Genomic DNA, 162641 nt, shown 5'->3' on the forward strand with positions numbered 1-162641 from the left:
GGTGGGCTGACGCTCACCAGGTAAGGCGAGGGCAGCGGCGTCGGCATCAAGCGGGTGTAAAAAGCAGGCGGCAGGGACGCGAAGGAATTGTCCAGCGGCAGTTTAGCGGCAGTGATGATGTGCTCCAGGTTAGCTCAGTTCCGGATTTTACCGCAGCCACGGAATGCGGCGGTGCAGCAATGAAAAGCGGAACGCCGGCCTGGTAATGCCGCAAAGCATGAAAGTAGGTTAACTTCACAAATAAATAGTTTGACTCCTAACTGTTTTGCTATTACATTATTGCTCTAAGGCACTATTTAGGCCACTCCGGCCACCCAGGCGCGCACCCCGGCAAAGTAATCGTCCCGGCGATAGTTATCTATTCGACACGCCCCCGGTCCATCCTACAGAACGAGAAAACGATATGTTTCATAGCATAACTATACGCACGCGCCTGATCATCACCATGACTGTGCTGGGCGTCCTCATGCTGGTCCTGGGCGGTCTCAGCATCTTCGGCCTGAACACCGTCAATTACGCACTGAAAGACGTGTACTCCAATCAGATGGCATCGACCGTCGCGCTGGGCAATGCCAAGAACTTCCTCAACCGCGCCCGTTTCGTCATCGACCGCGGCGTATTTCACCCGGAAGCATCTGACCTGGAGAAAACGCTGGGCCGCGCGGAAGGCTTCCTGCAGGACGGCGAAAAGGCCTGGAAGGGCTACCTGGCACTGCCGCTGGGCGGCGAGGAAAAAGTGCTGGCCTCCGACCTGGACGCCAAGCGCACCGTCTATCTGGCCGAACTGCGTGGCCTGATCACCGCGCTGCGCAATCATGACGAAGCCAAGATCGAAGAAATGTCGATGAAAACCCTGTCGGCGCAATTCGGCATCTTTGACGCCGCTTCGAACAAGCTGGAACAGTACCAGCTGACCACCGCCAAGGATCACTACGACGAAAGCCAGTCCTTCTTCAGCAGCTTCACCACCGGTTTCACCATCGCGCTGGTGCTCGGCGCCATCCTGATTGTCTACTCGGCCATGCGCCTGCTGGCAGCCATCCTGCGTCCGCTGGAACATGCGCTGGGCCACTTCGATCAGATCGCCGCCGGCAACCTGGCCAACCAGATCAAGATCGAGCGTGAAGACGAGATGGGCAAGCTGATGAAGGGCCTGATCAAGATGCAGGACCAGATGTCCGGCACCGTCAGCAGCATCCGCACTGGCAGCAGTGCGATCGCCACCGCCAGCGCGGAAATCGCCTCGGGCAATCTGGACCTGTCGCGCCGCACCGAGAACCAGGCCGCAGCACTGGAAGAAACCGCTTCCTCGCTGGAAGAGCTGACCTCGACCGTGCGCCAGAACGCCGATAATGCCCGCCAGGCCAATCAGCTGGCGCTGAGTGCGCAAGAGGTGGCAGGCAAGGGCGGCATGCTGGTGTCGCAGGTGGTGGACACCATGGGCAACATCAACACCTCGTCGCGCAAGATTGCCGACATTATCGGCGTGATCGATGGTATCGCTTTCCAGACCAATATCCTGGCGCTGAACGCCGCCGTGGAAGCCGCCCGTGCCGGTGAACAGGGCCGTGGCTTCGCCGTGGTGGCGACCGAAGTGCGCAATCTGGCGCAACGCTCGGCTGCCGCCGCCAAGGAAATCAAGGAACTGATTACCGAGTCGGTCGAGCAGGTAGACGCCGGCAACCAGCTGGTCGACAAGGCTGGCGCTACCATGGACGAGATCGTCAGCAGCGTCGAGCGCGTCACCAGCATCATGACGGAAATCATGATCGCCGGCGAAGAGCAGAGCGAAGGCATCAACCAGATCAACCAGGCCATCGTGTCGATGGACGAAGTGACCCAGCAGAACGCCGCGCTGGTGGAAGAGGCCGCCGCTGCCGCCAACGCCATGCAGGAGCAGGCCGCGCAGCTGGAAGAAATGGTCAGTACCTTCAAGCTGGACAGCAGCACCGGTAACCGCCCGGGCGACCGTCCGGCCTTGCGCCGGCCGGTCCTGGCACTGGGCCAGTAACAGCAGAGGGGCGCTACGGCGCCCTTTTTTATTACCTGTCGACGTGGCTTGGTCAGCAGCACTTCAGGCGCCTGTGTTTGCCGCCAGCATCCCGTCGCTACAGGATTTACTTGAGGGCGCCGAACACTTTGCCGATCAGCTTGCTGCCAGTGCCGATCGGATCGGCGCGGATGGCTTTTTCTTCCTCGGCGATCATAGTGTACAGCCCGTCCAGCGCGCGCTGGGTGACATAGCCTTCCACCGTGGACTGGTCCTTGGCCAGCACGCCCAGCCTGGGCGCCAGGCTCATCGCAGTGTTATACCTGGTGGCCAGACCGGACTTGTCGGTGACTTTTTTCACCACCGGCTGGAACTGCACGGCCAGCTTGTCCTGGGTTTTGGAACGGAAGAAATCGGTCACCGACGTGTCGCCGCCGGTCAGGATGTTCTTGGCGTCGGTGATGGTCATCGACCTGACCGCATCCAGCAGCAGCGGTTTGGCCATCGGCACGGCGGATTCGGCGGCGCGGTTCATCTGCACCACCAGCTCGTCCAGCTGCTGGCTCTTGCCGGTCATCTTCAGCAGCGGACGGGCCTGTTCCAGGATCTTCGGCAGCGGAATCCGTACCTTGTCGTTGTTGAGGAAGCCGCCTTCGGCGCCAAGCTTGCTGACTGCCGCGTTGGAGCCGGTTTCCAGCGCCGCTTTCAGGCCGCCGGACGCATCCTTGTTGCTCAGGTCGTCCAGGGAAATGGCACAGGCGCTGGCGGCCAGCAGACTCAGCGGGAGCAGCAGGGCGATGGTGCGGCGGGAAATCGGCATGGTGTGGCGTCCTTGATGGTCAATGACGCTACTGTACTCCAGCAGCGCTTACGCCGCCAGCGCCGGGATTTCCTGGCCTAGCCGTTCCAGCAGACGATCGCACTGGAATACGCTCAGTGTGCGGCGCGACTCGCCTTCGCCGACGTCGATCACCTCGTCCATCTCGGTGCGCGGATCGCCCTGGGCGCTGGGATTGCGCATCATCTTCGGTGCGCCGTAGCGCTTGCTGTCTTCGATGGTCATGATGTTTTCCACCGCGTCCACCATCAGCCCATAGCATTCATCGCCACGATCGACCACCAGGATCTTGGACTTGCCGGTGTCTTCCAGCGGCGCCATGCCGTACAGGCCGCGCAGGTCGATCACGGTAATCATCTGCTGGCGCAGGTTCAGCATGCCGCGCATGAAGGCGGGCAGGCCGGGCGGGCGGGTAATCTCGCCGACGCTGAAGTCGATGATTTCACGCACCTGCTTGATCTCCACCGCGTAGCTGTTTTCCAGCCAGAAGCTGATGTAGACCTGGCGCTGGCTGCGCCGCGCGTCGCGCCGTTCGTTGCTGGCGATCAGTTCGGCGTCCTTGGGATACAGCGCCGCGTGGCCGGTGCGCATGTCCTTGATTTCGGTGCTGGAAAAAATCTGCTGGTGATCGAGGAAGAAGATGTCTCCCAGCTCCGGCTTGGACAGGCAACCGGCAAACATGCCGGCGCGCGCCTTGCTCAGCATCGGGATCGGCATCACTTCTTCGCTGTAGAAATTGACGATATTGTCGACCGAGTCGACGCGGAAACCGATGGTGGCGTCGTCGATGCGCGCCACGATGATGCGCTGGTCCGCCCCCTCGACGCGTTCGCCGGCAGCGCTGGCATTCAGCAGCGTGGCAAAGTCGACTACCGCCACCGGCGCCCCGCGGAAATTGATGCGGCCCAGGCACAGCGCGCTGTTCAGCACCGACGCCTGCAATTCGGGCACGCGGATAATCTCCTGGATCGCGCCCATCTCGAAGGCAAGCGACGATACACCAACGCGGAAGCTGACGCATTGACGGCGCTCGCCCTGGCGGCGGCGCGTCTGCCGGTCGTTGCATTGCAGCGCCAGCACTTGCGGCACGTTTTCGATATGAATCAGCGCGTTCGGGTCCAGCACCTGCACCAGCCGCGCGCCCTGGTCGAGCAGAATGGTGCCGGCCACCACGCCGCGTTGTTCGCCTTCCGCATAGGCCAGCGTGCTGCGCTGCTCAGGCCGCACGCGCAGGATTTCGCCGGTGGCGTCGAACAGGATGCCGACCAGCACGCCTTCATAATCAAGGATGGCGATCTTGTCGGTGGGCAGGGCGCCACGCGCGCCGGCGTCAAACACACGGCCCAGGTTCACCACCGGTATCACGCTGCCGCGCAAGGTAAACACGCCCGCCAGGAATTTGGGCGACAGCGGCAGCGCAGTCACTTTTTCTGGATAGTTGACCACCTCGCGGAAGCAGCTGGCAGGCAGGGCGAATTCATCGTCGCCCAGTACGAACGAGCCGAACAGCTCGGTGCAGGAGACGGCGGAAGCATCAGGCATGGGCAGTCCCCGCGCAAGTGGTGACGATTTCCTGCACCGAGTAGGTGCAAGTGGCGCAATCAATGGTCATGGTGCGGCCGCACTTGCCGCCGATGCGGCAATAGCTGACGTTCAGACCGAACTTGCGCAGGTGCTTGCGCGCCGCGTCGGCATTTTGCTGGCCGATCTGCAGGCGGCTGGAGCAGCTGTTCAGCATGGTGGCGCCGCCAGCGACGATGACTTCGATATCGGCGCAGTCGTCCTCGGTGGCGCCGATCAGGCGTAACAAGGACGGCACGGCCTGGTTGACATAGCGCGCGCCGAATTCATCGGCCATCTGCGCGCATTCTGGCAACAGGCAGTGCGCCAGCGCGCAGCGGCCGCGCTTTTTCCAGATCAGGCCGATGCCGACGCAGGAGCCGAGCAGGGCGCTCAACTGGTCGGTACGGGCGCCGGCTTTCAGCTGGCCCATGGCCACTTGCAGCGGCGCGCGTGGTTCGTCGGCAAGCGGTGTTGCCCACGGCATCGGCAAGACTTGAGGAAAGTTGAAGAGTGCTTGCATGTTGACCGCCTATTCCATTCGATAAATCATCGGCCGGTCGAACTGATAGGCGGTGTTGAGGCCAGAGATCGATTCGGATTCCCCCACAATCATGACAGCGTGGGGCGCCATGCTCGGGCGGGCCTGGTTCAGTATCGCCTGCTGCTGCTCCTGATCGAAATAGATCAGCACATTGCGCAGGAATACCAGATCAAACTGCCTGGCTGGCTTTAACGGAGTCAGCAAATTATGTTGGGCCAACTCCACGTTTTTCTTCAGTGCATCCACCACCCGCAGGCCATTGGCGCTGGGACGGAAATACTTCCTGACCCAATCCGGATGCGTGGACTGGATGCGCTCCACCGAACGTCCGGTGTACTGGCCGTCGCGCGCCAGCGCCAGGATCTGCTGCGATATATCGGTCGCATGGATCTGGTAGCTGAAGCCTGGATGGGCTGCGGCAAATTCTTCGCACAGCATCGCCATCGAATACAGTTCCTCGCCGCTGGAGGCGGCCGCCGACCATACTTTCAGGCGCTTGCCCTGATGCGCCTGCCACCACTGCGGCAGGAATTCCTTCTCGACATAATCCCACACCTGTGGCGTGCGGAAAAACAGTGTGTCGTTGGTGGTGACCAGGTCGATAAAATGCGGAATCTCTGCCCGGTCCTGTTCCACCTTGTCCAGGTAAGCCTGGTAGCTGCCCAGGTTCAGCGCCTGCACGCGCGGGCGGATGCGCCGTTCCAGCAGCACGCTTTTGCGCTCCGTCATGGCGATGCCGGTGTGCTTGCGCACCAGCGCGATCAGCGCCGACAGCGTAGCGGGAGTAAAGCCGCCGGTTTCCATGATTACACCGTGAAGCCGGATACCGTTTTGTTCAAATCGCCTGCGCGCTGGTTCAAGCCTTCAGTCGAGCGGGCGATGCTGTCGCAGGCGGCGGCTGATTTCTCAGCCTCCTCGGCGATGTATTGCACTGCGGTGCTGACTTCGCGCGCGGTCAGCAACTGCTCGTTGGTGGCCTTGGAAATGTCGGAGATCGCCTCGGTGGTGCGCAGCACGCCGGCCAGGATCTTGTCGAACGCATCGCTGGCCTGGCGCGAAATCTCGCTGCCGGCGGAAACGCGCTTGACCGACTCGTTAATCAGCTTGGAAATCTCCTTGGTGGCCTGCGACGAGCGCTCGGCCAGCTTGCGCACCTCGTCCGCCACCACCGAAAAGCCGAGACCGTGCTCGCCGGCGCGCGCCGCTTCGATGGCGGCGTTGAAGGCCAGCATATTGGTCTGGTTGGCGATATCGCTGATGACCTTGACGATTTCGCCGATGTCTTCGGACGAGCGGTTGATCAGATCCATCGCCTCGATCGACTTGGCGACTGCCTTGGCGCCGATTTCCGCCTCGTGCTGGGTGGATTTGGCCATGGCATCGGCGTCGGAGGTATTGCCGGCGATGATGTTGATCGAGCTGGTCAGGCCGTCGATCGAGGCATTCATTTCCTCCACGGTGGCGCCCAGCGCCTGCGTGCCAACCGCCACGCCATTGCTGCGCTCGGCGATGGTGGTAGAGGCGTCGGCCAGGCCGCTGGCGGACATCACCACGTCGCTGATGACCTTACGCAGGTCGGCGATCATTTTGCTGATGCCTTCGGCCAGCTGGTCCAGCGGTTCGTCCCCTTCGACCAGCACTTTGCTGGTCAGGTCGCCGTTGGCGGCGTGCTCGACCGAGTCCAGCAGACGGGCGATTTTCTCGCCATCGACCTTGGCCTTGGCGGCCACTGATTCCTCCAGTTGCACCTGGGAGGTAATATCGCTTGCGTATTTAACTATTTTGTATGGTTTACCATTTAAATCCAGGATGGGATTATAAGTAGCCTGTATCCATATCGTTTTTTTATTATTTCCTAAACGTTTATAACGACCGCTATCGAATTCACCACGATTTAATTTTTGCCAGAAACGTTTATATTCTGCACTCGCCGTATAATCGGCATCGCAAAAGATCCGGTGATGCTCGCCTTTAATGTCGTCAAGGTAATAACCCATAACGTCGAGGAAGTTTTCATTGGCAACCAGCACGTGCCCCTGCATGTCGAACTCGATCACCGCCTGGGCTTTGCCGATGGCGCTGACTTTGCCTTCATACTCGGCGTTGCGCATGCGGTTTTCGGTGATGTCGGTGGCGAACTTGATCACCTTGTACGGCTTGCCATCGGCATCCATGATCGGGTTGTACGAGGCGTTGATCCAGATTTCGCGACCACCCTTGGCCAGCCGCTTGTACTCGCCCTGGTCGAACTCGCCGGCAGCGAGGTGGGTCCAGAACTGCTTGTACGCTGGCGAGGCGGCAAATTCCGGTTCGCAGAACATCGCATGGTGGCGGCCCTGGACCTCGTCCAGCGTGTAGCCGACAGCGCGCAGGAAGTTGTCGTTGGCATGCAAGATTTTGCCTTCCAGGTCAAACTCGATGACTGCCTGCACGCGGTTCAATGCCGCATGAATGGCTTGCAATTCTATATCTTGTGTCTGGATTGCCTGGCTTGGGGCATTCATTAGAGTTTCCCTGTCAAATATAGTTGGCTATTCAATTGATATTCGTGGCTTGGGAATATGCGTTGCTTTCGATTATTTCCGGTATTCAAATCCAAAGCAAGCTGAGCAATAAAGAATTCTTCCTTTAGTGTACTCTGCAAGCGACACTGTGATAGCAGTTTCACGCCATTGCGAAGTTCAACGTCCTGATTCAAAAGCATGGTGTCCAAGACAAAAAAATAACACGATCGTTCTATTTGTGCGGTATAGTGAGTGAGCCTGGCATTCCCACCAAAAACCATAAGGAAGAGACATGACTGCTGAATATCAAGTGCACGGCGCGGTCGCCGTCATCACGCTGAACAATCCGCCGGTCAACGGCATGGGCCTGGAGACGCGCACCGCTGCAGTACTGGGCTTGCAACGTGCGGCGGCCGACGATGCGGTCAAGGCCATCATCATTACCGGCGCCGGCAAGGCTTTCTCGGGCGGCGCCGACATCAAGGAATTCAATACGCCGAAAGCGCTGGCCGAGCCCAGCCTGCACACCTTCATCGCCACGGCGGAAGGTTCGAGCAAGCCGGTGGTGGCGGCCATCCACACCGTCTGCATGGGCGGCGGCCTTGAGTTGTCGCTGGGCTGCCATTACCGCGTGGCGCTGCCAGGCGCGCAGATCGCGCTGCCGGAGGTCAAGCTGGGCCTGCTGCCGGGCGCCGGCGGCACGCAGCGCCTGCCGCGCGTGCTGGGTCTGGAGCCGGCGCTGAACATGATCGTGTCCGGCAACCCGGTGCCGTCGGAAAAGCTGCCGGCGCTGTTTGACGAAATCTTTGCCGCTGATGCCGACCTGCTGCAATCGGCGATCGCCTTTGCCGAAAAAATCGCCGCTGTGCGTCCGCTGCCGAAAGTGCGCGACCGCAAGGTCGACTACCCGAATCACGAAGCCTTCCTGCAATTCTCGCGCAACACTGTCAAGGCCATGGCCGGCCCGTTCCCGGCGCCGCTGGAGTGCGTGGAAACGGTCGCCGCCTCGGTGACGATGAAGTTTGACGACGGCATGAAATTCGAGCGCGAACGCTTCCTGCACCTGATCCAGACCACCGAGTCGAAAGCTCTGCGCCACGCCTTCTTTGCCGAGCGCGTTGCCAGCAAGGTGCCGGATGTGCCGGCGGATACGCCGGTACGCGCGATCAAGTCGGCCGCCATCATTGGCGCTGGCACCATGGGCGGCGGCATTGCCATGAACTTCCTCAACGCCGGCATTCCGGTCACGCTGCTGGAGCAAAAGCAGGAAGCGCTGGACAAGGGCATCGCCACCATCCGCAAGAACTACGAAAACACGCTGAAAAAAGGCAAGCTGACGCAGGAAAAACTGGATCAGCGTATGGGGCTGCTGAGCAGCACGCTGTCCTATGAGGAGATCGGCCAGGCCGACATCGTGGTGGAAGCGGTGTTTGAGGAACTGGGTGTCAAGGAAGCCGTGTTCCGCAAGCTGGATGACGTGATGAAGCCGGGTGCCATCCTGGCCACTAATACCTCGACGCTGGATGTCGACAAGATTGCCGCCTTCACCCGGCGTCCGCAGGACGTGATCGGCACGCACTTCTTCTCGCCGGCGAATGTGATGAAGCTGCTGGAAATCGTCCGTGGCAAGGAAACCGCCAAAGACGTGCTGGCCACCGCGCTGGCGCTGTCGAAAAAGCTGAAGAAAACCGGCGTGGTGTCGGGCGTGTGCGACGGCTTCATCGGCAACCGCATGATCGAGCAGTACAGCCGCCAGGCCGGCTTCCTGCTGGAAGAGGGCGCATTGCCGGAGCAGGTCGACAAGGCGGCCGAGAAATTCGGCTTCGCCATGGGACCGTTCCGCATGGGCGACCTGGCCGGCAATGACATCGGCTGGGCGATCCGCAAGCGCCGCTATGTCGAAAAACCGGAGATCAGCTACTCGAAAACCGCCGACCTGCTGTGCGAAATGGGCCGTTACGGCCAGAAAACCGGCGCCGGCTGGTATGACTACAAGGCGGGCGACCGCAAGGCCTATGCCAACGACGAGGTCAACGCCATGATCGTCCAGCACTCGGCGGACCTGGGCATTACGCGCCGCAAGATCAGCGACGAAGAAATCGTCGAGCGCCTGGTGTATGCGCTGGTCAACGAAGGCGCGCTGATCCTGGAGGAGGGCATTGCCTTGCGCGCCTCGGACATCGACATGGTCTACCTGACCGGCTACGGTTTCCCGCTGTATCGTGGCGGCCCGATGTTCTACGCCGACACCGTCGGCCTGCCGAATGTGCTGGCAGCGATCAACAAATACGCCCAGGGCCACCAAGGCAAGGCGTGGAAACCGGCGCCGCTGCTGCAACAACTGGCGGCGGAAGGGAAAACCTTCAACAGCTGATTGCTGTTGCCGAATGCTCACATGCCATAAAGAAATTTTAATGGCCTGTGAGCATTTCGGCAAAAACGGCGCTATAATTCTCACCAACGGTAACACCTTCTTCGACGCCCCAAACAACGGTTCGAAGCTGAATACCAGCATCCGCGATGATGCTGGCAGACACCTTCAACCAATTGAGGCTCGACATGAAACGCATTCTTCGCGCTGGCGCCATCGCGCTGGCAACCTTCGGCAGCGCGCACGCAGCCAGCATCACCGGCCTGAAAAATACTGGCCTGGGCGACGGCGGCAGTGGCGACACCAACTACACGCTCACCGCCGCCAGCAGCGACACATACATCGACAGCACGGTACCGGTCATCAGTCACGACGGCCAATGGCCGATCAACCCATGGCTGGCCAACAGCGACGTCTCCAAGTGGATCACGCCGACCAGCCACCAGGACCAGACGTTTGACGCCTGGGGCACCGGCACCTACACCTACTCGTTGACGTTCGACCTGACTGGCTACAACGCCACGACAGCCGCATTCACCGGCCGTTTCGCGGCGGACAACGTGGTCACGGTCAAGCTGAATGACGTGGTGATCGGCACGGCGAACGGCTTCACCGACTGGACCGCGTTCAGTGCCAACAGCGGCTTCGTCTCGGGCGCCAACTCGCTGGATTTCATCGTCACCAACTGGGCGCAAAGCAGCGGCAACCCGACCGGCCTGCGGGTAGAGTTCGCCTCATCGAGCATCATGGCAGCGGTCCCGGAACCGGAGACCTACGCCATGCTGCTGGCCGGCCTGGGCCTGATGGGCTTTGTCGCCCGCCGCCGCCAACAGAAGTAAGCAGCAAGCAGTAAAACTCCTAGACTTCGCCGCCCTCGGGCGGTTTTTTTTCCGGGGTCAGTTCTGCCAAACGTACACGGGCTCAGCGCTAAAACCATTTGCTGATCTGGATCATGGCAGATTCTGTTGGCTGGTGTACGGTGGCTTATTATGAGCCGACCATTGCGATTAGAATTTTCTGGAGCCTTGTATCACGTCACCTCGCGAGGGGATCGACAGCAAGCCATTTATCGAGACGATACTGATCGCCATGCATGGCTGGAAGTGCTTGCTCAGGCTTGTGCCCGCTTCAACTTTACCGTGCACAGCTTTTGCCAGATGACCAATCATTATCATTTGCTGATTGAAACCGGCGAGGCCAATCTTTCCGACGGAATGCGCCAGCTGAATGGTCAGTATTCCCAATATTTCAATCGCCGGCATCAGGTGGTGGGCCATGTTTTTCAGGGGCGCTATACATCGGTTCTCGTGCAGAAGGAAAATCATTTGCGCGAGCTGGCGCGCTACGTTGTATTGAATCCGGTGCGAGCGCAGATGGTAACGAATGTCGAGGACTGGCCGTGGAGCAGCTATAAGCTCACTATCCAAACGGCGCAGCCGCCAACCTGGCTCGAAATCGATTGGATGCTAAGCCAGTTTGGCTCAAGCCGAGCTGATGCGATTGACGCTTACAAGCGCTTTGTCATTGCCGGCATCGGAGTTTCCAGCCCGCTTAAAAATGTGCAGCATCAGCTCTTGTTGGGAGATGACGACTTTATGGCTCGCTATCGTGATGAGCCGTCATCAGAGTTGCTTGGCGACGTCACACGCGAGCATCGTCGTGCATTGGCGTTGCCTTTGGCGGAATACCAGCATCGATACACGAATCGTGACGAGGCAATCGCCGCAGCCTATCTCTCAACCGCCTATACCATGAAGCAGATAGCCGATCATTTCGGCGTGTCAGATCGCACAGTGAGCAGGATAATGCAGAAGATGGAGCACCTACCGACCAGCTCATGTACGTTTGGCAGAACTGACCCCGGATGAAAAAAGCCGCCCGGAGGCGGCTTTGCTGAGGCGGCGGGGCTTAGTCGGCCGCGTAGATGTTGTTGTCCTTGGTTTCGCCGACGAACAGGGCGCCGATCACCAGCGTGATCAGGGCGATGATGATCGGGTACCACAGGCCGTAGTAGATGTCGCCCTTGAACGCCACCAGCGCGAACGAGATCGTCGGCAGCAGGCCACCGAACCAGCCGTTGCCGATGTGGTACGGCAGCGACATCGAGGTGTAGCGGATGCGGGTCGGGAACATTTCAACCAGCATCGCGGCAATCGGGCCGTACACCATCGTCACGTACAGCACCAGGATGAACAGGATCAGTACCACCATCGGCTTGTTGATCTGCGCGTCATCCGCCTTGGCTGGATAGCCGGCAGCTTTCACGGCGCCGGCAACCTCTTTCTTCAGCGCGGCGTCAGCATCTTTCGATGCTTTGTCGAAGTTCAGGCCGTCTGCGGTCAGCACGGCGTTGAAGGCGTTGATTTCCTTGTCGCCCACCTTGATCTTGGCCACGCTGCCCGCCGGCGCGTCCTGCTTGGTGTAGTTCACCGAGGCGTTCGACAGGATGCTGGTGGCAATGTCGCACGAGGAAGTGAATTTCTTCTGGCCAGTCGGGTTGAACTGGAAGTTGCACGAGGCTGGATCGGCATACACCACTACCGGCGAGTTCTTCAGCGCGGCTTCCAGCTGCGGATTGCCGTAGTGGGTCAGCGCGCCGAACAGCGGGAAGTAGGTGACCGCAGCAATCAGGCAGCCACCGAGGATGATCCATTTGCGGCCGATCTTGTCCGACAAAATGCCGAAGAAGATGAAGAACGGCGTCGCCAGAGCCAGCGACAGCGCAGTCATGATGTTGGCGCTGGCGCCGTCGATCTTCAGCACCTGGGTCATGAAGAACAACGCGTAGAACTGGCCGGTGTACCACACCACCGCCTGGCCCATGGTCAGGCCGACCAGCGCCAGGATCACGATCTTCAGGTTCTTCCACTGGCCGAAGGCTTCGGTCAGCGGGGCTTTCGAGGTCTTGCCCTCGGCTTTCATTTTCGCGAAGGCCGGCGATTCATTCATCGACAGGCGTATCCATACCGAAATGCCCAGCAGCAGCACCGATACCAGGAACGGCACGCGCCAGCCCCAGGCATTGAAGGCTTCTTCGCCGATGGCGGTGCGGGTGCCGAGGATCACCAGCAGCGACAGGAACAGGCCCAGCGTCGCCGTGGTCTGTATCCATGCGGTGAACGAGCCACGCTTGCCCTGCGGCGCGTGCTCGGCCACGTAGGTTGCCGCGCCGCCATACTCGCCGCCCAGCGCCAGGCCCTGCAAGATCCTTAGCCCGACCAGGATGATCGGCGCCGCGATGCCGATCGCCGCATAGCCGGGTAACAAGCCGACAATGAAGGTGGAGGCGCCCATGATCAGGATGGTCACCAGGAAGGTGTATTTACGGCCGACCATGTCGCCCAGGCGGCCGAACACGATGGCGCCAAACGGACGCACGATGAAGCCGGCAGCAAACGCCAGCAGCGCGAAGATGAAGGTGGTGGTCGGTTCGCCGATGAAGAATTGCTTGGCGATGATAGGCGCCAGCGAGCCGTACAGATAAAAGTCGTACCATTCGAATACGGTGCCCAGCGATGACGCAAAAATCACCTTGCGCTCTTCAGCGGTGATCGGTGCGGCTTGCTTGGGTAGGTTGCGGGTGTCCGCAGTACCGCTATTTGCCATGATGTGTCTCCTTTGATTTTTTAGGATATTTTTCCCCGGCTGAGATAGTTAGCACTTCGTCAGCTTGATCCGAGTTTGGGCGCGTAACCTTACGTCATGCTTTCATGAAACTTACGCGAAACTTACAATAATATTTGCGAACGACCGTTCTAAAACTATGCTATTCTGGATTGAATAACACATTCCTATAGGAGACTCTCATGATTGATGCCGTCATTGTTTCTACCGCCCGTACCGGCCTGGCCAAGTCGTGGAAAGGTGCGTTTAACATGACGCACGGCGCCACACTCGGTGGCCACGTGTTGCAGGCAGCCATCCAGCGCGCCAATCTGGAAGCGGGCGAAATCGAGGATGTGCTGGTCGGCTGCGCCAACCCTGAAGGTGCCACCGGGGGCAACATCGCGCGCCAGATCGCCATTCGCGGCGGCTGCCCGGTGACCACGGCCGGCATGACCATCAATCGTTTCTGCTCGTCCGGCTTGCAGACCATTGCCACCGCCGCCCAGCGCGTCATCGCTGGCGAGGGCGATATCTATGCGGCCGGCGGCGTCGAGTCGATCTCCTGCGTGCAGCAGGAAATGAATATGCATATGTATAAGGAAGTCTGGCTGTCGAAGAACAAGCCGGAAATCTATTGGCCTATGCTGCAAACTGCGGAAACCGTGGCCAAGCGCTACAACATCGGCCGCGAGCGCCAGGATGAGTATGGCGTGCAGAGCCAGCAGCGCGCCGCCGCCGCCCAGGCCGCCGGCCTGTTCGATGCCGAGATCGTGCCGATGACCACGGTGATGGGCGTGGCCGACAAGGCGTCGGGCCAGCTGCTGTCGCGCGAGGTGACGATTGCCGCCGACGAGGGCATCCGCGCCGATACCACGTATGAGGGCGTGGCGAAGATCCGCAGCGCGATACCCGGCGGCGTCATCAGCGCCGGCAATGCCAGCCAGTTCTCCGACGGTGCGTCGATGGCTGTCGTCATGAACGCGCAAACCGCTGCCGCCAAGGGCTTGCAGCCGCTAGGCGTGTTCCGTGGCTTCGCGGTGGCCGGCTGCGAGCCGGACGAGATGGGCATCGGCCCGGTCTTCGCCGTGCCCAAGCTGCTGAAGAAAACCGGCCTGAAAGTCGAGGACATCGGCCTGTGGGAGCTGAACGAGGCCTTCGCCGTGCAGGTGCTGTACTGCGCCGACAAGCTGGGCATCCCGATGGATCGCCTGAACGTCAACGGCGGCGCCATCGCCGTGGGCCACCCTTACGGCGTGTCGGGCGCGCGCCTGGTCGGTCATGCGCTGATCGAGGGCAAGCGCCGTGGCGTCAAATATGTGGTGGTCACCATGTGTATTGGTGGTGGCCAGGGAGCGGCAGGCCTGTTCGAAGTGGTGTAAGCACCATGCGCTCGACCATCCTGTCGCGCCGCGACCTGTCTTTCATGCTGTATGAATGGCTGGACGCGGAGGCCTTGACGCGCCGCGCCCGCTTCGAGGACCACAACCGTGAGACGTTCGATGCGGCGCTGGATACCGCCGAACGGCTGGCCAGCGAGCTGTTCGCTCCCCACAACAAGAAGGCCGACAGCGACGAGCCGCACGTTGTCGACGGCAAGGTGCAGATCATCCCTGAGGTGAAAACCGCGCTGGAAGCCTTCTCGCTGGCCGGCCTGATGGCGGCCGGCCAGGATTACGATCGCGGCGGCATGCAGCTGCCGGTGGTGGTCGAGAAGGCGCTGGCAGCGTATTTCACCGCTGCCAACGTCAGTACCTCGGCCTACACTTTCTTGACCATGAGCAACGCCAACACCTTGCTCAAATGCGCGACGCCGGAGCAGATTGAAACCTACGTCAATCCGATGTTGGCCGGGCGCTTCTTCGGCACGATGTGCCTGTCCGAGCCGCAGGCCGGCTCCAGCCTGTCGGACATCACCACCCGCGCGGTGCCGGACGGCGACGGCCAGTATCGCCTGACTGGCAACAAGATGTGGATCTCGGGCGGCGAACACGAACTGGCCGAGAACATCATCCACCTGGTGCTGGCCAAGATTCCCGGCGAAGACGGCAAGCTGATTCCGGGCGTAAAAGGCATCTCGCTGTTCATCGTGCCGAAATACCTGGTCAATGCGGATGGCAGTCTTGGCGCCCGCAACGATATCGCGCTGGCCGGCCTGAACCACAAGATGGGCAATCGCGGCACCACCAACTGCCTGCTGAATTTCGGCGAGAACGGCGGCGCCATCGGCTATCTGGTCGGCAAGCCGCATCACGGCCTCGCCAATATGTTCCACATGATGAACGAGGCACGCATCGGCGTCGGCCTTGGCGCGGCGGTGCTGGGCTACACCGCTTATCTGCACGCGCTGGAATATGCGCGCAACCGGCCGCAAGGCCGCCATCCGGCGCAGAAGGACGCGTCGCAGCCGCAGTTGGCGATCATCCAGCACACCGATGTGCGGCGCATGCTGCTGGCGCAGAAGGCGTATGTCGAAGGCGGACTCGGGCTGGTGCTGTACAGCGCCCGCCTGGTCGATGAGCAGCACACCGCCGAAACGCCGGAAGCGCGCGAACATGCGGGTCGCCTGCTGGATTTCCTGACACCGATTACCAAATCGTGGCCGTCGCAATGGTGTGTCGAAGCCAACAGCCTCGCGATACAGGTGCATGGTGGTTACGGCTACACGCGCGAGTACAACGTCGAACAGTTTTACCGCGACAATCGCCTGAACGCCATCCACGAAGGCACGCATGGCATCCACGGCCTGGACCTGCTGGGCCGCAAGGTCGCTTTGCAGGATGGCGCACTGTTCCGCGCCTTCGGCACCGAGTTGCGCAAGACGGTACGCAAGGTGCGCGGCAGCGTCGGCGCGCCGGATGCGGTGGGGCCGGGCCTGGCCACCATCAGCGTCGAATTGCTGGCGCACGCGGATGCGCTGGAGCAGGCGTGGCAGGCCGTGGAAGAAGTGACGCAGAAGCTGTATGCTGTCGGCGATTTGAACAAGACGCTGGCCAACGCCAGCCTGTATCTGGAAGTGGTCGGCCATGTCGTCGTTGCGTGGATCTGGCTGCAGCAGGCGTTGCTGGCGGCGGCCTCGCTGGCCAGCGGCGATACGGATTTCTATCGCGGCAAGCTGCAAGCCTGCCTGTATTTCTTCCAGTGGGAGTTGCCGAAAGTGGGACCGCAACTGGATCTGCTGGCCAGCATAGACACCACCACGCTCGACATGAAGGATGCGTGGTTCTAACAAGGAGACAAAACGATGCGTACTACCCAAGAATTGTTTTCGCTGGCCGGCAAGACCGCGCTGGTCACCGGCGGCTCGCGCGGCCTGGGCTTGCAGATGGCGCTGGCACTGGGCGAACAGGGCGCCAAGCTTGTGATCTCGGCCCGCAAGCAGGCGGAACTCGATGAGGCCGTCAGCTTCCTGACCCAGCGCGGCATCAGCGCGCACGCGGTCTCGGCCGACCTGTCGCAGGACGAGGAAGCCGGCAAGCTGGTCGATGCGGCGCTGGCGCAGCTCGGCCATATCGACATCCTCATCAACAACGCTGGCGCCAGCTGGGGCTCGCCGGCTGAAGACCATCCGGTCGAAGCCTGGGACAAGGTGATGGACCTGAACATCCGCAGCATCTTCGTGGTGTCGCAACTGGTCGGCAAGCGCTCGATGATACCGCGCCAGTCCGGCCGCATCATCAACATCGCCTCGATTGCCGGCCTGGCTGGCAACCCGCCTGGCACCATGCAGACCATCGCCTACAACACCTCGAAAGGCGCGTTGGTCAACTTCACCCGCACGCTGGCCGGCGAATGGGGCCGCTATGGCATCACCGTCAATGCACTGGCGCCGGGCTTCTTCCCATCGAAGATGACCAAGGGGCTGTTGTCCGCCATGGGCGACCAGCTCGCCGGCCACGCACCACTGAACCGCCTCGGCGATGACGAAGACTTGAAAGGCGCCACCGTGCTGTTCGCCTCCGACGCCGGCAAGCACATCACCGGCCAGATCCTGGCGGTGGACGGAGGCGTTTCGGCAGTATGACGATTCCAGAAACCTACCAGCGCATCGTGCTGGCGGCAAGGCCGCGCGGCCCGGTGGCGCCGGAAAACTTCCGGCTTGAGACGGTCCCCGTGCCCAAGCTGGCCAACGGCGAGGTGCTGATCCGCAATCACTATCTGTCGCTGGACCCGTATATGCGCGGCCGCATGAGCAAGGCCGCCAGCTACGCCACCTCGCAGGCGCTGGACGACACCATGATCGGCGGCACCGTCGGCCAGGTGATTGCCTCGCGCAACGACTTCTTCCCGGTCGGCGATTACGTCAACGGCATGCTGGGCTGGGCCGAGATGGGCGTCTCGGACGGCGTGTTGCTGCGCAAACTGGATACCACGCGTATTCCATTGTCCGCCTACCTGGGCGTGGTTGGCATGCCGGGCATGGCGGCGTGGTACGGCTTCAACCAGATCATGGAAGCGGCGGCCGGCGAAACCGTAGTGGTGTCGGCCGCCAGCGGTGCGGTCGGCAGCGTGGTCGGCCAGCTGGCGCGGCTGCGCGGTTGCCGCGTGGTCGGCATCGCAGGCGGCCCGGAGAAGTGCGATTACGTGGTCAACGAACTGGGCTTCGATGTCTGCGTCGACTACAAGGCCGGCAAGCTGGAGGCCGACCTGGCCGCCGCCACGCCGGATGGTGTCGACGCCATCTTTGAAAATGTCGGCGGCGAATGCCTGGACGCGGCACTGGCGCGCACCAACGCCTTCGCCCGCATCGCGCTATGCGGGCTGATCGCCGGCTACAACGGTGCCGACATGCCGATCAAGAATTCACGCCTGCTGCTGATTAACCGCCTGAGCTTGCGCGGCTTCATCATCACCGAGCACATGGAATATTGGCAGCAGGGCTTGCAGGAACTGGCCGTGCTGGTCGCCAATCGCCAGATCAAATACCGCGAAACGGTGGCGCACGGCCTGGCCGCCGCACCGCAAGCGTTCATGGGCCTGCTGCAAGGGCATAACTTTGGCAAACAACTGGTGAAGCTCATATGAAAACATTCCGGGACAAAGTCGTTGTTATCACGGGCGGTGCAAGTGGTCTGGGCCGTCAATTCGCTCAGGTTGCGGCGCGCGAGGGCATGAAGCTGGTACTGGCCGATGTGCAGGCCGATGCGCTGGAACAGTCCAGCGCCGAACTGCGCGCGCAAGGCGTCAGCGTCGTCTCGCAGCTGTGCGATGTGCGCAAGGGCGAGCAGGTGCAGGCGCTGGCCGATGCGGCGGTGGCCGAGTTCGGCGCCGTGCATCTGGTGTTTAATAACGCCGGCGTTGGCTCGGCCGGGCTGATCTGGGAAAACACCGAGGCGGACTGGGAATGGGTGATGGGCGTCAACGTCTGGGGCGTGATCCATGGCGTGCGCATCTTCACCAAACTGATGCTGGATGCGGCGGCCAAAGACCCGTCGTTCGAGGGCCATATCGTCAACACTGCGTCGATGGCCGGGCTGCTGAATGCACCGGCGATGGGCGTCTACAACGTCTCCAAGCACGCTGTGGTGTCCTTGTCTGAAACGCTGTATCACGATTTGCAGCTGGTCGGTGCGCCGATCGGCGCCTCGGTGCTGTGCCCGTACTTTGTGCCAACCGGCATCAGCCAGTCGCACCGCAACCGTCCGGACGATGTGCGCATGACGACCGGCCCGACCGCCAGCCAGGTCGCCGCGCAGTTCATGACCGACAAGGCGGTTTCGTCGGGCAAGGTATCGGCCGAGGAGGTGGCCGAGCTGACCTTCAAGGCGATTGCCGATGGCAAGTTCTATATCTACTCACACCCGGACGCGCTGGCCGGCGTGCGCGTCAATCTGGAAAGCGTGGTGGCCGGGAGCAATCCGCCGGACCCGTATGCCGCCACGCCGCAAATCCGCGAACTGTTGCGTTCCAAGATCCAGGGTGCTTCCAAGCTAGCGGGTTGACGTGCGACAATCGTATTTTGGGCAAAGGAAAAATACGATGAGCACCTACCAAATCAAACTGGGAGACTGGGGCACCTTGAATGCCGATGCGAAGGCCATTCGTACCGAAGTATTTGTCGAGGAGCAGGGCGTTCCCGCCGATCTGGAAATGGACAATATGGATGTCGTCTGCCTTCATGCGGTGGCTTATGACACCGACGGTACGCCGGTCGGCACCGGCCGCCTGCTGCCCGATGGCCATATCGGCCGCATGGCGGTGCGCAAGATCGCGCGTGGCAGCGGCGTCGGCGGTGCCTTGTTGCAGGCATTGATGCAACAGGCCAAGGTGCGCGGCGACCACCATGTCGCGCTAAGCGCGCAGACGCATGCGGCGCCGTTCTACGAGCGCCACGGCTTTGCCATCGACGGGGAAGAGTTTTTCGAAGCGGGCATCGCCCACATCAATATGCAGCGGCACTTCTAAAAGACGCATCAGGCCTCGCTGTCGATCAGCAGGCCTTTCGTTGTCAGATTCTTGCCGATTTCCAGCGATTGCTCGGAGGGGAATTGGCGCAGCACTTTCTTTGTTTCAGTATCGATAACTTTAATGACCGACACACCGCTGTCGTCGTCGATGCTGAAATGCACCTCGCTATTGTTTTCCAGGAAACGGTTGATCGCGTCGACCGACTTTTTTAACTCAGTTTTACTCGGTACGCGGCTCTCGGATGCGTCGTTCGCGGCGACAATAGCCTTTGCGGAATCTGTGCCCGCATTTTTTCCAGAGGCGGGCACGGACACCGCCGCCGCCGAGGCGGCGGTTGCGGGTAGCACAGCGAAACCGTAAATGCTGCTCGTGTCCATGATGGTCGTTTTCCTTCTTGTCATTGGGGTATCTCGTTTGGTGGATTACCCCGCTACTGGAAATAACGGCAGGTCTGAGAAAAAATTGAGTCAAATGGCAAAGAAAACGCAAGAAAATTTCGCCGGCCCTCTGGACCCGGCGGATTGGCAGCAATTCCGCATGCAAGGCCACCGCATGCTGGACGATATGTTCAACTATCTTCAGAATATCCGTCAGCGCCCGGTGTGGCAGCCGATTCCCGAGGTCGCCCGCGCCGCGTTCAGCAACGGCATGCCAGCGCAGGGCAGCGACCTCGCCGACGTTCATCAGCACTTCATGCAACACATCCTGCCGCATACGGTAGGCAACACACATCCCGGCTTCTTCGGCTGGGTGCATGGCGGCGGCACGCCGGTGGGCATGCTGGCCGAGATGCTGGCGGCCGGTCTCAATGCCAACTGCGGCGGTCGCGACCATGTCCCGATTGAGGTCGAGCGCCAGGTGGTGCGCTGGATGGCCGAACTGTTCGATTTTCCACCCGAGGCATCGGGCCTGTTCGTCACCGGTAGCTCAATGGCGAACATGATCGCTGTGCTGGTGGCGCGCTACCGTGCGCTGGGCCGCGAAGTGCGCAGCCACGGCATTCCGCCGAATCGGCAATTGGTGGCCTATGCGTCGGCTGGCGCGCACGGCTGCATCGCACAGGCGATGGACCTGGCCGGCATCGGCAGCGCCAATCTGCGCAAGATTCCGATGAACGCAAGCTTCCAGATGGATACGATGGCGCTGGAAACCGCCATCACTGCCGACCGCCAGGCTGGCCTGCAGCCATTTTTTGTGGCCGGCACCGCTGGCACGGTGGATGTCGGCGCGATCGACGAACTGCCGGTACTGGCCGCCATCGCCGAACGCAACGGCTTATGGTTCCACGTTGACGGCGCATACGGCGCGCTGGCCGCGCTATCGCCGGCGTTGCGCCCGCTGCTGGAAGGCATTGAGCTGGCCGATTCGATTGCCTGTGATTTCCACAAGTGGGGCCAGGTGCCATACGACGCCGGCTTCATCCTGATGCGCGACGGCGCAGTACATCTGGATACCTTCGCCAGCCCGGAAACCTATCTGCGCCGCGATACGCGCGGCATGGCGGCCAACTCGCCGTGGCCCTGCGACTTTGGCCCGGACCTGTCGCGCGGTTTCCGCGCCCTGAAAACCTGGTTCACGTTCCAGGTGTTTGGCGCCAGGCGCATCGGGCAGGTGATTTATGAAACCTGCTTGCTGGCGCAGTATCTTGAGGAGCGCGTGCGTGCGCAACCGCAGCTGGAGTTGCTGGCCCCGGTGGCGCTGAACATCGTTTGCTTCCGCTACCGCGCCGATGACGCATTCAATGCCGCGCTGGTGGCGGACTTGCAGGAGTCCGGCATTGCCGCGCCCTCCGCAACCACTATCAAAGGGCAACTGGCGATCCGCGTGGCCATCGTCAACCATCGTACCGGCCAGCAGGATATCGACGCCTTGCTCGACGCGGTTCTCAAACTCGGCACCTCACGAATGGAGTCCGCATGACTTTTGATGTTCAACTGATCGGCGCGCATAACGCGCCATTGATCGGCGTGGCGCCGCTGATGCGCCGCGCGTTTGCCGGTGAAGACCTGGCGCCGGTCGGCCAGGTGCTGCTGGAGCGCGCCCAGGCGTATCCGAATGACGCGCATGCCTACATGGACTTTTCCACCGTGCTGCAACTGACGGGGAATCGCGAAGATGCGCTGGCGGTGCAGGCGGAAGCCATCATGCTGCAGCCACACTACACGATTCCCGCCAGACGCGATGGTGGCCTGACGCTGCTGGTGTTGATGGGGCCGGGCGACCTGATGTCGAACACGCCGGTCGAATTCCTGGTCGAAAACAGCGATGTGACGCTGGAGCTGCTGTACTTGCGTGCTGACGAAGACTTTCCCGATGACGTGCCCGGTCATGACGTGATGCTGGTCGCCGTGGCGGAATCCGAGGCCAATCAGGTGTTGCTGAAGCGGTTGACGGAGTACACCAGCGAGTGGCCACGCCCGGTCATCAACCGGCCGGAGCAGATCCGCTCGCTGTCGCGTGATGGCGTGTGCGCCGCGCTGCGTGGCGTGCAGGGTGTGGAAATGCCCGTGTCGGTGCGCACAGGGCTGGGCGCGCTGAACGCGATTGCTTCCGGTGCGCTGCCGATTGAAACGCTGTTGCCGGATGGTGGTTTTCCGATCATCGTGCGGCCGCTGGGTTCGCACGCCGGCACCAATCTGCAGAAAATCGATACGCCGGCGGCGCTGGGCACGTACCTGAAAGAGGTGGAGGGGCCGCAGTTCTATGTATCGCGTTTTGTTGATTACCGCAGCGAGGACAAGCTGTTCCGCAAGTATCGCGTGGCGCTGATCGAAGGCAAGCCGTTCATCTGCCACTACGCCATTTCGCAGAACTGGATGATCCACTACCTGAACGCCGGCATGACCGAAAGCGCCGACAAGCGCGCAGAGGAAGCTGCTGCCATGGCATCGTTTGATGCGGATTTCGCGCAGCGTCACCACGCTGCGTTGCAGGCCATCGATCAACGCATGGGCTTGCCGTATCTGGGCATCGATTGCGCGGAGATGCCGAATGGCGATTTGCTGATCTTCGAGGTCGACAACGCCATGATCGTGCACGCCATGGACCCGGAGCAGATGTTCCCGTACAAGCTGCCGGCGATGCAGAAGGTGTTTGGCGCCTTCCGTGAGCTGCTGGAGCGATCACGCGCCTAACAGGCGCTTGAAGAAGGCCAGTTTGCTGGCGTAGCGCTCGCTGCGCCAGTCCACCTGCCAGTGCATGATGAGCTCTTCGTGCTGGCGGATGCTGATGGACAGCGGCTTGTGCATCAGCTGCATGTGGACGTAGCAGGCGAAGGATTCGGCGAAATCTTCGTGCACGCTGGTGGCCGAGTACAGCGTCAGGAAATTGGTGCGCCTGAGGGCACGATAGATATCGGTAATGTAGCCGGCCGGCAGACGCGTGTCGCCGTCGTAGTGCGAGATACTGGCGCGTAGCGGGAAGTCGTTGCCGGGCAGCGGCACGATGCGGCGCTGGTCGTCGATCTGCCAGGAGATCGGCAGGTAGGAGTAATCGTTGGCGCCGAGGTTGTCTGGCAGACCGCTCCACCAGTCGGGATGAACGTTACGGCCGGCGCTGAGTGCGTGGCCCAGCTCGTGCAGCAGCAGGAACTGGATGGCGTGCAGCAGATTGTCATCGTCGGCGATCCGCATGTCCAGCGTGACGGAAGCGGACTGATCGAACGGCGAGCGCTCGCGCCAACTGGCCCAGGCGTTGGCGTTCGCGTGCTGCAAAGCCTCGATGTCCAACACCACGATCAGGCCCAGAAACTCGCTGTGCGGCGAGACGACGATATCCGTGACCGCCGATGAGCCCACGCCGTTGGCGAAATACACGCCGAGGAAATTCTCCTTAAGCCGCGCGGTGACAGCGGCCGGCAGCAGCTGAAGCGCCTCGCATATCAGCGCCAGCAGCGGCGCATCCGGCATCGCTGAGCGGGTCTCGCCAGTAACGCGGCCAGCATTAACCAGCGCAATATGCTGAACCGCCTCGCACGGCGCCGGGCCGTAACGTTCACTGAGAGGGCGATCAAATACATCAATCCAGGTGCTATCCGCGCTGGCAATAATCATGAAAATAAAACGGTTGTACTGCCAAGGGCAAGAACAACCATCTTATTCAATGCACGTGTTAATCCGTGTTAAGCGAGGTAAAGTTGTGACTGATCCCCCCGGTCAGCGTTGTGGCGCAGTAATCGAACTTTGAGCTGGTCTACTTGCATTCAAGTCTGCGCAAGGAATTGCAATGGACATCATTACCAACGAAGCGGAAGACGGCCGAGCAAAGGAAGCGACTGAGTTGCGAGCGACACAGTTGTTGACCGAAGCTCGCGCCAGACGCTTGGCCGCACTGAAGTCTGCTGAAGGACTTTGGAAGGATCGCACAGATACTCCAAAGGATGGCGTTCAAGTCCAAGAGCAACTGAGGGCTGAATGGCGTTGATATTGTTCGATACGAACATCTTCATCGACATGCCTCGAATCAAGTAATGCTTAGTGAACCAGCATTTCCTGCAGCGTCGCGGGGGCGTTGGCGTAGAGTTTGACGACGGTGGAGGTCCGGGTGCCGTAGTTGGGGCTTTCGATGCGGACTGCGGACAGCACGCGCTCCAGGTCCAGCGAGACGCCGGTTTCCGGCAGGCGCAGGTCGGGGGCCAGGGCGGTGTCGGAGAGCATTTCGAAGAAGGCATCATCCGGTGCGCCGAGGCACAACAGGCTGGCGAATTGGGCCTTTGTTTTGACGACTTTCGGCCAGGGCGCGTCCAGCAGCGCATTCGACAGGCCATAGACGCCGGGCTCCAGCGGCTTGCCGTTGCGCGCGTCATTGTCGCCCTTGTTTGAATACCAGATCAGGGTGTTGCCATCGCCCAGCACCAGATTGAAACCGTTGTATTGATCGGCGCTCGGGCGGATCGCGGCGACGTATGCTTCCGGCGTCATGCTGCCGGCGAGATAATCCGCTACCAGTTGGCCGCGCGATGGCGCATCGTCCTTGTGCTCGGCCGGCGCGCGGATGTTGGTGATGGCGGCAAAGCGCGACGGCCCGCCGTCTTCGCCCGGTTGCGTGATGCCCATCCAGCTGCCGCCTGCCTGCAAATCGCGGCCGGCGTAGATTTGTGGATGTTCGGGCCACGGGCCGGCTGGCGCGGTGGCCCGCTGGTAGTATTCGTCGCGATTGGCGGCGGCGATCAGCGGCACCGCAGGAACCACCTGCCAGGCAAAAACGATCAGGCACATGGTGTGACATCCATAAAGACTTCGGTGTGGCGCAGGCCGGTGGTGTACTGGTCCACGCCAGCATCGGCGACGGCTTGCTGCAATGCCGCAGCGAATCCTTCAGACGTGCCGGCGTACACTTCCATCCAGGTTTGCAAGCCTTCCTTGGTTTCCGGACGGCGCTTGAGCTGGCACGCTACGCCGTGACACTGCGCCAGCGATGCCTGCATGGCGGCGACCGCTGCCAGCAAGGAGGCCACATCCGCCTCCTTGACCCTGTAGTAGATGTACAGGTCCATGCTAGAGATCGAGCGGTTCCAGCACATACGGCATGTCGAGGAAGACCAGCGCCGCACCTTGCGCCGAACCCAGCCGCACCGAAGCAGCCTCGATGGCGGCGAGCTTCATTTCCACCAGTGCGTCGACGCCGCCATTACCATTGGGCGCAGCGTTGACGATCATGCCGCACGGCTGTTCGGGATCGGCCGTGGCAAACACTTCCTGGCCGGCGGCCGCCACTTCGGGAATGCTGACCAGCGTGGTACGCCGCTTCAGCTTGCCCAGATACTGGCTGCGCGCGACGATCTCCTGGCCCGGATAGCAGCCTTTCTTGAAGTTGACGCCGCCCAGCAGCTCATAGTTGACCATCTGCGGCACGAATTGTTCCTGCGTTGCCTTGGCAATCACCGGGATGCCGGCGTGGATTTCCGACAGATGCCAGGCATCGTTGCTGCCGACATTCAGTTTGTCGGCCAGCTCTTCGACCACGTTCTGCGCGGTTTCGGCCGACAGTAGCCACTGGTAGCGCGCTGCGCCGAATACGTCGGCCACGCGGATCAGCGTGCCCAGCGGATGATCCAGCTTGGCGAACGGCTTGGCGGGCAGGGCGTCGAACCAGGTTTGCAGCGCGGTTTGCGCCATGCCGCCGCCCAGGCCCAGCACGACCGCGTTGGCCGGCAGTTCGCTGGCGTCGCTCAGCTTGGTCTTGGTGCGCAGCACGAACATCGACAAACGCTTTTGCACCGTCGCTTGTATGTCGCGCGGCAATTGCAGGAAGATAGTCGTCTCGTTGCGCCACATCAGGAACGAAGCCAGCAGACGGCCTTTCGGCGAACAGTAGCCGGCCAGGCGCGCGTCGCCCTGGCCCAGGTGTTCGACGTCATTGGTCAGCTGGTTGTGCAGGAAGCTGGCCGACTCTTCGCCGTCGAGGGCGATCAGGCCCAGGTCGGTAATCTGGGCGACAAAGCCGGTGGCCAGTTGGGTGGCGTTCAGTGGCGCGGCGCGCTGCGCTAAAAGTTCATTCCAGGAAGGCATAATTTTCAATCTTTTGACGGTGAAAGCATTATCATTACGGGCTCATTATAGTGATGTCGCGAAGATCGCGTCAGATGGCGCACAAAACGCGGCACTAGCGGACCCAGTCAAGAACTGGCAAGCTGTGCGACTTGATCCAACAATACGGCTTTTATCATGGCTTTTATCAAAAAAATAATAGGACTAGGTGTGGTGCTGGCAATCGCCGGCGGCGGTTATTTCATGTACTGGTCGCAAAATCCGATCATTCCGGCGGAGGCCGAAGCGATCGAGTTCACCATCGTTCCCGGCAGCGGCGCTCATGCGGCCGGCCAGCAGATTGCCGAAGCCGGCGTGCCGATTCAGCCGCTGCTGTTCAACCTGCTGGCACGCGTCACGAATAAAAGCGCCAAGCTGAAAGCCGGTTCTTACGAGCTGAAGCCGGGCTCGACGCCGCTGCGCCTGATCGACCAGCTGGCGCGCGGCGAGTTTGCCCAGGAACAGCTGACCATCATCGAAGGCTGGAGCTTCCGCCAGATGCGGGCCGCCATCGCCGCCCACAAGGGGCTGAAGCATGACACCGTGGCGCTGTCCGACCAGGATGTGCTGGGCGCGATCGGCTCGGACTACAAGCAGGCCGAGGGCCTGTTCTTCCCCGATACCTATCTGTTCGCCAAAGGCGCCAGCGATCTGCAAATCTACAAGCAGGCGCATGTGATGATGTTGACCCGCCTCAATGATGCGTGGGCCAAGCGCGATTCGTCGCTGCCATACAAGAATCCGTATGAGGCGCTGACCATGGCCTCGATCGTCGAAAAGGAAACCGGCCAGAAGTCCGAGCGCGCGATGATCGCCGGCGTGTTCGTCAACCGCCTGCGCCTGGGCATGCTGTTGCAGACCGATCCGACCGTGATTTACGGCATGGGCCTGAAGTACGACGGCAAGATCCGCAAAAAGGATCTGGAAACCGACACCCCTTACAATACCTACACGCGCACCGGCTTGCCGCCGACGCCGATCGCCTTGCCGGGCGTGCAGTCGCTGACGGCGGCGATGTCGCCGGCCAAGACGGCGGCGCTGTACTTCGTCTCGCGCGGCAATGGCACCAGCCAGTTCTCGGACAACCTGAACGATCACAATCGCGCAGTCAACCAGTATCAACGTTAAGAATCAATGAGCAAATTCATCACCTTTGAAGGCATCGACGGCGCCGGCAAGTCCACGCACATCGCCTTCGTCAGCGATTACATCAAGCAGCGCGGCATCGCGCTGGTCAGTTCACGTGAACCGGGCGGCACGCCGCTGGGCGAAAAGCTGCGCGAAATCGTGCTGCACGAAAAAATGCACCTGGAAACCGAGGCGCTGCTGGTGTTCGCCAGCCGCCGCGAGCATCTCGCCCAAGTCATCCAGCCGGCGCTGGCGCGTGGCGACTGGGTGATTTCCGATCGTTTCACCGATTCCACCTTCGCCTACCAGGGCGGTGGCCGTGGTACCAGCCTGGCCAAGCTGGAAGCGCTGGAGCAGTGGGTGCATCCCGACCTGCAACCTGACCTGACCTTCCTGTTCGATGTGCCACTGGAAGTGGCGCGTGCGCGCCTCGACGCCACCCGCGAGCTGGACAAGTTTGAGCAAGAGAAGGCCGACTTCTTTGCCGCCACCCGCAACGAATACCTGCGCCGCGCGGCCCAGTATCCGCAACGCTTCCGCGTGATCGACTCGACGCAGAGTATTGCCGACATCCAGCAGCAGCTGGCCGCCATCCTGGATGCCTTCTTTTGAAATAGAATACTGAATAATGAGTCATTCCATCTACCCGTGGCAGGAATCGTCGTGGCAGCAGCTGCAAACGCTGCGTCAGCGCATGCCGCACGCCATCTTGTTCCATGGCGCCGCCGGGATAGGCAAGTCCGATTTTATCGAGCAATTTGCGCAAGGTTTGCTGTGCGAAGCGGTGCTGCCGGATGGCCATGCCTGCGGCGTCTGCGCTTCCTGCGGCTGGTTCTCGCAGCAGAATCACCCGGATTACCGGCGCGTGCGGCCGGAGTCCATGGAAGACGAGCTGGTCGACGAGGAGGGCGAAGGCGAATCCAAGAAGGCGGCCAAGTCGAAAACGCCTTCCAGGGAAATCAAGATCGAACAGATCCGCGCGCTGGCGGATTTCATGAATATTTCCACCCACCGCCAGGGCTTGCGCGTGGTGGTACTGTATCCAGCCGAAGCGCTGAACATGCCGGCCTCGAACGCTTTGCTGAAAACGCTGGAAGAGCCGCCACCGGGCACCGTCTTCCTGCTGGCATCCAACAGCCTGGACCGCCTGCTGCCGACCATCTTGTCGCGCTGCCGCAAGTTCGCCTTGCCGATGCCGAGCCACGATGAAGCGCTGACCTGGCTCAAGGCGCAAGGCGTGCCAGACGCCGACAGCTGGCTGCGCGAGCAGGGCGGCGCACCGCTGGCTGCCATGCAGCAAGCCGAGGCGGGCAGCCGTGACGACCTGGAAACCTTGCTGCAACTGCTCGCCCATCCAAGCGTGGAAGGCGCCTTGAAAGTCGCGGACAAGCTACAGAAAGTGCCGCTGTCCGGCCCGGTTTCGTGGTTGCAGCGCTGGCTTTATGATGTGTTTTCCTACAAACTGGCAGGTAACATCCGGTATTATCCACGTTACCAGAAAGAGCTTGCCAGCCTGGCGGACAAGATTCACACCGCTCGGCTGCTGGCTGCGATCAAGGGCGCCAACGAACGTCGTGCGACCTCGGATCACCCTTTGTCGCCGAAGCTGTTCCTGGAAGAGATGCTGCTAGACTATGCCAACTGCTGCACCTGAAAGGTAAGTTAATGTCCGCTGCCAGCCCACTCATCCCGAACACCGCGCCGCGGCCGACGGTGTTGTCGCTGGCAATCAAGGAAAAGGCGGCGCTGTATGCCGCCTACATGCCTTTCCTCAAGAACGGCGGCATGTTCGTGCCGACGCAAAAGCCCTACAAGCTGGGCGATGAAATCTACCTGATCCTGGCGCTGATGGACGATCCGAATAAATATCCGATCGCTGGCAAGGTCGCCTGGATTACGCCACCCGGCGCGCATCACAACAAGGCGCAGGGCATCGGCGTGCATTTTCCGGATGATGAAAGCGGCCAGCGTGCACGGCTGCGCATCGAGGAAATCCTCGGCGCCGCCTTGCGCTCGTCGCGCGCCACCCACACCTTATAAGTTCACATCAGGCGCGGCGTCAGCTGGATTTGCGGGCTGTCGAAGTCGATGGTGGCCGAACGGCCGCCGGAGAGGATGATGTTGAAAGCGGTGTCGTCACGCTGTCCGCCGCGCGAACTGGCAAACAGATTGCTGAAGTCGCCGAAGCCGCCTTCGTGCTGCAGCTCGCCGTGGGTTTCCAGCTCGTCGATACGGGCTGACAGGCGCTCGACGGTGTCGCGCAGTTCGGCCAGCTCGCGTTCCTTGGCTTGCAAGGCTTGTTCGTGGCTGGCGCACAGTTCGCGGAAACGTCGATCTGCATCGTCGTGCAGACGGCCGGCGAGTTGCTCAACCAGCGCGTTGAGGCTGCGCTCGGTGTCGTCGCGCCTGATGCCGCCGGCCTGGCTGTTGTCTTCCTGCAGTTCTTTCAGGTGCTTGTGGATGGTCGACTTGGAGCCGGTGCCCAGGTCATGGCGCACCGCGTCAACGGAAGGGTAGCGTCCTTCGGCCAGCAGCCGCTCGCGGCTGGCTTTGACTTCTGCTTTCGTTAATCCGGTACGCGCCATGACTCATCCTTTTTGGTTTGTTAGCTGGCTTGTCCCACCAGCCCGCGATTCTGTGCACGGTTGAGTTTAGGGTGCACCATCGGAATCGTCAACATGGTACTGCCCACCGCCATCAGCAGTAACGCGGTGAAGGTCTCGCTGGTGATGATTTGCTTGTCCAGCAGGATGTTGGCAAACACGATTTCGATCAGGCCCTTGGATTGCAGCAGCCAGCCGATGATCGACGCTTCGCCGTCCTTCCATTTGAGGATTTTGCCGGCGATATGCGCCGCCGCCACCTTGCCGCCCACCGACGCCAGCATCAGCAGTCCGGCAACGAAGAACACCGAGTAGCCGCCCACGTCCCACTTGGTGCGCAGGCCGGTGCTGAGGAAGAATACCGGCATCATCACCAGCAGCACGTTCTTGAACAGCGCGTCGAGCGCTTCCTGGTCGAACCATTCTGCATCCATAACCACGCCGGCCAGGAAGGCGCCGACCATGTAGTGCAGGCCGGCCCAGTCGGCGCCAAACGCGCACAGGATCAGCCAGATCAGCGCAATCGCCCAGCGGTCATTGGTTTCCAGGCGTACCATCAGGCGGCGGAACAAATAGGTCAGCACAGCGAAGCCGACCAGGAAGGTGGCTTGGCGGCCGACCCGGTCCCAATCCAGCATCAGCAGCGCCAGCACGCCCCAGATGGCGACGTCATCCAGGCTGGCGTAACGCAACAGCCGCTGGCCCATTGGCTGGCGCAGGATTTCCAGCTTTTCCATCAGCATTACCAGTACCGGCAGCGCAGTGACGGCGCAGGCCATGCCGGTGCCGACCATGAATTGCCAGTCGGCGGCTTTCGGGCCTTTCCAGCCTTCGTAATTGAGCAGCAGCAGGGCGGCGATGCAGCCGCAGATCAGCGGCACTGTCAGCGACAGGCCGGCGGTGGTGAAGCTTTCGCGGCGATGCAGCCAGGTTTTGCGCAGGTCCAGCTCCACGCCGGCCAGCATGACGAACAGCATCACGCCCCACAGGGCGATACCGTTGATGGTCTTGACCACGTCCGGCTGGAACACGAATTTATGGTAGTCAGGGAAGGCGGCGCCCATGATGCCGGGCCCCATGATGAGGCCCATGACGATCTGTACCACCACCAGCGGCGCAAAGTAGTCGGTCCGGCCGAGACGCCACACCAGATAGGGCACGGCGAAGATCAGCAGCATCGCCAGCAGGAAGATTTCGGTCGTACTCATAGGTCTCCTTGTTTTTGTAACGTAATTACATAACGTGCTGCGATACTAAAATGGAATTATTAATTTTGAAAGCGATTTCTTGATGTCAGTGGTATCGCTCCCACAGAATCGGGTGTATGGCGGGATCGGTTACAATCGCCGCATGTATATCGACTCTCACTGCCACATCAACTTTCCAGAGCTGGCCGCTCGCATGCCTGAAATTCTCGCCAAAATGGCGGAGAACCAGGTGACGCACGCCCTGTGCGTGTCGGTCGACCTGCCGGACTTCCCGCAGGTGCTGGCGCTGGCGCATGAATATCCGCACATTTACGCATCGGTCGGCGTGCATCCGGATTATGAAGATACGCCGGAACCATCGGTGGAACAGCTGGTGCGACTGGCGGACGATCCGAAAATCATCGCCATCGGTGAAACCGGGCTGGATTACTACCGTCTGGAAGGCGACCTGGAGTGGCAGCGCGAGCGCTTCCGCACCCACATCAAGGCCTCGCGCATCACGCGCAAGCCGTTGATTATCCATACCCGCAGCGCCAGCGAGGACACCATCCGCATCATGCGCGAAGAGGGCGCCGGCACCGAGGCGGGCGGCGTGGCGGGCGTCATGCATTGCTTTACCGAATCGCTGGAAGTGGCCAAGGCGGCGATCGAGATGGGCTTTTACATCTCCTTCTCCGGCATTGTGACCTTCAAGAGCGCCAAGGAATTGCAGGCGGTGGCATTGGAAGTGCCGCTGGAGCGCATGCTGATCGAAACAGACTCGCCTTACCTGGCGCCGGTGCCGTATCGCGGCAGGATGAACGAGCCTGGCTTTGTGGCCCACGTTGGCGAATACATCGCCAAGCTGAAGGGTGTGACGGTGGAAGAAGTCGCGGCGCAGACCACGGCAAACTTCCGCAAACTGTTCAGCGTGCCGGCATGATCGGGCGCCGGCGGGTGCTGCTGGCCATTGCGGCAGCGGTGACGCTGCCAGCGCTGGCGGCTGATCAGACCGAGGCAGAAGTCGACTTTATCCGGGCCGCGCAGCTGGATGCGGTGACCAGGGTGAAGGCGGCGCTGGCGCGCGGCGTCAACCCGAACACGCGCGACTCGAGCGGTGAAACCGGACTGATCCTCGCCATGCGTTACGAGGCGCTGAAGGTCGCGAGTCTGCTGATGAATACGCCTGGCATCGATCTTGAAGCCAAGGCGCCGAATGGCAATACCGCGCTGATGATGGCAGCCTTCCGCAAGAATCGGGCGGCGGTGATGGAGTTGCTGAATCACGGCGCGCAAGTCAATCAGAAAGGCTGGACGGCATTACATTACGCCGCAGCCGCCGGCAGCATCGAAATCACCTCGCTGCTGCTGGAAAAACACGCCTACATCGACGCCGAAACGCCGACCGGTATGACGCCGCTGATGATTGCCGCCCGCGAAGGCCAGGAAGACGTCGTCGGACTGCTGCTAGTCGAAGGCGCCGACGCCACACTGAAAGATAGCGGCTTCCACCTCACCGCCGCCGAGTTCGCGCTCAAAGCCGACAAACCCTGGATCGCCAAGTCCATCAACGCCTTCCTCGCAAAGAACAAGCGCTGATTCAACGGTTCAGCTTAGCGGAAGCGTTTTCAGATAGTCGTTGATAACCTCCGAGCTGGCGGAGGGGGCGCTCAGGTGGGGGCAGTGGCCGATGTTGTTGATGACGGCCAGCCGGCTGTTGGCCAGGTGGGTATGCAAATAGTCGCCGACTTCGCGTGGCGCGATCAGGTCGTCGCTGCATTGCAGAATCAGTGCCGGCACGGTGGACTTGTCGACGTCCGCACGGTGGTCGGCGGTAAAGGTGGCACGGGCGAAATGGCGCGCGATCTCCGGATCGTTGCGCTCGAAGCGGCTCAGTAGTTCTTTCGATAGCGCTGGATGCGGTGCACCCATGATGGCTGGCGCCATGCGCTTGATCCAGTCGTCGTAGTCGATTTCCATCAGCTTCAGCAAGCCATCGATGTCTTCCGGGTTGTAGCCGCCGACGTAGTCGCCGTCATTGATATAGCTAGCCGACGGCCCGACCATGATTTGCGCGGTAAACTTCTCGGGCGCGATGATCGAAGCCAACATGCCGATCATGGCGCTCACCGAATGGCCGACAAACACGATCGGCGCTTTCGCGTACAGGTCAATCACATCCAGGATGTCTTCCGCATGGCCGTGCAGCGTGCTGTACTTGTCGCGGTCATACGCGCTCAGGTCCGAATTGCCGCTGCCCACCAGGTCCAGCAATACCACCCGGTAGCGCCCCAGGAAAGACGGATAGATGAAACGCCACATGGTCTGGTCGCAGCCATAGCCATGCACAAACATGATGGTGGCCGGGCCGTCGCCATGGCAGCGGACGTTATTGCGGTACTGAACAGACATAGCTTCTCCGAAGACGAACGGCGCTAGTATAAATGCAATAGTATTCAAGGCATAACTACCGAGAATTAAAGGGTAATTGCCGTCCAGTTCGCCGCATAGTTCATCGACAATCTTAACGATAATGGCCCCAGTGCATCAACCAAGGACCGCCATGCTGAACGAACGCGAAATCGAGAGCTGCTATCTGGGGCAGTTTATTCCTCTCCACTACCATCACAATATGCTGATGGATCAGAACCGCATGCACGGGTTCAAATCGGCCATCGATTACGCCGTCAAGCCGGGTGCGAAAGTGCTGGAACTGGGCGGTGGCACCGGCGTGCTGTCGTGGTTTGCAGCAGCCAAGGCATCCAAGGTGTATTGCGTCGAGTTTAATCCGGATATGGTCAAGGAGGCGCGCAAATTCCTGTCGATGAATCCGAACGGCGAAAAAGTCGAAGTGGTCCATGCCGACGCCTTTGAATATCTGCCGCCGGAGCCGGTGGATGTGGTCATCTGTGAAATGATCCACGTCGCGATGCTGCGTGAAAAGCAGGTGGAAGTGATCGAATCGTTCAAGCGCCGCTACCTGGAACGCTTTGGCGGTCCGTTGCCGGTGTTCCTGCCGGAGGCCGTCATCATGGCGGTGCAGCCGCTGCAGCAGGAGTACGATTTCGAAGGCTTTTACGCGCCGATCGTGCAGTTTCAGGAAACCACGGTGATCTATCCAGGCACGGTGGAGATGGCGCAGCCGGCCGTCTACAGCATCATCGATTTCAACCAGCCGAATGAGCTGGCGTATTGCTGGCAGGGCAAGTTCGTCGTCGAACGTAACGGCGAGATCAACGCCATGCGCTTTGTCACCAAGAATATCCTGGCGGTGGTGCAGGAGCGTTCCAGTACCATCGACTGGCTCAATCACTATATGACGCTGCCGCTGGCCACGCCGGTCAAGGCGCGCGAGGGCGACGTGCTGCAAGTAAGCTTCCAGTACCGCGCAGGTGGTGCGATTGCCTCGTTGCAGGCATCGCTGAAGGCCGAAGTACTGTACGAGGCAGTCCTGCAAGCGGCGCCTCCGGTTCCCGCATTCGCATAAAAAGTCCCCACGGAGGTCGTTCCGGCGCGTATATTTCGTCTTTTACGAAAGAGAAATGTATGAGCCAGATCGACCAACGCTACCTCGTCCAGCAAAACAAGATCGCCGACGGCGATAGCAAACCGCCCGTGTTTGCCAAAGTCATGCGCAGCAAGGAAGGCGTGTTTGAGGGCGTGTCCTTCATCAAATCCAAGGAAAAGGCCTCGGTGCTGACCATCGAACAGGCCAATGAGGCAATCGCCTGGGCGACCAAGAAAAAGCCCAACGCCCAAGAGTACGTCACCAAGATTATTTGCCTGGGGCAGTAATTCGCCGCAAACTCCAAGCTGCTACGCCGCTCCTGGGCAAGAGCGGCAAAGTTCTGCCGAGCTTAAAGACCAGGTCGCGGCGCCAACCCCAGATGCAAAAAATAGCCAACGGAGACACGACCAAGTCATGCCAGTTATCCGCTCCGCACAGAGAAAAGTCGAGATCTTAGAAACATCAGACCCGCATATTAAGAATCGCGAGGAGTGGATCAGCGAGCCTGCTGGGCTGACGCAGCTTGGAGCGTTCATCCACCTTCTGGCCCCCGGTACAAGGTCATCGATCAAGCATTGGCATGAATCAGAAGATGAGCTTGTGTATGTGCTTGATGGCGAACTCACGGTGATCGAAGGAGAAGAGGAACACTTGCTACAACAGGGAGATGCCGTAGCCTTTCCGAAGGGGCGCCCTGTTGGTCACTATCTTTGGAACAGAAGTGCAGCGATTGTCCGTTGCATGATCGTCGGTACGCGAGCAGAGGTTGATCGCATCGCGTATCCAGATCATGATCGTTTGCTTCACCGCGACCGGGCCTTACCGGACGACGTATGGACCGACTCATCGGGCAACGCGGCCGATAGCCCCTACAAACACTGGCTGCCATAACATAGTTGAGTACCTCTCGGCTTGCGGTAGCTTTCCTTTCATCAGACAGTAAGCAGCCAATAACGGACCTTCAACAAGTTTCGGAATTTGAATGCGAGAATTTTCTTGGGAACCGCTAGATTTTCTTGATACCTTGAGTGCTGAGTGAGTATTCTCCTCAATCCGGACAGTGATTCTCACGTCAAACCGGACACCGAATGGCAGGTCAAAGCGGACACCTGTTCTCCTGCCCGGACAGCCGTGTCAATCATGATATGAAAGAACGGCCACCGATTCTTGCTCCGATACGAACCCTGGTTCCTGCGTGAGCTACCAATTCTGCTCCTGCCACGAATTCTTGTTCCAAACCACCCTTTCTTGTTGCAAGCGGCGGCAAATAGCATCGGTCAACTTGAAAAACCACTGTTTTGCACCACTGCTATTCGGTTCTCCCGCGCTCACGCTGGCGAAGCCCCTTTACATATATTGAATCCACCAACTCATCAGGGCCGAGGTCCAGCGCGCAATTTACAATAGTAGCGAGCGTGGCATCGGTCAGCCGGAGGTCGTTGGGCAATTGGCCGTAGTTGCGCGCGCTGTTCTCTGTGATCGCAACGAAAAGCGCTTTAAAGAAATCAGCCAAAGAGGAACGCAACGCCGACGTGGCCACCTCCGTTAAAGGATCCGAGGCTTGCGGGGCTGCCTCATCGGCATCCGAACCGAGTTCGTGTAAGAAGTCACTTAATGTTGGCCAGTACTTCAGGTCAAACTGGTTATGCAATTCTTCGAAGCGCTTTTGAACGCGTGACGTGAATAGGTGGTTATCGCGCCCTGCTGCCTTGAGCACGTCGCAAACGTGGTAATGAGTATCACTGGTGAAGCCGGAAGTGTTGTGAAGATTCTCTCGTCGCTGAAGCAGGTTGGCCAACTCAGCAGCTTTGGTCGCGATCTTGCGATTAGTTTCTTCGAGGTCGTTGCGTGCGGTGCGTGCCTCCCTGATCTTCTCAGGATTCCAGAACGCAGCGGTGGTGAGGACTTGCCCGAGAAAAGTCTGCAGCGCACCAGGGCGATGCGCTAGTTTTCCATGCAGCTCTTGGTAGGCATTCTTCAGCTCCAACCCGCGCCCAAGCAATCGGTCCACGATGACGGTTTCGCTGGGCAAGATGTGTTTGCTGATGTTGTACCGTTTTTCGTCGAGAAGGATCTGTTCGCAAATCTGTTTCGAATTGTCGGGCTGATGAGAGGTCATAGCGAGTCTGAAGTAATGAAGTGCTCCCAGTCTAGCCAAACGTTTTGAGTCTGTCGGTATCTGAACCGCAGAAAAATGGCAGGGGTCCACATACTTGAGGTCATCGTTATTACTATATGGTTGTTGTTGACAACTAAATTTCAAAAATGCATTATAGGGCTGTCTTCGACAACCCACCGGATGGAACTATGACTGCTCTTGGCGCTGACGCACTTCTGCGTGAAGTCGTCCGCTTCTACGTACGCGGTCAGCGTACGCACGCAAAATGCGGCGACGAAACCTCGACGGTGAGGTGCCATGTGCTGACGGAGTTGCTGCGGGCAGAAGGGATGCCGCAGCAGGCCTTGGTGGAAAGGCTGGGCCTCGACAAAGGCTGGATAAGCCGCGCGGTCGATATGTTGGTTAAGGAGAGCTGCATATCAAAGCTCCCCAGTGAGCAGGACCGCAGAAGCGTCGTGTTATTCCTAACCCCAGAGGGCCGTGCCCGTGCCCGAGAGCTGGAGCAGGAACTGAACAATCACGCGGCACAATTGCTGGAGCATGTTCCGCAGGATAGACACGTGCAAGTACAAGAGTCGCTGCAGTTGTTGCTGAACGCATTGTCCGCAGCGACATCGAGCCGAGCCCAATGCAGCACACTGGCGGTGCGGCTGGCGACCAGCCAGGACTGGCCGGCAATCAAGCGCATGCTGCTGGCTGAGGAACTGCCATTGGACGGCGCGCAAGAACACCTGGCGCACTTTGTTGTCGGCGAGGCGGCTGGCAAAGTCGTGTGCGCAGGGGGGCTGGAGGTGTATGGCGCCGATGCCTTGCTGCGCTCCATCGTCGTAGACGCCGAATCGCGGGGCAAGCAATGGGCCGAACAAATCCTGGCACGGTTGACGGAACAGGCATTGCATTTAAATGTATCCACGCTGTATTTGTTGACGACCACTGCTGAATCCTACTTTTCGAGACTGGGATTCTTGGTAGTGAGCCGGGATCGCATCCCCGAGCAACTGATCCAGTCCCGCGAGTTTCAAGGCGCATGCCCCGCCAGTGCGATCGCCATGAAAATGCGCATCTTTCGTTCCCCATCCTAATAGCCGAAGCCACATTCATGATACGAACCGCCACAGCCGCCGACGCCGGCGCCATCGCTGCAATCTATAACCACTATGTCACGAGCACGACCATTACCTTCGAAGAAGAAGCGGTCACTCAGGCCGACATGGCGTCCCGCATAGCGAGCGTCAGTGCGCAGTTACCCTGGTATGTCTATGAGCACGACGGCGCAGTCACCGGATATGCGTATGCGACGCCATGGCGAGTACGTAGCGCTTATCGCTTTTCGGTGGAAACCACGGTGTACGTCGCGCCGGGCTGCGCGCGACAGGGCATTGGCCTTCAACTGTATTCAGCATTAATCGACGCGTTGCGCTGCAGGGGGATTCAAGTGGTACTGGGCGGCATTGCCCAACCCAACCCTGCCAGCGTCGCACTGCATGAAACTCTGGGGTTTGAGAAGGTGGCCCACTTCAAACGCGTGGGGCGCAAGTTTGAACAATGGATTGACGTCGGCTACTGGGAACTTCAACTGCATTCCGTGTAGAGGCCAAACAGGTAGCCGGGAAAATTTGAGTTTGGCTCTATCATAGTCCGCGTGGTCAAATCTTCTGGATCGTTGCGCTGATAGCTTTCATCTGCCGCTCGTTACGTTCGCTGTAGCGGTCAGTGAGATAGTCTGTGCGACCGCGCAGCAGCAGTGTCATCTTGAACAGCTCCTCCATGACATCCACTACGCGCTCGTAGTAGCCGGACTGGCGCATGCGCCCAGCCTCATCGAATTCCTTGTAGGCCATCGGTACCGAGGATTGGTTTGGGATGGTGAACATGCGCATCCACCGGCCTAGCAGACGCAGCGTGTTGACGACATTGAAGGACTGCGAACCACCGCAGACCTGCATGACGGCAAGCGTGCGGCCCTGGCTCGGGCGGACAGCCCCCATCTCCAGCGGTATCCAGTCGATCTGGTTTTTCATCACGGCGGTGATGGCGCCATGGCGCTCCGGGCTGCACCAGACCTGCCCCTCGGACCACAGGCACAGCTCGCGCAGCTCGACCACCTTGGGATGGTTCTCCGATACGCTGCCGGCCATCGGTAGTTCCATCGGGTCGAAGATTTTCACCTCGGCGCCGAAGTGCTCCAGGATGCGTGCCGCTTCCTCGGTCAAGAAACGGCTGAACGAGCGCTCACGCAGCGAACCGTAGAGCATCAAAATCCGCGGCGGGTGGCTGAGGTCGCCAGCCTGGACAAGCTTGTCCATGTTCGGCAGGTCAAGTTGCTCGGGATTGATGTTGGGTAGGTTCGCAATCTTATCCATGTTTGACGCGCCGTCCGTTCTCGTCGATCACACGTTCACCGTCTTCTTTAATGAAGGGGCCGCGTTGCGGCTCCGGGAGAATGTCGAGTACCAGCTCCGACGGCCGGCACAGCCGCACGCCAAGCGGCGTGACGACGAACGGCCGGTTGATCAGGATCGGATACGTAAGCATCATATCTAGCAATTCATCGTCGGATATCGCCGGATTATCCAGGCCCAATTCGAGGAAAGGCGTCCCCTTTTGCCTTATGGCCTCACGCACAGTCAGGCCGGCTCGTCCAATGAGATCGATTAGTGTTGTGCGGTCAGGCGGGTGTTTTAGATACTCAATCACGACTGGTTCAATACCGGCGTTCAGGATCATCCCCAGCGTATTGTTCGATGTGCCGCAGTCGGGGTTATGGTAGATCGTGACAGTCATCAGCTTTTCCTCCATTAAAAATTAAGCCAGGCGCAGCGCGAGCGCGACCAGCGTGATCAACAACACCGGCAAAGTCAATACGATGCCGACGCGGAAATAGTAGCCCCAGGAGATCTGGATATCCTTACTGGCAAGGACGTGCAGCCACAGCAGCGTGGCCAGGCTGCCGATCGGCGTGATCTTGGGACCGAGATCGCTGCCGATGACGTTGGCGTAAATCATGGCCTCACGCACCACGCCTTGCGATGTCGTCGCATCGATGGACAACGCACCGATCAGCACAGTCGGCATGTTGTTCATGATGGACGACAGGATCGCGGTGATGAAGCCTGTGCCGAGCGCCGCGCCCCATACGCCATAGGTCGCGCATTCGTTCAGCACGCCGGTCAGGTAGTCGGTGAGGCCGGCATTGCGCAGCCCGTAGACGACCAGGTACATGCCCAGCGAGAAAACTACGACCTGCCACGGCGCACTGCCCAGCACTTCGCGCGTCGAGATCTTGTGGCCGCGCGCAGCCACCACCAGCAGCAACGCCGCGCCCGCAGCCGCGACGGCGCTGATCGGCACGCCGAGCTGCTCCAGCCAGAAAAAGCCGACCAGCAGCAGGCCCAGTACCCACCAGCCGGTGACGAAGGTGGCGCGGTCATGGATCGCTTCTGCCGGCGCTTTCAATTGCGCCAGGTCGTAGTTGGCTGGAATGTCTTTGCGGAAGAACCACATCAGGGCGGCCAGCGTCGCCGCCACGGCCACCAAGTCGACTGGCACCATGACGGCGGCGTAGCGCGAAAAGCCGATGCCGAAATAGTCAGCCGACACGATGTTGACCAGGTTCGACACCACCAGCGGCAAGCTGGCTGTGTCGGCGATGAAGCCGGCGGCCATCACGAAGGCCAGCGTCGCCTTGGCCGAGAAGCGCAGCGCCCGCAGCATGGCGATGACGATGGGCGTCAGAATCAGGGCAGCGCCGTCGTTGGCGAACAGAGCAGCCACTGCCGCACCCAGCAGGACCAGCAGCACGAACAGTCGTTTGCCGCTGCCGCGTCCCCAGCGCGCGACGTGCAGCGCGGCCCACTCGAAGAATCCTGCCTTATCCAAGAGCAAGCTGATGATGATCACGGCCACGAAGGTGCCGGTCGCGTTCCAGACGATGTGCCAGACCACCGGGATATCTGCAATGTGGATCACGCCGGCCAGCAGCGCTACGGCGGCACCTGCGGACGCGCTCCAGCCGATGCCGAGGCCGCGCGGCTGCCAAATGACGAGGATCAAGGTGGCGAGGAAGATCAGAAATGCGATAAGCACGGCTAGTCCTTGTAAGTGTGTCAACAGTGGGAAGGAAAACCGGCCATCGAAGGGCGGTCGGAGCAAGGGTCATTAATCTGGTTCAGACCAGGATGGTGCCGATCTTGTCGATTTCGGCCTTCAGTTCAGCCTTGTCGTTGACCAGCGCATTAAGCGGCAGCGACAGGAACGCCTCGATGCGCGCGCGGATGATGCGGTAGGTCTGCTCGAAGGCGGTGTTGATCTCCTCCTCCGTGCCCACCACGTGGCCAGGGTCGTCAACGCCCCAGTGCGTGCGCAGCACCGGACCCAGATAGGCCGGGCAGGTTTCGCCGGCGGCGCTGCCGCAGACGGTCACCACGATATCAGGGGTCATCGGCAGGTCATTCCACGACTTGCTGTAGTAGCCTTCCGTCGAAATCCCCTTTCTGTGCAGCAGCTCAACGGCGCGAGGATGCAGCTTGCCGGCCGGCTGACTGCCGGCGCTGATGGCTCTCAGGCCAGCCGGCGCCAGATGATTGAACGTCGCCTCAGAGAGGACTGAACGGCACGAGTTGCCGGTGCAGAGAAACAGGATATTCACGGTGAGCATGAGGTAAAAAATTAAACGGAGGTTTCGCCGATGGCGTGAATTTCGCGCTCGATGGCGTTCTTTTCCAGCATGTGCAGCGGCAGGCTGACGAAAATGTTCATGCGCGCCATGATCTGGCGGAAGATGCGGTTGAACGCGACGCGTTTTTCTTCGTCGCTACCGACCACTGCGGCCGGATCTTCAAAGCCCCAGTGCGCCGACATCGGGTGGCCAGGCCAGTACGGGCAAGTCTCGCCGGCGGCGTTATCGCACACGGTGAAGATGAAATCCATATGCGGCGCGTCCGGCATGCCGAACTCGTCCCAGCTTTTGCTGCGCAGTGCATCGGTCGGATAGCCGGTGTGGGCCACCTGCTCGATGGCGAACGGATTGACCGTCCCACCAGGTTGGCTGCCTGCCGAAAACCCTTTGAAGCGGCCCTTGCCCATCGTCGTCACCAGGGCTTCGGCCATGATGCTGCGCGCCGAGTTGCCGGTGCAGAGGAACAATACGTTATAGACTTTTTCTTGCATGTGAATCTCCAGTTCAGGTGGGCGATTGGTTGGTGTCGCAGCCCACGGGACCACAGGGAACACCGCCGCAGCAGTTCTCGGTCAGGTAGCCGATCAAGCCGTTCATGACGCCGATATCGGCCGAATAGATGACGAAACGGCCTTCGCTGCGCGACATGATCAGCTTGGCGTGCGTCAATTCCTTCAGGTGAAACGACAGAGATGACGGTGCAATATCGAGCTGTTCGGCGATCTTGGTGGCGGCCATCCCGTCGGGTCCGACCTGCACCAACAGCCGAAAAATGCTCAGCCGACTTTCCTGTGCGATGGCCGCCAGCGCGGCCAACACTTCCTTGGTATTCATAGTCTTTACTTTCACAATTCAATAAGTATTGAACTATAATACCCCATAAGCTACGACACTTCAAAGAATATCGAATCAATTTGACGGCTTGATGACATTAGAAGGAACACCGCATGCACCGTCCCTGGCACACCATCGGCATCCTCGCCTTTACCCAAATCACCTCCTGGGGATCGCTCTACTATGCATTCAGCATCCTGGCGCCCAGCATTGGGCACGACTTGGCCCTACGACATTATATGGAAAGAAATTATCGTCCCGGGAAACCTCACGCTATACAGGTGTCGGCAAGAGCAGCGTACATGACGCCAAGGTGCGGTTTGAGCGGTCCAATTTAGCCTGGCCGCTCCCGCCGGAGATCGGGGATGACGACCTCGAACGCGCCTTGTATCCAGGGCACGTCGGTGCGGTCCGGAATGTTACGCCAGAGATCGATTTCGCAGCAATCCATCTATCAATCAAACAGCCCGGCGCCACACTATCGATTCTGTATGAGGAATGGCAGCTAACCACGCCTCTGGAAAACCGCATTTGTTACTCACATTGGTGCAGGCTGTTCAAGCGTTTTCAGAAATCACTTCAGATTTCAATGCGCAAGGTCGACGCTTATGGCGAGGTCGCGTATGTGGACTACTCAGGCGTAACAGTCGGCATCACCAATGCCGAGACGGGCGATGAGACGCAAGCGCAAATATTCGTTGGAGTACTGGGCGGATCGAGCTATACATTTTGCGAGGCGAGCGCCACGCAAAAGTCTCGCGACTGGATAGCGTCACACGTCCGGATGTTTCAATACTTCGGCGGCGTCCCACGCGTAATTGTGCCCGACAACTTGAAATCGGCGGTGACCAAGGCCCATCGCTTCTCGCCGGTCATCAACGAGACCTACCTGGCGATGTGCCGGTACTATGGCACCAACCCGTTCCCTGCACGCGCCTACAAACCCAAGGATAAGCCCAGAGCGGAAGCGGGGGTACTGTTGGCCCAGCGGTGGATATTGTTCGTTCTGCGCCGGCGAAAGTTCTTCTCGATTGGCGAACTGAACCGAGAAATCGCGGTGCTCCTGACGAAACTTAACGGCCGTGCATTTCAAAAAATACCTGGTAGTCGGTTTAGTCGCTGGCTGGAGCACGAAAGGCCGGCGTTACTGCCACTGCCGATCCAGCGTTACGAGATTGCCGACTGGGGAAAAGTGAGAGCGGGGCAAGACTACCATGTGCGCGTCGAACAGCATTTTTACAGCGTACCGTTTCAGCTAAAAGGCGAGGAGCTGGAATATCGGCTGACCGAACATATGCTGGACCTTCTCCACAAGGGGAAAGTCATCGCCATACATGTTCGTAACCGGGTGGCCGGCGCGACAAGCACGATGCCGGAGCACCAGCATCCGTCCCACCGAGCTGTGGGAAGCTGGTCGGCGGAGCAAGCCGCGGTTTGGGCTACCGGCATTGGCCCGAACGTCAGCGTCATGCTCCAGCTACAGCTCTCAAAAACGCATGGACATCTGTTCGGCTACCGCATTACCGAGGCGATGAGATCACTGCTGAAAACCTACGGCGCCGAGCGCTTGGAGGCCGTATGCAAATACGCCTTGGCCCACAAGGTAACCGGCAGCGATTCGCTACGAAGCATCCTTTCAAAAAAACTTGATTTGCTGCTGCCGGACGAGTCGTCAATCGTTCCGGATGAGCAAATTACTCACAAAAATATACGCGGTGCCGGCTATTACAGCGAGCTGCTTAGCAACCCTTCGGAGGACGAATAATCATGATCAACGACACCATCGAGAAACTGAACGGCATGAAGCTGCTTGGTATGGCTGCGGAGCTGGAGCGACAACTGGCCGCTCCTTCTTCAAGCGATCTGCCATTCGAGCACCGCGTCCGCAGCATGGTCGACCATGAAACCACAATGCGTGAAAATAAGCGCCTGCAGGTGCTTCTCAAGAAGGCTCGCCTTCCGGACAATGCATGCATCGAGGATATCGACTATAGAAGTGCGCGCAGCTTGGACAAGTCAGTGATGCTGTCGTTGACGACACTGGATTGGATCAGGTCTGCGCACAATTTGGTGCTTACTGGCCCCACCGGGACCGGCAAGACCTGGCTATCCTGCGCGCTGGCCAACCAGGCATGCAGGATGGGCCTGCCAAGCTTTTTCATACGCGTGCCGGCCCTCATGGAGAGCCTTCTTGCCGCGCGGGCCAGCGGCGTGTTTAGTCAACGCATCGAGCAGCTAAAAAAATTCGATCTGCTCATCCTCGACGACTGGGGCATCGACACTTTTTCAAAGCGCGCGCAAAACGATTTGCTTGAACTGATTGATAGCCGGCTCGGTAAAAAATCACTCATCATCACCAGCCAAATCCCAATGAACCTATGGCACGATGGGCTCGATAACAAAACCATTGCAGACGCGGTGATGGATCGGATTGTTCACAGCTCATATCACATTCAGTTGGCCGGCGAAACGATGCGAAAAATGAATAGCCCCAACACGAAACGCGTTCCCAAGGCAGTCAAGAAGTAACGGTGGCAACATTGAGCAAATGAAGTACCGCCACCGCGTCTTCTCGCGGCGGCGCTAGAGGGCGTGGATCTCGCCCGATATTTGGCGCAAACGCAGGCGCAGATGGGAAGTGAAGTGTCCGGGTAGGAGAATCACTGCCCGGGTACGAGATTGACTGTCCGGGTAGGAGAACAGGTGTCCGGGTAAAAATGCCAACAGGCGTCCGGCTTCAAATACCATTCGGTGTCCGGTTTGACATGAGAATCACTGTCCGGCTTGAGGAGAATACTCACTCGCCGCGACGAGCGATCAGCAGCAAGTCATAGCCCCGTTGACCGAGGCGCTCGGCATACACTGCACCGATACCAGACGAGGCACCGGTAATGACTGCGGTTTTACGGAGAAATTGGGACATCGTGAATTCTTTTAGTATCTAAAATATGATGATCATCATATTTTTGTTAAAAAAAAGCCGGCGCGCTTATCCGGCTGTAGGAGTGAATTGCTTCATTGTGGCTGTGCGCAAAGCCTCGGACAGGGCGGGATCATCCACCGCGCGCGCGATCATGGTAGTACCGATGAGGGCACATAGCATTGCCATTGCCTGCTCATGCGCTTGCTGCTGGCCCCAGCCAGGCAACTGACGTGCAATCAAATCGACCATCTCCTTGATGTGCAAGGTGACGGCATGTCGCACATCCGGTGTCTGTCTTGGCATTTCCGAACCCAGTGCACTAACCGGACAGCCTGTCTCAATTGAACTCATGTGTTCTGGCGACAGGTATGCCTGCATAATTGCTTGCAACGCCTGTCCCGGTGGGGCCGACGCTGCCACCCTGGACGCTAGCGCTGCCGAATCGGCGAAAGCTTTCCTGCCAGCTTCGGCCAGAAGGGCATCGCGCGAAGCAAAGTGCGCGTAGAAACCGCCGTGCGTCAAGCCAGCTTCCTTCATGATGTCGGCCACGCCGGTACCATCATAGCCGCTGCGGCGAATCGCGCGCGCCGCAACCTCAACGATGCGATCATGCGAGATTTCCTTTCGGCTCTTGCCTGTGGATTTGGTAGATCTAGTCTGCATGACGATCATCATATCCTATTTTTTGTTTGGATGCACGCCGTGCTCAGAGTTAGTTTGTCGAGCCTAGTGCTGTTGAGTAGGAAATTCGAGTGAGCCGCGTGGTATTGCCAGGTATATTCGACGCTGGAGAGCCAAACCGCCGAGGCTGCTGGGACGGAAGCCGCCGCACAGCAGTTACCCAGAAGCTGCCGTGAGCCAAGTGAATCAGTGGATAAGGTCTTCCCTGGCCATCCAATGGAGAACGACCGGTCCGTTTGAAGCCCATTTTTTCGTAAAATCCAATAGCTTGCCCGTTCTGCTCATTAACATCCGTTGTCATGTTGGAATGGAGCGTTAGACCGTGAGCAACTAGAGCTGCACCAATTCCCAATCTTCTGAAGGCAGGGTCAACGAACAGTGCCTCCATATGGCTGTTATCGATAAGCATGAATGCTTGAGGATAATCGTTAGCGTCCACTGCCAACCAGAGAACAGCTTTCGGAAGGAAGTCGCAAACCAATTCCTCAATGGCTTTGCGGTCCTCTGGGTTCAGAAAATCATGTGTTGCATCAACTGCATGCCGCCAGATTTCGACAGCGCGTGCGCCTTCGTCCGGACGAGAAAGTCGAATGGTAGTCATTGTGTGGTATGTGTTTATAAAGCGGGGGCATTCTAGCATCAGAAATGCGGCTCTTGATCGACGAAGCTACCGGGCAAAGGGCGGCAAAGGAGTGGCTGGCGACATTGATGCCAGTCCACCTGACCCCTCTGATATCCCCGTTCGTCCCCTGAAAGCGGCGTTTAATCGTCGTTTTTTGCAGTTGGTCGCATGACGATTGCCTGTCAGCCGGCGCTTCAATAAAGTGACATGGTAGACAAATAACCAATCGTTTCGTGGGGGCTTCTCATGCTGAATTTCGTGCTGTGGCTGGTGTTGCTGTTTCTCTGCTGGCCGCTGGCGCTGCTGGCGCTGGTGCTGTATCCGCTGATCTGGCTGATTACCTTGCCGTTTCGCCTGATCGGCATCGGCGTCGAGGGCGTGTTCGAGCTGTTGCGCGCCGTTGTCATGCTGCCGGCGCGCATCCTCGGTGGTAATCCGCGTTAGAAATTCACCAGGAAACCCGCGCCGATCGATTTCTTCGCATAGTTGTAGTCGATCAGGCTTTGGCCGTAGCCGGTGAAGCCCTGCACATAGCCTTTCAGATTCGCCGCAACCGGGAAGGCCCAGCCGACCTGCAAGGCGCCGTGGTCGGTGGCGAAATTGCGCCGCGCCACCAGCGACAGTTCGTGACCGTCCCAGCGATAGGTGGCGTGAACGTCGCCGTGTCCCATGTAGTCGGTGATGTCGATGTTGTCGTTGTCCGAACGGGCGTTGTCCAGACGCTTCCACAGGCGGAACGAGACGCCGAACTTGCCTTTCTCCGCTCCCACCTCCGCATACAGCCGGTTCCAGCTACGCGACAGCGTGCCTGTCTGGCCGTTCGACTGGTGGTTCAGGCCCAGCGTCACGCGACGCACGTCCAGCACGCCCAGGTCCAGCGCCAGCGGCGTGGTCAGCATCAGCTCCGGCTGGTAATTGGTTTCGCGGAACGGGCTGGACGCTGCGCGATTGTAGGCCTGCCAGAAGCTGTTCTGCGTGTAGCCGAACCACAAATCCACCGGCGTGTTCAGCAGCTGCTCGATCAATTTCATTTTAAAGCTGATCTGATACGTCAGTTCCACATGCTTGGATTTCAGGCCGGTCGGCGTAAACTCTTCAAAAGGCGCATCATTGGCACTGCTGCTGTAATTCGCCAGTAACAGGTAGGTGGAATGATGGGGGCGGAAATTGAACACGCCACGTTTGGACGAGCGATCGAGTTCCCATTCCTGCACCATGCGCGAGACGGTGTCTTCGGCGGGGATGGTGGTCAGCTCCGCCACCTTGGGCGGGACGTTGGGCTCGGGCGGCGGCGCGGCCGGCTGGGTGCGGGCCGGCGCGTCGGTGGCTTCCGCCACCTTGGCATTGATATCGGCGGCTGGCGCGACGATGGCGTTCTCGCCGGCGGCCTTCACCGTCGGCGCCACTTTCGCCAGGCCGTCGTAGCAGGCCAGGCGGGCGGAGGCATCGCCAAGGGCCGAACAGCGCTCCAGGCGCAGTTCAAGCTCGGAAGGCTGGGCTAAAGCCAGAACTGGCGCCATGCCTAAAGAGAGGAAAAGGGTAGTTTTTGGTCGCACACGCATGCAGTTGTTCCAGGTGAGAGTTAAGCTAGGAAATTATGCATCACACTACATTAATTGCCACTAGTCACGTCGCACGCTAAGCACTCTTGAATTCGGCAACTATCGCCGCACTTGAGACTTCCGAAGCAGTATCCCCAAGGAGATTGTAATGACCCGCAAGACCCCCATCGAGCGCTATCGCAATATCGGCATCAGCGCCCACATCGACGCCGGCAAAACCACGACCACCGAGCGCATCCTGTTTTATACCGGAGTCAACCATAAAATTGGTGAGGTACATAACGGTGCGGCCACGATGGACTGGATGGAGCAGGAGCAGGAACGCGGGATCACCATTACCTCGGCCGCCACCACCGCCTTCTGGAAAGGCATGGCCGGCAATTTCCCTGAACACCGCATCAATATCATCGACACGCCGGGCCACGTCGACTTCACGATTGAAGTCGAGCGCTCGATGCGCGTGCTGGACGGCGCCGTGATGGTGTATGACGCCGTCGGCGGCGTGCAGCCGCAATCGGAAACCGTATGGCGCCAGGCGAATAAATACGGTGTGCCGCGCATTGCCTTCGTCAACAAGATGGACCGCGTTGGCGCGGACTTCTTCCGCGTGCGCGAACAGGTTGCCAACCGCCTCAAGGGGGTGGCCGTGCCGATCCAGGTGCCGCTGGGCGCCGAGGATAATTTCCACGGCGTCATCGACCTGGTGAAGATGCGCGCGATTAACTGGGATGACGAGACGCTGGGCGTGAAGTTCACCTATGAAGACATCCCGGCCGAGTTGCAGGCTGTGGCGCAGGAATGGCGTGACAAGATGGTCGAAGCGGCCGCTGAAGGCACGCCCGAGCTGCTGGAAAAATACCTGGACGGTGGCGTGCTGACCGAGGAAGAGATCAAGACCGGCCTGCGCCTGCGCACCATCCGCAATGAGATCGTGCCGATGCTGGCCGGCAGCGCCTTCAAGAATCGCGGTGTGCAGGCCATGCTGGACGCGGTGATCGAGTATCTGCCGTCGCCGGTGGATGTGCCGGCGATCGCCGGGACCGATGAAGAAGATAATCCGATCGAGCGTCATCCGACCGACGAAGATCCGTTCGCAGCGCTGGCCTTCAAGATCATGACCGACCCGTTCGTCGGCCAGCTGACCTTCTTCCGCGTGTACTCGGGCGTGGTGAATTCCGGCGACACGGTCTACAACCCGACCAAGTCGCAGAAGGAGCGCCTGGGCCGCATCCTGCAGATGCATGCCAACGAGCGCAAGGAGATCAAGGAAGTCTACGCGGGCGACATCGCCGCTGCGGTGGGCCTGAAGGGCGTGACCACCGGGGATACGCTCAGCTCGCCGGATCATGTGATCGTGCTGGAGAAGATGATCTTCCCCGAGCCGGTGATTTCGCAGGCGGTGGAGCCGAAAACCAAGGCCGACCAGGAAAAGATGGGCATCGCCCTGAACCGCCTGGCACAGGAAGACCCATCGTTCCGCGTGCATACCGACGAGGAATCGGGCCAGACCATCATGTCCGGCATGGGCGAGTTGCACCTGGAGATTCTGGTGGACCGCATGCGGCGTGAATTCGGCGTCGAGGCGACTGTCGGCAAGCCGCAGGTGGCTTACCGCGAGACGATCACCAAAACCGCCACCGATGTCGAGGGCAAGTTCGTCAAGCAGTCCGGCGGCCGCGGCCAATATGGCCACGTGGTGCTGACACTGGAGCCGCTGGAACCTGGTGGCAAGGGCTATGAGTTTGTCGACGCCATCAAGGGCGGCGTGGTGCCGCGCGAGTTCATCCCGGCGGTCGACAAGGGTATCCAGGAAACGCTGAAGCAGGGCGTGCTGGCCGGCTATCCGGTGGTTGACGTGCGCGCCACGCTGACCTTCGGCTCGTACCACGATGTCGACTCGAACGAGAATGCCTTCCGCATGGCCGGTTCGATGGCCTTCAAGGACGGCATGAAGCGCGCCGGTGCGGTGCTGCTGGAGCCGGTGATGCAGGTGGAAGTGGAGACGCCGGAAGAGTTCATGGGCAACGCCATGGGCGATCTGACGTCGCGGCGCGGCATGGTGCAGGGCATGGACGAGATCCCTGGCGGCGGTGGCAAGATCATTCGTGCCGCCGTGCCGCTGGCCGAGATGTTCGGCTACTCGACCACGCTGCGCTCATTGACGCAGGGACGGGCGACCTACACGATGGAGTTCAAGAACTATGCTGAAGTTCCGAAACACATCCTGGAGCAGATCGCCGTGACCAAGGCCAAAGCTTAAAAGGCCTTGACCTTCAGCTGTACGGAGATGCCTCCGTACAGCCGGTCCTTGTACGACGGGATGATGCCGATGTTGACACCCACCCGCTTGTACTCATAGCTCAATGTCGGAATGGCGGCGGGGAACCAGCCGCCATTCCGCATTTTCGGGTAGCCGTCGAAGGCGCCAAGCACCGCACCGATGCGCACCGGGCCGATCTTCCACGGCTGGTAGTAGACGCCGAGGTAGTTGGAATAGGCACGGTCGCTATTGTAGAAGCGGCCCGCCGTGGCCGATGCCACCGTCGAGAAGCGCCATTCGGCGCCCAGGCCGCCATTGGCACCGTTCAGGTCTTTATTGCTCTGGAAGTGCCAGGTGTGGAAACCGCCGTTCAGCCACACTTCATTCAGCGGCGCCGATTCGATGGTCTCGAAGGTATCGGCCAGCGCCGCGCCAGACATGCAGGCCAGCAGCGCCAGGCCGGCAATACGCAAACTTTTGATCATCCGAAGCTTTCTTCGTCTAGGTTGAGGACGTTGGATTATAGCCGTGTATCATGCTTGGATGAAATTCCAATCCCGTCCCATCTTGCTGGCGCTGGTGGCCTGCGCCGGCAGCGCGCATGGCGCCGAGTGGCGCGGCCTGCTGGACGTGCGCGCGGTGGACGCCGACGCCAGCCGCAGCTTTCTCGATGGCGGCATGGGCAAGCTGCGCTACGACGGGGATTCGCCGCGCGTGAGCATCGGCCAGGCCGTGCTGCGCGGGGATTTCGATGTGGCGGACAGCATCAGCGCCAGCGTCGAATTGAGCGCCGATCAGCAGCATCGTGGGCGCGTGGTGGATGTGCGCGAGGCCTGGCTGGCGTGGAGTCCGCTACCATCCGGCGCATGGAAAACCCGCGTCAAGGCAGGCTTCTTTTTCCCGCCGACCAGCGTGGAGCTTGACTACGACAGCGTCGGCTGGGTGCCGAAGCACACGATTTCCAGTTCCGCCATCAACAGCTGGATCGGCGAGGAGCTGCGCACCAACGGCATCGAGTGGAGCGCTCGCCGGCTCGGGCGCTACGTCGATGCGCCTTACGACATCGGCCTGGTGGCGGCTGTCTTCAACGGCAATGACCCGACCGGCACGCTGCTGGCGTGGCGCGGCTGGTCGATCAGCGACCGCATCGGCGGCCGCAACGACGCCTTGTTGCTGCCGGATCTGCCGGCCTATGCGCCCGGCGGCAGGATTCCGGCGCAAAGCCGCACCATCCATCCATTCCGCGAAATAGACGGCCGCCTTGGTTATTACGTCGGTGCCAATGTGGCTTTCGGTTCGACGCTGGAATTGGCGTCACTGCGTTACGATAATCTGGCGGACGCCACCGCCATCAAGGATGACCAGTGGGGCTGGCGTACACGCTTCAGCCATGTCAGCGCTGTTTGGCGGCCGCACGGCGCATGGGAATTGATGGCACAAGCGATGCGCGGCGATACGATGATGGGCCACAGCCTGGTGGCCGTGGATTTTCAGTCCTGGTTCATGGCAGCCAGCCATCCGCTGGGTCCGGGCACAGCGACGCTGCGGTATGACCGCTTCCGCACCACGGAGAACGACCGTATTCCCGGGGACCCGAACAACGAACGCGGCCACGCGCTGGCGCTGGCTTACGATGTGCCGCTGGCCGACAACATCTCGTTGATGACGGAAGCGCTGATGGTGCGCAGCGACCGCGCGGCTCGCCAGTTGATCGGCGAGCAGCCACTGCAAAAGGAGCGCAGCCTGGTGGTATCGCTGCGTTTCAGATGGTGACGCGCCAGCCGCGCTTGTAGGCATATGCCATCGCCAGCCAGAATACGGCGGTGAACGTCGCTGCGAACGCCATTGATGCAAACTCGGCGCCGAACGCCGGCGCCAGCGGCGCGCGGAACACCTTTTCGTACAACGGCCCCATCACGCCGCTGGCCGACAGCGCGCACGCCGCCAGCCAGGCACCGGCGTAGGCGGCAATCGCGTTCACGCCCATGGCGCGTCCCAGCGGTGGCCAGTCGCGCACATCGATCAGCCAGTAGGCGATGGCGATTGCCAGCATGCCGAAACCGCCAGTCCACAGCACGAACGATGAAGTCCACAGCTGCTTGTTCAGCGGCAGCGCCAGCGACCACAAGCCACCAAGCAGCATCGCCATCACGCCGGCTGCGGCCAGCGCTGGAATGCGGTCTTTGCGCAGCAAATCGCCGGCGCGCATGCCGAGAATGACGGTGCCCAGCGACGGCAGCGTGCTGAGTATGCCCTCCGGCTCGTGCGCCAGTCCGGTGGCGGCGTTGAACTGGTAGGACAGCCGGCCGAGCAGGGCGGTATCGATGCGGTCTGCCAGATTGGCGTTCGGCTCGACGCTACCACAGAGCAGCGCCCAGTAACCGAGCAGGATCGCGGCCAGGACGGCCCACTGGGCGCGTGCGCCGGGCAGGTAGATCGCGATCAGGCCAGCGGCGGCAAAGCAGATACCGGTCCGCTGCAGCACGCCGAGCAGGCGGAAATGGGCGTCCATCGCAAACATCGATACCACGTTCAGGGCCACGCCAAGCAGCACGATGCGCGCGCCGCGCGCCAGCACGGCCTGCGCCAGTGGCCTGGTCGGCGCGCCGAGATCGAGCTGCCGGCCCATCGCCAGCTGGATCGACACGCCGACAATCAGCATGAACACCGGGAAGATGAAGTCGGCCGGCGTGCAGCCGTGCCAGTGCGCATGTTCCAGCCAGGGATAGATATGGGACCAGTCGCCGGCATCGTTCACCAGCAGCATGGCGGCCACGGTCAGGCCACGAACAGCGTCGACAGAGTTGATGCGCATCGTTATGTTTTAATAATTTAACCAGCGCGAACCTTACCACGCCATCCCTCGTCGGAGAGGTGTTTTCCCTCCCTTGAAGTAGTAAAGTTTCAACCAATTTTCCGGCAAGCCATTAACAATAGGCAACGGCTATTGGTTGAATTGAACTAATAAATTTAACTTAATTGCTGGCGTGAAATATGATGGCGATGTCTCGTATGCGATCTAAGGAACTAAGCAATGGAAACCAATAACAATGAAATCACGGTTGCCTCACGCCTGGGTATCGGCTTTGGCATCATCCTGGCCATGATGCTGGCGCTGTCGGTGCTGAGCGTATTCAAGGTCAATGCCATCGACAACAGCTTGCAGCACATCAGCGAAGTCAATAACGTCAAGCAGCGCTACGCCATCAACTTCCGTGGCAGCGTGCACGATCGCGCGATTGCGCTGCGCGACGTCACCTTGGTCAGCGATGCGGAAATGGCCAGCGTGACCGCGCTGATCAGCAAGCTGGATGACGACTACCAGCAATCGGCCAAGCCGATGGATGCATTTTTCAGCGACGCCAAGGCCAAAGTCACGCCGGAAGAACGCGAGTGGCTGAACAAGATCAAGCAGAGCGAAGCGCGCGCGACGCCGCTGATCAAGCAAATCATCGCGGCCCGCAACGCCGGCGATACCGAAGCCGCCCGCAAGATGATGCTGGATCAGGCCAAGCCGGCCTTCGTTGAATGGCTGGCCAGTATCAATGGCTTCATCGATCAGGAAGAGAAACTGACCGAGGCGGAATCGGAGCTGGCCCGCCACGGCGCGCATAACTTCCAGGCGCTGGCGCTGATCGCGGTGGCGGTGGCGATCGCCATCGGCGTGCTGGTTGCATGGCGCGTGACCCAATACCTGCTGCGCGCCTTGGGCGCCGAACCGGCCGAGGTGAAGGCGCTGGCAAATGCGGTGGATCGCGGCGAGCTGTATCACGACGTCGAACTGCGCGGCCAGGATAGCAACAGCATCATGGCCGTGCTGCTGAAAATGAGCCGCAACCTGCGTAGCACCGTGACCGAAGTGCAGGAAGCCGCCGTCGCTGTCAGCAGCATCAGCGAACAGATCTCCGAACAAAACCAGCACCTGTCCGGCCGTACCGAGGACCAGGCCAGCTCGCTGGAGGAAACCGCATCGGCGATGGAAGAACTGACTTCCACCGTCAAGCAGAACGCCGACAGCGCCCGCGACGCCAACCGCCTGGCGCAGAACGCGTCGGACATCGCCAGCAAGGGCGGCGAAATCGTCGGTGAAGTGGTGCAGACCATGAATGCGATCGACGAATCATCGCGCAAGATCGAGGAAATCATTGGTGTCATCGACGGCATCGCTTTCCAGACCAATATCCTGGCGCTGAATGCGGCAGTGGAAGCGGCGCGCGCCGGTGAACAGGGACGTGGCTTTGCCGTGGTGGCGACCGAAGTGCGCAACCTGGCGCAACGTAGCTCGACGGCGGCACGCGAAGTGAAATCGCTGATCGATGAATCGGTGGCCAAGATTCACGCCGGTACGCAACTGGTGGAACATGCCGGCACCACCATGCGTGACATCGTTCACAGCGTGAAGCAGGTCAGCGACATGGTTGGCGCGATCACGCTGGCCAGCAATGAGCAAAGCGTGGGCATCGAGGAAGTCAACCGCGCCATCTCGCAGATGGACCAGGTGACCCAGCAGAATGCCGCGCTGGTGGAACACGCCGCCGGCGAGGTGGAAGTGCTGCAGGAGCAGGCCGCGCACCTGAACCACGCAGTCAGCGTGTTCAAGCTCCAGCGTGATGGCTGGCACGCGCAGCCGTCCCGTGCGGCGTCGCCCGCTGCCCGTGCCAACGCTGGCTTGCTGGTCGCGCCTGTGGGAGCATAAGGATGCTGTTGCCGAAGAACTCCGAGGCGGAGCGCCTGGAAGCGCTCCATCAGCTCGGCATCCTGAACACCAATACCAGCGAATACTTCGATGCCATCACCCGACTGACGATGGAGATGTACGGCGTGGCTGGCGCCTACATCTCGCTGCTGGATAGCGACCGGCAGTGGCTCAAGTCCACCGTCGGTTTTTGTCCGCCGAATACGCAGCGCGACCAGACCTTCTGCAATTACACCATCCAGCAATCCGGCGTGCTGGTCATCGAAGACACGCTGCTGGATGAACGGTTTGCCACCAATCCTATGGTGACAGGACCGCAGGCCGTGCGCTTTTACGCCGGCGCACCGCTGATTACCGTTGACGGCTACGCCATCGGCGCGCTGTGCGTGATCGACACCTCGCCGCGCACACTAACCACAGCTGAGAAAGACAAGCTGGCCAGGCTGGCGTCGCTGGTGATGTCGCACATTACGCTGGGCCGCGCGGTGGGCCACGTCGATGCGGTCAGCGGTTTGCCAAACAAATATCAGCTGTTTGAAGACCTGACCACGCGCGCGCGCGAACATGCCGGCGAAAACCGCGTGCTGGCCGACATTGACATGCCGGATGCCGCCAAAGCGTTCGAGATCATCCGCGTGCTCGGCGCTGCGGTCTACGATGAGCTGGTGCGTGAGGTGGGGGCGCGGCTGCTGCGGCTGTTCGAGGGCAGGGCGCAGGTCTACCACCTGACCGACGCGCGCTTCGCCATCCTATCGCGCGACGAAGATACACAAGGCTTCATCGATTATCTGTATAGCCTGAAGGCGGATCTGCAAGCGCCGTTGAACAGTCTGAATATTCCGATGTCGCTGACCAGCTTTGGCGGCATCGTGCAGTTCGATCTGTGCCCCGGTTCGGCCAAGGATGCGCCGCGCAAGGCGGCGGCGGCCATCAACCAGGCACTGGTCAACCAGCAGCGCTGGAGCTGCTACAGCAATGCAGAAGACGAAAAACAGAAACGCGCTTTCCGCCTGTTGAACGATGTACGCCATGCCATCGCCAACGATCAGTTTGAGCTGGTGTACCAGCCCAAGCATGAGCTGACCAATGGCGCCTGCCTGGCCGCCGAAGCGCTGCTGCGCTGGCATCATGCGGAGTTGGGCGCTGTGTCGCCGGCGGAGTTCATCCCGCTGATCGAAAAGACCGCGCTGATCGGGCCTTTGAGCCATTGGGTGATCCGTACCGCCATCAAGCAGATTGGTGCCTGGCACGCGGCGGGCAATCCGATCAAGGTGGCGATCAATCTGTCCGCCTACAATTTCGAAGAGCCGGACATCGTTGAGCGGCTGGCAGCTACCTGCCGTGAATTCAAGGTTGATCCGCGCTACGTTGAAATTGAATGTACCGAAGGCGTCTGGATGGAGAGCCCCATCATCCTGAAGGCGCTGCACGGCATTCGCGACCTGGGCATGAGCCTGGCGCTGGACGACTTTGGCACCGGCTACAGCAACTTCGCCTATCTGCAAAAGGTGCCGGCCACCGTCATCAAGGTGGACCAGTCGCTGATACGCAATGTGCACGCCAACCCGCGCGACCAGCGCATCGTGCGTTCGCTGATCGCCCTGGCGCGCGAACTGGATTACCAGGTGGTGGCGGAGGGCGTGGAAACCGGGGAGTCGCTGGGACTGATACGCGACTGGGGCTGCGACCTGGCGCAGGGCTACCACTTCGCCAAGCCCTTGAACGCGAGCGCCTTCCTCGCGCATGCGATCGAGCACCGCGACAGCCACATCGCCATCGCCGCATAAACCCGGCCCGGATTGCCAATCTGGCATTATAATCCGGGCCATGAAAACCACTCTGCGCCTGATCCCGTTGTTATTGCTGCTGGCCGGATGCCAGTCCCACATGCAGCGCGTTGCCGACTGCAAGGCCGGCGACTGGAGCGCCATCGGCCACAAAGATGGCTTGATGGGCGAACCGGCCAACTACGCCGAGCGCAAGGACTTCTGCGACGACCACGCCGACAAGCCTGCCGTCGCCGATGCCGCCGCGCGCTACAACGCTGGCTGGGCACAGGGGAATTGGGACGCCTGGCATGCTTTGGGCAGCACCGATGGGGTGCAGGGCACGCAAGCGCAGTTCGACAAACACGTCAACAGCGAAGAGCTGCGCAAGCACAAGACACCGTTGAACCGTCCCGCTTACGACGCCGGCTGGGCCGAGGGGAATTCCCGCTATTGGCAGAATCTCGGTCAGCGCGAAGGCACTGCCGGCCAGCCGCTGACACAAAAGAACATCAACCGCGATAACGCTGCGGCCGCGCAGTTGCGTTTCGATGAAGCGGCATACGTCGATGGCTGGCGCGCCGGTAATCGTACCTTCTGGTCAGACGCGGGCTACAGTGATGCGCGGAACGGCACACCGGACGCCGAGTTCCGCAACCGCGCCGCCGCCGCGCGGCGCGCCGGTGTCGACATCCAGGAAGAGGCCTACCGCGCCGCCTGGAACGCGGAGATCGTCAACTACTGGCGCAATCTCGGCACGCAGGACGCCACCAGCGGCAAGGAGTTTGGCAAGCGCGGCCGCGAAGCCAAGGCCAAGGGTCTGAAGATCCACGAAAAGGAATACCGCGAAGCCTGGGAGAACCGCCTCACCGAATATTGGCGCCAGACCGGCGCCGATGACGGCTACGGCCTTCCGTACCAGCTGGAAGAACGCATGGCCAACGCCAGCCGCGCCGGCGTGTTCGTCATCCCGGCCACGCGCGACGCCTACACCAACGCCTGGCGCCAGGAGAATGCGCGCTACTGCACGCCGGAGAATGCCTTTGAACGTGGCCGCACCAATATCGGCATGGCAGTGGAAGTGTGCGCGCCGGCTGCACAGAACCAGTTGAAGCACGCTTATGTCAGCGGCCAGGATTATGAAATCGCAGCAGCAAAACAGCGCGAAGCCATGGCCGATGCAAATGACCTGGCAAACCGCGTGCGCGAAGCACGCGGCCGCCTGGGACGACTGGAACGCGATATGCGCGCCAATCAGGAGGCAAAAGACCGTCCCGTCAACGACGACACGGTCAAGCAGGACCGCCGCCGCGAACAGGAGCGGCGCGAGCTAGTGGATTACTTGCAGCGACTTGAGCGCCAGTTCGATGACGCCCGACGCTGGGTCGACCGTCACGAACAGCAGATGCAGCGACTGCGACGCGAGATCTATTAGAAGCCGACCGTCGCCGATACCGATACGGTGCGCGGCGCGCCCATGATCAGGTAGTTCGAGTTCGGATAGCCGCCGGCGGAAGCCCAGTAGCTCTTGTCGGTGACGTTATCCACGCGTGCGCGGAAGGTGACGTCGCGATCCAGGATGCGGGTGGCGTAGCTGGCGCCCAGGTCCAGGCGGGTCCACGACGACAGCTTCTGCGTGTTGGCGGCATCCGCGTATTGCGACGAGGTGTAAACCGTGCGCGCGTTGATGCTCAGGCCATGCATGCCCGGTACATCCCAGTCAGCGCCCAGGTTTAGCTGCGTATCCGGCACGCCGATGACATCCTTGCCATTGTTGCGGGCATCCTGCACTTCGCGCTGGGTAGCGTCCAGCAGCGTCAGGCCGCCCAGCAGGCGCAGGCCGCGCACCGGCATGCCGTACACGGTCAGCTCCAGGCCCTGGTTGCGCTGTTCGCCGAACACGCCGAAGTGGCCATTCTCGACATAGGCCGCCGGCTGGTTGGTGCGGAACAGCGCGGCAGTCGCGCCCAGCGTGCCGACTTCGTACTTGACGCCGATTTCCTTTTGCCTGGCGACGTAGGGAGCGAAGATCTCGCCGGTGTTGTCGATTTCGGCGCCGGACGCGGTCGGGCCTTGTTGCAGGCCTTCGATGTAATTGGCGTAGAGCGACACGGCTTTCACCGGACGGTAAACGATGCCGGCCATCGGCGTCACCTTGGTTTCGTCGTAGTGCGCGTTGGAGGCGCCGGTGTCGTAGTTATAGCCTTCGGACTTGATCGACTGGTGGCGTGCGCCCACGGTCAGCAGCACTTTATCGTCCAGCATCGACATGGTGTCGGCCAGCGCATAGCTGCTGAAGATGGTCTTGGCGGTGACGCCAGGATTGCTCAACACGCCGCCGGTGAAGAAGGTGGCCGGTGGCGCGGCGACATCCACCGGCTTATAGATGTTGGTGGCGATGCCGCCAAAGGTGCTGAAGGCATAAGCGTTCTTCGATTCCAGCCAGTAGCTGGAGGCGCTGGCGCTGATGGTGTGGCCCACGCTGCCGGTGCGCAGTTTGGTGCGCACGCCGATTTCGCCGGTACGCACATTGTCGTGACGGGTGTTGTCGAAGCGGTAGGCGTTGGCGGTGCCGTCAGCGGCGGTGACGGTTGGCTCGGACAGGACGTTGTTCTCATCGCCGCTGCGGGCGCCGAATGCGGCCCAGGCCACCGTGTCCTTGTTGATGTCCCATTCACCGCGCAGCGTGCCGAAGGTGTCGCGTTCATTCGAGTGGGTCCAGTCCTGCGCCCAGTTACTGGTGCTATCAGGGACCGCAGGCAGCGGAATCGTGCCGCTTGGCGTGACGGCCGGACGCGGCGCGGTCAGCTTGTGGTCCTGGTAGCCCAGGTCGGCGGACAGGCGGAAGCCACGGCCCTGGTAGTCCAGGCCCACCGAGGCGACGCTCAGTTCACGATGTTCCTTATCGACGCCGGTGTCGCCGTCACGGCGCGCGACGTTGACGCGGATGCCGGCGCGGTTCTCCTCACCGAAGCGACGGCCGATGTCGGCAGCGGCGTAACCCTGGCCACCGGTTTCCACGCCCACCGTCACCTGGGTCAGCGGTGCATTGCCGGCGCGCTTGGGCAGCAGGTTGATCGAACCGCCAATGCCGCCGCCACCAGGTGCCGCGCCATTCAGGAAGGAGTTCGCGCCACGGAAAACTTCAACACGCTCCAGCAGTTCCGATGCGACGAACTGGCGCGGCAGCACGCCGTACAAGCCGTTGTAGGCCAGATCGTCGGAGCTGACCGCGAAGCCACGGATCACATACAGTTCCTGGAAGTTGCCGAAGCCACGCGCCACGCGCACCGACGGATCGTTTTGCAGCACGTCCGCCACGCTGCGTGCCTGCTGTTCCTGGATCAGGTCCGCAGTGAAGTTCAGCGAATTGAAAGGCGCGTCCATGATGTCGACATTGCCCAACAGGCCGGCCCGGCCGCCGCGCGCAACCTGGCCACCGGCGAAATTGCGCGACAAGCCGTTGGCCGACGCGTCGGCGGAGGCGTTGATGACCACCGACTGCACCTTGTCATCGGCAGGCGCGGCGTCGGTTTGCGCCTGTGCGCTGGCGGCGGCCGTCAGCATGGCGGCGAAGGCAAGAGGGGAGAGCTTCAGGTCGAAGGTTGGCATGGCATTTTTATTAATTAGATGAGAATAGTTCTCAATTATATTCCTTGCCAAGATTTTTTGCTTTAAATGAGAGTAATTTGCATTATCATTGTAGTCTGGGTACTGAAACTGGATAAAAAATGACACCGAACAACGTCCGCCGCTGGGCATGGGTACACAAGTGGAGCAGCCTGGTTTGCACCGTGTTCATGCTCTTGCTGTGCATCACCGGACTTCCGCTGATTTATCACCACGAAATTGACCATGCGCTGGGCAACGCCATTGAAGCGCCGGAAATGGCCGCCACCACGCCGATGGCCAGCATGGACGACGTCATCGCCGCAGGCAAGGCGCTGTACCCGAGCAAGATTGCCATGTACCTGTCGCAGGAGGCCGACGAGCCAGCGATCTGGTATCTGACCGTGGGCGATAACCCGACCGACGAAAAATTCAAATCCATCGCCGTCGATGCGCGCACCGCCAAGGTGCTGGGCGAGCCTAGCTTTGAAGGCACCTTTCTCGGCGTAATGTTCCACCTGCACGTCGACCTGTACGCCGGCCTGTGGGGTAAGCTGTTCCTCGGCTTTATGGGGCTGCTGCTGGTGATCGCGATCATTTCTGGCGTGGTGCTGTATGCACCGTTCATGCGCAAGCTGGAGTTCGGCGAAGTGCGCCGCGAGCGTGGTCCGCGCGTCAAATGGCTGGACCTGCACAATATGCTCGGCATCGTCACGCTGACCTGGGCGCTCGTGGTGGGCGCCACCGGCATGATCAATACCTGGGCTGACCTGTTGCTGAAATACTGGCAATACACCGAGATGGCTGAAATGGTCGCACCGTACAAAGGCCTGCCGCCGCCAAGCCAGCTTGGCTCGATGCAGAAATCGCTGGATAACGCAGTCGCTGCCGAACCTGGCATGAAGATCGGCTTCGTCGCCTTCCCAGGCACGCCGTTCACCAGCCCTCACCACTATGGCATTTTCATGCGCGGTAACGAGGCATTCAGTTCGCGCCTGTACAAGCCTGTACTGGTCGACGCGCAAACCACTGAGATCACCGACCGCCGCAATCTGCCGTGGTATCTGACCGGCCTGCTGATTTCGCAGCCGCTGCACTTCGGCGACTACGGCGGCGCATGGATGCAGTTCCTGTGGGCGGCGCTGGATGTCATCACCATCTTCGTGTTGGGCAGCGGCCTGTATCTGTGGCTGAAGCGTGGCGCACCCGCACCGGCACGCACCACCGCTGTTCCCGCTGATGCGTCGAGGGACGTAGGCGTGCCAGCGCTGGCAACCGAAGGAGATGCACGATGAGCAGCCCATTCATGCGCATGTGGGGCGCGCCCATCGTGCTGGCCGTGCTGACCATCATTGGCCTGATATCCGCGCTGCTGGGCGACGACGTTTGGGATCATGTTTCAGCCTTTGCGCTAGGCATTCCGGTGCTGCTGTGCGTGTGGTTCGGCTTGCGTCGGAAGAAACAATCGGTTTCTTGATGCAACGCACAAATTTAGGTTGCTTTATTTGACCTGATTGTTATCATTTCCATGCTGTTCTATAGAGGAGATCGCATGGAAAGACCGCACCCGCACTACGATAGATTGATCGCTGCAGCGCGTCATGCCGGCCCGGCTACCGTCGCTGTAGCCCATCCATGTGACCGCAATGCGCTGGAAGGCGCGCTCGACGCGGCGCGCATGGGATTGATCAAGCCGATACTGGTTGGCCCGGTGGATCGCATCCGCCAGGAGGCCGATGCAGCCCGCCTGGACATCTCTGCGCTGCCCATCGTCGATACCGAACACAGTCACGCTTCCGCAGCCCGCGCCGTGCAGCTGGTGCATGAAGGCCAGGCCACCGCGCTGATGAAGGGCAGCCTGCACACCGATGAACTGATGGGCGCCGTGGTGGCCACCGCCACCGGCTTGCGCACCGCGCGTCGCCTGAGCCATTGCTTCGTGATGGACGTGCCGGACCGCGCCGAGCCACTGATTATTACCGATGCCGCCGTCAACATCGTGCCGACGCTGGCGGACAAGGTCGACATCGTGCAGAACGCCATCGACCTGGCGCACATCCTGCGCTTCAATCCGGTCAAGGTCGCCATTCTGGCGGCCGTGGAAACGGTCAGCGCCAAGATGCCATCGACCATCGACGCCGCCGCGCTGTGCAAGATGGCCGATCGCGGCCAGATCACCGGCGCGCTGCTGGATGGCCCGCTGGCCATGGATAACGCCATCGATCCACAGGCCGCCGCCATCAAACACCTGGTGTCACCGGTCGCAGGCCAGGCCAATGTGCTGCTGGCGCCGGATCTGGAAGCCGGCAACATGCTGGCCAAGAGCCTGAGCTTCATGGCCGGCGCCAGTGCTGCCGGCATCGTGCTGGGTGCGCGTGTACCGGTGATCCTTACCAGCCGTGCGGATACTGTACAGGCACGCCTGGCGTCGTGTGCGGTGGCTGTACTGGTCGCGCACAGCAAACTGTCTGGTTCGCGTATTCTGGGGAGCTGAATGCATGCAGGATAACGATAGCGTCATCGTCATCAACGCTGGCTCGTCCAGCATCAAATTCTCGATGTATAGCGGGCCGGCGCTGGATCTGACCATGCGCGGCAAGATCGAAAACCTGTACAGCGGCGTGGCGCGCTTCATCGCCCAGGATGCGCAGGACGGCGTGGTCGGCGAGCGCCACTGGCGTGACGGTCCGCTGGACCATGAAGGCGGCATGCGCTTCCTGATCGATTTCGCCCAGACACATCTGGATGGGCATCGCGTGATCGCTGTCGGCCACCGCATCGTGCACGGCGGCCAGGCGCACAGCGGGCCGCAGCGCCTGGATGCAGCGCTGGTCGACGAGCTGGAAAAACTGGTGCCGCTGGCGCCACTGCATTTGCCGCACAACCTGGCGCCGGTGCGCTCGGTGATGGCGATGGCGCCGCACGTTCCGCAGATCGGCTGCTTCGACACGGCGTTTCATGTCGGCCAGCCGGCGGAGGCGCAGGAGTTTGCGCTGCCGTCCAACATCACCGACCTGGGTGTGCGCCGTTACGGCTTCCACGGCCTGTCATATGAATACATCGCCAGCGTGTTGCCGCAGGCGGAGCCTGGCCTCGGCCACGCCCGCGTCGTGGCGGCGCACCTGGGCAACGGCGCCAGCATGTGCGCGATGGACGCCGGCCGCAGCGTCGCCAGCACCATGGGTTTTACCGCCGTTGATGGCCTGCCGATGGGCACCCGTTGTGGCGCTCTCGATCCAGGCGTCGTGTTGTACCTGATGCAGGAACTGGGCATGGATGTGGCGGCGGTGCAGAAGCTGATGTATCAGCAATCCGGCCTGCTGGGCGTGTCGGGCATTTCTTCAGATATGCGCACGCTGGAACAGAGCGACGATCCGCGCGCAAAGATGGCCATCGACCTGATGGTGTACCGCATCGGCCGTGAACTGGGCTCGCTGGCGGCGGCGCTTGGCGGCATCGATGCGCTGGTGTTTTCCGGCGGGATCGGCGAGAACAGTGTCGCCTTGCGCGCCGCCGTCTGCCGCGACGCCGCCTGGCTGGGCGTGCAGCTGGACGCTGCCGCCAATGCCGCCGCAGCCGGCCGCATCGCCCGCATCAGCAAGGCAGACAGCAAGGTCGCCGTATGGGTGGTGCCGGCCAACGAAGAACTGATGATCGCGCGCCATGCGCTGGACGTGGTGGAGGCGGCATGAACACGGAAACCATCTATCCCATCCTGACCGGCAAGCGCGCGCTGGTGGTTGGCGTGGCCAATGAACATTCGATCGCCTGGGGCTGCGCGCTGGCGTTCCGCAAGCTGGGCGCGGAAGTAGTGCTGACTTACCTGAACGAGAAGGCGCTGCCGCATGTGGCGCCGCTGGCCGCGCAGATTGATGCGCAACTGCTGCCGCTGGACGTCATGCAAGCCGGCCAGCTGGAAGCTGTTTTCACCGCGCTGGCGGAAAAGGGCACGCTGGACATCCTGGTCCATTCCATCGCCTTCGCACCCAAGGCCGACCTGCAAGGCGGCTTGCTCGACTGCTCGCTGGAAGGCTTCCTGCAGGCGATGGATGTGTCCTGCCATTCCTTTGTCCGCATGGCGAAGCTGGCAGCGCCGCTGATGAAGCAGGGCGGCAGCATGTTCGCCATGAGCTATCACGGCGCTGACAAGGTGGTCCCCAACTACAACGTTATGGGGCCGGTGAAGGCGGCGTTAGAGGCGTCTTGCCGTTACCTGGCTTATGAGCTGGGGCCACGCGAGATCCGCGTGCACGCCATTTCGCCAGGTCCACTGCAAACCCGCGCAGCCTCCGGCCTGAAAGACTTCGATCACTTGCTGAGTGAAGCTGTCCAGCGTGCACCGCTGGGAGAACTGGTCGACATCATCGATGTCGGCAACACCTGCGCCTATCTGGCTTCGCCGTACGCCAAACGGCTGACCGGCAGCACCGTCTATGTCGACGGCGGCCTGAATATCATCGCTTGAGAGGAGCGGCACATGCAAGTAATCTTATCCGGCCTGCATGGCGATGCCTGCGAAGTCAGCATCGCCGAAGACCTGGCGCTGTACTTCCATGTGAAGCGCGTCAGCATGATCCGCCAGGGCATGGACGACAATCCCTGGGCGCTGATCGAGGTGGCGGATTCCTATGAACGGGTATGGAACGTGTGCAACCAGCTACGCGGGGTTTTCCATCGCGGTAAAAAGCTGCACCTGTATATCCCGCTGCATCAGGAGGACGTGTTTCACGATATCGCACCACATCACCGCATCAATTTCCGCTAAACGCGACTGGCGAGGAAGCCGTGGATCTGCGACACCACGGCGGCGCCTTCGCCCACCGCCGCCGCCACGCGCTTGGTCGAACGGGCGCGCACATCGCCAATCGCAAACACGCCCGGCACGCTGGTTTCCAGGCTGGCGCGTTCGGTACAAGGTCCGCCCGGCAGGTCGTAACCGGTGAGGATGAAGCCTTTATCGTCCACCTGTACACCGCAATCGCCCAGCCAGCCGGTGTTCGGGTCGGCGCCGATGAACAGGAAGACGCGGCAGATGTCATAGTCTGTCTCCAGCTGCGTGCGGTGATTGCGCACGCGTACCTGCTGCAAGCCGTCCTCGTCGCAGCCTTCCAGCGCGACGATTTCCGATTCCACGTGCAGCTCGATATTCGGCGTGGCTGCAATCCGTTCGATCAGGTAGCTGGACATGGTGGAGCTCAGGCCATCCTTGCGGATCAGCATATGCACCTTGGCCGCATGGCCGGACAGGTAGACCGCCGCCTGACCGGCCGAATTACCGCCGCCGACCAGTATCACTTCCTGGCTGCCGCACAGGCCCGCTTCCAGCGGCGAGGCCCAGTAGTACACGCCTTTGCCCTCGAACTGCTTGAGATTCGCCAGCGAAGGGCGGCGATAGCGCGCACCGCAGGACAGCACCACCGTGCGACCTTGCAGCAGCGTCAGGCTGCCGCACATTTCGACCTGTATCGGATAGGTGTCGCACAACAGCCGTCCTGCCGGCGCCGGGATCGCCATCTTGACGCCAAATTTCTGCGATTGCACGAAGGCGCGGCCGGCCAGCGCACCGCCTGAAATCCCGGTCGGGAAGCCCAGATAATTCTCGATGCGCGCGCTGGCTGCCGCCTGGCCGCCATAGGCGCGCGTCTCCAGCACCAGCACCGACAAGCCTTCCGACGCTGCATATACGGCCGTCGCCAGTCCCGCCGGCCCCGCGCCCACCACGATCACATCCCAAATCTGCTCCGGGCTTAGTTCTGGCAACGTGCCAAGGCAGCGTCCCAAATCCACTGCGCTGGGATTCTTTTTGACGCCACCGTCGGGACACACTGCCAGCGGCCAGTCGTGGGCCTCGGGCTGGAAACGCTCGACCAGCGCGCGTGCCTGCTCGTCGCTGCGCGGGTCCAGCACGCGGTGTGGCAAGCCGTTACTGGACAGCCAGCCCTGCAGCGCGTGCATGCGCGCGTGGCCGGGCGGGGCGACCAGCACCACGCCACCGTCCTTGTTGTCCAGCTGCTCGACGCGGCGCAGGATGAAGGCGCGGACGATGCGTTCACCCAGTTCCGCCTCGGCGATCAGCAGGGCGCGCAGCGATTCAGTGGTCAGCGCCAGCGCTTCGACCTCGCCAACCGCGTCACCGTTAACCAGCGATGGCGCGCCAGCCAGCTGGCTGATTTCCCCGGCAAATTCGCCAACGCCATGTTCAGTGATGATGGAGGTGTTGCCAAGACCATCGTGGCGGCTGATGCGGATGCTACCCTTCAGCACCACGAACAGGCCAAAGCTGCTGTTGCCCGCTTCGTACATCCGTTCGCCATCACGGTAGCAGACCAGGGTGCCAAAGCGCTGAATGCGCTTGATCTCTGCCGGCGTCAGTTTGGGAAGCGCTTGCGCGGTGCGGGTTTTGAAGGTGTCGTAGATGGCCATGGCCATAGTCTAGCGTGGTTTTTTCCTCTTTCGCCAGATTCTAAAGTAAGACTTTCAGCCACTGTTGTTTGTATTCCTGCCAGCCGGACAACGGAAGCGGCGATGCGATTTGCTTCTGGCTTGCCGGCGCGCGTCCCCAATGATGCAGCAGCCATCCGCCGCAGGTTGTGCCGCTGCTGTCATCGGTGCTGCTAACTTGTTGTTGCGGGCGCAGCGCGGCCAGCAGCGGCGCAAACCAGGGATTGCCGGTGAAGCTGCCTTCGACCACGACCTCGCCATCGACACCCAGCGCGGTCAGGCAGTAGTCGCTCATCAGCACACAATACAGCGTGGCGAGCGCGTAGCGTTGGCGGCTGTCGCGTGGTGCTGGTCCCCGGATGTCGCCGGTACGCTGGGCGAACGGACCGGTGGCGCCGGCAAAGCTGGGCAGGGCGAAGGTGCCCTGGCTGATGAGCGCTTGCAGGTCTTCGAGCGTACATGGCGTGGCGTCCGCGCCGGCCAGTTCGCTGAATTCGCGGCCGCCCATGAAGCGCATGCAGGCGACCGCTTGTCCCAGCGCGCTGGTGTTGGCCAGCATGTCGGCTTGTTCGCACAGGCCATCCAGCTGCTTGCCCGGTGCGGCGGCAATGACCCAGGTGCCGGTCGATAGCACGGCGGGTGGGGTGTCGGCGGTCAGGTGGCGCAGCAGCGAGGCGTTGCTATCGTGGATGCCACACAGAATGCGGCAGTCCGCTGGCAAACCGGTCTGCTGCGCGAGTTCAGGCTTGATGTCGCCCAATGCCTCCCACGCCGGCCGTAATGGCGGGAACAGAGCGGTCCAGCCCATGCCTTCCACCAGCAAAGAATACTGCTGGCGCGCCGGCTGCCACAAGTCGGTATGGCAGCCCAGCGAGGTGACTTCGCTGGCGGCGACACCGGACAGCCGCCACGCCCAATACTGCGGATACATCAGAATGTGGCGCGCGCGCTGGAATTCCGCCGGAAACGCGTGCGCCTGCCAGGCCAATTGGCGGCCGAGATTCAAACCGGCTGGCAACTGAGGCGAGCGGGTGTCAGTGTACGCCGGGCGACTGGCGGCGTACTGCGCCACCTGCTCGGCCGGCGGCTCGTATTCATAATCCAGCACTGGCAGCACCAGCCCATCCTGATCCACCAGCGCCGCAGTGGCGCCGTGCGTGACCGGCACGATGGCGCCGATGTACGCCAGCCGCGCATAGGACTGCAAGCCATCGAGCAGCCAGGACCAGATGTGCTCCGTATCGTAGTGTGGGTAAGGACCGCCGCGCACGACCGCGTTGGCCATGCGCCGTTCGGCCACTACCGCGCCGGTATCATCCAGCAGCACCAGCTTGACGTTGGTTTTGCCGATATCCAGAACAATGGTGGCCGTCATTTCTTCCGTGCCCGCAGCAGGCGTGGCAAGGCGATCGTCGCCAGCAGCAGCACGCCGATCACAATCGTCATGTAGATGCCGGGAATATTCGCCATCTGCAGGCCATAGGTGACAGCGCCCAGCGTTAGCACGGCCAGCATGACGCCAGCGATGGTGCCCGCGCCACCGGCAATGCTGACGCCACCGAGGATGACCATGGTGATGACTTCCAGCTCCCAGCCCATGGCGATGTTGGGACGCGTGCTGCCGATACGACCAGTCAGCAGGTAGCCGGCCAGGCCGGCCATGGCGCCGGTCAGCATGAACAGCATCAAGCGGTAGCGGTCGACGTGGATGCCGGAGAAGCGCGCGGCGATCGGGTTATTGCCGATGGCGTAGATGCGCCGCCCCCAGCTGGTGGTGTGCAGCACGCCGGCGAACAATGCGGCAAACACCAGCAGCACGACGAATTCTCGCGGGATGAAATCGAAGAAGTAGCCCTGGCCCCAGTCGGCCATCGCTTGCGGGTAGCCGGTGAAGGCTTTGTCGCCCAGCACCACGCTTGCCAGGCCACGGAACAATGACACAGTGCCGATGGTGACGACGATGGACGGTAATCCAAACTGCGTGACCATGATGCCATTCAGGCAGCCGCACAGCATGCCGGTGGCGATGGCGATCGGCAGCAGCGCTTCCGGCGGCATGCCGTTGGCATGCGCCAGCCCCATGGCCACCGAGGACAGCGCCAGGATGCCGGAGACGGAGATGTCGATTTCGCGGCAGATGATGAGCAGCGCCATCGGCAGGGCGATCAGCGCCTTCTCGCTGAAGTTGAAAGTGCTGTCGGCCAGATTGTACGGATCGAGGAAGTTGGGCAGCAGGATGCCATTGACACCGAGTACACCCAGCAGCAATAGCGCCAGCAGCGCTTCACGGCTGGCCAGCGCGGCGCGCAGCCCGCCTTGCGGCTTGTCGGCGATGACATAGCGTGAGCTGTGGGCTGCGTTGCCGCCGGTAGAAGTGATGGTGCTCATGCCGCGCTCCCTGTTGCTTTGTTCAGATGCAGCGGCAGGATCTGCCGGCCGCCTTGCTTGCCGTTGCGGGCGTTAATCAGCACTGCCGTCAGGATCACCAGGCCGGTCAGGGCGCTCTGCCAGAACGGCGATACTTTTACCACCGGCAGCGCGTTGCCGATCACTGCCAGGAACAAGCCGCCGAGCACCGCGCCAGCCACGCTGCCACTTCCACCGGCGATGCTGATGCCGCCGATGACGCAGGCGGCAATGACGGTAAACTCAAAGCCGTACGCAATCTCGGTATACGCCACGGCGTAACGCGCCACCCATAAGTAGCCGCACAAGCCGGCCATGGCGCCGGCCAGGCCATAGGTCCACAACAGCCGCCGCGCAATCGGAATGCCGACATAACGTGCCGATGAAGGCTCGTTGCCGATGGCGTAGAGGTCACGGCCAAAGCGGCTGTAACGCGCGACATACCAGGCGGCCAGCACCACCAGCGCCGCAATCCACACCAGATGCGTTACGCCGAACAGCTTCGTCAGCGGGAAGGCGATAAAGTCCGCTGGCATCTGATGCGACGATACCCAGGCGCCACCCGACAACACAAATACCATGCCGCGATACACACTCATGGTGCCCAGCGTGACCACGATCGGCGGCAGCTCCAGGTAGCCGATCAGATAGCCATTGATAAGGCCAAGCCCCAGACCGATCGCCACAGCCACCAGTACCACGATGAACAGCGGCAGGGCAGGGAAGCGCGACGCCAGCAGCGCCGACATCATCCCGGCCAGCGCCAGGCTGGACGCCATCGACAAATCCACGCCGCGTGTGACAATCACCAGCATTTGCGCCAGCGCCAGCATGACCAACAGCGTACTGTCGGTCAGCAGATTGGACAGGCTGCCCGGCGTGACAAACACCGGTGCTCGCGCGCCGACCAGTGCGATCAGCGCGACGATGCACAAGGCTAGTTGGGTTTCCCGCATCTTCAGCATCATGCGCATTCCTCCTGCGGCAGTTCGCTGCCTGACGCCGCAGCCACGATCACTTCCGCCGTGGCCTCGCCGCGCGCGTAGACATTTTCGATACGGCCCTGATGCATCACGACGATGCGGTCCGCAAGGCCCATCACTTCGGGCAGCTCGGATGAAACCAGTATCACCGACAAGCCCTTGGCCACCAGTTCGCTGATGAAGCGGTGCACTGCGGCCTTGGAGCCGATATCGATGCCCTTGGTCGGCTCATCAAGGATGATCACTTTCGGATCGGTCGCCAGCCACTTGCCCAGCACGACTTTCTGCTGGTTGCCACCGGAAAGCTCGGAGACATTCTGCGTCAGGTGCGCTGCTTTCAATTCCAGCTGCTCCGCATAGTGGCGCGCAATCTTGTTCTCCTGCGCGCGATGGCCACGCAGGAAGAAACCAACCCGCGACAAAATCGGCAGCGTGATGTTGTGCAGAATCGGCAGCGTCAGATGCGCGCCCTGGTGCTGGCGGTCTTCCGGCACATAGGCAATGCCATGTGCGATGGCGCTGGCCGGGGAGGTGATGCGCACCTCCTTGCCATGAATGACCACCTTGCCGTTGGCGCCAGGCGTCAGGCCAAACAGTGCTTGCATGACTTCCGAGCGGCCGGCGCCGACCAGGCCATAAAAGCCCAGTATCTCGCCTTGCCGCAGCTTGAAGCTGACATTGTCGAATTCCGTCGGGTGGGAGAAAGCGCTCACTTCGAGCACCACATCGCCCGGTGTGACGGCCGCTTTGGGATAAGCCTCCTTGACCGAACGGCCCACCATCAGCGACACCAGTTCTGGCTCGGTGATATCGGCCAGCGCGCCGTCGGCGATGAACTGGCCATCGCGCAGCACCGTGTAGCTGTCGGCCACGGCGAAGATCTCGTCGAATTTATGCGAGATGAAGATGACCGCCGTGCCAGCGTCGCGCAACTGGCGAATGATGCGGTACAGTTCCTGGATTTCGCGCTGCGACAGCGAAGCCGTCGGCTCGTCCAGAATCACGACGCGCGCATCCTGTGACAACGCACGGGCGATTTCAACGAAATGGCGTTGCGCCACGCTTAAATCCTTGACGCGGGCGCGCACCGGCAGCGCCACTTCCAGCCGCTCGAACAGCTTTTCGGCTTCCGCCTCAATGCGCTTCCAGTCAACGCGGCCACCACGGCACGGCTGGCGGCCGACGTAGATATTTTCAGCCACCGTCAATTCGTCGAACATCACGGTTTCCTGGTGTACGGCCGTGATCCCGGCCTGCATGGCGTCCTGCGCGGTGGCGAAGGCAAGGCGCTCGCCGCCCAGCGTAATGCTGCCTTCATCCGGCTGATAAATGCCGGTCAGCGTCTTGACCAGCGTTGATTTGCCGGCGCCGTTCTCGCCAATCAGCGCCATCACTTCGCCGGCGCGTACCGTCAGCGAGACTTGATTAAGCGCGACAATGCCTGCAAATCGCTTGCAGATCCCGGTCAGTTGCAGCACCGGGCTTGTGTTCGTATTCATAAGAAGCCCGGTTCAGAAGATCTTGGAGAATTTGTCGACGTTACCCTTGTTATAGGTGAACGGTGGTGCCATCGCACCTTCGCCATTGGCGTCGATGGCGATATTGCCCATGCGGCCGGCGTTGATGCTGCCGCCGGGGCGCGCGGTAGGCTGATTCTTCACGAAGTCATACGCCGCATAGGTTGCCGCGTAGCCCAGGTCAATCGGATTCCAGATGGCGAACTCGCGCACCGCGCCGCTCTTGACGTGGCCGGCCATCTCGGACGGCAGCCCCAGGCCGGTGACGAATACCTTGCCCACCAGGTGCTCATCCACCACCGCCTTGCTGGCGGCGTTGATGCCCACGGTCGTCGGCGCAATGATCGCCTTCAAGTTCGGATAGCTGCGCAGCAGGCCAATCGCCTCGCGGTAGCTCTTGTCCGACTGGTCGTCGCCATAAGTCACCGTCACCAGTTTCATCTTGCTGAACTCCGGCTGTTCCAGCACCTTCTTCATCACGCCGATCCAGATATTCTGGTTGGTGGCCTGCGCCGATGCGGACAGAATGGCGATCTCGCCCTGGCCGCCGATGGCGTCGGATGCCATCTGGATCTGCTTCAAGCCGATCAGCTCCGCGTTGGATGGATTCAGCTGCATCAGCCGGCCTTCCTTGGCCAGGCCGCTGTCGAATGACACCACCTTGATGCCACGTGCCATGGCCTTCTTGGCGATCGGCACCAGCGCGTTCGGGTCGTTGGCCGAGATGACGATGGCGTTGACCTTCTGGCTGATCAGCGAGTTGATGATCTCGATCTGGCCTTCCGCGCTTGGCGTGGTGGGACCGGTGTAGATGATCTCGACGTTTTTCAGCTCCTTGGCGGCATCCTCGGCGCCGGTGTGCGCGGCGTCAAAGAAGCCATTGCCGAGGTTTTTCACCACCATGGCGATGCGGATCTTGTCAGGCGCCTGTTCCTTGCAGCCGGCGATGGCCGCAAGCAGGCCGGCGGCAACGGCCGCCAATACGATCTTCCTGAGTTTCAATGGGCAGCCTCCGGATGGTACATCCCCAGCGCGGCTTCATAGCCGTAAGGTGCATTGAATACCGATGGCGTCATCTGCTTCGGCATCGCTTCCGGTCCCACGGTGACCACGCGCACGCCCGATTGCTCCAATAGCTGGACGGCGGAATCGGAGGCGTCGGTGTCGGTGATGACCGTCGATACGCGATTCAATCCGCACAGGATCAGGCCCGCTTTCTTCGAGAACTTGGAGCTGTCGGCCAGCACGATCAGTTCCTCGGCCTGCGAGATCAGCCGCTTCTCTGCCTGGATCAGCAGCGGGTCGGCCTCCATCAGGCCAAGCAGCGACAGGCCGTAGACGCTCATGAACATCTTGGCGGCGTAGTGGTGCTGGGTGATGTCGTTGTCGAAAGGGCTGAGGATGACGTTCTGTTCGCGGTACACCTTGCCGCCGGGGACGATGATCTCGTTCTCGCTGGAGACCAGCAGACGCTCGGCCATCAGGAAGGAATTGGTGAGGATCTTGAGGTGATGGTCGGTCAGGAACTCGGCCATCATGAAGGTGGTGGTACCGCCATTGATGATGATGGTCTCGCCATCGTTGCACATGCCGGCCGCGTAGCGGGCGATGGCGCGTTTGTGCTCGGCGCGGCACTGGATATTGTTCTGGAAGGTCTCGCTGGTGAGGGTGAAGCCGCGCTTTTTCTGCTCAAGATTAGCGGCTCCGCCGCGCGTCCGGGTGAGCAGGCTGCGGGCAGCCAACCAGCTGATGTCACGCCGCACCGTGGCCGGCGAGGCATTCAGCCAGTCGACCAGTTGCGGCACGCTGGCCGTATTATGTTCGGCAAGCAGCTTCAGCAAACGCTTGCGACGCTTGTGATTTACCATTTCAGTCTCCTTTTATATCGGTCTACTACCGTCATTTACTGCGGTGTGCCTGTTTGTTAACGTTAAAGGCTAAACACTTCTAAATCGCACGTCAATCATCTCGCGATCAAATAATTGATTGTTTTCTGGTCGTTGCGGTTTTTGATCGTAATCCGATCATCGATATGATTATTTGGTTCTTAGTCATCATGTTGATTGCTTCCGCATTGACACTCACTTCCTGCTGATTTCTACTGGTCGACGTAAAAACACAATACGGAGACCAGCAATGAAAGAATCACCGATCACTTCCTTATGGGACGACGCAGCCGCTGCCAGCATGACGGAGCCTGAGCTGCTGCTGTACCGTTCCAATCTGCTTGGATCGGACCTGCGTATCACCAATTTCGGCGGCGGCAATACCTCCGCCAAGGTGATGATGGCTGATCCGTTGAGCGGTGAGCAGGTGGAAGTGCTGTGGGTGAAGGGTTCCGGCGGCGACCTGGGCAGCATCAAGATCGACGGTTTTTCGACGCTGTACATGGACAAGCTGCAGGCGCTGAAAGCCCGTTATCGCGGCCTGGCGCATGAAGACGAGATGGTGGCGTATCTGCCACACTGCACCTTCAACCTGAATCCGCGCGCCGCCAGCATCGACACGCCGCTGCATGCCTACATCGCGCGCAAGCACGTCGACCACATGCATCCGGATTCAGTGATCGCGATTGCCGCCTGCGCCAGCAGTCAGGCACTGACCGAGAAGATTTTTGAAGGCGAACTGGGATGGCTGCCATGGCAGCGTCCCGGCTATGATCTGGGCCTGAAGCTGGAGGTGCTGTCGCAATCGCAGCCGCAGCTGAAGGGTATTATCCTCGAAGGCCACGGCCTGTTCACCTGGGGCGACACCGCCAAGTCCTGCTACGAAACCACGCTGGCCATCATCAAGCGCGCCGAGGAATGGCTGTCGGCCAATGTCCAGCAGCCGGTGTTCGGCGGCCAGGCTAGCCAGCCGCTGCCGGCGGCGGAACGCGCCGCGCTGGCGGCGAAGCTGATGCCGCTGCTGCGCGGGAAAATCAGCCAGGATGAGTACAAGCTCGGTCACTTCGACGACAGCGATGCGGTGTTGGAATTCGTTTGCAGCCGCGATCTCGCGCCATTGGCGGCGCTGGGCACGTCGTGCCCGGACCACTTCCTGCGCACCAAAATCCGCCCATTCGTGATCGATTATCAGCAGGATTTCGATCAACTGGTTTCGGGTCTGGATGACGCGCTGGCCCAATACCGCGCGGACTACGTGGCCTACCACGAGCGCTGCAAGCACGCCAACAGCCCGGCGGTGCGCGACGCCAATCCGATCATCTACCTGATACCCGGCGTCGGCATGCTGTCCTTCGCCAAGGACAAGGCCACCGCGCGCATCGCCGGCGAGTTCTATATCAACGCGATCAACGTGATGCGCGGCGCGAATGGCGTCGACAAATACGTCGGCCTGCCGGAGCAGGAAGCCTTCGACATCGAATACTGGCTGCTGGAAGAAGCCAAGCTACAGCGCATGCCGAAGCCGAAATCGCTGGCCGGGCGTATCGCCCTGGTCACCGGCGGTGCCGGTGGTATCGGCCAGGCGGTGGCAAGGCAGCTGCTGCAAGAGGGCGCCTGCGTGCTGCTGACCGATATCGACAGCGAAGCGCTGGCCGAGGCGCACAAGGCGCTGGCCAAGGTGGCCGGCAAGGACAACGTTGCCAGCGTGGTGGCCAACATCACCAGCGAGGAGGCGGTGGACGACATCCTGACGGCGTCGGCACTGAAGTTCGGCGGCGTTGACCTGCTGATCTCCAACGCCGGCATCGCCTCGTCGGCGCCGCTGGAAGACACCACGCTGGAGGTCTGGCAGCGTAACCAGGACATTCTGGTGAAAGGCTACTTCCTCGCCAGCCGCGCTGCTTTCCGCATCATGAAGCAGCAAAAGCTGGGTGGTTCCATGGTCTTCGTCGCCAGCAAAAACGGCCTGGTGGCGTCGGCCGGCGCATCGGCCTACTGCACCGCCAAGGCGGCAGAGATCCACCTGGCGCGCTGCATCGCGCTGGAAGGTGCGCCGCACGGCATCCGCGTCAACGTGGTCAATCCGGATGCGGTGATACGCGGCTCGCGCATCTGGGACGGCAAATGGAAGCAGGAACGCGCGCAGTCGAATAAAATCGAAGCTGACGACGTCGAAGAATTTTACCGCCAGCGCAGCATGCTGAAACTGAGCGTGCTGCCCGAAGATATCGCCGAGGCGGTGTACTTCCTGGCCAGCGACAAGGCAGCCAAGAGCACTGGTAATATCCTCAACGTCGACGCCGGCAATGCCGGAGCATTTACACGATAAGAACAAGGGGACAATGTGAGCACTATCATCGACAGCGGCCGTGTGGCCGAGCATAACGCACAGCTGCGCGCCGGCCTGGACGCGGATTACGAGGCGCTGGGCGGCATGCTGGCCCGGCGTGGCGTGGATATCGAGCGCATGACGGCGTTGGCGCAAACCTTTGCCGTGGCCTTGCCCAGCTGGGGCGTCGGCACTGGCGGCACGCGCTTTGCGCGCTTTCCTGGCCGTGGCGAACCGCGCAACGTGTTTGAAAAACTCGACGATTGCGCGGCGATCCACCAGCTGACCCGCGCCACGCCTGGCGTATCGCTGCACTTCCCATGGGATAAGACGACGGACCCGGCGGCGCTGCGCCAGCAGGCCGAGCACCATGGCCTGTATTTCGACGCGGTCAATTCGAATACCTTCCAGGATCAGGCGGGCCAGGAACACAGCTATAAATATGGCAGCCTGACGGCCAATAACGCCGCCACCCGCGCGCAAGCGGTGGCGCACAACATCGAATGCATAGCGCTGGGCAAAGCGCTTGGTTCAAGGGCGCTGACGGTATGGGTAGGCGACGGCGCCAATTTCCCCGGCCAGCACAATCTGCGCGGCGCGCTGGAGCGCTACCTGGACAGCATGCGCGAAATCTACGCCGCGCTGCCGGCCGACTGGCTGGTGTTCATCGAGCACAAATTGTTTGAGCCGGCATTCTACGCCACCACCATCGCCGACTGGGGCACCAGCTTTGCCTGCGCGCAGACGCTGGGCGACAAGGCGCGCTGCCTGGTCGACCTGGGCCATCACGCGCCCAACACCAATATCGAAATGATCGTTGCGCGGCTGGCGCAGTTTGGCAAGCTGGGTGGCTTCCACTTCAATGACAGCAAGTACGGCGATGACGACCTGGATTCCGGCAGCATCAATCCCTTCCAGCTTTTCCTGGTGTTTAACGAGCTGGCCGATGCGGCGGAGCGCGAGGGCGCGGCCTTCAAGCCGGCCTATATGCTGGACCAGTCGCACAACGTCACCGATCCGATTGAAAGCCTGATGAGCAGCGCGGTTGAGGTGCAGCGCGCTTTCGTGCAATCGCAACTGGTCGACCGGGCTGCGTTGCGCCAGCATCAGGAGGCCAACGACGCGCTGGCATCGGCGCAGGCGCTCAAACACGCCTATCGCACCGATGTCAGCGCCATCCTGGCGATGGCCCGGCTGCGCGCGGGCGGCGCCGTCGATCCGGTGGCGTGCTATCGCGCCAGCGGCTATCGCACCCAGGTGGCGGAAGCCCGTCCAGCCAAGGCGGGCGTCAGCGGCAGCGGCATCGTATGAGTGCCGATATCCGCGCCTTCCGCATGCAGCTCAAGCCGGGCATGGTGGCCGAGTACAAGCGCCGCCACGATGAGCTGTGGCCAGAGCTGGGCCAGGCGCTTAGCGACGCAGGCATCTACGATTACTCGATCTTCCTGGATGAGGAAACGCTGTCGCTGTTTGCCGTGCTGAAGCTGTCGCCGGACCACAAGATCGATCAACTGCCGTCCAGGCCCATCATGCAGCGCTGGTGGGACAGCATGGCCGAGCTGATGCTGGTGGAGCCGGGCAACCGGCCCCGCGAATGGCCGCTACAGCAGGTGTTTCACTTCGCTTGAGCCGATTGAGCCGCCGGCGCAGCCAGCAAGCCGCGGTCGCGCAGCCATTCCTCGGCGCGGCGCGGCCACAGCGACGAAGTGCCGAGGCCTTCGCGCATGCCCATGCCATGGCCGCCATGTTCAAACAGGTACATCTCGGCCGGCACCTTGGCCTTGGTCAGCGCCTGGTAAAACAGGATGCTGTTCTCCACCGGCACGGCCGTATCTTCCTGTGTATGGATCAGCAGCGTTGGCGGCGTGGCTGGCGTCACCTGCTTTTCCAGCGACATCAGCGCCAGCTTGTCGGCCGACGGCGTGGCGCCCAGCAGCGACTTGCGCGAACCGGCGTGTGCGGCCGGGTCCTGCATGGTAATCACCGGGTACATCAGCATCAGGAAGTCCGGCCGGGCGCTGACACTGTCCAGCGGCGCGCCTGTACGGCCCAGCGGGCTGTCGAAAAGTGTACCGGCGCTGGCCGCGAGGTGGCCGCCGGCGGAGCTGCCCATGACGCCGATGCGGTCCGGGCGAATGCCGAATTCCGCCGCCCGCGAGCGCAAGGTGCGCACCGCGCGCAGCACGTCCTGCAACGGCGCTGGATGTCCATATTCCTGCATGCGATACTTCAGCACAAAGGCGGTGACGCCCAGCGTGCCCAGCCAGTTGGCGTACTGGTCGCCTTCGCGCGCGGTGGCCATGCGCACGTAGCCGCCGCCGGGGCAGATGATGACCGCCGTGCCGTTGGGATGATCGACCGCCGGCGCCACCATGGTCAGCGTGGCTTCGCTGACGTTGGAGGTGTAGCCGTTGCCGACTTTCTCGGGACCGATTTCGCGCTTGCCCGGTACGCCTTCGGGCCACAGCGGGATGACGTTGTTGGTGGCCGAAGCCAGTCCGGCGCCGCCGAGCATCAATACAAGAAGCAGTTTTTTCATAGAGGAGACATGAGTGAACAAGTTGTTGAGTGTTGCGATATTAACCGTGTGCGCGCAATCTGCCAGCGCGGCAAACCTGTTTAACGGCCGCGATTTCAGCGGATGGGAACTGCAAGCCACGCCCGCCGCAACGATCGCCGACGCCTTCCGCGTGCTGCCGGACGGCGTGATTGCCTCGACCGGCGCACCGTCCGGCTTCCTGGCCACCACTGAAAGCTACCGTAACTATAAGCTGCATGTCGAGTGGCGCTGGAACGGCAAGCCAGGCAACGGCGGCGTGCTGCTGCACATCAGCCATGGCGCCTTTGACCGTGTCTGGCCGGTCAGCCTGCAAGTACAAACCAAGAACGGCAGCGCCGGTGACTTGCTGCCGATGGCGGCAGGCAGTTTTGCCGAAGCGCTGACCAGCGCGCCCGGCGCAGCCACGCGCATCAAGGCCCACACGGCGCCGGACAGCGAAAAACCGGTCGGTGAATGGAACCAGTGCGACATCGTCAGCCGCGACGGCACGGTGGAAGTGACGGTGAATGGCGTGCTGCAAAATCGGGTGACGCATGTAACTCCTGCATCGGGACGGATCGGCTTCCAGCTGGAAGGCACGCCCTACGAATTGCGCAACGTGGCGTTGACGCCGCTGGACTAACGAGAAAGCCCTGCCGGCCGGGGAGACGAAGGAAGAACAGGCCGGCAGGGGAAGGAGTGCATGACAAGTATCTGGAATCGCTGTCACTCTGTCAACGCCTGTCCAGCATGTAATCATCTTTATGATTGGTCGGGATTAAAAGCACCGCAGTGGAAGATGTCGGGCTGCCCGGTGGCGAGCTTCATCAGCGCATCGATGACCACACGCACCTTGGGCTGAATGTAGCGCGTGCGCGGCCAGATGGCATGGATAGGCATGCTGGCGCCGGCATGGCGATCGAGCACCGTTACCAGCGCGCCGCTGATCAGGTGCTGGTGCACCAGCCAGGTCGGCAACTGCGCCAGTCCGCAGCCTTCCAGCACGCTCTGCACAATGGTTTCGCCATCGTCCAGCGAGTGGCGGACATGGATCTCCTGTTCTTCCATCTGACCGTTTTCCCCCTTCAACAGCCAGCTGGCGCGCGCGCCGCGCCGCCAGCTGATGACGCAGTCGTGCTCCAGCAGGTCGGTGCGCTCCGTGGGCGCTCCACGGTGTTGCAGGTAGCCGGGCGCGGCGCAGATGACCAGGTGCTGCTGGCCCAATTGGCGGGCGACCAGTTCGCTGTCATTCCGCAGATCGCCGATACGCACGGCAAGGTCGATGCCGTCGGCGATCATGTCGACAATGCGGTCGCCAAAGCTCAGCGCCAGGTCCAGCTGTGGATGCCGTTTTGCCAGCGCAATCAAGGTCGGGCCGATGTAGCGCCGGCCAAAGGCGCCCGGCAGATCGACGCGCATCAGGCCACGCGGTTCGGCCAGGCCGGTCGACAGGCAGTTCTCGGTATTGGCCAGGTCCTCGGTCACGCGCAGGCAGGCGGCAAGATAGGCCTCGCCGTCATTCGTCAGCGTCAGCTTGCGGGTGGTGCGATGAAGTAGCTTAAGTCCCAGCCGCGTTTCCAGCCGCGACACCGCCTTGCCAACGGCGGAACTGGTCACGCCCAGTTGTAGCGCCACCGCCGTAAAACTCTGAAGCTGCGCCGTCAGGATGAATTCCGAGATGCCGTCAAATTGAAGCTGCTGGTTCATTTTAGCCTCTGAGGATGAAGTGATCGTAATTTTGCCCCATTTATCGAAATCAGGTTTAAATTTACGATACGTCCTACCTTAACTCCTGCAACAGGATGAATCCATGAACCAGCTTTTCCAGCCCTACACACTTGCCGGCCGCACGCTGGCCAACCGTGTCGTGATGGCGCCGATGACGCGCTCCCGTGCGCCGGACGATGTGGCCACCGAAGCCATCGCGCTGTATTACGCGCAACGCGCCACCGCAGGCCTGATCGTCAGCGAGGGCACGCCGATTTCGCGCGAGGGGCAGGGCTATTTGTTCAATCCGGGCATCTACACGAAAGCGCAGATCGATGGCTGGCGCCTGGCCACGCAGTCGGTACGCGCCCTGGGTGGCAGCATGTTCGCGCAACTGTGGCACGTGGGCCGGGTATCGCATCCGTCGATCCAGCCGGATGGCAAGGCGCCTGTCAGCGGCAGTTCCAGGATCGCTGAAGGCGGCATGGCTTATGGCTATCTGGAAGACGGCCAGCCTGGCATGGTGCCGACCACCGTGCCGCGCCAGCTGACTACCGCCGAAGTGACGCGCGTGGTGGGGGATTTTGCCGATGCGGCAGCCAATGCGGTGGAAGCGGGCTTCGATGGTGTTGAAATCCACGGCGCCAATGGCTATCTGCTGGAGCAGTTCCTCAACCCGCTGGTGAACGACCGCGACGACCGCTACGCTGCCGACAGCATGGAAAATCGCCTGCGCTTTGCGCTGGAGGTAGTCGACGCGGTGATCGCCCGCGTAGGCCGCGAGCGGGTAGGCATCCGGCTGTCGCCATATGGCCGCCTGTACGGCATGCCGCATTATGACGAAATCGACGCAACCTACAGCGCGCTGGTGAAGGCATTGGGAGAACGCAGCATCGCCTACGTGCACATCATGGACCAATCGGGCTTTATCATCGGCGCGGATTCGACGGCCAACTCGGTCGCCGAAAAAATCCATCACCTGCTGCGTGTGTTCCGCGCAGATCTGCCCGAAACGGCGCTGATCCTGGCCGGCAGCATGACGCGCAAACGCGCCGAAGCGCTGGTTGAAGACGGCACGATCGATCTTGCCGGCTTTGGCCAGCCATTCATCTCGAACCCGGATCTGGTGGCGCGCCTGCGCAACGGCTGGCCGCTGGCACAGCCCGACCGCGCCACCTATTATGGCGGCGATGCGCGCGGCCTGATCGACTACCCACCGTATAGCGCGCAATAAAAAATGCCGGGGACCGCAAGGCCCCCGGCATGCAAGAACAACTAAGGAAACGTCACAGCGACTTGAGGAAGGCCAGCAGCGCTTCGCGGTCGGTTTTGCTCAACGCCTCGAAGCGCTGGCGCGACTTGGCGGCTTCGCCGTCGTGCCACATGATTGCTTCGGTCAGGTTGCGTGCACGGCCGTCGTGCAGGTAGCCGACCTTGGCTGCGCTGCCCATGACTTTCTCGGTGTAGCCGATGCCCCACAGCGGCGCGGTACGCCACATATTGCCTTTGGCTTGGCCTTCGACAAACTTGTCGGCCAGGCCGGCGCCCATGTCGTGCAGCAGCAGGTCGGAATACGGACGGATGGTCTGGTTGCGCAGTTCCGCAAACAGGTGGCCCGAGCCGGTCTTCATCTCAACCGTGTGGCAAGCCGCGCAGCGCATGCCCTGGAACACCTTGGAACCAGCTGCCACTTTGGCAGGGTCGACGTTCAGCTCATCGATCGGCGCCACGCCTTTCGGGAAGCCGCTGGCCAGGCTGCGTTGTGCAGGAACGGCCACAAGTGCCAGATAGTGCGACAGCGATTGCAGGTCGGCTTCGGTAATGCCTTTCTGTGCGGCGGCCGAAGCGCAACCGGCAGGGTCGGTATTGCACGAACGGTTGCGGTACACCGGCGACGTCACCGCCATATCCTGCAGCAGCGCGGAGGCGGCTTGCTGACGCAGCGTCGCCTTGGCTGCTTTCCAGCCGAAGCGGCCCAGGCGCACAGCACCCGATTCCGGATCGTAGACATAGTTGGCCACGCCCTTGACGCCGTCGACGTCCGCCGTTGCCGTGGCACGCGCCAGGATGTCGGCTTCCGGTACGGCTTCCAGCAGGCCGGCGCCGATGATCGGCTGTGCGGCACGCAGCGACACGGTGTCCGGCGTGGGACCTTCAAACGCCAGCTTAGGCTTGCGCAATTCGACCGTGGTGCCATCGGCCAGCTTCTTGGTGACGCTGTCGAAGCCGGATACGCGCACGCCGGTGCCCCAATTCTGCGGCGAGCCGCTGGACGAGACGGCGTTCATCTGCACCGAGGTGCCGTAGGTAGGATGCGGCAGTTGCTGGCCGGCGGCGTTGGTGCTGGCGACACGCACCGACATGCTGTCCAGCTTCTGGTTGACAGCAACCGGCGCCGTGCTGCGGCCATTGTTGACGTGGCAGGCGAAGCACGACGACTGGTTGAAGCGCTGGCCTTGCAGGCCGACTGCCGCATCGTAGCGGTCATTGCCCGCTTCATTGTGGTCACCGGTGGTGAAGTTGGTGTGGAACAGGCGGCGGCCCTCAACGAAACGCTGCATATTCTGCATGCCGATGTTGGTGTGCGGCTGCTGGAACATGAACAGCGCATTGTCCGAGTAGTTGTAGCCCACAGAGCCCAGGCCGCCGGACAGCGTTTCCGCCGGCAGCGGCACGGAGTTCAGGCGCGGCTGCACGCCGTACCATGGCTTCAGGCCCTGGCCAACCACATATACCCACTCATACGAGTAGTAGCGGATGCCGCCGTTGTCGCCCTTGGACTGCATCGAGTCGGTGGTCGAGAACATCGATGGCGAGACTTCAATCACGTCGCCCTGTACCAGCGGACGGGCGTTGATGTTCTTGCCGGCGATCGGGAAACCGGCAGCGTCCAGCGCCGTCATGCCTGGATAGTCCTTGACCTGCAAGGTGCAGGCGCTGTTGATGCCGTTCGCGCTGGCCAGCTTGTTATTGGCCGGGTAGGCGATCGGTTTGCAGACCTTGACGCTGTCGTCGACCAGCTGGCCCGGCGCCATCCAGCCGTAGCCGGTCACGCCCGGACGGTCGATGCCACGGAAGAAGGCGACGCCGCCGTTGAGGAAGTCCACCGTGGTGTACTGGTTGACCGTCAGCATCGGCTTGGTCACGCCGGCCACGCGGCTGTTGTCGATGATCTCGACGCCCCAGGTGCGGTTCTTGAAGTACTGCGGCACGAAGGTCAGGTAGTTGCCCGGACCTTTGTCGACCGGCAGGCCGGTGACCGGATCGACGGTTTCATTCGGGCCGTAGCCGATTTCATTCCACTCTTCGCCGCGTTCGCGGCCGTGACGCGCCAGGCCACGCGCGCCGAAGCGGGTGACCAGCGTGCCGTCGGCCAGCGTGAATTGCAGCGATTCGATCGGCTCGCCCGATGCAGGCAGCGGTGCCCAGCCGGCGCCGCTGGCCGGGAATTTCAGCGGCGAGGTGGTGGAGCTGGCCAGCGAGTTGTCGCTTCCCGGCGTCTTGAATTCCACCTCAAACAGCGAGTAGCCGTACTGGGTGGCGCGCGCCACGCCTTGCAGGCGGATGAAGCGGGCGTTGACGCCGAGGTTGAAGAACTCCTCGGTGGCGCCTTTGCCTTCGGTAACGGCGCGGATTTGCGTCCAGTTCTTGCCATCGTCGGAAATCAGCAGGTTGTACTGCTTGCCGTACGAGTTTTCCCACAGCAGCTTCATGTAGCCGATCTGGGTCTTGGCGCCGAAGTCGTACTGAATCCAGGCGCCGTCTTCAAACGCGCTGGCCCAGCGGGTGCTGGTCTTGCCGTCGACGGTATTGGCGGCCGACAGGCCAGGATTTTCCAGCTTCGACGACGTCGCTTCCACCGGCTTGATGGCCACGCCCGGCTTGGTCGGGTCGACGATGACCGGATCGGTGCCGGTTGGCGGCGTGGTCGGCTCGGTCGGATCGGCAGGGGAGGTGACCGAACCGCCGGAGTAGGCCTGGATTTCGAAGATCGAGTAGCCGTAGTTGGTCGAGCGCTTGACGCCCTGTACGCGCAGGTAGCGGCCTTGCGCGCCCAGGCCGGTCCAGTCTTCGATGCCGCCGGCGCTGTCGTTGACGGTCTTGATGGTGGTCCAGCTGGAATTGTCGTCCGACACTTGCAGCAGGTACTGGGTAGCATGCGCGTTTTCCCACTCGATGTGGACGCGGTTGATCGGTTTCGACACGCCAAAGTCCAGCGTCAGGTTCTGGTCATCGCTGAACAGGCTGCCCCAACGGGTGTTCTGGTTGTGGTCGATGGCGGCGGCTGCCGACAGGTCGCCACGCTCTGATCCGCTGGAGGTTGCGGCAGTTGGCGTCAACGCCACTTCCGGCTCGGCTGCGGCCTGGCTGGCGCCGCCCATCACCTTCAGGCTGGCAGTGCGGCTTTCGGCACCCGGCGCGTTATCACTGCCGCCGCATGCCGCCAGGAGGAGACTGAGTACGAGTGGAAGTCCTGTTGTGCCTAATCTGTGAAACGTTTCCAGTGATCGCTGTCGATGTGGAATTTTATGCATGCTATCCCCTTGGCTTTTGGCTGGTATGAGTACGTGCCCTGCGGTCATTCCGCAAGCGCCGCGCATTTTCCTATAGAAAAAGTTTTAACAGCGCACGAATCAACAGGAATTCGTACGCCGTAAGAAGATTTCTGTGTGGAAATGAACGTGAAGATAGCTTGTGCCCTATTGCATGTCAAGCTAATTGGGCAGAAGTACAACAAATAAGTGAAACTGCATGAATGCGCGCGGGCCTAAGCCGCGCGCGACATGAAAGATGCTCAGGCACGCGGGCGCTGGCGGTGGAAGACGAGTGGGCTGTAAGGAATGGCGGATGGCGGCGCGGATTTCAGGATGCCTGGTTTCATTGCGCCCACCACGTGCATTTCGCATGGCTTGCAGTCGAAACGCAGCGTGTAGGTTTCATCGCCGCTGACCAGCGTCATCGGCTCTGCACGCACCTGGCCCTGGACGCCTTGCACGCCCTTTGCCTGTTTCGGGCACAGATTGAACGAGAAGCGCAGGCAGTGCTTGGTAATCATCAGCGGCACTTCGCCTGGTTCCTCGTGCGACTCGTAAGCGGCGGCGATCAGCTGCACGCCGTGCTTGTGGTAGAAGGCGCGCGCTTTCTCGTTGTAGACGTTGGCCAGATAGCTCAGCTGGGTTTCCGGATACACGGCAGGCGGCTCGGCGGCGGCTTTGCGGGCAGGGCGGTCCCATGCCGCCAGGCGCACGGCCTCATGCGCCTCGATGGCTTCGCGGCGCAGCGCGTTGATGGCGGCTGATGGCACAAACCACGGCTGCGACAACTTCAGTTCAACGCTGTCGGCGACGAACATGGTGTTGCCCAGCTTGGCCAGGCTGGCGCGCAGCGAGGCGTCGGCCTGATCGGCGTTTTGTGCGGCTTGCAGTGCGATGGTGGCGCCGGCGTCGCTGACAAAGCCATCCTCGTCGCACAGGGACAGGCGCAGGCCGCCTTGCTGTTCGCTCAGCGTCAGATGCAGGCCGACTTTGCGTTCGGACGATTTCTTGTTCAGCGCCGATTCCCAGTGGTGGTCGCGGTTGCGGTTGAGCGACGAGCCGACCTTCAGGCCGGTCAGCGCGCTCATAGGCTCGTTCGGGTACACGCGCCAGACTTCACCATCCTCGTGCTGATCCAGTTTTTTCACCACGTTGGCCTGGACGCCGTGCACTTCACGCTTGTGCATATAGTTCAGGCCATCGCCGTTGGCCATCGCCGCATTGGTCACCACGTCGAAATGGTCGGTGGCCAGGCGGCTGACCGTGCCCAGTTCGACGCCGACATACTTAGGGCTGTCGAAGGCGCCGATATCCTCCAGGCGGCCGTTGGCGAAGTAATCGGTGTGGCCACGGTGGAAGGTCTTGTCGACATCCGGCGTGAACAGGATGTCGGTGCGGCCGCTGGCGGCGCGCGTGAACTCGCTGCGACGCTCCAGGATCTCGTCCAGCAGCAGGCGGTAGTGAGCGGTGATGTTCTTCACATAGCCCATGTCCTTGTAGCGGCCTTCGATCTTGAACGAACGGATGCCGGCGTCGACCAGCGCTTCAAGGTTGGCGCTCTGGTCGTTGTCCTTCATCGACAGCAGGTGTTTTTCATACGCCACCACGCCGCCTTTGGCGTCGCTCAGCGTATAGGGCAGACGGCAGGCTTGCGAGCAGTCGCCACGGTTGGCGCTGCGGCCGGTGTCGGCGTGCGAGATATAGCATTGGCCGGAGTAGGCCACGCACAGCGCGCCGTGGATGAAGTATTCCAGCGGTGTGTCGACCTCGCTGTGGATCTTCTTGATTTGCTCGATGGTCAGCTCACGTGCCAGCACCAGCTGCGAGAAGCCGACGTTGCCGAGGAATTTGGCTTTTTCGGCGGTGCGGATGTCGCACTGGGTACTGGCATGCAGCTGGATTGGGGGAAGATCCATCTCCAGCAGCCCCATGTCCTGCACGATCAGCGCGTCGACGCCGGCGTTGTACAAGTCCCAGATCTGCTTGCGGGCGGCGTCCAGCTCAGCGTCGTGCAGAATGGTGTTGAGCGTGACGAAGATGCGCGAGCGGTAACGGTGCGCAAATTCCACCAGGCGCGAGATTTCCTCGATTGAATTGCTGGCGTTATGGCGCGCGCCGAAGGCCGGGCCGCCGATATACACGGCATCGGCGCCGTGCAGGATGGCTTCGCGGCCGATTTCAGCGGTTTTGGCGGGCGACAGCAGTTCAAGCTGGTGGGCTAGCAGGGTCATGACACTATTCCTTACGATGAAGGCGAGAATTATAGCAAAATCAAGGCCTTAGCAGAATATTTAGCGCGCCCCGCGCGGCTGTTTCTATTTTGTTAAAGCGGCCAGCCTGGCCGTCATTTCCTCCATTGTCTGCACGCTGACCAGGCCGGAACGGGCGGCGATGCGCTTGCCGGCGCCGTCGTACCAGTAGCTGCGTGGGAGTTCGCCGTGCCATGCCGGGTCGAGCTGGTAGCGCAGTTGCTCGGCCGGCGCGGCGCCGAACGCCCATCTGACGGCGCGCGGCCCCAGTGATGCGGTGGCGCCGGCGATGGCCTCGGCGGCTACGCCGTCCGTCGCCGGCTCGATGGCGAGGTCATCTGCTTTAACGGTTTCATCAAGATTAAATTTTCCAAAACGTAGTTTCTATTTCGGGCGAGGGCGCTATGCGATTGACCACCTTTACGGATTACGGCCTGCGTACCCTGTTGTACCTGGGGCCGGGCGGTGACCGCCTGGTCACGATCGAGGACATCGCCGCCACGCACGCCATCTCGAAAAATCACCTGATGAAGGTGGTTCACCAGCTGGGTGTAGCAGGGTATGTGGAGACGGTGCGCGGCCGGAATGGCGGCCTGAGGTTGAGGAGGGCGCCGGCCAATATCAATCTAGGCGCCTTGGTTCGCGCTACCGAGCCAGACTTTTAAATTAAAGTAACGAGTTACCTTAAATCTGGCTCTTACTTTTAATCGACATTACTACTTATATTGTCGATTAAAATACTGTATGAAATACTGTATAATGCACTGAGTATTCATACAGCTTTCATCATGCCAGAAATGAAATTTGACCTTATCGATCTGGACCCTTTTCCCGCACATAGCGGCGGCGCCGAAGAGCGCCGGCAGCGTGACATGGACGCCCTGCGCAGCATCGCCGAAGACGCCATCACCGATGCCCGAACCGACAGCGAAATCGCCCGGGAATTCATCAGCCATGGGGAACTTAACCCGAAATCGATGGCCAACACGCAAAAATAGCTGTTCCGCTTCCTGACCTGGTGCCGGGAAGAGGCCGGCAAAACGCTGCGCCAGCTGAGCGTGGCCGACCTGAATGGCTATAAAGAGTTCCTCAAGGCGCCGCCGCAAGGCTGGATATCGACCACCAAATGGCCGCGCAGCGATCCGCGTTACCGGCCATTCACCGGGCCGTTGTCCGACGCCAGCAGGCGCCAGGCGATGATCGCGGTCAAAGGCTTGTTCGCATACGCGGCGCAGACCGGCTATCTGCGGCGTGATCCGGCGGCCCTGGTCAAGCACGTCAAGACCGCCAGTGCCAGCCGCATCACACGTTACCTGACGCCGGACGCGCTGAAACTGGCGCTCGATACGGTCACGGCGCGCGAAGCGCCGACGCCAGCCGCCATACGCCGGCGCGAACGCGATCGATTCCTGCTGAGCACATACATCCACACCGGCGCGCGCCTGAATGAAATCGTCAGCGCCAACATGGGCGCGTTTTACACCGAAGGCAACGGCCGCTGGTGGCTGGACGTTCTTGGCAAAGGCAACAAACCGCGCCGGTTGCCGGTGCCGCCGGAAATGCTGGCCGCATTGCGTCTGTACCGCGCAGCGTTCAACTTGCTGCCGCATGCCGTGCGCAGCGACGATACGCCGCTGGTATTGTCGAGCCGTGGCGAAGCGCTGGTGCGCATCACGGACGAAGCAGCGTCCGACGCGCTGAAAGCGATCTTTGCGGCGGCGGCCAGCACGGCAGACGGCATGGGCGACACCGACATGGCCGCGACATTGCGGCAGGCGTCGGCACATTGGCTGCGCCACAGCATGCTGACCAACCATGCGAACAACGGTGTGCAATTGAAAACGCTGCAGGAGACAGCGGGCCATGCAAGCATTGCCACAACAGCAGCGTATTTGCACAAGACGGATAACGAGCGCCATGACGAGATTCTGGCCTCTGTGAACGGCGCTCGGGATAATCCATAATTTCGCATAATTTATATTATGTCAAATCGCGTGCGGAGCGTACGCACCCTGCGCCGGGCAATATCGGCATGGAGCGCTCTCACCTAAAACTGCATACATTCATTACCTAAAGCTTAGGACGTGGCGATATTCTGCGTTTATGACGCCACGTATGTACTATTGCGTAAAGGCCGATAATCGAGTTGATTTGTATGCAGATTTACGTAAATGAAGTTCTGCTCCTGAATTATCGATCCTAGTTCGTTTGGCTAGATGTTCGAAGCAGAAACAATCAAACGAGCCAACGAACTCTTGAATTCCTCTTTTTCTGGGAGATGAGCGAAGCGAGAACTGGGCTTGAATTCGTCATCGGCATCATGCGTAGAGCAGAAACCGCGGACTCATGTGAATGAGATAACAGAAACGATGACCCTGGTCTGCTGTCAAATAAGCATAAGAAATTTGGGCAGGATTAGCTGGCAGCTTTCATCTGCTCTCGGTTATATTTATAAGATCTTCCACTGATTTACATAGTTATGAGCACAAGCGTATTTTTTCCTGGCAGTCTGACAGGCCGGACGTCGGCGGAAAAGAACTGCTAGAAACCGCCCTTCAAATTGCTATCGCTAAGTTATCTGAAGACGCAACGCTCGATGAAGCTAATAGACAACTGGTTTTGGATAGCGACACGCACGGCTTAGCGGGATCGCCCCCGATCATGGATTCGATTTTCAAAAAGATTGATAGCGCGGCGCTATTTATCGCTGACCTGACTTTCGTCGGCATCCGGGCTGACAAGCGCCCTTCTCCTAATCCGAACGTTCTCATCGAATACGGCTGGGCGCTCAAATCATTAGGCCATGGTCGGATCATCGCTGTGATGAACGATGCGTATGGTGCGCCCACTTCGGAATCGCTTCCGTTTGATATGCGGCACCTTCGCTACCCGATTACGTACTCTTGTCCAGAAGACGCGGATACTGCTACAAAAAAGGCGGCTCGCGAAGCGCTGACGGAGAAGCTCACAAGGGAGCTTCGAGCCGTATTCCTGAGCGATGACTTTAAGGCCACGCCAAGCTCAGAAATACCTAAGGGGCCATTCAATTTAGGGATGCCGAAGCAAGGAGCCGCACGCTTTCGTGCAGACGGTGACGCGATTGGCATCGCACCGTCACCTTTTGGCGGTTTTCAGCCGAGCGTTTCCAGAGAAGTCAGGTTGCGGTCGGGCCCGTCATTCTGGCTTCGAATCGCACCCGTACTGGAACAAGGCCGTCATTGGGAGACGTCAGCGATCGAAGATGCGGGGACATTCGGCCAGTCAATAATTCGTCCTATGAGTGACGCGTATCAAAGTTTTGGTAAGTTGCGCGGTCCAGACGGCTGGGGTGTGTACGCAAGTCCGATTCCTGGTGAAACCGATGTGGACGGAATCGTTTTTTGCTTTAAGAGTGGCGAGTTGTGGTCAATTGACACTTACCCGGCACAGGCTTTCACTGCAATGGGTCGTCCCAGTGAAATTGCGTTCCCAGAAGGCTACTTCACTTCCGCTGCAGAACGATATGTCCCTTTCCTCCGACGACTCGGGATAACAGGGCCGCTGCAATGGGAGGCAGGCATTGAAGGAGTAAAAGGCTACACCTTCCAATACCCGCTTCACAATGGTCCTCGCCACGCTGGCCCGTTCTTGAACGACGTAGTATCGGCGCGCGGTGTTTATGACGACAAATCAGCGCGAAATTCGCTTGCGCCATTTTTTGAGACGGTCTTTAGCGAGGCGGGCATAAAGCGCCCTTCGGTATTAGACTACTAAAGGGCTACGAGAGCGGAAAGAGTGGTCCCCTGCCCCAGTGCTATCGAAAGCTGTAGTCATCTGCTATTCCTTATCACAGAACATTGTTCTAAGCCCTTGGTTCGGTGGGGGATATTCCGAGATGGTCAATATATATCTGGGTAAAATCTGTCGGCATTGGATCTGCCTTCGGGTCATAGCCGAGCTTGAGTGCTAAGTCTGCTGCTGCGCCCCCCGGCTTGTGTACAGCTAACACCGGAGAATGCGGATGCATCTGATTAAAGAGACCGTGTTCATCTATTACACCGTTCATTCCGCCGATAAATACAGCACCGTCAAATTCATGGGACCCAAGCATGATCTGACGCAAAGTAAGCAAACTACTATCTCTATCGACTCCCTCTGGGGTGAGAACTACGTTATCGAAGCGATCATTTTCGTTTGGAAAGTCTTTGGCAAAGGCCCTAGACTGATAGAGGGTCACCGCGTCAAAGTACGGCAAGCCTAGGCTTTCGCATGCAGCACTTACCATTGGTGTAATAGATGGATGCCCACCCCACACCAGATGGCGTCGGCCGAGAACCAAGGCCAAGAATGCACGTACCGCTGCATGTATCAGCAGAGGGTTCGCAGTACCGTAATATTCCCGCCCAGGTGCGGGAATACTTGCTGATAAAAAGATTGCTTTCATATTAATTCCAATCGGAGAAGTGCCAGCCGGCCTTGTAGCTGCTGATTAAGCGAACGGCGCCTTTTACATGGCTGGAGATCCAATCCATATGATCCTTCCATTCTTGCTCTTCAACACCAGTGTCATCGTACACAACAGCTGAGGGCGGAGCGTGATCACCTCGAGTTGCGTCGAACAAAGTATAGGAAGTGGGCACTCCAAGAGACGGATAGACCGCAATACGCTTCCCGGTCGGGGTCGTAACAGTCAAGCTACGACGCAGTGATAACCCTTCGAGCTTGCCTTGGCCACGCTCGACAGAAGCTTTCAAGGTAGATATCAGCAGCTGGAAGCGGGTTGTAACGCTCTGAGTCCGCACGTCCTCAACGCTGTCGCAGATCCTCTTAATGGCTAGGCCCGAGAGCTGTCCGGGCTGGGCAGGAAAGTCGGGTGCATCAAGCTGCACGGACGTCGCCAGTTGAGCACGCGGGTTGAGTTGGACACTAGGCCAAGCAGCCCTAACCAAGGGAATACCACGCCAAGTAGCGCGGCCGAATTCAGCATCGGTCCATCGGCTGTCGAAATACTTCTGAGTATCGAGGAACAGTAGCACATCGCAATCACACAGGCGTTGCCAAAGCATGTCTTGGAAGTGCTTACCTGGCTGGATATCGTGCGTATCCAGAAAAACGTCGAATTGACGGGCCGATAACTCTGCATACAACTGCAAGGCAGCTTCTGTCGATTCATCACGGCGATAACTGATGAACACCCGACGCTGCCTTGGAAGCAGCGTCACGCACTCTAGGAGGGCCATCACAACAGTGCGCACCCCGGCCTTATCCCAAAACATACCATTCAAGGCGGCAATACTCGCAGGAAAACCCTCAAAGCCCTTGCCGACTGCGACAGGAATCACTGGGATACCACGTCCCATCAGGCGTTTCACGCTCTCTTCATGTTCAGCATCAACTGCAAAGCAAAGGGCAGCAGAACACCTCTCGCCACTTGGCGTGAAGCCATCTGGATCACCTACGAATAGACTCACATCATCGTCGAGCTTGAAGTTTAACTCGGCCAACTTGTCCACCAACTGCTGCCGCAGTTCAGCAACTATCTCTGGCGTAGCCTTGCCTAAAATTGCCAGTTCGTAAAACGCCATATTGTTCCAATCTGGAAAGTTCTAAAAATTAGACGACAAACTTGGTTCGTCATTACTGGGGGCCAAAAACCCATCTTTTCAGAAACGCAAAGCCTTAAAAATGAAGGACACGCGCACTGCATTATCCTGAAATCAGAGGCTTTCGAGGTCATTTATCGTTGCACTACTATTGTATTTGTTTGGATCAACGATTTCCAACATCTGGTAAATAATCATACAGGAAATCAAGCGCCGCATTTCCCATCCGACCTTGCCCACACCACTTATGAAAATCCTCTGCGTCCATAGGAGTGAGATGGGAAAGATGAGCCTTATAACTTACTCTAGGGAAAGATTTCGCAAGAACACTATCCATCGCTCCTTTGGTAGAATAATTCTCATTTCCCACTCTATTTCGCTTCTCTTTACGTAAAAATTTGGTAGTTATAAGCTCAGAGTAAATCCACGGAGATCCCGTAGTTTCCTCGCCCTCCTTAACATAGTTTTCTGAAGAAATAGAGTTTTCAGTGTTAAGAAACAGCACCACTTCGCACTTATCAATCATCTTTGTCAATGCAGTCGATAACATGAGATGAACATTTGATGTTGATCTATTCCGAGACTGATAGTCAAACATTTTTCTACTTTCTTTCCAACAGAATTCCTTATCAATGATATTTAGCAAATCATCTGCGTAACCCCATACATGAGAGTCAACAAACGATTTCAACCCCAATTCATTTTCTAAAATTAAAGCTACTTTATTCGCAAGATCTAAATCAGCATGCGAGTGAGATATAAAAACGTCAGCTTCAACCTCCCCAAACCAGTCTTTTTCAAGAGCGGCAGCATCGAGTACGCCATTTTTAAGATTTGCAAGCAAGCTCTCACGTGATTGAACCTTAAATTCGGAGACAATTGAAACAGGGCTTTCCGGATAAGCAGCTAAACTCTCATCATTTACAGTAAAATTAAATGCTTGGTACATCATCGCTCCCAAAAAAATACAGCAAAGTCAAGGATAGATTTAAGCTTTCGGCATAAATCACGTAGGCGAAAACATTAGACTGCCACGCCATAAATTTTCCTCATATTATTGCGTCCTGATCTACGTTGAATACGCGGGCTGTTGACGGATAGTTCCAGTCAAGGGACGTGTCAAATCTCGCAATTAATTCTTCTGCTTGAGCTTTGGACTGTGATGTTAGCTCAAGACTATCCAAATGAACTGCATATCCGAATCTATCCTCGCCAGATCATTTTCCGACCAAAGGCAAACTCCTGAGCCTAGATCAAACAGGTATCGAAGTTAAAAGTTTCCAGTGGTATATAAATTCGTATGTCGACTTTTGGCCGAAATCGGCCGGTGACCACAGAGGATAGCATCTTGCTCATCAGAAAAATACGCGAAATCTCACAAGTCCGTGTTGCCACGTTCTATGCCATGGGGTGGTGGTGGCCATCAAGAACAGGGGCGGCAACTTATGTGATTCGCTCGCGGTAGTGATGAGACTACCGCCCTACGCAAACTCAGGCAACCAGCCTAGTGGCAGTTCCGGATGCTACCCGGTGGTGCTTTCCGGTGCTAAACAATGGCGTTTCTGACATGCTAAATGGTAGGTGGTTTGGATGCTAATACTCAAGTTTGCATCATTTCCTCAGCTTTTTTCGATTTTCAAGATACAATAACTGTCTTGGAATAAAACTGAAAAGACGTGCAATTGGGGTGGCTTGATGATTAAATAGCTCCCACCGGAAAGTCAAATTTAGGTTACATGGAGACGTGAATGGCATTTTTTAAGCAAGGGGAAATCCGCCAACGTGCGCAAACCCACGTGAATCAAAAATATCGCGCTACTGCGAAAAGTATCGTTACGGAGTCTATGGAGTCATACGCTTCATGGAAGCAATATGACGTGTTTTTATCGCATAGCACTAAAGATGCAGACATAGTTCTTGGCGTTAAACTTGTTCTCGAAGAGCTTGGGAAAAGTGTCTATATTGATTGGATTGATGATGCCGAGCTAGATCGTACGAACGTCACGCCGGAAACAGCTTCGGTACTCCGGGATAGGATGAAGTCCTGCTCCTCGCTGATTTTTATTGCGACGGAAAACTCTTCATCGTCAAAATGGACTCCATGGGAACTCGGATATTTTGATGGATTTAAGCGGGGTGGTGTCGCAATTTTTCCTGTTCTAGAAGATTGGCGCAGCTCATTTGAGGGACAAGAATATTTGGGACTCTATCCGCTCGTTGAAAAGTCAGATACGCTGGGGAATGTAGAGGTCAATATTAAAGGCTCATTCCGGAGAAGAAATTTATCGGACTTTATCGCAGGTAAAACATAAATATCACGCTATTGAATAGCTTAAATAACTACCCCAACGTAGTTAAACAATGGGGTGGTTCTGTATCCAAACTCTAATTGGATTGATATATGAGCTGTGTAGCCTCACCTTAGGCCGATAACAATCCGGACTCCTGACTTACCTACCCGCAGCTTTTGCCGCAGATTCAACCCAGGCGCCTAAGTTTTCTCGACCGTTGTCTTTGTTCCAGAGGTAGTGTTTGCTTCCTGGGGTCCGTAGCGAGCAGCAGTCTGTAGTATTTCCTTGCATATCGGAGATTCTGCTGATGTCAATCGTCAGCAAACCGTTGCCACGAGCGATGCTTTGCTCAATTTCATATTTAACCCATTTACTCTTATTGGTATTCGCGCCGACAAGAACTACGGTGACGGATGTGCCGTTCAACTGGTTATCAATCCACGCTTGGATTGCTTTATCACCTTGGCGTTCTACTTTTTCGAACTCAGCTTTGTCGATAAATCCGGACTTCATAACTCCGCCAATTACGTTGCTGTTACGCACGTTCATCGCGCGATGCACGTCATCGTATTTGAAGCTGAAAAATACTTTGCGAGCCACTATCTTTCTCCTCAGGAATTGGTGCTAGGGGTGCAGCGCTGCTCAGTTGCCGTTCGATCTGCGTTGACTTCGATACCCTGGTGGTTAGTGTCCACGCTGTGTCTAGTGAATGAAGATAGACAGCAGAATCATCAGAAGACCCAAGGTAATGTAGTAAGGGAATAAAGTCCGTGAGAACAAGGCCGAGAACCATTGGTTTCGTGAGTCAATCTTGTACGGTTCGGTGTTCATCGAGAAATCGATATCCTCCTCCTTGAGCTGGCGGACGTGCTCATATAGAGAACGGAAACGGCGCTCCATCGCAAGGAAGTAGCCATCCAAGAACCAGAAGATGAATAGTGGAAAATAGGCGACGACGATATATGCCTTATTGGTGTCCTTGGCCGCTAGCGCGAAGAGTGCTGCAATCAGCGTAACGCTCCACCCTTTCAGCAAGAATAGATTACCCGACATTCTGCCGATGGAGGCCTGAATGAATTCCAGGTGTTTGTGCTTGTTGGAAAACTCGGACATTTCGGGGCCTTGGTCTATCTGCGGGAACGATGGCGTCATTTACCCATGTCGCTAGATTGTTTTTGATGTGATTGTAGGCATCGCAGGACGAGGGTCATACTCCGGCGGTCGGACTTGAGGAGCGGCGCATTGTCGGCCGGCCCTAAGCAGTACAGTTCGAGTAATTGCCATTGGTATCCCTTTCTATCCCTGAAGACACAATATCAAAATGTTCACAGTCGGTCAAGTCGGAGACATGGATGAGGATATCTGTTTCACAATAAAGCGTAAATTCCCTTTGGGCTCAGCTTTGGGACTTTGCTGCGGCCGGCCTCGTTGCAATCTTGTCGAGGTAAGCGCGAAACTGGTCGCCGATCTGTTCCTGTACTTCGGCTTTGGCATTGGCCTGCGCCAGCTCTAGCTCCAGTTCGCGGGATCGGGCAAGCGCCGTGGCTGACTCGGCACGCACGGTATTGAGTTGCTCACCCAATAGCTCGACCTTAGCAATTTTACTTGCAAGCTGACGCTCGATATTCTCGGCATTTCGCAGGAGCGTTTGCAGCTGCTCGATCTTCTGTTCCAGTTTACGTCCATTGGTCAATTGCTCGTAAAGCGACTGCTTGGTGTGGGCTAGTTCCGCAACTAAGTGCGCCCCTTCTTGATTGAGCTTCGTCACTTCTTCCTGCTTGGCGCCAGCGGCTAACTGCTGGCGTCGTAACTCGGCTTGTACTTGCTGGAAAGCACCGTTCTCGAAGGCGCCTCTGACGTATTGCGAATACTTCCTCACCAGATCGTCGAACGATTGCCCTGATCCATGCTTATAGACATTGACCACCAGCCGGCAGGCCTCCAGTTTGGGATAAAACGCTGCGGCCTTGATGTCCCATCCCATGCTGTTGAACAGGTCCATCAGCGGTTCGAATTGCACTTTCCAGATCGAGGATTTCACCTCGTCGCCGCTGTGCCAGTGCCGTGATTCAGTTACCAGCCAGTTCCGCACCTGCTTTTCCCATTCGTGAAACATCCCGGCTAAAAGCGATAGCCGCGTGCTGTCTCGCATTTCCTGCAGCAAATAATACACCTCGGAATTGTGATCATTAGCGTCTTCGTAGACATCGGAAAAATCGCCGTCCGGATCAGCGACTCGGCTTTGCTCGACCATCCATTTTTCCGTTTCGGCGTTGGCTTCACCGCCAATGTCGTCGAATTGCGCAAGCAGCCTCTTTTTCCCTTGCTCATAGTAAAAAGTGTGAGTCCAGATCAAAGACTTGCGCTGCGGTTCCCACATTTGAAAGTAAGCATAGTTAGGCATAGGTAGGCATAGTGACGATTTGTTCTGTGTGCGTTAAATCAGTGAAGCAGCCGTGCCGAGGTGCTGGCGCCGCCAGCACTTGTACAATTCCGTAACGGCTAGCGGTCAGCCACGAAGCGGCCGGCTTCAAGGATGTTCAAGCCTTCATTTTCTCCAGAGTGCTCCAAGCTTGCCCCGGTGATTAACACAAGCATGTGCAGCGTGTTGATGTGGGCTGGCGACAAGCGCAGCGGCGTGATGCCGTAGCCGAGATCATGGTAGGCATTCACGAGTGCTTGAATCATGGGTCTGCCAACAGTGGCCTGCCCATTGAGCACGATTACGCGCGCGAAGTCGCCGACGTATTCTTCAAAACGATTTTCGAACCAATCGACGTAATACTCTGCGTCATGCTTACCATATGCGTTGATAGCGGTACTCATAAAAATGCCCTTCAATGTAGGGAGACAGTGATCGCGCGGCGTGGGATCAGCGGAGGCTGCTCGCAGTCCACACGCGCCGTGCTCGATTATTGGCCGGGATAACGCCGAGCGTCGAGGATCTGCATGGCCTGATCCACATTAAGCGGATAGTGCGCGTTCACCTCGATGCTCCGCTTGAGCATGCGTTTGTATATATCGAGCGTATGGCTGTGGGAATTGATACCTTCCTCGCCGAGCAGTTCGGGGTAGCGTCCGGACTTGGCCAGCGCGCAGGAAAAGGAATACAGGTCGGATTCGTTGTTTCCGTCGAACCCTGGCCACGCCAAATCCTCTTTTGCGATGCCCGCATCCGGACCGTAATGGCGCACGCTGTTATTGAGGTTGCTGTAAAGGTTCAGGACGGCGAGAACGAATTCCTGCTTTTCCTGTGCCAGCACCGGCGACACCCAGTCGAACACCTGGTCGTAAATGTACGAGTGGCCGTCGCGCAGCGCCGCTGCGGTCCGCTCATAATCCTTGCGATTGCTCTCGTCGAGTCGTCCCAAGATATCGTACTGGTTTGCTAGGATGACGCGTTCGGCATCGGTGAAATTTATGTCCATTTCTCAACTCCATGTTCGTGAAACATGCACTTGTGTTTGATTGCCAGATTTGCAAGTGGCCACGTGATAATTTCTTTGCGTCATCTCTCTAGAAACCGAATTATTGACCTAGACCCCGAAGTAGCTCCTGAGTCCAGTACCCGTCGCTCTGGCGATATCCGTACGTTTGTGACTTAGTAAACACAAGTTCGTAATGTTCATCGGATACCCGTGTATCAAAAATTTCCCAGTCTTTATAAATTGCCCCCCCAATTGCAATGATTGCAGCACGCAATTCTGTGCTGGCGTTCATGCCTATGTAGACCTGTTTGATGCACGTCTTAGGCAGTTCAAATAGATGGATTTGATGTGGAGAAAACGATAGGCATTCCTCATCGGTCCCAAATGCCCTGAATAACCGTACTTCTTCTTCGTACGCCCAATCCAAGGATTTTTGACACATCAACTTTTCAAAAGCCTGCGTGTCGCCCGCCTTAACGAGCTGACGTTTGGTGCTGTACACGACGTTTCGTGGCGGCCTTTTCAGCCCCATCCTATCGACGCCGGAGAAGAAATCGTGGGTTTCATCAAGTCCAAGCACGATCCCTTTGTGAGAATCGGCATAGTGTGACCACATCAAAATATTATTATTCGTTCGCGAGAGCGATAGAACGCCCTGACGCTGGTTCATGCTTTTTGCGAATTCACGCCCAACCGTTGACGGATAACTCTTTTGAAGAATGAAAGCTCGGACCTGATTTACAGCGGCAGTGTATGAAGCCTGCACAAAGGGATTGTTGAGGTCTTCATTCTGCTCCGCGATGATCTTCTTCATGTTCTCTTCATGAAGCCTGAGATACTCTTCGTTATGCTCTCTGGTCTCAATTAGAAATTCCGATTCGAATGGATCATTTAAGGCGCACGGCTGACTAAAGCGGATCTTGCCGTCAAAAATGATATGTGCGCGTTGAGGAGGTAGATATTTATAAAGCATAGGTTATGAACTCGATGCGTCAGAATGCTCCAGTATAGCTCTGGCGACAAGGTCGCAAGAGCAACGCCGGCGATTTCGCCTATCTCGATTCGCGCGGCATTTTGCGGAGAGACGAGCCACCTGTTCTACCCGTATACGGCTGACTATTCCCCTAATTGGAACGTTGATGAACAATAACTAAATTCGGCGTTGAATTTGTTGGCCGGCAATGCGCCGCGGCATCGGACATTACCATGCCCCTCCCACGAAAGCCTCACCGCCCACGAAGAAGGCCAAGCACGGCGGCCATTGTCGGCTTTGTCGGAGACTGGCATTCTTATCGGAAAGGCCATTCCACAAATGCGAGCCGCGATGACGTCGTGCAGTTCGTTGGAAATGCGCTGTCAATGGTTGAAGATGGATTTTATGCTGACTATCTGGCCAGCATCCACTTGCGTTGTTACCTATTCGCCATTAGAACCGCGCCGATCGGAAGGATGCGCGCCCTCCTCGCCTTAGATCAAAAATCCGCGCCAGGGAGCCTCGGCCCCGAAAAGCTGTTCTTTTGCTTTGTCTCGAATTTTTCGGAATCGATTTGATAGCTGGCGTTCAACGCTTGGCCAGTGCAAACGGTAGACTTCGGAAGCTTCATAATTTGGTTTCAGCAGAGTGATCCTTCCGTCCGTGACTTGTAAGAAAAGTACCGACGCGCGCCAGAAGCTTTCTGGATCAGAGGACGTCCACATTTCGTCATACCAGTGTTTAGCCCACTGGGCTCGCTGGTAGACTATGTGGGCGGCGGCATGAGTCTTTCCTGTGATTCCTGGCACGTCCTTGAATCTTTCCAGCACTTGTTCGGTGTGTGGGTTGCAATTTATTAGTCCAGCCACAAAGATTGCGCGAGCTTGGGTAGCCGGATGTGCGGACATCACGCGTGCTTCGATGTAATCGCGAAGTACGCTGTCTCTTCCGCTCCATATTGCGGCCCAAACTTCTTTTGTGAGTTCCTGGTCATTCACGGCGTTATCCAGCCGGTGGAACCGCAGGGAGTCAAGCTCCGACTTATCAGTCGCGGACCATATCGCCATAGCAGCTAGTTCGATATCCTCGTGGCCAAATCCTACCGTGACAAGTGGACGAGTAGAATCTAGTCTATCAAAGACCTGTCTGGCAATTTGAGGGATATGAGCTGCAATCTCCCGGGCCAGCAGCAACCCAATGTTGCGCACCGCAGTCAACTGTCGTCCTTTCAGCGGCTGCGATATAACGGCACACCATCGCTTAGCGGATTCTATGTCAGCGGCGACTATCGATGAGAGGTCTTGTAAGCCAAACTGGTTGAGCAGCTCTTCAGCGTTTTCGCTGACCAGATAGTTTCGAATCCGCTCATACGCAACTTCCAGCTTTTTCCAATTTTCATCAAAATCGTCCACGCCTTGCATTTGACGGGAGAAAGCGGCCTCATCGTCATCCTTGGATGGCTGTTCAAATAACTTGAGGCTGATTGATTGCGGTTGCAGTTCAGGAACTCTGTCTTGGTGGACTGCGATAGTAAGACTCTCAAGATTCAGATCTAAACCTAAGCCGCGTTGTATTAGGGCGTCAATAACACTGGCTGCGTAGCGTCCCGCGTCCGGGCCAAGCCGTGACGCGAGTTCACCAAGATGCATGCACTCGATGCGCTGTTTAAATGACTGCCACGACGCAGCTCCCCGAGCACAGGCATCAAGCACAACTGCCGAGGTGTATCGTCGCTCGAGACGATCGCACCATTCTCGTCCGAGATTATGTGGAGGTAAACAGTTCAACGTCTCGCGTAGGGCCACCATATCACAGGATACTGCAACCATGCGCATAGCGAACGCCCGCACAAGCACACTTTCGCCAGCGAACAAGGCCGGCAACAAGTCCAAAGTGGCGCGTGTCAACGCGGCTTGTTGAAATGGAGAGAACAGCAACACCACCGCTTGTGCGTTAGCGTCATTATTTGCGATAGCACGAGTTAGCTGGTCGGCGAACTTCGAAGGTTCCAAAGGTTTGACCATTCCCACCAACCGATCAGAGATATGACTGATATCATACCTGCCTAGTAGGAGACCAAATTGGTCATCGGCGTCCATATGTGGGAAGATCATCTCCATATGAAATAGAGTCCAAACTAACTCGTCTTCGCCAAGAGACCGTAAGACGGCCTTATCTTCATCGCCGCCACTCAGCCTGGTAGCAAACGCCTCTACCTGATCATCGGTAAGTAACGAGGAATTTTCAACCAGTTGGACAATGCCTTGGCGGAGTGGAAGGCCGCTACGCTTAAGAACATCGCTTGCCAAGGCGCGCTGACGACTTATGGCGACATCCGGCGCATAGCGTGCAACCGCTGGCCGGGCTTCAATGAACACAGTATCTGTGGAAGGCGTTCCCATCATGCGAACGAGCTGTGTAACATCAGTCTCCGCATAGTTTGAAACGGTACCCGCTACGTTATCTGGCTTAGTAGCATTAGGATCGCAAGGGTCAGTAACGCAATAGTCTTCCTTGCGTCGCCAGCTTTTGAATGGCGGCTGATCCTTCACTAGCGGCTTGAACAAGACTGTCGCGTAACGCTCGTCATCGGCTGCCCCCGTCGCGGTGAAAATCGCGATCAGAGCACGTCGACCAACTTTCGATAGTGCGCTCGACCTCAGGGCCGCGCTTGAGAGAACTAATGCCTCGCGTGTTTGCGACCAGTCACGTCGATTAAAGCAAATAAGCTGACTGAAAAGTTTGGCTGGCTCTCGGTAGCCCCCATTTAAACTTCTAGCGAAACACCATTGGACAATCGCATCTGAGAACGGCGCAAGTGGCATTCCAGCGAGCAGTTCAAACGCCAGCTGTCTAAGCCTGGAAAGATCTTTAACTTCGGTTACGTGGAGCGTCTCAAAGACAGTTCGCTCCGCTGGCGAAAGATTATCCAGATTGGATTGCAAGGTAGCCGATAGCTCGCTCCTCCGGGTTAAAACCTGTTCCTCAGTAAGCCCTACCGCTATGACGTTGTGTTCGATGTCTAACGTAACGCTTCCCAGCCAATGCTGGATCTCCCGCGCAATCTCCTCCCACGCTGCGAAATCCTCTCTGGCCAAATTAATGGATAGCTTGATCCAGTCGAAGTTAGCTCCACTGTGCTCGGAGAGAGCCAGCGATTTAGCACTGGCAAGGAAAACTTCGGGTCTGTTGCGTGCCAGCGCGGCAAATGCATCAAAGGACTGTTCATCCGGATTCTGCGTTCCGGCAAACGCGTTCAATATCGCGACACCTATTTCAGGTTGGATCTCAGCATCAAGACACGAAATTGTTAGCGCAGCCAATATCGCAGCGGCCGTCTGATCGAGTTGCGCGATAGGTTCGGTCAGTATGGACATCGTCTCGCCCAAATCGTGTTGGTTGCCTAGCGCATCTCGAAGCGCGCCAATGATCGCTAGGCCAAGTGCGAGACCAAGTCCATGTTCATTTACTGTATAGCGGGTCGCATCGCCCGGAACCGGCACGAAGTAACGTCCATCTATAACCGCCTCAAGCCCTCCGTCGAATATTTTTAAGTTATTCTGTTGCTGTTCACTGAATCGCCGCAAAATCACAGTCGCTTCGTCACCTAAGCGACGTCTGAACGCGATCGGCGAATCGCCGTACCCATCACGCTGTCCGGCCGTGACATGTTCATACAACAATCGCGGGATGCTTAGCTCTTCCAGCGTCTTTAGCTGACTCTCATTAAGCAGCGTAAGGGCAATCCCCAGCATACGTGGATTGCGTAAAGAATTGATGAGGTCATCATTCAACTGTCCCACATCAATTCCTCGCGAATTCAGTATCTCGTCGCGCTCCGTGTTGGACCACTCTGGAACTATGATTTCGGCGTAGGAGGATACTAGGGAGGGCCTCACCCTATTCTGGAAGTAGTGCTTGCGCGAAGTGATAACTAGCCGTCCACCGATTTGTTCCAGTTCGGCGCAGAGCAAATCAATTATCTGTGCCCAGCTGTCATTGGGCCGTTGATTCAAGCCGTCCAGCACAACCAGCAGGCCTGATGGTGGGCCTCTTTTAATCCGACTCCACTCCACTAGTTGATTGGACCAATACTCAACGTGTTTGTCACCCCCATTTCGATTTGTTTGCTCAGCGAGTTTTGTAGCGAGTAGCGAGCGCACGTTTGCGCCGAAAGGACCTACACTTTCCGCAGTAACGAATATAGTCAGCGGCTTTAGTTCTAACGCGAGCCAAGTTTGAGCAACCAACCACGACTTTCCATTACCTTCGATTCCCGTAATGGCCGTAAATCCAGAGCTGGAAGTACCCAGCTTAGCCGCAAGCGACGCAGTCAATTCAGTCCGTTCGCGGGTGGCAATGGGGGCGGCCAAATCTCCTGGACAAAGCGGCTGACGCAGAAGAATTGAGGCTTTCTTCCGGTTGGAAAAAGCTTCATTTAGCCATAACCTGTTTTCAGCCAATGCTTTCTCTAACGACCATCCAGGCTCTGGTGAACGGTCTTCGTCGGCCGTTGGTCGTAGGCGAGGAACTCTGAACGTCTCAAGCGCATTCCCTAGCTCTTGGGCCACATCATGTCCTAAACCTGGCGGCGCCCGGCGAGTCGGTACAGCGCCGAGCCATTGCTTGTGGCTGTTTTGATATGCGAATCGGATCGAATCAAAAGGTTCGAATGCCTTCAGCTTTTGAGCGCCGTGCCGAATAAATAGCTCGTCCGCAGTGACCTCGGTAACCCCGCCGACCAAAAAGGTGCCAAACCGCCCAGGCATCGTGGACAAACGGCCGACCAAGTGCTGAATCGGTCGACCACTTTCGGTAGCAGCGGTGAAAACGATATACGCCAATAAGCGGTTTAACGTAGCCGTCGGCTGCTCCAGTCGTTGCTGGCGTGGTGTGTTGAAAATTATGTGCGACCGCTTTCTTAAATTGTCGGCGACGTACCTAATCAGGCCAATTTCCTCCAAGCGACTCTTGATGCGGGCGTCGTAGGCTTCGACAAAGTCGAAGCCACGGCCATGGCGTTCAGCCTCGTCATCAATGTCCAGCAACACAGCACGAATTGGACTTATCCCCGCCCAGTTTGTCACCTGCGCGATGAGTGAACTGTGTTTGAAGTCCTGTATTGCGGCCGCACACAGATCGATAAGTGCACCGTCGCCGGAGCCAGAAATCAAATAAACAGTATCTCTATTTGCGTACCGTGGAGCGTCCGGCGTGCCGCGATCAGACCAATAAGAATGAGAGGTTGCCCCCTCCAGACCAGCTTCGCCACCGAAGCCAATTGCTATCACGACAGCATGGTAGCTCGACGAGGTCGTTTTTTTCTTGTCTGGATCAATGTACGAAAGGAGATAACCCTCCTCCCCAACAGATTCAATCTTGGAGATTTCGTGTGAGTGCTTTAGCGTTAGCCGCTTGCCCAAGTAGGCTTTGAGTGCATTGAACTGTTGAATCACATCTTCGGCTACATCCGATGCCGATCCTGCCAGCCAGTCCAAATAGGGTAAGTCCGCCGATGGATTGTCCGCCCCTTCTAAAGGCCAGTCGTAAATGTGGGGGTGCAAATTGCGGCGCGCGGAGTCGCGCTGGAGGTGCAACGGTCTCGCGTCGCGCTCAAACACATCAACCGTCAATTGTGGAAAAAGCAGTGCTAGTCCCGCCGAAGCTGATAGGCCGGCCGCTCCTGCACCAACTACCGCAACTCGACGTGTGCCGTTAAGGTAACCAGCGCGCTTTAGCGCATATGCAAGATTGAATCCTCGCGCCTGCTGCGAGAAGAAAGTGATTCGACTATCGAAAGAGCCGATAATGTAAATTGACGGCCAACCAGGGACCTCTGCACTACCGATAATTTCGTCTTCGCTCATGGGAACCGATTATAGTGCAAAAGGGTTGCCGAAAATCTATCTAATGCCCCCAACATACGCCCGCATACCGAAATTTGTTGACTGGTCACATATCGGCCGAATTGAACCCAGACGTCTTTGAGCAAAGAAGCAAGCTGTGCGAGTAATCTGGACACGAAGGTGCCAGCGTCGAATTATTCCTAGTAATGCCACGTCGATCACTCCGATCTCCTGCCGATAAGACAGGTGGAATTGTGCTACCAACGTAGGTCAGATTCAAATGCAAATTCGTGGGGAAATCCGCTGCGGACTGCTGGAGAGATCAATGCCGGATGGCGGCACCTAAAATCATCTTGGGCAAAGCTACTAAAGAATTCGTTCACTTATGCGTCACCCCAGCGGCAAAATGTTTCAGATTATCGAATACCTTTTGTTCATAAACGCCTGGGGCGAAAGGAACCGAGTTAGAGGCGAATACCTTGTTGTTCACATCAGTCATGTAGACCGTTGCAGGCGAGATATTCCCGAGGAAAAGTGTATATCGCTGCCTATCAGCCGAAGTCATAGACTGTACCTCATCGGATTGCAGCCGAATAATCTTGAATGAGTGCGGCGCCATCACGCCCAAATCTTGCGATGTTTCATATCCACTTAACTTCATGGGTAGGTCGAGATAATGCCCGTCACCCAAATTCGCGCGCAGTATTCCCTGAGGTTTCAAAGCAGTAGCGCCGGAGCCACGATTCCCGATTGCACATGTGATGATGAGTTTGGCTTTGTTCGGCAATATTTTATCTTTGTACGCTGTCCATTCTTTCTCGGCCAAAATCATCTTCCCGATCGTACTTTGTAGGTATTTTTTTCGCTGCGCGATGTTCGAACGGATGCGTTCGACGCTCGCATCGATTCTCTGCCGTGCCGACATTGGCGTGCGACGTCGGCCGTCTTCTGGTTCATCCCGCTGGAGCACGATGGCAGGAACGAAAGGGTTTTCTTCCTCAATGGAGTCAAGAACAGCTTCGCGATCACCGTTGGTCATAGAAGTGGCCTCCTCCAGCTTTTGAATCAAGGTGTTGAGTTCGTCGCGACGCATATTGATCCGATTTGTGCCTATCTGCATCTGGCGGTCAATTTCCTCAACGGACATCGCTGGCGGCGCTGTACCGACGTCCATCGCTGGAAAATAGCCCGCGCCCATCGCGATGAACTCCCGTACATGGGACACATCGGAAACACGCATTAGGTCTATAGGCTCAGAACTTGCAGTCGCCACGGACATTATTTCGATCGTTACATCTGCCGTCTTCAGATCCGTTAAAGTTGCCACCGCGCCAAGTACTAACACTCCTCCAGCGAAAAATTTCCACAACGCATGAAAATATTTCACCAAAAATTGCCACGCAACTTGCATTCTTCCATTCATATGTGTCATTGGTGCGTTAACGAGAACTCAATCATGATATCAAAATTTCCAAAAGGAAACAATTTGGAATTTTTCTTGATCACTATGTGAGTTTGCCACTCTGTACGCACATTTAGGTATGCTTCGTCAGTGACTTGCGCTGACCGCACAATTGCGTAATTCCTTTCCAGAGGGTACTGATGGCCGGCGATAAGATGCACCTAAATTTGCAGGCATAGATTGGAGAAATATGAGGTTTACTAGCGCGGCAGCGCGGTCAGGATGTACTCAACTTTAGGTAAGAGCGCTGCAGCAAGCTAGATAGTCTAATATTTCGCGCTTTGATACGCCTGCCATGAGCAGGCGTTTTTTATGTTCGGCCACTAGCCGATACTGTTTGCGCGCCCTGGCTTCGCCCCAACGCGCGCCACGAAGATTTCTAAGCTGCCAGTAGCTGTTACGGATAATCCTGAAGGTATTCGCCAACTCGACCGGGCTAATCTGATCGAACGGAAAAAGCTCTAATTGCATACGCGAAAACATCGTAAGCGTCTCGCCAGCGCCGTCTTCCATTGAGTGCAGTGCGTCGCCATGATTGAATTTGGGACGCAAATTGGTTGTGTCCACAAATTTATTTATGGACACAATAATTCAACCAGTCACCAGCAAGGCGAAGCGCGGCACGTATCGCCAACATAGCGAGGCATTCAAGCGCGCCGCCGTGGCGCGTACCTTGGTCCCGGGTGCATCGGTGTCGTTGATCGCCCGCGAATTGAAGATCAATACCAATCAGCTATTCACTTGGCGAAAGCGTTTCGGTACCGAGGCGGGCGCCGAAATCAATGCGCCGAGCCAGTTGTTGGCGGTCACGGTAGTCGATACACCGCCGGCGCCGGCAGCTCTCGCCAGCGGTCCATCTGGCGTCATCATACTGAGCGTGGGCCAGGTCCAGTTGCAGCTGGAGGGCCAGGTCGACGCAGCCACGCTGACGCTGTTGTTGGCCCGCCTGCTGTCATGATCGGCCTGCCAGCAGGCACGAGGATTTGGATGGCCGCCGGCATCACCGACATGCGCGCTGGCATGAACGGTTTGGCGGCGAAGGTGCAAACGGCGTTGGCCGAAGACCCCTTTAGCGGCCACGTATTCGTATTCCGTGGCCGGCGCGGCGACATGGTCAAGGTGCTGTGGTGGAGCGGCGATGGCATGTGCTTGCTGGCCAAACGCCTTGAGCGCGGCCGCTTCATCTGGCCGCAGGCCGCCGACGGTGCCGTGACGCTAACCCAGGCGCAGCTGTCGATGCTGCTCGAAGGCATAGACTGGCGTCGGCCGGAGCGCACCTGGCGGCCGCAGTCGGCCTTGTAAACATCGGGCCGCTCGCGTAAACTCGGGCCATGCTCAACCACGCCGACCTGCCCGACGATATCGACGCCTTGAAGGCGCTGCTGCTAGCGAGCGAACGTCGTGTTCAGCAGCGCGACGAGCGCGTCGCGGGACTCGAAGCACAGCTGAACACGCGCGCTGCCGAGATCGAGCATCTGAAGCTGCAGATCGCCCGGTTGCGGCGCATGCAGTTCGGCCGCAAGTCCGAGAAGCTGGACCACCAGATCGAGCAGCTCGAACTGCAGCTCGAGGACCTGCAGGCCGCCTGCGCCGAGGCCGAGCGCGACATGACGGCGGCCGATCCTGCACCACGTCAGCGGGTGCCGCGCAAGCCATTGCCGGACCACCTGCCGCGCGACGAGAAACGCTATCTTCCGCCCGGCGACGCCTGCCCGGCCTGCGGCGGTGGCTTGCGCCACTTGGGCGAGGACTTGGCCGAGCAGCTCGAGTTCGTGCCGGCCAGCTTCCGCGTGATCCGCCACGTGCGCCCGAAACTGGCGTGCGCCTGCTGCGACACCATCGTGCAGGCGCACGCACCGAGCCGGCCGATCATGCGCGGCATCGCCGGCCCCGGCCTGCTGGCGCATGTGTTGGTGGCCAAGTTCGCTGACCACATCCCGCTGTACCGGCAGTCGGTGATCTATGCCCGCGAAGGCGTCGAACTGGAACGCGCGCTGTTGGCGAACTGGGTCGGCGCCGCCAGCGCGCTGCTGCGGCCCCTGGTCGACGTGATCCGGCGCCATGTGCTGGCCGGTCGTAAACTGCACGCCGACGATACGCCGATTCCCGTACTGGCGCCGGGCAACGGTAAGACCAAGACGGCACGGTTGTGGACCTACGTGCGTGACGACAGCGCGTCCGGCGACGCCACGCCGGCGGCCGTCTGGTTTGCCTACACGCCGGACCGAAAAGGCATCCATCCGCAAACCCACTTGGCCAACTTCATTGGCGTGCTGCAGGCCGATGCCTACGCAGGTTTCAACGCGCTTTACGTCGACGGCATGATTCAGGAGGCAGCCTGCTGGGCGCACGCACGCAGAAAATTCTACGACCTGCACGTGGCTAGGCCCTCGGCCATCACCACCGAAGCGCTGCGACGAATCGCCGAACTGTATATGATCGAAGCCGAGATTCGCGGCAAACCACCGGCCGAACGGCAATTGGTGCGCCAGCAGCGAGCATGCCCGTTACTCGACGACTTCGGCAACTGGCTGCGCGCCACGCTCGAAAAACTGTCGCGCAAGTCGAACACGGCGGCGGCGATCCAGTACACGCTCAACCTGTGGCCGGCGCTGCTGCGCTACTGCGACGACGGCATCATCGAGATCGATAATTCGGCCGCTGAGCGGGCCTTGCGCGGCGTTGCCATCGGCCGCCGTAACTACCTGTTCGCCGGCGCCGACAGCGGCGGCGAGCGCGCCGCCGCGATCTACTCGTTGATCGGCACGGCCAAGCTCAACGGCGTCGACCCCGAAGCTTGGCTGCGCCATGTGCTGGCCAACATCGCCGAGCATCCCGTCAACCGGGTCGATGACTTCCTGCCCTGGAACTGCAGCTTGCCAGCAGCTCTTTGAGATCAGGCGCTTCCCAGTGGTAATGCCACCATCGATTAAATTGCCGCTCCACTCAGGACATCTTTGAGCAGACGCTTACGCTGAAACAGGTCCATGCGGACTTGAAGGAATTGGTATTCGAGGGCCTACTACAGGGGGCACCGTTCGCGAGGACCTACAGGGAGGGTCAAACTGGGAGCGCCAATCCGGCCAGCAAACGAACAATCGTGCCAAGGGCTACTTGAAGTGGCGGCCTCTATGCTAACGTGGCGCTACCGCTTGATAATGTCATTGCAGCGGCTTGAGGGAGCCTTACCGTAAAGGTACTGCCGCGCCCTTTTCCTTCGCTTGCTACGACAACAGAGCCGCCGTGCGCCTCAAGAAGGCTTTTGACGAGCGCTAAGCCAAGACCGAGCCCGCTGTTGCCGCGTCCCGAGGTAGGCTCAGCTTGTACATATAAATCGAATAGGTGCGGTAACATTTCGGCCTCAATTCCGATGCCATTGTCCGTAATCACTGCCACTACTTCCCCATCAGCGCAGTCCAACGATATGCGGATAGCGCCGCCTTTCTGGGTGTAGCGGATTGCGTTGCCCAACAGATTGCCGATGACCTGCACAAGGCGAACTGATTCTCCGTTGACCATACATGCTTCCGAAGGCATGACTACTTCGATAACATGCTGCTTATTCGAGGCCGAGCTCGTTTGTTGCTCAATGGCGTACCGGACAACGTCCCGCATGTCGACGCGTATCATATTGAGAGACATGAGACCTTGGCTGATGCGTGAGACATCCAGCAGGTCTTCCACCAAGCGAGTCATATGCATGACTTGGCGCGAGATCATCTGTGTCATTTGGTCGTGACGATTGGTTGGCAAGGTCGGCGATTCGAGCATCTGCGCCGCCATGCCGACTGCAGAAAGCGGCCCACGCAACTCATGGCTAAGGATCGCAAGGAACGCGTCTTTGCGTACGTCTGCAAGTTCTAGGATGTTGGCCCTTCTATCCAGACTAAGGTTCAGCGCCAGAATGTCAGTATGAGACAACTCTAGCGTCTCAGCCTGCAAAATCAGTTTGTCCTGTTCATCCCGCAGAGCTTCAACCGTGCTCGTCAGTTCTTTGTTCGCATCTTGAACAGCAGATAACAACACGTTGCTTGGTAGCTCTTCAAGCTGTCTGGCGAAGTCTTCAATAGCTTGTGGGGTCAAGCGTGGACGATCTTGCGGCAATGGCATTCGCATAACGATCATGCGTGCGCCTTCTTTATCAGTAAACACATCGCATTGATGGATCAAACGCCGGACACCGACCGTGTCATCAAGTTCACTAACTTGTGCAACTGGTTCCACGACTGACACCAGAAGAGTCTGAAGTAGTAGGTCCTCTAACGCGAAATGCACGGCACCGGTGCCAAGATGCTTGATAGTATTGCGGGTGAGTTCCGAGACGGCCGTAGAAATGCGTGACTGATCACTCTGCGACAAACCAACCACGTGAGCAATCTGACGCGCACGCTTACGCGCATCGATGATGTCCATGTCTGTGCCAACTGCCACAGTTATGATCGGATATAGCATACGAAGTTTTCCATTGCTCAACTTTGGGAATATACAGGCATAGTGATTTCCGTGGGGAACATATCCGGAAATATAATTCCAAAGAGTTTCCGAGCGGCTCGCAACCTCGCTCATTCACCTTCGCTTATTCTCATTGGGTGTCTTTGTAAGCGGGTCACACAGAAGCGTCAGCATGACGGCGGCTAAGGTCATCCCGACGCCAGTCTAGCCTTTGAGTAGCGGGGACAGTCGGGCCTGGGCCAGCGCCACACGCTATTGGGCTGCGGCCAGTCGAACCAGCCCGTTCTAGGCGCTTGGTCAGTAGACACAGTCCATCGCGCTCCACCACAGCACCTTTATCATGGCGCTTCGCCGACCTCGGAACGGAAACAAGTGGCCGTCGAATCGATCCTCGCTCAACGCCATCCCTAGCTTGGGAGCGAACCCGCTCGGTCAGGCACACATGTCCGTGATATCTGCTGCCAGCCATATCCTGTGTCGGCGTGACGGCCGATCATGCACGCAGGCTTTTGTAAAAGGCGCAGCAGAGCGGAGTTCAGAGTGGATTGCAGCGCTTTGTGCTGATGTTTTGATCGATTCTGGCTGCACAACAATAGACACGAGCCCCGTTGATTTCGGAATTATTGTCGCGCCTGGCTAGCGGGGAGTTCGCGGGGCCATTTGAACATAATGTTTGCGTTACGCGATGAGCTTGCGCCAAGGTTCGATACCTATACGCCAGGCTCACACGCGGACAGCGCCAGGCTTCACTTGAACTAGCGGAAGTTGGAGATGTTAATTTGCAGCGAAATATGACCCAGTTTGCCGCATAATTTGCAAACGAATCTGACCCACGTTTAAGACACAATCCTGCTCACGAATTTGAGTGGGGAATCGGAGTGATCGACGTGGCATTACTAGGCATTATTCGACGCTGGCACATTCGCGACCAGGTCCCATTGAGAGAGATCGCCAGGCGTTTGGGCATCTCCAGAAACACCGTCCGACGCTACCTGCGCTCGGAAACCATAGAGCCAGCCTACGCTGAGCGGAAATCCACCCGTGCCATCGACAAATACGCGTTTCAACTTTCAGCCCTCCTCAAGACCGAGGCGGCCAAGTCGCGCAAGCAGCGGCGCACGCTGAAACAGATCCATGAAGACTTGAAGGAATTGGGATTCGAGGGGTCCTACGACAGGGTCGCGGCGTTCGCGAGGACCTGGAGGGAGGGTCAAACTGAGAGGGTCAATCCGGCCAGCAAACGAACAATCAGCAAACTCTATGAAAAAACGAGCCTGGTCATCACGACCAACTTGGGATTCTCGGAATGGGGTTCTGTGTTTGGCGACGCCAAGATGACGACAGCGCTGCTCGACCGCCTCACCCACCATTGTCACATCATCGAGACCGGCAACGACAGCTATCGATTCAAGAACAGTTCAACCCAACAGGCAGGAAAGGAGGTCACTCACAACTTAGCCCCCACATAACCCCGAAGAGGTAATCGAAGAGCGGGTCAGTATTCGATGCAAATCACGGGTCAGAATCAAACGCAAACTAACACATAGCCGCCTACGAGGCGGCTTTGGCGTTGAGAGGGTTGGGCATTGCTCATCGTACGGCTTCAGAACGGGACGCACGAAGTGTCTGCGACAAGCTGCTCAACAGCTTGAGCGCGCCGTCGATATCGAGTTCCTCAAACCGGTCGATGATCGCTGTAGCGCTAGCGGCAGGCGGCTCGCCCTCCAGGGCGTCGGCCAACTTCTCCAGGAGTGGGATGGCGGCATAATCGCCGTTTTCTAGCAATGGCGCAATGCGTAGCACCAGCGTTAATGCCACATCGCTCGACCCGGCATCTTGCGCGGATACCTCGGATCGTGAAGCGACAAAACATGACAACTCGTCGAGCACCAACGCCATGTCGGCCAAAAAAGCCGCCATCAGCGCGATAGTCTCCTTTTCGGCGGCCGCGTGTGTCGTTTGCTCCAGCGCGGCTGCGCTGGCGGCCAGGCCGCGCGCACAAAAGTATGACGCGGCACCTTTTATCATATGCGCAATGCGGCCGACTTCGGCGTAGTCGCCGGCCTGATGAAAAGCTGCAATAGTCTGCGGCACGGCCGCATAGTCACGCAGGAAGGCCTGCGCCGTGCGTAGCAGCAGCGCGTGATTGCCACCCAGGAGCTTGCATGCACAGGAAAGGTCTACGCCTGCCAGCTTCGGAAGTTCCGGTATGACCATGTTTGTCTCTGTCGCAGTTGCAGAGGACATGGTGTCGGGCAGACTCATGCGGTCACTCGTCGCGTCATCATGCATCCAGTGCCAACGCTTCGGACTTGCGCCACAGCACGCGGTTACGGCCCTCCCCTTTGGCACGATAAAGATGCTGGTCTGCCACGGCCAGCAGCGCCTCCATCGTTTCCCTCTGTCCGGGCACACGCGTTGCGCCGCCTACGCTGATGGTGATGGTCGGCGCGCATACCGATCCGTCGTGCTGGATCGCCAGCGCTTCAATCCCTTCGCGAATGCGCTCGGCGATGCGCATCGCTGCTGGCCAGGCCGTTTCCGGTAGCACAAGGACAAATTCCTCGCCGCCGTAGCGCGCAGCAAGATCGGCAGGCCGGCGCAAGTTGGCGCTCAAGATCCGGCTCACTTCACGCAGCACCTGGTCTCCCATCGCATGGCCGTATTGGTCGTTGTATTGCTTGAAGCAGTCAACGTCAAGCAGCATCAGCGACAGCGTTGTGCCGTTGCGCTGAGCCCGGCTCCATTCTGCGGCGAAGTATTCGTCGAAGCGGCGACGGTTTGGTAGTTCAGTCAGGCCGTCGACACGGGCCTGGACTTCCAACAGCGTGCGCTGCCGTGCCAATTGAAGGTGAATCGCTACCCGGGCCTTCACCACGGCTGGACTGAACGGTTTAGAGATATAGTCGGATGCGCCGATGCTCAAGCCCAGCGCCTCGTCGGTTGTGCTGTCAAGGCCGGTAATGAAGACGACCGGGATATGCGCCGTGCGCGGCTCGGCCTTCAGGCGGCGCAGAACTTCATGCCCATCCAGCCCGGCCATCATGACGTCCAGCAGTATCAGGGCCGGCTGGTGGCGTGCGGCCCATTCCACCACATTGCGGCCATTCTTGGCGACTGTAATGGTACACAGCGACTGCAACAAGTCGGCCAGCACTTCACGGTTGATCGCGTCGTCGTCGACAATCAGCACGCGTTGCAGTTCCGGGAGGTCGCCTCCCCTGCCGTCATGCGCGCCATCGTCATCACTCACTGCCATCGGCTGTGGTGCTGACGTGGACGCAAGCGAGCTCGGGGCGATGTCCATCAGCGCCGCTACCAGTGGCCCCAGCAACTCCGCAACCGCGACGCGCAGCTGGCGCACCTCCTCGTCGTGGCCGTCGTGCAACGCTTGCTCCAGCGCGTCGCAGGCGGTGGCCAACGGCATTGCGCCTATGTATTCGGCCGACGATTTCAAGGTGTGGGCAAAGCGGCGTAAGGCACCGCCGGCCAACGCGCCTTCACTGGTGAGCAAGGTCTGCGCCTCACCGTCGTATTCGTTTTTAAAGCGGCCTACAACCTTGCTGAGTAATTCCGGGTTGTGTCCGACACGGCTCAAGGCGAGCTGCCAATCGATGCCGGCAATAGGCGGCAGGCTGCTAGCCAGGACATCGCCTGGGCCATTGACAGGCATGTCAGCAGCCACGCGTGCCGCACGCGGCGCGATCCAGCGCAGCAATGTGTTCATCAGCAAGGCTGGATCGATCGGCTTGGTCAGATGGTCGTTCATGCCAGCCGCCATGCTGGCAGCATGGTCGCCGCTCATCGCATGGGCCGTCATGGCGATGATCGGCAGACTGTCGTGATTGGCCATTGCACGGATGGCGCGTGTCGCCGTCAGGCCATCCATGACCGGCATCTGTATGTCCATCAACACCAGATCATAGCGCGCCGCCTGCACCATCTGCACGGCCTGAGCACCGTCCAGTGCGACGTCGACGGTGATCGGTGCGTCGGCCAGGAAGTCCAGCGCCACATCACGGTTGATGGCGTTGTCCTCAACCAGCAGGACGCGCGCGCCAGCCAGGCTGGATAAGTCGCGCCCGCCGGCCGTCCGGACGTGGGCCACGCGCTCACTGCCTTCGGACGGCCTCAAAATATCCAGCAGGCTGTCATAGAGTAGCGACGGGATCACCGGCTTGATCAGGAAGCCGTCCAGACCGGCGTCATCGACTTCGTGCAGTACGTCCTCACGAGCATAGGCGCTCACCATCAGGATCGCCGGCATCGCTGTGATGCGATCGTCGCTGCGGATCCGCCGTGCGGTTTCAATGCCGTCCCAGATTGGCATGCGCCAGTCCATCAGCACCAGGTCGAACGGCGTGCCATTCGCACTTGCTGCCAGCAATAATTCCATCGCAACCGGGCCAGACTCGGCGCTGCCGATTTCGCCTATGCCGAAGGATGTGAGTATGCTGCATAGCACTTCGCGGGAGGCGGCGCTGTCGTCGACCACCAGAACACGATGCGGACCAAGCGGCGCTTGCCCCTTCTGCGACGGCGCAATGCCCAGGTCGATCATGAAGCTAAAGCGGCTGCCGATGCCAGCCGTACTCTCGACGGCGATGTCGCCCCCCATCAACGCCACCAGTTGACGTGAAATCGCCAATCCCAGGCCAGTGCCTCCGTATTTGCGGGTAATCGAGCTATCGACCTGTGAGAACGACTGGAACAGGCCAGCGAGTTGCAGCTCGGTCATGCCGATGCCGGTATCGCTCACAGCAAAGCGCAATGTCGCGCCGGTCTCGCGCCGTTCGATCAGCTCGACGCTGACGACGATCTCGCCGCGCTCGGTAAACTTGGCGGCGTTACCGGTCAGGTTGAGCAGCACCTGTCCCAGCCGCAAGGGATCGCCCACCAGTTCGCGCGGCACATCCGGTGCGATGCTGAAAATGACTTCGACACCTTTCTCTTCGGTCTTGTGGGCGATCAGGCCGGCAAGGTTGCCGAAGATTTCGTCAAGCTGGAAAGGTACGCTTTCCAGATCCAGTTTGCGCGCTTCTATCTTGGAAAAATCAAGGATGTCATTGACGATGCCTAGCAGGTTTTCACCTGACCACAACATTTTTTCCAGGTAGCCGCGCTGTTTGCTGTCAAGTTCAGTGCGCAGCGTCAGCCTGGACAAACCGATCAACGCATTCATCGGGGTGCGGATTTCGTGGCTCATATTGGCCAGGAACTCGCTCTTGGCAAGCGACGCGGAGACAGCTTCGGAACGGGCGCGTTCGATGAGTTCCAACGCGCGCACCTTCTGGAAGGCTGATACAAAATGCTCCTTCAGGCCCTTCAGCAATTCCTGGTTGCTTTCGTCGATGACCATGCTGTCGTAGCGGCTCACGAACACCAGGTAGCCTTCGACTTGTTGATCGACCAGGATACGCATCGCCAGTTGTGCGCCCCGCTCCGCGCCCTCGCCGTGGCTGAGGAAGATGTCGTCGGCAATGGCGCCGCTCGATGGCGCGTAGCATGACGCCGCCTGCTCGGCAGTCAACGCTGGCACATCCACGGCGACGCCGTCGCGACGCCACGATGCGCGGACAGTAAAGTCACCGTTATCCTTGTCGCGCACGAGCGCAAAAGCGGTGTCGACGCCTTCGATGATGGTGCCTTCGCGCAACATGGCATCAAGCAGCGCGTCAAAGTCGACATGTTCGTTGACCGACCTGACGATAGCGTTGAGTTTTTCCAGATGCTGCGTACGCGACAATACGCGCTCTTCCAGCACCTGCGTGGCATGTTTCAGTTTGCGCACCCGCCACGAATAGACGGCCCAGACCAGCAAGCTGGCCGCGAAGGCATAGCCCAGCCGCGCCCACCACGTCTGGTACCAGGCCGGCAGGACCGACACCGGCAGCGCCAGTTCCCGATCACTCCACTGACCGACGCGGTTCGAGCCGCGCACCTCCAATCGGTACTGGCCAGGCGGCAGGCTGGTGTAGGCAGCAACGCGCCGCGTGGCGTCCATCTCTATCCAGCCGCGATCATAACCTTCGAGCCGATAGCGGTAGCGGTTCTGCGCCGGAGCGGAAAAGTCCAATGCGGCGAATTCGACCTCGAACCCTTGCACATCCGGCGGCACCATCAGCGGCACGTTGGCAGCGCGCAAGCGGCCTGGCGGGACCGACAAGGTGCCCAGGCGGATCGCGCTCACCGCCACCGGCGCCTGCCAGTTCCAGGTAGCGATCTGGTCCGGGTGGATGGCGCTTAAGCCACCGGTGCCGCCGAACACAACATCGCCGTCAAGCGTCAGCGCGGCGGCGCCGACGTAATAGGCGCGGATGGCCAGCCCGTCGGCACGATTCAGGGTGCGGACACGCAGGCTGGCGACATCGGCCATGGCGATGCCATCCACGGTGCTGATCCAGACGCGGCCCTGCGCGTCCGTCTGCAGGCCACAGGCGTTCATATTGCTCAGGCCGTCGGCGATGCCGATGCGGCGCCACTGCGGCTTGCCGGCCGCGCTGCGCCCGGTCATCACGTTGACACCGCCGCCGCTGCGCAGCGCCACCCAGAGCCGCCCCTGGGAGTCCAGCGCCAGGCCCGAGACAAATCCCGCCGATAACGCCTCGGGGTTGCCGGCCTCGAAGGGAATCCGCTCAATGGCGCCGCTGGCGGTGTCCAGCAGATTCAAGCCATTGCGGGTGCCCACCCAAAGTTTGCCACCTGGCACCAGCAGCAGCGATTCGATGCGGTTATCGGTCAGGCCGACGTCCTTGCCGGCGCCCTGCGTATAGCTTTTCAACGCGCCGGTGAGCGGCTCGTAGCGTAGCAGTCCGTTGGTCGTTCCCAGCCACACGGTATCGCCGTCAACGACGACACGTGACACACGCGGATATTTGTCCGGCTGCGGCAACGCCACGCGCCGTACCCGGCTGCCATCGGCATCGGCCCGGTAAAGACCGAGCTGGGTGCCGATCCAGACATCGCCGTTCTGTCCAGGCCCTTGCGCCATGGACAGGGTCAGGCGAGCGGACAGCGTGCTGTCAGGTTTGTTGAGGTCGGCACGCATGGCGGCGCGGCGGCTACCATCCGGCTCAATAATGTCAATTCCGCGATCTGCCAGTGCCACCCATAAGCGATTTCGCTGGTCGGTCATGACAGCCGTGACGTCGGCGTCCGGTTGCCCGATGCCGCCGTAGACTGTATGCACCGCGCTAGTGAGCGGATCGTAGCGGTCCAGGCTGCGCTCGGTGCTGACCCACATCAAGCCGCTGCGGTCGCGTAGCAATGCAGCGGTCCGGTCATGGCCGAGGCTGGCCGCGACTTGCGCCTGGTGACGAATATGGCGTACCGCACCGGTGTCCGGCGCGTATTCGGTGACACCACCGCCGTAGCTGGCGATCCACAATACACCCGGACGGAGTTCCACGATCGACAGCACCATGTTATCGCGCAATTCCGGGGCGGCGGCGAGCGGCAGCAGATTGCCCGCCGCCGCCCCAGGTTCGACCACACCGATGCCGCTCTTCAGCGTGCCAAATATTATGCGGCCGCGGCTATCCTCGTTCAGCGCAAGGACAGTACCCGACCAGGCGCCGCCGTCAGGACCGTTGACGAGTACCGCTGACAGCTTGCCGGTGGCGGCGTCCAGCCGCGAGAGGCCGGTGGCCGAACCGATCCAAAGATTGCCGTGGCGGTCGATACGCAGCGTCCGGATCTGGTTGTCCCGCAGGCCATCTTGAGACTTGGCGGCTGCACGGTGGTGAGTGATGGCGCCGCTGGCAGGGTCGAGATAATCGAGACCGCCGGCAGTGCCGATCCAAACGCCGCCGCGCGCGTCACCCGCGATAGCCGCCACAGAGACATGGCTTAAACCATGGGTGCCGGGCTGGTAGCGGACGAAGCGTTCCTCCTTGGGGTCGTATAGCGCAAGTCCTCCGAAGGCAGTGCCTATCCATAAACGGCCCAAAGGATCGCGATGGGTGGTCTGGACGAAATCGCCGGGCAGCGAAGCGGCGTTCGCCGCATCGTGTTTGAACACACGCATGCGGTAGCCGTCCCATCGCGCCAGGCCGCCCTGCGTGCCCAGCCAGATAAAGCCATCGTCATCCTGCTCCATGGACATGACAATGGGATCCGGCAGACCTTGGTCGACCCCGAGATGTTCGAAATGGGCACTGGACAGCTTGTCCCAGCGATCCACAGCGATTTGCCCCGCACTGGCCGAGACTGTTCCCGACACGAACCACGCCATCATCAGCATGAGCAGCCAGCGAGCGGAGCGTTGGCTCATGCGAGCACCGGGGTGGTGGGATGGGTGGAGCGAATGAGCATTTTGCAGACGTGCAGTCAGTACAGGGGCGGAAGTTCTCCAATTGCCGACCTGGAGAACCTCCGCAACGGGAAGCGTGGAGAATGCGTCAGACGGTGCCGGCCAGCAGGAACAGCGCCATTGCAACCGGGCTACCCAGTTTTTCCTGCATGGCGACACGGTTGGCTTGGACCACTTCCTTGGAAGGCAAGGTGCGCAGGTCCGGAATGTCGCCGGCACCAGCATTGATGCCGATACCTGCCAGAGTCTCGGCAGGCTGTGCTAGCAATTTGGCCCGAAAATCATCGTCATTGGCGAGCTTGTCCAAAAGAACGTTAACGGCGTCGGAGGAATGCGATGGCAGGTTCATGTAAAGCAGCCTTTCGATTGACAGTGGTTGAGGTGTGTATTCCGGGAATTATTCTACGTTACAATAGTACCTTAGTCATAACATATTTTAACTTAAAGCACGATCAAGGAACCAGCCCATGTTACTCAGACGCTGCGCGATTTTGTATATAGAACCTCGCGACGACCTCCAGCTTGACCTGCGGGTCCTGTTTTCAGGAACCAATGCGCTGGATTCCTCGGTTCGCTGGGTGGCGCTGGCGCCCCACATCGGCCGCGAGCTCGATATCAGCGATGATGAGATGCTGGCACTGGGCAAGATCGGCGCTGCGTTGTGGGTGGAGCGCGCAGACTGCGAACAGCGCCACAGCAAGGAAGTCATTGCCCGGCTGCTTGAGTTGGGATTACTGATAGCAAATGGCGGCGAAGCCGGTGAGCCCAAGCAGCTAGCCGCCACACGCGACCGCGATGAAGCATTACGGGCGCAGCACTGGCATTCGCTGGCAGCGCTGACGCACACATTTACGCGCTGGGAAGACGTCTGTGCGGAAACCGGCACCAGATTCCCCAGCTTCGACCTGTTGCAGGCCGAATACGGCCCTCCCCCGCCGACCACGCTGGAGTTCGACACAGCGGACGACAATGTCGTGTTGCCGGCAGCGGCCGAAGGACCGCTCGACAGCGCGCTGTTGAACCGGTATACCTGCCGCAATTTTGACCCTGAAGCCAGCTTGCCGCTGGCCTTGGCGGCGCGGCTGCTGCAACGCACCTTCGGCGCACAGGAGCAACGCCTGATGTCACCAACGGCGTCGGCGCCCGGAGCGATGGCGCTGAAGAAGACCAGTCCGTCCGGAGGCAGCTTGCATCCCATGGAAGCCTATGTACTTGTTCAACGGGTCGATGGCGTCAAGCCTGGGCTATATCACTATCACCCGGTGCGTCATGTACTACAGCCGCTCCGCATGCTGGAGGCCGAGCAGGCCTACCAGCTGGCGTTCGATGCGGTCGCCAACCAGCACTGGTTCGCCAACGCGCCGATGCTGGTGGTGATGGCCGCGCGCGTTGAGCGCAATTTCTGGAAATACCGCAAGCACGCCAAGTCCTACCGCGCGCTGACGCTGGACGCTGGACACCTGTCGCAAACGTTTTACCTGCTTGCTGCGGAGGCGGGTGTTTCCGCTTTCATTACCGCCGCGATCAACGAGATCAAGGTCGAACAGGCCCTTGATCTGGACCCGTTGAAGCATGCTGTCATCGCTATCTGTGGCTGCGGCTTCGCGGCTGCGGAAAAAACGATGGTGGAATTCCGTCAGGGCGATCTCACCGGCTGGTAAGGAATCAACATTGGAGCTATGCATGGGAGCTGGTTTTTACTGGATTAACGAGCCGCGCCAATGGCGTCGCGACGACGATCTGTTATCGGTCACGACCGATGAAAAGACCGACTTCTGGAAGGAGACCTGGTACGGCTTTGAACGCTTCTCCGGGCATTTCTTCGGCGCTGATGTCACTGGCGACTTCAGCTTCCAGGTAAAAGTCCGCGCGGATTTCAAGGAACTGTATGACCAGGCCGGCATCATGCTTGTGGTGGACGAAAACCACTGGCTCAAAGCAGGCATTGAATTCAACGACGGCGCTCCGGCAATCGGCAGCGTGCTGACGCTACAGCATTCGGACTGGGCCACGGGCGTTTTCCCCGGCAACGCCAGCGAATTCTGGATGCGGCTGACACGCAAAGGCGACGCTTTGCGCCTGCAATATTCGGCTGACGGCAAAATCTGGCCCCTGCTTCGCCTCGCGCATTTTCCCACTGTCGAAAAATGCGCGGTTGGTGTCATGTGCTGCACGCCCGAACGCGGCGGCCTGTCCGTGATCTTCGAAGACTTCCAGCTGACGTCTGCCCTGGAAAAGGATCTGCACGATCTATCCTGATTTGCCTATGCAAGCTAAAATTATCGTCACGCGTTACCTTAAAAGGAACACATGAAACAAGCGGCGGCTAACAAGACCCTGGAATTGGAGATGCCCGGTGCAAAACGCGGCCGTGGGCGGCCCGCCACCGGCAACGCCATGAGTAGCGCGGAGCGGCAAAAAGCCTATCGCGACCGCAAGCGTGAAGAAAAGCACGCCATCGTCATTTCCCGTAACGCGTCACAGGAAATTCCGCCAGACGACGGTTCCCCGCGCCGCCTGATCGCTGAACTGGATAGAGCGCATAAAACCGTCGAACAATTGCGGCGGGAGAACGCCTTGTTATTGGCAGAGCTGAACGCATTGAAACAAAGGCTAAAATCGTAACGCGTTACTTTAATTTTCTTCCAGCCATGACCCGCCCAGGCCTGCTGATCTCCTGATTTACAAGCTGGCTTCAAGAATGCGGCGGCTGAGCGACAAGTTCACTTCCTGTCGCTCGCCCATTGCCGCGCGCACTCCCGCCAGCGTACCGGCTCAGCCACGCGTCGCGCCGGCCAGTTGGCGGCGGGCGTCGATTGCGCCATCAAACACGCGCTTGGCATGGCCGCGCACCTGCACGAATTCCAGCTGTTCGCCTTCCGGCCCCTTGGCGTAGATCAGCGTCCAGCCGTCCGATTGGCCGCTGGTGATGCGGTTGGTCATGCTGCTCAGCGGTGCGTTCAGGCGTTCCTGCTCGCTGCGCGAGGCGATGATGCGGTTGGCCTTGACGTTGCTCATGCCGCGCTTGGCCGACTCGGTTTCCAGGTCGCGCACGAATTGGTTGAAATCCACGTCATCACTGATGTAGAAGCAGATGTGCATCGAGCGCGGGAAAGCCGGGCTGGTGTGTTCATTCGGCGGTGCGAAGCTGTCGCCGCTGCCTTGCGGCTGGCTGCTGTCGCGGTACTGCAGCAGTTCGATGACGACATTGTCAAACTGGATAAAGCGCACGTCGAGGCGCTGGGCGCCGCCGCGCAGGTCGGGCACGCCCAGTGTACGTGGATTGACGTGACGGTCCTTGGCGCCGAGTTCTTCCGTCAGCAGCAGCGTGTTGTGGATGATCTCACCCTGGAAGTCGCCGTCGCGCATGATTTCGGTGCCGCCCAGCACCTGGGTGTAGGACTCGTAGGCGCGATCCATATTCTGCACCGTCAGGCCGAAGTGCTGCACACCTTGCAGGCGGGCGCCGAGTGCGCTCTTGGTGGCTCCCTGAGCCAGCGCCGCGCCGGAAACGCCGGGTGCAGCCGATGCGGCCAGGCCGCCCAGGGCTACAGCGCCGGCCTGGCGCATCAGTTCGCGGCGGCCTGGGTTGTTCAGATCGTTGATGTCATTCATTTATTGCCTGCAAGCCACCGTACAAGTGCAGCGCGGCGAGGCGGAGGCGCTGTTCCAGCTGTCGAGCGCGGTCAAGCATTTGCAGGAAGTGGGCTATCGCCCGCGCCTGGCCTGCCATCTGGCCAAGCTGGCGACAGTGCTGAACCTCAAGGGCCAGCGCGACGCCGGCCTGGAGCTGGTCGAACACGCGCTATCGCTGTGTGATGCCGGCCAGGAACGCGGGTGCCAGGCCGAGATGTTGCGTATCAAGGGCATGTTGCTGGAGCCGGTGGACGAGGCAGCGGCCGAAGCCTTGTACCGCCGCTCGATCGAGGTTGCCGAGTCGCAGGGCGCGTTGTCGTGGCAATTGCGCACCATGAATAATCTGTCGCGTTTGATGACGCGCCAGGGCCACGCAGCCGATGGCCGGCGCTTGCTGCTGGATGTCTACAACCAGTTCGATGAGGGTTTCGACACCTCCGACCTACCCGAAGCCCGCGCCCTGCTGGATCAGCCCAGCGCCGGATAGTCGATATAGCCGCCTGCGCCGCCACCGTAGAAGGTGTTGCGGTCTGCCTCGGCCAGCGGCGCGCTGCGGCGCAGGCGCTCGACCAGGTCCGGATTGGAAATGAACGGCCGGCCGAATGCAACCATGTCGGCGTGGCCGTTGTCGACAGCGTCGATGGCCATCTGGCGGTCATAGCTGTTGTTGGCGATGTATTTGCCGCCAAACGCGGCGTGCAGCTTCTTGAAGTCGAAATCGCCGGCGCCATTGTCGCCGCGCGTCTGGCCCTCGACGCAATGCAGATAGGCCAGGCCCAGCTTGCCCAGCTGTTCGGCCAGATAGAAGTAGGTGCCTTCCGGGTCGCTGTCCAGCGGCGTGTCGCCAACGGCGCGGGTGATCGGCGACAGGCGCACGCCGACCCGTTCCGCGCCCCATACTTCCGCCACAGCGGTGATGACTTCGATCGGGAAACGGCTGCGATTCTGTACCGGGCCGCCATATTCGTCGCTGCGCTGGTTGGTGCTGTCGCGGATAAACTGTTCCAGCAGATAGCAGTTGGCGGCGTGGACTTCAACGCCATCGAAGCCGGCATCCTTGGCGCACTCGGCGGCGTGGCGATAGTCGGCGATCAGACGGCCGATTTCGGCCGTTTCCAGCGCGCGCGGCATCGATGGGCGGTCGAAACCTTCGCTTTCAAGGAAAACCTGTTCATTGGCCTGGATGGCCGATGGCGCCACCGGCGCGACGCCGTTGGCCTGCAAACTGACGTGTGACATACGGCCGACGTGCCACAGCTGGCAGACGATCTTGCCGCCGGCGGCGTGCACGGCATCGGTGACGCGACGCCATGCGGCCACCTGCTCGGCGGTGTAGATGCCGGGAGTGAAGGCGTAGCCACGCCCTTCGCGCGAGATATTGGTGGCTTCGCTGATAATCAGGCCGGCGCTGGCGCGTTGCCTGTAATATTCAACGGCCAATTCGGAATGGACACCGTCCATATCGGCGCGCGAGCGGGTCAGCGGGGCCATGGCCACGCGGTTGGCGACGTCGATGGCGCCGATGCTGGCATTGGCGAATAACTGGGCTTGCGATGGGGTAGACATGGTTTCAATTCCTCATAAATGGTTGATGAAGAACAGCCTAACAGCCCCGTCCCGCCGCCGGGGTTAAACCTTGTAAAGCGGATGGCACATCGCCGATTAACCAATCTTTACCGGGGCGCCAGCGCGTCGCGCAGCAGGCTGGGCACGAGTCCGGTCCAGCGCTTGAACGAGCGGCGGAAGTTGGTGGCGTCGTGGAAACCGAGGTATTGCGCTACCGCTTCGTTGTCATAGCCGCGCATCTGGAACAGCTGCATCGCCACGTGCGCCCTTACCCGGTCCAGCTCGGCCTGGAAATGGCTGCCGTGGCGGGCCAGATGGCGTTTCAGCGTCGCCGGGCTGGTGCCGAAAGCGGCGGCACTGCCTTCCAGCGTCGGTCCCATGCGGATATTTTCCAGCAGATAATCGTATAAGGCGGTCAGCAGGCTGGGCGTCAGGGCTGACGCTTCGCTTGCCATGCCCTGCATTGCCACCGACGCCGCCATCGCGTTGCCGCGCGGCCAAGGCCGGTCCAGCCATTGTGGATCGATCAACATCGCATCCAGATGGCAGTTGAAGCGCAGGTCGCTGCCCAGGTGGACTTCGTGCTGCTCCACGTGCGCCGGTGCGCTGCGGTTGATGCAGTAACGCCATGGCAGCCGTTCGCCGCTGAGCCAGCGGCACATTGCCGTTACCGCCGTCATGTGCATTTCCACCAGTGCCGGCAACTGGCTGGGGGCGCCAAAACTGTCGGTCCAGTACAGCACGGCCAGGCCGCCTTCCTCGCGCAGCCGGGGTGTCAGCAGCGGGCATAGCCGGGCGTGGCCGGCGCACAGGATTTCCAGCGCCTGGCGCAGATTCTGCCCTTGCAGCAATGCATGGCTGAGAGCGCCGTAGTGGCCAGGCAGCATCTGCTGGCCCAGCATGAAGCTGCTGTCGGCGCTGTCCAGCGCGCGCATGATATTGGCCAGCAGTTGCAGATATTCCTGTGGCGTCAGCAGCGTATCGGCGGCCGGCATGTCCCAGCCTTGCAGGCCGCTGCCGCCCAGCAGCTGCTTGCCTTCGTGATGCAGGTCATGGCTGCATGCATAGTCGAGCACCAGCGCCGGCTGGTGCTGCGCCGGGATGAATCGGTCGCCGTTTTGCCGGTAGGCGATCACGCCACCGCCCCGGCCGCGCGCTCTTCGGCTTGCAGGGATAATTCCCGGCTTAGTTGCGCCAGCAGCACGTCGGGTGCCGCATCGGCCAGTGCGCTGGCATGGCGCACGGTGATGTGGACGCGGCCGTGTTTGGCGTAGTGCCGCATCTGGCCGACCATGGTGGACAGGTGGCGCGCCAGCGCGTCGGCCTCGGCGGCGCTGGTATCCGGCATCAACAGTGCGAAGCGGTCGCCGGCGTAGCGGCACAGCAGGTCGTCGTTGCGCAGGTTCAGCAGCAGCATGTGGCCAACCGCCTGCAACACGCGGTCGCCCTCGCGCTGGCCGAATTCGCGGTTAATCAGGTGGAATCCATCGATATCCAGCAGCACCAGCGCGCAAGGATGGGATGGGCGGTGCGACTGTTCATGCTGGATCTGGCGGCGCAGGTAGTCGGCGTTGGCCAGCTGGGTGATGCGGTCGAACGCGCGGTGATCGCGGAACAGCCGCTCACGCTTCTGCAAGTGCTCGTTGAGGCGGAACTGTTCATGGCGCCAGTAATACATGCCGCAGGTGACGAACAGCATGCCCAGGGGCACCAGCGCTTCCAGCCAATGATCCCAGCGCGCGGTTTTGCTGATGGCGTAGAACTCGTCCATGCAGTCGGCAAATGAGCCGATCATGATCATCGCCAGGCCGCCCGCCAGCAGCCGCGTCACCAGGCCGCCCGGCCGGCTGCTCAGCGTGAACAGCACCCAGCTGCCAGCCATGACAGCGGTGCCGCCTTCGCTGACGATGTCGGTCCACTTCCAGAGGGCAAATGGCTTGGCCACGCCCAGCGTCGAATACAGGAACACGCAGGCGACCAAAGCCAGGCCGGAGACGATCAGCGTAAAGCGGTGTAATTGGAGCATAGGTATGAGATCAGGCTTGGTGAGTGCGGGCGCAGCATAGCCCTCGTTTGTGACCGCGCTGTGACAATCCACCGGATTGGCGAATTTCCAACACTCGCGGCCAGACAGGTGCAAACGGCTCACCGATATGCGCGTCTTCACAGTAATGTGCAGGCCGCCCCCGGCGCTTACCGTAGCGCCGCAGGTCATTCAAGCTCATTTCGGCTGTCCGTCCGACATTTCAGGCGGCAAGTGCAGTTGCCTGTCACGCAATTGAAATATTGGCTACCTAAAATCCGCCCCGTTCTCCCTTTCACTCACGGTAACCATGAAAATGACTGCACAGAAGAATTCGACTCCCCGCCTGTCGGCGTTGACCATCGGCGTGTTGGCCATGCTGGCCGGCGCCACCCACGCCGCCGCCCAGACCGGCGCGCAAGCCGACGCCGGCAATGCCGCCGCCGCATCGCTGGCCGCCAGCGCCAACAGCGTGGTCGTCAGCGGCCAGCGCTCCAGCCTGCGCAACGCCATCGCGGCGCAGGAAAAAGCCGACAATATCGTCAGCGTCATCAGCAGCGATGATATCGGTGGCCTGCCGGATAAAAACGCCGCCGAGGCGCTGGCACGCCTGCCGGGCGTGTCGGTTCAGCGCGACCAGGGCGAAGGCCGCTACGTCAGCGTGCGTGGCCTGGGCCCTGACCTGAATGCAGTCACCATCAACGGCGCGCTGGTGCCGTCGCCGGAAGCCGGTCGCCGCGCCGTGGCGCTGGATGTGCTGCCAGCCGGCCTGATCCGTTCGCTGGAAGTCAGCAAGACACTGACGCCGGACCAGGACGCCAACTCGCTGGGCGGCACCGTGGAAGTAAAAACCCTGTCCGCCTTCGACCTGCCGGGCAAGCTGCTGTCGGGCTCGATCGGCGCAAGCCGCGACCAGAACATCGGCAAGACCAGCCCGAACGCCAGCATCCTGTTCGCCGACCGCTTCCTCGACGGCAAGCTGGGCGTCGCCGGCGGCCTGAGCTACGAGAAACGTGAATTCGGCTCGGATAACGTTGAAACCGGCGGCGCTTGGGAAGATGGCAAGCTGACCGGCGTGGAACTGCGCGATTATCTGCCAACCCGCGAACGCCGTGCCGCCGCGCTGAACCTGGATTACCGCGAGACGGACAACAGCAAGTTCTTCCTGCACAGCTTCATCAGCGATTTCAGCGACGACGAGGTACGCGACCGCCTGACCATCAGCAACATCGCCAATGACGGCCTGGCTGTTGGCGAAACCGCCTCGGCACGCGGCGAGCGTCGCCTGCGCCAGCGCAAATACACGCAGACCATCAGCTCGGTCGTGGCGGGCACCGAACAGAAATGGGACCGATGGAAGCTGGAAGTATCGGGCGGCATGAGCAAGGCCAAGGATGACGCACCGGAATCCATCAACGATGCCCGGTTCCGTGGCAAAAGCAACTTCAGCAATGTCGGCTTCACCGACACGCAAGTGCCGCGCCTGACCGGCCCGGACGCGCTGTACGACGCCAGCAACTACAAGCTGAACTCGCTGGGCCTGAAACAGAGCTACGCCGAGGACAAGGAACACCACCTCCGCTTCGACCTGGGCCGCAAGTACGAGCTGGGCGAAGGCACCGGCAAGTTCAAGTTCGGCGCCAAACTGAGCCGCCGCGAAAAAGAAAGCGACACCGAAGCCTGGTCCTACGACAGCAAACAGATCGGCAGCGCCAGCACCGCGCTGAGCGATTATGTCACCGGCAGCGAACTGGATTACAAGCTGGGCCGCATCGGCAAGGCGATAAATCCCGCCACCATCCGCCAACTGGTCGCCGGCCTGAGCCGCAAGGATGCACGGGTGCTGGTCGATTCCACCGTGGACGACTACCGCCTGAACGAAGACATCGACGCCGCCTACCTGCAACACAGCTATGACGTCGACGCCTGGCACTTGCTGGCTGGCGTGCGTGTCGAGCGCACCCGCTTTGAAGCGGCCGGCAACAACATCAACGAGGAAGACGAAACCATCGCCGCAGTCAGCCGCAAGCGCTCGTACAACAACTGGCTGCCAACGCTGCAGGCCCGCTACGATCTGGACAGCAAAACCAGCGTGCGTGCGGCCTGGACGCACTCCGTGGTCCGAGCCAACTTCGACCAGCTGAAACCGGGCATCAGCCAGGCCAGCGACACCGAGGCCACCATCGGCAACCCGGACCTGGCGCCGCTGAAATCGACCAATCTCGACCTCGGCATCGAGCGCGTGCTGGGCGAAGACGGCGCGGTATCAGCCTATGTGTTCCACAAGGACATCAAGAATTTCACCTACACCACCAATCTGGCGGGCAGCGGCGCCTGGGCTGACTACAGCTCGGCGATCACCTACGCCAATGGCGACAAGGCCAGTGTCAAGGGTATCGAACTGTCGTACACGCAGCCGCTGCGCATGTTGCCGGCGCCGTTCAACCATCTGATCATCGGCGCCAACGGCAGCCTGACCCGTTCGGATGCGAATATCGCCCGCTTCGACACCGACGCCAAGCGCATGCGTTCGCGTAGCATCAACCTGCCGGGCCAGTCGGACCGCGTGATGAACCTGATGCTGGGCTACGAAGACGGCCCGTTGAGCGCGCGTATCGCCGTCAATTACAAGTCCCCGTACCTGCTCGAACTGGGCGATGATATCCTCGACAGCAAGCAGGACCGCATCGTCGATACACAGAAGCAGGTGGACTTCTCGGCCTCGTACCAGATCAACAAACAGCTCCAACTGAATTTTGAAGCTGCCAACCTGAACAACGAGAAGTATTACACCTACCTCGGCAGCAAGGCTTACAACGCCCAGTATGAGCAATATGGCCGCACCTACAAACTGAGCCTGAAAGTGAGCCTGTTCTAATGAAGAAGTCTGTGATCACGACTATTATTCTGGCGGCGCTGGCCGCCAGCCAGGCTGTCTTGGCCGCACCAGCCCTGCCGGGACTGACCGCCCAGGCGCATGAACTGGCCGCGCTGCCGGGCGGCGGCTGGCTCAGCATCGACAAGACCGCGCTGCGCCTGCTGGACGCCAACGGCAAAGAGCGTGCCCACTTCAATGTGCGTGCCAAGCACCTGGATACCCGTCCGCTGGGTAAAAACGTGCTGGCGGTATTCGTCGACGCTAATAAGGAGGAGGCGATTCCACTGCTGGTGGATGTACAGGGTGGCACGCTGACCGCGCAAGCGCCCTTCCCTGCGCCGGCGTTCGGCATCGAATCCGCCTGCCTGTACCGCGACGCGCAGCAGCTCGATCACCTGTACCTGATCGCCAAGGACGGCCAGGCCGAGCAATGGGTGATGCAAGGCGACCAGCGCCAGCAAGTCCGCAAGCTGGCTTTGCCGCCGCACAGCAAGCATTGCCGCGCCGACGACAGCGCACACCAGTTGCTGGTCAGCGAGGAAAGCGCTGGTCTGTGGGCTTATAACGCCGATGCCGAAGGCGTACCGGGCCGCGAGGCGGTGCTGTTGAAACGTCCGTTTGGCACGCTGGAAAAAGGTGCCGGTGCGCTGGCGGTGCTGCCGGGCGGTGTCGCCGTGCTGGACGCCAAGGGCAAACAGCTGCATCTGGTACGTCGTGATGGCGGCAAATGGAGCACGGTTTCCGCCACCGACACCGGTTTCAAAGGGCCAGAACAGCTGGCCGCAAGCCTGGGCGCCGACAGCAAACTGCAACTGGCGGTAGGTGGCGAAGACGCCGGTTGGCAATTGCGTACGCCGGCATGGAGCGGCACGGCTGCGGCTGCCGGCGACGGCAAGGCTATCGTCATGGCACGTGCGCAGACCGAACCGGTCGCCCGCCAGGGGGATGCGGCGGACGATCCAGCCATCTGGCGTAATGCTGCCGATGCCACCGGTGCGCGCATCCTCGGCACCAACAAGAAGCAAGGCCTGCTAGTCTACGACCTGCAAGGCAAGCAGCTGCAATTGTTGGAAGTCGGCCGCCTGAACAACGTCGACGTGCGCCAGGACGTGACCGTCGGCGGCCGCAAGCTGGACCTGGCCGTCGCCACGCAACGCGATGAAAATAGCGTCATGCTGTTTGCCATCGATGCGCAGGGCAAGGTCAGCACCGCCGGCTCGTTCGCCACCGGACTGAAGAATATCTACGGCATGTGCTTGTATCGTCCTGCGGATGGCGGCCTGGAAGCGTTCATCAACGACAAGGATGGCACTTTCCTGCAATATCGCGTGGAATCCGATGGCAAGGCCATGACCGGCAAGCTGCTGCGCCGCTTCAAGGTCGACACGCAGCCTGAAGGCTGTGTGGTGGATGACCGCAACGACCGCCTGTTCCTCGGCGAGGAGCGTCGCGGCGTGTGGACGGTGTCGGCCAAGGGCGACGTCCCGGCCAAACTCAGCATGATCATGCCGGTCGGTCCGCAACTGGTGGCAGACGTTGAAGGCATGGGCATCTACCATGGCGACAAGGCTGACTACCTGGTGGTGTCCAGCCAGGGCGACAACAGCTACCTGATAATGGACGCCAAGGCGCCATACAAGGTGCGCGGCAGCTTCCGCGTCGGCTACAACCTGGCGGCCGGCATTGACGGCACCTCGGAAACCGACGGCCTGGAAGTCAGCTCCGCCAACTTCGGCGGCCCGTACAGCAAAGGCATGCTGGTGATTCAGGACGGCTACAAGCGCCTGCCGGACGGCCCGCAGAACTTCAAGTATGTCGCCTGGGAAGATGTCGCCAAGGCGTTGAACCTGGAATAAAGACCCATCCGCCGTCGTTCCCGCCTGCAAGGGAACGGCGGCTTATGAGCGGTAACGTACAGTGGACTCCTCTGGCTGGCGCTATGGTGCGGCTAACAAGAGGAGATTCCCATGGTCATCTGGATAGTTGCGGCGGTACTGGCCGCCATCGTCATCATGCTTGGCGTCGCCCCCCTGCGCCGCCGCTTCATCAGTCCCCATATCTACGCGCTGTTCAAGCGCATCCTGCCGCCGATGTCCGACACCGAGCGCGACGCGCTGGAGGCCGGCACCACCTGGTGGGACGCCGACCTGTTCTCCGGCCGGCCGGACTGGAAGAAGTTCATGCAGCTGCGCCATCCCGCGCTGACCACCGAAGAACAGTCCTTCATGGACAACGAGGTGCGCCAGCTGTGCGACATGGTGGATGACTGGGAGGCCACGCAAGTCTGGCAGGGCCTGCCGGAAGCCGCCTGGCAGTTTGCCCGCGACAAGGGCTTCCTCGGCATGATTATCCCCAAGCATTACGGCGGCAAGGCCTTCTCGGCCTATATGCATTCGCAAGTGGTGATGGCGTTGTCGACCCGCTGCTCTGCGCTGGCGGTGCAGGTGATGGTGCCCAATTCGCTGGGGCCGGCCGAGTTGCTGCTGCACTACGGCACCGACCAGCAGAAAGATTACTACCTGCCGCGCCTGGCCAAAGGCGAGGAAATCCCCTGCTTCGCGCTGACCAGCCCTTACGCCGGTTCCGATGCGGCTGCCATTCCGGACACCGGCATCGTCTGCATGGGCCGCCATGAGGGGCGCGAAACGCTGGGCCTGCGCGTCAGCTGGAACAAGCGCTATATCACGCTGGGACCGATCGCTACCCTGCTGGGACTGGCGTTCAAGGTCGAGGATCCGCAAGGTCTGCTGCCGGCGGACGTCACCCCAGGCATTACTTGCGCGCTGATCCCGGCCAACCATCCTGGCGTGGTCATCGGTCGCCGTCACTGGCCGCTGAATGCAGTGTTCCAGAATGGCCCGACCAGCGGCAAGGATGTCTTTATCCCGATGGAATGGATCATCGGCGGCCCACAGCAGATCGGTAAAGGCTGGCGCATGCTGATGGAATGCCTGGCAGCGGGCCGCGCCATTTCGCTGCCATCGGCCAGCGTCGGCACGGCCAAGCTGGCGGTGCGCGGCACCAGCGCCTACTGCGCGATTCGCCGTCAATTCAATACCCCCATCGGCAAGTTCGAGGGCGTACAAGAAGCGCTGGCGCGCATGGGCGCCAATTTGTACATGATGGATGCCGCGCGCCGGCTATCCGCGCTGGCCGTGGATCTGGGCGAGAAACCGGCGGTGATTTCGGCCATCGCCAAATACCATGTGACCGAGCGTGGCCGTGAAGTGGTCAACGATGGCATGGACATCCTCGGCGGTAAAGGCATCTGTATGGGGCCGTCCAATTTCCTGGGGCGCGCCTATCAGCAGATTCCGATCGCCATCACGGTGGAAGGCGCCAACATCCTCACCCGCTGCCTGATTATCTTCGGCCAAGGCGCCATTCGTGCTCATCCCTATGTACTGAAGGAAATGCGCTCCACGGCGGACAGCGACCAGGAACGCGGTCTGCGCGATTTTGACGCCGCCTTCTTCGGCCACATGGGCTTCACCATCGGCAATGCCGTACGCGCGCTGTGGTACAGCCTGACCGGCGGCATCACCGCGCCGTCTCCCGGCAAGGCCGCGCCGGAAATGCGTCGCTATTACCGTGCGGTTGGGCGGCTGTCGACCGTGTTTGCGCTGATGACTGATCTGTCCATGTTCACGCTGGGCGGCGACCTGAAACGGCGCGAACGCATTTCGTCGCGGCTGGGCGATGCGCTGTCGATGCTGTACCTGATCAGCGCCACGCTCAAGCGCTTCGAGGATGAAGGCCGGCAGGAGCAGGATGCCGCCTACGTTCACTGGTCGGTGCAGGACGCACTGTGCAAGGCGCAGTCCGCGCTGGACGGCGTATTGGCCAATTTCCCGAGCCGTGTGGCGGCGTTGCTGGCGCGTCTGCTGGCCTTCCCGTTCGGCCTGCCTTACGCTGCGCCGACGGACAAGCTGGGCGGCCAGATCGCCACCGCCATGCAAACCCACGGCGGCGCCCGCGAACGGCTGCTGGCCGGCAGCTTCCTGGCCGACGACTTGCGTGATCCGGTGGCCTGCGGCGAGCTGGCGTTTGGCCTGCTGGCCTTTGTCGACAGCATCGAGCACCGCCTCAAGCCGGCAATCAAGGGCGGCGCGCTGCCGCCGGTACCGCAAAGTCTGCCGGCGATGGAAGAATGGATCGCCCGCGCCGCATCGCAAGGTCTGGTAACGCCCGAAGAGCGCCGTGCGATGTCCGACTTTGCCCGCTACACCGACCTGTCGGTGCATGTGGACGATTTCCCGCCAGACCTGAACGCCGCCGCCGATGCGGCACAGCGGCGCAAGATGTCCGTCCGCGCAGAAAAAGCCGAGGTGTAAAACCAAGCTTGCGCTTCCAGCCAGACTCGCGCTAGAATGAGAATAATTCTTATTCACTAAAACACAGCATGACTAGCGCGAAGTACCCGCTGCAGCAAGACATGGCATCGCTCTACGGCGAGCACCATGCATGGCTGCTGGGCTGGCTGCGCAAGCGCTTGGGCTGCGGACACCATGCGGCGGATGTGGCGCAGGACACATTCCTGCGGCTGGTCAGTGCCGGCGACAGATTGCCGCGACTGGATGAGCCGCGCGCCTTCCTCACCACCACCGCCAAGCGCTTGCTGACGGACCGCAGCCGCCGGCAGGCCATCGAGCAAGCCTATATGCAGGAGCTCGAAGCGCTGGCCGGGCAACTGCCCTGCTTCCCCTCGCCGGATGAGATCCTGATCGCAGTGCAGTCGCTGGAACGCATCGCCGCAGCGCTGGAGCGACTGTCGGTGCGCGCCCGCGACGCTTTCCTGCTGCATTTCCTCGAAGGTGAATCCCACGCCGTTATCGCCGCGCGGCTGGGCGTGTCCACCCGCATGGTGCACAAGTACCTGGTGCAGGCGCTGTTGTCGTGCGACGCCGCTGTGGGCCAGGCGTGTCTGTAAGCGCCGAACAAAGCCGGATCGCCGAACAAGCGGCCGAGTGGATCATCTCGCTCAGCGCCGATGATGCCGGCAGCCGCCCTGAGCTGCGCGCCGGTTTCGAGGCGTGGAAGCGGCAAGACCCGCGTCACGCCGCCGTCGCGCAGCGCATGGAAACCATGTTGGGGCAGCTGGCGGCGCATGACAGCCGCCCGGCCCGTGCCGCGCTGGCTGGCGCCGGACGCATATCGCGCAAGCAGCGCACCGTTCGCATTGTGGCAACACTGATGGTCGCGCTGGCGGTTGGCACCGTCGCGCTTGGGCTGCCGATAACCCAACCATCGCTGATGCTGGCGGATATCCGTACCGGCGCTGGCGAATGGCATACCCGCGTCATGCCGGATGGCAGCCGCATAGTGCTGAGCAGCGGCAGCGCGGTCGACCTGCATTTCACCCGCGAACAGCGGGTGGTGCGCCTGTTACGGGGCGAAGTGATGGTCGATGTCGCGCGCGACCCGTCAAGGCCTTTCGTGGTACAGACCGACGATGGCAGCATACGCGCGCTGGGCACGCGTTTCACAGTCGAGCGTGTCACGCACGGCACTGACCTTGCGATGCTGGAGTCGAAGACCGAAGTGCGGGCGCTGGACCAGCAGTCGCCCACCATCGTCAAGGCCGGCGAACAAGTACGCTTTACCCGTGGCGCGGTTGGCCCGGTCGCGGCCGTGGACACGGTCAGCGTGGCCGACGCCTGGCGCGATCGTCAGCTGGTGGTGCAAGGCCGGCCGCTGTCCGAGGTGCTGGAGCAACTGGCGCGCCACCGGCGCGGCATCATTCAATATGACGAACGCCAGATCGCCGGCATGCGGGTCAGCGCCGTGCTGCCGCTGGACGACACCGACCGCGCGCTGCACCTGCTGCTGAATAGCTTCCCGACGCTGCGCATCCGTACCATCACTTCCTATGTGGTGCTGGTGGACGCACCGGCATCCTGAAAAAAAACGCACAAGACAGTTCCGGTTGGCGTCCGTCGCGCGTCAAGGTCTATGTAAAGCAAGCAAACAGACCAACCGAAAGCTGAAACTCATGTCCAAACAAGTACACCGCACCACGCTGGCTCGCCTCCCCCTGGCCCTGCGCCTGATCTTTGGCTCGGCGCTGGCGTTGAGCGCCGCCGGCACGGCCCTGGCGCAAACCGCCAGTGTTCAATACGATATTCCCGCCGGCCCGTTGATGGAGGCGCTGAACCGCTACGCCCAGCAGTCGGGCGTGGCCATTGCGCTGGATGCCGACAAGGTCCAAGGCCTGCGCAGCCCCGGCCTGAAAGGCAGCTACAGCGTGGAAGAAGGCTTCAACGCCCTGCTGCGCGACAGTCCTTATGTCATCGGCCGGACCAGCGCCGGCTACGTGCTGCAAGCCCGTGCAGCGACGCCGCCGGCAGCGCAGCGCGGCGAGCAATCCCTGGCGCCGGTGACGGTCAATGCGACGCTGCTGGCCGACGAGCTGCCATCCACCTATGCTGGCGGCCAGGTGGCGCGCGGCGCGCAACTCGGCATTCTGGGCAATACCGGCACCATGAATACGCCGTTCAACCTCACCGCCTATACCGCCGGCCTGATTGAAGACCAGCAGGCGTCGACCGTCGGCGCGGTGCTGCTCAACGATCCCTCCGTGCGGTTCACGACGTCGGAAGGCCACATTTACGAGAACTTCAGCATTCGTGGCTTCGAGATCAATGGCGAGGACCTTGCGTACAACGGCCTGTATGGCTTGTCGCCGTATGGTCACGCGCCGACCGAGTTTATCGAGCGGGTGGAAGTGTTGAAAGGTCCCGGCGCACTGTTGGGCGGCATGTCGCCACAGGGCGGCGTCGGCGGCGTTATCAACCTGATTCCCAAGCGCGCGGGCGACAAGCCGCTGCTGCGCCTGACCACCGATTACACTTCCGACGCGCAGTATGGCGTGCATCTGGACGCTGGCCAGCGTTTTGGCGAGAACGGCCGCTACGGCGTGCGTTTCAACGGCGGCTACCGTGATGGCAAGGTGGGCGTCGACGACCAGAAGAAGCAGCGCGAACTGGCCTCGATCGCACTGGATTATCGCGGCACGCAGCTGAACGCCTCGCTGGACGCCTACACCGACCGCGAGGAGATCGACAACGGCAGCTCCTGGATGGCGTCCTTCCCCGCCAGCGGCGTGATCGCGCCGCCGAAAACCGGCACCAATCTGCTGCGCGGCATCCACGGCACGCTGGACAACCAGGCGATCGCGTTGCGCGGCACCTATGAATTCAACGAGAACATCACGGCCTACGCCGCGCTCGGCCAGCTGCGCTACCGCTACGAAGGCTACATCAACGGCACGCGTGCGGCTATCCGCAACACCGCTGGCGACTATGTCGGCAATACCTTCAACCAGCGTGGTTCGGTGGACACCACCTCGGGCGAGGCAGGCGTGCGCGCAAACTTCGTCACCGGCTCGGTGAAGCACCAGGTAGTGGCCAGCTATACCTCGCTGGAATTCGATACCGGACGCGCCACCGCCAGCACCAGCGCGAACTACAATTCGAATATCTACCATCCTGTCGTGCCGACGCTGGCGGCCGATCCGGGACGCGCGCCGAAGGTCGGCGCCACCGCGCTGCACAGCTTTGCGCTGGCCGATACCTTGTCTTTCGCCGATGACAAAGTCATCCTGATCGCCGGTGCCCGCGAACAGCAGGTTAAAACCCGTACGCTGAACGGCAGTACCGGCGCTGTCACCGCGTATTACAACAAGCGCGCGCTGACGCCAGCCGTCGGCGTGGTGATCCACCCGTGGACGCCGGCTGTTTCACTGTATGCCAACTATATTGAAGGCCTGAGCCAGGGCGGCACGGTCTCCGATCTCACCGCAAAAAACTATGGCGAGGTATTCGCGCCGTACAAAAGCAGGCAGCTGGAAGGTGGCGTCAAGTGGGATCAGGGAGAATACGGCAACACCCTCAGCGTGTTCCAGATCGAACGTCCGAGCATGATCAAGGATGCCGCCTCCAACACCTATACCGACGACGGCGAACAGCGTAACCGCGGCGTGGAATGGAACACCTTCGGCCAGATTGGCGGCCAATTGCGCCTGCTGGGTGGCGCCGCTTACACCGAGGGCAAGATGACGCGTGGCGCCACGGCGGCGCTGACCGGCAAAACCATCTACGGCACGCCGAAGTGGAAGGCCAACCTGGGCGGCGACTGGACGGTGCCGGGCGCGAATGGCCTGATCGTCAATGCGCGTGTGGTGTACACCGGCAGCCAGTACGTCAACAGCGCCAACACCCAGCAGATCGACAGCTGGACACGTTTCGATCTCGGCGCCCGCTACAGCATGCACGTGCAAAGCCACCTGCTGCAGCTGCGCGTCAATGTCGAGAATGTGGCTGACAAGAGCTACTGGGCCGGCTCTTTCAATGACGGCTACGTGACGCAGGGCGCGGGCCGTACCTACAAACTGTCGGCATCGGTGGACTTCTGATGCGCCGCGCTTTCCTCCTCGGCGCAGCCGGCCTGATGGCCAGTGCGATGATGCCGGCGCTGGCGGCGTCCACCGCGCCCGAATGGCAGCCGGTGACGCTGCCGCAGGCGCGCCAGTTCGATCTGGTGTCGCGCCACACCGGGCAGCGCTACCGCATCTTCGTCAGCGTGCCGGACACCGCGCCGCCGCCGGCCGGACATCCGGTGCTGTACGTCCTGGACGGCAATGCCAGCTTTCCCAGCATCGCGCTGATGGCGCGCACCGCCGCCCGCCGCAGCAAAGTCACCGGACTGCATGCGCCGGTGGTGGTCGGCATCGGCTACGCCAGCGGCGACGACTATGACAGTGCCGCCCGCGCGCGCGACTACACGCCGTCGGCGGGCGGCAAGGCCGGCAAAGGTGAAGGCGGCGCCGACCTGTTCCTGGACTTCATCGAACAGGAACTCAAGCCCTTGATCCAGGCTGCAGCGCCGGTCGATCTGCGGCGCCAGGGCTTGTTCGGCCACTCTTACGGCGGACTGCTGACGCTGCACGCCCTGTTCACCCGGCCGGCGGCGTTCCAGACCTATATCGCGGCCAGCCCGTCGATCTGGTACGCGGACCGCTACATCCTGAGCGAGGCCACCGGCCTGGCCACCGCGCGTGCCCGCCAGGCGCGCGTGCTGCTGACCGTGGGCGCATTGGAACAGGCCGCCGCGCCGCCTGGCGCCAAGCCTGGTGATCGCGCCGCCGTGCTGGCGCAAAAGCGCATGGTCGACGAAGCACGCGATCTGGCGACGCTACTGGACGCGCAAAAGCAGGCCTATGGCCTGGACCGTGTGCAGTTCTTCGAGCTGGCGCGCGAGAACCACGGCTCGGCGCTCTTCCCCGCCCTGTCGCGGGGCCTGGAATTTTTTCTGGAGTGAGCATGCATGCTGGTGTGATCGCCCTGGCCATGGGCATTAATCTGTTGTCGGCGGTACTGTTCTACCTGTCGGCGCCGCGCCAGCTATGGTTGGCGCAGCCTTTTGCGGCGCGCACCGGCCGCTGGATGGCGTCGGCCGCGCTGGCATCATCGCTGGCGCTGTGGCTGACGCAGGTGCAGGTCGCGACCGCGCTGTTCGCCGTGCTGACGCTGACCATGCTCCTGTTCTCCGTGCTGCCCTGCCTGGCCGCCTGGCATACGGTGCGGAGGCCGCAATGAAGCGGGATGTAAAGCAGGATGGTCTGAGTAAATCGCTGGCCGGCGTACTGCTCGGCTTTGCACTGTCCATGCTGGCCAGCGGCCTGTTTGCCTGGCTGACGCCGGGCGGGCCAGGCGCATCGAACAAATTCCAGGCGACGATGTGGGTGACGGCGCCGGTATGGGCAGCCATCATGTCGGGCGTCTACTTCTTCCGCAGCGGTGTGCAGGCCTGGTGCTGGTTGGGTGGCGCGACGTTGCTGGCCGGTGCAGCGCTGGCAGCGTGCCGCCATTTCCTCAATTAAGCGAGAGATCGACCATGCGCGCCGAGATTATCCGTACCTACAAATCCGTTCACACCTGGACCGGCATCGTGTGTGGCTTTGTGCTGTTCATTGCCTTCTATGCCGGCGCACTGACGATGTTCGAGGAAACGCTGTCGCGTTGGCCATCCTCGCCCTCCCGTCCCGCCATGGCGCCGTTGCAACACAGCCAGCAACTGATCGCCGATACGCTGGCGACGCGGCCGGACGCCCGCAAGGAATTCACGCTACACCTGCGCGATGACGAGCAGATCCCGGCGCGCATTACCTGGACCAAGGGCCGTGGCGACCGGCAGCCATGGACCGCCGACTATGCCAGTGACGGCAGCCTGCGCGTCGAACAGGCCAGGCCTTCGGGTATGGCGCAGTTTATCGACCATCTCCACCGCACCGGCGGTCTGCCGGGCAACGCCGAGGTCACGGAGTTCATCATGGGGCTGGTCAGCCTGGCTTATGCGGTGGCGCTGGTGTCCGGCACCATCGTGCTGCTTCCGTCGCTGCTGAAGGATTTCTTTGCACTGCGGGTCGGCAAGAACCTCAAGCGCATGTGGCTGGACGCGCACAATGTCATCGGCATCGCCAGTTTGCCGTTTCATATCGTGATCGCCCTCAGCGCCATGGTTTTTGGCCTGCACGACCAGATCTACGACCTGCAGGAGAAGCTGGTCTACAACGGCAATATGGCGCAGATCATGAAAGCGTCCAGTCCCAACAACGCGGTCAAGCCGGACCAGCGTCCCGCACCGATGCTGGCGCCGCAGGAACTGCTGGCGCGCGTGCGCGACTTCGCACCTGACTTCGAACCGCTGGCGATGCAGTATCGCGCGCCGGGAACGGCCGGCGCCACCGTGCGCATCGCCGGCAACGATCCGCGCTACATGATACGGCGCGAAGGCTTCCTGCTGATCAGCCCTGTCAGTGGCAAGATCGTCGATACCACGTATTTCCCCGGCAAGCAGAGTACCTGGACCGCGCCGGTGTCGGCTGCCTTCGCGCTGCACTTCGGCACCTTTGGCGGCGAGCCGGTGCGCTGGATGTATTTTGCGATGGGCCTCGGCGGTGCGATCCTGTTCTATACCGGCAATCTGCTGTGGGTGGAAACCCGCCGCAAGAACGCGCGCGGTGGAGAGCCGGTGCTGCAACGGCGCGCCGCCTACTGGCTATCGGCGGCCACAGTCGGCGTCTGCATCGGCAGCATCGCCGGCATTTCGGCAGTGATCGCTGCCGCCAAGCTGATGCCCGGCGACTGGCACCTGGCGCTCTATTACGCCGTATTCCTGCTGTGTTGCGGCTGGGCATTCTGGCGCGGCGCTGCCATGGCCGGCGCTGAATTGCTGTGGCTGGCTGCGATCACCACGCTGGCGATACCGGCAACCACCTTGTGGCATGCGCTGCAGGGTGCGGCCTGGCAGCACGCCTACGGCATTGATGCCGGCGCCGTGATCGGTGCGCTGGTCCTGGCGGTGCTGGCGCGCGCAGCGCGGCGCCGGCAACAACGCGGCATCAAGGATAGTGTCTGGTCGCCGGCAGCTACTGCGGCAGCAATGCCTGTAGCTCAGCCTCGCTAAATCCGGCCTGGCGCCGGGCTTCGAGGTTGAACGGGCCGCGCGGCATCGGTGCGTTGTACTGGCGGGCCAGCTCGGCATAGGTCGGAATCAAGTCCAGGCCGCGCTGGCGGCACAGGTAGCCGTACCAGCGGTTGCCGATTTCCACATGGCCGATCTCGTCGTGCAGGATGATGTCGAGGATGGCGGCCGCTTCCTTGTCGCCTGCCTGGAACAGTTTGGCGCGTAGCGGCGGGTTGGCGTCCAGCCCGCGCGCTTCCAGCGTGCGCGGCACCAGCGCCATGCGCGCCAGCACGTCGTCCGTAGTTTTTTCGACCATTTCCCACAGCGCGCCATGGCCGCTGAAATCGCCATAACGGTAGCCCAGCTTGCGCAAATGCTCAGCCAGCAGCGAGAAGTGATACGCCTCCTCCTTCGCCACCTGCAACCAGTCCGTGTAATACTCGGCCGGCATGCCGGGAAAGCGCCAGATCGCATCCAGCGCCAGGTTGATCGCATTGAATTCAATGTGTGCCAGCGCGTGAACCAGCATCGCCCGGCCTTCCGGCGTGTTCATCGCGCGGCGCCCGACGTGCAGCGGCGGCACCAGCTCGGGATGGTCCGGCCGGCCTGGAACGGGCGCTGACGAGGCCAGCGCCGCCTGCGTGTCCGGCAGACAGTCGCCGACGGACGACGCCAGCGCCATCGCGTACACCGCCGCCACCTTGGCCGCCGGATCGCGCTCCGTCAGGCAGGCAAGCGCGCAGGCGCGCAGTTCCGATGGGATGGCCATATTTTTTCCTTCGAATTTCACAAGGGCGATAGTTTAACACTACGTTCTTCGGGAACTCAGCCCTGTCCTACACCCACACCGCACGCGCACCTATACCTCAACCGTCGCGTCACCAGCATGATTACGCATGTCACCGCGTCATTGACGCGGGACCTCACTAACCACCACTGGAGACCATCATGAGCTACCTCGACCGCGACACCTATGGCATCTATCGCAGCGATAACTATGTCGATACCGACGATACGGGCCCTGGCCCACGCCTGATGGGCGCCGACACCCTGATTGGCGAAGACGTCTACAACCGCCAGGACGAAGACCTGGGCGATATCAAGGAAATCATGCTGGACATGCGCAGCGGCCAGGTCGCTTACGCCGTGCTGTCGTTCGGCGGCTGGCTGGGCATGGGCGACAAGCTGTTTGCCGTACCTTGGCAGGCGCTGCAACTGGACACCGTCAACAAGCGCTTCCTGCTGGACGTATCCAAGGAACACCTGAAAAATGCGCCAGGCTTTGACAAGGATAATTGGCCAGACATGGCCAGCACCGAGTTCAACACCCAGCTGCACAGCTTCTACGGCACCCAGCAAAACGTTGCCGGTGGCCTGACCTCCAGCGGCAGCGTCATGGGCAGCGGCACCGGCAGCCTGCAGAGCGATCCTGGCTACGGCAGCAGCACCGGCTCCGGCTCCGGCAATCTGTCGCGCTAAGTAAGCGGTCCTCCCTGCACCAAAATCGGGCATTCCTATTGGCACGCTTCTTGATAGAAGAGTAAGCGTGCCAAACTGGGAATGTTCGATATGCCAAAATTCTTCAATGAAATGACCGCAGATGGCCTGGCCCACACTGCCAGCGTCGAAGTCCGTGAGCATTACCGCGAGTTCTGTGGCTGGCTGCAGCGCCAGTCCGCCGACACCATCGAGCGCAAACGCGCTGAAGCCGACCTGACGTTTCGCCGTGTTGGCATCACCTTTGCCGTCTACGGCGACGATGCCGGCACCGAGCGGCTGATCCCTTTCGATACCATCCCCCGCATCATTCCAGCTGCCGAGTGGAAGCAGCTGCAAACCGGGCTGGTTCAGCGCGTCCAGGCGCTGAACATGTTCATCCACGATATTTATCACGAGCAGAACATCATCAAGGCCGGCATCATTCCCGCCGAGCAAATCTACAAGAACGCCCAGTACCGGCCGGAGATGCAAGGCATCAACGTCGCCTCCGACATTTACGCCCACATTGCCGGCGTCGACATCGTGCGCGCCGGCCAAGGCGAATTCTATGTGCTGGAGGATAATCTGCGCGTGCCGTCCGGCGTTTCCTACATGCTGGAAGACCGCAAGATGATGATGCGGCTGTTCCCTGAACTGTTCGCCCGCAACAAGATCGCACCGGTCGATCATTATCCGGACATGTTGCTGGATAACCTGCGTTCGGTGGCGCCGATGGGCATCAGCGATCCCACCGTGGTGGTGATGACGCCCGGCATGTACAACTCTGCCTACTTCGAACATGCCTTCCTGGCCCAGCAGATGGGCGTGGAGCTGGTCGAGGGCAAGGACCTGTTTGTCAGCGATAACACCGTGTTCATGCGCACCACGCGCGGGCGCAAGCGGGTGGATGTGATCTATCGCCGGCTGGATGACGACTTTCTTGACCCGCTGGCCTTCCGCCCGGATTCTTCCCTGGGCGTGCCCGGCCTGCTGTCGGTCTACCGCGCCGGCCGCGTCACGCTGGCCAACGCCATCGGCACCGGCGTGGCGGACGACAAGTCGATCTATCCCTATGTGCCGGACATGATCAAGTTCTATCTGTCGGAAGAGCCGGTGCTGAACAATGTGCCGACTTATCAGTGCCGGAAGAAAGAAGATCTGGACTACACGCTGGCCAACCTGCCGGACCTGGTAGTCAAGGAAGTGCACGGCGCCGGCGGCTACGGCATGCTGGTCGGGCCGGCGTCGACCAAGGCGCAGATCGAGGATTTCCGCCAGCGCCTGATCGCCCGCCCGGACGGCTACATCGCCCAGCCGACGCTGGCCCTGTCCGCCTGCCCCACCTATGTCGAGAGCGGCATTGCGCCGCGCCACATCGACTTGCGGCCGTTTGTGCTGTCCGGCAAGACGATTTCCATGGTGCCGGGCGGCCTGACCCGCGTGGCCTTGCAGGAAGGCTCGCTGGTGGTCAACTCGTCGCAAGGCGGCGGCACCAAGGATACCTGGATACTGGAGAGATAATATGCTGAGCCGAACCGCAGACCATTTGTTCTGGATGGCGCGCTATACCGAGCGCGCTGAAAACACCGCACGCATGCTGGATGTCAACGTACAGACGTCGATGCTGCCGCAATCCGACGAGGAAAACGCCCAGGGCTGGCGCGCCCTGCTCGGCATCTCCGAGCTGCAATATGCGTTCAACCAGAAATACCAGTCGCTGGAAGGAAGCGAGGTCATCGATTTCATGGTGCGCGATCCTGGCAACTCGTCATCGATCGTGGCCTGTCTGACGCAGGCGCGTGAAAACGCCCGCGCCGTGCGCGGCACACTGACCACCGAAGTCTGGGAAATCCAGAACCAGACCTGGCTGGACATGCAACGTCGTCTGCAAAGCGACCTTCTGGAAACCGATCCCAGCAAGTTCTTCGAATGGGTCAAGTACCGTTCCCACCTGTCGCGCGGCGTCACGCTGGGCACCATGCTACGTGACGAGGCCGTGCATTTCATCCGGCTTGGCACCTTCCTGGAGCGCGCCGACAACACCGCCCGCATCCTCGACGTCAAATACCACGGCGGCGCGGCGGAAAACGGTGGCGAGAACATGAGCCAGCGCGACTTTTATTACTGGGGCGCGATGCTGCGCTCGGTGTCCGGCTTTGAAATTTACCGCAAGGTTTACCGCGACGTCATCACGCCGGCACGCATCGCCGAGCTGCTGATGCTGCGCGCCGACATGCCGCGCTCGCTGCTGGCCTGCATGGATGAGGTGGTGCAGAACCTGCACGAGGTGCGCAACGATGTTTCGTCCGATACCGAACGCTTCGCCGGCCGCCTGCGCGCCGAGCTACAGTTCGGCAGGATCGACGACATCCTGGCGGACGGCCTGCACGACACGCTGACCCGCTTCCTGGCCAATATCTATGAACTGGGCAACCGCGTCAGCCGCGATTTCCTGGTGCCGCTGGCGGCGTAACAGAAAGGTTTATCCATGCGACTGACCATACGGCACGAAACCAGATATACCTACACCCTGCCGCTGGCCTACACCATCCAGCAACTGCACCTGACGCCACGGGTCGAACCGCAGCAGCATGTGCTGTCCTGGAACCTGTCGACGCCCGGCCATGTGCACGCCTATGCCGATGCTTATGGCAACCAGTCACACATGATGACCATGGATGTGCCGCACCAGGCGCTGTCCATCATCGCCAGCGGCTTGGTGGAGACGGTGGCGCCGGAGCGCGGCCGCATCGTCGCCGACGCGCTGTCGCCGCTGATTTTCACCGTGCCGACGCGGCTGACGGCGGCCACGCCCGGTATCCTGGAGCTGGCCGCCTCCTGCTTGCCGGACGGCAAGGCCATGACGCGCGACCTGATGTGCCTGGCCGAGCACATCTTTGGTGCGGTCCGGTATCAAAGCGGTGCGACCCTCGTGTCGACGACCGCCAGCGATGCCCTCGCCCTCGGTCAGGGCGTGTGCCAGGACCATGCGCACCTGTTTCTGGCCTGCTGCCATGCGCACGGGATTCCGGCGCGCTATGTGTCCGGCTATATCGACCCGGGCAACACCGGGCATGCCGCCAGCCACGCCTGGGTCGATGCCTGGGCGGAGGACCGCGATTACACCGGCTGGGTCAGTATCGACGTCACCCACGCGCGGCAGATGACCGATGCCTATTGCCGTCTGGCGATCGGCCGTGACTACGACGGTGCGGCGCCGGTGCGCGGCATGCGCCGGGGCGGCGGCACCGAGTCTCTGAGTGTCGACGTACAGATCGTGCCCCAGTGACAGTGTAAAATAACGCTACTTCAGATCAAGAATTTTAAAATGACTTATTGTGTGGGCATGCGCCTGAATGCCGGGCTGGTGTTTTTATCCGATTCGCGTACCAACGCGGGTGTGGACCAGGTTGGCACGTTCCGCAAGATGAGCGTTTTTGAGATGCCCGGCGACCGCATGATGGTCATGATGACGGCGGGGAATTTGTCGATTTCGCAATCAATCCGCCAGCAGGTGGCGGAGCTGAGGACCGCCGACGGCCACAGCATCTGGACTGCGCCGACCATGTACGAAGCAGCGCGCATCCTCGGCGAGGCGGTGCGCCAGGTGCACGAGCGTGACGCCAAGGCGCTGGCGGACTTCGGCATCGAATTCAATGTCAGCATCATCTTTGGCGGCCAGATCAAGGGCGAGCGTTGCCGCCTGTTCCAGATCTACTCGGCCGGCAATTTCATCGAATCGCACGATGAGAATACTTATTTCCAGATCGGCGAGGCCAAGTACGGCAAGCCCATCATCGACCGCGTGGTCAGCCCTGCCACCTCGCTCGATGACGCCGCCAAGTGCGCGCTGATTTCGATGGATTCCACGCTGCGGTCGAATGTCTCGGTCGGCCTGCCGCTGGACTTGCTGGTGTATGAAAGCGACAAGCTGGCAGTCAGTCATTTTGTAACAATTGATGAGCGGAACGAGTATTTCCAGATGATACGCAGCACCTGGGGCGAGCAATTGAAGCGTGTTTTCGAAGGGCTGGAAGTGCCCGTTTGGAACGCTGCACCTGAAACACCAGGTAATGTGTTGCATTCATCCAACACTAGCAGCAAGCCGGTGCGGGTGGCGCCGCCCGCCGACGTGGCAGCCAGCGCAGTGCCCACCGCGCCGTTGCAAACCCTGTCCCAGCATTTTCACGACGGGCAACAGTAAGCGGCGTGGCGTGTGATAGGATAAAAACAACCTGTCATGGAGTTTGGGCATGAGTGAAGAAAGCATCTTCTCGGTCGATACGCTGGTGAAGTACATGGGGAATGATGACAAGGCGCTTGGCATTGTCACCAAGATCGTTCGCGACGCCTGCGCGCCCCGCATGGCACCGTTTGAGCAGGCCGGCGCTGCGCTGCGCGAGGACCGCCTGCCGGACGCCGGCAAGATCTTTCACAGCCTGCGCGGCTCGATCGGCGCGCTGGGCGCCAAGCGCCTGGTCAGCGCGTCGCTGAAACTGGAACAGGCAATCGCCGAACGTAACCAGGACACCATCCCGCCGCTGTTCGCCGCGCTGGAATCCGAATACCAGCTGGTGTTACGCGATGCCGACGACTGGCTGCGGCGTAACACGCCAGCGGGCGCCTGAGCCTCGTCCATCATTCACCATTTATGAAGTGTGGCAGATGCTGCGTTGCACCGCAGCTGGGCTTGCACGCCGTCAATTTTGCCATTAACGAATGGTTACAATTGTTACCCGCAATTGCTACCTATATACCGGTTGCGGAAAATCTTCATGATAATATCGCCAGCACTTGCAATCGAGATGCGCCATAGGTACGAAAAAGCTGTGCTTGCGCTGGTACTTACGGCCAGCTTTGAAGAATCTGGATGCGAAAACTTCATTGCTAACGTTATTGTTTAAGCGGCAATTTGCCGAGATGCAAGTATAATGGTGCATTGCGTCGAATCACATGACAGCGCACGTGCTGCAGCTTTAATCTAAGGTATTTAATTTATGGAATTATTCAACAAGTCTGGTGTATTGATATCTTCGGTGCTGGTGAGTGTCGGCGCTTTGATAGCCTGCCAGGCCCAAGAAGATGCCATTCCATCGTCGACTGTGATTGAAGCCGCCGCCATGCAAATCGGCCCGGCAGGCCAGCCTGCCGCCGAACGCCGCCTGCAGGAGTGGGCAGACCAGGGTTCGCCAGTGGCCCAGCGTGAACTGGCGCTGCGCTATCTGTCCAACCCGGACAAGCGTCACGAGGCGATGCAGCTGTTTGAACGTGCCGCCAGCGCCGGCGATGCCCAGGCTGCGGTGGGCCTGGTTGGCATGGCGCATGACGGCAGCGCCGCGCTCAGCGCGGGCCGCGCCATCAAGGAAGCGGCAACCGCCAACTATATCGCGCGTTGAGTGAACACTGCCTCAAGCGACTGAGCCGCCCACCGCCCCGGTGTCGCGGCTTTTTTCTTATGGAGTGAAGCATGGACCGCTTGCGTGCGCTGGAAGTGTTCGTGGAAGTCGTCAAGCGTGATGGTTTTGCCCGCGCCGCCGAGGCGCTGGACACGTCGCCAGCCAATGTCACCCGCTATATCAGCGACCTGGAATCCCATCTGCAAACCCGGCTGCTGAACCGCAGTTCGCGCAAGATGTCGCTGACGTCCAGCGGCGAGGCGCTGTTCGAGCGCGCCAAATCCATTCTCGATGACGTCGCCGAAGCGGAAGCCATCGTTTCCTCTGCCGCCTTGCAGCCGCACGGCGTGCTACGCGTCAACGCCCCGCTCAGTTTTGGCGTGCTGCACCTGGCGCCGCTGTGGGCCAGATTCATGCAGCTGTACCCGGAAGTGCAGCTGGATGTGTCGCTGAACGACCGTGTGGTCGATATCGTCGAGGAAGGCTACGACATGGCGGTGCGCATCTCGCGCGCCGGTTCGGCGTCCAATGTGGCGCGCAAGCTGGCCACCTCGCACAATGTGCTGTGCGCCTCGCCGGAGTATATTCAGCAGCGCGGCATGCCGCGCACGCCTGCCGAACTGTTGCAGCACGATGGCATCGGTTACAGCTATGCCGTCAACGCCGATGAATGGCAGATGCTTGACGCCGGCGGCCAGCAGCATACCGTCAAGATGCCTTGCGTGATGCATACCAATAACGGCGACACGGCGCGCGCCGCTGCGCTTGGAGGGCTGGGCATCATCTGGCAGCCCACCTTCCTGATCGGTGCCGACCTGCGCGCCGGCCGTCTGCAACGCGTGCTGCCGGATTACCAGCTGCCCGACATGGACGTGCTGGCCGTCTACCCAAGCCGCCGCCACCTGAGTGCCAAGGTGCGGGTGATGATCGATTTTCTGGTGCGCGAGCTGGCGGGCACGCCACCATGGGACCGCACCGGCTGAGCGCTAGACGGACAGGTGCTCCTCGTACCAGCGCAGGGCCTGCCTGAGCCCTCGCCGCAAGTCGTGCGTGGGCAGGTAGCCAAGCAGCTGCGTCGCCTTGGTGATGTCGGCCTGCGAATGGCGCACATCGCCCGGCCGGAACGGTGCGTATTGCGGCTGGTAATCGCGCAAATGCGGATGCCGTTCAACCAGCAGCTCGTGTAACAGCAGATAGAGCTCATTCAGGCTGGTGCGTGCGCTGAGCGCCACGTTGTAGACCTGGTTGACTGCGGCAGGCTTGGCGGCCAGCGCGGCCAGCAAGTTGGCCTGGATGGCATTCGCAACATAACAAAAATCCCTGCTGCTTTCGCCATCGCCATTGATGACCAGCTGGCGCTTGCCTACCATCGCGGCTATCCATTGCGGAATCACGGCGGCGTAGGCGCCGTTGGCGTCCTGGCGCGGGCCGAACACGTTGAAATAGCGCAGGCCGATGGTCTCCAGCCCGTAGCAGCGTGCATACACGCCGGCATAGAGTTCGTTGACGTGCTTGGTCAATGCATAGGGCGACAAGGCATAGCCAATGTGCTGTTCCTGCTTCGGCAAGCCTGGATGGTCGCCATACGTCGCGCTGGAGGCGGCGTAGACCACGCGCCGCACGCCGGCGTGACGGGCGGCATCCAGCATGTTCAGCTGGCCGGCGATATTGATATCGTTGCAGAGCAAAGGATCGTCCAGCGAGCGGCCAACAGAGCCGAGTGCTGCCTGATGCAGCACGTAGTCGGCGCGGTCGCAGGCCTGATGGCAAATGGCCATGTCGCGCACATCACCCTCGATCAGCTCGAAACAGCGCCAGGCACCGGGGCCGACCAGCTCGCGCACCTGGTCCAGATTGTGCTGGTAGCCGGTCAGGAAATTGTCGACGCCGACTACCCGCTGCCCCTGCTCCAGCAGCGATTGCAGCAGGTTGGAGCCGATGAATCCCGCCACGCCAGTGACCACCCAGCGATATTGCCGCCCTTCCAGGTGCTCACGCAACAGCTGGTAGGCGCTGGTGGCGGGTGTGCCGTTTTCGTAGTCGTTCATCACAGCCTCCATACATTCAGGCCGCTGGCGCGTAGCATGGCGGGATCGAATTGGGCTTTCAGGTCGATGAAGCAGCCGCTGGGCGCGACTTTTTCCAGCATTTGCGGCAGCGGCCGTTCCGCCAGTTCACGATGGGCCACTGCGGTAATCAATGCCTCGGCTGCTGGCAACTCGTCCCAGGCTTGCAGGCGCACGCCGTATTCGTGCAGCGCTTCACCTGCATCGGCCACCGGGTCGTGGACGTGGACTTGCAGGCCGTAGGATTCCAGTTCGCGTATCAGGTCGGCCACCTTGGAGTTGCGCAGGTCCGGACAGTTTTCTTTAAAAGTCAGGCCCAGTACGTTGACGTGACAGCCCTTCAGTTTAAAGCCGGCGCGTACCATCTCCTTGACCGTCTTTTCCGCAACGAACTTGGCCATGTTGTCGTTGATGCGGCGGCCGGCCAGAATTACATCTGGATGGTACATGCCCAAGGTGCCCATGCTGAACACCATGACCAAAGCAAACACCAGCGCCGGCCAATATGGCGGCCCGGCGGCGGATAGCCATAAAGGCGCGCTTGCAACCGCCGCCACCAGCAGGATGGACAGCTCCAGCAACAGCAGCATGAAGGCGATCCGCGACACATAATGATGGAAGATCCTGATCACGATAAGCTCCCCAGACGGAGCTTTCATGATGCGCAAGCGGAGCGCGGGCGTTTTGAGGTGCCACAACCGTAGCGCAATCCACCTTGCCAGAAGGGCTTTTTATGACGAGACTATGACAAATAGTCTATAGTCATGGTTCACTTCCTTCACGTAACGACGTAATCATGAAATTTGATGTTGCAATTGTCGGCAGCGGATTGGCCGGCCTGTCGGTCGCACTGCATCTGGCCGAAACGCGGACCGTAGCGATTGTTTCCAAACGTGCGCTGAGGGACGGCGCCAGCAACTGGGCCCAGGGCGGCATTGCCGCTGTACTGGACTCCGGCGACAGTCACACCCAGCACATAGATGACACCCTGATCGCCGGAGGCGGCCTGTGTGACGAAGGCGCCACCCGCTATATCGTCGAACATGGCCGCGAAGCGATCGAGTGGCTGATCGAGCAAGGCGTGCCATTCACCCGCGACGAGTCGGCGGAACTGGGCTTCCACCTGACACGTGAAGGTGGCCATAGCCAGCGCCGCATCATCCACGCCGCCGACGCCACCGGCAACGCGGTACAAACCACGCTGGAAGAAAAAGTCCGCGCCCATCCGAATATCACGCTGTTCGAGCATCATTGCGCCATCGACCTGATTACCTCCGATAAAGTCGACGGCGACAAGAAGACGCATGCACAGCCCAAGTGCTACGGCCTGTACGTCCAGGACGAGAAAACCGGTCAGGTTCACACCTTTGCAGCGGAACACACGGTGATGTGTACCGGTGGAGCCGGTAAAGTGTACCTGTACACCACCAATCCAGACACTGCCAGCGGCGACGGAATTGCCATGGCATGGCGTGCCGGCTGCCGTGTGTCGAACATGGAATTCATCCAGTTCCACCCGACCTGTTTGTACCACCCGTACGCCAAGTCCTTCCTGATCACCGAAGCAATCCGCGGTGAAGGCGGCTTGCTAAAGCTGCCGCCGGAAGCCGGCGCCGCCGCCGGCCAGCGCTTCATGCTGGCGCACGATGACCGCGCCGAACTGGCACCACGCGACGTGGTCGCCCGCGCCATCGACTTCGAAATCAAGAAACGCGGCCTGGATTACGTCCACCTGGACATCAGCCACAAGCCGGCTGATTTCCTCATCGAGCATTTCCCGACCATCTACGCGCGTTGCATGGAACTGGGCATCGACATCACCAAGGAACCGATACCGGTGGTGCCGGCCGCCCACTATACCTGCGGCGGCGTGGTCACCGACATGCACGGCCGCACCGACCTGCCAGGCCTGTACGCGGTCGGCGAGACCGCGTGCACCGGCCTGCACGGCGCCAACCGCCTGGCCAGCAATTCGCTGCTGGAATGCGTGGTGATCGGCCGCGCCTGCGCCATGGACATCACATCCAAGGAAAAAGGCGGCGTGCCTTATCTGCCGGATTGGGATGAGAGCCGGGTCACCGACGCCGACGAGGAAGTGGTCATCTCGCACAACTGGGATGAACTGCGCCGCTCGATGTGGAACTACGTCGGCATCGTGCGCACCACCAAGCGGCTGGAGCGCGCCCAGCACCGCATCACGCTGCTGAAGGAAGAGATCGACGAGTACTACCAGAACTTCCGCGTCTCGCACGATTTGCTGGAGCTGCGCAACCTGGTCGACGTCGCCAGCCTGATCGTCAACAGCGCCTTGCTGCGCCGGGAAAGTCGTGGCCTGCACTTCAGCCGCGACTATCCGGAAACACTGGCCAAGGCCCTGCCGACCATCCTGACGCCGCCGGCGCGCAAATAACGCACTGACATGCTCCTCGTCCGCCACGCCACCCACGCCGACATTCCCGCCATGGAGGCGTTGATCGCGCGTTCCGGCATCGAATTAAGCGCCGGTTTCTACTCGCCCGAACAGGCGCAAGCCGTAACGCGTTACGTATTTGGCGTCGATACGCAGCTGGTCACCGACCAGACCTACTTCGTCATCGAGAAGGATGGCCAGTTGGCGGCATGCGGCGGGTGGAGCAAGCGCAGCACGCTGTTTGGCGCCGACCGCACCAAGCAAGGCGCCGATCCGCTGCTCGATCCGGCAACGGAACCGGCCCGCATCCGCGCCTTCTTTGTCGATCCATCGGCGGCCAGACAAGGCCTGGGCCGCATGCTGCTGCAGCACTGCACCGAAGCGGCGGCAGCTGGCGGTTTTCACACGCTGGAACTGGCGGCGACCATGCCCGGCGTTCCGCTCTACTCCGCCTGCGGCTTCGACATCGTTGAACCGATCGAGATCACACTGCAAGGCGATGTGAAAGTGCCGCTGGCGAAAATGCGCAAGTCCATCAAGGCGTCGTAGCGCCGTGATGGCGCGCCAGCTTTTGCAGCGCGCCGTTCTTCTTCATCTCCAGCAGCAATTGGTCCAGCTGGATTGGCAAGTCGCGATAGCGCGGCGCCAGCGGAAACGCAAAGTAAGCATCCAGCACATCGATCAGCGGCGCCAGCGCCATCACCGTGTCCTGCAAGCCCAGCGCCTTGATCACCGGATCGGTGTCGCGCCGGTTCGATGCGAACAGCTCCACGTGGCCGCGCTCCAGCATCAACAGTCCGCTTTCCACGGTATTGGTCACGCTAAGGCGCAGTTGCGGCACCGCTTGCGTGAATGCCTGTCCGTAGCTCCAGCCATTGATGACCGCAATGCGGCGGCCGGCGAGCAAGGCGTAGTCGCTCCCCCACACCGGCATGGCGTCGGCGCGGACATAGAAGGCCAGTTCATCCTGGAAGAAGGCTTGATCGCTGAAGCGCAGGACGCGCTGGCGTTCAGTTGTTTTATATGGCGCGACCAGCAGGTCGGCCTTGCCGCCGCCGACCACCTCCATCGCGCGGCGCCACGGGTAAATCTCGAAGCGCGCCTGATAGCCGTGGCGTTGCGCCAACAGCCGCACCAGCTCCACACCCATGCCGGTAAATTCGCCGTTGGGACGGCGCTCGAAGATACCGGCGTTGCGCGTTCCCGCAGCAACCAGCTCACGCACTGCCGGCAGGCGTGCACATGAAAGCAGCGGCACCGCGCCCAGCGCCATGCCGCACAAGCCTGTCAAACAAAGTCGACGTGCTTTCCGCAAGCGGGTCTCCCCTGCCGGCAATCCGGCATCCTGCGGTTTATTCTACGCGGATTAACCGACGATGCGCAAAGAATAATCGGTCGCCCGGATATCCTTGGTCAGGCTGCCGATAGAGATGCGGTCGACACCTGTTTCCGCAATCGCGCGCACGGTATCGAAGTTGATGCCGCCGGAGGCTTCCAGCAGCGCACGGCCAGCATTCAGGGTGACCGCTTCGCGCATCATGCCGGTGTTGAAGTTGTCCAGCAGGACCGACAGCGCGCCGGCATCCAGTGCTTCCTTGAGCTCATCCAGCGACTCTACTTCCACCTGGATCGAGACGCCCTTGTTCAGCGCCTTGGCCGCCAGCACCGCATTGGTGATACCACCTGCCGCAGCGATGTGGTTTTCCTTGATCAGGATGCCGTCGTACAGCGCCAGGCGCTGATTCTGGCCGCCGCCGACACGCACCGCGTACTTCTGCGCCAGGCGCAGGCCCGGCAAGGTCTTGCGCGTATCGAGGATGGCCGCGCGGGTGCCGGCGATCACATCGACATACTTGCGGGTGGCCGTGGCCACGCCCGACAACAGCTGCATGAAATTCAGCGCGCCGCGCTCTGCAGTCAGCAGCGCGCGCGCCGGGCCTTCGATGGTGCAGACCACGCTGTCGGCCTTCATCAGATCGCCTTCGGCATACTGCCAGTCGACTTCAATCCCGGCCTGCATGCAGTTCATGATGCCCTCGAACCATGGCGCGCCGCACAGCACCGCATCTTCGCGCACGATCACGCGCGCCTTGGCACGGCCACCTTCCGGCACCAACAGGCCGGTCAGGTCGCCGCTGCCTACATCTTCCAGCAAGGCGGACAGCAGGTTGGCCTCAAAGGCCGATTTCAACGCGTCGTCGAACGGCGCGAACTTGTTAATCAAAGTGCTCATGCAGGACCGATTCCCGAAAACAGTTTTGCTTCTTTCGCCAGGTCAGGGCCTGGCTGCACCTTGGCCTTCTTGGCGGCGGCGAAGTCCAGCATGCGCGTGATCGAGGTCACCGCCTTCTTGCCGATTTCTGCATCGACGAAGATTTCATTGGCGGCGCTGATCGCCGGGCTGTCCATGTTTTCCAGCAGGTCGGCCAGGTTTTGCAGGCCATTCATCGCCATCCATGGGCAGTGCGCGCAGCTCTTGCAGGTGGCGCTGTTGCCAGCGGTTGGCGCCACGATGAAGCGCTTGGTCGGCGCCGCAGCCTGCATTTTGTGCAGAATGCCGTTATCGGTGGCGACGATGAAGGTATCGGCGTCCGACTCCACGGCGGCGTTGATGATTTGCGTGGTCGAGCCGACCACGTCGGCCAGCGCCACCACATTGGCTGGCGACTCCGGGTGCACCAGCACTTTGGCATCCGGGTACTGCGCTTTCAGCAGGTCCAGCTCAACGCCCTTGAACTCGTCGTGCACCAGGCAAGAGCCCTGCCACAGCAGCATGTCGGCGCCGGTCTGCTTCTGGATGTAGGAGCCCAGGTGCTTGTCCGGCGCCCACAAGATCTTCTTGCCCTGCTCGTGCAGATGCTTGACGATATCCAGGCCGATCGACGACGTCACCATCCAGTCGGCGCGCGCCTTGACGGCGGCGCTGGTGTTGGCATACACCACCACCGTGCGGTCCGGATGCTGGTCGCAGAACGCGGTGAATTCATTGGCCGGACAGCCCAGATCCAGCGAGCAGGTCGCGTCCAGATCTGGCATCAGGATGCGTTTTTCCGGACTGAGGATCTTCGCGGTTTCGCCCATGAAGCGCACGCCGGCGACAATCAGCGTCCTGGCCGGATGATCGCGGCCGAAGCGCGCCATCTCCAACGAATCGGAAACGCAGCCACCGGTTTCCTCGGCCAGATCCTGCAGATCGGCGTCCACATAATAATGCGACACCAGCACCGCCTGCTTTTCCTTCAGCAGGCGCTTGATGCGTTGCTTGAGCTCCACGCGCTGTTCGGCGCTCGGAGTCGCTGGCGTGCGCGCCCAGGCATGGGCTACGCAGCTGGCGCCGTCTTGTGGATGCTCATACTCGACGGGTTTGATCTCGATGGCTTGCATAATCGTTTAATCGATGCCTTGGCTGGTCAGGTAGTCTTCATAGCCGCCACGGAAATCGACGACTTCATTCTCTTTGATCTCGATGATGCGGTTCGCCAGCGACGACACGAATTCACGGTCGTGCGAAACGAAGACCAGCGTGCCGGCATATTTATCCAGCGCGATGTTCAGCGACTCGATCGATTCCATGTCCATGTGGTTGGTCGGTTCGTCCAGCAGCAGCACGTTGTGACGGCCCAGCATCAGCTTACCGTACATCATGCGGCCTTTTTCACCACCGGACAGCACGGTCACCGACTTCTTCACCTCGTCGCCGCCGAACAGCAGGCGGCCCAGGATCGAGCGCACGGCCTGATCGTCGTCACCTTCCTTGGTCCACTTGCCCATCCAGTCGGTCAGCGTGATCTCTTTGGCGAAATCTTCGGTCGGGTCCTGCGGCATGTAACCGACGTTGGCGTTTTCCGCCCACTTGACGGTGCCGTGATCGGCGTTCAGGCCAGTGATGTCGGCGCCGCCGATGCAGCGCAGCAGCGTGGTCTTACCGGCGCCATTGGCGCCGATGATCGCAATACGCTCACCTGCTTCCACCATGATGCTGAAGTTGTTGAACAGCGTGCGGTCGTATTTTTTGCTCAGGCCCTCGGTCTCCACCGCCAGGCGGTGCAGCTTCTTCTCGCCCTCAAAGCGCACGAACGGATAGGCGCGCGACGATGGCTTGATGTCCTCGACCTTGATCTTGTCGATCATCTTGGCGCGCGAAGTCGCCTGGCGGGCCTTGGACTTGTTGGCCGAGAAGCGGCGCACGAAGTCCTGCAGCTCGGCGACTTTCTCTTTCGCCTTGGCGTTGTTGGCCAGCTGCTGATTACGTGCCTGGGTCGAAGCCAGCATGTAGTCGTCGTAATTGCCTGGATAGATCTTCAGCGTGCCGTAGTCCATATCGGCCACGTGGGTGCACACCTGGTTCAGGAAGTGGCGATCGTGGGAGATGATGATCATGGTGGAGTTGCGCTCGTTGAGCACATCTTCCAGCCAGCGGATGGTGTTGATGTCCAGGTTATTGGTTGGTTCGTCGAGCAGCAGGATGTCTGGATTCGAGAACAGCGCCTGCGCCAGCAGCACGCGCAGCTTCCAGCCGGGCGACACGGCGCTCATCAGGCCCTGGTGCAGATCGATCGAGATGCCCACGCCCAGCAGCAGTTCGCCGGCACGCGATTCAGCGGTGTAGCCGTCGTATTCGGACACCTTGCCTTCCAGGTCGGCGGCGCGCATGTAGTCGTCGTCGGTGGCTTCCGGATTGGCGTAGATCGCATCGCGCTCCGAGATTGCGGCCCACATCTCGGTGTGGCCCATCATGACAACGTCCAGCACGCGCATCTCTTCGTAGGCGAACTGATCCTGGCGCAGCTTACCCAGGCGCTCGTTCACATCCAGCATCACGTTGCCGCCCGACGGCTCCAGGTCGCCGCCAAGGATTTTCATGAACGTGGACTTGCCGCAGCCATTCGCGCCGATCAGGCCGTAACGGTTGCCATCGCCGAATTTGACGGAGATGTTTTCAAACAGCGGCTTGGCGCCGAATTGCATCGTGATGTTTGCTGTAGATAGCATTATAGACTTGGACTTTTCTGAATTAAATCATGCCGTTAGGCGGAAACGCAGTATTATACAGCACCCACTATGAACCACTGTATAGCACCGTAAAAATCAATGACTTACAGCTGTATTTTAAACGACAAGTAGCGGACTTGCTTCCAACGAGCCTGCCGCTGCAAGCTCGCTTCAATTCTATTCACTTGTCTTCCTCACCACCCAGAACCTTGTGAGGATTATAAAATCGAGCCAAAGGTCCAGGCTCGGTTGGAGGTCGCATATCCAAATGCTCCACATACCATTCCTGGATGACAGTGGCATAGCCTAATCCGTGCGGCAACTTCGCCCGCTGATAGCCTCGCCACGCCTCACTGTAGGAGCCCTTCCCCGTGCAAACGGGGTCCCAAAGAGGCGTTAGGATTTGGGAATCAACACTGGTGTTTCCGTGCATCTTCGCGATTAGGCGCACGTGCCCGTCACCATGAACCATGGTGATCTCGCCGTAGACGCCTGGATCGTTTATGAACTCCCGATCCGGCCGCCGAATACCGAGCCAACGTCGCTGAACAATTTTACTGTACATGCATACAGTATAATCAAAGCAAGCAGAACGCGCTATTATTTGCTTATCAATACTCGGAGTCAGCTATGTGCGTCAACTTCCGCCCGCCGGATCCTGAAATGCTTGAAGCTGTCATGGGCGTCATAATCGACCTGCACGAGACGGGCTTCTGGAAAACTGAAACATGGAAGGACTACGGCGCCCCCATAGTGCGGCGCGGTGCCGGCGGACAGCGCGAGGGTCTGCTAGCCAGCTACGGCATCGTGCCGCGCAAACGAATCCCGGCCGGCGTGCGCCCGTTCGACACGATGAATGCCCGCGCCGAAACGGTTGGCCAGCTGCGCTCGTTCTCCGGCGCCTGGAAGAAGTCACAGCTGTGCCTGGTGCCGATGACGGCCTTCTACGAACCAAACTACGAAAGCGGCAAGCCGGTGCGCTGGGGCATCGGCATGTCCGATCAGTCGATGTTCGCCGTCGGCGGCCTGTGGCGCGAATGGGATAGTGAGAGCGGTCCGGAGCATAGCTTCACGCAGCTGACCATCAACGCCGACGAACACCCGCTGATGCGACGCTTCCACAAGCCCGGCGATGAAAAGCGCGCGCTGGTGATTGTGCCGCAGGCGGAATGGGATGACTGGCTCGCCTGCACCGATCCGGAATACGCTCGCAGCTTCCTGCGGCACTACCCCGCCGAACTGATGCGGTCGTGGGAATTCCCGGTGCCGCCGCGCACCAAGAAATCGGAGCCGGCCGCGCCGGCGCCAGATACACAGATGGGATTGCTATGAGCGACGAATTAAACGACCGGCCGCCAGAGGGCAGCCTCGTGCGGATGAAGGGAAAACCGGACGGCCAGGTCATGTGGGTGACGTGCTCCGCCTTAGGTGAAGAGCACCTATGGGAGGGAGTCTCGAATGGGATTCTCTGCGAATGGACCATCGATGGCGAGCCGCAGACTGAGGTGTTCAGGCCTGGGCAACTGGAAATTGTGCAGTCCCAACCTTAGTCGGAAATATAAATAGGGAATCAAAATGAGCACAGGACCAGCAATTCCTTTTCTAGTGGTCGTCCCCGGCGGATCACATGATTTCTCATCAATATATGCCATCGCCTCAGCCTACGCGCAATCGGGTGAGCTGCTCAACAACCGTGCCGCTGAAACGAATCGGTTGGAGTTCGCATTCCCAGCGATGGTGTGCTCCAGTTTCGCGATTGAATTATTTCTAAAGTTTTTTCTGACACTCAGTAACGCAGAGAATCCCACAGCGCCACAAGTGAAGAGAAACGGGCACCCTCTGCAAAATCTCTGGGAGCGAATAAAGCCGGAGCATCAAGACCTTATAGTTAGCATGTTTCGCAACCCGTCGCACGTTCCGATATCGGTAGGATTAGATGTGCGAAAAACGCAGTTTCTCGACGCCTTAAAGCACATTGGACCAGCTCCATTCGTCGACTGGCGCTACGCATATGAGATAGATACACCCAAGCTGATGTCGCATGGTGCGATTACGGAAGTTCAAGATGCGGTCGGCTATGCGGCAAGGCATATTATGGAAAAGCGGAGGGCCGGGTCGCCCAGTTCAGGCGAGCCCCTCAGTTAGGGTATTTCAACGACAACCGGCAATCACTGCTTCAAGCTGCGCCTCATACTTCCGCCCGCGCGGCCAGTCGCTGGCCAGCGCCAGGACCTTCTCACCATCCGACGCTGTGGGCGTCAGCTTTTCCGCCGCGTAGTCGGGCCGCTTCGGCACATCGGCAGCCTTCACGCAGGGTACAGGCACCGGCACGTCGACGCGCTGCGTGATCGGCACCGGCATGCTGGCGCAGCCGGCCAGCAGGAATCCCGTGATCACGGGAATAAATTTCGGAATAATTTGTGGTGCGTTTTGTGGTTTCATCGAACGCCCTCCAGCATTTTGTTCACATAGGGCATCGCCTCGTCGCAGGTGGTGGCGCGCGCGCCGGCCAGTTGCTGCAGCGCCTGGTCGTAGCGCAGGCCGTTGGCCTCAGCCGCCTGCCGGGCGGCGGTGCCGCGCGCCTCGGCGGCCTTGGCCTGTTCGTACCACTGCGTGATGGCCCGATTCTGCACATCAACGCCGGCGCGCAGCTCCGCTGTGATGGCCTGCGCCGCCGTCAGGTCATCAAGCGCCTTGTCGCGCGCGGCAGCCGCCGACCACCACAGCGCGCCGCTGGCGCCGCCGCCGGCCAGCAGCAGGCCTAGCAGCGCGAAGGTAGACACTTTCCACAGCTGACCACCCAGCACGCCGCCTGTAGCAGCACCAAGCGCGCTCATGCGGCACCTGTCAGGCAGAGTTCGCGCTCGGCGGCGCGACGCTTCGTCAGGCCCGGCAACTCGATCAGCACGCCCGCCAGGCGAGCCTTGTTCCAGCGTGGCAGCTGATTGCACGCGCCGACGAGATCGCCCGCGTACAGCATGCGCGCCGCATTAGAATTCGGCCGGCTGCACGCCACCGTCGGACCGAGGTTGTAGGCGGCGTCGGCAAAGGCAGCCAGCACCGGCACCGGCAGGCCGGGCTGGCAGGCCTCGACTTGGTCGACCGCGCGCTGCATATCGACCGTTAGCAGCGACTTGCACTCGGCGAGGCTGTACTGCCGCCCCTTCACGACATCGGCGCCGGTGTGGCCGTAGCACACCGTCAGGATGCCCGGTGGGTCGTAGTACGCAAACTGGCGCAAGCCTTCCGCCGGCACCGCGATCGCGGTCGCCAAAGCAGCCGCCGCAGCGGCACGCTGTTTAGGTGTTGTTGCCATTGTTACCTCCAGAAAGTTCGGTTTGCGCGACTAGGCGCGCCAGCCCTGCGAGCAGCGAGACGCCGCCGGCGATGGCGGCGAACACACCGCGCGGGACGCTCTCCGGCTGCATGAATTGCACCGCCAGCTCAGCAGCGCTCAGCACTGCGGCCAACAGGCTAAATTTCAGGGACCAGGCTTTGCGCAGCACCGCGCGCCAGTCGTCGATCAGTTGGATTTTCATTTCAGTTTCCAGAGTGCGTAGAGCGCCGCCACGGCGCCGGCGATGGCGGCGACCCACTTCGCAGGACGCTCCAGCCAGCCCAGAACCTTCACGCCGCCCTTCATCGAATTCATGGCCTCGGCCATTTCGCGCAGCGACGGGATATCCAGCTGCGCGATCGCCTGCTTGATCGCGTCCACGCCGGCCAGCGTCTCCTGCGTCAGCGCGGTGTTGCCGGCCATGTTGCCCTTCATGGCGTGCACGTCGCTGGCCATCTTGTCGAGTCGCCTCTCAACCTCGGCAAGACGGCGCTGCATGTCCTCGTGGCGCTGCACTTCCGTTGCTTCATCTGCTGGCATGTGTGCCTTTCGTTTGGTGAGGTGATGGGATCAGGCGGCGGCGCCAATTTCGGCTGCGCGCTGCGCGATGAGGTCGTGGGCTGCGGCTGCAGCCGCAACGTCGACGGCCGCCTCGATCGAATACTTCGACATTCGCAGGGCGGCCAGTTGCTCCAGCGCGTCGCGCCGGGTGTCGGCCTGCTGCAGGATGCGGTCCGCCGCGACGTCCAGCGCGATGCCGGCGCCGGTGGCGTACGCCGTCACCCATACGCCGGGATCACCATGGTAGCCGCCGTCGACATAGGCGCGCGCAGCGGCCTCGCGCAGTACGTACTCCGACTCGAAGCGCTGCCAGCGCGCGTAGATGGCGGCGATGGCATCATCGATCTGGCTGACCAGCTGCCGCTTCACCTCGGCGATGCGATCCTGCTCGGCGACCAGGTTGGCGGCCACGGCTTCCGCCGGCAGCGCGGCAACTTGGTAGGTCTGGCACCAGCAGCCGTCCCGCTCGATGATCTCGCCCAGCACCACGTTCTCGCGCAAGTCGTTGATCGCTGGCTGCGGATCGTCCACCAGCACGGCGTGGTCCCATTCGGAGAAGTCGATCAGGGCGGCATCCGTCGGGAAGATCGTCGGCGCGTGGGCGGTGATGAACTCGGCCAGGCTGCACGTGGCCTTCGTTGTCAGATTGATTAGTTTCATGTGTTCTTTCAGAGCTGGTAGACAAACTGTTCATGCTGGTTGTCGCGTGCGCGCTTGACGAACACGACGGCCTTGCCGCCCGGCGCCGAGACGACAAACTTCGAACCAAGAATGACGCCGCCGATGACGGCGTTGATGTTCTTGCCCCGGTTATCGGTGGTCAGCACCGTGGCGGTGATGCTGCTGGTGGAACTGGACGACAGCAGGATCGGCAGTTCGACGTTCGTGCCGTCCGTCAGGAACCAGCGCGTGATGATTACGGCCTTCCCTTCACCGAACCAGGCATTGCCGGCCAGGTAAGGAACGAGCACCATGGCCACGACATCGGAAGCGGTCTTGCCCGGTGGTGGCGGCAGCACCACCTCGGCACCTTTGAGCAGCGTCGTCGGCGCCGTGGCTGAGTTCGTGTTGAGTAGCGACGCTCGCGCCTTCGTTGAACCGCCACCGACGTCGATCGCGACCGCCTTCATTGCTCCCATTGGAACCAATAGGTTCGGGACATTGGTGGCCGGCTGGCCAGCGTACGAGAGCTGTGTGCCGACGGCCACCGGCGTGGAGTTGCAGTTCACCAGCTGATACCGGCACGTCGCGCCGTCGACGTTGTCGGTCACTTCAGCCACGACATAGCCGTTCGGCGTGGCGCCGCCCAGCATCACGATGGCGCGGGCCGGCTGGCCCTGGGTATTGTTCGTCGGCAGCGAGGTCCGCAGCGC

Annotated in this window: 149 protein-coding genes and 7 pseudogenes (1 of these 156 cut by a window edge); 79 read left to right on the forward strand and 77 right to left on the reverse strand. The window is 60.3% G+C overall.

Going from position 1 to position 162641, the window contains the following annotated elements; genetic code table 11:
• Positions 1-47: the start of a protein adenylyltransferase SelO gene (locus BLS51_RS20935; RefSeq protein WP_373994349.1), read on the reverse strand. The gene continues 1345 nt to the left of window position 1, outside the view; the window shows 47 of its 1392 coding nt (coding positions 1-47); its start codon is at positions 45-47; its stop codon lies beyond the left edge, outside the window.
• A gap of 356 nt (positions 48-403) precedes the next feature.
• Between BLS51_RS20935 and BLS51_RS30540 the strand changes: the two genes are divergently transcribed.
• The gene (locus tag BLS51_RS30540) at positions 404-2011 is read left to right on the forward strand and encodes a methyl-accepting chemotaxis protein (RefSeq protein WP_090187876.1); all 1608 of its coding nucleotides are present in this window, start codon (positions 404-406) and stop codon (positions 2009-2011) included.
• Positions 2012-2117: 106 nt separating this feature from the next.
• On the opposite strand, the gene BLS51_RS20945 is transcribed toward BLS51_RS30540, so the two are convergent.
• The 5 genes from BLS51_RS20945 to BLS51_RS20965 are packed head-to-tail and all read right to left on the reverse strand — an operon-like array spanning position 2118 to position 7394.
• Positions 2118-2810: a DUF4197 domain-containing protein gene (locus BLS51_RS20945; RefSeq protein ID WP_090187880.1), complete on the reverse strand. Its 693-nt coding sequence runs from the start codon at positions 2808-2810 to the stop codon at positions 2118-2120.
• A 48-nt stretch (positions 2811-2858) separates the two neighbouring features.
• On the reverse strand, positions 2859-4370 hold the full coding sequence (locus BLS51_RS20950; protein ID WP_090187884.1) for a chemotaxis protein CheW: 1512 nt from the start codon (positions 4368-4370) through the stop codon (positions 2859-2861).
• A complete protein-coding gene (locus BLS51_RS20955) occupies positions 4363-4911 on the reverse strand; it encodes a chemotaxis protein CheD (RefSeq protein ID WP_090187888.1) in 549 nt (182 codons plus the stop codon). The genes BLS51_RS20950 and BLS51_RS20955 overlap by 8 nt, the downstream gene beginning before the upstream one ends.
• A 9-nt stretch (positions 4912-4920) precedes the next feature.
• On the reverse strand, positions 4921-5736 hold the full coding sequence (locus tag BLS51_RS20960) for a CheR family methyltransferase (protein WP_090187893.1): 816 nt from the start codon (positions 5734-5736) through the stop codon (positions 4921-4923).
• Positions 5737-5738: 2 nt separating this feature from the next.
• Positions 5739-7394: a methyl-accepting chemotaxis protein gene (locus BLS51_RS20965; RefSeq protein ID WP_229208071.1), complete on the reverse strand. Its 1656-nt coding sequence runs from the start codon at positions 7392-7394 to the stop codon at positions 5739-5741.
• A 334-nt stretch (positions 7395-7728) separates the two neighbouring features.
• On the opposite strand from BLS51_RS20965, the gene BLS51_RS20970 reads away from it, so the two are divergent.
• A complete protein-coding gene (locus tag BLS51_RS20970) occupies positions 7729-9810 on the forward strand; it encodes a 3-hydroxyacyl-CoA dehydrogenase NAD-binding domain-containing protein (protein WP_090187903.1) in 2082 nt (693 codons plus the stop codon).
• Positions 9811-9847: 37 nt separating this feature from the next.
• Here the strand turns inward: BLS51_RS20970 and BLS51_RS29775 are convergent, their stop codons facing one another.
• Complete coding sequence (locus BLS51_RS29775; RefSeq protein WP_175472642.1) at positions 9848-9997, reverse strand: hypothetical protein; 150 nt, start codon at positions 9995-9997, stop codon at positions 9848-9850.
• Between BLS51_RS29775 and BLS51_RS20975 the strand changes: the two genes are divergently transcribed.
• Complete coding sequence (locus tag BLS51_RS20975) at positions 9996-10646, forward strand: FxDxF family PEP-CTERM protein (RefSeq protein WP_090188472.1); 651 nt, start codon at positions 9996-9998, stop codon at positions 10644-10646. The two genes, BLS51_RS29775 and BLS51_RS20975, sit on opposite strands and share 2 nt — an antisense overlap.
• A gap of 150 nt (positions 10647-10796) precedes the next feature.
• Positions 10797-11675, forward strand: coding sequence for an REP-associated tyrosine transposase (locus BLS51_RS20980; protein WP_090187909.1), 879 nt, complete (start codon positions 10797-10799; stop codon positions 11673-11675).
• Positions 11676-11715: 40 nt separating this feature from the next.
• Here the strand turns inward: BLS51_RS20980 and BLS51_RS20985 are convergent, their stop codons facing one another.
• A complete protein-coding gene (locus BLS51_RS20985) occupies positions 11716-13413 on the reverse strand; it encodes an MFS transporter (RefSeq protein WP_229207668.1) in 1698 nt (565 codons plus the stop codon).
• Positions 13414-13613: 200 nt separating this feature from the next.
• Between BLS51_RS20985 and BLS51_RS20990 the strand changes: the two genes are divergently transcribed.
• The 6 genes from BLS51_RS20990 to BLS51_RS21015 are packed head-to-tail and all read left to right on the forward strand — an operon-like array spanning position 13614 to position 19815.
• Positions 13614-14792 carry an acetyl-CoA C-acyltransferase gene (locus BLS51_RS20990; RefSeq protein ID WP_090187919.1) on the forward strand — a complete coding sequence of 393 codons (1179 nt, stop codon included), beginning with the start codon at positions 13614-13616 and terminating at the stop codon, positions 14790-14792.
• Between the two features lie 5 nt (positions 14793-14797).
• Positions 14798-16639, forward strand: a complete 1842-nt coding sequence (locus tag BLS51_RS20995; protein ID WP_090187924.1) for an acyl-CoA dehydrogenase — start codon at positions 14798-14800, stop codon at positions 16637-16639.
• Positions 16640-16654: 15 nt separating this feature from the next.
• Entirely contained in the window at positions 16655-17434 is a 780-nt protein-coding gene (locus BLS51_RS21000) for an SDR family oxidoreductase (RefSeq protein ID WP_090187931.1), read from the forward strand.
• Positions 17431-18435: an NADP-dependent oxidoreductase gene (locus BLS51_RS21005; protein ID WP_090187936.1), complete on the forward strand. Its 1005-nt coding sequence runs from the start codon at positions 17431-17433 to the stop codon at positions 18433-18435. Before BLS51_RS21000 ends, BLS51_RS21005 begins: the two co-directional genes overlap by 4 nt.
• Positions 18432-19352, forward strand: coding sequence for an SDR family oxidoreductase (locus BLS51_RS21010; protein ID WP_090187939.1), 921 nt, complete (start codon positions 18432-18434; stop codon positions 19350-19352). Before BLS51_RS21005 ends, BLS51_RS21010 begins: the two co-directional genes overlap by 4 nt.
• A 37-nt stretch (positions 19353-19389) precedes the next feature.
• Positions 19390-19815, forward strand: coding sequence for a GNAT family N-acetyltransferase (locus BLS51_RS21015; RefSeq protein ID WP_090187942.1), 426 nt, complete (start codon positions 19390-19392; stop codon positions 19813-19815).
• Between the two features lie 8 nt (positions 19816-19823).
• On the opposite strand, the gene BLS51_RS21020 is transcribed toward BLS51_RS21015, so the two are convergent.
• Positions 19824-20195, reverse strand: a complete 372-nt coding sequence (locus BLS51_RS21020) for a flagellar protein FlaG (RefSeq protein WP_175472643.1) — start codon at positions 20193-20195, stop codon at positions 19824-19826.
• 94 nt (positions 20196-20289) lie between these two features.
• Between BLS51_RS21020 and BLS51_RS21025 the strand changes: the two genes are divergently transcribed.
• Together BLS51_RS21025 and BLS51_RS21030 are read left to right on the forward strand one after the other, a co-directional pair.
• Positions 20290-21738, forward strand: coding sequence for a pyridoxal phosphate-dependent decarboxylase family protein (locus BLS51_RS21025; RefSeq protein ID WP_229207669.1), 1449 nt, complete (start codon positions 20290-20292; stop codon positions 21736-21738).
• Positions 21735-22952 (forward strand): ATP-grasp domain-containing protein, encoded by a 1218-nt coding sequence (locus BLS51_RS21030; protein ID WP_090187948.1) that lies wholly within the window; start codon positions 21735-21737, stop codon positions 22950-22952. Before BLS51_RS21025 ends, BLS51_RS21030 begins: the two co-directional genes overlap by 4 nt.
• On the opposite strand, the gene BLS51_RS21035 is transcribed toward BLS51_RS21030, so the two are convergent.
• Complete coding sequence (locus BLS51_RS21035) at positions 22941-23870, reverse strand: hypothetical protein (RefSeq protein WP_139168749.1); 930 nt, start codon at positions 23868-23870, stop codon at positions 22941-22943. The genes BLS51_RS21030 and BLS51_RS21035 overlap by 12 nt on opposite strands.
• A gap of 172 nt (positions 23871-24042) precedes the next feature.
• Here BLS51_RS21035 and BLS51_RS21040 point away from each other — a divergent pair, with 172 nt between their 5' ends.
• Positions 24043-24240: a hypothetical protein gene (locus BLS51_RS21040; protein ID WP_090187957.1), complete on the forward strand. Its 198-nt coding sequence runs from the start codon at positions 24043-24045 to the stop codon at positions 24238-24240.
• A gap of 50 nt (positions 24241-24290) precedes the next feature.
• On the opposite strand, the gene BLS51_RS21045 is transcribed toward BLS51_RS21040, so the two are convergent.
• From BLS51_RS21045 to BLS51_RS21055, 3 genes are read right to left on the reverse strand one after another with little or no spacing between them, the layout of a single operon-like run.
• Positions 24291-25034, reverse strand: coding sequence for an NRDE family protein (locus BLS51_RS21045; protein ID WP_090187960.1), 744 nt, complete (start codon positions 25032-25034; stop codon positions 24291-24293).
• A complete protein-coding gene (locus BLS51_RS21050) occupies positions 25025-25312 on the reverse strand; it encodes a DUF4936 family protein (protein WP_090187965.1) in 288 nt (95 codons plus the stop codon). The genes BLS51_RS21045 and BLS51_RS21050 overlap by 10 nt, the downstream gene beginning before the upstream one ends.
• A gap of 1 nt (position 25313) precedes the next feature.
• Complete coding sequence (locus BLS51_RS21055; protein WP_090187968.1) at positions 25314-26327, reverse strand: CAF17-like 4Fe-4S cluster assembly/insertion protein YgfZ; 1014 nt, start codon at positions 26325-26327, stop codon at positions 25314-25316.
• 156 nt (positions 26328-26483) lie between these two features.
• On the opposite strand from BLS51_RS21055, the gene mltG reads away from it, so the two are divergent.
• The 4 genes from mltG to BLS51_RS21075 are packed head-to-tail and all read left to right on the forward strand — an operon-like array spanning position 26484 to position 29513.
• Positions 26484-27473, forward strand: coding sequence for an endolytic transglycosylase MltG (mltG, locus tag BLS51_RS21060; protein WP_090187971.1), 990 nt, complete (start codon positions 26484-26486; stop codon positions 27471-27473).
• Positions 27474-27479: 6 nt separating this feature from the next.
• Entirely contained in the window at positions 27480-28085 is a 606-nt protein-coding gene (tmk, locus tag BLS51_RS21065; protein WP_090187974.1) for a dTMP kinase, read from the forward strand.
• A 16-nt stretch (positions 28086-28101) separates the two neighbouring features.
• Positions 28102-29127 (forward strand): DNA polymerase III subunit delta', encoded by a 1026-nt coding sequence (locus BLS51_RS21070; RefSeq protein ID WP_090187978.1) that lies wholly within the window; start codon positions 28102-28104, stop codon positions 29125-29127.
• An 11-nt stretch (positions 29128-29138) separates the two neighbouring features.
• The gene (locus BLS51_RS21075) at positions 29139-29513 is read left to right on the forward strand and encodes a PilZ domain-containing protein (RefSeq protein ID WP_090187981.1); all 375 of its coding nucleotides are present in this window, start codon (positions 29139-29141) and stop codon (positions 29511-29513) included.
• Between the two features lie 2 nt (positions 29514-29515).
• Here the strand turns inward: BLS51_RS21075 and BLS51_RS21080 are convergent, their stop codons facing one another.
• Positions 29516-30058 (reverse strand): DNA-binding protein, encoded by a 543-nt coding sequence (locus BLS51_RS21080; RefSeq protein WP_090187986.1) that lies wholly within the window; start codon positions 30056-30058, stop codon positions 29516-29518.
• 20 nt (positions 30059-30078) lie between these two features.
• The gene (locus tag BLS51_RS21085) at positions 30079-31284 is read right to left on the reverse strand and encodes a cation:proton antiporter (protein WP_090187990.1); all 1206 of its coding nucleotides are present in this window, start codon (positions 31282-31284) and stop codon (positions 30079-30081) included.
• Positions 31285-31426: 142 nt separating this feature from the next.
• Between BLS51_RS21085 and BLS51_RS21090 the strand changes: the two genes are divergently transcribed.
• Together BLS51_RS21090 and BLS51_RS21095 are read left to right on the forward strand one after the other, a co-directional pair.
• On the forward strand, positions 31427-32206 hold the full coding sequence (locus BLS51_RS21090) for a TatD family hydrolase (protein ID WP_090188483.1): 780 nt from the start codon (positions 31427-31429) through the stop codon (positions 32204-32206).
• Positions 32203-32862, forward strand: coding sequence for an ankyrin repeat domain-containing protein (locus tag BLS51_RS21095; protein ID WP_090187995.1), 660 nt, complete (start codon positions 32203-32205; stop codon positions 32860-32862). The genes BLS51_RS21090 and BLS51_RS21095 overlap by 4 nt, the downstream gene beginning before the upstream one ends.
• Positions 32863-32871: 9 nt before the next feature.
• Here the strand turns inward: BLS51_RS21095 and BLS51_RS21100 are convergent, their stop codons facing one another.
• A complete protein-coding gene (locus BLS51_RS21100; protein ID WP_090187999.1) occupies positions 32872-33675 on the reverse strand; it encodes an alpha/beta fold hydrolase in 804 nt (267 codons plus the stop codon).
• 151 nt (positions 33676-33826) lie between these two features.
• On the opposite strand from BLS51_RS21100, the gene BLS51_RS21105 reads away from it, so the two are divergent.
• The 3 genes from BLS51_RS21105 to BLS51_RS21115 all read left to right on the forward strand — a co-directional run bounded on the left by BLS51_RS21105 (position 33827) and on the right by BLS51_RS21115 (position 35662).
• Positions 33827-34750 (forward strand): class I SAM-dependent methyltransferase, encoded by a 924-nt coding sequence (locus BLS51_RS21105; protein ID WP_090188003.1) that lies wholly within the window; start codon positions 33827-33829, stop codon positions 34748-34750.
• Between the two features lie 59 nt (positions 34751-34809).
• Positions 34810-35058, forward strand: coding sequence for a hypothetical protein (locus BLS51_RS21110; RefSeq protein ID WP_090188008.1), 249 nt, complete (start codon positions 34810-34812; stop codon positions 35056-35058).
• Positions 35059-35185: 127 nt separating this feature from the next.
• Positions 35186-35662, forward strand: coding sequence for a cupin domain-containing protein (locus BLS51_RS21115; protein ID WP_090188013.1), 477 nt, complete (start codon positions 35186-35188; stop codon positions 35660-35662).
• A gap of 418 nt (positions 35663-36080) precedes the next feature.
• Here the strand turns inward: BLS51_RS21115 and BLS51_RS21120 are convergent, their stop codons facing one another.
• A complete protein-coding gene (locus BLS51_RS21120; protein ID WP_090188016.1) occupies positions 36081-36890 on the reverse strand; it encodes a hypothetical protein in 810 nt (269 codons plus the stop codon).
• 188 nt (positions 36891-37078) lie between these two features.
• Here BLS51_RS21120 and arsN2 point away from each other — a divergent pair, with 188 nt between their 5' ends.
• Positions 37079-37972 (forward strand): arsenic resistance N-acetyltransferase ArsN2, encoded by an 894-nt coding sequence (arsN2, locus tag BLS51_RS21125; protein ID WP_175472644.1) that lies wholly within the window; start codon positions 37079-37081, stop codon positions 37970-37972.
• 17 nt (positions 37973-37989) lie between these two features.
• A complete protein-coding gene (locus BLS51_RS21130) occupies positions 37990-38481 on the forward strand; it encodes an arsinothricin resistance N-acetyltransferase ArsN1 family B (RefSeq protein WP_090188023.1) in 492 nt (163 codons plus the stop codon).
• A 55-nt stretch (positions 38482-38536) separates the two neighbouring features.
• On the opposite strand, the gene arsH is transcribed toward BLS51_RS21130, so the two are convergent.
• The 6 genes from arsH to BLS51_RS21160 form a co-directional block, all read right to left on the reverse strand.
• Positions 38537-39253 carry an arsenical resistance protein ArsH gene (arsH, locus tag BLS51_RS21135; RefSeq protein ID WP_090188028.1) on the reverse strand — a complete coding sequence of 239 codons (717 nt, stop codon included), beginning with the start codon at positions 39251-39253 and terminating at the stop codon, positions 38537-38539.
• Positions 39246-39674 (reverse strand): arsenate reductase (glutaredoxin), encoded by a 429-nt coding sequence (gene arsC / locus BLS51_RS21140; protein ID WP_090188031.1) that lies wholly within the window; start codon positions 39672-39674, stop codon positions 39246-39248. The genes arsH and arsC overlap by 8 nt, the downstream gene beginning before the upstream one ends.
• Positions 39675-39695: 21 nt before the next feature.
• The gene (locus BLS51_RS21145) at positions 39696-40976 is read right to left on the reverse strand and encodes an arsenic transporter (protein ID WP_090188035.1); all 1281 of its coding nucleotides are present in this window, start codon (positions 40974-40976) and stop codon (positions 39696-39698) included.
• Positions 40977-41058: 82 nt separating this feature from the next.
• Entirely contained in the window at positions 41059-41538 is a 480-nt protein-coding gene (locus tag BLS51_RS21150) for an arsenate reductase ArsC (protein ID WP_090188487.1), read from the reverse strand.
• Between the two features lie 20 nt (positions 41539-41558).
• Positions 41559-42059 (reverse strand): arsenate reductase ArsC, encoded by a 501-nt coding sequence (locus BLS51_RS21155; RefSeq protein ID WP_090188042.1) that lies wholly within the window; start codon positions 42057-42059, stop codon positions 41559-41561.
• Between the two features lie 13 nt (positions 42060-42072).
• A complete protein-coding gene (locus BLS51_RS21160; RefSeq protein WP_090188046.1) occupies positions 42073-42402 on the reverse strand; it encodes an ArsR/SmtB family transcription factor in 330 nt (109 codons plus the stop codon).
• Positions 42403-42493: 91 nt separating this feature from the next.
• Here BLS51_RS21160 and istA point away from each other — a divergent pair, with 91 nt between their 5' ends.
• On the forward strand, positions 42494-44167 hold the full coding sequence (gene istA / locus BLS51_RS21170) for an IS21 family transposase (RefSeq protein WP_139168750.1): 1674 nt from the start codon (positions 42494-42496) through the stop codon (positions 44165-44167).
• Positions 44168-44169: 2 nt separating this feature from the next.
• Positions 44170-44931, forward strand: a complete 762-nt coding sequence (gene istB, locus BLS51_RS21175) for an IS21-like element helper ATPase IstB (RefSeq protein ID WP_217636473.1) — start codon at positions 44170-44172, stop codon at positions 44929-44931.
• A gap of 274 nt (positions 44932-45205) precedes the next feature.
• Here the strand turns inward: istB and BLS51_RS29525 are convergent.
• The 3 genes and pseudogenes from BLS51_RS29525 to BLS51_RS21185 all read right to left on the reverse strand — a co-directional run.
• A pseudogene (locus BLS51_RS29525) lies at positions 45206-45325 on the reverse strand (SDR family NAD(P)-dependent oxidoreductase); the annotation flags it as partial.
• A gap of 66 nt (positions 45326-45391) precedes the next feature.
• Complete coding sequence (locus BLS51_RS21180; protein ID WP_090188060.1) at positions 45392-46000, reverse strand: TetR/AcrR family transcriptional regulator; 609 nt, start codon at positions 45998-46000, stop codon at positions 45392-45394.
• 178 nt (positions 46001-46178) lie between these two features.
• A pseudogene (locus BLS51_RS21185) lies at positions 46179-46607 on the reverse strand (acetyltransferase); the annotation flags it as partial.
• Between the two features lie 267 nt (positions 46608-46874).
• Here BLS51_RS21185 and BLS51_RS21190 point away from each other — a divergent pair.
• A complete protein-coding gene (locus BLS51_RS21190; RefSeq protein WP_090188066.1) occupies positions 46875-47072 on the forward strand; it encodes a hypothetical protein in 198 nt (65 codons plus the stop codon).
• Here BLS51_RS21190 and BLS51_RS21195 read toward each other — a convergent pair.
• Positions 47069-48148, reverse strand: a complete 1080-nt coding sequence (locus tag BLS51_RS21195) for a phospholipase A (protein ID WP_090188069.1) — start codon at positions 48146-48148, stop codon at positions 47069-47071. The genes BLS51_RS21190 and BLS51_RS21195 overlap by 4 nt on opposite strands.
• Positions 48149-48338: 190 nt before the next feature.
• On the opposite strand from BLS51_RS21195, the gene fusA reads away from it, so the two are divergent.
• Positions 48339-50450 carry an elongation factor G gene (gene fusA, locus BLS51_RS21200; RefSeq protein WP_090188072.1) on the forward strand — a complete coding sequence of 704 codons (2112 nt, stop codon included), beginning with the start codon at positions 48339-48341 and terminating at the stop codon, positions 50448-50450.
• On the opposite strand, the gene BLS51_RS21205 is transcribed toward fusA, so the two are convergent.
• On the reverse strand, positions 50447-50935 hold the full coding sequence (locus tag BLS51_RS21205) for a hypothetical protein (RefSeq protein ID WP_090188075.1): 489 nt from the start codon (positions 50933-50935) through the stop codon (positions 50447-50449). The genes fusA and BLS51_RS21205 overlap by 4 nt on opposite strands.
• A 58-nt stretch (positions 50936-50993) precedes the next feature.
• Here BLS51_RS21205 and BLS51_RS21210 point away from each other — a divergent pair, with 58 nt between their 5' ends.
• Complete coding sequence (locus BLS51_RS21210) at positions 50994-52223, forward strand: hypothetical protein (protein ID WP_090188078.1); 1230 nt, start codon at positions 50994-50996, stop codon at positions 52221-52223.
• Here BLS51_RS21210 and BLS51_RS21215 read toward each other — a convergent pair.
• Positions 52213-53265: an acyltransferase family protein gene (locus BLS51_RS21215; RefSeq protein WP_090188081.1), complete on the reverse strand. Its 1053-nt coding sequence runs from the start codon at positions 53263-53265 to the stop codon at positions 52213-52215. The two genes, BLS51_RS21210 and BLS51_RS21215, sit on opposite strands and share 11 nt — an antisense overlap.
• A 219-nt stretch (positions 53266-53484) precedes the next feature.
• On the opposite strand from BLS51_RS21215, the gene BLS51_RS21220 reads away from it, so the two are divergent.
• From BLS51_RS21220 to BLS51_RS21230, 3 genes are read left to right on the forward strand one after another with little or no spacing between them, the layout of a single operon-like run.
• Entirely contained in the window at positions 53485-55146 is a 1662-nt protein-coding gene (locus BLS51_RS21220) for a methyl-accepting chemotaxis protein (RefSeq protein ID WP_090188084.1), read from the forward strand.
• A 2-nt stretch (positions 55147-55148) separates the two neighbouring features.
• Entirely contained in the window at positions 55149-56933 is a 1785-nt protein-coding gene (locus tag BLS51_RS21225) for a sensor domain-containing phosphodiesterase (RefSeq protein ID WP_090188089.1), read from the forward strand.
• Positions 56934-56973: 40 nt separating this feature from the next.
• Complete coding sequence (locus BLS51_RS21230) at positions 56974-58347, forward strand: DUF2799 domain-containing protein (RefSeq protein WP_090188093.1); 1374 nt, start codon at positions 56974-56976, stop codon at positions 58345-58347.
• On the opposite strand, the gene BLS51_RS21235 is transcribed toward BLS51_RS21230, so the two are convergent.
• Positions 58344-60524: a TonB-dependent receptor gene (locus BLS51_RS21235; protein WP_090188097.1), complete on the reverse strand. Its 2181-nt coding sequence runs from the start codon at positions 60522-60524 to the stop codon at positions 58344-58346. The genes BLS51_RS21230 and BLS51_RS21235 overlap by 4 nt on opposite strands.
• A gap of 119 nt (positions 60525-60643) precedes the next feature.
• Between BLS51_RS21235 and BLS51_RS21240 the strand changes: the two genes are divergently transcribed.
• From BLS51_RS21240 to BLS51_RS21265, 6 genes are all read left to right on the forward strand, one after another.
• A complete protein-coding gene (locus BLS51_RS21240; RefSeq protein ID WP_090188102.1) occupies positions 60644-61816 on the forward strand; it encodes a PepSY-associated TM helix domain-containing protein in 1173 nt (390 codons plus the stop codon).
• Positions 61813-61998 carry a hypothetical protein gene (locus BLS51_RS21245; protein WP_090188105.1) on the forward strand — a complete coding sequence of 62 codons (186 nt, stop codon included), beginning with the start codon at positions 61813-61815 and terminating at the stop codon, positions 61996-61998. The genes BLS51_RS21240 and BLS51_RS21245 overlap by 4 nt, the downstream gene beginning before the upstream one ends.
• A gap of 75 nt (positions 61999-62073) precedes the next feature.
• The gene (locus BLS51_RS21250; protein WP_090188110.1) at positions 62074-63015 is read left to right on the forward strand and encodes a phosphate acetyltransferase; all 942 of its coding nucleotides are present in this window, start codon (positions 62074-62076) and stop codon (positions 63013-63015) included.
• A 4-nt stretch (positions 63016-63019) separates the two neighbouring features.
• A complete protein-coding gene (locus tag BLS51_RS21255) occupies positions 63020-64213 on the forward strand; it encodes an acetate/propionate family kinase (protein ID WP_090188114.1) in 1194 nt (397 codons plus the stop codon).
• Positions 64210-64986 (forward strand): enoyl-ACP reductase FabI, encoded by a 777-nt coding sequence (gene fabI, locus BLS51_RS21260; protein WP_090188118.1) that lies wholly within the window; start codon positions 64210-64212, stop codon positions 64984-64986. Before BLS51_RS21255 ends, fabI begins: the two co-directional genes overlap by 4 nt.
• A 12-nt stretch (positions 64987-64998) precedes the next feature.
• Positions 64999-65286 carry a hypothetical protein gene (locus BLS51_RS21265; protein WP_090188121.1) on the forward strand — a complete coding sequence of 96 codons (288 nt, stop codon included), beginning with the start codon at positions 64999-65001 and terminating at the stop codon, positions 65284-65286.
• On the opposite strand, the gene BLS51_RS21270 is transcribed toward BLS51_RS21265, so the two are convergent.
• From BLS51_RS21270 to BLS51_RS21300, 7 genes are read right to left on the reverse strand one after another with little or no spacing between them, the layout of a single operon-like run.
• Positions 65283-66944, reverse strand: coding sequence for an FAD-dependent oxidoreductase (locus tag BLS51_RS21270; RefSeq protein WP_090188491.1), 1662 nt, complete (start codon positions 66942-66944; stop codon positions 65283-65285). The genes BLS51_RS21265 and BLS51_RS21270 overlap by 4 nt on opposite strands.
• 40 nt (positions 66945-66984) lie before the next feature.
• Positions 66985-68337: an FGGY-family carbohydrate kinase gene (locus BLS51_RS21275; protein ID WP_090188124.1), complete on the reverse strand. Its 1353-nt coding sequence runs from the start codon at positions 68335-68337 to the stop codon at positions 66985-66987.
• Positions 68334-69350, reverse strand: a complete 1017-nt coding sequence (locus BLS51_RS21280) for an ABC transporter permease (protein ID WP_090188128.1) — start codon at positions 69348-69350, stop codon at positions 68334-68336. Before BLS51_RS21280 ends, BLS51_RS21275 begins: the two co-directional genes overlap by 4 nt.
• On the reverse strand, positions 69347-70336 hold the full coding sequence (locus BLS51_RS21285; RefSeq protein WP_307188161.1) for an ABC transporter permease: 990 nt from the start codon (positions 70334-70336) through the stop codon (positions 69347-69349). Before BLS51_RS21285 ends, BLS51_RS21280 begins: the two co-directional genes overlap by 4 nt.
• Complete coding sequence (locus tag BLS51_RS21290) at positions 70333-71850, reverse strand: sugar ABC transporter ATP-binding protein (RefSeq protein ID WP_090188136.1); 1518 nt, start codon at positions 71848-71850, stop codon at positions 70333-70335. The genes BLS51_RS21285 and BLS51_RS21290 overlap by 4 nt, the downstream gene beginning before the upstream one ends.
• 12 nt (positions 71851-71862) lie before the next feature.
• On the reverse strand, positions 71863-72870 hold the full coding sequence (gene rhaS / locus BLS51_RS21295) for a rhamnose ABC transporter substrate-binding protein (RefSeq protein WP_090188140.1): 1008 nt from the start codon (positions 72868-72870) through the stop codon (positions 71863-71865).
• Entirely contained in the window at positions 72867-73736 is an 870-nt protein-coding gene (locus BLS51_RS21300) for a DeoR/GlpR family DNA-binding transcription regulator (RefSeq protein ID WP_090188145.1), read from the reverse strand. The genes rhaS and BLS51_RS21300 overlap by 4 nt, the downstream gene beginning before the upstream one ends.
• 268 nt (positions 73737-74004) lie before the next feature.
• On the opposite strand from BLS51_RS21300, the gene BLS51_RS21305 reads away from it, so the two are divergent.
• From BLS51_RS21305 to BLS51_RS21315, 3 genes are read left to right on the forward strand one after another with little or no spacing between them, the layout of a single operon-like run.
• The gene (locus BLS51_RS21305) at positions 74005-76083 is read left to right on the forward strand and encodes a bifunctional rhamnulose-1-phosphate aldolase/short-chain dehydrogenase (RefSeq protein ID WP_090188149.1); all 2079 of its coding nucleotides are present in this window, start codon (positions 74005-74007) and stop codon (positions 76081-76083) included.
• Between the two features lie 15 nt (positions 76084-76098).
• On the forward strand, positions 76099-77394 hold the full coding sequence (gene rhaI, locus BLS51_RS21310; protein WP_090188152.1) for an L-rhamnose catabolism isomerase: 1296 nt from the start codon (positions 76099-76101) through the stop codon (positions 77392-77394).
• Positions 77391-77711 carry an L-rhamnose mutarotase gene (locus tag BLS51_RS21315; RefSeq protein ID WP_090188155.1) on the forward strand — a complete coding sequence of 107 codons (321 nt, stop codon included), beginning with the start codon at positions 77391-77393 and terminating at the stop codon, positions 77709-77711. The genes rhaI and BLS51_RS21315 overlap by 4 nt, the downstream gene beginning before the upstream one ends.
• On the opposite strand, the gene BLS51_RS21320 is transcribed toward BLS51_RS21315, so the two are convergent.
• The gene (locus BLS51_RS21320; protein ID WP_090188159.1) at positions 77699-78622 is read right to left on the reverse strand and encodes an alpha/beta hydrolase; all 924 of its coding nucleotides are present in this window, start codon (positions 78620-78622) and stop codon (positions 77699-77701) included. The genes BLS51_RS21315 and BLS51_RS21320 overlap by 13 nt on opposite strands.
• Before the next feature lie 13 nt (positions 78623-78635).
• Here BLS51_RS21320 and BLS51_RS21325 point away from each other — a divergent pair, with 13 nt between their 5' ends.
• Positions 78636-79265, forward strand: a complete 630-nt coding sequence (locus tag BLS51_RS21325) for a 3-keto-disaccharide hydrolase (protein WP_090188164.1) — start codon at positions 78636-78638, stop codon at positions 79263-79265.
• 119 nt (positions 79266-79384) lie between these two features.
• Here BLS51_RS21325 and BLS51_RS21330 read toward each other — a convergent pair whose 3' ends face one another.
• On the reverse strand, positions 79385-80329 hold the full coding sequence (locus BLS51_RS21330; RefSeq protein WP_090188170.1) for a LysR family transcriptional regulator: 945 nt from the start codon (positions 80327-80329) through the stop codon (positions 79385-79387).
• A 103-nt stretch (positions 80330-80432) separates the two neighbouring features.
• Between BLS51_RS21330 and BLS51_RS21335 the strand changes: the two genes are divergently transcribed.
• Positions 80433-81563 (forward strand): alkene reductase, encoded by a 1131-nt coding sequence (locus BLS51_RS21335; protein WP_090188174.1) that lies wholly within the window; start codon positions 80433-80435, stop codon positions 81561-81563.
• 52 nt (positions 81564-81615) lie between these two features.
• On the opposite strand, the gene BLS51_RS21340 is transcribed toward BLS51_RS21335, so the two are convergent.
• Together BLS51_RS21340 and BLS51_RS21345 are read right to left on the reverse strand one after the other, a co-directional pair.
• Entirely contained in the window at positions 81616-84711 is a 3096-nt protein-coding gene (locus BLS51_RS21340; RefSeq protein WP_229207670.1) for a di-heme oxidoredictase family protein, read from the reverse strand.
• 413 nt (positions 84712-85124) lie between these two features.
• A complete protein-coding gene (locus BLS51_RS21345; RefSeq protein ID WP_090188181.1) occupies positions 85125-87095 on the reverse strand; it encodes a peptidase U32 family protein in 1971 nt (656 codons plus the stop codon).
• Positions 87096-87517: 422 nt separating this feature from the next.
• On the opposite strand from BLS51_RS21345, the pseudogene BLS51_RS21350 reads away from it, so the two are divergent.
• From BLS51_RS21350 to BLS51_RS21360, 4 genes and pseudogenes are all read left to right on the forward strand, one after another.
• Positions 87518-87775: pseudogene (locus BLS51_RS21350) on the forward strand (Rrf2 family transcriptional regulator); the annotation flags it as partial.
• A 126-nt stretch (positions 87776-87901) separates the two neighbouring features.
• Positions 87902-88111, forward strand: a complete 210-nt coding sequence (locus BLS51_RS30335; RefSeq protein WP_229207671.1) for a hypothetical protein — start codon at positions 87902-87904, stop codon at positions 88109-88111.
• A gap of 60 nt (positions 88112-88171) precedes the next feature.
• Positions 88172-89077, forward strand: a complete 906-nt coding sequence (locus tag BLS51_RS21355; RefSeq protein WP_229207672.1) for a tyrosine-type recombinase/integrase — start codon at positions 88172-88174, stop codon at positions 89075-89077.
• A gap of 697 nt (positions 89078-89774) precedes the next feature.
• Entirely contained in the window at positions 89775-90866 is a 1092-nt protein-coding gene (locus tag BLS51_RS21360; protein WP_139168752.1) for a hypothetical protein, read from the forward strand.
• A gap of 88 nt (positions 90867-90954) precedes the next feature.
• Here the strand turns inward: BLS51_RS21360 and BLS51_RS21365 are convergent, their stop codons facing one another.
• From BLS51_RS21365 to BLS51_RS29530, 3 genes are all read right to left on the reverse strand, one after another.
• Positions 90955-91536, reverse strand: a complete 582-nt coding sequence (locus BLS51_RS21365; RefSeq protein ID WP_090188189.1) for a Thoeris type III anti-phage system protein ThcA — start codon at positions 91534-91536, stop codon at positions 90955-90957.
• Position 91537: 1 nt separating this feature from the next.
• Positions 91538-92677 carry a Thoeris type III anti-phage system protein ThcB4 gene (locus BLS51_RS21370; protein WP_090188191.1) on the reverse strand — a complete coding sequence of 380 codons (1140 nt, stop codon included), beginning with the start codon at positions 92675-92677 and terminating at the stop codon, positions 91538-91540.
• Positions 92678-92861: 184 nt separating this feature from the next.
• Positions 92862-93644 carry a toll/interleukin-1 receptor domain-containing protein gene (locus BLS51_RS29530; protein WP_139168753.1) on the reverse strand — a complete coding sequence of 261 codons (783 nt, stop codon included), beginning with the start codon at positions 93642-93644 and terminating at the stop codon, positions 92862-92864.
• Positions 93645-94443: 799 nt separating this feature from the next.
• On the opposite strand from BLS51_RS29530, the gene BLS51_RS21375 reads away from it, so the two are divergent.
• Positions 94444-95007, forward strand: a complete 564-nt coding sequence (locus tag BLS51_RS21375) for a toll/interleukin-1 receptor domain-containing protein (RefSeq protein ID WP_217636474.1) — start codon at positions 94444-94446, stop codon at positions 95005-95007.
• A 138-nt stretch (positions 95008-95145) separates the two neighbouring features.
• Here BLS51_RS21375 and BLS51_RS21380 read toward each other — a convergent pair whose 3' ends face one another.
• The 9 genes from BLS51_RS21380 to BLS51_RS21420 form a co-directional block, all read right to left on the reverse strand.
• The gene (locus tag BLS51_RS21380; RefSeq protein ID WP_090188194.1) at positions 95146-95586 is read right to left on the reverse strand and encodes a TIR domain-containing protein; all 441 of its coding nucleotides are present in this window, start codon (positions 95584-95586) and stop codon (positions 95146-95148) included.
• A gap of 102 nt (positions 95587-95688) precedes the next feature.
• Positions 95689-96138, reverse strand: a complete 450-nt coding sequence (locus BLS51_RS21385; RefSeq protein ID WP_217636475.1) for a hypothetical protein — start codon at positions 96136-96138, stop codon at positions 95689-95691.
• Between the two features lie 244 nt (positions 96139-96382).
• The gene (locus BLS51_RS21390; RefSeq protein WP_090188197.1) at positions 96383-97390 is read right to left on the reverse strand and encodes a hypothetical protein; all 1008 of its coding nucleotides are present in this window, start codon (positions 97388-97390) and stop codon (positions 96383-96385) included.
• Between the two features lie 98 nt (positions 97391-97488).
• Positions 97489-97812, reverse strand: a complete 324-nt coding sequence (locus tag BLS51_RS21395) for a hypothetical protein (RefSeq protein ID WP_090188200.1) — start codon at positions 97810-97812, stop codon at positions 97489-97491.
• A gap of 86 nt (positions 97813-97898) precedes the next feature.
• Positions 97899-98414: a YfbU family protein gene (locus BLS51_RS21400; protein ID WP_090188203.1), complete on the reverse strand. Its 516-nt coding sequence runs from the start codon at positions 98412-98414 to the stop codon at positions 97899-97901.
• A 100-nt stretch (positions 98415-98514) separates the two neighbouring features.
• Positions 98515-99228 (reverse strand): DUF2971 domain-containing protein, encoded by a 714-nt coding sequence (locus BLS51_RS21405; protein WP_175472645.1) that lies wholly within the window; start codon positions 99226-99228, stop codon positions 98515-98517.
• A gap of 653 nt (positions 99229-99881) precedes the next feature.
• On the reverse strand, positions 99882-105254 hold the full coding sequence (locus BLS51_RS21410) for a hypothetical protein (protein ID WP_139168754.1): 5373 nt from the start codon (positions 105252-105254) through the stop codon (positions 99882-99884).
• A 358-nt stretch (positions 105255-105612) separates the two neighbouring features.
• Positions 105613-106644: a hypothetical protein gene (locus tag BLS51_RS21415; protein ID WP_090188216.1), complete on the reverse strand. Its 1032-nt coding sequence runs from the start codon at positions 106642-106644 to the stop codon at positions 105613-105615.
• Positions 106645-106929: 285 nt separating this feature from the next.
• Complete coding sequence (locus BLS51_RS21420; protein WP_139168755.1) at positions 106930-107262, reverse strand: hypothetical protein; 333 nt, start codon at positions 107260-107262, stop codon at positions 106930-106932.
• Positions 107263-107272: 10 nt separating this feature from the next.
• On the opposite strand from BLS51_RS21420, the gene BLS51_RS21425 reads away from it, so the two are divergent.
• Genes BLS51_RS21425 through BLS51_RS21435 form a run of 3 tightly spaced genes read left to right on the forward strand, consistent with a single transcriptional unit; the run spans position 107273 to position 109589 of the window.
• Entirely contained in the window at positions 107273-107653 is a 381-nt protein-coding gene (locus BLS51_RS21425) for a transposase (RefSeq protein ID WP_090188224.1), read from the forward strand.
• Between the two features lie 29 nt (positions 107654-107682).
• Positions 107683-107997 (forward strand): IS66 family insertion sequence element accessory protein TnpB, encoded by a 315-nt coding sequence (gene tnpB, locus BLS51_RS21430; protein ID WP_373994350.1) that lies wholly within the window; start codon positions 107683-107685, stop codon positions 107995-107997.
• A gap of 29 nt (positions 107998-108026) precedes the next feature.
• Positions 108027-109589, forward strand: a complete 1563-nt coding sequence (locus BLS51_RS21435) for an IS66 family transposase (protein ID WP_090188230.1) — start codon at positions 108027-108029, stop codon at positions 109587-109589.
• A 235-nt stretch (positions 109590-109824) separates the two neighbouring features.
• Here the strand turns inward: BLS51_RS21435 and BLS51_RS21440 are convergent, their stop codons facing one another.
• Together BLS51_RS21440 and BLS51_RS30645 are read right to left on the reverse strand one after the other, a co-directional pair.
• Positions 109825-111108 (reverse strand): ATP-binding protein, encoded by a 1284-nt coding sequence (locus BLS51_RS21440; protein ID WP_175472646.1) that lies wholly within the window; start codon positions 111106-111108, stop codon positions 109825-109827.
• 336 nt (positions 111109-111444) lie between these two features.
• Positions 111445-111552, reverse strand: a complete 108-nt coding sequence (locus BLS51_RS30645; protein WP_373994351.1) for a hypothetical protein — start codon at positions 111550-111552, stop codon at positions 111445-111447.
• Between the two features lie 482 nt (positions 111553-112034).
• Between BLS51_RS30645 and BLS51_RS30650 the strand changes: the two are divergent.
• Together BLS51_RS30650 and BLS51_RS29785 are read left to right on the forward strand one after the other, a co-directional pair.
• Positions 112035-112142: pseudogene (locus BLS51_RS30650) on the forward strand (helix-turn-helix domain-containing protein); the annotation flags it as partial.
• A 252-nt stretch (positions 112143-112394) separates the two neighbouring features.
• Positions 112395-112616, forward strand: a pseudogene (locus BLS51_RS29785) (ATP-binding protein); the annotation flags it as partial.
• Between the two features lie 121 nt (positions 112617-112737).
• Here the strand turns inward: BLS51_RS29785 and BLS51_RS21450 are convergent.
• The 4 genes and pseudogenes from BLS51_RS21450 to BLS51_RS21460 form a co-directional block, all read right to left on the reverse strand.
• The gene (locus BLS51_RS21450) at positions 112738-113412 is read right to left on the reverse strand and encodes an Hpt domain-containing protein (RefSeq protein ID WP_175472647.1); all 675 of its coding nucleotides are present in this window, start codon (positions 113410-113412) and stop codon (positions 112738-112740) included.
• A 19-nt stretch (positions 113413-113431) separates the two neighbouring features.
• On the reverse strand, positions 113432-118984 hold the full coding sequence (locus tag BLS51_RS21455; protein ID WP_229207673.1) for a response regulator: 5553 nt from the start codon (positions 118982-118984) through the stop codon (positions 113432-113434).
• Positions 118985-119209: 225 nt separating this feature from the next.
• Positions 119210-119419, reverse strand: a pseudogene (locus BLS51_RS30655) (hypothetical protein); the annotation flags it as partial.
• Positions 119420-119546: 127 nt separating this feature from the next.
• Complete coding sequence (locus BLS51_RS21460) at positions 119547-119807, reverse strand: NHLP-related RiPP peptide (protein WP_090188254.1); 261 nt, start codon at positions 119805-119807, stop codon at positions 119547-119549.
• 118 nt (positions 119808-119925) lie between these two features.
• Between BLS51_RS21460 and BLS51_RS21465 the strand changes: the two genes are divergently transcribed.
• From BLS51_RS21465 to BLS51_RS21475, 3 genes are read left to right on the forward strand one after another with little or no spacing between them, the layout of a single operon-like run.
• Positions 119926-121119: a putative peptide maturation dehydrogenase gene (locus BLS51_RS21465; protein ID WP_090188257.1), complete on the forward strand. Its 1194-nt coding sequence runs from the start codon at positions 119926-119928 to the stop codon at positions 121117-121119.
• A gap of 22 nt (positions 121120-121141) precedes the next feature.
• Positions 121142-121717, forward strand: a complete 576-nt coding sequence (locus BLS51_RS21470) for a DUF1349 domain-containing protein (RefSeq protein WP_090188262.1) — start codon at positions 121142-121144, stop codon at positions 121715-121717.
• A gap of 51 nt (positions 121718-121768) precedes the next feature.
• Entirely contained in the window at positions 121769-122083 is a 315-nt protein-coding gene (locus tag BLS51_RS21475; RefSeq protein ID WP_090188267.1) for a hypothetical protein, read from the forward strand.
• Between the two features lie 150 nt (positions 122084-122233).
• Here the strand turns inward: BLS51_RS21475 and BLS51_RS21480 are convergent, their stop codons facing one another.
• On the reverse strand, positions 122234-123073 hold the full coding sequence (locus BLS51_RS21480; RefSeq protein ID WP_175472648.1) for a VOC family protein: 840 nt from the start codon (positions 123071-123073) through the stop codon (positions 122234-122236).
• Here BLS51_RS21480 and BLS51_RS21485 point away from each other — a divergent pair.
• A complete protein-coding gene (locus tag BLS51_RS21485) occupies positions 123063-123581 on the forward strand; it encodes a hypothetical protein (protein WP_090188272.1) in 519 nt (172 codons plus the stop codon). The genes BLS51_RS21480 and BLS51_RS21485 overlap by 11 nt on opposite strands.
• On the opposite strand, the gene BLS51_RS21490 is transcribed toward BLS51_RS21485, so the two are convergent.
• From BLS51_RS21490 to BLS51_RS21500, 3 genes are all read right to left on the reverse strand, one after another.
• Complete coding sequence (locus BLS51_RS21490) at positions 123563-124660, reverse strand: alkene reductase (protein ID WP_090188277.1); 1098 nt, start codon at positions 124658-124660, stop codon at positions 123563-123565. The two genes, BLS51_RS21485 and BLS51_RS21490, sit on opposite strands and share 19 nt — an antisense overlap.
• A gap of 107 nt (positions 124661-124767) precedes the next feature.
• Positions 124768-125796 carry an AraC family transcriptional regulator gene (locus BLS51_RS21495; RefSeq protein ID WP_090188281.1) on the reverse strand — a complete coding sequence of 343 codons (1029 nt, stop codon included), beginning with the start codon at positions 125794-125796 and terminating at the stop codon, positions 124768-124770.
• Positions 125793-126686, reverse strand: coding sequence for a GGDEF domain-containing protein (locus BLS51_RS21500; protein ID WP_090188283.1), 894 nt, complete (start codon positions 126684-126686; stop codon positions 125793-125795). The genes BLS51_RS21495 and BLS51_RS21500 overlap by 4 nt, the downstream gene beginning before the upstream one ends.
• Before the next feature lie 307 nt (positions 126687-126993).
• On the opposite strand from BLS51_RS21500, the gene BLS51_RS21505 reads away from it, so the two are divergent.
• The 10 genes from BLS51_RS21505 (at position 126994) to BLS51_RS21550 (ending at position 141027) form a co-directional block, all read left to right on the forward strand.
• Positions 126994-129561, forward strand: a complete 2568-nt coding sequence (locus BLS51_RS21505; RefSeq protein WP_090188286.1) for a TonB-dependent receptor — start codon at positions 126994-126996, stop codon at positions 129559-129561.
• Positions 129562-129572: 11 nt separating this feature from the next.
• A complete protein-coding gene (locus BLS51_RS21510) occupies positions 129573-131417 on the forward strand; it encodes a phytase (protein ID WP_229207674.1) in 1845 nt (614 codons plus the stop codon).
• Positions 131418-131528: 111 nt separating this feature from the next.
• Positions 131529-133895 (forward strand): acyl-CoA dehydrogenase, encoded by a 2367-nt coding sequence (locus BLS51_RS21515; RefSeq protein WP_090188292.1) that lies wholly within the window; start codon positions 131529-131531, stop codon positions 133893-133895.
• 68 nt (positions 133896-133963) lie between these two features.
• Positions 133964-134491, forward strand: a complete 528-nt coding sequence (locus tag BLS51_RS21520; protein WP_090188296.1) for a sigma-70 family RNA polymerase sigma factor — start codon at positions 133964-133966, stop codon at positions 134489-134491.
• The gene (locus BLS51_RS21525) at positions 134482-135462 is read left to right on the forward strand and encodes a FecR family protein (protein ID WP_090188299.1); all 981 of its coding nucleotides are present in this window, start codon (positions 134482-134484) and stop codon (positions 135460-135462) included. The genes BLS51_RS21520 and BLS51_RS21525 overlap by 10 nt, the downstream gene beginning before the upstream one ends.
• A 91-nt stretch (positions 135463-135553) precedes the next feature.
• Entirely contained in the window at positions 135554-137974 is a 2421-nt protein-coding gene (locus BLS51_RS21530; protein ID WP_090188304.1) for a TonB-dependent receptor, read from the forward strand.
• Entirely contained in the window at positions 137974-138879 is a 906-nt protein-coding gene (locus BLS51_RS21535) for an alpha/beta hydrolase (RefSeq protein ID WP_090188308.1), read from the forward strand. Before BLS51_RS21530 ends, BLS51_RS21535 begins: the two co-directional genes overlap by 1 nt.
• A 2-nt stretch (positions 138880-138881) precedes the next feature.
• Entirely contained in the window at positions 138882-139157 is a 276-nt protein-coding gene (locus tag BLS51_RS21540; protein WP_090188311.1) for a hypothetical protein, read from the forward strand.
• On the forward strand, positions 139154-139441 hold the full coding sequence (locus BLS51_RS21545) for a hypothetical protein (RefSeq protein ID WP_090188314.1): 288 nt from the start codon (positions 139154-139156) through the stop codon (positions 139439-139441). The genes BLS51_RS21540 and BLS51_RS21545 overlap by 4 nt, the downstream gene beginning before the upstream one ends.
• Before the next feature lie 14 nt (positions 139442-139455).
• Positions 139456-141027 carry a PepSY-associated TM helix domain-containing protein gene (locus BLS51_RS21550; protein WP_090188317.1) on the forward strand — a complete coding sequence of 524 codons (1572 nt, stop codon included), beginning with the start codon at positions 139456-139458 and terminating at the stop codon, positions 141025-141027.
• On the opposite strand, the gene BLS51_RS21555 is transcribed toward BLS51_RS21550, so the two are convergent.
• A complete protein-coding gene (locus tag BLS51_RS21555) occupies positions 140990-141796 on the reverse strand; it encodes a ferritin-like domain-containing protein (RefSeq protein WP_090188321.1) in 807 nt (268 codons plus the stop codon). The genes BLS51_RS21550 and BLS51_RS21555 overlap by 38 nt on opposite strands.
• A gap of 179 nt (positions 141797-141975) precedes the next feature.
• Here BLS51_RS21555 and BLS51_RS21560 point away from each other — a divergent pair, with 179 nt between their 5' ends.
• From BLS51_RS21560 to BLS51_RS21595, 8 genes are all read left to right on the forward strand, one after another.
• Positions 141976-142506: a PRC-barrel domain-containing protein gene (locus tag BLS51_RS21560; protein ID WP_090188325.1), complete on the forward strand. Its 531-nt coding sequence runs from the start codon at positions 141976-141978 to the stop codon at positions 142504-142506.
• 90 nt (positions 142507-142596) lie between these two features.
• The gene (locus BLS51_RS21565; RefSeq protein ID WP_090188507.1) at positions 142597-144027 is read left to right on the forward strand and encodes a circularly permuted type 2 ATP-grasp protein; all 1431 of its coding nucleotides are present in this window, start codon (positions 142597-142599) and stop codon (positions 144025-144027) included.
• A 1-nt stretch (position 144028) separates the two neighbouring features.
• The gene (locus BLS51_RS21570; protein ID WP_090188330.1) at positions 144029-144979 is read left to right on the forward strand and encodes an alpha-E domain-containing protein; all 951 of its coding nucleotides are present in this window, start codon (positions 144029-144031) and stop codon (positions 144977-144979) included.
• A 15-nt stretch (positions 144980-144994) separates the two neighbouring features.
• Positions 144995-145795: a transglutaminase family protein gene (locus BLS51_RS21575; RefSeq protein ID WP_090188335.1), complete on the forward strand. Its 801-nt coding sequence runs from the start codon at positions 144995-144997 to the stop codon at positions 145793-145795.
• Between the two features lie 39 nt (positions 145796-145834).
• Positions 145835-146710 (forward strand): proteasome-type protease, encoded by an 876-nt coding sequence (locus tag BLS51_RS21580; protein ID WP_090188337.1) that lies wholly within the window; start codon positions 145835-145837, stop codon positions 146708-146710.
• Between the two features lie 49 nt (positions 146711-146759).
• Entirely contained in the window at positions 146760-147134 is a 375-nt protein-coding gene (locus BLS51_RS21585; RefSeq protein WP_090188340.1) for an Hpt domain-containing protein, read from the forward strand.
• Between the two features lie 369 nt (positions 147135-147503).
• Positions 147504-147902, forward strand: coding sequence for a hypothetical protein (locus tag BLS51_RS21590; RefSeq protein WP_090188345.1), 399 nt, complete (start codon positions 147504-147506; stop codon positions 147900-147902).
• 71 nt (positions 147903-147973) lie between these two features.
• Complete coding sequence (locus BLS51_RS21595) at positions 147974-148885, forward strand: LysR family transcriptional regulator (protein WP_090188349.1); 912 nt, start codon at positions 147974-147976, stop codon at positions 148883-148885.
• A 3-nt stretch (positions 148886-148888) separates the two neighbouring features.
• Here the strand turns inward: BLS51_RS21595 and BLS51_RS21600 are convergent, their stop codons facing one another.
• Together BLS51_RS21600 and BLS51_RS21605 are read right to left on the reverse strand one after the other, a co-directional pair.
• A complete protein-coding gene (locus BLS51_RS21600; RefSeq protein ID WP_090188353.1) occupies positions 148889-149950 on the reverse strand; it encodes an NAD-dependent epimerase/dehydratase family protein in 1062 nt (353 codons plus the stop codon).
• Positions 149950-150414, reverse strand: a pseudogene (locus BLS51_RS21605) (UDP binding domain-containing protein); the annotation flags it as partial. The pseudogene BLS51_RS21605 and the gene BLS51_RS21600, both read right to left, overlap by 1 nt.
• 350 nt (positions 150415-150764) lie before the next feature.
• Here BLS51_RS21605 and nadB point away from each other — a divergent pair.
• A complete protein-coding gene (gene nadB / locus BLS51_RS21610) occupies positions 150765-152378 on the forward strand; it encodes an L-aspartate oxidase (protein WP_090188357.1) in 1614 nt (537 codons plus the stop codon).
• 9 nt (positions 152379-152387) lie between these two features.
• Entirely contained in the window at positions 152388-152927 is a 540-nt protein-coding gene (locus BLS51_RS21615; RefSeq protein ID WP_090188361.1) for a GNAT family N-acetyltransferase, read from the forward strand.
• Here the strand turns inward: BLS51_RS21615 and BLS51_RS21620 are convergent.
• From BLS51_RS21620 to BLS51_RS21635, 4 genes are all read right to left on the reverse strand, one after another.
• Positions 152914-153669, reverse strand: a complete 756-nt coding sequence (locus BLS51_RS21620; RefSeq protein WP_229207675.1) for a substrate-binding periplasmic protein — start codon at positions 153667-153669, stop codon at positions 152914-152916. The two genes, BLS51_RS21615 and BLS51_RS21620, sit on opposite strands and share 14 nt — an antisense overlap.
• A gap of 75 nt (positions 153670-153744) precedes the next feature.
• Positions 153745-154611: a carboxylating nicotinate-nucleotide diphosphorylase gene (gene nadC, locus BLS51_RS21625; protein ID WP_090188368.1), complete on the reverse strand. Its 867-nt coding sequence runs from the start codon at positions 154609-154611 to the stop codon at positions 153745-153747.
• Positions 154608-155762, reverse strand: a complete 1155-nt coding sequence (gene nadA / locus BLS51_RS21630) for a quinolinate synthase NadA (RefSeq protein ID WP_090188372.1) — start codon at positions 155760-155762, stop codon at positions 154608-154610. Before nadA ends, nadC begins: the two co-directional genes overlap by 4 nt.
• 6 nt (positions 155763-155768) lie before the next feature.
• Positions 155769-157370 carry an ABC-F family ATPase gene (locus BLS51_RS21635; protein WP_090188377.1) on the reverse strand — a complete coding sequence of 534 codons (1602 nt, stop codon included), beginning with the start codon at positions 157368-157370 and terminating at the stop codon, positions 155769-155771.
• Between the two features lie 630 nt (positions 157371-158000).
• On the opposite strand from BLS51_RS21635, the gene BLS51_RS21645 reads away from it, so the two are divergent.
• A complete protein-coding gene (locus BLS51_RS21645; RefSeq protein WP_090188386.1) occupies positions 158001-158702 on the forward strand; it encodes an SOS response-associated peptidase in 702 nt (233 codons plus the stop codon).
• A 243-nt stretch (positions 158703-158945) separates the two neighbouring features.
• Complete coding sequence (locus BLS51_RS21655) at positions 158946-159515, forward strand: hypothetical protein (RefSeq protein WP_139168757.1); 570 nt, start codon at positions 158946-158948, stop codon at positions 159513-159515.
• 6 nt (positions 159516-159521) lie between these two features.
• Here BLS51_RS21655 and BLS51_RS21660 read toward each other — a convergent pair whose 3' ends face one another.
• The 7 genes from BLS51_RS21660 to BLS51_RS29790 form a co-directional block, all read right to left on the reverse strand.
• Positions 159522-159812 (reverse strand): hypothetical protein, encoded by a 291-nt coding sequence (locus BLS51_RS21660; protein WP_090188398.1) that lies wholly within the window; start codon positions 159810-159812, stop codon positions 159522-159524.
• Positions 159809-160207 carry a hypothetical protein gene (locus tag BLS51_RS21665; protein WP_090285810.1) on the reverse strand — a complete coding sequence of 133 codons (399 nt, stop codon included), beginning with the start codon at positions 160205-160207 and terminating at the stop codon, positions 159809-159811. The genes BLS51_RS21660 and BLS51_RS21665 overlap by 4 nt, the downstream gene beginning before the upstream one ends.
• The gene (locus BLS51_RS21670) at positions 160204-160686 is read right to left on the reverse strand and encodes a lysozyme (protein ID WP_090188406.1); all 483 of its coding nucleotides are present in this window, start codon (positions 160684-160686) and stop codon (positions 160204-160206) included. The genes BLS51_RS21665 and BLS51_RS21670 overlap by 4 nt, the downstream gene beginning before the upstream one ends.
• Positions 160670-160909 carry a DUF7940 domain-containing protein gene (locus BLS51_RS21675; protein WP_090188410.1) on the reverse strand — a complete coding sequence of 80 codons (240 nt, stop codon included), beginning with the start codon at positions 160907-160909 and terminating at the stop codon, positions 160670-160672. Before BLS51_RS21675 ends, BLS51_RS21670 begins: the two co-directional genes overlap by 17 nt.
• A complete protein-coding gene (locus BLS51_RS21680; protein ID WP_139168758.1) occupies positions 160906-161247 on the reverse strand; it encodes a hypothetical protein in 342 nt (113 codons plus the stop codon). The genes BLS51_RS21675 and BLS51_RS21680 overlap by 4 nt, the downstream gene beginning before the upstream one ends.
• 30 nt (positions 161248-161277) lie before the next feature.
• The gene (locus BLS51_RS21685; RefSeq protein WP_090188417.1) at positions 161278-161928 is read right to left on the reverse strand and encodes a hypothetical protein; all 651 of its coding nucleotides are present in this window, start codon (positions 161926-161928) and stop codon (positions 161278-161280) included.
• Positions 161929-161936: 8 nt separating this feature from the next.
• A partial coding sequence (locus tag BLS51_RS29790; protein ID WP_175472649.1) for a hypothetical protein occupies positions 161937-162641 on the reverse strand: 705 nt, incomplete at its 5' end.

This window comes from Duganella sp. OV510, assembly GCF_900100205.1.
Taxonomy (GTDB): domain Bacteria; phylum Pseudomonadota; class Gammaproteobacteria; order Burkholderiales; family Burkholderiaceae_D; genus Rugamonas.

Bases quoted from the DNA above. Each gene is read 5' to 3' on its own strand.
- BLS51_RS30540 (WP_090187876.1), top strand. From the start codon at position 404: ATGTTTCATAGCATAACTATACGCACGCGCCTGATCATCACCATGACT.
- BLS51_RS20945 (WP_090187880.1), bottom strand. From the start codon at position 2,810: ATGCCGATTTCCCGCCGCACCATCGCCCTGCTGCTCCCGCTGAGTCTG.
- BLS51_RS20950 (WP_090187884.1), bottom strand. From the start codon at position 4,370: ATGCCTGATGCTTCCGCCGTCTCCTGCACCGAGCTGTTCGGCTCGTTC.
- BLS51_RS20955 (WP_090187888.1), bottom strand. From the start codon at position 4,911: ATGCAAGCACTCTTCAACTTTCCTCAAGTCTTGCCGATGCCGTGGGCA.
- BLS51_RS20960 (WP_090187893.1), bottom strand. From the start codon at position 5,736: ATGGAAACCGGCGGCTTTACTCCCGCTACGCTGTCGGCGCTGATCGCG.
- BLS51_RS20970 (WP_090187903.1), top strand. From the start codon at position 7,729: ATGACTGCTGAATATCAAGTGCACGGCGCGGTCGCCGTCATCACGCTG.
- BLS51_RS20975 (WP_090188472.1), top strand. From the start codon at position 9,996: ATGAAACGCATTCTTCGCGCTGGCGCCATCGCGCTGGCAACCTTCGGC.
- BLS51_RS29775 (WP_175472642.1), bottom strand. From the start codon at position 9,997: ATGTCGAGCCTCAATTGGTTGAAGGTGTCTGCCAGCATCATCGCGGAT.
- BLS51_RS20980 (WP_090187909.1), top strand. From the start codon at position 10,797: ATGAGCCGACCATTGCGATTAGAATTTTCTGGAGCCTTGTATCACGTC.
- BLS51_RS20985 (WP_229207668.1), bottom strand. From the start codon at position 13,413: ATGGCAAATAGCGGTACTGCGGACACCCGCAACCTACCCAAGCAAGCC.
- BLS51_RS20990 (WP_090187919.1), top strand. From the start codon at position 13,614: ATGATTGATGCCGTCATTGTTTCTACCGCCCGTACCGGCCTGGCCAAG.
- BLS51_RS20995 (WP_090187924.1), top strand. From the start codon at position 14,798: ATGCGCTCGACCATCCTGTCGCGCCGCGACCTGTCTTTCATGCTGTAT.
- BLS51_RS21000 (WP_090187931.1), top strand. From the start codon at position 16,655: ATGCGTACTACCCAAGAATTGTTTTCGCTGGCCGGCAAGACCGCGCTG.
- BLS51_RS21005 (WP_090187936.1), top strand. From the start codon at position 17,431: ATGACGATTCCAGAAACCTACCAGCGCATCGTGCTGGCGGCAAGGCCG.
- BLS51_RS21010 (WP_090187939.1), top strand. From the start codon at position 18,432: ATGAAAACATTCCGGGACAAAGTCGTTGTTATCACGGGCGGTGCAAGT.
- BLS51_RS21015 (WP_090187942.1), top strand. From the start codon at position 19,390: ATGAGCACCTACCAAATCAAACTGGGAGACTGGGGCACCTTGAATGCC.
- BLS51_RS21020 (WP_175472643.1), bottom strand. From the start codon at position 20,195: ATGGACACGAGCAGCATTTACGGTTTCGCTGTGCTACCCGCAACCGCC.
- BLS51_RS21025 (WP_229207669.1), top strand. From the start codon at position 20,290: ATGGCAAAGAAAACGCAAGAAAATTTCGCCGGCCCTCTGGACCCGGCG.
- BLS51_RS21030 (WP_090187948.1), top strand. From the start codon at position 21,735: ATGACTTTTGATGTTCAACTGATCGGCGCGCATAACGCGCCATTGATC.
- BLS51_RS21035 (WP_139168749.1), bottom strand. From the start codon at position 23,870: ATGATTATTGCCAGCGCGGATAGCACCTGGATTGATGTATTTGATCGC.
- BLS51_RS21040 (WP_090187957.1), top strand. From the start codon at position 24,043: ATGGACATCATTACCAACGAAGCGGAAGACGGCCGAGCAAAGGAAGCG.
- BLS51_RS21045 (WP_090187960.1), bottom strand. From the start codon at position 25,034: ATGTGCCTGATCGTTTTTGCCTGGCAGGTGGTTCCTGCGGTGCCGCTG.
- BLS51_RS21050 (WP_090187965.1), bottom strand. From the start codon at position 25,312: ATGGACCTGTACATCTACTACAGGGTCAAGGAGGCGGATGTGGCCTCC.
- BLS51_RS21055 (WP_090187968.1), bottom strand. From the start codon at position 26,327: ATGCCTTCCTGGAATGAACTTTTAGCGCAGCGCGCCGCGCCACTGAAC.
- mltG (WP_090187971.1), top strand. From the start codon at position 26,484: ATGGCTTTTATCAAAAAAATAATAGGACTAGGTGTGGTGCTGGCAATC.
- tmk (WP_090187974.1), top strand. From the start codon at position 27,480: ATGAGCAAATTCATCACCTTTGAAGGCATCGACGGCGCCGGCAAGTCC.
- BLS51_RS21070 (WP_090187978.1), top strand. From the start codon at position 28,102: ATGAGTCATTCCATCTACCCGTGGCAGGAATCGTCGTGGCAGCAGCTG.
- BLS51_RS21075 (WP_090187981.1), top strand. From the start codon at position 29,139: ATGTCCGCTGCCAGCCCACTCATCCCGAACACCGCGCCGCGGCCGACG.
- BLS51_RS21080 (WP_090187986.1), bottom strand. From the start codon at position 30,058: ATGGCGCGTACCGGATTAACGAAAGCAGAAGTCAAAGCCAGCCGCGAG.
- BLS51_RS21085 (WP_090187990.1), bottom strand. From the start codon at position 31,284: ATGAGTACGACCGAAATCTTCCTGCTGGCGATGCTGCTGATCTTCGCC.
- BLS51_RS21090 (WP_090188483.1), top strand. From the start codon at position 31,427: ATGTATATCGACTCTCACTGCCACATCAACTTTCCAGAGCTGGCCGCT.
- BLS51_RS21095 (WP_090187995.1), top strand. From the start codon at position 32,203: ATGATCGGGCGCCGGCGGGTGCTGCTGGCCATTGCGGCAGCGGTGACG.
- BLS51_RS21100 (WP_090187999.1), bottom strand. From the start codon at position 33,675: ATGTCTGTTCAGTACCGCAATAACGTCCGCTGCCATGGCGACGGCCCG.
- BLS51_RS21105 (WP_090188003.1), top strand. From the start codon at position 33,827: ATGCTGAACGAACGCGAAATCGAGAGCTGCTATCTGGGGCAGTTTATT.
- BLS51_RS21110 (WP_090188008.1), top strand. From the start codon at position 34,810: ATGAGCCAGATCGACCAACGCTACCTCGTCCAGCAAAACAAGATCGCC.
- BLS51_RS21115 (WP_090188013.1), top strand. From the start codon at position 35,186: ATGCCAGTTATCCGCTCCGCACAGAGAAAAGTCGAGATCTTAGAAACA.
- BLS51_RS21120 (WP_090188016.1), bottom strand. From the start codon at position 36,890: ATGACCTCTCATCAGCCCGACAATTCGAAACAGATTTGCGAACAGATC.
- arsN2 (WP_175472644.1), top strand. From the start codon at position 37,079: ATGACTGCTCTTGGCGCTGACGCACTTCTGCGTGAAGTCGTCCGCTTC.
- BLS51_RS21130 (WP_090188023.1), top strand. From the start codon at position 37,990: ATGATACGAACCGCCACAGCCGCCGACGCCGGCGCCATCGCTGCAATC.
- arsH (WP_090188028.1), bottom strand. From the start codon at position 39,253: ATGGATAAGATTGCGAACCTACCCAACATCAATCCCGAGCAACTTGAC.
- arsC (WP_090188031.1), bottom strand. From the start codon at position 39,674: ATGACTGTCACGATCTACCATAACCCCGACTGCGGCACATCGAACAAT.
- BLS51_RS21155 (WP_090188042.1), bottom strand. From the start codon at position 42,059: ATGCAAGAAAAAGTCTATAACGTATTGTTCCTCTGCACCGGCAACTCG.
- BLS51_RS21160 (WP_090188046.1), bottom strand. From the start codon at position 42,402: ATGAATACCAAGGAAGTGTTGGCCGCGCTGGCGGCCATCGCACAGGAA.
- istA (WP_139168750.1), top strand. From the start codon at position 42,494: ATGACATTAGAAGGAACACCGCATGCACCGTCCCTGGCACACCATCGG.
- istB (WP_217636473.1), top strand. From the start codon at position 44,170: ATGATCAACGACACCATCGAGAAACTGAACGGCATGAAGCTGCTTGGT.
- BLS51_RS21180 (WP_090188060.1), bottom strand. From the start codon at position 46,000: ATGATGATCGTCATGCAGACTAGATCTACCAAATCCACAGGCAAGAGC.
- BLS51_RS21190 (WP_090188066.1), top strand. From the start codon at position 46,875: ATGCTGAATTTCGTGCTGTGGCTGGTGTTGCTGTTTCTCTGCTGGCCG.
- BLS51_RS21195 (WP_090188069.1), bottom strand. From the start codon at position 48,148: ATGGCGCCAGTTCTGGCTTTAGCCCAGCCTTCCGAGCTTGAACTGCGC.
- fusA (WP_090188072.1), top strand. From the start codon at position 48,339: ATGACCCGCAAGACCCCCATCGAGCGCTATCGCAATATCGGCATCAGC.
- BLS51_RS21205 (WP_090188075.1), bottom strand. From the start codon at position 50,935: ATGATCAAAAGTTTGCGTATTGCCGGCCTGGCGCTGCTGGCCTGCATG.
- BLS51_RS21210 (WP_090188078.1), top strand. From the start codon at position 50,994: ATGAAATTCCAATCCCGTCCCATCTTGCTGGCGCTGGTGGCCTGCGCC.
- BLS51_RS21215 (WP_090188081.1), bottom strand. From the start codon at position 53,265: ATGCGCATCAACTCTGTCGACGCTGTTCGTGGCCTGACCGTGGCCGCC.
- BLS51_RS21220 (WP_090188084.1), top strand. From the start codon at position 53,485: ATGGAAACCAATAACAATGAAATCACGGTTGCCTCACGCCTGGGTATC.
- BLS51_RS21225 (WP_090188089.1), top strand. From the start codon at position 55,149: ATGCTGTTGCCGAAGAACTCCGAGGCGGAGCGCCTGGAAGCGCTCCAT.
- BLS51_RS21230 (WP_090188093.1), top strand. From the start codon at position 56,974: ATGAAAACCACTCTGCGCCTGATCCCGTTGTTATTGCTGCTGGCCGGA.
- BLS51_RS21235 (WP_090188097.1), bottom strand. From the start codon at position 60,524: ATGCCAACCTTCGACCTGAAGCTCTCCCCTCTTGCCTTCGCCGCCATG.
- BLS51_RS21240 (WP_090188102.1), top strand. From the start codon at position 60,644: ATGACACCGAACAACGTCCGCCGCTGGGCATGGGTACACAAGTGGAGC.
- BLS51_RS21245 (WP_090188105.1), top strand. From the start codon at position 61,813: ATGAGCAGCCCATTCATGCGCATGTGGGGCGCGCCCATCGTGCTGGCC.
- BLS51_RS21250 (WP_090188110.1), top strand. From the start codon at position 62,074: ATGGAAAGACCGCACCCGCACTACGATAGATTGATCGCTGCAGCGCGT.
- BLS51_RS21255 (WP_090188114.1), top strand. From the start codon at position 63,020: ATGCAGGATAACGATAGCGTCATCGTCATCAACGCTGGCTCGTCCAGC.
- fabI (WP_090188118.1), top strand. From the start codon at position 64,210: ATGAACACGGAAACCATCTATCCCATCCTGACCGGCAAGCGCGCGCTG.
- BLS51_RS21265 (WP_090188121.1), top strand. From the start codon at position 64,999: ATGCAAGTAATCTTATCCGGCCTGCATGGCGATGCCTGCGAAGTCAGC.
- BLS51_RS21270 (WP_090188491.1), bottom strand. From the start codon at position 66,944: ATGGCCATCTACGACACCTTCAAAACCCGCACCGCGCAAGCGCTTCCC.
- BLS51_RS21275 (WP_090188124.1), bottom strand. From the start codon at position 68,337: ATGACGGCCACCATTGTTCTGGATATCGGCAAAACCAACGTCAAGCTG.
- BLS51_RS21280 (WP_090188128.1), bottom strand. From the start codon at position 69,350: ATGAGCACCATCACTTCTACCGGCGGCAACGCAGCCCACAGCTCACGC.
- BLS51_RS21285 (WP_307188161.1), bottom strand. From the start codon at position 70,336: ATGATGCTGAAGATGCGGGAAACCCAACTAGCCTTGTGCATCGTCGCG.
- BLS51_RS21290 (WP_090188136.1), bottom strand. From the start codon at position 71,850: ATGAATACGAACACAAGCCCGGTGCTGCAACTGACCGGGATCTGCAAG.
- BLS51_RS21300 (WP_090188145.1), bottom strand. From the start codon at position 73,736: ATGGTAAATCACAAGCGTCGCAAGCGTTTGCTGAAGCTGCTTGCCGAA.
- BLS51_RS21305 (WP_090188149.1), top strand. From the start codon at position 74,005: ATGAAAGAATCACCGATCACTTCCTTATGGGACGACGCAGCCGCTGCC.
- BLS51_RS21315 (WP_090188155.1), top strand. From the start codon at position 77,391: ATGAGTGCCGATATCCGCGCCTTCCGCATGCAGCTCAAGCCGGGCATG.
- BLS51_RS21320 (WP_090188159.1), bottom strand. From the start codon at position 78,622: ATGAAAAAACTGCTTCTTGTATTGATGCTCGGCGGCGCCGGACTGGCT.
- BLS51_RS21330 (WP_090188170.1), bottom strand. From the start codon at position 80,329: ATGAACCAGCAGCTTCAATTTGACGGCATCTCGGAATTCATCCTGACG.
- BLS51_RS21335 (WP_090188174.1), top strand. From the start codon at position 80,433: ATGAACCAGCTTTTCCAGCCCTACACACTTGCCGGCCGCACGCTGGCC.
- BLS51_RS21340 (WP_229207670.1), bottom strand. From the start codon at position 84,711: ATGGGCGGCGCCAGCCAGGCCGCAGCCGAGCCGGAAGTGGCGTTGACG.
- BLS51_RS21345 (WP_090188181.1), bottom strand. From the start codon at position 87,095: ATGACCCTGCTAGCCCACCAGCTTGAACTGCTGTCGCCCGCCAAAACC.
- BLS51_RS30335 (WP_229207671.1), top strand. From the start codon at position 87,902: ATGCCAGAAATGAAATTTGACCTTATCGATCTGGACCCTTTTCCCGCA.
- BLS51_RS21360 (WP_139168752.1), top strand. From the start codon at position 89,775: ATGGATTCGATTTTCAAAAAGATTGATAGCGCGGCGCTATTTATCGCT.
- BLS51_RS21365 (WP_090188189.1), bottom strand. From the start codon at position 91,536: ATGAAAGCAATCTTTTTATCAGCAAGTATTCCCGCACCTGGGCGGGAA.
- BLS51_RS21370 (WP_090188191.1), bottom strand. From the start codon at position 92,677: ATGGCGTTTTACGAACTGGCAATTTTAGGCAAGGCTACGCCAGAGATA.
- BLS51_RS29530 (WP_139168753.1), bottom strand. From the start codon at position 93,644: ATGTACCAAGCATTTAATTTTACTGTAAATGATGAGAGTTTAGCTGCT.
- BLS51_RS21375 (WP_217636474.1), top strand. From the start codon at position 94,444: ATGGCATTTTTTAAGCAAGGGGAAATCCGCCAACGTGCGCAAACCCAC.
- BLS51_RS21385 (WP_217636475.1), bottom strand. From the start codon at position 96,138: ATGACGCCATCGTTCCCGCAGATAGACCAAGGCCCCGAAATGTCCGAG.
- BLS51_RS21390 (WP_090188197.1), bottom strand. From the start codon at position 97,390: ATGCCTAACTATGCTTACTTTCAAATGTGGGAACCGCAGCGCAAGTCT.
- BLS51_RS21395 (WP_090188200.1), bottom strand. From the start codon at position 97,812: ATGAGTACCGCTATCAACGCATATGGTAAGCATGACGCAGAGTATTAC.
- BLS51_RS21400 (WP_090188203.1), bottom strand. From the start codon at position 98,414: ATGGACATAAATTTCACCGATGCCGAACGCGTCATCCTAGCAAACCAG.
- BLS51_RS21405 (WP_175472645.1), bottom strand. From the start codon at position 99,228: ATGAAGAAGATCATCGCGGAGCAGAATGAAGACCTCAACAATCCCTTT.
- BLS51_RS21410 (WP_139168754.1), bottom strand. From the start codon at position 105,254: ATGAGCGAAGACGAAATTATCGGTAGTGCAGAGGTCCCTGGTTGGCCG.
- BLS51_RS21415 (WP_090188216.1), bottom strand. From the start codon at position 106,644: ATGCAAGTTGCGTGGCAATTTTTGGTGAAATATTTTCATGCGTTGTGG.
- BLS51_RS21425 (WP_090188224.1), top strand. From the start codon at position 107,273: ATGGACACAATAATTCAACCAGTCACCAGCAAGGCGAAGCGCGGCACG.
- tnpB (WP_373994350.1), top strand. From the start codon at position 107,683: ATGGCCGCCGGCATCACCGACATGCGCGCTGGCATGAACGGTTTGGCG.
- BLS51_RS21435 (WP_090188230.1), top strand. From the start codon at position 108,027: ATGCTCAACCACGCCGACCTGCCCGACGATATCGACGCCTTGAAGGCG.
- BLS51_RS21440 (WP_175472646.1), bottom strand. From the start codon at position 111,108: ATGGACATCATCGATGCGCGTAAGCGTGCGCGTCAGATTGCTCACGTG.
- BLS51_RS30645 (WP_373994351.1), bottom strand. From the start codon at position 111,552: ATGGCGTTGAGCGAGGATCGATTCGACGGCCACTTGTTTCCGTTCCGA.
- BLS51_RS21450 (WP_175472647.1), bottom strand. From the start codon at position 113,412: ATGAGTCTGCCCGACACCATGTCCTCTGCAACTGCGACAGAGACAAAC.
- BLS51_RS21460 (WP_090188254.1), bottom strand. From the start codon at position 119,807: ATGAACCTGCCATCGCATTCCTCCGACGCCGTTAACGTTCTTTTGGAC.
- BLS51_RS21465 (WP_090188257.1), top strand. From the start codon at position 119,926: ATGTTACTCAGACGCTGCGCGATTTTGTATATAGAACCTCGCGACGAC.
- BLS51_RS21470 (WP_090188262.1), top strand. From the start codon at position 121,142: ATGGGAGCTGGTTTTTACTGGATTAACGAGCCGCGCCAATGGCGTCGC.
- BLS51_RS21475 (WP_090188267.1), top strand. From the start codon at position 121,769: ATGAAACAAGCGGCGGCTAACAAGACCCTGGAATTGGAGATGCCCGGT.
- BLS51_RS21485 (WP_090188272.1), top strand. From the start codon at position 123,063: ATGTCATTCATTTATTGCCTGCAAGCCACCGTACAAGTGCAGCGCGGC.
- BLS51_RS21480 (WP_175472648.1), bottom strand. From the start codon at position 123,073: ATGAATGACATCAACGATCTGAACAACCCAGGCCGCCGCGAACTGATG.
- BLS51_RS21490 (WP_090188277.1), bottom strand. From the start codon at position 124,660: ATGTCTACCCCATCGCAAGCCCAGTTATTCGCCAATGCCAGCATCGGC.
- BLS51_RS21500 (WP_090188283.1), bottom strand. From the start codon at position 126,686: ATGCTCCAATTACACCGCTTTACGCTGATCGTCTCCGGCCTGGCTTTG.
- BLS51_RS21505 (WP_090188286.1), top strand. From the start codon at position 126,994: ATGAAAATGACTGCACAGAAGAATTCGACTCCCCGCCTGTCGGCGTTG.
- BLS51_RS21515 (WP_090188292.1), top strand. From the start codon at position 131,529: ATGGTCATCTGGATAGTTGCGGCGGTACTGGCCGCCATCGTCATCATG.
- BLS51_RS21520 (WP_090188296.1), top strand. From the start codon at position 133,964: ATGACTAGCGCGAAGTACCCGCTGCAGCAAGACATGGCATCGCTCTAC.
- BLS51_RS21530 (WP_090188304.1), top strand. From the start codon at position 135,554: ATGTCCAAACAAGTACACCGCACCACGCTGGCTCGCCTCCCCCTGGCC.
- BLS51_RS21535 (WP_090188308.1), top strand. From the start codon at position 137,974: ATGCGCCGCGCTTTCCTCCTCGGCGCAGCCGGCCTGATGGCCAGTGCG.
- BLS51_RS21540 (WP_090188311.1), top strand. From the start codon at position 138,882: ATGCATGCTGGTGTGATCGCCCTGGCCATGGGCATTAATCTGTTGTCG.
- BLS51_RS21545 (WP_090188314.1), top strand. From the start codon at position 139,154: ATGAAGCGGGATGTAAAGCAGGATGGTCTGAGTAAATCGCTGGCCGGC.
- BLS51_RS21550 (WP_090188317.1), top strand. From the start codon at position 139,456: ATGCGCGCCGAGATTATCCGTACCTACAAATCCGTTCACACCTGGACC.
- BLS51_RS21555 (WP_090188321.1), bottom strand. From the start codon at position 141,796: ATGGCCATCCCATCGGAACTGCGCGCCTGCGCGCTTGCCTGCCTGACG.
- BLS51_RS21560 (WP_090188325.1), top strand. From the start codon at position 141,976: ATGAGCTACCTCGACCGCGACACCTATGGCATCTATCGCAGCGATAAC.
- BLS51_RS21565 (WP_090188507.1), top strand. From the start codon at position 142,597: ATGCCAAAATTCTTCAATGAAATGACCGCAGATGGCCTGGCCCACACT.
- BLS51_RS21570 (WP_090188330.1), top strand. From the start codon at position 144,029: ATGCTGAGCCGAACCGCAGACCATTTGTTCTGGATGGCGCGCTATACC.
- BLS51_RS21575 (WP_090188335.1), top strand. From the start codon at position 144,995: ATGCGACTGACCATACGGCACGAAACCAGATATACCTACACCCTGCCG.
- BLS51_RS21580 (WP_090188337.1), top strand. From the start codon at position 145,835: ATGACTTATTGTGTGGGCATGCGCCTGAATGCCGGGCTGGTGTTTTTA.
- BLS51_RS21585 (WP_090188340.1), top strand. From the start codon at position 146,760: ATGAGTGAAGAAAGCATCTTCTCGGTCGATACGCTGGTGAAGTACATG.
- BLS51_RS21590 (WP_090188345.1), top strand. From the start codon at position 147,504: ATGGAATTATTCAACAAGTCTGGTGTATTGATATCTTCGGTGCTGGTG.
- BLS51_RS21595 (WP_090188349.1), top strand. From the start codon at position 147,974: ATGGACCGCTTGCGTGCGCTGGAAGTGTTCGTGGAAGTCGTCAAGCGT.
- BLS51_RS21600 (WP_090188353.1), bottom strand. From the start codon at position 149,950: ATGAACGACTACGAAAACGGCACACCCGCCACCAGCGCCTACCAGCTG.
- nadB (WP_090188357.1), top strand. From the start codon at position 150,765: ATGAAATTTGATGTTGCAATTGTCGGCAGCGGATTGGCCGGCCTGTCG.
- BLS51_RS21615 (WP_090188361.1), top strand. From the start codon at position 152,388: ATGCTCCTCGTCCGCCACGCCACCCACGCCGACATTCCCGCCATGGAG.
- nadC (WP_090188368.1), bottom strand. From the start codon at position 154,611: ATGAGCACTTTGATTAACAAGTTCGCGCCGTTCGACGACGCGTTGAAA.
- nadA (WP_090188372.1), bottom strand. From the start codon at position 155,762: ATGCAAGCCATCGAGATCAAACCCGTCGAGTATGAGCATCCACAAGAC.
- BLS51_RS21635 (WP_090188377.1), bottom strand. From the start codon at position 157,370: ATGCTATCTACAGCAAACATCACGATGCAATTCGGCGCCAAGCCGCTG.
- BLS51_RS21645 (WP_090188386.1), top strand. From the start codon at position 158,001: ATGTGCGTCAACTTCCGCCCGCCGGATCCTGAAATGCTTGAAGCTGTC.
- BLS51_RS21655 (WP_139168757.1), top strand. From the start codon at position 158,946: ATGAGCACAGGACCAGCAATTCCTTTTCTAGTGGTCGTCCCCGGCGGA.
- BLS51_RS21660 (WP_090188398.1), bottom strand. From the start codon at position 159,812: ATGAAACCACAAAACGCACCACAAATTATTCCGAAATTTATTCCCGTG.
- BLS51_RS21665 (WP_090285810.1), bottom strand. From the start codon at position 160,207: ATGAGCGCGCTTGGTGCTGCTACAGGCGGCGTGCTGGGTGGTCAGCTG.
- BLS51_RS21670 (WP_090188406.1), bottom strand. From the start codon at position 160,686: ATGGCAACAACACCTAAACAGCGTGCCGCTGCGGCGGCTGCTTTGGCG.
- BLS51_RS21675 (WP_090188410.1), bottom strand. From the start codon at position 160,909: ATGAAAATCCAACTGATCGACGACTGGCGCGCGGTGCTGCGCAAAGCC.
- BLS51_RS21680 (WP_139168758.1), bottom strand. From the start codon at position 161,247: ATGCCAGCAGATGAAGCAACGGAAGTGCAGCGCCACGAGGACATGCAG.
- BLS51_RS21685 (WP_090188417.1), bottom strand. From the start codon at position 161,928: ATGAAACTAATCAATCTGACAACGAAGGCCACGTGCAGCCTGGCCGAG.